Consider the following 229,310-nt stretch of genomic DNA (forward strand, 5'->3'; position numbering starts at 1 on the left):
GCCGACCACCATCAGCAGCAGGGGCAATGGCGTGCTCAGGCCTTTCACAGCCTTCATGGAGGCTGTGGCGATGACTTCGGCGACAATGGCGATGGCGAGGTAGGTGTAGGCGTTCATGGTTCGTTCCTCCGGTTCTGGGCGGGCATTCTAGAGTGTCCCTGAATGCGGTAAAGTCATTACCTATCACTCTGGGAGATAGGTTGATGGCCGAAAAGTGGAGCCTCGAGCAGTTGCGTACCTTTGTACGCGTCGTCGAACTGCGCTCGTTTTCTGCCGTCGCCCGCGAGCAGCGCAAAGCGCAGTCCGCCGTCAGCAATGCCATTGCAATGCTCGAAGCGGACCTCGGCGTCACTTTGTTCGAGCGCAGCAGCGGCCGTCAGCCCGGGCTAACCGAAAACGGTACCGCGCTGCTGGAGGATGCCCGCGAACTGCTGCGCCAGTGCGAGCGGCTCGATGGCCGCGCTCTGGCCCTGATGCGTGGCCAGGAAGCCTTGTTGCGGGTGGCCCAGGATGAAGCCATGCCTTATCAACCTGTGATCGACAGCCTCGACGAACTGGCCAGTCATTACCCTTTTCTGGAAGTGCAACTGGCCAGCGGTGCCCAAGGTGATGTAGCGCGCAAGCTGGTGGAGCGACGTGCAGACCTGGGTTTGTTTTTCCACCATGAAAGCATGCCTGCCTCACTGGAGCGGCGTGCCCTGGGTAGCGTGGAGATGGTCACGGTGTGCGCGGTGGATCATCCATTGGCGCGTGAAAGCCGCGTCACACGCCAGCAGCTGGCACGTTACCGCCAGTTGCTGATCGCCCCGCAGCAAAGTGGCTACCCCGGCGGCGAAGCGATCAGCCCGCAGGTATGGCGCGCCGACAGCTTCTACGCCATGGCCGAGCTGTTGATGCGAGGGCTGGGCTGGGCGTGGCTGCCACGCCATGTGGTGCAATACCCGACCTACCAGGCGCACATGGTCGAGCTGGCCAGCGAATGGCGGCCCCCGGCCTTGGTCGTCGAACTGGCCTGGCGCCGTGACGAACCGCTGGGGCCCGCCGCGCAATGGCTGGCCGAGCGCTTTGCGGTGCACTTGCGCGCGATCGGGTAAACTTCGCCGCCATGAACAGAACTCTCTATACCCTGTTGTTCCACCTGGGCCTGCCGCTGGTCGCGCTGCGCCTTTACCTGCGTGCCCGCAAGGCCCCGGCCTACGGCCAGCGTATCGGCGAACGTTTCGCCCGCAACCTGCCGGCGATGCGCCAGGGTGGCATCTGGGTACATGCCGTATCGGTAGGTGAAAGCATTGCCGCCGCGCCCCTGGTGCGAGCCTTGCTCAAGGCCTACCCGGACCTGCCGGTCACGCTCACCTGCATGACCCCCACCGGCTCAGAGCGCATTCGCGCGCTGTTCGCCGATGAACCACGCATCCAGCATTGCTACCTGCCTTATGACCTGCCGTGGGCGGCGGGGCGTTTTCTCGACCATGTGCGCCCGCGGCTGGGCATCATCATGGAAACCGAGCTGTGGCCCAACCACATTCACCAATGCGCCAAGCGTGGCATTCCGGTTGCGCTGGCCAATGCTCGGTTGTCCGAGCGTTCCGCTCGTGGCTACGCGCGTTTCGCCAAACTGACCCGGCCGATGCTCGCCGAGATGAACCTGATTGCAGTGCAGACCGAAACCGAGGCGCAACGCTTCCGCGACTTGGGTGCGCGTCCTGAGTGCGTGCAGGTCACAGGTTCGATCAAGTTCGACCTGAAGGTCGATGACCAGCTTTTGCCGCGTGCCAGGGTACTGCGTGAACAGTGGGGCGCAAGCGAGCGGCCGGTGTGGATTGCGGCCAGTACCCATGAGGGTGAGGACGCGCTGATCCTGCAGGCTCATCAGCAGTTGCTGCAGGCGCATGGCGACGCGCTGCTGATCCTGGTGCCGCGCCACCCCGAGCGTTTCGATGCAGTGCATGCCTTGTGCTGCGGGCAGTTCGCTACCGTGCGCCGTTCTGCCGGTGCGGCGGTCGATGGCCAGACCCGCGTGCTGCTCGGCGATACCATGGGCGAGCTGCTGTTCCTCTACGCACTGGCCGACATCGCTTTCGTTGGCGGTAGCCTGGTCGCCACTGGCGGCCACAACCCTCTGGAGCCGGCAGCGCTGGCACTGCCGGTGATCATGGGGCCGCATGTGTTCAACTTCCTCGAAATCAGCGCGATGTTGCGTGATGCCGGGGCGTTGCAGCAGGTGGACGATGCCCAAGGGTTGGCACAGGCAGTGCGGCAGTTGATCGAATTGCCGCAGGATGCCCGGCGCATGGGTGAGGCGGGCAGGGCGGTGATGCAGGCCAATCAGGGGGCCTTGCAGCGGTTGCTGGATGGGCTGGCGCGGTTGATCCGCTGAGCCGCATGACGGTTAGTGAGCCCCCTGCGGCCCTGTTCATCTCTAGTAGAAAAGCCGCGGCTCGGACGAATCCAGCAAGCTGGCGAGTTTGGTCAGGGCAAAGCTCAGCTCGGCACGGCTTGGCGTCATCAGGGCGATGCGCACGCCACAGCTGGCTGGGCTGCGCTCAGGCAGGAACTGGCTGCCGCTGACCACGGTTACGCCATTGTTGCGCGCCAGGTTGGCGAACTCATCGCTGGTCCATGGCTCAGGGAGTTCCAGCCAGATATGGAAGCTGTTGGGCTGGCTGCGCACCTTGTACCTGCCAAGGATTTCCTGGGCCATCAACTGGCGTGCGGCGGCTTCTTCCTGCTGCACCCGCACCAACTGCTCGGCCATGCCGCTGTTGATCAGGTTGCTGGCCAGCTGAGCCATCAGCGGGGAGGGCATCCAGACGCTGCTGCGCACCATAGACGACAACCGTGACAGCGTTTGTGGCGGCGCGTAGAGGTAGCCGATACGCAGGGCCGGCAGCACGCTCTTGGACAGGCTGGTCAGGTACACCGAGCGCTCAGGTGCATAGGCGGCCAAGGGCTTGTAGTCAGGCGCCGGTTCGAGGAAGCCGTAGATATCGTCATCCACGATGAACAGGTCGAACTCGCGGGCAATCTGGGCGATAGCCTCGCGACGCGCGTGCGGCATTACCGAGTTGGTCGGGTTCTGGTGAGTGGTCACACATACCAGCAGCGAGGGGCGGTGCTCCAGGCAGGCGGCCCGCAAGGCCTCGGGCATCAGGCCGTGCTCGTCCATGGCTACCCCGCGCAAGCGGCGGCCCATGCTGTGGGCAAGGGAAATGATGCCGGGGTAGCAGAGCGACTCGCAGAGGATCACATCATCGCTTTTCGACAGGCTGCTGATCGCTACCAGCAGGCCATGCTGGGCGCCGGAGGTCAGCACCACCTGTTGCGCGCGAGCTTCGGGCAACCAGCGCTGAATCCATGTGGCGCCAGCCTGCTTGTGCGTCGCATGGCCACCGTCGGTAACGTAGTCGAGCACTTGGTCAAGGTCGGGGGAAGCCGCCAGCTCGGTGATCGCTCCGCGCAGCCAGTCGGCCATGTGCGCATCGTTGGGCTTGATGATCGAAAGGTCGATCTGGCCGCTTTCATGCTTGAGCGGTGCGGGCCGCGAGAATGCGGTGGGGGTAGGCGCCGGTCGTTGCTGCAGGACGAAAGTACCGCGGCCAACCTCGCCCACCACCAAGCCCCGCTTGGCGGCTTCGTCATAGGCTCGGCCAATGGTGCCAGGCGTCACGTGCAATGACTCGGCAAGATCCTTGAGTGTTGGCAGGCGGTCGCCAGGCGCCAGCCGGCCGTTGCCTATGTCCTGTTCAAGAGCATCGGCAATCATCAGGTAGACCGGCTGCGCCAGGTCGCTGTAGTGAGGAACCCACATGGAAATGGCACCAGAATCTGCAAGAACGCGGAAGCCTAGCACGAAAGGCAAGATCGGAGTAATCGCGTTTTTTGTATGTGAATTGCCTCTATTGATATGACTTGAAGGCTTGTCGCAGCGGGTCCTCCCTACACAACGGGAGCGCAAGCGTGAGCGCGATCAATCCACGTTCAGAAGAAATCTTTTGAAATCAATAAGTTGATTGATTCGATTCAATGCTGATGGCAATCGGCCCATGAAATAAATTGAATCGATTCTATTTTTTGTAATTACAATGATTGAGTCGGTGCAATGTGGTGGTGCCTGGAGCAGCACCCCTCGTTCGCATCGCTTAGCTGTGAACGGTTTCAAAAAAAGACAATGACTGCCGCCTCTGCCCGGCATGGCACGACACCGAATGGCCAATGGAATAGCACTCGAAATGGAAAGCGCATACCTGCAACAAGCAGCCGAGCCTCAGACTTCACTGGAGATCCGCCTGCCCTGGGTTGTCTCCAGTGCCTGGCAAACCTTGCTGAGCAACACCCCGCTCGATTTCGAAACCAGCAAAGAGCTTTATCCGCAACTCAAGGAGCAGGCGCAGGAGGTCTTGGGCAAAGCGCTGTGCCAGCAAATCCGGGGGTTCGTTGAAGATCCGCAACTGACCAGCATGATCGTGCGTAATTGCCCGCGCGATCGCGATGTGCCTCCTACCCCTTACTCCGGTGTGCTCAGCCCACGCAGCACGCCGATTGCCTGCCTGGTCAGCCTGACCATGCAGAACCTGATGGGCATCAACCCGGTTGTCTACGAGGGTGAAAATGACGGTCGGCTGTTTCGCCATGTCATCCCGGCCCGTACTTCATCCAGCCACAAGAGCTCGCATGGCTCACGGCTGCGATTTTCCTATCACGTAGACAATCCCGACCTGCCATTGTCTTCCGAGCCGCTGGGTACGGTTTCCTGCTGCCCGGAATACCTGTCGTTCTTCGGCATGCGCTGTGATCCACGTATCAGCACCACCTTGGTCAACCTGGATGCTGTGATCGCGTCGCTGCCCTTGGCTACCGTGCGCGAACTGTGCGAAGCGCAATTCGAAATCCGCCGCCCCGACTCGTTCACCGGTAACCGCCGCTGCACCGCCGAGCTGCCGGTGCTGGTGCGTGGCCATTCAGGCGAGTGGTTGTGCCGCTTCGACAGCGAGAACACCCACGGGCTGAACCTGCGCGCCGAGCAGGCCCTGGCCACCCTGCGCGGCTTGCTGGAAACCCGGCGTTTCGATGAGCCACACCTGCTGCTGCCAGGCGATTTCATGATCTTCAAGAACCAGCGCGTGCTGCATGCCCGCGATGGCTTCGAGCCGCAGAACGACGGCGCTGACCGTTGGCTGCTGCGGGTGTTCGCGGTCAACGACCTGAACCGGGTGCGCTTCGCCCGGGCCGACCACCTTTACGAAGTGCTCTCCTGATTTCTTTTCATTTTTCGACGGAATTACTGCTATGGAACTGTTAGGCGCTTACTGGGCAGAACACTGGCTGCTGGCGATCCTGCTGCTGGGCGCCATTGCCTTTGTCGCAGGCTTTGTGGACAGCATTGCCGGGGGTGGCGGGTTGTTCCTGGTACCAGGGTTTCTGCTGGTGGGCATGCCGCCTCAGGTAGCCCTGGGGCAGGAAAAACTGGTCAGTACGCTGGGCACGCTGGCTGCCATCCGCAATTTCCTGGCCAACAGCAAGATGGTCTGGCAGGTGGCACTGGTCGGCGTGCCGTTCTCACTGCTCGGCGCCTACCTGGGGGCGCACCTGATCGTGTCGATCTCTCAGGAAACCGTAGGCAAGATCATTCTGGCGTTGATCCCTTTCGGCATCCTGATCTTCCTCACCCCCAAAGACCGCCCGATAGAGGAGCGAGAGCTGTCGGCGCGGATGCTCTACACCGTCGTGCCGGTGACCTGCCTGGCCATCGGTTTTTACGACGGCTTCTTCGGCCCAGGCACTGGCAGCATGTTCATCATCGCCTTCCACTACCTGCTGCGCATGGACCTGGTTTCCAGTTCGGCCAACTCCAAGACCTTCAACTTCGCCTCCAACATCGGTGCGCTGGTCGCATTCATCATGGCCGGCAAGGTGGTCTACCTGCTGGCGCTGCCGCTGGTGGCCTGCAACATCCTCGGCAATCACATGGGCAGTGCACTGGCGCTGCGCAAAGGCAACGACGTGGTGCGCAAGGCGCTGGTGTTCTCGATGCTGTGCCTGTTCACCAGCCTTGGCGTGAAGTACCTGGTCTGACATTACCTTCTGGGAGACAAACCTGATGAAAACTGCATTCGTAACCGGCGCCTCCTCAGGCTTTGGCCGGGCCATATGCCGCACCCTGGTTGCCAAGGGCTATCGCGTGATCGGTGGCGCCCGCCGTATGGACAAGTTGCAGGCCCTGGAGCATGAACTTGGCGACAACTTCATTCCACTGGCGCTGGATGTGACTGATATGCAGTCGGTCAGCGCAGCGGTGGCGCAGATCAACGAAGCTGCGCCGGGCATCGATGTGCTGGTCAACAACGCAGGGTTGGCGCTGGGTATCGAGCGGGCCCAGGCCTGCAGCGCCGAGAACTGGCAGCGCATGATAGACACCAACATCACCGGCCTGGCCATGGTCACCCATGCGGTATTGCCGCAGATGGTCCGGGCCGACAGCGGCATGATCATCAACATTGGTTCGATTGCCGGCACTTATCCCTACCCGGGCGGCAACGTTTATGGCGCGAGCAAGGCGTTCGTGCGTCAGTTCAGCCTGAACCTGCGCGCCGATCTGGCGGGGACCCGCGTGCGAGTCAGCAACATCGAACCTGGGCTGTGTTCCGGGACCGATTTTTCGGTGGTGCGCCTGAACGGCGACCTGAATGCAGTGGATGCGTTGTACCGTGATGTGCAGGCGATTTTGCCCGAGGACATTGCTGCCACGGTTGCGTGGATCGCTGAACAGCCGCCACACGTAAACATCAACACGCTCGAAATCATGCCAGTGGCGCAGAGCAGCGCGGCCTTGAATGTGGCGCGCAATCTGCCGCCTTGCTGACCGGGGTCAATCGCACTTTTGGCATTCTTGGCTAGTCTTAACGGTTGGCGGCATCACTTTGCCGCCATCGTGATGACCCGAGGCGCCGGCAATGCCCCGAGCGCCCGAAACCTGATCAGGAGTGCACGATGGACCTCAACCGTCGGCAATTCTTCAAGGTCGCCGCTGTCGGCCTTGGAGGCTCGAGCCTGGCGGCGTTGGGCATGGCCCCGACGCCGGCCTTCGCCGAGCAGGTGCGCCACTTCAAGCTGGCGCACACCAAGGAAACCCGCAACACCTGCCCCTACTGCTCGGTCGGCTGCGGCCTGATCCTCTACAGCCAGGGCGATGCGGGCAAGAACGTCAAACAGAACATCATCCATATCGAAGGCGACGCCGACCACCCGGTCAACCGCGGCACCCTGTGCCCGAAAGGCGCCGGCCTGCTGGACTTCATCCACAGCGAGAGCCGCCTCAAATACCCTGAGGTGCGCAAGGCGGGCAGCAAGGAGTGGGTGCGGGTCAGTTGGGACGAGGCACTCGACCGCGTCGCCGGACTGATGAAGCAGGACCGCGACGCCAACTTCATCGAAAAGAACGCCCAGGGGCAAACCGTCAACCGCTGGCTTACCACCGGTTTTCTCGCTGCCTCCGCCGCCTCCAGCGAGGCCGGCTACCTGACCCACAAGGTCATCCGCGCAACCGGCATGCTGGGGTTCGATAACCAGGCACGTGTCTGACATGGCCCGACGGTGGCAAGTCTTGCCCCGACGTACGGCCGTGGCGCCATGACCAACCACTGGTCAGATATCGCCAACGCGAATCTGGTCCTGGTGATGGGTGGCAACGCAGCAGAAGCGCACCCGTGCGGCTTCAAGTGGGTGACCGAGGCCAAAGCGCACAACAAGGCGCGGCTGATCGTGGTCGACCCGCGGTTTACCCGTACCGCCTCGGTGGCGGACTACTACGCGCCAATTCGTACCGGCAGCGACATCGCCTTCATGGGCGGGTTGATCAACTACCTGCTGAGCAATGACAAGATCCAGCACGAGTACGTGCGCAACTACACCGACGTGTCGTTCATCGTCAAAGAAACCTATGGTTTCGAAGACGGGCTGTTCAGTGGTTACGACGCGGCCAAGCGTGTGTATGCCGACAAGTCCGGCTGGGGGTACGAACTGGGCGAGGACGGTTTCGCCAAGGTCGATCCGACCCTGCAGCACCCGCGTTGCGTGTTCCAGTTGATGAAGCAGCATTACAGCCGCTATACCCCGGAACTGGCGAGCATGACCTGTGGCATGCCGCAGGACGCCATGATGAAGATCTGGGAAGAGATCGCCACCTGCTCGGTACCGGGCAAGACCATGACGATCCTCTATGCACTGGGCTGGACGCAGCATTCGATCGGCGCGCAGATCATCCGCAGTGCGGCCATGGTCCAGTTGCTGCTGGGCAACGTCGGCATGCCGGGTGGCGGGGTCAATGCCCTGCGCGGGCATTCCAACATCCAGGGCCTGACCGACCTTGGCTTGCTGTCCAACTCGCTGCCGGGCTACTTGAGCCTGCCTGGCGATGCCGAGCAGGACTATGCCGCCTACATTGACAAGCGGGCCTCCAAGCCGCTGCGCCCTGGCCAGTTGTCCTACTGGCAGAACTACGGCAAGTTCCATGTCAGCCTGATGAAGGCCTGGTATGGCGCCAATGCCACGGCAGAAAACAATTGGGGTTACGACTGGTTGCCCAAGCTCGACGTGCCGGCCTATGACGTGCTGCGCATGTTCGAGATGATGAGCCAAGGCAAGGTCAACGGTTACATCTGCCAAGGCTTCAACCCGATCGCCGCGTTGCCCGACAAGAACCGCGTGACTGCTGCCCTGGGCAAGCTCAAGTGGCTGGTGGTCATGGACCCGCTGGCCACCGAGACCTCGGAGTTCTGGCGCAATGCCGGGCCCTTCAATGACGTCGACACGGCCAATATCCAGACCGAAGTGATCCGCCTGCCCACCACCTGTTTCGCCGAGGAGGATGGTTCGCTGGTCAACAGCAGCCGCTGGCTGCAGTGGCACTGGAAGGGCGCCGACGGCCCGGGCGAGACCCGCACCGACGTGCAGATCATGAGCGAGTTGTTCCTGCGCATGCGTCAGCGCTATCAGACCGAGGGTGGCACTTACCCTGATCCGATCATGAACATCAGTTGGCCCTACAAGCTGCCTGACGAGCCGTCCCCGGAGGAACTGGCCAAGGAAATGAACGGCTGGGCGGTCACTGATGTGACCGACCCCACCGGCGCGCTCATCAAGGCCGGGCAACAGTTGGCAGGCTTCGGCCAGCTCAAGGACGACGGCAGCACTGCGTCCGGCTGCTGGATCTTCGCCGGTTGCTGGACCGAGCAGGGCAACCAGATGGCGCGGCGTGACAACAGCGACCCGTATGGCATGCACCAGGCGCAGAACTGGGCCTGGGCCTGGCCGGCCAACCGCCGCATCCTGTACAACCGTGCCTCCAGTGACCTGCAAGGCAAGCCATGGGACCCGGAGAAAAAGCGCCTGGTGTGGTGGAACGGCAAGGCCTGGACCGGCACCGACGTGCCCGACTTCAAGGTCGATTCACCACCGCAAGCGGGCATGAACCCGTTCATCATGAACCCCGAGGGCGTGGCGCGGTTCTTTGCCATCGACAAGATGGCCGAAGGGCCGTTCCCCGAGCACTACGAGCCGTTCGAGACGCCGATCGGCATCAACCCGCTGCACCCGAAGAACAACAAGGCCACCAGCAACCCGGCCGGGCGGATCTTCGATTCGGTGTGGGACACCCTCGGCAAGCACGACGAATTCCCCTATGCGGCGACGACGTACCGGCTGACCGAGCACTTCCACTTCTGGAGCAAGCATTGCCGGCTCAACGCCATTGCCCAGCCTGAGCAGTTCGTCGAGATCGGTGAGGTGCTGGCCAACGAGAAAGGCATCAAGGCGGGCGACCGGGTGCGGGTGTCGAGCAAGCGCGGGCATATCGAAGCGGTGGCGGTGGTGACCAAGCGGATTCGCCCGCTGCAGGTCAACAACCAGACCGTGCACCAGATCGGCATCCCGTTGCACTGGGGCTTCACCGGCGCGACACGGCACGGTTACCTGACCAACACCTTGGTGCCCTTCCTCGGTGACGGCAACACGCAGACGCCGGAGTCCAAGTCGTTCCTCGTCAAAGTGGAGAAAATCTGATGGCCAGCCAAGACATCATTGCCCGCTCGGCCACCACCACCGTACCGCCTTCGGTACGCCTGCAGCAGGAAGTCGCCAAACTGATCGATACCACCAAGTGCATCGGCTGCAAGGCCTGCCAGGTGGCGTGTTCAGAGTGGAACGAGCTGCGTGACGAGGTCGGCCACAACCACGGTACCTACGACAACCCCCAGGACCTGACGGCCGATACCTGGACCCTGATGCGCTTCACTGAACACGAGCGCGACGATGGCAACCTGGAGTGGCTGATCCGCAAGGACGGCTGCATGCATTGCGCCGAGCCGGGTTGCCTGAAGGCGTGCCCGAGCCCGGGAGCGATCATCAAGCACGCCAACGGCATCGTCGATTTCAACCAGGACCATTGCATCGGCTGTGGCTATTGCATCACTGGCTGCCCGTTCAACATTCCGCGCATCTCGCAGAAAGACCACAAGGCCTACAAGTGCTCGCTGTGTTCCGACCGCGTGAGCGTGGGCCTGGAGCCTGCCTGCGTGAAAACCTGCCCGACCGGCGCGATCGTCTTTGGCAGCAAGGACGAAATGAAGGTGCATGCTGCCGAACGCATCGTCGACCTCAAATCGCGTGGCTACGACAACGCCGGGCTCTACGACCCGGACGGCGTCGGTGGCACGCATGTGATGTATGTACTGCACCATGCCGATACGCCCCGCTTGTATGCCGGCCTGCCGGACCAGCCGGTGATCAGCCCGCTGGTGGGCTTGTGGAAGGGCATCACCAAGCCGCTGGCACTGCTGGCGATGGGCGCGGCGGTGCTGGCCGGGTTCTTCCACTATGTGCGGGTTGGCCCGCAGCGGGTCGAGGAGGACGAACACCCCAGCCCCACGCCACCTGATGACAGCGTGCACCAGGTGGACCCGGCGGTGCATGTCTATGATCCGAAGCAGCCCGGTGGGCAAGGGGAGCAGCGGCCATGAACGACGACAAACCCATCCTGCGCTACAACGCCAACGAGCGGACCAACCACTGGATCGTCGCCATCCTGTTCGTGCTGGCCGGGCTTTCGGGGCTGGCGCTGTTCCATCCGGCGCTGTTCTGGCTCAGCCATCTGTTCGGCGGCGGGCCGTGGACACGCATCCTGCACCCCTTCATCGGGGTGGCCATGTTCGTGTTCTTTCTGTTCCTGGTGGTGCGTTTCTGGCGCGCCAACTTCATCACTGCCAACGACCGCCTGTGGCTGCGCCGCATCGACCGGGTGATGCTCAACAAGGAGGAGGGCGTGCCGCCGATCGGCAAATATAACGCCGGGCAGAAGCTGCTGTTCTGGACGTTGTTGGTGTGCATGCTGGTGTTGCTGCTCAGTGGCGTGGTGATCTGGCGTGCGTACTTCAGCCATTTCTTCGGCATAGGTTCGATTCGCCTGGCGTCGTTGGCCCATGCGCTGGCGGGCTTCGTGCTGATTCTCAGCATCATCGTGCACATCTACGCCGGTATCTGGATCAAGGGCTCGATCGGCGCCATGCTGCATGGCTGGGTCAGCCGTGCCTGGGCGCGCAAACACCATCAGTTGTGGTACCGCGAGGTGACCGGCGACAAGACGCCGAGTGACCATGGACGTAAAGAAGGATGAACGTTTGAGCACGATACTCGAACCGGGGCAGATCGAAGCGTCGGCGGTGATGCCGCCGTTTCTTCACCTGCCGCCCGCCAACCTGTTCGAACTGCGCGCCCTGCGCCTCGAACAGCTCGCTGCAGGGCATGCCCTTGGCGACTACCTGCGCCTGATCGCCCGGCTGTGCCGCATTCAGCAGCAGCTTGTGGATAACCCGCCTGGTGGTTTGCCAGTGGCCGATGACCGGCAGCGCCTGTGCATAAGTCATGGTTTGCCACCGCTCGCGGCCGACGGCCTGGTGCGCGAGGGGCCGTGGCTGGCGTGGTTGCAGGCGCTGATCGATCATTTCGACGGCGAGGCCAGTGGCCCTTTGGCGGCAGCACTGCTGGCGCTGCGTGGCAGTGATGACAGCCAGCGCAAAGGCTGGGGGAGCGCATTGCTGGCCGGGCAGTACGACGCTGTGCCCGCAGCACTGGTGCCGTTTCTGGGGGCCGCGCTGCAGGCGGCCTGGTCCAGCTGGTTGCTGGCGCTGCCGGCAGTTGAACTCAAGCCGTCGGGCAGCCAGGCCCAGTGCCCGGCCTGTGGTTCGCCGGCCATGGCCGGAGTGGTGCGTAACCGTGGCAAGCACAACGGCCTGCGTTACCTGGCGTGCTCCTTGTGTGCCTGCGAATGGCATGTGGTGCGGGTCAAGTGCGTGTATTGCGAATCGAGCAAGGGCTTGTGCTACACCAGCCTGGAGGATGACCGCCATGCGCCGGGCAAGGCGCCGCTGCGGGCGGAGTGCTGCCCGGGGTGCAATGCCTACCTGAAACAGAATTACCTTGAGAACGACGCTGCTGCCGAGCCGTTGGCCGATGACCTGGCCAGCCTGGCGCTGGATATCCGGTTGGACGAGGAGGGCTTTCATCGGCTGGCACCCAACCTGATGCTGGCGCCGGGTGGTGGGTGAGTGTCTACACTGCACAATTGAGTTGCCCCCATCGCCGGCAAGCCGGCTCCCGCAGCTATTTCACCGCTCCCCAGAGCGATGCAGCCCTGTAGGAGCCGGCTTGCCGGCGATGAGGCCCGAACAGACAATGGATAAGGTAGTACCTGATGTCTTCAAGCCTTGCCAGCAATACGCCACGGCTCCCTTCCATCGACACCCTGCTACGTCACCCGGCCTGCCTCCCGCTGATCGAGCGCCATGGCCGCGACGCTGTGCTCGCCACCCTGCGCCAGCTGCTCGGCGACCTGCGCGAACCTGTTCGCAACGGCCAACTCGGCGCTGCCGAACTGGGCGCTGAAATCCTCTTGGGCCGCAGCGGCGAGCGCCTGGCCGCCCAGCAGCGCAGCCAGGTACGCCGCGTCTTCAACCTCACCGGCACGGTACTGCACACCAACCTCGGTCGTGCTTTGTTGCCGGAGGAAGCCGTTGAAGCCATGCAGACCGCCGCCCGCTATCCGCTCAACCTGGAGTTCGACCTTGCCACCGGCAAGCGTGGCGACCGAGATGTTCTGATCGAAGGGCTGATCCGCGAGCTGACCGGCGCCGAAGCGGTCACCGTGGTCAACAACAACGCTGCCGCCGTGCTGCTTGCGCTCAACAGCCTGGGCGCGCGCAAGGAGGGCATCATTTCCCGCGGTGAGCTGATCGAGATCGGCGGCGCCTTTCGCATTCCCGACATCATGGCCCGTGCCGGTGTACGTCTGCACGAGATCGGCACCACCAACCGCACCCATGCCCGCGACTACGAAGCTGCCATCGGCCCGCGTACCGGCTTGTTGATGCGGGTGCATTGCAGCAACTACAGCATCCAGGGCTTCACCACCCAGGTGCCGACCGCGGAGCTTGCGCGAATCGCCCATCAGCATGAACTGCCGCTGCTGGAAGACCTGGGCAGCGGCAGCCTGCTCGACCTGACCCGCTGGGGCCTGCCCGCCGAGCCGACCGTGCGCCAGGCCCTGGCCGATGGTGCGGATATCGTGACCTTCAGCGGTGACAAGCTGCTTGGCGGCCCGCAGGCGGGGATCATCGTCGGTCGCAAGGATTTGATCGCGAGGATCAAGAAGAACCCGCTGAAACGTGCACTGCGCGTCGACAAGATCACCCTCGCCGCCCTCGAAGCCGTGCTGGCGCTGTACCGCAACCCGGACAGGCTGGCCGAGCGCTTGCCCAGCCTGCGCCTGTTGACCCGCAGCCAGGCTGAAATCCACGCCCAGGCCGAGCGCCTGGCACCCGAGCTCAAGGCTCGCCTCGGGGGGCAATGGGCCGTCAGCGTCGAGCCGGCGCTCGGCATGATCGGCAGCGGCAGCCAGCCGGTTGCGCGCCTGCCCAGCGCCGCGCTGTGCCTGCGCCCACAGGTGTCGAAGAAACTGCGCGGGCGCAGCCTGCATGTGCTGGAGCGCGCCTTGCGCGATCTGGCGGTGCCCGTGCTCGGCCGTATCGACGATGACGCGCTGTGGCTCGACCTGCGCCAGCTGGACGATGAAGCCCAATGGCTGGCGCAGCTACCGGCCCTGCAACTGGGGCCGGTGCAGTGATCGTTGGTACCGCCGGCCACATCGACCACGGCAAGACCGCATTGCTCCAGGCCCTGACCGGGCAGGCCGGCGACCATCGCCAGGAAGAACGCGAGCGCGGCATGACCATCGACCTGGGCTATCGCTATGCCGCCTTGGCTGAAGGCGCGCCACTGACGGGGTTCATCGATGTGCCCGGCCACGAGCGTTTCATCCACAACATGCTTGCCGGCGCCCAGGGTATCGATCTGGTGTTGTTGGTGGTGGCTGCTGATGACGGCGTCATGCCGCAGACCTGTGAGCACCTGGCGATCATCGAGTTGCTGGGCATTCCCCAGGCGCTGGTAGCAATCAGCAAGTGCGACCGGGTCACGCCGGCGCGCGTGGCCCAAGTGCAGGTGCAGATTGCGCAGTTGCTGGCGCCCGGGCCTTATGCCGGGGCGGCGCAGTTCCCGCTGTCGAGTGTCACCGGCGCGGGGGTCGAGGCGCTGCGTCATGCGTTGCTGGCGGCGGGCGAGGGTTTGAAGCAGCGCAGCGTGCGTGGCGGCTTTCGGTTGGCTATCGACCGCGCCTTCGCGGTCACCGGGGCTGGCCTGGTGGTCACGGGTACGGCGCTGGCCGGGCGTGTCAGTGCGGGTGATACGTTGTTGCTGGGCAAGGCCGGTAAAGCGGTGCGGGTACGTGGCCTGCATGCGCAGAACCAGGCGGCGCTGGTGGCTGAAGCGGGGCAGCGTGTAGCGCTGAACATTGCTGCCGAGCGCCTCGCGGTGGAGCAGGTGCGCCGTGGCGATTGGCTGGTATCGCAATGGCTGCACGCGCCCAGCACACGGGTCGATATCGAACTGCAGCTGCTCGCCGGCGAGTCCCGTCCTTTCGAACATTTCAGTGCCGTGCATGTACATCTGGGGACCCAGGACGTCACCGCACGGGTCGCCCTGCTCGAAGGTGAGCGCCTGCTTGCAGGCCAGCGCATGTTCGCCCAATTGTTGCTCAATGCGCCGCTGCAAGCCGTGCATGGCGACCGCCTGGTGCTGCGTGACCAGCGTGCCCAACGCACCCTTGGCGGCGGTACGGTGCTGGACCCGTTCGCACCGAGCCGGCAGCGGCGCAGCGAGGCGCGCTTGCGCCAGTTGAACGTGCTGCGTGATGCCGAGGGCCTGGAGCAGGCCTTGATGGCGTTGCTCGACAACGCACCAGGCGGGCTCGACCCGCAGCGGCTGGAACGCCAGTTCAACCGCTTGCGTGAGGGCTGGCAGTTGCCAGCTGACGTGCTGGTGGTCGCAACCAGGCAAGGCCAGTTGTTGTTCGCTAAAGCCCAGTGGCAGGCGCTCAAACACCAGGTGCGCGAACAACTGGCGTTGTTCCATGAGCAGGAACCCGACCAGCTTGGCCCGGACCGTGACCGCCTGCGCCGCTTCGCCGCCCTGCCTGTCGAGCGTCCCGCATTCGTCAGCCTGCTCGAGGAGATGCTCGGCGAAGGCACTATTGCCAGCAGCGGGCCGTGGTTGCATCTGCCTGGTCACACGGTGCAGTTGAGCGACGCCGACAGTGCGCTATGGTCGCGGCTGCAGCCAAGGTTGCTGGAAGGGCGCTTCGACCCGCCTTGGGTGCGGACGCTGGCCAGCGAAGAGAAATGTGCCGAGGCGGATGTGCGCCTGTTGTTGCGAAAGTTGGCCAGGCTCGGCGTAGTGCATCAGGTGGTACGTGACCTGTTCTACCCCGAGGCGACGCTACAGCGCATGGCAGAGCTGCTGCTTGGGCAAGCGAATGAAACACCGATAGTGCAGGTGGCCGCATTTCGCGATATGTTGGGCATCGGTCGCAAGCGCAGTGTGCAGATTCTGGAATACTTCGACCGTATCGGCCTGACCCGCAGGGTTGCCGATCAGCGTCACATCCGCGCCGACAGCGCCCTGGCCCAACAGCAGGCCAGGCACTGAGTTCAAGGAAGGCAATCGCGCCCGGTGGCGCGGCCGGGCTTCAAACCCGGTTGGGGACGGCAGCCGTTCCCGGGCAGGTTCGACTCCCGCTGCCTTCCGCCAATTTCCTGTTCAAGCGCGCTCGCCGCACAGGTCCAGCGCAAACCACTGCTCTGCAGCATCTGCATCCAGCCCCGCGCCCAGCAGCGCAAACATCTTGCCCAGCGCAGCCTCACGGGTCATGCCACCGCCACTGACCAGCCCGGCACCGCGCAGGCGGTTGCCCGCCGCATAGGTATCGAACACCACCGAACCCTCGGGGCACTGGCTGATGGCAACCAGCATCACCCCACGCTGGCGCGCCGAGCGCAGCACGTCGAGCAAGGCTTGGTCATCCGACGGCCCGGTGCCGCTGCCGTAACATTCAAGCAGTAGCCCTTGCACCCCGGTGTCGAGCACCGCACGCAGGTGTTCGGCCTGCAAACCGGGGAATACCGGCATCACGGCAATGTTCACCGGTTGGCGCTGCTGGCGATAACCCAAGGTGGCAGGTACGTCGTTCGCCCGCTCGCCTTCACGATGACGCGGCAACGCGGCGAAGGCGTCGAACGCTTCGCTGCGAAGCTTCGAGGCGCGGCAGCCCTGCAACAGCTGGCCATGGAAGTACAGCTGCACGCCAGCCTCAAGGCCTTGCTCGAACTGGCGCAGGGCACCGCACAGGTTGTCCCAGGCATCACTGCCCGGTGCACCGGCTGGCAACATTGACCCGGTCAGCAGAACTGGCACCGGCAGGCCCAGCAGCAGGAACGACAACGCCGCAGCACTGTGGGCGAGGGTGTCGGTGCCATGCAGCACCAGCACGCCATCGTGGCCGTCATTGTCCACTGCACAGACGATGGCATCGCGCATTGCCAGCCAGTTGTGCTGCTGCATGTTGGCACTGTCGAGCAGCGGGTTCATTTCCTGCAGCGTCCACTGCACCTGGGGTGCATCGCTCAGTTGGGCGAAGTGTTCGCGCATCCGCGCATCGAAACCACCGGCCGGCGCCAGGCCTTCGGCGGTTTCGAGCATGCCGATGGTGCCGCCGGTGTAGAGGACGAGAAGATTCGTGACTGCACGCATGGAAAGCATCCGTAGCGGTGAGCTGAGAGTAGGCAGCCGCCCGCGAACGGGGCGGCTGGGCAGGCGAGGATATCAGCGCTGCGGCTGAACTTCGCCGACGGCTTTGTCAACGGCTGTTTCGGCCTGCGGATTGGCCGGCCAGGCGTTGCGGTCCAGGTCCAGGTCGGCGAACTTGCTCGAGTCGAACACGGGCTGCTTGATGCCGGCTTTGCGCTGGTCATCGTAATCGCGCATCACACGCAGGCCGACCTTGAACAGCAAGGCCAAGGCGACCAGGTTGACGAAGGCCAGGCAGGTCATGGTGATGTCGGCGAAGGCGAACACGGTGGTCAGGTCCTGTACCGAACCCCAGACCACCAGCGCCAGTACCAGGCCACGGAACACCAGCAGTACCAGGCGGTTGCGGCTGAGGAACTGCAGGCTGTTCTCGCCCAGGTAGTAGTTGTAGAGGATGCAGGTGAAGACGAACAGCGACAGCGCGACGCTGACGAACAGGCGGCCCCAGTCACCGACCACGGCGGCCAGCGAGTTCTGCGTCAGGACAATACCGTCACCTTCGAAACCCGGGGTATAGAAGCCAGACAGCAGGATCAGCAGGGCGGTGCAGGTGCAGATCAGGAAGGTGTCGAGGAACACGCTGAAAGCCTGGACCACGCCTTGCGCGCCCGGGTGCTTCACGGCAGCCACGGCAGCGACGTTGGGCGCACTGCCCAAGCCTGCTTCGTTGGCGAACACGCCGCGTTTCACGCCCATGACGATGGCGCTGCCGAGCAGGCCGGCGAATGCAGGGTCCAGGCCGAAGGCGCTTTTGAAGATGGTTTCCAGCATTGCCGGTACGTGTTCGATCTGGGTGCCGATCACGTACAGGGTCACGCCGATGTAGGCCAGGGTCTTGACCGGTACCAGCAGGTCGGAGACTGCGGCGATACGCTTGATGCCACCCAGGAACACGATAGCCAGCAGTACCGCCAGGGCGATACCGGTGTGGCTTGGGTCGAAGCCGAAGGCGTTCTGCAGCGAATGTGTCACGGTGTACGACTGCAGGCCCATGAAGGCGAAGCCGTAGGTGACCAGCAGCAGGATCGAGAACACGATGGCCATGCTCCTGAGCTTCAGGCCGTGCAGGATGTAGTAGGCCGGGCCACCACGGTACAGGCCATCGCCATCGGCGCGCTTGTACACCTGGGCCAAGGTACATTCGAAGAAGCTGCTGGCCATGCCCACCAGTGCGGTGACCCACATCCAGAACACGGCCCCCGGGCCACCCAGGGTCACGGCGATGCCGACACCGGCGATGTTACCGGCGCCAACGCGGCCGGCCAGGCTCAGCATCAGGGCCTGGAAGGAGCTCAGCTGGCCTGCCTGGCCACGCAGCGATTCCTTGAACACACTGAACATGTGGGCGAAATGGCGGAACTGTACGAACCGCGAGCGGATGGTGAAGTAACCGCCGAGACCGACGATCAGCACGATGAGAAGCTTCCCCGAAAGGAAATCGTTGAGTGCTTCGAGCATTGGAAAATGACCTCGATTCTTATTCTTCGCGTGAAAAGACCAGCGGACGGCAGGCGCACCGCTATCGTTGGGGCGCATGGTTGGCCATGACAAGAGTGGTTACAATTTCGCGGGTTGCTCTGAATTGATGCGACTTGATGCTACACTTGCGCCATTCGCGTCACCCTGGATTCAGAACATGAGCGATCATTTCGCTACCAACCTCAAATTGGCCTGCAGCCACTACCGCTCTATCTCCGAAGTTTGCCGCCAGCTGTCGATCAACCGTGCGCAGTTCAACAAGTACCTGAGCGGGCAGAGCCGCCCGACGGCGTTCAACCTCAAGCGCATCGGTGATTTCTTCGGTGTCGAGGACTACGAGCTGAACTTGCCTCCCGAGCAGTTCGCCCGCCTGATCGGCGCCCGGGTATCGGCCGTGGCCGATCAGCCCAGCGACCCGATCAGCGAGCTGTTCCGCCCGTTGCACGAGCACGCCGGCAACCTGTCGCGCTACTGCGGCTATTACTTCGAGTACTCCAACTGCATGTCGGTACCTGGCACGATCCTGGTGTCACTGGTGCACCTGCGCGAGGAGCGCGGCCGCTTCCTGTTCGAACGCCAGGAGCGTCAGGAGCGCTCCACCGCCACCGACCTGCATGCCGAGGTGCGTTGCCGCTACCTGGGCGCGGCGTTCCAGTTGCAGGACCGGATGTTTCTCATCGACTACGAGTCGCTGACCCTGAACGAGATGAGCCAGACCATCCTCATCCCCAGCTTCAAGAGCCGCATCACCCGCTTGAATGGCCTGAAGACCGGTGTTTCCAGCGGCGACCGGCGCAACCCGGCCTGCACACGGGTGGTGTGGGAGTACCTGGGTGAGGAGATCAACCGCATCAACGCCTACCGGCAGGTGAAGCTGTATCAGCCGGACGATCCGCGAATCGATGACGACGTGCGTGAGCGGCTGAGTGTGGGGCCACTCAGTAACGGCTTGTTCGAAATCGAATAGATTGAGCGTCTGTATGGGTATCGCTGCGGATGACCATTGACCGGCACCTAGGTAAATGGCCAGCCAACAACGCGTCAAAGCTGTCGCAACCACTCCCCAGCCGGATGTCCCTCATTGAGTAACAGCTTCAACGACATCAGGCAGCAAACAGTGATTAGCAATGGCTTGATCAGCCGTGGCCCGAAGTAGATAGCACAACGTGCGCCAAGTTGTGCGCCAACAATGGCGCAAAGTGCCATTGCCAGGGCTAAAGGCCAGATGATTGCGCCGCTAAAGGCAAAGACCGAAAGGGCGCCGAGGTTGCAGGATGCATTGAGCAGTTTGCTGCTGCAGATCGCCTGCATAAGATGCTGCCCCAAGAGTAAGGTGAAGGCGACCATGAAAAATGAACCCGTGCCTGGTCCAAAGATACCGTCGTAGAACCCAATGGCTGGAGCAACTACCAGCGTGAAGCCCAGATACGACATCCTCTGCCTGCGATCCTTGGTACCAAGCTTGGGGCTGAACGCAAAATAGAGGGCTACTGTAATTAGCAAGATGGGGGCAATTGATTCCAGGAGGGCTTTGTCGAGCATGCTGATCGACAATGCACCCGTAACGCCACCCGCGAACGACAAAGCGGCCATCGGCCCGCCCGTTCGCCACTGGATCATTCGCTTGCGGGCGAACGCCCACACTGCTGAAACACTGGCTGAAGACGCCTGAAATTTGTTGGTAGCCATTGCAGCCAACGGATCGACACCTGCAATGAAAAAGGCCGGCAACGTAAGTAATCCTCCGCCTCCTGCTATCGCATCAAAGAAGCCGGCGAGCAATGCGACAGCTGCCAGCGTCAAGAGTATTGAAACTTCAGTCTCCATTTTTCTCTACCCCGCCTTAGCCGCGTACGATCAGTGGATCTTGTTGTAATGTCACCGGCCGTGCATCAGGTGAGTACCCGAATAGACGAACCAGTAGTCTTCGGTTGTCCTTGACGATGTCGCGAGCGTGAAGTGCCTGGCTGTTATTAATCAATATTGCGGAGTCAGGGCTTGGTAGAAAGTCGTAGGGTTGCTCGTTTTCTAGTAAGGCTTGCAATGTTTGATAAGCCTGTCGTGTTGAATGGCTGGCTTCATGGTGCAATGAGTGTCTATAGCTATTATAGCGGAGGGTAAAATCACCTCTAGAATCGAACTGAAGTATTGAACTTGCGTTCATCCCCTGATGCTCATCGTTAACGAAGCAGTCGCTGCGGGTAAAGCAAAATGACTTGGAAGATAACGCCAGCCCCTCAAGGGCGTTGAGTTTTGAAATTGCATTGCGTACGGGTATCACTTGCGTCGGTTCCCGTAATGGATTCCATCTTGCACTCAGGATCAATGCGCTTGGGGCTGGGGAATGCTCACCTTCGCACTGAACCGAGCAGGTATAGGGAGGTTCAGTGTGCGGACCTAGCTGAACGCCTGCATGGGAACTCAGTTCCGCGTGATGGTGGCTAAATTCATTCGGCAGCGATCGTTCTCCACCGCCTTTGAAATTACCAACAATTCGTACTTGCATGCCGCCATTGTCGATATCGAAAGCGAATGAGCGGTAGTCGACAAGGTTCAAAAGAATCTGGTTTCGTGATGCCATATAGAGGATTGCGGGGTCGGTTTTCAGAGTTTCAATGTCTGCCAGGCACTTTGGTACAGGGTCGGCATGGGGGGCTTCCATTGCCGCGAATTCAAGTGCTGCCGCTTTTCCGGAGGCAAATATTTCAAGCGATTCGAGTTGTACATCGTCCAGTGAGCTTTTCAATATTTGTGCCTGGCAGGCAGATAGTGCAGCAGCGCCTGCGGCATCTGGGCCGCCGATGGCGGCAGTTTGTCTGGAGCCGTGATCAAGTATGCTGGCTTGAAGTTTACTGAATGTGAGATGGAGGATCTCGGGTCTGGCTTTAGCGTTTACCCCTGGCATTGTTGTTCTCCTTGTATGTAGGGAAAGGTAAAACTTATTGTTAGGGCGCCGACTATTTAGCCAGATATTTTTTACCGCTGATGTAAGGTCGAGGTCTTGCGAGCTGTGGGGGATGTCCATGGGTCTGGTAGGAATCGTCTTAGGTAGGTAGTGCTGTCAGCCTCAGGGTTGGACTTCCCCGTCTGGAAACCGCAAAATGAACCCTTTCCCTCATCAACCTGTTCGGATCTGCTGACTCTATGCGTATGCGCCTGATGCTGTTGGGTGGTGGCAATGCCCTCGGGCAAGCGCTGATTCGTCTCGGGGCCGAGGAGGACATCGCATTTCTGGCGCCGCGCCCGCCGGAAGACGGCTGGACGCCAGCAAGCCTGACCCAGCTGCTTGACGATCATCGCCCCGATGCGCTGGTCAACCTGGCTTACTACTTCGACTGGTTCCAGGCCGAGTCGGTCAGCGAGCCGCGCCTGGCTCAGCAGGAGCGGGCGGTGGAGCGCTTGGCGGAGCTGTGCCAGCATCACCAGATCACCCTGGTGCAGCCTTCCAGCTACCGGGTGTTCGATGGTTCGCGTGCCACGGCCTATAGCGAAAAAGATGAGCCCGTGCCGTTGGGCCTGCGTGGCCAGGCCTTGTGGCGCATCGAACAGAGCGTGCGTGCGGCCTGCCCGCAGCATGTGCTGCTGCGCTTCGGCTGGTTGCTGGACGAGAGCATCGACGGTGCCCTGGGCCGCTTCCTGACCCGCGCCGAGCAACCGCAGGAGCTGTTGCTGGCCGATGACCGCCGCGGCAACCCGACGCCGGTCGACGATGCCGCGCGGGTGATCCTGTCGGTGCTCAAGCAGCTCGATTGCACCGCGCCGCTGTGGGGCACTTACCACTACGCCGGTAACGAGGCGACCACGCCGCTGGCGCTGGGCCAGGCGATCCTCACCGAGGCCGGGCAGCATCGCCAGCTGGCCGTGCAGGCACCGACCGCGCAGGCGCATGCCGCCCGCCCGGATGCCAGTGAGGAGCCGCAGAACGCGGTGCTGGCCTGCAAGAAAATCCTTCATACCTTCGGCATCAAGCCGCGTGCCTGGCGCGCCGGCCTGCCGCCTCTACTGGACCGATTCTACCGCCATGGCTGACGCCCCCATCCTGATCACCGGCGGCGCCGGCTTCATTGGCTCCCACCTGTGCGATGCGTTGCTGGCTAAAGGCTACGCGGTGCGTGTGCTCGACGACCTTTCCACTGGCAAGCGCGACAACCTGCAACTGGGCAACCCGCGCCTTGAGCTGGTCGAGGGTGATGTTGCCGATGCCGCATTGGTGCAGCGCGCCGCGGCAGGTTGCAGCGCTGTGGTTCATTTGGCCGCGGTGGCTTCGGTGCAGGCTTCGGTCGAAGACCCGGTAAAGACCCACCAGAGCAATTTCATCGGCACCCTCAATGTCTGTGAGGCCATGCGCCTGCAGGGTGTGCGCCGGGTGCTGTTCGCCTCCAGCGCGGCGGTGTACGGCAATAACGGCGAAGGCCAGTCGATTGCCGAGGAGACGCCCAAGGCACCGCTGACCCCCTATGCGGTGGACAAGCTGGCCAGCGAGCAATACCTGGACTTCTACCGCCGCCAGCATGGGCTGGAGCCGGTGGTGTTCCGCTTCTTCAACATCTTCGGGCCGCGCCAGGACCCTTCGTCCCCGTACTCCGGGGTGATCAGCATTTTCAGTGAGCGGGCCACCCAAGGGTTGCCGATCACGGTGTTCGGCGACGGCGAGCAAACTCGGGATTTCCTGTATGTGGGCGACCTGGTGCAGGTGATGGTGCAGGCGCTCGAGCAGCCGCAGGTGGAAGAGGGCGCGGTGAATATCGGCCTGAACCAAGCGACTTCGCTGAACCAGTTGCTCAAGGCGCTGGAAACCGTGGTCGGCAGCTTGCCGCCTGTCAGTTATGGCGAGGCTCGTTCGGGTGACATTCGCCACTCGCGGGCGGATAACCAGCGTTTGCTGGCACGATTCGATTTTCCGCAGCCGACTTCGATGGTCGAAGGGCTGGCGCACTTGCTCGGCAAGGCCTGACTTAGGCCGCTTTGCGGCCCATCGCCGGCAAGCCGGCTCCCACGCTGATTGATGTACTCCGCACCTTGTGGGAGCTGGCTTGCCGGCGATGGGCTGCGTAGCAGCCCTAATGAGACTAACTGACTGGCATCAGGCCTTGGCCGCCCTGCATCGCAGTGGTCAGAACTTGTAGCCAAGGCCGACCATGTAGACCCACGGGTCGACTTCCACGTTGACCTTGGTCTTGCTGTAACCCAGCGCGCTCGGGCCGTCGACGGTGGCCTTGGTGTCGATATCGACGTACCAGACCGAAGCGTTGACCAACAGGTTGTCGGTGAGCATGTAGTCCATCCCCAACTGCCCGGCGATACCGACCGAGTCCTGCAGCTTGAGGTTGCTGAAGCCCTGTTGCTTGCGCGCGCTGCTCAGGTCTTCGTCGAAGAACAGGGTGTAGTTGATGCCGATGCCAGCGTACGGCTGGAAGCGCGAGTTCGGTGCCATCGGGTAGTACTGCAGCGACAGGGTCGGTGGCAGTTGCTTGATGTCGGCCAGCTTGCCGTCCAGGCCGCCACCCAGGCCCTTAACGCCCACGGTGTGCTGGAACGGCGTGGCCGCCAGCAGTTCAAGGCCGACGTGGTCGGTGAGCATGTAGGCGAAAGTCAGGCCCAGTTGGGTGTCGCTGTCCAGGGTCGCCTTGGTGCCCGACACCTTGTTGCCGTCGAACTTCAGGTCGCCGCTGCTTTCGTTCGGGGCGGTGGTGATCGCGCCTGCGCGCAGGATCATGTCTCCCGCCTGGTAGGCGTGGGCGGCAGGGGCGGCGAGCGCAAGGGCCACAAGTGAGGCGCCGAGCAAGGACTTGTTCATGGAAGCTCCGAAAGGACGTGAGTAATCAAGTTGTCCAATGGTACGGAGCCGTCTAAACCGAATGTTTGACCCAGCTCAAAGAACTGCGTTCACGAAGTAGAAACAGTTCTCACTTCAGCTCATAAACGTATATTTTCTCGGCTTCCATCTGGTAGCCGGCGTCGGCCAGTTCGCTGCTGGAGGCTCTGACGTGCAGCTTTCCTTCAATCCAGTAGGGCTGGTACAGGTCTTCGACGCGTACGCCCATTTCGCTGAAGATATGCACGATCTGGTTGGGCGGCGGTGGCGGTACATGGATACAGGCGCCGTAGTAGGGCACTAACAGGAACTCGGTAGTGCGACCTTCTTCGCTGACTTCCAGTGGCACGATATAGCCGGGAAGTTTGATTTGCTGGCCGTCCAGGTCCTTGACCACCGGCGCATCGGGCGCTTGCTGGCGCGCCGCTGGGGCTGACTCAGCGGACAGGGCGCTGCTCAGTTGCGACATGTCGTGTAGCGGGGCGAGTTGCGGCGGGATGATCGGCGCGCCTTCCGGGATCAGTGCAGGCCAGTCGAGTTCGCGGGGTTCGGCCGCCCAGGTGGGGGCGGCGAGCATCAGCAGGGATAAAAACAGCGCGCGGAACATGGCGTTTTCTCAGAGGTGAATCGACAACCCATCGGCCAGCGACTGCCGGTAAGCGCGCCAGGCCGGCACGCTGCCCATCAGCAGCGCTGCGCCGAGGATGATAGCAAGCAGCGTCCACTCGTGCGTGCTGGGCCAGGCCAGCGGCAGGTATAGGCCGTAGTTGGCCTGAACGTAGCCTTGGGCGAGGGCGATGCCGGCATACAGCAGGCCAAGCCCGGCAACGATACCGGCACTTGCCAGTGCCAGCGCTTCAAGCACCAGCAACCCGGCAATGTGCCAAGGCCGGGCCCCCACCGAGCGCAGAATCGCCATTTCCCGGCGACGTTCGTTGAGGCTGGTGAGAATGGCCGTGAGCATGCCGATCAAACCGGTCAACACGACGAACAGCGAGACCACGAACAACGCCTGTTCGGCCGTACCCATCAGGCTCCACAACTCCTGCAGCGCTACCCCGGGCAAGATCGCCAGCAGCGGCTCGCTGCGGTATTCATTGATCTCGCGCTGCAGGCTGAAGGTGGCGATCTTGCTGTTCAGGCCCAGCATGAACGCGGTGATCGCGGCGGGCTGAAGGTCCATGGCGCGAGCCTGTTCGGCGCTGATGCGCCCGGCACCACGGGCAGGCACGCCGTTATGCCAGTCGATATGGATCGCCTCCATGCCCGCCAGGCTGATGTGCAGCGTGCGGTCGACAGGTGTGCCGGTGCGTTTGAGCACGCCGACCACGGTGAACGGCTTGTCGTCGTGTTTGACCAGGCTGATTGCCGCCACGCCATGGGCAAGCACCAGCTTGTCGCCAAGCCTGTAGTGCAGCGCCTCGGCCACCTCGGCCCCCAGCACCACCTCGAACGGGTCGCTGGCGAACTCACGGCCTTGGCTCAGCTCCAGGTGCTGCCGGCGACCGTACTGGTAATGGCTGAAGTATTCACCGGTGGTGCCCATTACCCGGTAGCCGCGGTGCGAGTCGCCGAGCGAGATGGGAATCGCCCACTTCACCCGTGGGTCCTGGGCGTAATGCTGGTAACTGTCCCAACGGATATTGTTGGTGGCGTTGCCGATGCGGAACACCGAATACAGCAGCAGGTTTACCGAACCCGAGCGGGCGCCGACGATCAGGTCGGTGCCGCTGATGGTGCTGGCGAAACTGGCGCGTGCTTCGGTGCGCACACGTTCCACGGCCAGCAGCAGGCATACCGACAAGGCGATGGCGAAGGCAGTGAGAAACGCCGTGAAACGGCGATTGGCCAGGCTGGCCAGGGCAAGGCGAAGCAGGTACATCAGGCCTCCCGGGGCGTGGCTGCGCGGTTGAGTTCGGCCAGTGACAGATGACGGTCGAACAGCGGTGCCAGGCTCTGGTCATGGCTGACGAACAACAGGCTGGAGCCGGCGGCGCGACATTCATCGAACAGCAGGCGGATGAACGCCTCGCGGGTGTCGGCATCCAGTGCCGAGGTCGGTTCGTCGGCAATGACCAGCTCGGGTTGGCCGATCAATGCTCGGGCAGCGGCTACCCTTTGTTGCTGGCCGATCGACAGGCTGTCGGCGCGGCGGGCAAGCAGTGCCGGGTCGTTCAGGCCCAGATGGGCAAGCAGCTCGCTGGCAGCTTGGTCGACACTGCCGTGGCGTTGGCGGGCGCGGTCGGCCCGGCTGTGCGAAAAGCGGCAGGGCAGTTCGACGTTTTCCCGTACCGAGAGGAACGGCAGCAGGTTGAACTGCTGGAAGATATAACCGGTGTGATCGACCCGAAAGCGGTCGCGGGCGCCCTGGCCAAGGCTGCCGAGATCCTGGCCGAGCAACTGGATACGGCCCTGGGCTGGCACGTTCACCCCGCCCAGCAGGCCCAGCAAGGTGGTCTTGCCACTGCCGCTGGGGCCCTTGAGGAACAGGGCCTCGCCTGCTTCCAGGCGAAACGCGGGTATATCCAGCAATGGCGGCTGCCCTGGCCAGGCGAACACCAGGTCTTGCAGCGCGATCAACGGCAGGCTCATTCAGAACGCGACCACGGCCTTGGCAGGCGAGGTTTCCAGGCCTTTCTGGCCGTTCGGGCCGATCAACTGCACATTGATTTTCTGCGTGGCGGGGAAGGTCTTGAACAGCGGTGTGAGGTCGAGCTGAGAGAGTTTTTCCGGGGCGGAGCATTTGAGCTGATAGTGCGCACTGATGTCGCTGTGCTGGTGGCCATGCTCATGTTCATCACCGTCGTCATCTTTTGCCGCATCACCGAACAGTGGGCTCTCCAGCTCCTGAGCATCTTCCTTGCAGCCAGCAGCCGCTGCCAGGCCAAACAGCTTCAGAGGTTGCTCGAGCTGCTGGCGCACGGCGGCGACCTTGGCTTTGTCGGCATCACTGCTGGCGCTGTGTTCAAAGCCGACCAGGTTCATTGCCGGGCTGTCCAGCTCCAGCTCAAGGGTGTTGCCGTCGAGCACTACATTGAGCTTGGCCACACCGTGCTCATGCGCCCCGAGCGTGCCGTGGGCGTGATCATGGTCATGGTCATGGCCTTCGTGGCCATGAGCCACGGCCAGTGGCAGCAGTGCGAAGGGCAGGGCGAGCAGCAGGCGACGCATGGACGACTCCAGAAGCAGACGGGGAATGATTTGGTAATGTTATAACAACTTTTCTCTGTCCCGCCAGCCTGCGTGGTGAAGGTTTCATGTTGTTGTAGCATGAGGGTATTGAACGCGCCTGAAGGAATGCATCGTGAGAATTCGTGGACAGATTGGTGACTGGCCGGTGGACCTGAGCATTGAGCTGGAGCCCGAAGAGTGGGCGCAGTTGGGGCGGCAGCTTGAAATGCCTGTGGCGGCCGAAACGGTATCGCAGGCTATAGCAGCAGCGCCGCGCCAGGATGACGGGCAGTGGACGGCTGCGCGGGAGGTGCTGCGTCAGGCGGGGCAGATGAACGGGCCAGAATTGCTGGACCGGTTGGAAGGGCTGGCGGGTAGTACGGCGGCGGGCAAGCGGCTGCTGGTGCGGTTGCGACACAGCAGTGAGGTGAAGGTGGAAAGTGGCGCGGATGCGCCGGTGTATCACTGGATCGGGTAAAGCTGTAGGCCTGTGTTGCCCCGCAAGCGAGGGCATGGCCCTCGCCTGTTGGGCGAATCAGAACATGGCCGAAGACAGCCTGCGGCGGTAAACAGCCACCAGCGGATGGTCGCCACCGAGCAGGTCGAACACTTGCAGCATCGCCTTCTGCGGCAAGCCGTTTTCATAGGCGCGGTTACGCTGGAACAGTTTAAGCAGCCCATCCAGCGCCGCTTCATACTGCTGGCGCGCCAGTTGCTGGATGCACAGCTGGTAAGCCGCTTCATCATCCTGCGGGTTCTGCGCCAGGCGGCTTTTCAGGTCGGCGACTTCCGGCAGGCTGGCGGCCTGGCGAAGGAAGGTCAGCTGCGCTTTGGCACCGGCCAGGGCGGCCTTGTGCTCATCGGTCTTGACCGCGTCCAGCACAACCTGCGCTTCGCCCAGCTCGCCGCGCTCAGCCAGGCAGCGGGCATACAGGATCAGCGCCTCGGCATTGCTGTTGTCTTCCCCCAGCAGGGCCTGCAGCAATGCCTCGGCCTCGGCGAAACGGCTCTCGGCGAACAAGCCTTTGGCTTGCTCCAAGGGCGAGGCGGCCGGTGCGGCAGGCATCTGCACATGAGGCTCGAGCATGGCGCGGATCGCCGACTCCGGCTGCGCGCCGGCAAAGCCGTCGACCGGCTGGCCATCCTTGAACAGCACTACTGTGGGCAGGCTACGAATCCCGAACTGGGCAACGACTTGCTGCTCAACGTCGCAGTTGATCTTGGCCAGCAGCAGCTCGCCCTGATAACCCTCGGTGATTTTCGCCAGCAGTGGCATCAGCGCCTTGCAGGGCGCGCACCACTCTGCCCAGAAGTCCACGAGGACCGGCTTGTGGAAGGAGTTTTCGATCACCAGTTGCTGAAAGTTGGCATCGGTGGCATCGAAGATAAACGGTGTTTCCTGGCTCATCGTGACTCTCGCAAATCCGTGAATGGCACCACTATAAAGGCTCGCGGCTGGCGTGGTACAGGCTGACCCGGCGGAATTCGTGCGGCTCGGCCAGGTCCGGCAGGGTCAGTGCTTCAAGCACGCCCAACTGCTGGTAAAGCGGGTGGCTGAAATCGCGTACTCGGGAGTCTGCCACCAGCGCCTGGCGACCGCGGCCGAGGAAGGCATCGAGCAGCGGCAGATTGGCGCGGTCGTACAGCACATCGGCAACCAGAATCAGGTCGAAACGGTCGTCTTCGGCGAAGAAGTCATTGCTGTAACTGAGCTCGACCCCGTTCAGCTCGGCATTGGCGCGGCTGGCATCGAGTGCCAGCGGGTCGAGATCGCAGGCCACCACTTCCAATGCACCGGCGCGCGCTGCAGCAATGCCGGCGATACCGGAACCGGCGCCAAAGTCCAGCACGCGCTTGCCGGCCACCCATTCAGGGTGCTCGGCCAGGTAGCGGGCCATGGCCAGGCCGCTGGCCCAGCAAAAGCTCCAGTACGGTGGGTCGTCGAGAATGCGCCGGGTTTCTTCGCTGCTGAAGGCGCGGTCCATGTTCTGATCGTCGATCAACCAGAGTTTGAGCGTACACCCCGGCAGTTCACTGACGACCAGCCGCGCTTCGCCGATCAGGCCGCTGAGGGCCTGTTGCAAGGCAAGCGGCGCCACCTAAGGCGCCTTCTTGAAACGCAGCGGGCCTGTGGCTTGAGTCTGGGCCTGGGTGATGCGCACGGGCGGCAGGTGCATGATCAGTTGGCCCGACTGGCTGGCGCGGCCACGCAGTTCGACCCGAGCCCCGGCCGGGAAGACCTCCGGGTTGAAGCGCAGGCGGTAGGGCAGCGCCTGGCCGGTCCCGGTCAGGGTGCTGCTGGCCAGAAGCTGTTGCGGCCGGTCGCGCTCGTCGATGACCAGCAAGGCCAGCTCCACGTCGGCACCGCGGGGGATTTCCAGCAAGGTACCGCTCAGTTCGCGTTGATAGGCGGGCAGCGGGCCCAGCGGTTCGGCCTTTTTCGCCACCTTGGCGGGCGCAGGTGCCGGGGCTGGCTCGGTCTTCGGCCGATCGCTGCCACAGGCGGCGAGCAGGGCGGCGCAGCCCAGCACGACGAGCGCTCGATAATGCATGGGGTAGTCCTTCAGGGGCAGATTTACCCTGGATGTTAACCCCTTTGGCTTGTCTTGCCAGTGGGATGCGCTACCATGGCCCTCCCTTTTTTTGTTGCCTGCCACCATGCACTGTCCCTTTTGCGGTGCCAACGACACCAAGGTCATCGACTCGCGCCTGGTCGCCGAGGGCGAACAAGTGCGCCGCCGTCGCGAATGCGTGGCCTGCGGCGAGCGTTTCACCACCTTCGAAACCGCCGAGCTGGTCTTGCCCCGGCTGATCAAGCAGGACGGCACGCGCCAGCCTTTCGACGAAGAAAAGCTGCGTGCCGGCATGCAGCGCGCGCTGGAGAAGCGCCCGGTCAGCGTCGAACGCCTCGAGGCGGCCCTGGCACATATCAAGAGCCGGCTGCGCGCTACGGGTGAGCGCGAGGTCAAGTCGCTGGTGGTGGGTGAGCTGGTGATGGCCGAGCTGCGCAAGCTCGATGAAGTGGCCTACATCCGTTTCGCTTCGGTGTACCGCCGCTTCCAGGACCTCGATGAATTCCGCGAAGAAATCGACCGCCTGGCCCGCGAGCCGGCTAAAGAGTGAGCATGCCGAGCCAGACCGCGATCCTCGACGCCCATTACATGGCCCGTGCCCTGGAGCTTGCCCGCAAGGGTATCTACACCACTCACCCCAACCCGCGCGTGGGTTGTGTGATCGTCCGTGACGGCGAAGTGGTGGGTGAGGGCTGGCATGTGCGCGCCGGTGAACCACATGCCGAAGTGCATGCCCTGCGCCAGGCCGGTGAGCGTGCCCGCGGCGCCTGTGCCTACGTGACGCTCGAGCCTTGCAGCCACCATGGCCGCACCCCACCGTGCGCCGAAGCGCTGGTACAGGCTGGTGTGGCGCGGGTGGTGGCAGCCATGCAGGACCCCAACCCGCAGGTCGCCGGGCAGGGCCTGCGCCGCCTGGCCGAAGCAGGCATCGAAGTCGCCAGTGGTGTGCTCCATGCCCAGGCCCGCGCCCTGAACCCCGGTTTCCTGAAGCGCATGGAGCACGGCTTGCCGTTCGTGCGGGCCAAGCTGGCCATGAGCCTGGATGGCCGTACCGCCATGGCCAGCGGTGAAAGCCAATGGATCACCGGCCCTGCCGCCCGCTCTGCAGTGCAGCGCCTGCGTGCCCGTGCCAGCGTGGTACTGACCAGCGCCGCCAGCGTATTGGCCGACAACGCACGGATGACCGTGCGCGGTGCCGAGCTGGGCCTGGACCCCGACACCACCGCGCTGGCGCTGAGCCGCCCCCCCGTGCGCGTACTGATCGATGGCCGCCTGCGCCTGCCACTGGACGCGCCGTTCTTCAAGGCTGGCCCGGCCCTGGTGGTAACCGCCATGGGGAGCGACCCGCGGTACGCCCAAGCTGGCCACGAGCTGCTCAGCCTGCCGGGCAGCAATGGCCAGGTGGATCTGCTCGCCTTGATGCAGGCGCTTGCAGCGCGTGGCGTCAACGACATCCTGCTGGAAGCTGGCGCAGGCCTGGTCGGCGCTTTTGCCCAATTGGGCCTGATCGACGAGTACCAGCTGTTCGTCGCCGGCACCTTCCTTGGCTCCCAGGCCCGTCCGTTGCTGGACTGGCCTCTGTCGAAGATGAGCGAAGCGCCACGGCTGAAAATCACCGAAATGCGTGCAGTGGGCGATGACTGGCGGGTCACGGCCATCCCTCTGCCGGCGCCCGGCGTATAATGCCGGGCTTGCCCTGCGCAACCCGTTTTTGAGGAAGTCCCCATGTTCACCGGCATCATCGAATCCATCGGCACCATCCGCAGCCTGACCCCCAAGGGCGGTGACGTGCGCGTCTACGTCGAGACCGGCAAGCTCGACCTGGGTGACGTCAAGCTCGGCGACAGTATCGCCGTCAACGGCGTGTGCCTGACCGCCGTCGAACTGCCGGGCGATGGCTTCTGGGCCGACGTCAGCGTCGAGACCCTCAAGCGCACCGCTTTCATCGACCTCAAGAGCGGCAGCAAGGTCAACCTGGAGAAGGCCCTGACCCCGACCACCCGCCTGGGCGGCCACCTGGTCAGCGGCCACGTCGACGGTGTCGGCGAAATCATCTCGCGCAGCGATAGCGCTCGCGCCATCCAGTTCCGCGTGCGTGCACCCAAGGAGCTGGCCAAGTACATTGCCCACAAGGGTTCGATCACCGTCGACGGCACCAGCCTGACGGTCAATGAGGTCAATGGCGCCGAGTTCGAGCTGACCATTGTCCCGCACACCCTGTCCGAAACCATCATGGCCGACTACCGCGCAGGGCGTCGGGTCAACCTTGAGGTCGATTTGCTGGCCCGTTACCTGGAGCGCCTGCTGCTGGGCGACAAGGCTGGCGAACCGAGCAAGGGCAGTGGCATTACCGAAAGCTTCCTGGCCGCCAACGGCTTCTTGAAATCCTGATTGAGAAGGGGGTGCCGCGTGGCGCTCAACAGCATCGAAGAACTGGTCGAAGACATCCGCCAGGGCAAAATGGTCATCCTCATGGATGACGAAGACCGTGAAAACGAAGGCGACATCATCATGGCGGCCGAGTGCTGCCTGCCTGAGCACATCAACTTCATGGCCAAGCACGCCCGTGGGTTGATCTGCATGCCGATGACCCGCGAGCGTTGCGAAATGCTCAAGCTGCCGCTGATGGCGCCGCGCAACGGCTCGGGCTTCGGCACCAAGTTCACCGTGTCGATCGAAGCGGCCGAAGGTGTTACCACCGGCATCTCGGCGGCCGACCGCGCACGCACCGTGCAGGCCGCAGCCGCCAAGGATGCCAAGGCCGAAGACATCGTAAGCCCGGGCCACATCTTCCCGCTGATGGCCCAGCCCGGCGGTACCCTGGCACGCGCCGGCCACACTGAGGCCGCCTGCGACCTGGCGCGCATGGCCGGTTTCGAGCCGAGCGGCGTGATCTGTGAAGTGATGAACGATGACGGCACCATGTCGCGTCGCGCCGAGCTCGAAGTGTTCGCCGCCGAGCATGGCCTGAAAATCGGCACCATCGCTGACCTGATCCACTACCGCATGATCCACGAACGCACCGTGCAGCGCGTTTCCGAGCAGCCGATCGAGAGTGAGCTGGGTGAGTTCAACCTGGTCACCTACCGCGACGCCGTGGAAGGCGATGTGCACATGGCCCTGACCTTGGGCAAGGTCTGCGCCGAAGAACCGACCCTGGTGCGTGTGCACAACATGGACCCGCTGCGCGACCTGCTGCTGGTCAAGCAGCCTGGCCGCTGGAGCCTTCGCGCCGCCATGGCCGCGGTTGCCGAGGCCGGCAGCGGCGTGGTGCTGTTGCTGGGCCACCCACTGGATGGCGACGTGCTGCTGGCACATATCCGCGAAAGCGCAGGCGATGCACCGACCAAGGCACCGACCACCTACAGCACTGTGGGTGCCGGTTCGCAGATCCTGCGTGACCTTGGCGTGCGCAAGATGCGCCTGATGAGTTCGCCGATGAAATTCAATGCGATATCCGGATTCGATCTGGAAGTTGTAGAATACGTGCCCTCCGAGTGACTTGAGGCGGCGCTTGCGCCCTCACGCTCGAGTCCAAACCCTCCCGAGGCCGCCAGAGCGCGGCCTCGCTCTTGAAGATGAGAACATCGGAATGACCCTGAAGACCATCGAAGGTACCTTCATTGCCCCCAAAGGTCGCTATGCTTTGGTGGTTGGCCGCTTCAACAGCTTCGTCGTAGAAAGCCTGGTGAGCGGTGCCGTTGATGCCCTGGTACGCCACGGTGTCAGCGAAAGCGACATCACCATCATCCGTGCCCCGGGCGCGTTCGAAATCCCGCTGGTGGCTCAGAAAGTCGCCCAGCAAGGTGAATACGACGCGATCGTCGCCCTGGGCGCAGTGATCCGTGGCGGTACCCCGCACTTCGAATACGTGGCGGGCGAATGCACCAAGGGCCTGGCCCAGGTGTCCATGGAGTTCGGTGTGCCGGTGGCCTTCGGTGTCCTGACCGTCGACTCCATCGAGCAAGCCATCGAGCGTTCCGGCACCAAGGCCGGCAACAAAGGTGCTGAAGCTGCCCTGTCCGCTCTGGAAATGGTCAGCCTGCTGGCGCAGTTGGAGGCCAAGTGATTAGCGACGAAAGCGATCGTTTCAACCCGCGCGATCCAAAACCTGCGGATGCCGGCAAGCCATCGAAGAGCGCCAAGCGCCGCGAAGCCCGCAAGCTCGCGACCCAGGCCCTGTACCAATGGCACATGGCTCAGCATTCGCTGAACGAGATCGAAGCGCAGTTCCGGGTCGATAACGATTTTACCGATGTAGATGGCGCCTATTTCCGCGAAATCCTGCATGGGGTTCCGGCCATCAAGAGCGAAATCGACAGCGCGCTGAAACCGTGCATGGACATCGCCCTGGAAGAGCTCGACCCGGTCGAACTGGCCGTATTGCGCCTGTCCACCTGGGAGTTCATCAAGCGTGTCGATGTACCGTATCGCGTTGTGATCAACGAAGGCGTAGAGCTGGCCAAGGTCTTCGGCGCCACTGACGGCCACAAGTTCGTCAACGGCGTGCTGGACAAGCTGGCACCTTCGCTGCGCGAAGCAGAAGTCAAGGCGAACAAGCGCTGATCCTGGCGCTGTCGAGCCATGGGTGAGTTCGAGCTGATCAACCATTACTTCGCCGCCGCGCCCTGTGCGCAGGGCGGTGAGGGCGTGGCGCTGGGCATTGGCGACGACTGCGCCTTGCTCGAGCTTGCCCCGGGCGAGCAGTTGGCGGTGTCTACCGACACCCTGGTTGCCGGGGTGCACTTCCCGACGGTCTGTGACCCGCGCTTGCTGGGGCAGCGCTCACTGGCCGTGGCGGCCAGCGACCTTGCAGCCATGGGCGCCAATGCCATCGGCTTCACCCTTGCCCTCACCCTGCCCGACGTTGGTCCCGACTGGCTCGCCGCCTTTGCCGACGGCCTCAGCCGCATGGCCCAGCGTTGCCGCATGAGCCTGATTGGTGGCGACACCACTCGCGGCCCCTTGAGCATCACCGTCACTGTTTTGGGCAGCGTCCCGGCTGGCCAGGCCCTGCGCCGCAGCGGTGCCCGGCCGGGTGACCTGCTGTGTGTGGGGGGCGTGCTGGGCAAGGCAGCCGGTGCGTTACCGTTGGTGCTGGGCGAGCGGGAAGCGCCTGCCGAGCAGGCCGAGCCCCTGCTGGCCCACTACTGGTCGCCGCTGCCTCAACTCGGCCTGGGCCAGCGCTTGCGCGGGCGGGCGACGGCGGCGCTGGACATTTCCGATGGCCTGCTTGCCGATTGTGGGCACATCGCCAAGGCCTCTGGCGTCGCCCTTGAGGTGAACCTGGCGCAGGTGCCAGTGTCTCCTGCACTAGAGGCCTTTCTCGGCCGCGACGCGGCGGTGCAAGCGGCGCTCACCGGTGGCGACGATTACGTATTGGCGTTCACCCTGCCGCCTGAGGCGCTTTCATCCCTGGCGGACGCCGGCGTACATGTCGTCGGCCGAGTGCTCCAAGGGCAGGGCGTGACCCTGCGTGACCCCCAGGGCCAGGACATCACCCCCGTACAGCGGGGCTATCAACACTTTAGGGAGACACCGTGACCGACCACCCCAACCAGGTGCCTGCGGAGTTCGTTCCGCCATCGGTCTGGCGCAACCCGTGGCACTTCATCGCTTTCGGCTTCGGTTCGGGCACGCTGCCCAAGGCACCCGGCACCTGGGGCTCGATGGTGGCCATTCCGTTCATCCCGCTGTGGCAGATGCTGCCCGATTGGGGTTACTGGCTGCTGCTGGGCATCACCATGCTGTTCGGCTTCTGGCTGTGCGGTAAAGTCGCCAATGACTTGCGCGTGCACGACCATGAAGGCATTGTCTGGGATGAAATGGTCGGCATGTGGATCACCCTCTGGCTTGTGCCGCAAGGGTGGCAGTGGATTCTGGCGGGGTTCTTGATGTTCCGCTTCTTCGACATCCTCAAGCCATGGCCGATTCGCTGGATCGATCGCCATGTGCACGGCGGTGTCGGCATCATGCTCGACGATATCCTGGCTGGCGTGTTCGCCTGGCTGGGCATGCAGGTTCTGGTGTGGGCGGTAGGCTGAGACAGGGAGCGCTTTGATGGCCATTCGGACTGTGCTGCTGGCAATTTTGCTCAGCTTTGCCCATGGGGCGCTGGCGGCCGAAGGCGTACCGAAACAGGTCCATCTGGTCAGTGAAGAGTGGTTGGACTACACCAATGCCGATGGTACCGGCGTGGCCTGGGATGTCTTGCGCAAGGTCTTTGAGCCTGCCGGCGTCAAGGTGGTGGCAAAGAGTGCCCCTTACAGCCGTGCCGTCGGGCTGGTCAAACGCGGCGAGGCCGATGCCTGGGTCGGTTCCTACAAGGATGAGAACGACGACAATCTCTACCCGCGTTGGCACTTCGACATGGACCACATCTATGCGCTGGGGCTTGCCAGCAAACCGGTGCCTACCCTGGAGACCGTTGGTCAGTATCGCTTGGCCTGGGTGCGTGGCTACGATTACGGCAGCTACCTGCCGAACGTAAAGGAGTCGCGCGAGATTCAGCGCCGCGAAGGCATCCTGCCAATGCTTGAGCATGATCGCGTGGACTTCTACATCGATGCGCTGACCGAAGTTGACTACGTGCTTGGCCAAACCTCTCAGCCAGAACGGTTCCGGCGGACCCATGTCGCCGAACTGCCGTTGTACCTGGCCTTTGCCCGCAACGAGCACGGCAAGGTCCTGCGTGAACTGTTCGACAGACGCATGGCTGAACTGGTACGCAGCGGCGAGTTGAAGCCTATCTTCCAGCACTGGAAACAGCCGTATCCCTTTACTGCCGACAGCAAGCCTCAATAGCACCAAGGGCTGCCACAGGTTAACCGAACATCGAACTTTTCGATCTTAACCCACGGTATTCAGCCAGCGCACAGGCGCTGACCTGCTGATACAATCGCTTCACGAGAATTTTCCTACTTATCCAGGAGCACAACGTGCCCGTCGTCTTTGTTGCCGCCTCTAAACTCCCGACCCCCTTCGCGACTTTCACCATGCATGGTTTCCTCGACGAAGCCACCGGCCGTGAGCACGTGGTGCTCAGCCTGGGTGACATCGCCGACGGTGAGCCGGTGTTGGGGCGCCTGCACTCCGAGTGCCTGACTGGCGATGCCCTGTTCAGCCAGCGTTGCGACTGTGGCTCGCAACTGGAAGCCGCCCTGCAGGCCATTGCCCGTGAAGGGCGCGGCGTGCTGCTTTACCTGCGTCAGGAAGGCCGTGGTATCGGCCTGCTGAACAAGATCCGCGCCTATGAGTTGCAGGATGGTGGTGCCGACACTGTAGAGGCCAACGAGCGTCTGGGGTTCGCTGCCGACCAGCGTGATTACGCGATCTGCCTGCCGATGCTCGAGCACCTGGGCGTGAAATCGCTGCGCCTGATGACCAACAACCCGCGCAAGGTCAAGGCGCTGACCGACATGAACATCAAGGTTGCCGAGCGCGTGCCGCTGCATACCGGGCATAACCCGCACAACCGTTACTACCTGGCGACCAAGGCCGACAAGCTTGGCCACATGCTGGGTAACGAACACCAGGGTGAGGTCCCCCAGGCGTGACCCGCAGCGAGGTGAAGCGGCGCCTGGCGCTGGCCTGGTGGCAATACCTGGCGGTTGGCCTGGTGCCGCTGCCGGTGATGGCCTGGGCCTTTGGCGGTGGTGATGCGCTGATCCCGGTGCTGGCGATGCCGCTGTTCATCGCCGGTGCGGCAACCATGTTCCTCAGCCTGCCGCGTTTCGGCGCCTACAAGCGTGCTTTGATCGCCACCTCCAAGTTGCTTGGCACGGCTGAAGAGCCGGCTGCCTGGATCGAGTTGGCCCGGGTGCGGCGCATGGCCATGCTGTTCGCCTGTTTCCCTGCCTGGGTCGCCGCGCTGTCGGTGCTGGTAGGGCTCGAAGCTGTGCCGCAAATCCTCTTGGCGTTATCCACAGTGGTGGTGCTTTACCTCTACCGCATCCCGCGTCAGCTGGGGTGATGCGCCGCCTGCTCTGCCTGCTGGCGCTGCTGGCCTGCACCGTCCAGGCTGGCGAGCCTCTGCGCGTGGTCAGCCTTGCGCCTTCGATGAGCGAAATCATGCTTGAGCTGCAGGCCGATGACCTGCTGGTAGGCATGCTCGACGGCGGCGAGCGCCCAGCGGCGCTGCGTAACCTGCCTTCGGTAGGGCGCCAGGGGCAACTGGACATGGAACGCCTGCTCAGCCTCAGGCCTGACCTGCTATTGCTCTGGCCCGGCAGCGTGGCACCGGCCCAGCGCGATCAGCTTACGCGCCTGGGTATCGCGACCTACAGTGCAGAACCCCACGACCTTGAGCAACTGCTTGAACAGATCGAGGCCATTGCCGTGCGTGTAGGGCGGGCAGAGCAGGGGCGGCAGTATGTGGGAGGCCTGCGTGAACGGTTGCGGCAACTGCGTCAGCACTATCGGCGTGAACAGCCGCTACGGGTGTTCTATCAGGTCTGGGACCGGCCGCTGTACACCTTGGGTGGGCGACAGGTGGTGAGTGATGCCTTGGCGGTGTGTGGGGCGCGCAATATCTTTGCCGACCTGAGCCAGCCGGCACCGCAAGTGAATGTGGAATCAGTGCTGATGCGCGATCCGCAGGTGATTCTGGCTGGCGACCAGGGGCAGTTGGCAAGCTGGAAGGCCTGGCCAGATTTGGGCGCTGTGGCCGGTGATCGTCTGCTGGTGGTGCCGGACAAGGGCCTGGAGCGGCCCAGCGGGCAGATGATCGAAGCCACCGCCCGCTTGTGTGCGCTGCTCGAAGCTAAAGCGCCGGCGTCCAGGTGACGCTGAACAGGGCCGTGCGGCCCTCTTCGCGGTAGCCGTAGCTGGCGCCATCGTAGCTGTACAGCGCACGGCTGTAGCCTTTGTCCAGCAGGTTATCCAGCTTTAGTTCCAGCTTCAGCTCGTCGGTCGCTGCCCAGCTGCTGCGCAGGCCCAGCAAGCCATAGCCGCCGAGGCGGTTGCGGTTGGCCTCGTCGTCGTAACTGGCGCTGACGGCCTGCCAGCTGCCTCCTACCGTAAAACGCTCGAATTGACGGTCCAGGTCCAGGCTCAAGGTGCGCCTTGCGCGGCGGGCGAGGGTGTGGCCGCTGTCACGATCACGTGGATCGATCAACGCCAGGCCCAGCTGGCTGCGCCATTGGCCCCACTGTTGCTCCAGTGCCATTTCCACGCCGTTGATACGCGCAGAGGCCACATTACGCGGGATCGAGTCCTGGCCAAAGATAATCGCATCGCGCAGGTCAGTACGGTACAGCGAAGTTTCCAGGCGGCTGTCGCGGCTGAGCTGGCTGCGCCATTGCAGCTCGAAACTTCTGGAGTGCTCCGGGTCCAGCTGCGGGTTGCTGTACTGCGGGTAGTACAAGTCGTTGAAGGTCGGCGCACGAAAGCCTTCGGTGTAGGACAGCAGCACATCGTTGTGCGTATTCAGCGGCACGGTCAGGCTACCGCTCCACGTGGTCTGGCCGCCAAACTGCTGGTTCTCGTCGCGGCGCACGCCCAGTTCGGTAGAGACGTGCTCGCCGCGGAAGCGATGCTGGATGAAGGCGGCGCGGTTCCAGCGGCTGTCTTCGCTGAACTCAGTGCTGGCGTGCACGCGGTCCTCGTACCAGTCGCCGCCGATCAACAGGTTCTGCCGCTCGCTCAGGGCCAGGTCGTTCTGCCACGTGACCTGGTCGCGATAGGTGTTGAACACCGAGCGCTCGTCACTGAGTTTGTCGCGCTTGTCGTCGCGGTTTTCGCCATGGCCCAGCTCCAGGCGTGAATGCCATATGTCATTGAGCTGAGCATCGAAATACGTACCCAGGCTGCTGACGCTGAAGTCGGTGTAGGGCTTTTGCCCGAAGCTTTCGAAGGTTACCGGGTCGAAGCCACCGAACGGATTGTCGTACTCACTGCGCCCTCGGCTGTCGAGCAGGTTCAGGCCGGTTTCGAAACGTTCGCCAAAGGTGTGGCTCAGGCTCAGGTTGAACGACTTGTTGCGGTAGGCGTCATGATCGCCGTCGCTGGCGAAGGACGGGCCGGTCGAGTCGATGCCTGCCGTTTCGTCCAGGCTGGCGCCCAGGTTGAAGCGGGTCGCGCCCTCGCCTCCGGACAGGCCCAGGCTGCGTTGCCAGGTCTGGTTGCTGCCTGCCGCCATGCGCAGGCGCGGCTGCAGGCCCGTGCCGTTGCTGCGACGGGTGAAGATCTGAATGACACCGCCGATGGCATCGCTGCCGTAGATCGCCGAGCGTGAGCCGCGCAGCACTTCGACACGCTCGATCTGGTCGACGTCGAGAAACTGCAGGCCGCTGTCGCCCGAGGTGGCGTTGGCGATGCGCACACCGTCGACCAGCACCAGGCTCTGCGCGGCCTTGGTGCCGCGGATGAAGATACCCGGCAGGCTACCGCGGCCACCGGTGGGCGCGACTTGCACGCCGGGCACGCGGGCGAGCAGGTCGGTGACGCTGGTCGGTTGCAGGCGGTCGATGTCGTTGCGGGTGAAAACGGTGTTGGCGGCGCTGGTGGCGGTGCGTGATTCGACTTGGCGGTTGGCGCTGATCAGCACGTCGGGGAGCTTCAGGGCGTCGTCGCGTTCGGCGGCCAGAAGCGGCAGGGGCAGGCAGAGCAGGGTGGCGAAGGTTGAGGTTTTCATGGGCAGTACCAGTTTGCGAGGGCTACGCCCTCGATCGCGACACAAGGCCGCTCCTACAGGATTCCGCGGTCCTGTGTAGGAGCGGCCTTGTGTCGCGATGGGCCGCAAGGCGGCCCCAGGGATTACAGGCCGAGCCTGGCCATGCGGGCCTTCACCGAAGCTTCGATGCCGGCCGCATCCAGCCCACATTCAGCCAGCATCTGCGCAGGCTTGGCGTGCTCGACATAGATATCCGGCAGGCCCAGGTGCAGCAGCGGCTTGATCACGGCCTGGCTGGCCAAAAACTCACCCACCGCAGCCCCCGCACCGCCCATGATGGCGTTCTCTTCGAGGGTCACCAGCAGCTCATGACTGCCTGCCAGCTCCAGCACCAGTGCCTCGTCCAGCGGCTTGACGAAACGCATGTCGACCACGGTGGCGTTGATTTGCTCGGCAACCTGCAGGGCTTCGGCCAACTGCACGCCAAACACCAGCAAAGCGACCTTTTCGCCCTGACGACGGATGACGCCCTTGCCGATTTCCAGCGGTTCCAGGTCGCCACTGATCGGCGCGTTGGGGCCGGTGCCGCGTGGGTAGCGCACCGCTGCCGGGCCGTTGTACAGGTGGCCGGTGCTGAGCATCTTGCGCAGTTCGTTCTCGTCGCTGGGCGTCATCACCAGCATGCCCGGGATGCAGCGCAGGTACGACAGGTCGTAGCTGCCCGCGTGGGTTGGGCCGTCTTCGCCGACCAGGCCTGCCCGGTCAATGGCGAACAGGACGTCGAGGTTCTGTACCGCCACGTCGTGGATCAGCTGGTCGTAGGCGCGCTGCAGGAAGGTCGAGTAGATCGCGACCACCGGCTTGCTGCCTTCGCAGGCCATGCCTGCCGCCAGCGTCACGGCATGCTGCTCGGCGATGGCCACATCGAAGTAGCGCTCGGGGTAACGCTCACTGAAGGCAACCAGGTCGGAGCCTTCCTTCATTGCCGGGGTGATGCCCACCAGGCGGTTGTCGGCAGCGGCCATGTCGCACAGCCACTGGCCGAATACCGCAGAGTACTTCGGCCCGCTGGCCTTCTTCGGCGCGGCCGGCTTGTCGGCAGGCTCGAGCTTGGTGATGGCGTGGTAGCCGATCGGGTCGATCTCGGCCGGCGCGAAGCCTTTGCCCTTCTTGGTCACCACGTGCAGGAACTGCGGGCCTTTGAGGTCACGCATGTTGCGCAGGGTGGCGATCATGGTCGGCAGGTCGTGGCCATCGATCGGACCGATGTAGTTCCAGCCCAGCTCTTCGAACAGGGTGCCGGGTACCAGCATGCCCTTGGCGTATTCCTCGGTGCGGCGGGCAATCTCCCAGGCACCTGGCAGGCGCGACAGCACCTTCTTGCTGCCCTCGCGCATGCTTGCGTAGGTGCGGCTGGAAAGAATCTTGGCCAGGTAATTGGACAGCCCGCCAACGTTGCGCGAGATCGACATGTCGTTGTCGTTGAGAATGACCAGCATGTCGGCGTTGACTTCCTGGGCGTGGTTCAACGCCTCGAACGCCATACCGGCTGTCAGGGCACCGTCACCGATCACTGCAATCGACTTGCGCGCGCTGTTCTGCAGGCGGGCGGCAATGGCCATGCCCAGTGCGGCGCTGATCGAGGTGCTGGAGTGGCCGACGCCAAAGGTGTCGTACTCACTCTCGCTGCGGCGCGGGAAGGCGGCGATCCCGTCCTTCTGGCGCAGGCTCAGCATGCGGTTGCGCCGGCCGGTAAGGATCTTGTGCGGGTAGGCTTGATGGCCGACGTCCCACACCAGCCGGTCGTCCGGGGTGTCGAAGACGTAGTGCAGGGCGATCGTCAGTTCGATCACGCCCAAGCCGGCGCCAAAATGCCCACCGGTCTGACCCACGGTGTAGAGCAGCTCCTGGCGCAGCTCGTCGGCCAGGTGCTCAAGGTCGGCTTCGGCCAGCCGGCGCAGGCCGGCAGGCGTGTCAGCGCGGTCGAGCAACGGCGTGACCGGGCGTTCGCGGGGGATCTCTTGAAACGTCGTGGGCATCAGGCGAGTCGTTATAGATGTTAAGACGCGGCAGTTTACCCCATTGTGGGAAAAGTGCCCATTCGACCAGAGGTTGCAGCCCCCTGTGTGCGGGTTTGGAACCAGTGCTTCTTAATGGCGGCGTTCGACGATGTAGCGCGCCAGCGCCCGCAGAGGTTCTGCGTTTTCACCAAACCCTTCAAGTGCGACCAGCGCCTGGTCGCGCAGTTCGATCGCGTAGGCCTTGGCCGCTTCCAGGCCAAGCAGGGCCGGGTAGGTCGGTTTGTCACGGGCGATGTCGGCACCTTGGCGCTTGCCGAGGGTGGCGGTGTCGCTTTCCACGTCGAGGATGTCGTCCTGCACCTGGAATGCCAGGCCAATGGCCTGTGCATACGTCTGCAGGGCGTCCAGCTGCGCCTGCTCGGCGCGGCCGCTGGCCAGTGCGCCAAGGCGCACGCTGGCTTCGATCAGCGCGCCGGTCTTGTGCCTGTGCATGAACTCCAGGGCCTGCTGGTCCAGCTTCACGCCGACCGAGCCAAGGTCGATGGCCTGGCCTCCGACCATGCCGGCAGGGCCTGCAGCTTTGGCCAGGGCCTGGACCATGGCCAGGCGGATGGCGTCGGGCTGCGGGCTCAGCCGGGGGTCGAGCAGGGCGCTGAAGGCCAGGCTCTGCAGGCCGTCGCCGGCGAGGATCGCACAGGCTTCGTCGAAGGCTTTATGGGTGGTCGGCTGGCCACGGCGCAGGTCGTCATCGTCCATGGCCGGCAGGTCGTCGTGCACCAGCGAATAGGCATGGATCAGCTCCACCGCGCAGGCGGCGCCGTTGGCCTGCTCGGCCGGTGCGCCCAGCGCTTGGCAAGCCGCATAGGCGAGTAGCGGGCGCACGCGCTTGCCGCCGTTCATCACGCTGTAGCGCATGGCGGTGTACAGCCGCTCAAGCTCCTTGGTGGGCGCAATGAACAGGGGTTCAAGGGTCGCATCGACGCGCGCCTGGCTGCTGGCCTGGTAGGCGCCGATCATGCCTCTGGCTCCGCATCGAAGGGCTGAGCGGCGAGCTCGCCGTCGCGTTCCAGCAGTATCTGTACTTTTTGCTCGGCCTGGGCCAGGGCGCCCTGGCAATCGCGGGTCAGGGCGATACCTTGCTCGAAGGCGGCCAGCGAGTCTTCCAGCGACAACTCGCCGTTCTCCAGGCGTTCGACCAGCGCTTGCAGGTCGGCGAGGGATTGCTCGAAATCGATGGAGGCTTTTTTGCGGGCCATGGCGACGGGTCTCGGTGGCTGTTCAGAACGGCGCGACACTAGCAGAGCGGGGCGGGGGGAGCAAACTTGAGGGTGGTTTTTCCGGCCCACAGGTACAGCACAATGCCAGAAGGCTGTGCTGAACCTGTTGGAGCCGGCTTGCCGGCGATTGGGCCGCAAAGCGGCCCCGTCGATCAATCAGGCTGGCACAGCTTCCAGCTCCACCATTGCCTCGCGGCAGCGTGCCAGCTCGGCAATGGTCAGCACCGGCAGATTGTACTGGCGGGCATACACCGCCACTTGCTCGCCGCGGGCCATGCTGCCGTCGGGGTTCATCAGCTCGCACAGCACCGCTGCCGGGCGCAGGCCTGCCAGGCGAGCCAGGTCCACCGAGCCTTCGGTATGGCCGCGACGGGTCAGCACCCCACCATCACGCGCCCGCAGCGGGAACACGTGGCCGGGGCTGACGATATGCCGTTGCTGCGCCGTCGAGCGCAGCGCTGCTTCGATGGTGGTGATGCGGTCCTGGGCGCTAACGCCGGTGCTCACACCTTCTGCCGCTTCGATGGTCACGGTGAAGCCGGTGCCATGGCGAGCCTGGTTGTTCGCTACCATCGGTGCCAGTTGCAGGGCATCGACGGTGGCTTCGTCCAGGCACAGGCAGACGATGCCGCTGCAATCGCGAATCATCATGGCCATGGTCTGCAACGACAGGTTTTCGGCGGCGGCAACGATATCTGCTTCGTCCTCGCGGTCGTCATCGTCGAGCAGCAGCACGGGGCGGCCTGCCTGGAAGGCGGCGATGGCAGCGGACACATTGGGGAATTGCTGGTGATGCTTGGGGGACATGAAACGCTCCTCGTGAATGATCGATGAACGTCTCGGGGCGAACAAAATGCGCGCGCAAGGGCGCCCGAATGGCCCTTGCCTGACGCCTTCTTTCATCCGGACTATGACCGTCGGCTCTGGAGTCGCACCAGATCTGCTGACCCCCGGCATGGCCGGGGCGCTCGCGGGCTCATCTTTCGATTTACCGCCGGTGGGGACTTTCACCCCGCCCTGAAGACCGGGCAAGCATACCGCACAGTGCCACCCTGCTGACAAGCCGATGATCTGCGACCTTTGGCGTATCAGGGGTGACAGGCCTGATGGAACGCGTAGGTCTAGCGAGACATATCCTCAATTACTTCTTGCAATGAAGCTGGCAGCATCGGCCCATGCCCCACCCCCTCGAACCGCTCGAAACGCACCTGCAACCCCGGCACCTTGTCCAGGTAAGCCGCCAGCTCGCGCGTCGGCCGCTCTACATCGCCTTGCACCGGTGCGCGCGGGCTCGACGGTTCGTCGCCACCGCGCATGAGCAACAGCGTCGGTCGGTTATTGCCCAAGCGCTGCTGTAGCCCCCGCGCTTGCCGAACAATAGCTCCATCGTGCCACCACAACGACGGGCTGGCCGCCGCATATTCGCTGAACGCTCCAGGCCGAGTGAACAACGCGTGCAACACCGCCAAGCCGCCATAGGAATGCCCCCACAGCGTCTGCCGCTGCGGGTCGATGGGCGCCACACCGGCTACCATCGGCCGCATGCGCTCGGTAAGCAAGTCCAGGAATGCATCCACGCCACCGCTGGGCAGGTGGGTCAGCGGATCGCGCTGTTCTGCAAGCCCGGCAATTGCCGGTGTGTAGTCGTAGGTACGCCCGGTTCGCTCGATGCGCTGCTCGGTCTGATACCCAACCGCCACCAGCAGTGGTGCCTGGCCCGCTGCGAGTTTGCCCAGTTGCGCACTGTCCAAAGCACCGAGTGCGGCATTGCCGTCGAGCATCCACAACACCGGATAACCTGCGGCGGGCGCCGGGCGGTTTGGCTTGCCGACCCACAAGCGGTAATGGCGCTGGCCATCGGCCGAGTCCAGGTCGAGGTGGCTGAAACGATAGGCCAGGTCCTGGCGCTGCAGCAGTGAAGTGTCCATCTTCTGCTCGCGTTGCGGCTGCGCCAGGGCAAGCGGGGCCGCAAGGGCCAACGCCAATGCCAGGGACAGGGTGATCTTGCTCATCAGGCGCCTCATCGATGCTTTGCAAGGAGCGCAAAGCGGGAGAGCCCAGATGATAATCAGTCCTGATTGAGCGTAAAGCGTATTAACTTTCTAAACATTCCTGGGCAACAGGCAGCAACAGGTGCAGGCAAAGGCCGGGATGACCATTGCTGGCCCACAGCCGGCCGCCTTGCAGTTCGACCGCGCGGCGGGCGATGGCCAGCCCCAGGCCGAAACCTGCGCCGCTGTCGGGCAAGCGCTGGTAGGGCTTGAAGATGCGTTCGAGTTCAGCGTGAGGCACGCCGGGACCCTGGTCACTCAGGCGCAAATGCCAGCGGTCGCCCTCACGCCAGCCATCGAGGCTGACCCGGCCATCGGCAGGCGAATGGCGGATGGCATTGCGCATGAGGTTTTCCAGCGCCTGGGCCAGGCTGTCCAGATGGGCCTGCACCACGCATTCGATGCCGAGCGAGCAGGGCAGCCGTGCACGGTCCCAGCCGCTCTCGAAGCAGGCGTCCTGGCATAACGCTTCCCACACGGACACCATCAGCACCGGTTCGGTGCGTAACTGCGGCTGCTCGGTGTCCATCCAGGCGAGGTCCAGCGTGTCCTCGAGCAGCTTCTGCATGTCATTGACCTCGTGGCCCAGGCGCTCGCGCAACTGGGCGGGGGGCAAATCACTGTCATGGGCGATGCGCAGCCGCGCCAGGGGCGTGCGCAGTTCGTGAGACAAAGTACGCAGCAGCAGGCGTTGCTGCTCCAGGCTTTGGCGCAGGCGCCCGGCCATGTGTTCGAAGGCCTGCGCCAGTTCGCCCAATTCATCGCGGCGATCCTGCAGGGGCAGGCCAGGGCCGTCCAGGTCGTCCGCGCGCAAAGCATCAGCGCGGTCGCGCAGGCGGTTGAGCGGTACCACCAGGTGCCGGTAGATCGCCAGGCCAAGTAACAGCGCCAGCAGTGTGGGTGCAACGCCGTGAGTGATGAGGTGGGTCCAGGGGGTCAGGCCGGTGGGTAGCAGGCGCTCGGGCAGCTGCAACACCAGCCGGCCCTGTTCTGGATGCTGCGGGAACTCGATGCTGACGTAGGGCAGCTCATCCTGCAGGCGCCGGCTCATCGGCCAGTCGAGTTTGCGCATGAAGGTCAGGCGGCTGGCCTCGTCGACATTCAGCGGCGCGGTGCCGAGGCTTTGCAGGTGCGGCCCGATCAATGCCGCCCAGGTGTTCTCGGCGTGCTGCAGTTTTCTGCGAAAGGCTTCGGCGCCGGCCGCACCGCCTTGCTGCCAGGCCTGTTCAGCCTGCTGCGCATAGCGCGCCAGATAATCCTGGTCGGCCTGGGACAGAAAATAAGTGCTGCGCTCCACCGACAGGCCCCAGGTCCAGATCAGCCAGGTCATCAGCAGGCAGAAGCTGACTTGCAGTGCGGCCAGTTTCCACAGCAGGGGATGGCGGCGCATCACAGGTGTTCCGTGTCGACCAGGATGTACCCTTGGCCACGTACTGCCTGTATCTGCACATGCTGGGCACCGATATCGGCCAGCTTGCGGCGCAGGTTGCACACATGCACGTCCAGCCCACGGTCCAGGCGGGTGTAGGCGCGGTGCAATACGGTCTGGTAGAGGAATGCTTTGCTCAAGGCCTCACCGGGGTGGGCGCTCAAGGTGGCCAGCAAGCGAAACTCAGAGGCAGTGAGGCCGGCAGCCTTGCCGTGGTGAATGACATCCTGATGGTCCTGGTCGAGCATTACCTTGCCGGTTTCGGTTGGTGCCGCCGGCCTGCGGTCAAAGGCCACCCGGCGCATCAGAGCATCGACCCGCGCGTCCAGTTCCGCCAGGCTGAAGGGCTTGGGCAGGTAATCGTCCGCCCCGCGGGTAAAGCCACTGATGCGGTCCTGCTCGGCCCCCAGCGCCGACATCAGTATCACCGGAACTGCCTGCTGGCGGCGCAACTCGTCGAGCAGGCTGAGGCCGTCCAGGCCTGGCAGCATGATGTCCAGCAACACCAGATCGAAGCCATTGTGTTGCACCGCGTTCAACGCCTGAGGGCCGGTGGCGCAGGCGTTGACCACAAAGCCCCGGTTGAGGAAGTGGCGCTGGAGGTCCTCACGCAGGCGTGGGTCATCTTCGACGAGCAGGAGTGAGGTTGGCATTGGCAGTCTTGAATGAGAATTCGTATCAGTTGGCGATCATCCCATTGCAGGCAGGGGAAGGGCAATCGCCCCGTGCCGGGCCTAAGTGTTAAGAAGGTTAATCCTGCTGCACCCCTAGTTTTCGTCCGGTATCGTTCGCAAAAAGCAACGTGTTTCGTTTGCGATTAAATATCATTTGGGCGGAAGGTGTGTCATGAGCGGTTTCAAAGGTGTGGGAAGCCCCCGACGGGTGCGGGGCTGGCTGATGCTGGGGTTGTTGGCGCCGTTTTCTTTGTCGGCACTGGCCGAAACGGTCGCCAGTGAGGTTGCTGCGGACAGCTCGCTCGACCTGCCGGCGCTGACCATCGAAGGCAACCGCCTGTACGACATGCTGCCTTCGGAAGAAACCGGCGGTTACAGCGTCGACGCTGCCACGGTGGGCACCAAGACCCCAGCGTCGCTCAAGGAAATACCGCAGTCGGTCACCGTTTACACCCAGGACTACCTCAAAGACCGCCAGTTCGTGCACCTGGACGACCTGGCCAAGTACACTGCGGGCCTGCGCACCCTGACCAACGACAGCGGGCGGTCGTCGATCTATGCCCGTGGTTACGAGTACAGCGAGTTCAACATCGACGGCCTGCCGGCGCCCATGGCCAGTATTTTTGGCACCGTGCCGTCGCTGGCGGCATTCGACCGCGTGGAGATCATGCGCGGCCCGGCGGGGTTGTTCAGCAGCACCAGCGAGCTGGGCGGTATCGTCAACATGGTGCGCAAGCGCCCAACCGCCGAGTTTCAGGGCCACGTCGAAGCCAGCTACGGCACCTGGGACACCAACCACGAAGAAATCGACCTGGGCGGGCCGCTGGATGATGCAGGCCGGGTGCGCGGGCGATTCGTTGCATCGCGGGACGACACCAATGGTGAAGTGGACTACAACGCCAACACCAGCAACAGCTACTACGGCGCGCTGGACATCGACCTTGATGACGACACCCAGCTGTCGTTCGGCCTGATCCACGAAGTGAAGAACATCACCCCGCACAACGGCTACCCGGCAACGCTGTCTGGTGAGGTCCCGGATTTCAGCCATTCGAAGTTCCTTGGCGCTGACTGGAACTACTTCGACGGCAAGACCACCGACCTGGTTGCCGAGTTGACGCACCGCTTTGACAACGGTGGTTATGGCCGTATCGCCGCCCGTGGCTCGCACCGCGACACCAACTACCTCTATGCCTTCACTGCGACCAATGCCACCACCGGTGCCAACTCCGAGCGCGCCAGCGCCCGAGACTTCACCCAGGATACCTATTCGCTGGATGCCAGCTACAGCCAGCCGTTCGAAACCTTCGGCCAGGTCAGCGAATTCGTGGTGGGTACCGACTACAAGAACTACGACACCGAGTACCTCAACGGCACCACCAACCTGGGGGCCATCAACGTCAACAGCTACTCGCCGACCCAGTTCGCCAAGCCGTCACCGAACTACAGCACCGAAACCGGTATGCAGGAGGAAGAGTACGGCCTGTACTCCAAGGTCACCTTCCGCCCGGTCGAGCGTTTGGCGCTGATTGCTGGTGGCCGCTTCAGCTGGTATCGCGGTGATTTCTACACCACTACCCTGAGCACTGCTTCGACTGTCGATGACAACAAACGCGTGGATGGACGGTTCACACCGTACGGTGGCGTGGTCTACGACCTGACCGAAAACCATGCGCTGTATGCCAGCTATTCGCAGGTATTCAAGCCGCAGTCAGATACCGACAGCAATGGCCGCGTACTCAAACCGCGTGAAGGCGAGCAGTATGAGTTTGGCCTCAAGAGCAGTTACTTTGGCGGCGACCTCAATACGCGTGTCTCGGTATTCCGTTTGACCGACGAGAACCGCGCCAGCACCGAATATGATGAAGATGGCGTAGACACCGGTTTCTCCGTGGCATCGGGCAAGACCCGCGTGAAGGGCGCCGAGGTGGAAGTCAGCGGCAAGCTGACGCCGAACTGGGAGCTGCTGGCGGGCTACACCTGGATGGAAACCGAAACCCTCGACGGTGATGCCGAAACTACCTTCTTCATCATGCCGCGCAACCAGGCGTCGCTGTGGAGCAAGTACACCATCAGCCAAGGGCCTTTGACCGGGCTGGCCATTGGTGGCGGCGTCTCGGCGATGAGCAACTTCCATTCCGAGAGCGGCGGCGTGCGCATCGACGCACCGGGCTACGCCACGGTGGATGCGATGCTGTCGTACCCGGTCACCTCGAAGCTGACGGCCACCTTCAACGTCAACAACCTGTTCGACCGCGATTACCTGTCGCGGGTGGGGTCGACTTCGACGTTCAACTTCTATGGGCCTTCGCGCAGCATGATGGTTGGTGCACGTTACGATTTCTGACGTATTTCCCAGGAAATATTCAGATTTTTACCGTTGCTTGTAGTCCATTTCTGAAATAGCTTGCTACCGCCTTTTCGGCATTGTGCTGCTTTTCTCTGCGGCCTAGTCTGGGCCCGTCGTTGCCAAATCAGCGACCGGGCCTGCAAGCCCGCACAGAAAACGCATGCTTATCACCGAAAGCCAATGGTTTGCCATTGAGCACGCTTGACGGTGGCTGCGTACGGGAGGTTTTCGAACCTGCCGGTTTTCGTTCTCTGTCCGGTCTTGCAGACCCGTACGTGGCCGCCACCCATCACACTGCAAGTCATGAGTGCGGCTCTAGTGAATCCACAGAGGGCTACGCCATGCTTAAAATTGTCCCCGACCCACCCCATGATAATCGTTCCCTTGAAGACACCCTGATCCAGGCCGCGGACTATGCGCTGTGCGCCACGACTGTGGTGCACCAGGCGCTGCTGCACCCCAAATCCCCGGTATCGATCTTGATGATGACCTCGCTGGATGAAATGGAGGCGCTACGGGTTTTGCTCGAATCGGCGCTGATCCAGGTGCAGATGCCCACAGGCCCTCGGACCTTGCATTAAGGCTTAAATGATCTGCCGCCTGAGCCGGCCCACAGGGCTCAGCAGCGCTGCGGGCATTGTAGGAGCCGGCTTGCCGGCGATGAGGCTAGGCCGGGCAGCGGAAATTTCAAGGAGACCTCGACGCTGACGGCCACCTTCAACGTGAACAACCTGTTCGACCGCGATTACCTGTCGCGGGTGGGGTGGATTTCGACGTTCAACTTCTATGGGCCTTCGCGCAGCATGATGGTTGGTGCACGTTACGATTTCTGACGTATTTCCCAGGAAATATTCAGATTTTTACCGTTGCTTGTAGTCCATTTCTGAAATAGCTTGCTACCGCCTTTTCGGCATTGTGCTGCTTTTCTCTGCGGCCTAGTCTGGCCCCGTCGTTGCCAAATCAGCGACCGGGCCTGCAAGCCCGCAGACGAATCCCAGCGCTATCCGAGGTGCCTAGTGTCGGCAGCTTCGGCCAATGGTGGCTGCGTGCTGGAGATCTTCGGATCTGCCGGTTCTCGTCTGTCCGGTCTTGCAGACCTGCACGTAGCCGCCACCCATCAAATGCAAGTGATGTCGTGGTGGTCCATCAGGACGCAGACGAGATTACATCATGCTTAAAATTGTCCCCGACCCACCCCATGATAATCATTCCCTTGAAGACACCCTGATCCAGGCCGCGGACTATGCGCTGTGCGCCACGACCGTGGTGCACCAGGCACTGCTGCTGCACCCCAAGTCCCTGGTATCGATCTTGATGATGACCTCGCTGCATGAAATGGAGGCGCTACGGGTTTTGCTCGAATCGGCGCTGATCCAGGTGCAGATGCCCACAGGCCCTCGGACCTTGCATTAAGGCTTAAATGATCTGCCGCCTGAGCCGGCCCACAGGGTTCAGCAGCGCTGCGGGCATTGTAGGAGCCGGCTTGCCGGCGATGAGGCCAGGCCGGGCAGCGGAAATTTCAAGGAGTTTGAGCAATGACCACTCACACGACCAAATTCACTGTCGGCAAGACCACCTTCTTCCAGGGTGAAGACCACAGCCACCCACTGTTCCGCATCGAAGCCGGCATTCCATGCCAGGATGCCCGGGAGCAAGCGTCGGAGTTGATGGGGTATGTGCGGGAACTGACCATAATTGGCCTGATGGATGAGAAACCCATGATGATATGGGCTTCGCATTACCTCAGTGCCATGGCCAAGGCGCTGATGGATGATGCCGAGTTGGGCATGATGCATTAACAGCATGTCTAGTCCTGAAATAGGTTTACACCAGCTCAGGTAGGCCGACAGGCCTCAAACGCCCGATGCACCGCATCGGGCGTTTTGTTTTTCAGGGCCATATGAGGCCGTTCTGTGTTGTAAATCTGCACTGCCTCGTCAACCATCTGTCTCGCTTGCTCCAGATCTTCAGGGCTGCTCAACAGAAGTTCCATCTTGAGGATTCCATTGACTCGCTCGGCCAGCGCGTTCTGGTAACAGTCATACCCATCAGTCATGGAGCACTGAACGCCGTGCCGTTGATGCAGTGACTGGTATAGCGCTGAGCAATATTGGATTCCTCGATCCGAATGGTGGACCAATGGCTGGCGACGACCTCGCTTTCGTAAAGCCTGCCTGAAGGCTTGCGCTACTGACTCGGCGTGCAGGCTTTCATGGACGTGGTGGCCAACAATTTTCCTGGAGTACGCATCCGTTACCAGGCTCAGGTACAGCGGCCCGTTACGTGCGGGCAGGTAAGTGATGTCGGCAACCCAGACGTGCTCCGGCCTTGTCGGAACGACCTGGCTTGGGCCGGGCTTGAGTAAGTTGGGATGGCGGTAGAAGCGATGAAAGCTCTGTGTTGTCTTGTGGTAGGCCCGCTTAGGCAGCACTAGCAAACGGCGCTCTCCCAAGACCTGGAACAGCCTATCTCGGCCGACCTGGAATCGTCTGTCAGGTTGGCAATGCAGCAGATAGTGCAGCTTGCGTGTGCCTAGACGAGGCTGGCGCATCCGGACTTGCCGTACAAACTCAACCACCTGGTCTGCCTGGCGTTCTTTGTCATCGGCAGCTCGATTACGTTTGTAGTAAGCCTGTCGACTGATACCTAGAAACTGACAAGCCCTGGCAATGCTCAGTCCTGCGACTTGACCTTGCGAGAGGACTTGCCGGATCGCTTTTTTACGATCGAGACACCATAGTCATTTTTCAGAACATCAACGACAGTTTCAAAGAACTGGGCCTTCTGGCTCATCAGCTCAAGCTGCTGCTCAAGCTCTTTGATCCGCTGCTCTGGAGTGAGCGTTTTGGGGTCAGACATCGCGCAGCTCCTCTCGTCGCGGATCGAGGCCCCCTGGCTCCAATCCTGCCGACCGTGCTTACGCAACCATACCAGAACCGTCGACCGCCCCTGGATGCCGTACCGCACCTGGGCCTGCTTGTAGGTCAGTTCGCCTTTTTCAATCTGATCAACCACCGCCAATTTAAAAGACAGCGAGTAATCACGCTGTGTGCGCTTTACACCTTGTTCCATCTGACTCTCCGGAAATTCGGGATGGGAGGTGTAAACCTTATTCAGGACGGGACAGCAGGCATTAAAAAGCCGGCTTGTGGCCGGCTTCTCGGGGACGCTTCCGGCTAATTTATGGTAAGCCGCAACCGCCTTAACTGTGTGGCCATCAAGGGCCTGAAAGAGATGGCGAACGTTCGTGTGAAACGTTGCCGAGCCCTCTGGACTGCGGCTTGCGCCGGTCGGGGCTGAATGTGGCGCGTAGCATACAAGGGCCTGCCCAGGATGCCCAGCAAAAAATGGCACAGGGTGTTTCATTCGGGGCGTTGCTGAGAAAAATGCGACCAGTGGAAAACCCAGCCGAGTATCTTCAAGTGCTGTGCCTGGCGCTGGGCAGGGGTGAAGCGTTCCACGGTGTAGTTGCGCCGGTCATGGCTGTGCAGGCACAGGGTGCCCTTGTGGCCGAGGCTGAGGCTGTTCACCCTGAGTGCGCCATTGTGCAGCAGGGCATAGGTTTCACCGTCCTTGACCCGGGTCTGGCTGACGTCAATGGCCAGTATCGCGTCGCGTGGCACCCACGGCGCCATGTTTTGGCTTGGCATGGCCAGGCAGACGACATTTTCTGTTGCCACGCCTAAGGCCTGCAGCGCTTCAACCGGGAGTTGCAGGTATTTGCCGTCGAGAGTTACCAGCTTGCCGTCGTGCACTTGCTGAAACGGCACTTGCAAGAGCCGGGTGGCCCGGGTCGATAGCGAGGTGGGCGAATTGTCCGAGGCGGGCGGCAGGGTGCAGGTGCGCAGGATCGAGCTGGGGTGTTTGGGGCCTTCGCCGCTGCGTAGCCAGCGGCGGTGTACGCAAAACAGGTCGGCCAGTTCGTCCAGGCGAGCCAGGGGAACGCCGCGTTTGAACCAGTTGTTGACGTGCTGGGGCGTCACACCGCGCTGGGCGGCGAAGTCGGAAGAGGTCAGGCCACACTCGTGGAGGAGGGCCTTGAGGCGGTCACCGGAGGTTTTCATGCAGCCGAGTGTAGCGGCGCGGTGCCAGTAGGGATATGAACCGGGTGTTGACGTGATGTGTACGAAAAACGCCTAACGGTAGGACGCTGGATTAGGACTGCGTAGGATTTTTTACCATTGCAGCGCGTGTCTAGTCCTGAAATAGGTTTACACCAGCTCAGGTAGGCCGACAGGCCTCAAACGCCCGATGCACCGCATCGGGCGTTTTGTTTTTCAGGGCCATATGAGGCCGTTCTGTGTTGTAAATCTGCACTGCCTCGTCAACCATCTGTCTCGCTTGCTCCAGATCTTCAGGGCTGCTCAACAGAAGTTCCATCTTGAGGATTCCATTGACTCGCTCGGCCAGCGCGTTCTGGTAACAGTCATACCCATCAGTCATGGAGCACTGAACGCCGTGCCGTTGATGCAGTGACTGGTATAGCGCTGAGCAATATTGGATTCCTCGATCCGAATGGTGGACCAATGGCTGGCGACGACCTCGCTTTCGTAAAGCCTGCCTGAAGGCTTGCGCTACTGACTCGGCGTGCAGGCTTTCATGGACGTGGTGGCCAACAATTTTCCTGGAGTACGCATCCGTTACCAGGCTCAGGTACAGCGGCCCGTTACGTGCGGGCAGGTAAGTGATGTCGGCAACCCAGACGTGCTCCGGCCTTGTCGGAACGACCTGGCTTGGGCCGGGCTTGAGTAAGTTGGGATGGCGGTAGAAGCGATGAAAGCTCTGTGTTGTCTTGTGGTAGGCCCGCTTAGGCAGCACTAGCAAACGGCGCTCTCCCAAGACCTGGAACAGCCTATCTCGGCCGACCTGGAATCGTCTGTCAGGTTGGCAATGCAGCAGATAGTGCAGCTTGCGTGTGCCTAGACGAGGCTGGCGCATCCGGACTTGCCGTACAAACTCAACCACCTGGTCTGCCTGGCGTTCTTTGTCATCGGCAGCTCGATTACGTTTGTAGTAAGCCTGTCGACTGATACCTAGAAACTGACAAGCCCTGGCAATGCTCAGTCCTGCGACTTGACCTTGCGAGAGGACTTGCCGGATCGCTTTTTTACGATCGAGACACCATAGTCATTTTTCAGAACATCAACGACAGTTTCAAAGAACTGGGCCTTCTGGCTCATCAGCTCAAGCTGCTGCTCAAGCTCTTTGATCCGCTGCTCTGGAGTGAGCGTTTTGGGGTCAGACATCGCGCAGCTCCTCTCGTCGCGGATCGAGGCCCCCTGGCTCCAATCCTGCCGACCGTGCTTACGCAACCATACCAGAACCGTCGACCGCCCCTGGATGCCGTACCGCACCTGGGCCTGCTTGTAGGTCAGTTCGCCTTTTTCAATCTGATCAACCACCGCCAATTTAAAAGACAGCGAGTAATCACGCTGTGTGCGCTTTACACCTTGTTCCATCTGACTCTCCGGAAATTCGGGATGGGAGGTGTAAACCTTATTCAGGACGGGACAGCGCACACAAAAAAGCCCCGCCGAAGCGGGGCTTGGTGCAACCGGTATCAGCCCTTGTAGGCAGCGACCGATTTGGTGATCGCGGCGCGGGCGGCGTCGGCGCCTTCCCAGCCTTCGATCTTGACCCACTTGCCCTTCTCGAGATCTTTGTAGTTCGCGAAGAAGTGCTCGATCTGCTGAATCAGCAGTGCTGGCAGGTCGGTGTATTCCTTCACGTCAACGTACAGCTGCGACAGCTTGTCGTGCGGAACAGCGATGACCTTGGCGTCGCCGCCGCCGTCGTCGGTCATGTTCAGAACGCCGACTGGGCGAGCGCGGATGACCGAACCTGGTGCGACCGGGTAAGGCGTAACCACCAGCACGTCCAGCGGATCACCGTCGTCAGCCAGGGTGTTCGGGATGAAGCCGTAGTTGGCCGGGTAGAACATCGGGGTAGCCATGAAGCGGTCGACGAACAGGGTGTCGCTGTCCTTGTCGATTTCGTACTTGATCGGCGCGTGGTTGGCCGGGATCTCGATGGCGACGTAGATGTCGTTCGGCAGGTCTTTGCCAGCCGGAATCTTGCTGTAGCTCATTGGGCAGTGCCCCCGTGTTTGATCAAAAAAGTGGCGGCGATTATAGGCACATTCGGCCTGGGCATGCCACGCCCGACCTGATGCGCGGGCGCCTCAGGCGTGGCTTTCGCGGTAGTCCGGGTGTTCGGCCTGCAACCGCGTCAGGCGCGCCAGAGGGTCCTGGCGGTAGAACAGTGACAGTTGCCGGTACACCTGTGGATAAGCCTGCTGCAAGAGGTCGGGCGCGCTGAAGAAGTACTCGCTGGTGACGGCAAAGAATTCTGCCGGGTTTTCGGCCGCATAAGGGTCGATGGCCGTTTGCGTTTCAGGGTCGGCGTCCAGCTGGCGGTTGAGGTCGTCATACGCCTGCTGCATGGCCGTGGCCCAGTCTTCAACCTGCATGTCACTGTGCAGCGGTGGCAGGCCATTGGCATCGCCATTAAGCATGTCGAGCTTGTGTGCCAGCTCGTGGATCACCAGGTTGTAGGCTTCCCAGCCGCCGCTGGCCAGCACCCCGGCCCAGGCCATGATCACCGGGCCCTGCTGCCAGGCCTCACCGCTGTGTTCACCATCCCAGACATGCTCCACGCCACTGGCGTCGCGATGGCGCTGCGGGCTCTTGAAGTCGTCCGGGTAGAGGATGATCTCGTGAAAACCCTGGTACCAGTTGAGTTCCCCCAGGTGCAACAGCGGTAGCTGGGCCTGGGCGGCGAGGAACAGGCGTTGCTGGTCATCCAGCTCGACGCCGGGCAGGGTGGTCAGGTGCTTGTCGAGCAGGAACAGGATGCAGGCATCACGTAGCCGACGGTCTTCGTCGTCGCTGATGCCGTCGAGCATCGGCAGGCGTTCACGGACCACCTGCCATTGCTGTGGATCGACCGGGTAGCGCGCCAGCGTGCGCTTGCGCCGCCAGGCGCTGAAGGACCACATGGCGTTCGTCAGTGTGCCTTGGCGGTGCGGCCCAGGCGCCCGCGCAGCAGGCCCAGGACCATGGGTACCAGCGACAGGAAGATGATGCAGACCACCATCAGCGAAAGGTGCTGCTTGATGAACGGCACGTTGCCGAAGAAGTAGCCGAGGGTCACCAGGCCGCCGACCCACAACAGCGAGCCTGCAACGCTGAAGGCCAGGAAGCGTGGGTAATGCATGTGGGCGATGCCAGCGACGAACGGCGCGAAGGTGCGCAGGATCGGCAGGAAGCGCGCCAGGGTCACGGTTTTGCCACCATGGCGTTCATAGAATTCATGGGTGCGCTGCAGGTAGTCGCGACGGAAAATTTTCGAATCGGGTTTGTTGAACAGCCGTTCACCTGCCGTTCGCCCGATCACGTAATTGGTGCTGTCACCCATGATTGCCGCGGCCATCAGCAGGCCGGCCAGCAGTACTGGGTCCATGCCGCCACCTGCGGCCACGGCGCCGGCGATGAACAGCAGTGAATCACCCGGCAGGAAGGGCATTACCACCAAGCCGGTCTCGCAGAAAATCACGGTGAAGAGGATGGCGTAGATCCAGGGGCCGTAGTTGGTGACCAGCAGATCAAGGTAGGCATCGAGATGCAGGATGAGGTCCAGCGGGTTGAAATCCATGTACAGCACCTGTGTTCTTGACCCGCAGCTACGGGCGAGCGGACTTGCGGTAGGGTAAATTTTCAGACATGCCAAGAGCAGGCATTATACGGCCAAGTCGCGAGGATGCCCGGAGAGTTTGTAGCGGGGGGTTACTGAGGGTGCCGGTACCGGCCCGATCGCCGGCCAGCCGGCGGTCGGGCCAGTACTGATCAGTCTTGGCTGATCGGCAAGATGTAGCTTTCGAACTCGGTATCTTTGCGAAAACCGATGGATTCATAGGTCCTCTGCGCCACCTCGTTGTTGGCGCTGGTCGAAACCCTCATACGCACGGCCTGGGTGTCCTTGGCCATCTTCTTGGCCTCACGGATCAGATGGTCAGCCACCAGCATGCGCCGTGAGTCTTCGGCCACATAGATGTCATTGAGAATCCATACCCGCTTGAGCGACAGCGACGAGAAGCTCGGGTAGAGCTGGCAGAAGCCCAGCAGTTTGGCGTCGTCATCGTCCGGCAGTGCCAGGTAAATGACCGACTCGTCGCGTTTGAGGCGCGTTTCCAGGAATTTGCGCGAGCTGTCCGGGTATGGCAGTTGCCCATAGAACTCGCGGTATCGGACGAACAGCGGGGTGAGCAGGTCGAGGTGTTCCAGGGTTGCCTTGATAATGCGCATGTGCGGCCCTCAGAGTCCATTTGGGAAACAGCGGAATGCCAGCAGCTTTCAATCGCATGCTGCCCAATGCCGGCCAGAAGCGCAATCCACCGTCCGTGACATGTTCTTTACCCTTCACCGAGTAGGAAATTGCCTTTTTGATTAGAGGTGTTTTCACTGTCGATAGTATGGACCTCCGCTTCGTCCTTAAGATTCACGCCAGATAGCTGTCGGCGACAGGCCTCGCGCATCAGGTATAGCAGGCGATGCGCGGCCATGCCGTAGCTCAGGCCTTCCAGGCGCACGTTGGAGATGCAGTTGCGGTAAGCGTCGGTCAGGCCCACCTTCGGCGCGTAGGTGAAGTACAAGCCCAAGCTGTCGGGTGAACTGAGCCCGGGGCGCTCGCCGATCAGCATCACGGTCATGCGCGCCCCCAGCAGTTGGCCCACTTCGTCGGCCACGGCTACCCGGCCTTGCTCCACCAGCACCACCGGTGCGCTGGTCCAGCCATCGGCGGCGGCCTGCTCCTCGAAACGGGCCAGGAACGGCAAGGTGTGGCGATGCACGGCCAGGGCCGAGAGGCCGTCGGCCACCACGATGGCAAGGTCGCAGCCGCCAGGGTTGGTCTGGGCGTGCTGGCGCAACTGTTCCACCGAGCGATCGTTCAGGCGCCGGCCCAGGTCCGGGCGTTGCAGGTACTGGTTGCGGTCGCTGGCGGCGCTGTGCAGTACCAGGCTGTCACGCCCGCGTTCCTTCAATTGTTCGCTCAGTGCCGTGTGGTCGAATGCCAGGTGCACGGCATCGCGGGCCTGGGCGTGGGCGAACTGGAAGTCCAGCTGGGCGCTGGTTGGCAGGCTGATGCCGCTGCGGCCAAGGGCGATACGCGCCGGCGTCAGGTTGCGCAGGGCCAGCCAAGGATTTTCGGGGGTGGGTATCTGACGGTCCATGGTCACCTCTATGCCAGCTGTGCCAAGGCCTGGCGGAACGCCGGCGGCAGGTTGTCGCCGAAGCGTACCCGGCCATCGGCCTGGGTGAATATACCGGTGCGCTGCAACCAAGCCTCGAACTCAGGCCCGGGTTTGAGGCCCAGTGTCTGGCGCGCATAAAGCGCGTCATGGAACGAGGTAGTCTGGTAGTTGAGCATGATGTCGTCGGAGCCGGGGATGCCCATGATGAAGTTGATCCCGGCCACACCCAGCAGGGTCAGCAGGGTGTCCATGTCGTCCTGATCGGCCTCGGCGTGGTTGGTGTAGCAGATGTCGCACCCCATCGGCACGCCCAGCAGCTTGCCGCAGAAGTGGTCCTCAAGGCCGGCACGGATGATCTGCTTGCCGTTGTACAGGTACTCGGGGCCGATGAAGCCGACCACGGTGTTGACCAGAAACGGCTTGAAATGGCGGGCCACGGCATAGGCGCGAGTTTCGCAGGTTTGCTGGTCGACGCCGTGGTGAGCGTTGGCCGACAGGGCGCTGCCCTGGCCGGTTTCGAAATACATGAGGTTCTGCCCCAGCGTGCCGCGCTTGAGCGACAACCCGGCCTCGTAACCTTCCTGCAGCACGTTGAGGTTGATGCCAAAGCCGGCGTTGGCCGCCTCGGTGCCGGCAATCGACTGGAACACCAGGTCCAGCGGCACGCCGCGGTTGATTGCCTCGATCGAGGTGGTGACGTGGGTCAGCACGCAGGCCTGGGTGGGAATGTCATAGCGCTGGATGATGGCGTCGAGCATTTCCAGCATGGCGCAGATCGAGGCGATGCTGTCGGTGGCCGGGTTGATGCCGATCATGGCGTCGCCATTGCCGTACAGCAGGCCATCGAGAATGCTGGCGGCAATCCCGGCCGGCTCGTCAGTGGGGTGGTTGGGCTGCAAGCGGGTCGACAGGCGCCCGCGCAAGCCCATGGTGCCGCGAAAACGGGTGACTACACGGATCTTCTGCGCCACCAGTACCAGGTCCTGTACGCGCATGACCTTCGATACGGCAGCGGCCATTTCCGGGGTCAGGCCAGGCGCCAGGGCGCGCAGGCTGTCCTCGTCGGCTTCGTCACTGAGCAGCCAGTCACGCAGGCCGCCGACGGTGAGGTGGCTGACCGGGGCGAAGGCCTGGGCGTCGTGAGTGTCGATGATCAGGCGGGTAACTTCGTCCTGCTCGTACGGGATGAGCGCTTCGCTGAGGAAGTGGCTGAGCGGAATATTGGCCAGTGCCATCTGCGCCGCCACCCGTTCACCGTCGTTGGCGGCAGCAACGCCAGCCAGGTAATCCCCGGAACGTGCGGGGCTGGCTTTGGCCATCACGTCCTTGAGGCTGTCGAAGCGGTAGACCAGGTGGCCTACCGTGTGTACGAAACTTGCCATACAGAATCTCCAGAGTGCCGCGGGCGTGCCCGCGGCAGGTGTCGGCAATCAGTGCAGGGCCTCTTCGGCCTTCTGGATCGCGGCGAATTCCTCTTCCGGTGTACCCGCAACCAAGTGGTGGCGGCTGTAGAACGCAAAGTAGGCAATCAGTACTGCATAGATCACTGCGGCGCCAATCACCACCCGTGGGTCGACCAAAAAGCCTGCGACCACGGCGATGCATGCCAGCACCAGGGCTACGCCCGAGGTGAAGATGCCACCAGGGGTGCGATAGGGGCGTTCCATCTTGGGCCGGCGGATGCGCAGGGTGATGTGCGCGGCCATCATCAGTACATAAGACAGCGTCGCACCGAACACTGCAACCAGGATCAGCAGGTCGCCCTGGCCGGTCAGTGACAGGCCGAAACCGATGATGCCAGGGATGATCAGGGCCAGTACCGGGGCCTTGCTCTTGTTGGTTTCGGACAGCTTGCGCGGCAGGTAGCCGGCGCGGGAAAGGGCGAAGATCTGCCGCGAATAGGCATAGATGATCGAGAAGAAGCTGGCAATCAGACCGGCCAGGCCAACCAGGTTGACGAAGCCGCCCATCCAGGTGGAACCGCCATACGCCTTGGAAAGTGCTTCTACCAGTGGGTTGCCGGAGGCTTTGAGCGCTTCGGAGCCCGCACCACCCGGGCCTACCACGAGGATCAGCAGGGCAAACGCCAGCAACACCAGCATTGCGCCAATCAGGCCGCGTGGCAGGTCACGTTTCGGGTTCTTGGTTTCCTCGGCCGCCAGCGGCACGCCTTCTACCGCCAGGAAGAACCAGATCGCGTAGGGGATTGCCGCCCACACGCCAACATAACCGAACGGCAGGAAGCTGCTGGCGCCGACCGCGTCGGTCTGGGCGATGTCGAACAGGTTCGCCGCATCAAAATGGGGCACCATGCCCACAAGGAAGACAGCCAGGGCGATGGCGGCGACGGCGGTGATGATGAACATCAGCTTCAGGGCTTCACCGACCCCGAAGATGTGGATGCCGATAAAGACGATGTAGAACGCCAGGTAGATCATCCAGCCGCCAATGCCGAACAGGGACTGGCAGTAGGCACCGATGAACACCGCGATGGCTGCCGGAGCGATGGCGTACTCGATGAGGATCGCCGTGCCTGTCAGAAAGCCGCCCCACGGCCCGAAGGCGCTGCGGGCAAAGCCATAGCCGCCCCCGGCGGTAGGGATCATCGAGGACAGTTCGGCCAGCGAAAAGCACATGCATAGGTACATGGTGGCCATCAGCAGGGTGGCAAGGAACATGCCGCCCCAGCCACCTTGGGCGAGGCCGAAGTTCCAGCCGGCATAGTCGCCGGAGATCACGTAGGCGACGCCCAGGCCCACCAGCAGGACCCAGCCGGCGGCGCCTTTTTTCAGTTCACGTTGCTGGAAATAGTCCGAACCGACCTTTTCGAAATCGACGGAAGCGCCTGCCGGTGCGCCGGAGGATTGATCGCTTGGCATAGTTTCACCTGTTCTTTTTCTTGGTGGCCGGAAGGGTTCCGGCCGATGGTGATGGGTACTGCAGGAAGCGAGCCATGCAAGCTACAAGCCGCAAGCTACAAGCCTGAAGAAAAAGCAGGTTGGCGTTCTATCCGCTTTTTCTTGCAGCTTGCAGCTTGCCGCTGCCGCTTAGAAGAAGCCCAGCGGGTTGATGTCGTAGCTCACCAGCAGGTTCTTGGTCTGCTGATAATGGTCGAGCATCATCTTGTGGGTTTCACGGCCCACGCCGGACTTTTTGTACCCGCCGAACGCGGCGTGCGCCGGGTACAGGTGGTAACAGTTGGTCCATACGCGGCCAGCCTTGATGCCGCGGCCCATGCGGTAGGCGCGGTTGATGTCGCGGGTCCATACACCGGCGCCAAGGCCGAACTCGGTGTCGTTGGCGATGGCCAGTGCCTCGGCTTCGTCCTTGAAGGTGGTGACGCTGACCACCGGGCCGAAGATTTCTTCCTGGAACACGCGCATCTTGTTGTTGCCTTTGAGCAGCGTCGGCTGGATGTAGTAACCGGTCGCCAACGCGCCTTCCAGCTTCTCCACCTTGCCACCGGTCAGCAGTTCGGCGCCTTCATCCTGGGCGATCTGCAGGTACGACAGAATTTTTTCGAACTGCTGTTGCGAAGCCTGGGCGCCGACCATGGTGTCGGTGTCGAGCGGGTCGCCGCGCTTGATCTGCAGCACCTTCTTCATCACCACTTCCATGAACTGCGGGTAGATCGACTCTTGCACCAACGCCCGCGACGGGCAGGTGCATACCTCGCCTTGGTTGAAGAACGCCAGCACCATGCCTTCGGCAGCCTTGTCGATGAAGCTCGGCTCGGCCTGCATGATGTCTTCGAAGTAGACGTTGGGTGATTTGCCGCCCAGTTCGACGGTAGACGGGATGATGTTCTCGGCGGCGCATTTCATGATGTGCGAGCCGACCGGGGTAGAGCCGGTGAAGGCGATCTTGGCGATGCGCTTGCTGGTGGCCAGTGCTTCGCCGGCCTCGCGGCCATAGCCCTGGACTACGTTGAGCACGCCGGGCGGCAGCAGGTCGCCAATCAGCTCTACCAGCACGGTGATGCCCAGCGGGGTCTGCTCGGCCGGTTTGAGCACCACGCAGTTGCCAGCGGCCAGGGCCGGCGCCAGTTTCCAGGCGGCCATCAGGATCGGGAAGTTCCACGGGATGATCTGCCCGACCACGCCCAGTGGCTCATGGATGTGATAGGCCACGGTATTTTCGTTGATCTCGGCGGCACCGCCCTCTTGGGCGCGTATGCAGCCGGCGAAGTAGCGGAAGTGATCGACCGCCAGCGGGATGTCGGCGTTGAGGGTTTCGCGGACCGGCTTGCCGTTGTCCCAGGTTTCGGCGATGGCCAGCACTTCCAGGTTCTGCTCGATGCGGTCGGCGATCTTCAGCAGCACGTTGGAGCGGTCCTGCACCGAGGTGCGGCCCCAGGCATCGGCGGCTGCGTGGGCGGCGTCGAGCGCCTTGTCGATGTCTTCGGCAGTGGAGCGGGGGAATTCAGCGATCAGCTTGCCATTCACCGGGGAGGTGTTGTCGAAATACTGCCCCTTGACCGGAGCTACGAATTCACCACCGATGTAGTTGCCGTAGCGGCTCTTGAAGGAAACCTTCGCGCCTTTGGTACCGGGATGTGCATAACGCATGGTGTGTCTCCTGGTTAATTGTGTTTGTTGAGGAGTTGGAAAGCGTAGAGCAAAGGTTGGGCCAGCGTGGGGAGGGCCATTGGAATCAAGGGTTTGCGCAGTTTCTGGATGAGCCTGCAGAGGGGGTTGTCCCAGAAGTGGCACGGCCTGGGTGACACTTTGTACCGTTTGCGACACGCTTGATTGCGGTGCATTGCAAAGCCCGGGCGGGTGGAGGATGCTGGCAGGACGCTCTATCTGCGGAGAACAAAAACCAATGCAGAGCCACCACCTCAGTCGGCATGCCCAGCAAGTGCATACCGTTGCCCACGGCGAAGCCGGCGGTGCCGGTAGCGACCCGTCGATTGCCCGATCCTGGCTGCGATGCCTGGAGGACTATCATCTTGATCCCGAGGTGCTTGCGGCGCCGGTCGTGCTGGAACACGGCCGCCTGCTCGAAAGCCGTGAGCGCCTGAACCAGGTGCTGAAAATCGCCGACAATGAAATGAACAGCCTGCACCAGCAGCTATCAGGTGCCGGGCACGCGGTACTGCTGACCGATGCGCGCGGTGTCATCCTCAATTGTGTCACCGCACCCAGCGAACGGCGCATTTTCGAGCGTGCAGGGTTGTGGTTGGGCGCTGACTGGAGCGAGGCGCGCGAAGGCACCAACGGCATCGGCACCTGCCTGGTCGAGCGCCAGGCGCTGACCATCCATCAGAACGAACACTTTCGCGGGCGGCACACCGGGCTGACCTGTTCGGCCAGCCCTGTTTTCGACCCGCATGGCGAGCTGCTGGCAGTGCTCGATGTGTCATCGGCGAGGCCGGATGTCTCGCGTCAGAGCCAGTTTCATACCATGGCGCTGGTCAACCTTTCGGCAAAGATGATCGAGAGCTGTTACTTCCTGCGCCACTTCGAGCAGCAATGGTTGCTGCGCTTCCATCTGCAGGCCGAGTCGGTGGGGTTGTTCAGCGAAGGGCTGCTGGCGTTCGACGCCGATGGCCGTGTCTGCGCGGCCAACCAGAGCGCCCTCAACCTGTTGGGCACCGTCCGTGGCGGGGTACTGGGCAAGCCGCTGGAAATGTTTTTTGCCTGTAACCATGATGAGCTCTTCAGCCGCGCCATGCCCAATGGCAGCACGGCCTGGCCGCTGTATACGCGTGATGGTCGCCAGGTATTTGCCAGCTTGCGCGGGCAGGCGAAGGCACCGGTGTGGGCGGTGCCGGCGGGTTTGCCCGAAGCCCGGCCAGAGGCTGCCCCCGGCATTTGTCTGATGGACCCGGCGCTGCAGGGTGATTTCCGGCGTGCGCTGCGGGTGTTCGAGCGTGATGTGCCACTGCTGGTGTCGGGCGAGACCGGTTGTGGCAAGGAAGCCTTCGCCCAGGCAGTGCACCAGGCTAGCCAGCGGCGCGGCAAGCCGTTCGTGGCAGTCAACTGCGCCTCGATTCCCGAAAGCCTGATAGAGAGCGAGTTGTTCGGTTACCGCGGCGGCAGTTTTACCGGGGCGCGCAAGGAAGGCATGCGCGGCAAGCTGCTGCAGGCCGATGGCGGCACATTGTTGCTCGACGAGATCGGTGACATGCCGCTGGCGCTGCAGACCCGTCTGCTACGGGTCCTGGAGGAACGTCAGGTGGTGCCGATCGGTGGTGAGCCGCAAGCGGTCGATGTGCGGATCGTCAGTGCTACCCACCGCGACCTGCTTGAGCGGGTGGAGCAGGGCACCTTCCGCGAGGACCTGTATTACCGGCTCAATGGCCTGGAAGTGACGATGCCGGCGGTGCGTGAGCGCAGTGACAAGGCTCAGTTGCTGGATTTCCTGTTGCGGCAGGAAGCGCAAGGCCAGGCCATCGAAATCGAGCCAAGCGCCCGCCAGGCGCTGCTGGATTTTGCCTGGCCGGGCAATGTGCGCCAGATGCGCAACGTGCTGCGTACGTTGGTGGCATTGTGTGAGGATTGTCATGTCGCGTTTGCGGATCTGCCCGCAATCGTGCGCAACACTTCCAGCCCTGTAGGAGCGGCCTTGTGTCGCGAAAGGGCCGCCGAGCGGCCCCAGGATTTCGATAGCGCTGCCCAGTTTGCGGGGGCCGCTTCGCAGCCCTTTCGCGACACAAGGCCGCTCCTACAGGCGGAGGGCCAGGCCCTGTTATCCGTACTGGAGGCAAACCGCTGGCACCTGACCCGTGTCGCCGAGCACTTGGGTATCAGCCGCAATACCTTGTATCGCAAACTGCGCAAACACGGCATCGCCAGGGGCGTCTGAGCGAAACAGCGAGTGCGATTTCCCGCGCCCTGGGCTACCCTGCCTCGAAGTTTTGCGAGGTCGACCATGCATATTCATATTCTCGGTATTTGCGGCACTTTCATGGGTTCGCTGGCGGTGCTGGCCAAAGAACTCGGCCACCGTGTGACCGGTTCGGACGCCAACGTCTACCCACCGATGAGCACCCAGCTCCAGGCCCAGGGCATCGAGCTGACCCAAGGCTATGACCCGGCCCAGCTGGACCCGGCGCCGGACCTGGTGGTGATCGGCAACGCCATGTCGCGGGGCAACCCGGCGGTGGAGCATGTGCTCAACAAAGGCCTGCCTTATGTCTCCGGCCCCCAGTGGCTGGCCGACCATGTGCTGCAGGGGCGTTGGGTGCTGGCCGTGGCCGGTACCCACGGCAAGACCACCACCAGCAGCATGCTGGCCTGGGTCCTGGAGCATGCCGGCATGAGCCCCGGCTTCCTGATCGGTGGCGTGCCGCAGAACTTCTCGGTGTCGGCACGCTTGGGCGATACGCCGTTCTTCGTGGTGGAGGCCGACGAATACGACAGCGCGTTCTTCGACAAACGTTCGAAGTTCGTGCACTACCGTCCGCGCACTGCGATTCTCAATAACCTTGAGTTCGACCACGCGGACATCTTCCCGGATCTGGCCTCCATCGAGCGTCAGTTCCATCACTTGGTGCGCACCATTCCGAGCGAAGGCCTGGTGATCCATCCGACCACCGAACAGGCGCTGGAGCGGGTAATCGGCATGGGTTGCTGGACGCCAGTGCAGACCACCGGCGAGGGTGGCCAATGGCAGGCGCGCTTGCTCAGTGCCGACGGCTCGCGCTTCGAAGTGCTGTTCGAGGGGCAAGCGCAAGGCGTTGTGGACTGGGCCCTGACCGGCCAGCACAACGTTGCCAACGCGTTGGCAACGTTGGCCGCTGCCCGTCACGTGGGGGTGGTGCCTGCCATGGGTATTGAAGGCCTGAGCGCGTTCAAGAGCGTCAAGCGGCGCATGGAGAAGGTCGCAGAAGTTCAGGGCGTGACTATCTACGACGACTTCGCTCACCATCCGACGGCTATCGCCACCACCCTCGACGGCCTGCGCAAGCGGGTGGGCGAGGCACCGGTGATCGCCATCATCGAGCCTCGTTCCAACTCTATGAAGCTGGGCGCGCACCGTGACGGCCTGCCGGAAAGCGTCAACGATGCCGACCAGGTAGTCTGGTATGCGCCAGCCAACCTGGGCTGGGACCTGGCGGCGACTGCGGCGCAGTGCAAGGTGCCGAGCGTGGTCGCCGACAGCCTCGAAGCGATCATCGAGCGGGTCAAGGGCCAGGCGCGGCCGGGCACACACGTGGTGATCATGAGCAATGGCGGCTTTGGCGGCCTGCATGGCAAGCTGGCCGAGGCCCTGAAGTGAGCGGGCCGGAACGCATCACCCTGGCCATGACCGGCGCCTCCGGCGCGCAGTATGGCTTGCGTCTGCTCGATTGCCTGGTGCGCGAAGACCGTGAGGTGCATTTTCTCATCTCCAAGGCCGCGCAATTGGTGATGTCCACCGAGACCGACGTGCTGCTGCCGCCCAAGCCTCAGGCCATGCAGGCCTTTCTGACCGAGTACACCGGTGCTGCCGATGGGCAGATCCGCGTGTATGGCAAGGAGGACTGGATGTCGCCGGTGGCTTCGGGCTCCGGCGCACCGGCGGCCATGGTGGTGGTGCCGTGCTCCACCGGCACCTTGTCGGCCATCGCCACCGGGGCCTGCAACAACCTGATCGAACGTGCCGCCGACGTGACCCTCAAGGAGCGTCGCCAGCTGATCCTGGTGCCGCGCGAGGCGCCATTCTCGACCATCCATCTGGAGAACATGCTCAAGCTCTCGCAGATGGGGGCGGTGATCTTGCCGGCAGCGCCCGGCTTCTATCACCAGCCGCAGACCATCGATGACCTGGTCGACTTCGTCGTGGCGCGCATTCTGAACCTGCTGAACATCCCGCAGGACATGTTGCCGCGCTGGGGGGAGCATCATCTTGGGGCGGATGATTGAAACGCACGTTGCCTGCAATGCTGGCCGTCCTGTTGCTCAACGGCTGTGCCACGGTGCGCACGCTTGATGCCAACAAGCCGGGCGCGCCGGTGGTGTATGCCGGCACCCGGCTGGACTTGTACGTGATCAATGGCGGGTGCTGCCCCAAGGATCATTTCGGGGCTAAGGCGCCGGCGTATCCGCGGCTGGACCTGCCTGGGAGCATGCTGCTCGATACCCTGCTGCTGCCATTATCGTTGCTGACGGCTGCCGGGATCGGCTTCCAGGCCACTGGCGGTCTGTAACGGCCCTGTCGCCGGCTTGCCGGCGACAGGGCCGTTCAGGCGGGCGCTATTTCTTGCCTAATCTACGCAGCTCATCCGACTCGACAACCCGAATCCCGTCCTCTTCCTCCAGCGCCAGGCGCCATAGCGCCCGCGCCAATGTGCAGGCTTCGATGCCCCGATACTTGCCCGGCATCAACCGTGCAAACGGGGAAGCCAGCCGTTCGCCCAAGCGCGGCGCAATGCGCTCACCCAGCAGCAGCGAAGGCCTGACAATCGTCAGTTGCGGCCAATCCTGCGCCTTGAGCGCCTCTTCCATTTCGCCCTTGACCCGGTTGTAGAAGATCGACGACTTGGGATCGGCGCCGATGGCGCTGACCACCAGCAGGTGGCGCGCACCCATCTCCCGTGCACGCTTGCTGAAGGCCACCACCATGTCCAGGTCGACGGCGCGGAACGCCTGCTCGGAGCCGGCCTGCTTCAAGGTAGTGCCCAGGCAGCAGTAAGCGATGTCCACGCGCCCGGCCAGTTGCGGTAGGAACACCGCAGGGTCACCGACCGGGTTTTCCAGGTGTGGGTGTTCGGCCAGGGGGCGGCGGGTGGGTGCCAGAACGCGGCTGATGGTGGGCTCGTTGAGCAGGCGGTCAAGCAGGTGTTCACCCGTCAGGCCCGTGGCTCCGGCAAGCAGGACATGCTGAGGCGTCAAGTACATGATGTCTCTCCTGTGTTACACACAAGTCTAGTGCGGGGCTGGCCTTTTTTCCTGCCCCTGCGAAGTCGCTTGTGCGGCATTGCGTAAGGCTTTTTCAGCTTGCTGCTGGCGCAAGCGTTGCCAATGTGCCAGTACGGTTGATGGTGCCCAGATCTGTGGCTCGGAGGCTTCGAAACCTTCCCTCTTCTCACGTTCGGCAACACTGCTGCGCGCCAGTTCGAACGCTTGTTCGAGGTCGTCGGTCTGGTTCAGCGCTTGGGCAAACAGAGCCTCGCCGAAATAGGTGAAATCGGCCTCTTCCGAGCAGCCGAATGACACCCTGTCCGCCCGTGCGGCAGTCATGATGATTGTCCGCTCATCTTTGAGCGGGGCGATGTAACCCCCTGAATAGCAGGCGGAGATGACGATCACCTTGTCGCGCTCTTTGAGCGGCGCCAAGGCGCTGGCCAGTTCGTCGGCGGACAGGTCGGCAAGCTGCAGGCGTGGTTGGTCGAATACCAACTGGTGGTCCTGGCTGCCATGGCTGGTCAGGTAGATGAACACCAAGTCCTGCGGGCCGGTGCGCTCAGCCAGTGTGCGGGCGGCGCGGGTAAGGTTCTCGCGGGTTGCCATGGGCCGTGTGGACATCTGGTCGCGGTGGTTGACCAGCGTGATCTGGCCGTGGGCACCGAAGCGCACCTTCAAAAGATTGCTGACGTAGTCGGCCTCGCGCAGAAATACACTCTGCTGGCCGTCACCGGCGACCACCAGGCTATACAGCTCAATGGGCGGCGCGGAGCGCGGTACGCGCGCCAGCGCCTCATCCAGTAGCTTGCCCTGATTGAGCAGGGCCAGTTCCAGCGGGTCGGGGAGCAGTTTGCCGTTGTGGTCGCGAACGCGCACACCATTGACCCAGTAACCGCTTTGCACCTTGCCGCTGGCCAGGGTCAGTTTACCCTGGCCCTGGTAGGCGTCGTTTTCGAAGCCGCCGACGTAGCGGCTGCCATCGGGCAATTGCAGGCTGCCCTGGCCGGCCAGGCGCCAGTCGACGAAGCTGCCCTTGTAGTGGCTGCCATCGCTGCCCAGCATTTCCCCCTCGCCAAGCAGCGAGCCGTCCTTGAACTCGCCGATCCAGACATCGCCTTCGGCGTTTTCATAGCGGCCACGACCTTCCAGGCGGTTGTCCTTGAACTCGCCGATATATTGCTCGCCATCGACGCTGTCGTAGGTGCCGCTGCCCTGCAACAGACCGTCGACGAAGCGGCCACTGAACTGATTGCCGCTGGCATCGCTGCGTACGCCGGCACCATTGGGCTTGCCGCTGGCAAACAAGCCCTGGTAACGGCTGCCGTCCGCCAGTTCGAGCTCACCCGCGCCATGGTACTGATCGTCCTTGAACTGGCCGCGGTAGGTCTGGTCCGCCTGCTTGAGCGTACCTTCGCCGTCGCGACGGCCGTGGCTGAAGGTGCCTGCATAGTGGCTGCCGGGGGTGGTCAGGTCGCCCACGCCCTGAAACAGGCCGGCGGCGAACTGGCCGCGATAGACCTCGCCATTGCTGCCATGCCACTCGCCCTGGCCATGCCATTGGCCATCCTTGAAGCCGCCGGCGTACCAGCTGCCGTTGGGATAGTCGATGCGCCCTTCGCCTTGCAGCAAGCCGTCAACCACCTGGCCCCTGTAGCGACCGCCGTCGGGCAGGCGCGCATCCGGTGGCAACAGCGATTCGCCATCGCCACAGGCAGCGAGCATCAGGGTCAGGGTGAGAGGCAACAGAGCACGCATGGCCGAATCCGGGCAAAAGTTATGCCGAGTATGCCGCACAATGGGGCGGATGAGACAGCCATGGCAGGGGCCGCGTGGCGACCCCCAAAAAAAGATCAGACGAAGCAGAGCGAAAGCGGCTCGGCGATATAGGCCGGCTTCTCTTCGCCTTCGATCTCCAGTGTCGCGGTAGCCTTGAGCAACCACTGCCCAGGTTTCTTCTCGGTCACCTCACCCAGATCCACCTTCAGGCGCACCTTGCTGCCGACTTTCACCGGCTGAATGAAACGCACACTGTCGAGCCCGTAATTGACCACCATCTTCAGGCCTTCAGGCAGCACCAGTATGTCTTCCATCAGCTTTGGAATCAGCGACAAGGTCAGGAAGCCATGGGCAATGGTGCAGCCAAAGGGTGTCTTGGCCGCTTTGTCAGGGTCGACATGGATGAATTGAAAATCGCCCGTGGCCTCAGCGAACAGGTTGATGCGTTGCTGGTCGATCTTCAGCCAGTCGGAACGTCCCAGTTCCTTTCCAACGTACTGCGAAAGCTCGGTAACCGGTACATAGGGCATCGCGACTCTCCAGGTTGTCATTTGGTACGAGTGTGCAAGATCAGCACGGCGAACAATTACAGTCAAGTTGCCAGCATCAGGGCGAATATCCGCCCATAGCCTTGCGCGTGCTTATAATGGCCGGCATGGCCGAAAGGAGATCCTTATGCTGTTGCGTGGTTTGACCTGGCTGGTGCTGTTCCAGCTGCTGGGTACGGCGCTCAATCATCTGTTGGTGCCGATACTGCCCGGGCCGATCATCGGCCTTTTGCTTTTGTTGTCGTTTCTCATGGCCCGCGGTGAGGTCGGCAAGCCGTTGAACGAGGCGGCGAGCAGTCTGTTGCGTTACCTGCCGCTACTGTTGGTGCCGCCAGCAGTGGGTGTGATGGTGTATGCCAAGGATATCGCTGCAGACTTTTGGGCCATCGCCGGCGCGCTTCTGATCTCCTGCCTGGCCACCTTGGTCTTTGTCGGTGTATTGATGCAGAAACTCATGCATCGCCAGGGCAAGCGCGGGGAGCAGCCATGATCCTCGATTGGCAGGGCGCGCTCGATGCGGTTGTCCACCATCCGCTGTTTGGCATTGGCATTACGCTGGGTGCCTATCAGGTGGTGCTAGCAGCTTACGAGAAAACGCGCTGGATCTTCCTGCAGCCGGTACTGGTGTCGATGGTCATGGTGATCGGTGTGTTGCTGGTCTGTGGTATCGACTACCGTGAGTACCGCAAGAGCACCGAGATCATGAACATCCTGCTGGGGCCGGCCACGGTGGCCTTGGCCGTGCCGCTCTACCTCAACCTGCGGCGTATCCGGCAGCTGTTCTGGCCGACATTTACTACGCTGGTAATCGGAGGCCTGTTCGCCACGCTCTGCTGCCTGTTGCTGGGCTGGTGGTTCGGCGCCGAACACATGATCCTGATGACCATGGCGCCGAAGTCGGTGACCTCACCGATTGCCATGCTTGTGGCCGAGCAAATTGGTGGTGTGGCGGCCCTGGCGGCGGTCTTCGTGTTGATCACCGGGGTGATCGGGGCCATTTTCGGCCCTGCGCTGTTGAGCCGTTTTGGTGTGCATAGCCCCGAGGCGCGCGGCATGTCCCTGGGCGTGACCGCGCATGCTGTGGGTACCTCGGTGGCCTTGCAGGAAAGTGACGAGTGCGGCGCGTTTGCCGCACTGGCAATGAGCCTGATGGGGGTGGCCACGGCGGTGTTCCTGCCGTTGGCGGTCAGCCTGGTGGCTTGAGGAGTTGTGATGACGCTACCGCTGTTTCCCCTCAATACTGTGTTGTTTCCCGGTTGCCTGCTGGATTTGCAGATATTCGAAGCCCGCTACCTGGACATGATTGGCCGCTGCATGAAGCAGGGCACAGGCTTTGGTGTGGTGTGCATCGTCGAAGGCGAGCAGGTCGGCAAGGCGCCGCCTGTGGTTGCATCGATCGGGTGCGAGGCGCTGATCCGTGATTTTGTCCAGCAGGACAACGGCTTGCTGGGTATCCGTGTGGAAGGTGTGCGGCGCTTCGAGCTGGGTCAGACCGAGGTGCAGAAAGACCAGTTGCTGCTGGGCGAGGTACATTGGCTGGCGGAGCAGGCGGACAGCCCGCTGACCGATCAGGACGATGACCTGCTGGCCCTGCTGGTGGCGTTGGGTGAGCACCCGATGGTCGAGGCACTGGACATGCCCCGTGACGTCGCGGGGCGCCAGGCACTGGCCAACCAGCTGGCTTATCTGCTGCCGTTCATGGAAGAGGACAAGCTGGACTTGCTGGCGATCGACTCGCCGTCGCAGCGGCTGGCAGAAATCCAGAGGCTGCTGGAGCGGATTCAGGGCGAGTTGTTTGCCTGATAGAGGGTGGTTGCCTTTATGGCCCTATCGCCGGCTTGTCGGCGATAGGGCTGTACAGCCAGCGTCAATATTGGTAACGCTCCAGGGCCAACGGCAAGGCATACAGGGCAAAGAAAGCCAGCAACGCGATACACGCCGGTAATACCAGCCACCATACCCGTTGTGGCAATGCATTGAGCGGCTGGCGATATTGCACCAGCGTCAGGCTGAGCGCGCAGACGCAGCAGGCCAGCAAGGCTCCGGCCAGGATGTCGGTGGGCCAATGCGCTCCCAGGTAAACGCGCGACAGGGCAATCGCCAACGCCGGAATGCACCCCAGCATCACCCAGGTCAGGCGCATGCGTGGCGGCTGGCCACGCCCGGCCAGCACCGCCATCACCAGGAAGAACGCAAACGAAGCCGAGCTATGCCCGCTGGGCATGCTGTAACTGGTCAAGGGGTCGGTCAGCACCTCCGGTCGCGCCCGGGCGAACAGCCATTTCAGCGAGCCATTGGCAATTGCCGTACCCATCAAGGCGCCACCGGCGAACAGTGCATGCCGCCATTGTCGGGCGAGCAGCAGCAGGCCGGTGAGCAGCCCGCCCAGGAACAGCTGGGTGCGGAAATCGCCCAGGCGGGTTACCAGCACCATGGTGCCGTCCAAGGCTTGGCTGCGATGCTCCTGCACCAGGGTCATCACGCCCTGGTCGAACTCGTGAAAATACGGCCATCCCAGAAACACCCCGGCCAATGCCAGAAAGCTCAAACCGGCGATCAGCCGCGTCCCGTGACGTTGGTCGCGTACGCTGCTGTTCAGGCTCAGCCCGATCAGCACCGCCAGGGCGCCGGCGATGATGCCTGCATCCAGCCAGAACCCTTCCGGCAATGGCAGGCGCATGGCCGCCCCGGTAGCCCAGCCCGGCAACAGGTAGGCGACCGACCAGCCGGCACCGGCCAGCACGCTGACCGCGATGAAGCGCGGCAACGGCATGTCGAACATGCCCGCGACCATCGGCAGCATCGGCCGCAGCGGGCCGATGAAACGGCCAACCAGCAAGCTGGCGATGCCGTAGCGCTGGAAGTAGGTTTCAGCGCTGCCGATCCATTCCGGGTGGTGGCGCAACAGGGGTAGGCGGCGGATGTTCTGGTGGAAGTACTTGCCTATCGTGTAAGACAGGGCGTCACCGAGCAGGCCACCGAGGAACCCCAGTAGCAATGTTTCGCCCAGGCTGAAGGTACCGTTGCCGGCCAATACCGCGACGGCAAACAGCAGTACCGTACCAGGTACGATGATGCCGGCGATGGCCAGGCATTCGATGCAGGCCACCAGAAAAATTGCCACGCCAAGCCACTGCGGGTTGGCGCTGAGCCAGCCGGTCAGGCTGTCGAGCCATTGGCCCATGTTTCAGCTTCCTTGTTTGAGAATGAAAAAGTCTTGCCCTTCGACTTGCCCCCGGCGCAGCGGGTTCCGGGTGCAGAAGCGGGCGTATTCGGCGTCGATGAAACGGTACGGCAGGTGCTCATCGCGGCCATGGGGGATACCCAGGCGCGCGGCCTGGACCACTTTGGGCACGGTGATGGCACAATCCTCGACGTACAGGCGTTCAGGGTCGAAGCGCTGGCCATCCCACTGCGCTACCTTCAAGCCCAAGGCCCGGCAGAGCAGGGTCTGGCCGGCGCACAGGCGTTCGGCTGGGCGCAGCTTGCCGCTGGCGTCGGGGTTGTTCAACTGCATTTGCGCCAGGCTGTTGGCACCGGAAAGGGCGTCCACCCAGGGGTAGGCCGACTTTATGAGCACTGCATTGCCTGGGCCGTGTGCGCTGAAGTTGAGCGAGTCACCTCCGCGGGCGTAATACATGTAGATATGCCCGCCATCGAGAAACAGCGCCCTGCGTTTCTCTGTGTAGCCAAGCGAGGCATGGCTGCCCTTGTCAGTCAGGTAATAGGCCTCGGTTTCGATGATCCGAGCGGCCAGCCACAGGTCGCCATGCCGATGGCGGATGACCTTGCCCAGCAGGGCTGTGGCCAGGGTCTGGGCGTCTCGGTCGAAGAAGCTGTCGGGCAAGGCGCGGGCAAGGCAGGGGGTCGTGTCTGGCATGCTGGCGGTTCGTCGTGGTCAGGCGCGGATGATAGCAACGATTGGCTTAATCGAGGCTGAACCAAGACAGTTCGATAAGGCCGGTTACATCTTTCCTACAGATTCTTGTCTGCCATTTTCTACCATCCGCCACCCGCCGCTGGGCGTATACCTGCGCGGCAGTTATAATCAGCCGATTTCCCCTTCGCCAAGACACCGAACCCATGACTGAGTCCGTTCTTGACTACATGACCCGTTTGGGTCGCGCCGCTCGCCAGGCCTCCCGGGTGATCGCCCGCGCCAGCACTGCGCAGAAGAACCGCGCCCTGCAGGCTGCTGCCGATGCACTGGACGCCGCGCGTGCCGAGCTTACCGCAGCCAACGAACAGGACCTGGCCGCCGGCCGTGCCAACGGTCTGGAGCCTGCCCTGCTCGACCGCCTGGCCCTGACCCCAGCGCGTATCGACGGCATGATCACCGGCCTGCGCCAGGTGGCCAGCCTGGCAGACCCGGTCGGCGCCATCCGCGACATGAGCTATCGCCCGTCGGGTATTCAGGTCGGCAAGATGCGCGTGCCGCTGGGGGTGATCGGGATCATCTACGAATCGCGCCCGAACGTGACCATCGATGCCGCCAGCCTTTGCCTGAAGTCAGGCAACGCCACCATCCTGCGCGGCGGCTCCGAGGCCATTCACTCCAACCGCGCCATCGCCACGTGCATTCAGCGTGGCCTTGCCGAGGCCGGCCTGCCGGCCGCCGTGGTTCAGGTGGTCGAGACCACCGACCGTGAGGCGGTTGGCGCGCTGATCAGCATGCCTGAGTTTGTCGATGTCATCGTCCCGCGGGGCGGCCGTGGCCTGATCGAACGCATCAGCCGCGATGCCCGTGTGCCGGTCATCAAGCACCTGGACGGCATCTGTCACGTCTATGTTGCCGAGCACGCGGACCTGGACAAGGCCTGGCGCGTTGCTTTCAACGCCAAGACTTACCGTTACGGTATTTGCGGTGCGATGGAAACCCTGCTGGTCGACCAACGTGTGGCTGAAGGTTTCCTGCCGGAAATGGCCCGCCGTTTCCAGGAAAAGGGCGTCGAACTGCGCGGGTGCGAGCGTACCCGTGCGCTGATCGAGGCCAAGCCGGCCAGCGAAGACGATTGGCACACCGAGTACCTCGACGCCATCCTGTCGATTCGTGTGGTCGATGGCCTGGACCAGGCCATCGAGCACATCAACCACTATGGCTCGCATCACACCGATTCGATCATTACCGAACACCAGGGCCAGGCCCGTCAGTTCATGGCCGAGGTGGACTCGGCATCGGTGATGCTCAACACCCCGACCTGCTTCGCCGACGGCTTCGAGTATGGCCTGGGCGCGGAGATCGGTATTTCCACCGACAAGCTGCACGCCCGCGGACCGGTCGGCCTGGAAGGCCTGACCTGCGAGAAGTACGTAGTGATCGGCGATGGCCAACTGCGCGGCCAGGAGTCCTGCTGAGTTGAGCAAGGCCCAGGCAGTCCGGCGCATCGGCATTCTTGGCGGTACTTTCGACCCCGTGCACATCGGCCACCTGCGCAGCGCGCTTGAGGTCGCCGAGTTCATGGGGCTGGAAGAGATGCGCCTGTTGCCCAATGCCCGGCCGCCACACCGCGACACCCCGCAGGTGGCGGCCGAAGATCGCCTGGCGATGGTGCGTGGGGCCGTGCAAGGCGTCGAACGCCTGAGCGTGGATGCCCGCGAGCTTGAGCGCGACAAACCGTCCTACACCATCGATACGCTGGAGTCGGTCCGCGCCGAACTGGGCGCTGCTGACCAGCTGTTTCTGGTGTTGGGCTGGGATGCCTTCTGCGGCTTGCCTGGCTGGCACCGCTGGGAAGAACTGCTGCAACACTGTCACATCCTGGTGCTGCAACGCCCGGATGCCGACGTTGAACCCCCTGACGAGCTGCGCAACCTGTTGGCCGCGCGCTCCGAGAGCGATCCCACCGCCATGTCCGGCCCGGCGGGTAGTATTTCGTTCGTCTGGCAGACACCGCTTGCGGTGTCGGCTACACAGATCCGACAGCTGCTGGCCAGCGGCAGGTCGGTGAGGTTCCTGGTGCCGGACGCCGTACTGGCCTACATCGAGGCGCATGAACTGTATCGTGCGCCTAACTGACGGTGCCCTGTGGGCGCCTCATCCAACGAGTTGAACGAGTTTTATATGAGCAAGCAGAAAATCAATGGCGAAGAACTGGTCAAGCTGACCATCAGCGCGCTGGAAGACGTCAAGGCCCAGGATATCCAGGTCATCGACGTTCGCGAGAAGCACAGCCTGACCGACTACATGATCATTGCCACCGGTACCTCCAATCGCCAGATCAACGCGATGCTGGAAAAGGTCCGTGAAGCGGTCAAGAAAGAGGGTGCGCAGCCGCTGGGCGAAGAAGGCAAGGGCGACAGCGACTGGGTACTGCTGGACCTGAACGACGTCATCGTGCACATGATGACCGCCGCTGCCCGCCAGTTCTACGACCTGGAACGCCTGTGGCTGGGTGCCGAGCAGAGCCGCGCCGCCGATGCCAAGCACCACAGCCCGGAAAACGCCAGCGACTACTTCACCGACAAGCTCAAAGACCGGGAATAAGGAAGCGTCGTGCGTCTGCGCCTGATCGCGGTCGGCTCGCGCATGCCCAAGTGGGTCGAGGAAGGCTGGCATGAATATGCCAAGCGCCTGCCCCAGGAGCTGTCGCTGGAGCTGGTGGAAATTCCGCTGAACACCCGTGGCAAGAATGCCGACGTCGCCCGCCTGATTCGTCAGGAGGGTGAGGCCATGCTGAGCAAGGTTCAGCCCGGGGAACGCATCGTCACCCTCGAGGTCCATGGCAAGCCCTGGAGTACCGAGCAATTGGCGACCGAGCTGGACCGCTGGCGGCTGGATTCGCGCACGGTGAATTTGATGGTGGGCGGCCCGGAAGGGCTGGCGCCTGAGGTTTGTGCGCGCGCCGAGCAACGCTGGTCGCTGTCGCCGCTGACCCTGCCGCACCCGTTGGTAAGGATACTCATCGGCGAGCAGATCTACCGCGCCTGGACCGTGTTGTCCGGGCACCCTTACCACAAATGAGCCTGTAAGCAGTCCGATGTCGCAGCCGATCCGCCTCAAGGACCACGAGAAAGACGCCCGCCTGGTGCGTAACCGCGTCGTGGTCGGCGCCGTCGCGATCATGCTGCTTGTCTGCGTGTTGATCGCACGCCTGTACTACCTGCAGATCATCCAGTACGACTACCACTCCACGTTGTCAGAGAACAATCGGGTGCACGTGCAGCCGATCCCGCCGACGCGCGGGCTGATCTTCGACCGCAATGGGGTGATCATCGCCGATAACCGGCCGAGCTTCAGCCTGTCCATGACCCGTGAACGTGCGGGTAACTGGCAGGAAGTGCTGGACAATATCGTGGAAGTGCTGGAGCTGACGCCGGACGATCGTGCACTTTTCGAAAAACGCATGAGGCAGGGGCGAAGGCCGTTCGAGCCAGTGCCGATCCTGTTCGAGCTGAACGAAGAGCAGATCGCCCGCGTGGCGGTCAACCAGTTCCGTTTGCCTGGCGTCGAAGTGGTCGCCCAGTTGGTGCGGCATTACCCGCAAGGTGCGCATTTCGCCCATTCGGTAGGGTATGTCGGGCGGATCAACGAGAAAGAGCTCAAAAGCCTTGATCCGGTGAACTACAGCGGCACCCACCATATCGGCAAGACCGGCATCGAGCGCTTCTACGAAGCCGACCTGCATGGCCAGGTCGGTTACGAGGAAGTCGAGACCAACGCTCGCGGGCGCGTGCTGCGGGTCCTCAAGCGTACCGACCCGAAACCTGGCAAGGACATCGTGCTGAGCCTGGACATCAAGTTGCAGGAAGCTGCCGAAGCGGCCCTGGGTGGGCGCCGCGGTGCGGTGGTAGCGCTCGACCCGCGCAACGGCGAAGTGCTGGCGATGGTCAGCCAGCCGAGTTTCGACCCCAACCTGTTCGTCACCGGCATCAGTTTCAAGGCCTACGCCGAGTTGCGCGACTCGATCGACCGGCCGCTGTTCAACCGCGTGCTGCGCGGCTTGTACCCGCCGGGTTCGACCATCAAGCCGGCGGTTGCCATCGCCGGCCTCGACAGTGGTGTGGTCAACGCCGGCAGTCGCGTGTTCGACCCGGGGTATTACCAACTGCCCAACTACGATCACAAATACCGTAACTGGAACCGCAGTGGTGATGGCTGGGTCGACCTGGATACCGCAATCATGCGTTCCAATGACACCTATTTCTACGATCTTGCCCACAAGATGGGTATCGATCGGCTGTCCACCTACATGAACAAGTTCGGCATCGGCCAGAAAGTTGCCCTGGACATGTTCGAGGAGTCGGCCGGGCTGATGCCGTCGCGTGAATGGAAGCGCGCCACCCGCCGCCAAGCCTGGTTCCCCGGTGAAACCCTGATTCTGGGCATCGGCCAGGGCTACATGCAGGCAACACCGCTGCAACTGGCCCAGGCCACAGCGCTGATCGCCAACAAAGGCGTTTGGAACCGTCCGCACCTGGCCAAGACCATCGAAGGCCAGCCGCCCGTGGACCCGAACCCGATGGAAAACATCATCCTGCGTGACAAGTCCGACTGGGCCAAGGTCACCCACGGCATGGAGCAGGTGATGCACAACGCCCGTGGTACTGCACGCAAGGCTGCGGCCGGTGCCCAGTACCGCATTGCCGGCAAGAGCGGTACCGCGCAGGTGGTAGCGATCAAGCAGGGCGAGAAATACGACCGCAACAAAATTCAGGAGCGCCACCGCGACCATGCGTTGTTCGTCGCCTTCGCCCCGGCCGACGATCCGAAGATCGTGGTTTCGGTGATGGTCGAGAACGGCGAGTCCGGCTCCGGTGTAGCCGCACCCGTTGTGCGGCAGATCATGGACGCCTGGCTGCTCGACGAGAACGGTCGGCTCAAGCCTGAGTTCGCTCCTGCCACTGTCGCCCAGGAAACGGCCCCGTGAAGAACAATTTCGATCGCATGCTCTCCAGCGAGGACGTGATGCGTCGACGCGCCAGCTTCCTGCAGCGCATCCACATCGACGGCCCCTTGCTGGTCATCCTGCTGACCCTCGCCGCCGGCAGTCTGTTCGTGCTCTATTCTGCCAGCGGCAAGAACTGGGATTTGCTACTTAAGCAGGCCACTTCATTCGGTATCGGGCTGGTGTCGATGTTCGTCATCGCTCAGCTTGAACCCCGCTTCATGGCGCGCTGGGTGCCTCTTGCCTATCTCACTGGGGTGCTGCTGCTGGTCGTGGTGGACGTCATGGGGCATAACGCCATGGGCGCCACGCGCTGGATCAACATACCCGGGGTAATACGCTTCCAGCCCTCGGAGTTCATGAAGATCATCATGCCGGCGACCATCGCCTGGTACCTGTCCAAACGCACCTTGCCGCCTCATTTGAAACACGTGGCCATCAGCCTGGTGCTGATTGGCGTGCCGTTCATCCTCATCGTCCGCCAGCCGGACCTGGGTACGGCGTTGCTGATCCTTGCCTCCGGCGCCTTCGTGCTGTTCATGGGCGGCCTGCGCTGGCGCTGGATCCTCAGCGTGCTGACGGCGGCCGTGCCTGTGGCGGTGGCCATGTGGTTCTTCGTCATGCACGACTACCAGAAACAGCGTGTGCTGACGTTCCTCGACCCTGAAAGCGACCCGCTGGGCACCGGCTGGAACATCATCCAGTCCAAAGCGGCCATTGGCTCGGGTGGCGTGTTCGGCAAGGGCTGGCTGCTGGGCACCCAGTCGCACCTGGACTTCCTTCCCGAGAGCCATACCGACTTCATCATCGCCGTGCTCGGCGAGGAATTCGGCCTGGTCGGCATCTGCCTGCTGCTGATCGTTTACCTCTTGCTGATCGGTCGTGGGCTGATGATCACGGCTCAGGCGCAGACCTTGTTCGGCAAGCTGCTTGCAGGCAGCCTGACCATGACCTTCTTTGTATATGTATTCGTCAATATCGGTATGGTCAGCGGCCTATTGCCCGTGGTGGGCGTGCCGCTGCCCTTCATTAGTTATGGCGGAACTTCGTTGGTGACGCTGCTGTCAGCGTTTGGCGTTCTCATGTCGATCCATACGCACCGTAAATGGATCGCACAGGTTTGAAAAAGGTGAAGAATTTCATGCAAGCAGTGCGTAACTGGGCTGCCCGTTTTGCGCCGTGGTTCGGCGCGGTGGGCCTGTTCGCCGCTGTCCAGCAGGCGCATGCCGGCGATTATGACGGCTCGCCTCAGGTGGCCGAATTCGTCGGTGAGATGAGCCGCGACTATGGCTTTGCCAGCGAGCAGTTGATGGGCGTGTTCCGCGAGGTTCAGCGCAAGCAATCGATCCTGGACGCCATATCGCGGCCGGCCGAGCGGGTAAAACCGTGGAAGGATTACCGACCGATGTTCATCACCGACGCGCGCATCGCCCGCGGTGTGGACTTCTGGCGCCAGCATGAAGCGGTGCTGGCCCGGGCGGAGCAGGAGTACGGCGTACCGGCGCAGTACATCGTCGCGATCATCGGTGTGGAAACCTTTTTTGGCCGCAACACTGGCAACTACCGTGTGATCGATGCCTTGTCGACCCTGGGCTTCGATTACCCGCCGCGCGCCGAGTTCTTCCGCAAGGAGCTGCGTGAATACCTGCTGCTGTCGCGCGAAGAACAGCTCGACCCGCTGACCCTCAAAGGTTCATACGCCGGTGCCATGGGCCTGCCGCAGTTCATGCCGAGCAGCTTTCGCAACTACGCGGTGGACTTCGATGGCGATGGCCACATCAATATCTGGAACAACCCTGACGATGCCATCGGCAGTGTCGCCAGCTACTTCAAAGAGCACGGCTGGGTGGCTGGGCAGGGCGTGGTCAGTCGTGCCCAGGTCAGTGGTGCGCGGGCAGACGAAGGCCTGACCACGGGTATCGAGCCGGTGAAAACGGTCGCAGAGTTGCAGGCGCTTGGCTGGTCGAGTCATGATGCGTTGCGCGGTGATCTGCCAGTCACCGCCTTCCGTCTGGAAGGCGCAAACGGGCCTGAATACTGGTTGGGCCTGAAGAATTTCTACGCGATCACTCGCTACAACCGCAGCGTGATGTATGCCATGGCGGTGCATCAGCTTTCGGAACAGCTGGTCCAAGCACGGGGCGTCAAGTAATGCGCGCAATGATTTCTGCCAATACCTTCAAGTTGCTGGCCTGCATGGCCGTCGGCATGCTGCTGGTCAGTTGCTCCTCCAGCCGGCCGGCCCCCCAGAAAAGCGGCAATACCGTTCGTGCGCAGCCTGGCCTGGATATCAACCGTGCCCACAAGGACGGTGCGCCGTGGTGGGACGTGGATGTGAACAAGATCCCGGACGCGACGCCGACCGTGCACACTGGCAACTACAAGGCCAACCCTTACACGGTGCTGGGCAAGACCTACTACCCCATGCAGGACTCGCGCAACTACCGTGCCGAAGGCACCGCCTCCTGGTACGGCACCAAGTTCCACGGGCAGAACACCGCCAACGGTGAGCTGTACGACCTGTATGGCATGAGCGCAGCGCACAAGACCCTGCCGCTGCCGGCCTACGTGCGGGTGACCAACCTCGCCAACGGGCGCAGTGTGATCCTGCGGGTCAATGACCGTGGCCCGTTCTACTCCGACCGCATCATCGACCTGTCCTATGCCGCAGCCAAGAAGCTCGGCTATGCCGAGAGCGGCACCGCGCATGTGCGGGTCGAAGGTATCGATCCCCAGCAATGGTGGGCTCAGCGTGGCCAGCAGCCGCCGTTGATGCTCAAGGAGCCTAAGGCCACCCAGCCTCAGGCGATTGCGGCCAGCACCGGGCGTGTCGAGCAATGGTCGCCGCCGGCGCAGCAACACGCAGCACCCGTAGTGCCAGTGCAAGTGGGTGGCAACAATGTGCCGGCAGGCAACGGTGGCAGCTTCCTGCAGGTAGGCGCATTTGCCAACCCCGACGCCGCCGAGCTGTTGCGTTCGAAGCTGAGCACCATGGTCAGCGCACCGGTGTTCATCAGCTCCATCGTGCGTAACCAGCAGACCCTGCACCGCGTGCGCCTGGGGCCGATCAGCAGCCAGGGCGAAATCCAGCAGGCGCAGGACAGCATTCGCCTGGCGAACCTTGGCCAGGCCAAGCTGGTCACAGACTGACGGCAGCGGCAAGCGGCAAGCTTCAAGAAGAAGCCAAGGTGCGCGTCGCCTTGTCTTGCAGCTTGAGGCTTGAGCCTCTAGCTGTCTGTTTTGTCATGAATTGACGGGCGCGGCCATGTACAATGTCCGCTTTTGCCCGCAGCGACATAAAGCCGCACTTCCTGGGCTCGGCCCTGAGCCGCAAAAACTAGACTGACTGGCGCTGGGCACACGATGTGGCCCAGGGAACATCTCAGACCATTAGCGATTTTCGAGAGACGGATGAACATCACCAACCTTGCCAAACGACTTTGCCTGCCCGTACTGCTGATGATCACGCCTGCTGCCTTTGCGGCAGAGCAGATGATGCCGGCACCACCGCAACTGGCAGCCAAGTCCTACGTACTCATGGACGCGTCCAGCGGCAATGTGCTGGTCGAGAACAACGGTGACGAGCGCCTGCCGCCGGCCAGCCTGACCAAGCTGATGACCGCCTACATCGCCACCCTTGACATCCGCCGTGGCCAGATCGGCGAGAACGATCCGGTCACCGTCAGCGAGAATGCCTGGCGCACCGGTGGTTCGCGCATGTTCATCAAGGTCGGTAGCCAGGTCACCGTCAGTGACCTGCTGCATGGCATCATCATCCAGTCGGGCAACGACGCATCGGTCGCCTTGGCCGAGCACATCGCTGGCAGCGAAGATGCCTTTGCCGACATGATGAACAAGACTGCCGCCGACCTGGGTCTGTCCAACAGCCACTTCATGAACCCGACCGGTCTGCCGCACCCGGACCACTACTCCTCGGCCCATGACATGGCTACCCTGGCGCGCGCGATCATCAACGTCGACCCGGCCCACTACGCGATCTACTCGCAGAAAGAGTTCTTCTGGAACAACATCAAGCAGCCAAACCGCAACCTGCTGCTGTGGCGTGACAAGACAGTCGATGGCCTGAAGACCGGCCACACCGAAGAAGCCGGCTACTGCATGGTGGCCTCGGCTGTACGCGACGGCCAACGCTTGATCGCGGTGGTGTTCGGCACCAACAGCGAGCAGTCCCGTGCTGCCGAAACCCAGAAGCTGCTGACCTATGGCTTCCGCTTCTTCGAAACCCAGACCTTCTATCAGAAGGGCACGGAACTGACCCAGGCCCCGGTCTGGAAAGGCGCCACCAGCATCGTCAAGGCCGGCCTGGCCGACGACCTGACCCTGACCATGCCCAAAGGCCAGATGAAGCGCCTCCAGGCTTCGATGACCATGAACCCGCAGCTCACCGCACCGATCGCCAAAGGTGACGTGATCGGTAAAGTGGAAGTCAAACTGGACGAGAACGTGGTTCACAGCGCCGACCTGATCGCCCTCGATGGCGTAGAGGAAGGTGGTTTCATCCGTCGTATGTGGGATAGCATCCGTCTATTCTTCTACGGGTTGTTCAACTGATACGTGACCTGCACGCCCCCGTAATCCTGCGGGGGCGTTGTTGTTGCCACGGCTTACGAGGCCGTTTCCGCCATGAGCGAACCTGACGTCAAGTCGCACAAGATCGAATTCCCCTGCGCCGATTACCCGATCAAGGTCATCGGCGATACCGTTGTCGGCTTCAAGGACATGGTGATCGAGGTCCTGAGCAAGCATGCCAAGGTCGACCTCGCCACTTTGGCCGAACGCCAGAGCAAGGAAGGCAAGTACACCACGGTGCAGTTGCACATCGTTGCCGAGAGCGAAAATCAGCTGCACGATATAAACAGCGCCCTGCGTGCCACCGGCATCGTGAAAATGGTGCTCTGATGTCCCTTTGTCTCGGTTTTCGCGAGCTTGGCCTGCAGCCCTATGAACCGGTGCTGGAAGCCATGCGTCGCTTCACCGAGCAGCGTAGCCCGGACAGCCAGGATGAAATCTGGCTGGTAGAGCACCCCGCGGTTTTCACCCAGGGCCAGGCCGGCAAGGCCGAGCACCTGCTGGTACCGGGCGATATTCCGGTGGTGCAGACCGATCGGGGTGGCCAGGTGACCTACCACGGCCCCGGGCAACTGGTTGCCTACCTGCTGCTGGACGTGCGCCGCCTTGGCTTTGGTGTGCGCGAACTGGTCAGCCGCATCGAACAGACGCTGATCGAGCTGCTTGCCAGTTACGGTGTCAGCGCTGCGGCCAAGCCCGATGCGCCGGGTGTCTATGTCGATGGAGCGAAAATCGCCTCCCTCGGCCTGCGAATCCGCAATGGCCGTTCTTTTCACGGCCTTGCTCTGAACGTGGACATGGACCTTGCGCCATTCCGCCGAATCAACCCCTGCGGGTATGCGGGGCTGGCCATGACCCAGCTACGTGACCTGGCAGGCCCGATCGAACTCGACGAGGTCAGGACAAGGCTGCGCGGACAGCTGGTCAAGCACCTCGACTATGCTGAGCAGACGACCCTGACGGGCGGAATCGACTGAATATGACAACTGTGCAAGAAGCCGTGCCGAACCTGATACCTACCCAGGATGCCACCCCGCGCCCAGCGCCGAAGAAGGTGGAAGCTGGGGTCAAGCTGCGTGGTGCCGACAAGGTGGCGCGCATTCCGGTGAAGATCATCCCTACCGATGAGCTGCCCAAGAAACCCGACTGGATCCGCGTGCGCATCCCGGTTTCCCCTGAGGTAGACCGCATCAAGCAACTGCTGCGCAAGCACAAGCTGCACAGCGTGTGCGAAGAAGCTTCCTGCCCGAATCTGGGTGAGTGCTTCTCCGGTGGTACCGCCACCTTCATGATCATGGGCGACATCTGCACCCGTCGCTGCCCGTTCTGTGACGTCGGCCACGGCCGGCCGAAACCGCTGGATGTGGACGAGCCGAAAAACCTGGCTGTTGCCATCGCCGACCTGCGCCTGAAGTACGTAGTGATCACCTCGGTGGACCGCGACGACCTGCGCGACGGTGGTGCCCAGCACTTCGCCGACTGCATCCGCGAGATCCGCGCGCTGTCGCCGGGCGTACAGCTGGAAACCCTGGTGCCGGATTACCGTGGCCGGATGGATGTGGCCCTGGAGATTACCGCGCAAGAGCCGCCGGATGTTTTCAACCACAATCTTGAAACCGTACCGCGCCTGTACAAGGCCGCACGTCCCGGTTCGGACTACGACTGGTCGCTGGACTTGCTGCAGAAGTTCAAGCAGATGGTGCCGCACGTACCGACCAAGTCGGGCCTGATGCTCGGTTTGGGCGAGACGGACGAAGAAGTGATCGAAGTGATGCACCGCATGCGTGAGCATGACATCGACATGCTCACCCTCGGGCAGTACCTGCAGCCTTCGCGCAGCCACCTGCCAGTGCAGCGTTTCGTGCACCCCGACACCTTCGCCTGGTTTGCCGAGGAAGGCTACAAGATGGGCTTCAAGAACGTCGCATCGGGGCCGTTGGTGCGTTCGTCCTACCATGCCGACCAGCAGGCTCACGAAGCTAAGATCAAGCTCTGATCCTGGTTTGAGCCGTACATGCCGATGCACGCCGAAAGGCGGCATCGGCTTTTTTGTTTTTGTGCCCAGCGCTGCAAGGAGTTGCGATGAATTGCGCCGAAACGTTTGAACACCGCCTGCCCGCCGCGCTGCCGGACAATGCCTGCTTTGCCATTGTCGCTCCGGCCGGGCCGGCAAGGCTGGATGCGCAAAAGGCTGGCCAGTGGTTTGCCGAGCGCGGTTATCGCTGCCGTATCTACCCTGGAGTGGGGCATGCCGAAGGCTATCTGGCGGGCTCCGATCAGCAACGGTTACAGGATCTGCACGATGCCTTCGCTGACCCGACCATCGACGCAGTCCTGTGCATGCGCGGTGGCTATGGCAGCATGCGCCTGCTCGATCAGCTCGACTTCGACTTGATCCGGCGCAACCCCAAGCCGCTGATCGGCTACAGCGACATCACTGCGCTGCACACGGCTATCTATCGTCATAGCGGCTTGATCAGCTTTCATGGGGCGATGCTCAACGCTGACCTGCTGGGTGCCAAGCTCGCACCGACCGAGTCGTCGCTGATGGCGCAGTTGAGTGGGGCGTTAGGGGAGGGTGATGCCATCGTGCACCCGGCTGAATTCGTCTTGAATTGCGTGGTGCCTGGTGTTGCCAGGGGGCGTTTGCTGGGCGGCAACCTGTCGATTCTGGGTGCGACCCTGGGAACACTGGCGCAGATCGATACGAAGGGCTGCATCCTGTTCATCGAGGACGTCAATGAGCCGCTTTACCGGGTGGACCGGCTGCTGACCCAGTTGCGTCTGGCAGGCAAGCTGGCGGGCGTGAAGGGGGTGCTGGTGGGGGATTTTGCCGGTATCACCGTGGCGGCGTTGACGCCCCTGTTGCTGGACATCTTCGCGCCATTGGGTGTGCCAGTGCTGGCCGGGTGGCGCAGCGGGCATTGTGACCCGAACGTGTGTTTGCCGCTGGGGGCAGAGGTGGTGCTGGACAGCGAGGCGCGGAGCCTGGTGTTGGCGCAGGATTTGTTCAAGGGGTGAGATTGTCGGGGCCGCTTTGCGGCCCTTTCGCGACGCAAGGCCGCTCCTACAGGGGGATGAGCGATTTCTCGTGTCGCGATGGGGCGCAAGGCGCCCCCGGCATTATCACCGTTGACGCAGGCTATCGAGCAACTTGTGCGTCGGGTACCCATCTGCTGGCCACCCAAAACCCTGCTGCGCATTGCGAATGGCCTTACGGGTATTGGCACCGATGATGCCATCGGGGTTGCCCGCATCATGCCCGTTGGCGTTGAGCAGGTTCTGCAGCTCCATGCGCTCGCTGCGGCTCAGCGGCAAGTCTTCTTTGGGCCAGCTGCCTGCGATGAAGCCCCAGCCCGAAAAACGATCGCCCAGCAAGCTCACGGCCAGTGCATAGGACGATGAGTTGTTGTACTTGAGAATGGCGCGGAAGTTGTCCAGCACCAGGAATGCTGGGCCACGGGCGCCGGCCGGCAGCAGCAGGGCTGCGGAAAGTTCGTTGCTGCCCATCGGCAGTTCGGTGCCCGCCGGCAGTTTCACACCCAATTGCAACCACTCACTGACGGGCTTGCGCAGCGCGCCATCGGCCAGCCAGAAGTCGAAGCCTGCAGGTACCTGAACCTCGAAACCCCATGGTTGCCCGCGCTTCCAGCCGGAGCTTTGCAGGTAATGCGCAGTCGATGCCAAGGCATCCGGAGTGCTGTTCCAGATATCGCGGCGGCCGTCACCGTCGAAGTCCACTGCATGGGTGTTGTAGGTGGTGGGGATGAACTGGGTCTGGCCCATGGCGCCGGCCCAGGAGCCACGCATGGCCTCTGGCTGGATGTCACCATGCTGGATGATCTGCAGCGCGGCAATCAGCTGATCCTGGGCAAACTGCGGGCGGCGGCCTTCATACGCCAGGGTCGCGAGTGAGCGAATTACCGATTTGCTGCCTTGGAACTGGCCAAAGTTGCTCTCCATGCCCCAGACCGAGACCAGGACCTGACGGTCTACACCATAGCGCTGTTCGAGGCGGGCCAGCAGCTCGGCATTCTGCTCAAGCAGTTTCTTGCCGTTTCGCACTCGCAGCGGCGACAGTGCTCCCTCCAGGTATTCCCACACCGGGCGGGTGAATTCGGGCTGGCTGCGGTCTGCCTTGATCACATCCATGTCCGGCGTCACGCCAATGAACGCGCGGTCGAAAGTGCTTGCCGAGATACCAGCCTGCAGCGCTTGCTGGCGGAAGCCGGCCTGCCATTGGGCAAATGTTTGCAGCGGCTGAATTTCAGTGCTGACGTCGGGCGTGGCGCTGGGCAGAGTCACTACCGGCGCGGGCTGGGCGGGGGCCAGCGGCAGGGCGTCGGCGGCGGTGGGCTTTTCCGCGCAGGCGACGAGCAGGATTAAGCTGGAGGCCGCGAGCAGCTGGCGGGATTTCCAGCGAGGGGTAAGACTGAAGGGCATGCACAGATCCAGAATTTCAGGTCAGGTGTCGACCATATCATGCCTGCGCTTTCGATGCTTTCATGCGGCCAAAAAGTAAGAAGCCTCCCAATCTCTCGATTGGAAGGCTTCGCGGCGGTAGCTGCCTTTGCCCTTGTCCGGTCGCTCCTGGCGGCAGCGGAACAAGGGTTGGGCGACGATGGATTTGGCCTTGTTGGGGCCGTGCTTCTTCGGCTTTTTGCTCATGGCGGGATTCCCGGGTTGGGTGGGTTTCGGGGCGGACTCTAGGCCTGTAGAGAGGCCGGGGCCAATTGATTGTGTCAATGGTTTGAAATACCGGGGCTGCAAACAAGCTCCCAGTATTTGAGTCACTCAGGCGGTAGAGCCAACCGCTGCCCGGCCATGAGCAATGACAAGCGTGACAGCCCGGTCCATGGTGACCCCACGGCTTGCCCCTTGATCTGTGCATCGATGCGCTGGGCATCCTGCAGCAGCTGCGCCCAGCGCTGCGCCGACAGGCGCTGCAGGGCTTTGCTGACCAGCGGCCGGCGCTTGTCCCATACCGGTGGGCGGGCCTGGCTGAAGGCCTTGTCCAAGGGCACACCCTGGCTGAACTGCTGCGAAAGCCCCGCGAGCAGACGCAGTTCGCGCGCCAGGGCCCACAGAATCACAGGTGGCTCCACGCCTTCACCGCGCAGGCCTTCGAGCATGCGCAGGGCATGCGCAGCTTCGCCATTGAGAATGGCATCGACCAGGCCGAAGACATCGAAGCGCGCGCTGTCGGCAACGGCCGCCTGCACCGTGTCTACGGTGACCTGGCTGCCGTCGGCGAGCAGTTTGAGCTTTTCGATTTCCTGGGCAGCAGCCAGCAGGTTGCCTTCGACACGTGCGGCAATGAGGTCGACCGCATCACGCTGGGCCGAAAGGCCGGCCTGTGCCAAACGCTGGTTGATCCATTGCGGCAACTGCTGGGCATCCACCGGCCAGATCTGGATGAACTGGCAATGGCTGCCCTCGATCAGGGCCTTGCCCCATTTGGTCTTCTGCGCACTGCCATCGAGTTTGGGCAGGCTGACCAGCAGCAGGGTGTCCTCGGCAGGGTTGGCGCAGTATTCCATCAGCGCCGCTGCGCCTTTGTCACCAGGCTTGCCCGAGGGCAGGCGCAGTTCCAGCAGCCGGCGTTGGGCGAACAGGGACAGGCTGGCGCCCGCCTGCAGCAGGGTGCCCCAGTCGAAACTGGCGTCGGCGCTGAACACCTGGCGCTCGTCAAAGCCCTGCTGACGCGCAGTATTGCGTATGGCGTCGGCGGCTTCCTGGCACAGCAGCGGATCGTCGCCACTGACCACATAGACCGGGGCCAGAGCGCCTTGCAGGTGCTTGTTGAGTTGGGCGGGGGCGAGCTTCATCGGAAACAGGCGGGGCACCGGAGTGCCCCGCACGGGCTCAATTGCCCGGAATTTCCAGCGGCGATTGCTGCGGCGTTTCCGCCTGCTGGCTGCGCGCGGCCTCCAGTGCGGCGGCTTCGGCCTTGGCGCGTTCGTCAGCTTCGCGCTGCAACTGGTCCAGCTGAGGCGGCGTCAGCATCTGCAGGCGCACGACCATGGCGTTGACCAGGTCGCGGCGCATTTCTTCGCGGGCAACAGTGGCTTCCTGGTCGGAACCGGTGATGTTGCCGCCGTCGCGTACATAGATTTTGCGCACTTCCAGCTTGTCGCTCATCAGCTCCAGGTTGTTCAGGCCAAGAATGCTGTAGCTGAGCACTGTGGTCAGTTCGTACTCGGCAGATTGGTTGCTGCTGGCGTAGGACGCTGCGCGCTGGGTTTGCTGTTCGTTGGTCAGTACCAGGCGATACGGGGCGCCGGTGTGCACATTGACGCCGCTGCGCTCCAGTACTTCGCGCAGTTGAGTCACGGTCGGGCCGTAGGCATCACGTGCACTGACGTCCATTTCCTTGACGCTGAGCTCGGAGGTGCCGGTGCCGCGCAGCTGGAAACCGCAGGCGCTGAGCATGATGGCCAGGCCCAATACCAGCAGATTGCGTTTGATCATGTTGTTGCTCCCTTGTGGGCCGATACCGCCCACCCGCACTGGCTGCAGGTGGGCGTTGCCATCAGTTGGCGACGATGTTGACCAGCTTGCCTGGCACTACGATGACCTTGCGGATGGTCAGGCCATCGATGAAGCGCAGGACATTTTCGTTGTTGCGGGCGGCGGCTTCGATTTCTTCGCGGCTGGCGGCTGCAGGCATTTCTACCTGGCCACGCAGTTTGCCGTTGACCTGGACCACCAGGGTGACGGTGTCCTGCACCAGAGCGCTTTCATCGACAACTGGCCAGCCAGCATCGATAACGGCTTGCTCATGGCCCAGCGCCTTCCACAGTTCGTGGGAAATGTGCGGGGTGATCGGGGCCAGCAACAAGGTGACGGCCTCCAGGCCCTCTTGCAGCAGCGCACGGTCTTGCTCGGTGCCCTGGGGGGCCTTCTCCAGGACGTTCATCACGGTCATCACCTGGGCGATGGCGGTGTTGAACTTGTGGTACTGGCCCACATCGGTGCTGGCCTGCTTGATCGCGGCGTGAATTGCACGGCGGATGACCTTCTGCTCGTCGTTCAGCGTGGCGAGGTCCAGTTTACCCGGCAGGCCCTGGTTGACGTGGCCCTGGGCCAGGCGCCAGACACGACGCAGGAAGCGGCTTGCACCTTCGACGCCAGAGTCCGACCATTCCAGGCTCATGTCGGGCGGCGAGGCGAACATCATGAACAGGCGGCAGGTGTCGGCGCCGTAGGCTTCGATCATCGACTGTGGGTCGACGCCGTTGTTCTTCGACTTCGACATCTTCTCGGTGCCGCCGATTTCCACCGGCAGGCCGTCGGTCTTCAGGCGTGCGCCAATGATCTTGGCCTTGGCATCGCGCTCGATTTCGACGTCGGCCGGGTTGAACCAGTCCTTGCCACCGTTGCTGGCGACGCGGTAGTAGGTATCGGCGACCACCATGCCCTGGGTCAGCAGGTTCTTGAACGGTTCATTGGAGGTGACCAGGCCTTCGTCACGCATCAGCTTGTGGAAGAAGCGCGCGTAAAGCAGGTGCAGAATGGCGTGTTCGATGCCGCCGATGTACTGGTCGACCGGCAACCAGTGGTTGGCCGCTTTCGGATCGACCAGGCCCTTGTCGTAGTTCGGCGAGGCGTAGCGGGCGAAGTACCAGGACGACTCGACGAAGGTGTCCATGGTGTCGGTTTCACGCTTTGCCGCGGCGCCGCATTTCGGGCAGCTGCACTCGTAGAACTCGGGCATGCGCGCCAGTGGCGAACCGGCGCCGTCCGGCACCACGTTCTCTGGCAGGGTGACCGGCAGCTGGTCTTCCGGCACCGGCACGTCGCCGCAGGACGGGCAGTGGATGATCGGGATCGGGCAGCCCCAGTAACGCTGGCGGCTGATGCCCCAGTCGCGCAGGCGGAACTGGGTGCGGGATTTGCCCAGCTCCTTGCGGATCAGGGCCGCCTCGATGGCGTCGAAGGCGCCAGCGAAGTCCAGGCCGTCGAACTCGCCGGAGTTGATCAGCTGGCCGTGCTCGCCGTAGGCCGCCTGCCATTCGCTGCCGACTTCGTCGCCGGCGCTGGTGCGCACCACAGCCTTGACCGGCAGGTTGTACTTGTGGGCGAACTCGAAGTCGCGCTCGTCGTGGGCCGGTACGGCCATTACGGCACCGTCGCCGTAGTGCATCAGCACATAGTTGGCGACCCATACCGGCAGCTTTTCACCGCTCAGGGGGTGCTCGACCAGCAGGGAAGTGGGCATGCCCTTCTTCTCCTGGGTGGCCATGTCGGCCTCGGCAACGCTGCCGCTCTTGCACTCGTCGATGAATGCCTGCAGCGCCGGGTTGCCCTGGGCAGCCTGGGTAGCCAATGGGTGCTCGGCGGCAACGGCAACGTAAGTCGCGCCCATCAGGGTGTCCGGACGGGTGGTAAAGACTTTCAGCGTACCTTCGTGGCCGATGCTCGCCTGATCGTACGGGAACTGTACTTCCATGCCGCGCGACTTGCCGATCCAGTTGCGCTGCATGGTCTTGACCTGCTCAGGCCAGCCCGGCAGCTCGTCGAGGCTTTCCAGCAGCTCGTCGGCGTAGTCGGTGATGCGGAAGTAGTACATGGGGATTTCGCGCTTTTCGATCAGCGCGCCCGAACGCCAGCCGCGGCCGTCGATGACCTGCTCGTTGGCGAGCACGGTCTGGTCGGCCGGGTCCCAGTTCACGGTACCGTTCTTGCGGTAGATGATGCCTTTTTCGAACAGGCGGGTGAACAGCCACTGTTCCCAGCGGTAGTAGTCCGGCTTGCAGGTGGTGACTTCACGTGCCCAGTCGATGGCAAGGCCCAGGCTCTTGAGCTGGGTCTTCATGTAGTCGATGTTTTCGTATGTCCACTTGGCCGGGGCGACGTTGTTTTTCATCGCCGCGTTTTCCGCGGGCATGCCGAAAGCGTCCCAGCCCATCGGTTGCAGGACGTTCTTGCCCAGCATGCGCTGGTAGCGGGCAATCACGTCGCCGATGGTGTAGTTGCGCACGTGGCCCATGTGTAGCTTGCCGCTCGGGTACGGGAACATCGATAGGCAATAGTAGGTGTCTTTGCCTGGCTGTTCGGTAACAGCGAACGACTGTTGCTCGTCCCAGAAATGCTGGGCGGCGGCTTCGATATCACGGGGCGTGTATTGTTCGTGCATGGCTACTTTTGGCTGAGAGAGAAGAGACCTTGTTCCAGGCAGCGGAACCTCGCTGCGTCCGGCACTCCGGTGTCGTGAGAGTGAACGCCGTAGCATACAGTAGCGCCGCGCATCGTGGGAAACCCTGATTGCGAATGGCCGCTGGTCGCTGCATCGGGCTGCTTTTCGAAGCGGCGCTAAGCTCAGGTGTGGGGGGAGATATTCTTTATCTTCAATGAGGTGAACGGATGGGAGAGACGCAGCTACCCGCAACCAAACCGGAGCTTTACGAACGCCTGATCGACCGTCTTGGCCTGGCCCTGGAAGTCGCCAGAACGTCGGTACGATTGCGCGACGAGATGCCAGCCGAGCTGGAGTTGCGTGGCCTGAGCCATGCAGAGTTCGAAGTGATCAAGGCTTACCTGGACTCGGTCCCGGAACGCCGTAATGCCTGCGCCGGTAGTTACCCGCATGCGGAACCGACATCGGCGAAGATCATCTGGCTCAAGGACAAGAAACGCCCCGCCACGACGGCGACACCCAGGACGCTGCCACATCGCTAGCCGTTCAGGGCGCCCGGCGCAGGCCATCGCGCCCCGGTAATTCAACAAACACTTCACCCGATCGGCGCCGGCAGCGCACTTGTTGACCGGCGCCGATCCTCATAGGCTGCACGCCTGCCAAGGAGGTGTAGCCGATGCCGATTCGATTTTTCATCAAACAATGGTTGATGCCGCCGGGCATCCTGTTCCTGCTGTTGCTGGCGGCCTGGTGGCTGCGCGCCCGGCGCCCGCGGCTGGCGGCGCTGTGCTTTGTGCTGGGGCTGGGTGGGTTGTGGTTGATGAGCCTGCCGCTGGTGGTGCAGCACGGTGCGCGCCTGCTGGAAATCGAGCCACCGCTGGCATCCGGCGATTGGGCCAGCCTGGCGCACCGGGCGGATGCCATCGTCGTGCTCGGTGCAGGGCGTGAGCGCGGTGATCCGGCCTGGGGCGGTGAGGACCAGCCCTCGGCAACGGCGCTTGAGCGTATGCGCTTTGCCGCGCGACTGGCCAAGGCTTCGGGCTTGCCGGTGCTGACCAGTGGCGGTTTGCACTACGGTACCCCGCCGAGCGAGGCGCGGCTAATGGCGGATCGGCTGCGTGAAGATTTCGCTGTCGAGGTCAAATGGAAGGAAGAGGCCAGCCGAACCACGTGGGAAAATGCCCAATTCAGCGCGCAATTACTCAAGCCACTGGGTATTGGGCGTGTGGTGCTGGTGACCCAGGCGTGGCACATGCAACGTTCGCGCTGGAGCTTCGAGCAGGCCGGGTTTGAAGTGATACCGGCGCCGATGGGGTTCCTTGGGCGGGACCATGCGCGGCCGTTTGCCGGGTTGCTGCCGGAAAGCCGGGCGATGTGGCAGAGCGGGCAATTGCTGAATGAAGCGGTAGGGTTGGCGGGGTATCGGTTGTTCTATTGATTCAAGAGAGCACTCGAGCCGGTGTAGGAGCGGCCTTGTGTCGCGAAAGGACTGCGCAGCAGTCCCAGGATATCTGTGGCGCCGCTGATATCCTGGGGCCGCTTCGCAGCCCATCGCGACACAAGGCCGCTCCGGCCTGATCAGACGGTTTTGGCTATGCGCCCCGCCAGCAATGCCCAACCCAGCAGCAAGGCACAGACAATCGCCAGCGGCCACGAGCGCCACTGCAGGTACGGCGTCAGTTGCTGCATCGGGACCACTTCGCCATACAGCACGGCCCGCTGGAACTGCGGAACCTGGGCCGTGATCCGGCCAAACGGGTCGATCAAAGCGGTGACGCCGTTATTGGTGGCGCGGATCATCCAGCGGCCGGCTTCCAGCGCGCGCATCTGCGCCATCTGCAGGTGCTGCAGCGGGCCGATCGAGGTGCCGAACCAGGTGTCGTTGCTGATGGTCAGCAACAGGTCGCTGCGCGCCGCCAAGCCCGCAGCGAACTCGGGGTAGACCACCTCGTAGCAGATGTACGGGGCAATCTGGTAACCCTTGGCCTGGAGCAGTGGCTGGTCCTCAGGGCCGCGGGCGAAGTCCGACATCGGCAGGTTGAAGAACTCGATCAGGCCGCGAAGCATGTCCTGCAGTGGCACGTATTCGCCGAAGGGCACCAGCTTCTGCTTGAGGTAGGTGCCATCGCCTTCGCCCGTCACGGTCACGCCGTTGTAGTAGCGGCGTTGCTGATGCACCACTTCGCGCACCGGCACGCCGGTGATAAGTGCCGAATGCCGGTCGGCGGCAAAACGCCCCATCACGTCGATGTAGCCTTGGGCCTGGTCCTTGAGGATCGGCACGGCTGTCTCTGGCCAAACCAGCAGATCCACCGGTTTTGAGCTGAAGCTCATGTCGCGGTACAGCGCCAGTTGTGCATCGATGTGCGCCGGGTCCCATTTCAGCTCTTGTTCGACGTTGCCCTGCAGGGCCGCGACCGTCAGTGGGTCGCCAGCAGGCTTGGTCCAGGCGTGGTCTTTGAGGGCTATGCCGACAACCCAGGGGGCCAGCAGCAACAAGGCTCCCACGGCAAGGAACGATGGGCGTGCACGCAGGCGGTGCAGGTTGCACAGCAGCGCCGCGCTCAATGCCAGGGCGAAAGAGATCAGCCACACGCCGCCCAGCGGCGCCAGGCCAGCCAAAGGCCCGTCCAGTTGGCTGTAGCCGGCATAAAGCCAGGGGAAGCCGGTCAGGAACCAGCCACGGAAAGCCTCTTGCAGCAGCCACAGGGCAGCAAAGCACAGCGCATCGGCCAAGGGGGCTTCATTGCGGCGCAGCCAGCGCGCCCACAGCCAGGTGGGCAGGGCAAAGAACCAGGCAAGGGCGGCGAAGAACGCCACCAGCAGCACGATCGCCAGCAGCGGCGAGGCGCCGCCGTAGGTGTTCATGCTGACGTAGATCCACCAGGTGCCGGCCCCGTACAGGCCAAACCCGAACCACCAGCCGCGCCACATGGCCTGGCGCGGGGTGAGCTCGCGCAGGCCGAGGTAGAGCACCGCGATGGACAACAGGGCCAGCGGCCAGATGTCGAATGGCGCCAGGGCCAGAAGGGTAGAGGCGCCGGCCGCCAAGGCCAGCAGGTTACCGGGCCAGCCGGGGCGGGTGATCCAACGCATGTTTGTCCTTAGCGGGTGATCGGGGTCAGGCGCAGCAAGTGTATCCGCCGGCTGTCGGCATTGAGAATACGGAACTTGTAGGGCCCGATCTCAGTGGTCTCGTTGCGCTTGGGCAGGTGGCCGAAAGCGCTCATCACCAGGCCGCCAACCGTGTCGAACTCATCATCGGAGAACTCGCTGTCGAAGAACTCGTTGAAGTTCTCGATCGGCGTGAGCGCCTTGACCAGGAAGTCGCCGCTGGGCAGTGGCTTGATATAGCTGTCTTCCTCGACATCATGCTCGTCTTCGATGTCGCCGACGATCTGTTCGAGCACGTCCTCGATGGTGACCAGGCCCGCCACGCCGCCGTACTCGTCGATGACGATGGCCATGTGGTTGTGGTTGGCGCGGAACTCGCGCAGCAGCACGTTCAGGCGCTTGGACTCGGGCACGAACGTGGCCGGGCGCAGCAGGTCCCTGATGTTGAAGCTGTCGCCGTTCTCTTTGAGGATCAGCGGCAGCAGGTCCTTGGCCAGCAGGATCCCGAGCACATCGTCATGGCTTTCGCCGATCACCGGGTAACGCGAGTGCGCGGCGTCGATGACGGCCGGCAGGAATTCGCGAGGCGACTGGGTAGCCTTGATGCTGATCATCTGCGAACGCGGCACCATGATGTCGCGTACCTGCAGGTCGGCGACCTGGATGGCGCCTTCGACGATGGTCAGCGCTTCGCTGTCGAGCAGCTTGTTCTGATGGGCTTCGCGCAGCAGCTCGAGGAGCTCCTGGCGGTTTTTCGGCTCATGGGCAAAAGCCTGGGTCAGTTTACCCAGCCAGGACTTCTGCCCGTTGCTCGATCGATCTTCGCTCATGGCGTTTCTCGTGATCCTTGCAGTATCAGTGTGTGATTGAATCGTTTTCATCATCGGCATACGGGTCGGGGTGACCCAGTTCTGCCAGCAATTCCCGTTCCAGCGCTTCCATTTCCTCGGCCTCATCGTCTTCGATGTGGTCGTAGCCAAGCAGGTGCAGGCAGCCGTGGATGACCAGGTGCGCCCAATGCGCTTGCAGCGATTTGCCCTGTTCGGCAGCCTCGCGCTCGACCACCGGCACGCAGATCACCAGGTCGCCCAGCAGCGGGATATCGAGCAGTTCATCGGGCACATCGGCCGGGAACGACAGCACATTGGTCGCGTAGTCTTTGTGCCGGTAGGTGTGGTTGAGCTCGCGGCCTTCGGCTTCGTCGACCAGACGGATGGTCATTTCCGAGTCGGCGCTGCGCTGGCGCAAGGCCAGTTCGCACCAGGCGCGCAAAGCGGCATCGTCAGGGGTGGCGGCATCCGTGGCGCGCTGCAGGTCAAGTTCAAGCATCTTTGCCGGGCGCCTCGGGCTTGGCCTGGCGGGCATCGAAGCGGTCATAGGCCTCGACAATGCGCTGCACCAGTGGGTGACGAACCACATCTTTGGGTTGGAAGTGGGTAAAACTGATACCCGGAACGTCCTTGAGCACCTCGATCACATGAGCCAGGCCCGACTTGGTGCCACGTGGCAGGTCGACCTGGGTGATGTCGCCGGTGATCACCGCAGTGGAGCCGAAGCCGATACGGGTCAGGAACATTTTCATCTGCTCGAGCGTGGTGTTCTGGCTCTCGTCGAGGATGATGAAACTGTTGTTCAAGGTACGGCCGCGCATGTAGGCCAGCGGGGCGATCTCGATCACCTGGCGCTCGATCAGCTTGGCCACGTGCTCGAAGCCGAGCATTTCGTACAGGGCGTCGTACAGCGGGCGCAGGTACGGGTCGATCTTCTGGGCCAGGTCGCCAGGCAGGAAGCCAAGCTTTTCGCCGGCCTCGACCGCCGGGCGCACCAGCAGGATGCGTCGCACCTGCTCGCGCTCCAGGGCATCGACGGCGCAGGCCACGGCCAGGTAAGTCTTGCCGGTACCGGCCGGGCCTACGCCGAAGTTGATGTCGTTGGCCAGGATTTCCTTGACGTAGCGCTGCTGGTTGACGCCGCGTGGGCGAATGTTGCCCTTGCGCGTGCGCAGGGAAACGCTGACCTCGTTGACTGCCGGGTTATCGATGTTCTCGACGGTCGACTCCTGCAGGTACAGGTGCACGGTTTCCGGCGACAGCTCGGTGGCCTTTGCCTCGCGATAGAGGCGGCGCAGCAGTTGCTCGGCAGCAGAGGTTGTCTTGGGTTCGCCGATCAGCTCGAATTGATTGCCGCGGTTGCGGATTTCGATAGCCAGGCGTTGTTCGATCAGGCGCAAGTGCTCGTCGAACTGGCCGCACAGGTTGGCGAAGCGGTGGGCCTCGAAAGGTTCGAGGATGAAGCGATGAGGTTGTATGGGTGCGTTCAAGGTCGTTTTTAGCCGCTCGACGGCAATGGTGGTGAACTCAAGAATAACCCTTGAAGGGCAGGGGCGAAAGCACTGAAACGTTCAACGGTATCGGCGGCACAGATCAACGGGCCTGTCTGTTATGATGCGCGCCTTTTCTTACGCATGTGTTATCCCGGCAAACATGAGCAAACGCGAACCCGCCATCTATAAAGTGATCTTCCTCAATCAGGGGCAGGTCTTCGAGATGTATGCCAAACAGATCTATCAGAGCGACCTGTGGGGCTTCCTGGAAATCGAGGAATTCGTTTTTGGGGAGCGCACCCAGATCGTGGTCGACCCGAGCGAAGAGAAGCTCAAGAACCAGTTCGAAGGTGTGATCCGCAGCTTCGTGCCGATGCACTCGATCGTGCGTATCGACGAGGTCGAGCGCCTGGGCACGGCCAAGATCAGCGAAGCCAAGGGAAGTGGCAATGTGATGCCGTTCCCTATGCCGATGCCAGAGAAGTAAAGCGAGTCAGGGGAGCGGCGAGAACGGCGTGCGCCCTTCGGCGCTTTGCAGTTCCAGCAGGTATTTGCGGAAGATCTGGCCGAGCACCTGGGTGGCATGCTCCAGTTCATCGCGGGGCATCTGCTCGGTGACTTCGTCGGCCATGTCCAGCGCATCTTCGGCGCCGTTGACCGCCGCCATTTTCAGCAGGATATAGGCCTGTACGTTGTTGGCCTCGACCCCTTCACCATGAAAGAACATGCCGCCAAGGCGATACTGGGCTTGTGCATGGCCCTGCAGCGAGGCTTTTTCGAACCAGTCCAAGGCCATTTTCAGGTCTTTGGGGGTTTGCGCGTAGTAGTACTCACCCAGTTCGTACTGCGCCTGGGCGTCCCCGGTCGCCGCCATCTGCTCGCAAGCCTTGAGGGCGTTTTGCTGGTCCTCTGGCTGGACATTGAGCGTGCAGCGCCCCGCTGCAGGAATCAGCAACGAGTTACCGCCCTCCGCCAGTGCCAGCAGGGGCTGAAGAAGCAACAGGCAGCCCAGGGCAAGGGCGCGGCCGGTGCGGTTCATGGGGATCGACTTACCTCTGCAAAGCTACGGCCAATGTCTCTGGTGGCACATTATGGGATAAGCAGCGCCAACCTTACAAAGTTTTACTCGAATTTATGTACCGGTGGGAAAAGTTACTGGTGATGGACGGGCATTTATCGCCAGAGCTCTTCGCGGGTTTACCCGGCGAAGAGCTCTGGCCGCGCTTTACTTCAGTGCGGCAAATGCCCGCTCAGCCGCATCCAGGGTGATCTGCAGCTCCTTGTCACCGTGTGCGATCGAGGTAAAGCCGGCCTCGAACGCGCTAGGTGCCAGGTAGACGCCACCGTCGAGCATCAGGTGGAAGAAGCGCTTGAAGCGCTCGGCATCGCTGGCCATCACGTCATCGAAGGTGACGATATCGTCGGCGCCGCTGAAGTACAGGCCGAACATGGCACCTGCCTGGGTTGTCACGAACGGCACGCCAGCGGCATCTGCGCGCTGCTGCAGGCCGTCGAGCATGCGGCTGGTGAAGCCGCTCAGCTCGTCGTGGAAGCCCGGGCGGCTGATCAGCTTCAGCGTGGTCAGGCCTGCGGCCATGGCCAGCGGGTTACCCGACAGGGTACCGGCCTGATACACAGGGCCCAGCGGGGCGATGCAGCCCATGATCTCGCGCTTGCCGCCGAAACAGCCGACCGGCATGCCGCCGCCGACGATCTTGCCGAAGGTCGACAGGTCCGGCGTGATGCCGTAGTAGCCTTGGGCGCCGCCCAGCGAGACGCGAAAGCCCGTCATCACTTCGTCGAAGATCAACACTACGCCGTGCTTGTCGCACTGCTCGCGCAGGCCTTCGAGGAAGCCAGGCGCTGGGGGTACGCAATTCATGTTGCCGGCCACTGGCTCGACGATGATGCAGGCTACGGTCTGGCCGACTTCGGCCAGGGTCTTCTCGACTGCAGCGATGTCGTTGAACGGCAGGGTCAGGGTGTGCTTGGCGAAGTCCGCCGGCACGCCTGCCGAGCTTGGCACGCCCTGGGTCAGCAAACCGGAGCCGGCCTTGACCAGCAAGCTGTCGGAGTGGCCGTGGTAGCAGCCTTCGAACTTGATGATGGCGTCGCGGCCGGTGTAACCCCGGGCCAGGCGGATCGCGCTCATGGTGGCTTCGGTGCCGGAGCTGACCATGCGTACCATTTCCATGGACGGCACCAGCGAGCAGACAAGGTCTGCCATCTCGGTTTCCATGGCGGTCGGCGCGCCGTAGGACAAGCCGTGCTGCAACTGGTTGCGCACCGCGTCGAGCACCTGTGGGTGGCCGTGGCCGAGGATCATCGGGCCCCACGAACCCACGTAGTCAACATAGCGCTTGTCGTCTTCGTCGACGACATAGGCGCCCTCGGCATGCTTGAAGAACAGCGGGGTGCCGCCGACGCTCTTGAAGGCGCGGACCGGCGAGTTGACGCCACCTGGGATGTGCTTCTGGGCTTGGGCGAACAGGGATTCGGAACGGGACATGGGATCTTCTCTTGAAATCAGGAAGCGAACAGGGCGTTGAAGGCGCGGGCGCGGCGGGTGACTTCCTGCGCGCTGTCGGCACCGAACAGGCCATGGATCACCGCCAGCAGGTCGGCACCGTGGGCGACCAGCGGGGCGGCGTTGTCGAGGGTGATGCCGCCGATCACGGCGAGCGGCAGTTTGACCTGGGCCCGGGCCTGCGCCAGCAGGCCAACATCGGCAGCGGGTGCACCGGGCTTGGTCACGGAATTGAAGAAACGGCCAAAGGCGACATAACTGGCGCCTTCGCTGGCAGCCTGGGCGGCCAGGTCGAGGCTGGCGTGGCAGGTCGAGCCAATGATGGCCTGGCGGCCCAGCAGCGCACGCGCCGGGGTCAATGGGCCGTCGGTCTGCCCCAGATGCACACCGACGCCCAGGCGCGCAGCCAGTTCGGCGTCGTCGTTGATGACCAGCTCGGTGCCGTAGCGTTCGCAGAGCTTGAGAAGCGCTTGGGCTTCACGCAGTCGACGGGCGTCATCATCGCTTTTATCGCGGTACTGCAGCAGGCGCACGCCGCCTTCCAGTGCCGCCTCGACATGGGACAGGAAACGGCCGGCGAGCAGCTGGCTGTCGGTGATTGCATACAGACCGCGTAGCTTCATCAGAAAGCCTCGTATCAGGAGCAGAAGTCCAGGGGCAGGCGGCGCGGGACGAACTGGCCCTTGCCCAACTGCTCGGCGTCACGCAGGGTGCGCCAGGTGTAGTCGAGTGCACTGCGCACGGCGCTTTGCAGGGCTTCGCCCAAGGCCAGGCGGCCGGCCAACGTGCTGGCCAGGGTACAACCCGAGCCGTGGTAGCTGCCAGGCAGGCGCTGGCAGGTCCAGGTATGACGCTGGCCATCGCGGCTGTACAGGCGGTTGTGGATTTCGTCTTCGTCGCCGTGGCCACCGGTGATCAGCAGGTGTTTGCAGAACGGCAACAATTTTTCGGCACACTCGTCTGCCGTACCTTCGGGCAGTTCGGCAAGAATGCGGGCCTCGGGCAGGTTAGGGGTGGCGATGGCGGCCAGCGGCAACAGGCGCTCGCGCAGGGCATAGCCGACCTCGTCCTTGCCCAGCCGGCCACCGCCACCGGCGCGCAGCACCGGGTCGCAGACCACCGGCAGGTGCGGGTGGGCACTGAGCAGTTCGGCGACGGTATCGACCATTTCGATCGAGCCGAGCATGCCCAGCTTGACCGCGGCTACCGTGGAGTCGGCCAGTACGGCATTGGCCTGGGCCAGCACCCACTCGCGGTCGAGCACGCGGAAGTCGGAAACATTGACGGTATCCTGCACGGTCAGGGCGGTCACCGCAGGTGCGGCGTGACAGCCTTGGGCGATCAGGGCTTCGATATCTGCCTGCAAGCCGGCACCGCCACTTGGGTCGTGGCCGGATAGACAGAGGACAACGGGGCGGGAGCTGTAGGTATTCATGGTCGGCGAGCTTACCACCAAACCCTTTTGTACGGATCGTCCTACAAACGGGTTTTGTTGATCGATGGGTCAGCTTTGTGCTTTTAACTGGCCTGAAAGCACTGATCTAGAGCCTTTTAAGCTTAAATCAAGATGGCCCGTTGCCAGCCTTCAAAGCTATGCTAGAGTGCTCGGATAACTCGATAAACGGGCTTTACCGGAATTCGTCGTCTCATAGGGATAGGGGGCCATTGCGACGTGTCCGGGCACGCCATGCTGGGGCCGTATGCGCTATTTGCTGATTTTGCTTCTGGGCTGCTTGCCCGTGCTGGCCACTGCGGTCGATTTCGACGACACCACCCGGTACCTTTCGCTGGGCAGCACCATGCAGGTCTATGAAGACCGCGAGGGCAGCGCCAGCATCGCCCAGGTTACCGCGCCCACCTTCGCCAAGCGTTTTCGCCTGCACCGTGAACAAGTGCTGAATGCCGGCTATTCGACTTCGGTGTTCTGGCTCAAGGTCGATTTGCGCTACCTGGCCTCGGCCAACCCCGCACCGCGCCAATGGTTGCTGGAGCTGGCGTACCCGCCGCTGGATCACCTCGAGCTCTATCTGCCGGGCGCCGATGGTACCTACCGCCTGGCACAGCGTACAGGCGATGCCTTGCCCTACGACAGCCGGCAGATCCGCCAGAACAACTACCTGTTCGAACTGCCGCTGCAGCCCAATCAGGCGACCACCGTCTACCTGCGCCTGCACAGCCAGGGCTCGGTACAGGCGCCGTTGGCGCTGTGGTCTGCCGAGGCCTACATGGAAGAGCAGCCCACGCGCCTGTATGTGCTGGGGATGATCTACGGGGTGTTGCTGGTGATGCTGGTGTACAACCTGTTCATCTTCCTCAGCGTTCGGGACGTCAGTTACCTCTACTACATCCTCTATATTGCCTCGTTCGGCTTCTACCAGGTGTCGGTCAACGGCGCAGGGGTGGCGTACTTCTGGCCGAACAGCCCCTGGTGGGCGAATGCCGCCACGCCCTTGTTCATCGGTGCTGCCGGCTTGTTCGGTTGCCAGTTCGCCCGCCACTTCCTGCGCCTGGGCACGATCAGCCGAGGGTTCGATCGGCTGCTGCAACTGTTGATGCTCGGGGCAGTGCTGGTGATGCTGCTGGCGGTGAGCATGCCCTATGGCATTGCCTTGCGCATGGCCACTGTGCTGGCCCTGCTGTTCACCGTCAGCATTTTCACTGCGGGGCTATACGCCTGGGTGCGCGGTCTGCGCGTGGCTCGCTGGTTCATCATTGCCTGGACGGCGTTCCTGCTGGGCGGGCTGGTCAATACCCTGATGGTGCTGGGGTACCTGCCCAATGTGTTCCTGACCATGTATGCCAGCCAGCTCGGTGCGGCGCTGGAAGTGGCGTTGTTGTCCCTGGCCCTGGCCGACCGTATCAACAGCATGCGCGAACAGCAGGCGCAGACCCTGCGTGATACCGGGCGGACACTGGAACAACTGAACCAGCAGCTGGCCAGGAGCAACCACCTCAAGGATGAATTCCTGGCCACGATCACCCATGAACTGCGCACCCCGATGAACGGTGTTATCGGCTCGCTGGAGCTGATGCACACATTGCCGCTGAGCGCCGAGATGGCCCAGTACCACCGCACGGCGGTGGGCTCTGCGCAGAACATGATGGACATGGTCGACGATATTCTTACCCTCACCGAGCTGCAGGCAGGTCGCCTGCGCGCGCAGCCGGTGCCGTTCAGCTTGCGCCGCACGCTTCAGGACCTGCGTGCCGGCTACGCTGGAGCGGCCCTTGGCAAAGGGCTTTACCTGAGCCTGGACATTCCCGCAGAGCTGCCGGACGAACTGCTTGGCGATGCGCATAAGTTGACGCGCTGCCTGGGTTGCCTGGTAGACAATGGCCTGAAGTTCACCCACCAGGGCGGCGTGATGGTTCAGGTGCGCGGCCGTCGGCTTGGGCCCGACAGCCTGGCGCTGACTTTCACTGTCAGTGACAGCGGCATCGGCTTCGATGACCTGGACCAGGCGATCCTGTATCAGCGCTTCTTCCAGGTCGATGGCTCGATGACCCGGCGCTACGGTGGCCTGGGCATCGGCCTGTCGATCTGCCGGCAGTTGGGCGAGGTGCTGGGGGGCACGTTGATGCATGAGTCTACGCGGGGGTTGGGCAGCCGTTTCGAGTTGACGCTGAATGTGGCGATAGCGCAGGTGCAGGTAACGGCGGGCAGGGCGGCTTCGGGGGTTACCCGGTTCTGAAGGCTGCCGGGCGCATGCCACGATGGTGTGCGTTGCCACCTGTTTAGTCATTATTGTCACTTTGACTGGCCCACAGGGAGTGCTTCACTGGGACTTTCATGCATACCCGGCCCCAGGAGCTCCCGATGAACCTGCACCAGTACGCTGAAACCCACGAAGTCACCAATCAGCCACCGTCCCTCGACGGCGCCAACCTGTACCGCCTGGACCTGCCACTGCAGGAGTGGTCGCGGCGTTTCGGTGCCGGCTGGGCCGAATCGCGGATCGATGCCTACGGTGCCTTGGCCGGTGGGCCCCTGATGGTCGCAGGCTTTCTGGCCAACGCGCACAAACCAGCGTTCAGCAGCCATGACCGTTACGGGCACCGCATCGACCTGGTGGAGTTCCACCCCGCCTACCACGAGCTGATGCGTACGGCCGTCGAACACGGCCTGCCGTCGTTGCCCTGGGCCGAGCCGCGCCCCGGCGCCCATGTAGCCCGGGCATCGATGACTTACCTGCACAGCCAGGCAGAAGCCGGTACCGGTTGCCCGCTGACCATGACCTTTGCCGCTGTCCCCGCACTCAGGCTGCAGCCTGAGCTGGCCGAGTACTGGTTGCCGAAGATTCTCGCCCGCGAGTACGACCCCCGCAACGTCGGCGATCAGCACAAGGCGGGCGTGACCATCGGTATGGCCATGACAGAAAAGCAGGGCGGTACCGATGTACGCGCCAACACCACCCGCGCCTATCCTGTCGGCAGCCCGGGGCCGGGCCAGGCCTACGAGCTGGTTGGGCATAAATGGTTCTGTTCGGCGCCGATGTGCGACGCCTTCCTGACACTGGCGCAGACCGACAAAGGCTTGAGCTGTTTCCTCTTGCCACGCCATCGCCCGGATGACAGCCGTAACCAGTTCTACATCCAGCGCCTGAAGAACAAGCTTGGCAACAGCTCGAATGCTTCCAGCGAAGTGGAGCTGCGTGGCGCTCTGGCCTGGATGGTCGGCGAGGAGGGGCGCGGAGTGCCAACCATCATCGAGATGGTGGCCATGACCCGCTTCGACTGCATGGTCGGCTCAAGCGCCCTGATGCGCCAGGCCTTGACCCAGGCTACCCACCACTGCGCGCACCGCAAGGTCGGCGGCCGGGTACTGAGCGAGCAGCCGCTGATGCAGAACGTGCTGGCCGATCTGGCACTGGAAAGCGAAGCGGCCCTGGCCTTGAGCCTGCGCATGGGGCAAGCGCTAGAGCAACTCGATGATCCGCAGCAGGCGCACTTCGCCCGGTTGGTCACGGCGGTGGGCAAGTACTGGATCTGCAAGCGCGCGCCGGCGATGATCAACGAAGCTGCCGAATGCCTGGGCGGCGCCGGTTATGTCGAGGACAGCATCCTGCCGCGCTTGTACCGCGAAGCACCGGTCAATTCCACCTGGGAAGGTTCGGGCAACGTCCAGTGCCTGGACGTACTGCGTGCCTTGTCCAAGGAGCCGGGTGTGCTCGATGCGCTGTTCGCTGAACTGGGCGATGGCCATGGCGATCCACGGCTGGCGGCGCACATCGGCAATCTCAAGGGCGCGTTCGCCGACACGGGCGACATTCAGTATCGTGCCCGGCAGCTGACCGAGGACATCGCCCTGGCCCTGCAGGCCAAGCTGTTGCTGGAAGCGGGCAACACCTCAGTCAGCGATGCCTTCATCGGCAGCCGGCTGGCCGGCGGCGGTCGCGTTTACGGGGCATTGCCGCGTGGCGCCGATGTCCAGGCGTTGGTGGCACGGGCCACGCCGGTCTGGCACGGCTGACAGGGGGTGTTTTTACCGGCGAAGGCAGGCAAGATGGCTGACATGCATGTCCAGACAGGAAGCACAGTGTGAGCCAAGCCTTTGTAGTCGTTGATACCCCCGAACAGGCCGTCGACCGTCTGGCGGCCTTGCATGAACAGGCCACCGGGGCCCTCAGCCAGGCCCTCAAGCGTTACCTGAAGGACCGCACCGAGCCGGACGCCGACGAGCGCGCCGTTTACCGCTACCCGGCCTTGCGCCTGACCTATTACAGCCACGGCGAAGTCGCCGCCACCACCCGTGCCTATGCCAAGGTACAGGTGGCGGGCACCTACAGCGTCACAGTCACCCAGCCTGCGGCATTTCGGGGTTATCTGCTCGAGCAGTTGCGCCCCTTGATGCACGACTACACCGTGACCGTCGAGGTAGGCGTCAGCGAGCAGAACATCCCGTACCCTTACGTGGTCGACCAGGGCGATGAACTGGCGGGCAGCGGCATCACTGCCGCCGAGCTGGCACGGGTATTCCCCAGTACCGACCTGTCCGCCGCCACCGACAACATCGCCGACGGGCTGTGTGACTGGGGCAGTGCCGAAACCCTGCCGCTGGCGCTGTTCGACGCCGCCCGCGTGGACTTCTCGCTGCGCCGCCTGGTGCATTACACCGGCAGCGACTGGCGCCATGTGCAGCCTTGGATCCTGCTGACCAACTACCACCGTTATGTCGACCAGTTCATCAGCCATGGCCTTGAACAGCTGCGTGACGACCCGCGTTTCGTGCGCATGGTGCTGCCGGGCAACGTGGCGATCGAAAAAGGCATGGACCATGGTGAGGCCCAGGCCCTGGTGGCCAGCGTGGTCTGGCACCGCTATCAGATGCCGGCGTATCACCTGATCGCCGCCGACGGTGATGGTGTCACCCTGGTCAACATCGGCGTCGGCCCGTCCAACGCCAAGAACATCACCGACCACCTGGCCGTGCTGCGTCCGCATTGCTGGCTGATGATCGGCCACTGTGGGGGCCTGCGTCAGTCGCAGACCATCGGGGACTATGTGCTGGCGCACGCTTACATGCGCCGCGACGGTATCCTTGACCGGGTGGTGCCGCCGAACATCCCGATCCCGGCCCTGGCCGAGGTGCAACTGGCGTTGCAGGAGGCGGCAGCCCAGGTTACCGGCGAGCGGGGCGAGGAATTGAAGAAGCGCCTGCGCACCGGCACCGTGCTGACATACGACGACCGTAACTGGGAGCTGCGCTGGGCCCAGGAACGGCCGCTGATCAACCTGTCGCGGGCCGTGGCGGTAGACATGGAGAGCGGCACCATCGCCGCCCAGGGTTATCGCCTGCGAGTGCCATATGGCACCTTGCTGTGTGTGTCCGACAAACCGCTGCACAGCGAAATCAAGCTGCCTGGGTCGGCCAACGCCTTCTACAACCGCGCGGTCAGCCAGCACTTGAAGATCGGTATCGCCGCCCTCGACCTACTGCGCACCGAGCTCAATTCGCTGCACTCGCGTAAACTGCGCAGCTTCGATGAGCCGCCGTTCCGCTGAGGATCCATGCCACTGCCACCCCGTTCCAAGCCGCGCCACCCCAAGGCGCGGCCTGCCGGCCCAAAGCGCCAGCCCAAGGCGCCACCGGCCGAGCCTCGCCTGATCCTGTTCAACAAGCCGTTCGATGTGCTTACCCAGTTCAGCGACAGCGATGGCCGTGTCACGCTCAAGGATTACATCGATATTCCCGGCATTTACCCGGCCGGGCGGCTGGACCGTGACAGTGAGGGTTTGCTGCTGCTGACCAACGACGGCGGTTTGCAGGCGCGCATCGCCGACCCCAGGCACAAGCTGGCCAAGACGTACTGGGTACAGGTGGAAGGCGAGCCGAGCGATGAGCAGCTAACGCGTTTGCGCGAGGGCGTGCAGCTCAATGACGGGCCGACCTTGCCTGCCGAAGCACGGCGCCTCGATGAGCCTGAGCTGTGGCCGCGCAACCCGCCGGTACGCTTTCGCAAGAGCGTGCCGACAAGTTGGCTGGAACTGGTGATTCGCGAGGGGCGTAACCGCCAGGTGCGGCGCATGACAGCGGCGGTGGGCTTGCCGACTTTGCGCCTGGTGCGGGTGCGGATCGGTGATTGGGCGCTGGATGGGCTGGAGCAGGGGTGTTGGCGCGAGGTGCCGGCCAAGCTGTAATGCTCGCTGGCTTCATCGCCGGCAAGCCGGCCCCCACAGAAAATGCGCAGGCCTTGGCATTCGTGGGCGCCGCCTTGCCGGCGCTGCGGCTTGAGAGGGCGCTACACCCCTTCCAGAAACCCCACGACCACGGTCTTGATGATAAAGGCCAGCACCCCCAGCCCTAGCACGAAGAACAGGATCATCGTGCCAAAGCGCCCGGCCTTGGATTTCTTTGCCAAGTCCCAGACGATGAAGCCCATGAAACCGATCAGCACGGTGACCAGGATGATCATCATCCATTCTTCAAATACAGCCGGATCCATCTGTGTGTTCTCCAGGCAAGCTCAGCAGCCAATCAACGAAGGTGGGTCAGGGGCAGTTCGGTACTCGCCAGCACCTGATTGAGCACGAAGCTCGAGCGCACGCTGGTGACGCCTTCGATGCGGGTCAGGCTGCCCAATAGCAGTTTCTGGTAGTGATCCATGTCCGGTACCACCACCTTGAGCTGATAGTCGGCATCCATGCCGGTTACAAGGCTGCATTCGAGCACCTGTGGCAAGTTGCGGATGGCCGCCTCGAAGGTCTCGAAGCGCTCCGGGGTGTGCCGGTCCATGCCGATCAGCACGTAAGCCGTCAGGCTCAGGCCAAGCTTTTTGCGGTCGAGCAGGGCGACTTGCCGTGAGATATAGCCGTCGTCTTCCAGTTGCTTGACCCGACGAGAGCAGGGTGAGGGCGACAGGCCAATGCGTTCGGCCAGCTCCTGGTTGGAAATGCGCGCATCGCGCTGCAATTCGGCGAGGATGCTCAGGTCGTAGCGGTCAAGCTTGCTCATGGAAAAGGCCTTTTCTGATCAGATTGCGGTGAATTATCGATCCAGGGTTAAAAATTGCGCAAGTGCTATTTATCTGAGCAATCTTCGCAATCCGCTGCCGCCCCCTGTCCCGTATCTTTATCAACAGAATCACTGCCCGGACATCAGTCCACGGCGACGCGCCCTAGGCGGGCGGTCGCGGCCAGCCATCCAACAGGATCCGCCAGGCCCCCGGGCTACGTACCTCCACAAGAGCGTATGAGGTGAGCCGGCGCCACAAGTGCCGAGCACGGACGACAATTCTCAAAGGGAGGCCTCAAGGCCTCCCTTTTTTCATGGCCGCGATTTCATCTGTTTGTCCGTTACAGGCACGGTAGACTGGCAGCGTGCCGTTATCTTGACCGTGAGGAACAACATGAAGTCGCGCATCTGGCAGTTGGCAGGTGTTGGTTTGCTTGGCGTGAGCATCTGCCTGGGGGCGATGGCCCAAGGCCCTGACGACGGGCATGGTGGCAATGGCCGGCAGGATTCCAACGGTAGTTACGAAGGCCGTTCGCCGCTCAACTCGCGCGATGAAGTGCACCAGACCCAGCCCGCCCGCCAGGGCTACTACCAGGATATTCCCCGGCGCAATGCCGATTACCGGCACTGGGAGGCTGGCGGCCCTGGTCAACGGCCTGGTGGCGACTGGCAGGGGCGGCCGGATGGCCATGGCAATGGCTGGGGGCCGGGGCCGCAGTATCGCCCCGGGCATAGCATCGACCATTTCCCGGACCGCTACTGGAAAGTGCCCTACCGTGGGCAGGACTATTTTTACTCAGGTGGTTACTGGTACCGCCCGCATGGCGGCAGCTACATCGTGGTAGCTCCGCCTTACGGGGTGCGGGTCGGCTACCTGCCATCCTATGCACGTGAAGTGTGGGTGGGGGGTGCCTTGCTCTTCCTGGTGGCCGATACGTATTACCAGTACCTGGCAGACAGCCAGGAGTACGTGGTGGTCAGCCCGCCTGCGGTTGCACCGGCACCGGTGCCCGTGGCGCAAGCCCCTTCAGGCAACGCATACGATGTGGTGGCCTACCCGATGCATGGGCAAGGCCAGGAGCAGCAGGACCAGGACCGCTACCAGTGCCACCGTTGGGCGGTGAGCCAGTCCAACTTCGACCCCGCAACCGCCCCCAGCGCACCGCCGGCCAATGTTGCAGACAACTACCGGCGGGCGCTGGGGGCGTGTTTCAGTGGCCGGGGCTACAGTATCAATTGAGCCTCAGACGGGGTCGGCATGCACCATCACATCGGCCTGTGGATAACGCTGGCGGATGACTTCAGAGGCCTGAACGCACAGGGCATGTGCTTCGTGCAACGGCAACTGCCCCGGCAGCTCCAGATGCAGTTGCACGAACCACTGATTGCCCGACACCCTGGTGCGCAGGTCATGCACACCTTTGACCCCGGCAATGCCCAGCACCAGTTCGACCATGCCCTCGCCGATGTCGCCGGGCAGTTCCTTGTCCATCAAAATTGCCGTGCTTTCCCGGGCGATCTGCAGTGCGCTCCACAGGATGTACAGCGCGATACCCAGGCCAAACAGCGCATCCAGCTGCGGCCAGCCGTAGCGCGCCAGCAGCAAGGCCAGCAGGATGCTGCCATTTAGCAGCAGGTCAGAGCGATAATGCAGCGAGTCGGCACGCACCGCCGTTGAGCCTGTCACACGCACCACCTTGCGTTGCAGCGCCAGCAAGGCCAGCGTCAGTACCAGCGACAGCAACATCACGCCGATACCGATTGCAGTATCACCCAAGGGCTGTGGCGATTGCAGGCGCTCGGCGGCCTGAACCCCGATCAGTACCGCACTCACGCCGATGAACACTGCCTGGGCCATGCCTGCCAAGGCTTCTGCCTTGCCGTGGCCGAAGCGATGGTCATCATCAGCCGGGCGTAGCGCATAGTGCACTGCGAGCAGGTTGAGGAACGAGGCAACCGCGTCCAGCGCCGAATCGGTCAGCCCGGCCAGCAGGCTGACCGAGCCACTCAGCCACCAGGCCACGGCCTTGCTCAGCACGAGGATGCTGGCCACCGCGAGCGAGGCCCGGGTGGCCAGGCGTAGCAGGCGCTGGTGTTCAGCCGAGGTGATCATGCCGACGGTGGTTTCCTTGCAGGTTTCAGGCTGCCGGCACCAGGCCGAACGCTGCCAGTTGCTCGACGCTGCCGCGATGCTGGATCAACCGCGGGTCGTCCAGCGGCAGGCGCTGGCCCAGTTCGCTTTCGAGAATGGCCTGCAGCTTGAGGTTGTCGACCTTGCCATCGGGCTTGATGGCCTCGCGCAGTTTCTCTGGCGCTACTTGTGCCGTGGTGCCCCCAGGGTAGTAGATGGCACCTGTGGCGAAGTCGACGCCAAAGGCAATCAGGCCTGGGATCACGTAGAACAGGATGCCGATGGCATCGAGGGCGACGATTACGGGGTCGACCTTGCCCTCGATCTGCCCGCGGCGTTCGGGGTAGAACAGCGTGCCGCAGGCCGTCAGCTGGGTCAGCAAGGTGGCGATGAGGGCGCCACCGATGACGCGGGATGGGATGCGCATTTGAATCTCCGAAGAAAGTTGCCTCAAGGTGGGGCGATACGCCGGCACCTGATGCTAAGACCATGATAGAGCAGGCTGGGTTCGCCGTTATACTCGCCAGACTGTTCGAGGACCACCATGATTTCCTTACCGATCGATGCTGCCCTGCCGGCTTTGCGCCATGCCTTGGAAAACCGTCACGAAGCGGTGCTCGAGGCGCCGCCCGGCGCAGGCAAGACCACCCGTGTACCGCTGGCACTGTTGAATGAACCCTGGCTGGCCGGGCAGACCATCGTGATGCTGGAGCCGCGCAGGTTGGCGGCGCGTGCGGCGGCAGAACGGCTGGCCAGCGAGCTGGGCGAGAAAGTCGGTGAAACGGTGGGTTACCGCATTCGCCTGGACAGCAAGGTCGGGCCCAATACCCGTATCGAAGTGGTCACCGAAGGCATCCTGACCCGCCGGTTGCAGGCAGACCCTGCGCTGGAGGGGGTAGGGCTGCTGATCTTCGATGAGTTTCACGAGCGCAGCCTGGATGCCGACCTGGCCCTGGCGCTGAGTCTCAATGGCCGGGAGCTGCTGCGCGACGACCCGCCGCTGAAAATTTTGCTGATGTCCGCAACCCTGGAGGGCGAGCGCCTGTCCCGGCTGCTCGACGACGCGCCGGTGATCAGCAGCGAAGGCCGCATGTACCCGGTTGATATTCGTTGGGGCCGGCCGTTCCAGCCAGGGGAATTCATCGAGCCACGGGTGGTGGACAGCGTGCTACAGGCCTTGGCCGATCAACCCGGCAGTGTGCTGGTGTTCCTCCCAGGCCAGGCTGAGATCCGCAGGGTTCACCAACGTTTGCAGGAATCATTGGCCGAGCGCCCGGGCATTCTGCTGTGCCCCTTGCATGGCGAACTCGACCTCAATGCCCAGCGTGCCGCCATCGATCCGTCGCCCCAGGGCCTGCGCAAGGTCGTGCTGGCCACAAACATCGCCGAGACCAGCCTGACCATCGACGGCGTGCGCGTGGTCATCGATGCCGGCCTTGCCCGGGTACCGCGTTTCGACCCCGGCAGCGGCATGACGCGCCTGGACACCCAGCGTATCTCCCGTGCCAGCGCCACCCAGCGGGCTGGCCGTGCCGGGCGCCTGGAGCCGGGCGTGTGCTACCGCCTGTGGTCAGAGGCACAGCACGACCAGCTGGCAGCGCATGGGAGTGCCGAAATCCTCCAGGCAGACCTTGCGGGCCTGGCGCTGCAACTTGGCCGATGGGGTGTTGCGCCTGACCAGTTGCGTTGGCTGGACCAGCCTCCAGCGGCGGCATTTTCCCAGGCGCAGGACCTGCTGGCGCGGCTTGGCGCTTTCAAGCTGGGCAGCCGCGACAACCTCAGTGAACACGGCCAGGCCATGGCCGAGCTTCCGGCTCACCCGCGAATCGCTCACCTGCTGCTGCGCGGCCAGGACCTGGGCTTGGCCGCGATGGCTTGCGATGTTGCCGCCTTGTTGGGCGAGCGCGACATCCAGCGCGCAGGTGGCGCCGACCTGCATGACCGGCTGGCGCTGATCAGCGGTGACAGCAAGGCCAGCCGTGGCGGCCAGGGCGGTGTGCAGCGTGCCCGGCAGTTGGCCCGCCAGTATCGGGGGCTATTGCGCGGCAAGGCCGGTGCGGCGGTTGCCGATCCTGAGCATCCACGCTGGCTCGGCGCCCTGCTGGCGTTGGCTTATCCCGACCGGGTTGCCCAGCAGCGTCGCGAGGGCGGGGCCGAGTATCGCCTGGCCAACGGCCGTGCCGCCTTGTTCGCCGAGGCCGATGCACTGATGAAATGCCCGTGGTTGGTCATCGCCGACCTGGGCAGCCGCCAGGGGCAGCGGGAAGAGCGGATTTACCTGGCTGCCGAATTCGACCCGGCGCTGCTCGACGATGTGCTGGCCGAACAGGTGGAGCGCGTCGACATTCTCGACTGGGACGAGCGCGAGCAGGTGTTGCGTGCCGAGCGTCAGACCAAGGTCGGCGAATTGGTACTCAGCCGTGAACCGTTGCCTGGGCTGGATGATGACGCCCGCGCCCGGGCACTGCTCGGCCTGGTACGGCGCAAGGGCCTGAACCTGCTGAACTGGACGCCAGAGCTACGCCAGTGGCAGGCGCGAATAGCGCTGTTGCGCCAGCTTGACCTGGAAAAAGACGGCCACAGCGAGTGGCCCGACCTGGGCGATGAGGCGCTGCTTGCCAGCCTGGAACACTGGCTGCAGCCTTATCTGGGCAAAGTCTCCCGCCTGAGCCATTTCGCCGCCCTGGACCTGCCTTCGATCTTGCGTAATCTGTTGCCCTGGCCGCTGCCCCAGCGCCTGGACGAATGGGCGCCCGCGCACCTGGCTGTGCCGTCGGGCTCCAGTATCCGCCTCGACTACAGTGAAAACCCGCCGATCCTCGCCGTGCGCCTGCAAGAGCTGTTCGGCCTGGCTGACACGCCGCGCATCGCCCAAGGTCGCCAGCAGGTCAAGCTGCACCTGCTGTCGCCAGCGCGCCGGCCAGTGCAGGTGACGCAGGACTTGGCCAACTTCTGGCGCACCACCTATGCAGAGGTGAAGAAGGACCTCAAGGGTAGATACCCCAAGCATTACTGGCCGGACGACCCGCTGGTGGCGGAGGCCACCGCGCGGGCCAAACCGCGCGGTACCTGACTGGGAGGCAGTTCAGGCGTCGTTCTTGCTCTCCAGCAGCATGAACAGGCGATACAGCACCACGGTACTGAACAACTGCAGGAAGCCGAGCAGGCTGGCCATGGCCAGCTCCAGGGCGGGTGCAGGCTCGGGGAAGGCGATCAGCAGCAGCCCGTCGATCAGCCAGATCGGTGCGAGCACGGCAAGTACGCAGAGCATGATGCGCATGAAGTGCCCGGTGGTCATGCGTGCGCTTTCGCGCATCGACTGCACCACCGGCAGGCCGCGCAGCACCAGCAGATATTCGGCGAACACCAGGTTGATCATGATCCATACCCCCGGGAAGACCAGCAGCGCCAGCCCGGCCATGATCAGCAGCGAACTGATCATGATCAGCAGCGCCAATTGCGGCCATAGCTGCATGGCGCGGGCAAACAGCTCGCGTTTGGGGATCTCCTGGCCGTTGCTGCGGGTGTCGAGGTAAAGAATCAGCGCTGCACTGTAAAGCGGGTAGAACAGCAGGCTCACCAGCATGCTGTAGGCCGGTGATGCCTGGTCGCCCAACTGCTGGTACAACAGTTGGGTTACCAGGGCTTCGAGTACGACCAGCGGCAAGCACAGCTGGATGATGTTTGCCAGGTGGCGGCGGAAGAAGTAGAGGGAGTCGCGCAAAACGCTCAGCGGATTCATCGGTCAACATCGCATGGCAGTAAAAGCAGGGGCCTAACTTTAGCCCAGAGCAGTCAATTGCTGAAAAAAGTTTCACCAGGCCAGTGATTGAATCCGCCGCCTGCGCGCCCCATCTTTGACACGTCCGATGTCCCGCTTCCCACGAGGTAGCCCATGAACACTGAAGAACAAACCCTGATCGATGGCCTGTTTGGCCGCATCAAACAAGCCGAAGACCCCAGCCAGCCGCGTGATGCACAGGCCCAGGCGCGCATCGAGGAACACCTGCGCGAGCAGCCGGCGGCGCCTTACTACATGGCCCAGGCAATCCTGGTACAGGAGGCTGCGCTCAAGCGCCTGGACGAACAGAACAAGCAACTGGAAGCAGAGCTCAAACAGGCTCGTGCCCAGGTCGAGGCTTCCCGCACCAGCAGCACCAGCAGTGGTGGCTTCCTCTCCAGCATCTTTGGCGCCAGTGGGCGTAATCCGCAGCCTGCCCAACCATCACAGCAGCCCCAGCGGCCTGCCACGCCGGTCGCGTCGGCAGGCGGTTGGCGTGAGCCGAGTGCCCCGGGCTTCTCCCAGCCGCAGGCTGCGCAACCTGGTTTCGGCGCCGCGCCGGCTCGGGGTGGTGCCAGCAGCTTCCTGGGTGGTGCGATGCAGACCGCTGCCGGTGTGGCCGGTGGTGTGTTGCTGGCACAAGGCATCAGCAGCCTGTTCAACCACCACTCGCAGCCGGAAGAGGTGGTCGAGGTGATCAAGGAAGAACCGGCCCCGGCCAGTGATACCGCTGGCTGGAACGACGAGGGCGCGCAGCCGCAGGTGGCCGACAATGGTGGCTGGGGCGCTGACCAGGGTGGTTTCGCTGACAGCGATTATGGCAGCGATGATGGCGGCTTCTTCTCGGACGACGACACCTTCGTCTGATCGGTCTGGCATACTGCTGGCATTTTCGGGGGCGCGTTGCGCCCCTTCAGCCGAGGGTATGTAGTGAAGAAAATCGCACTGTTCGCCGATGTGCAGAACCTCTACTACACCGTGCGCCAGGCCCATGGCTGTCACTTCAACTACACCGCGCTGTGGTCTGAAGTCAGCCGCGAGGGTGAGATCGTCGAGGCCGTGGCGTATGCCATCGACCGTGGGGACAGCAAACAGCAGCAGTTCCAGCAGATCCTGCGCAACCTTGGTTTCGATGTGCGCCTCAAGCCGTTCATACAGCGCAGCGATGGTTCGGCCAAAGGTGACTGGGATGTGGGGATAACCCTGGATGTGATCGATGCAGCCAGCCGTGTCGATCAGGTAGTACTGGCTTCGGGCGATGGTGATTTCGACCTGCTGCTGGAGCGGGTGATACAGCGTCATGGCGCCGAGGCGGTGGTCTACGGTGTGCCGGGGTTGACCGCCATGTCGCTGATCCGAGCGGCCAGCCGCTATGTGCCGATCGAAGGGCGTCTGTTGTTGAAGCATTGAGGCTCGGCGGCGCTTGATTGCCATTGCGCCGGATACCCAGTCATTACGCAAATTGTGCCGCCCAATTAATCCGGTTTTGTAACTTAATTTTGGCGGCGAGGCTCCCTAAACTCATTTCCCCGTAAACGGATTTCGAGTTTTGCCATGCCTGCCTCCCGCCGCTTCCCGTTATTGCTGATTGGTGCCTTTCTGGCCTTGTACCTGGTCTGGGGCTCGACCTACCTGTTCATTCGCATCGGTGTGGAGTCCTGGCCACCGATGCTGATGGCCGGGGTGCGATTCCTTATCGCCGGCGGCCTGCTCTATGGGTTTTTGCGCTGGCGCGGGGTGCCGGCGCCGACCTGGCCGCAATGGCGTGCGGCAGGGGCCATCGGTTTTCTGCTGCTCAGTTGCGGCAATGGTGGCGTGACGGTTGCAGAGCATGCTGGCGTTGCCTCCGGCGTCGCTGCGCTGGCGGTGGCTACTGTGCCGCTGTTTACCTTGGTGTTTGGCCTGCTGTTCGGCCATCGCAATTCGCGCCTGGAGTGGGCGGGCATCGTCCTTGGGCTGGTTGGCATCGGCCTGCTCAACCTCGGCTCTAACCTGCAGGCCAGCCCCATCGGTGCGGCGCTGATCTTGTTTGCGGCTGCCGCCTGGGCGTTCGGGTCGGTCTGGAGCAAGAGCCTGCCGTTACCCCAAGGCCCCATGGCCAGTGCGGCCCAGATGCTGGTCGGTGGTGCGGTATTGCTGTTGGGCAGCGCCCTGTCGGGTGAGCGCATGACTCAGATGCCCACTGCGGCAGGCTGGGGCGCATTGGCTTATCTGGTCTTGTTCGGCTCGATCCTGGCATTCAGCGCCTACATGTACCTGCTCAAGCATGTGCGCCCGGCGGCGGCCACCAGCTACGCCTATGTCAACCCGGCGGTTGCAGTGTTGCTTGGTATCGTCTTTGCCGGCGAGCAGATCGGCGCAGAGGAATGCCTGGCGATGGCGGTGATCATCAGTGCCGTGGTGCTGATCGGCCTGCCGCAGTGGCGCAGGCCGGCGCAGCCCACTGCATCGCTTGAGGGCGAAACCTGCAAGTAGGCCGGGGTGTTGCGGTAAACTTGCCGCCTTCGCTGAACCCCCTGACGGTATTGCCATGAATTTCGCCAAACTCGGCCTGATCGAACCGTTGCTGCGTACCCTGCAGCAGCTGGACTACACCACCCCGACCCCGGTTCAGGCCCAGGCCATCCCCGCCGTGCTGGCCGGCCGCGACCTGATGGCCGCAGCCCAGACCGGCACCGGCAAGACTGCCGGTTTTGCGCTGCCTGTGCTGCAGCGCCTGGCCCTGGAAGGGGAAAAGGTCGCCAGCAACTCGATCCGTGCGCTGGTGTTGGTACCGACCCGTGAATTGGCCGAGCAGGTGCACAACAACGTGCGTGAATACGCCGAAAACCTGCCGCTGAGCACGTACGCGGTGTATGGCGGGGTCAGCATCAACCCGCAAATGATGCGCCTGCGTCGTGGCGTCGACCTGCTGGTGGCTACCCCGGGGCGCTTGCTCGACCTGTTCCGCCAGAACGCGGTGAAGTTCAACCAGGTGCAGACCCTGGTGCTCGACGAAGCCGACCGCATGCTCGACCTGGGTTTTGCCGAAGAGCTGCAGTCGGTATACGCGGCCCTGCCGCGCAAGCGCCAGACGCTGCTGTTTTCCGCTACTTTCTCCGACCAGATCCGCATGCTGGCAGGGCTGGCGCTCAATGACCCGCTGAGCATCGAGGTCAGCCCGCGCAACGCGGCTGCCACCACGGTCAAGCAGTGGCTGGTGCCGGTGGACAAGAAGCGCAAGGTCGACCTGTTCTGCCACCTGCTGCGCAAGCAGCGCTGGAAGCAGGTACTGGTGTTTGCCAAGACTCGCAATGGCGTAGACCAGTTGGTCGAGCGGCTGCTGGGCGAGGGAGTGAACGCCGATGGCATTCACGGTGACCGCCCGCAAGCCACGCGCCAGCGCGCGCTGGACAGCTTCAAGGCCCGTGAGATCCAGGTACTGGTCGCCACCGACGTTGCCGCCCGTGGCCTGGACATCGACGACCTGCCGTTGGTGGTCAACCTCGACCTGCCGATCGTGGCCGAGGATTATGTGCACCGTATTGGTCGCACGGGCCGTGCCGGCAATAAAGGCGAGGCGATCTCGCTGGTGTGCGCCGATGAAGTGCAGCAGTTGGCCACGATCGAGACGCTGATTCGCCAGACCTTGCCGCGCCACGAGGAACCGGACTTCATTCCCGATCACCGGGTGCCGATGACCGATGCCAGTGGCCAGGTGATCAAGAAGCCGAAAAAGCCCAAGAAGCCGAAAGAGAACAGTGCCAAGCGCGGGCTGGGGCGCTGGATGGACAGTGGCGACGAGGCTCCGGTCAAGTCGGTGCGCAAAGTGCCCAGCTTCAATACCGGGCCGAAGAAGCGCAAGCCTTGAGGTCTTGGGGCTGCTTTGCAGCCCTTTCGCGACACAAGGCCGCTCCTACGGACAGTCGCGAAAGGGTCGCAAAGCGGCCCCCGCATCCTGTCAGGAAGACCGCGGCAGCCAATCCGCCGCCGCCCGCCCGGCCCGCAACCCACTGGCAAAGCACGCCGTCAACAGATACCCCCCCGTCGGCGCCTCCCAGTCCAGCATCTCGCCGGCACAGAACACCCCAGGCATGCCCTTGAGCATCAACCCCTCATCCAGCCCCTCGAAGCGCACGCCACCGGCACTGCTGATCGCCTCGTCCAGCGGCCGGGTGCGTACCAGCGTGATCGGCAGCGCCTTGATCGCTCGCGCCAGGGCGGGCATGTCGGCAAACGTCGCCTGATCGGTCAGTTCACGCAGCAGTGCCGCCTTCACCCCGTCGATGCCCAGTTGGCTGTGCAGGTGCTTGGCCATCGACCGCGAACCACGCGGCTTGGCCAGGGCCTGGGCAATCTTGTCCACAGGCTTGTCCGGCAGCAGGTCGAGCAGCAGCGTTGCCTGGCCGTCGCGGTTGATGGCCTCGCGCAACGGTGCAGACCAGGCATACACCAGGCTGCCCTCGACACCCTGGGCGGTAAGGATGAACTCACCTTTGCGCGTTGCCGTGCCTGGCATGCCCAAGGCGATGTTCTTCAGTGGCGCGCCGGCGAACTTGTCCTTGAGCAGCGCACTCCAGCCTGCGACTTCAAACCCGCAGTTGCTCGCTTGCAAGGGGGAGATATCCACAGCCCGTTCGGCCAGCACAGGTTGCCAGGCGCCGTCGGAGCCCAGCCTGGCCCAGCTGCCGCCACCCAAGGCCAACACAACAACATCAGCCTTTACCTGCAGTTCGCCCTGTGGATAAGCGATTTGCAAGGCGCCGTCGGCGTGCCAGCCCAGCCAGCGATGGCGGGTGTGGATAACCACGCCGCTGTCGCGCAGGCGTTTGAGCCAGGCGCGCAACAACGGCGCGGCTTTCATGTCGGTAGGGAATACTCGGCCCGAAGTGCCCACGAAGGTTTCGATGCCCAAGCCGTGAATCCACTGGCGCAGGGCATCGGCATCGAAGTCGCCCAGCAGCCGCTTTATCTCGCTTTCGCGTTCGGCATAGCGCGCCACGAACTGGGGATAGGGCTCGGAATGGGTAATGTTCATGCCGCCGACGCCCGCCAGCAGAAACTTGCGGCCCACCGACGGCATGGCGTCGAACACCTGCACTGCCAGGCCCGCCTGGGCCAGGGCTTCGGCGGCCATCAGGCCGGCGGGGCCGGCGCCGATGACGACAGCCAGGGGAGGGGATGCGGGGCGTAGATCGGACATGGTGGTCAGCAGGCTGTGGAAAAGACCGCGCATTCTAACGCAGCAGGGGACATGCAAGCACTGAGCAAAAAATGATCAGTATGCTGCAGGGCACGGTGGTAAAGGGCTGTAGCGGCTTTCCAGCAGGTTATCCACAGGCGGTTCCACAGTCATTGTGAACAACTGATGACCTTCGCCGCGCTGTGGTGGAGGATGCCGTGGCGCCGCGCCAGGGCTTCCCTGTCCTTGCTGTAGCCGCCGCCGATCACGCCGACCACCGGGATATCCCGCCCCAGGCAGTGGCGCATGACATGCTCGTCGCGCGCAGCCAAGCCGGCATCGGTCAGTTGCAGGTAGCCGAGGGCATCGTCCTTATGTTCGTCCACACCGGCGTCGTACAGCACCAGGTCGGGTTGATACAGCGGCAACAGGTAGTTGAGCGCGTCTTCCACCACCTTCAGGTAGGCGGCGTCACCCATGCCCCGCGGTAGCGGAATGTCCCAGTCACTGTGGGCCTTGCGCGCCGGGAAGTTCTGTTCGCAGTGCAACGATACGGTGATGGCGTCCGGGGTGTCCTGCAGGATGCGCGCGGTGCCATCGCCCTGGTGCACGTCGCAATCGAAGATCAGCACCCGGTGCACCCGCCCGGCTTCGAGCAGGTAGCGGCTGATCACGGCCAGGTCGTTGAAGATGCAGAAACCGGCTGGGTGGTCATAGTGGGCGTGGTGGGTACCGCCGGCCAGGTGGCAGGCCAGGCCGTGCTGCAGCGCCATTTCGGCAGCCAGCAGCGAGCCGCCCACCGCCCGCACGGTGCGCCGCGCCAAGGCCTCGCTCCAGGGCAAGCCCAGGCGGCGCTGGTCCTCGCGCGACAGCTCGCCGTGCATGTAGCGCTCGATATAGTCGCGGTCGTGGGCCAGGGCGAGGATGTCGTTGGGGCAGATTTGCGGGCGCAGCAAAGCCTGGTCGGTGGTCAGCCCGCTCTCGACCTGGTGGTCGCGCAGCAAGCGGAACTTGTCCATGGGGAAACGATGCTCGGGTGGAAACTCCGGGCTGTAGTCATCGTGGTAGATCAGCGGCAACGGCATGGTGGGTTCGCAATCGGGGCCAGTGCTGATCTTGCCAGTTGTTGGGTTGTGGGTAAAAGTGCTGCGCCGCGCCTACGCTGAACCTGTAGCACGGCAAAACCGGAGCACGCCCCATGACCCCCATCCTTGAACTGGAAAGCGCCCGCCTGGTGTTACGCCAATGGCATGACGACGACCTGCGCGAGTTCGCCGCCATGAGCGCCGACCCGCAGGTGATGCGTTACTTTCCAGCCCCCATGACGCGGCTGGAGGCGGCGGCACTGATCGGCAGGATCCGCGGCCATTTCAACGAATACGGCTTCGGCCTGTGGGCCCTGGAACGCAAGGACAGCGGCGCCTTCATCGGCATGACCGGCCTGCTCAACGTCAACTTCGATGCGGCGTTCGCGCCGGCCGTGGAAATCGGCTGGCGCCTTGCCCGGCGCCACTGGGGCCTGGGCTTTGCCAGCGAGGCGGCGTGGACCTGCCTGCGTTGTGCTTTCGCCCAATTGCGCCTGGAGGAGGTGGTGTCGTTCACTACCGAGGCCAACCTGCCGTCGCAGAAGGTCATGCAGGCCATCGGCATGGTGCAGGACCTGCAAGGCAGTTTCGAGCACCCGCGCCTGCCCGCCGGGCACCCGCTGCGGCCCCACGTGCTGTACCGCATCGACCGGCCCCGCTGGGAGCAGACCTTGCGCGCTGAATGAGCGGTCATGCGCGGTGCCGATGACAAACCCTGTATCATTTACCTTCATGAAAGCGCCGTAGAGCTGTGATGCCTTGCTAGGAGAACCCCCGATGAGTCATGTGTTGGACGACCTGGTCGACCTGTTGAGCCTCGAGTCGATCGAGGAGAACCTGTTCCGTGGGCGCAGCCAGGACCTGGGCTTCCGCCAGCTGTACGGTGGCCAGGTGCTGGGCCAGTCACTGTCGGCGGCCAGCCAGACGGTCGAAGACGCGCGCCATGTGCATTCGCTGCACGGCTACTTCCTGCGCCCGGGCGATGCCAGCCTGCCGGTGGTCTATTCGGTCGACCGTGTGCGCGATGGCGGCAGCTTCAGTACCCGGCGCGTGACGGCCATCCAGAAGGGCCAGACCATTTTCACTTGCAGTGCGTCGTTCCAGTACGACGAGGAAGGTTTCGAGCACCAGGCGCAGATGCCTGATGTGGTCGGGCCGGAGAACCTGCCGAGCGAGGTCGAACTGGCCCGCGCCATGGCCGACCACCTGCCTGAGCGCATTCGTGACAAGGTGCTGTGTGCCAAACCGATCGAGATACGCCCGGTCACCGAGCGTGACCCGTTCAACCCCAAGCCCGGCGACCCGGTGAAATACACCTGGTTCCGCGCCGACGGCACCCTGCCGGACGTGCCCGCGCTGCACAAGTACCTGCTGGCCTACGCCTCGGACTTCGGCCTGCTGACCACCTCGCTGCTGCCCCACGGCAAATCGGTGTGGCAGCGCGACATGCAGATCGCCAGCCTCGACCACTCGTTGTGGTTCCACGGCAACCTGCGCGCCGATGAGTGGCTGCTGTACGCCACCGACAGTCCTTGGGCCGGCAATGCCCGGGGTTTCTGCCGGGGCAGTATCTACAACCGTGCCGGGCAGCTGGTGGCGTCGTCTTCGCAGGAAGGCTTGATCCGTCACCGCAAGGACTGGGCATGAGCCTGGCCGATATCCGCAACTGGGTGTTCGACATGGACGGCACCCTTACCGTGGCGGTGCATGATTTTGCCGCCATTCGTGAGGCGCTGGAGATTCCGCCCGAGGACGACATCCTCACCCACCTGGCGGCATTGCCTGCGGCGCAAGCGGCCGCCAAGCATGCGTGGCTGCTGGAGCACGAGCGCGACCTGGCGGTTGCCTCGACTGCTGCTACCGGTGCTGTGGAGCTGGTGCGGGAGCTGGCCGGGCGTGGCTGCCGGTTGGGCATCCTTACCCGTAATGCGCGTGAGCTGGCGCATGTCACGCTGGAGGCGATCGGCCTGGCGGATTGCTTTGCCGTCGAGCACGTGCTCGGTCGTGACGAGGCGGCGCCCAAGCCCAACCCCGATGGCCTGCTGAAGATCGCCAGTGCCTGGGGTGTGGCGCCGAGCGAACTGGTGATGGTGGGTGACTACCGCTTCGACCTGGATTGCGGCCGAGCGGCCGGGGCGCGCACAGTGCTGGTGAACCTGCCGGATAACCCATGGCCGGAACTGGTGGACTGGCATGCGGTGGACTGCCGGGCTTTGCGGGCGTTGCTGGGCCGAGTTTTCGGTCGTCTGCGCTTGCCCTGCCGCCGGCAAGTTGATCACCGCTGCTGAAGGCTGCCCGAGCACCTGTGGGAGCCAGCTTGCCGGCGATAGGGCCGTTACTGTCTATGCTCACCCCCAGTCTTTTCCCCAAATGGAGAACCAGCCATGACCCATAAAGCCATTTACGTGCAACCCGGCGGCGGCTACGACAAGGTCGAAGTCGGCACCTGCGAGGCTGCTGCGCCCAAGCCCGGTGAGATCACCGTGCGCCTGCACGCCAGCTCCCTCAACTACCACGACTTTGCCGTGGTCAGCGGCATGTGGGGGCCGAGCGAGCGGCGCATTCCCATGGCCGATGGCGCTGGCGAAGTGACCGCTGTCGGGGCGGGCGTCAGTGAGTTCAAGGTAGGCGACAGCGTGGTCAGCACCTTCTTCCCGGACTGGCTCGATGGCCAGGCACTGGTCGAAGGTTTCGCCAGCGTGCCGGGCGACGGCATCGACGGCTACGCCCGTGAACAGGTCACCGCCCGCGCCACCTCCTTCACGCTGGCGCCCAAGGGCTACAGCCACGCCGAGGCCGCCACCCTGACGACCGCCGGCCTCACGGCCTGGCGTGCGCTGATGAGCGACGATCACCTCAAGCCCGGTGACACCGTACTGGTGCAGGGCACCGGCGGCGTGTCGATCTTCGCCCTGCAGTTCGCCAAGCTGGCAGGCGCCACGGTAATCGCCACCTCGTCCAGCGATGCCAAGCTCGAACGCCTCAAGGCCCTGGGCGCCGACCACCTGATCAACTACAAGAGCACCCCGGCCTGGGGCGAGAAGGTGCGTGAGCTCACCGGCAACCGTGGCGTCGATCATGTGATCGAGGTAGGCGGGCCGGCGACGCTGGAGCAGTCGATGATTGCCGCACGGATCGGCGGCCATGTGTCATTGATCGGCATCCTTACCGGTGTCGCCGGGCAGTTGCCGCTGGTTCAGGCGCTGGTTCGGCAGATCCGTCTGCAGGGCGTGCTGGTGGGTAGCCGCGCGCAGCAGCAGGCGATGGTCCGGGCGATCGACGCCAACGGCTTGCTGCCTGTGGTGGACAAGCATTTTGAGCTGGAGCAGATCGTCGAAGCGTTCCGCTACCAGGAGAGCAACCGGCATTTCGGCAAGATCTGCCTGACCTGGTAATCGCCAGCCTCAGTCCGGCAACAACCGGTCCCGGCTGTTGGACAGATGCAGGCAGATCGCCGCCCGCGCCGCATCCGGGTCCTGCCGGCCAATGGCGTTGAGAATCGCCTCATGCTCCAGGTTGGCCAGGTAGGCATGCCGGGCCAGGTTGGCCCCGGCGCGTTCGGCGATGGCCATGCGGTTGCGTGGAATCAGGCCATTGCCCAGCTGCGCCATCATCTCGCTGAAGTACAGGTTGCCGGTGGCCTCGGCGATCAGCAGGTGAAAGCGGCGGTCCGCTTCGATGCAACTGTCACCGGCCGCGGCGAGGTCCTGATAATCGTCCAGCGCCTGGCGCATGCGTGCCAGGTGTTGTTCGTTGCGGCGCACGGCGGCGAGGGCGGCTGCCTGGCCTTCGAGGCCGATGCGCAGTTCCAGCAGGTCGCGCACGCTTGCGGCATTCTCCACTCCCACCCGCAACCCGGCCTGCGCCGGGCGCGCCATCACGAACGTACCAATCCCATGGCGCGGCTCTACCAGGCCAGAGGCCTGCAGCTTCGACAGGGCTTCACGCACCACGGTGCGGCTGACACCGTGCTCGCGCACCAGGGTGTTTTCCGACGGCAGTTTGTCGCCCGGCTTGATGGTGCCCAGCAGGATCTGCTGGGTCAGGCTGGAGACCAGGTCGTGGGCACGGCTGTGGCCTGTTTTGCGGGGCTGCTGGGGCATGGGCCGCTCCGGTTGGCGAGTTAGCTTGTACGACAAGTTAGTCGATAAAAATATTTTCTGCCTGTTTTTTCGCAGCGCCGGACAACCTTAAAAGTGAACTTATTAGCTTTATCGCCGCTTTTATACGATCTATAAGCTTGTATTTTGTGTTTTTAACGACAGTCGCCATCTTGTCGTACAACTGTGCCGCGCATATGCTCTGCCCACTGTCATGTCAGACCACCTCGACCCGCACAAAAACAATTAGTGGGAGATACACAAGTGAACGACACCCTCGATCCGTCTGCCCGTAACGGCGGCGACGTGCTGGCCAGCGCCGTGGCCAAGGTCAAGCGCCACGTCCTGCCGCTGTTCGTGATCATGTTCATCGTCAACTACCTCGACCGCGTCAACATCGGCTTCGTCCGGCCACACCTGGAAAGCGACCTGGGTATCAGCGCTGCGGCCTATGGTTTTGGTGCCGGGTTGTTCTTCATCGGCTATGCGCTGTTCGAAGTGCCCTCGAACATGCTGTTGCAGCGCGTCGGCGCCCGCCTGTGGCTGACCCGCATCATGTTCACCTGGGGGCTGGTGGCCACGGCCATGGCATTCGTGCAGAACGAAACCCAGTTCTACGTGCTGCGCTTTTTGCTCGGTGTTGCCGAGGCCGGCTTCTTCCCTGGGGTGATCTACTACTTCACCCGCTGGCTGCCAGCTGCCGAACGCGGCAAGGCGATTGCCATCTTCCTCAGCGGCTCGGCGCTGGCTTCGCTGATCTCCGGCCCACTGGCCGGCGCGCTGATGCAGATCCAGGGCCTGGGCATGCATGGCTGGCAGTGGATGTTGTTCATCGAGGGCATGGCCTCGGTCACGCTGTGCTTCTTCGTGTTCTTCTGGCTCGACTCCAAACCGCACGACGCCAAGTGGCTGAGCAAGGCCGAGCAGGACGCGTTGGTCGATACCATCGACCGCGAGCAACGTGAGCGCGAAGCCACCGGCGCCGTCAAGGTATCGTCCTGGAGCTTGCTCAAGGACCGCCAGATCGTGCTGTTCTGCCTGATCTACTTCTGCATCCAGCTGACCATCTACGCTGCGACCTTCTGGTTGCCCAGCATCATCAAACGCATGGGTGACCTGAGCGACCTGCAGGTCGGCTTCTTCAACTCCATCCCGTGGCTGATCTCGATTCTGGCCATGTATGCCTTCGCCGCTGGCTCCTCACGCTGGAAGTTCCAGCAGGCCTGGGTGGCTGCTGCCCTGGTGATCGCGGCCATTGGCATGTTCATGTCGACCACGGGCGGGCCGGTGTTCGCCTTTGTCGCGGTGTGCTTTGCCGCCATCGGTTTCAAGTCGGCTTCGTCACTGTTCTGGCCGATCCCCCAAGGCTATCTGGACGCGCGTATCGCTGCGGCGGTGATCGCCCTGATCAACTCGGTGGGCAACCTGGGCGGCTTCGTCGCGCCCACCACCTTCGGCCTGCTCGAGCAGCAGACCGGGTCGATCCAGGGTGGCCTGTACGGCCTGGCCGTGACCTCGGTGCTGGCGGCCATTGCGGTGTTCTTCGTGCGCACTCGCCCAAAGGGCGTCCCCTCCAATGACCTCAAGGCCCCTTCGGCCTTGGGCCAGACCCACTGATGACTGCGAGACAACAATCATGAACATGCAGACGACTCCCGCACTCCACACCAGCACCCCCGTGGTCACCGACCTGCGCGTGATCCCGGTAGCCGGCCATGACAGCATGCTGCTCAACCTCAGTGGCGCCCATGGCCCGTTCTTCACCCGTAACGTTGTGGTGCTGCGTGACAGCGCCGGCAACACGGGCCTGGGCGAAGTGCCCGGCGGCGAGAAGATCCGCCAGACCCTGGAAGATGCCCGCAGCCTGGTGGTCGGCCAGCCGATCGGCCACTACCAGCGTGTGCTCAATGCCATGCGCCAGACCTTCGCCAACCGCGATGCCGGCGGGCGTGGCCTGCAGACCTTCGACCTGCGCATTACCGTGCATGCGGTGACGGCCATCGAGTCGGCGCTGCTCGACTTGCTCGGCCAGCACCTCAATGTGCCCATGGCCGCGCTGCTCGGCGAAGGCCAGCAGCGCGACGCGGTGAAAATGCTCGGCTACCTGTTCTATATCGGTGACCGCCAGCAGACTGACCTGGCTTACCGCAATGAGGCCGACGCCGATGATGACTGGTTCCGCCTGCGTCACGAGAAGGCACTGACCCCTGAGGCCGTGGTGCGCCTGGCTGAAGCCGCCAAGCAGCGCTATGGCTTCAGCGACTTCAAGCTCAAGGGCGGCGTGCTGCGTGGCGAAGAGGAGATGGAGGCGGTGACGGCGCTGGCCGAGCGCTTCCCCGAAGCGCGTATCACGCTAGACCCCAATGGCGCCTGGTCATTGCAAGAGGCCATTGCCCTGTGCCGTGACAAGCACCACGTGCTGGCCTATGCAGAAGACCCGTGCGGTGCCGAAAACGGCTATTCGGGCCGTGAGGTGATGGCCGAGTTCCGCCGTGCCACCGGCTTGCCCACCGCCACCAACATGATTGCCACCGACTGGCGCCAGATGGGCCATGCGATCCAGTTGCAATCGGTGGACATCCCCTTGGCCGACCCACACTTCTGGACCTTGCAGGGCTCGGTACGGGTGGCGCAGATGTGCAACGACTGGGGCCTAACCTGGGGTTCGCATTCGAACAACCACTTCGATATTTCGTTGGCGATGTTCACCCAGGTGGCCGCGGCGGCGCCGGGTGAGATCACGGCGATCGACACCCACTGGATCTGGCAGGACGGCCAGCGCCTTACCCGCGAGCCGCTACGCATCGTCGACGGCCATGTGCGCGTGCCAGAGCGCCCAGGGCTAGGGGTGGAGCTGGATGAAGACCAACTGGCCAAGGCCCATGAGTGCTACCGCAGCATGGGGCTGGGAGCGCGGGATGACGGTGTGGCGATGCAGTTCCTGATCCCGGGCTGGACGTTCGATAACAAGCGGCCTTGCCTGGTGCGTTGAAGCCCGGTGCCCTATCGCCGGCAAGCCGGCTCCCACTGGGTTTGCGCTGAGCTTGAGAGCAGCGGGGTACCTGTGGGAGTCGGCTTGCCGGCGATTGGGCTGCGCAGCAGCCCCCTCACCCCGCCTCAAAAAATGCCCGAGCCATCGCCACAAACGCGCCCAGCACTGGGTTCGGATTATCCCGGCAATACGCCAGAAAGATCTCCGCCTGCTGGTCCGTCCCCACCATTGGCTTGAACACCACCTGCTCCAGCCGCAGCGCCTGCGCCGATGCCGGCACCACCGCACAGCCCAGCCCGACATTGACCAACCCCAGAATCGAATGCGTCTGCCCCAGTTGGTGCAGATAACGCGGCTGCACCTCGTGGCGGGCAAACAGATTGGCGATGCGGTCATGGAAGTAGCGCCCCTCGTTGGCGCTGTACATCACGAACGGCTGCTGATCGAAATCGGTCGGCTTGAGCCGCTCGCGCGCTGCCAGTGCATGCCCGGCGGGCAGGGCAGCGACGAAGGGCTCGCGGTGGATCGGCAGGTACTCCACGCGCGCGCTGGGCAGTACCTGGCGCACCAGACCGACATCGATCAGCCCAGCCTCCAGGTCATGCACCTGGGTTGCGGAGATGCGCTCGCTGAGCACCAGTTCGATGTCGGGTACGGTCTTGGCGGCGTGCACCAGCAGGCGCGGGATCATGCTGTAGGCCCCGACCGCTGTGAAGCCCAGCGTCAGTCGGCCAGCCTCGCCATGGGCAATGCGCCGGGCCGACTGGCTGGCCGATTCGGCAATCTGCAGTATGCGCCGGGCATCTTCCAGAAAGCTCTGCCCGGCGAGCGTGAGCCGCGCCTGGCGGTTGTTGCGCTCGAGCAGCAGCACCCCCAGCGAATGCTCCAACAGCTGGATCTGCCGGCTCAATGGCGGCTGGGTCATGTGCAGGCGGCTGGCGGCACGGCCGAAATGCAGCTCCTCGGCAACCGCTACGAAGCAGCGCAGCTGGTGCAGCTCCATGATTCAATTCCTGAATTATTCGATCCACCATCTATATTAGACCTGTATCGCATGCCGGCCTAGCATCGAGTCACACCTTTGAAGTTGCCGGATATCAACGATGAACAACGACAACACCGCAGCCGTCGAGCTGCTGCTGACCCAGCCGGTACCGGATGCCATCGATGCGCAACTGGTCAGTGCCTACCAGGTGCATCGGCTGTATCGACATGACAATCCTCAACAACTGCTCGATGAAGTCGGCCCTCGTATTCGTGGGGTGGTCACCGGTGGCGCCAAAGGCTTGGCCAATGCGCTGATGGATCAACTGCCAGCGCTGCAGATCATCGCCATCAGTGGCATCGGCACCGACGCTGTCGACCTGCACCACGCGGCGAAGCGCGGCATACATGTCACCACGACCCCGGGGGTGCTCACCGATGACGTGGCCGATATGGCCATGGGGTTGATCATCAACACACTACGCCGCCTGGGCGAAGGTGAACGTCTGGTGCGTGACGGCTTGTGGGGCACGGTCAACCTGCCGTTGGCGCGCAAGGTCAGTGGTAGTGCGCTGGGCATCGTTGGCCTGGGGCAAGTCGGCAAGGCCATCGCCCGCCGCGCTGCCGCCTTCGACATGCACATTGCCTACAACGGCCGCCGCGAACAGCACGGCTGTGGCTACCGCTTCGTCGCTGACCTGGTCGAACTGGCGCGTGCGGTGGATGTGCTGGTGGTAGCGGCCTCGGCTGATGGCGGCAAGGTGCTGGTGAGCGCCGAAGTGCTCGACGCGCTGGGCCCGCAGGGCTACCTGATCAACGTGGCGCGCGGCAAGTTGGTGGATGAGGACGCACTGGTCGAGGCCTTGCGTGAACGGCGCATTGCCGGTGCCGGGCTGGATGTGTTCGTCGATGAACCCCATGTGCCACCGGCTTTATGTGACCTCAACCAGGTCAGCCTACAGCCGCACCGTGGCAGCGCCACCCTGCAGACCCGCCTGGAAATGGGGCAAATGGTGCTGGACAACCTCGCAGCCTGTTTCCGCGGCGAGGTGCCGCCGAACTGCGCGTAACCCCTATCGCCGGCAAGCCGGCTTCCACTGGGAGCCCACTGCTTTGCAGCCCGGTGATGTACCTGTAGGCGCCGGCTTGCCGGCGATAGGGCCACTAGCGACACCACAAGGCCACACCTTCTCTGCACAAGAACAATCGCTTCCATCGAGAAGCAAGAGGGTACACATGAACAGCAAATCCGCCGTCGCCGCACCGCAGGCCGTCGCCGCAATCGGCCGCCATCGCTTCCTTGTCCTGGCGCTGATCTTTGTCATCACGGTCATCAACTATGCCGACCGCGCCACCCTGTCGATCACTGGCACCGAGGTACTCAAAGACCTTGGCCTGGACCCGGTCATGCTCGGCATGATCTTTTCTGCCTTCGCCTGGGCCTATGCCCTCGGCCAGGTGCCAGGCGGCTGGTTGCTGGACCGCTTCGGTGCACGCCGCGTATATGGCATCAGCCTGATTCTCTGGTCGCTGTTCACCCTGCTGCAAGGCACAGTGGGCTGGCTGGGCCTGGCCGGTGTGTCGGCTGCGGTGGCGTTGTTCTCCATGCGTTTCATGCTCGGCCTGGTGGAGTCACCGGCATTCCCGGCCAACTCGCGCATCGTCAGTTGCTGGTTCCCCACCCGCGAGCGCGGTACCGCATCGGCGCTGTTCAACTCGGCGCAGTACATGGCAGTGGTGGTGTTCGCGCCGCTGATGGCGTGGATGACCCACACGATGAGCTGGGAGCAGGTATTCATCTGGATGGGCGTGCTCGGCCTGCTGCTGAGCGTGGTGTGGTTCCGCCTTTACCATGAGCCGCACAGCGCACCAGGGTTGAGCCGTGAAGAGTTCGATTACATGCGTGAAGGCGGAGCGCTGGTCGACCTGGAAAAAGAGCGCAAGACGGCCAAGAGCAAACCGACCCGCGCGGAGCTTGCACAGCTGTTCACCAGCCGCAACCTGTGGGCGGTCTACCTGGGGCAGTATTGCATCACTGCGCTCACCTATTTCTTCATCACCTGGTTCCCGATCTACCTGATCAAGGGCCGTGGCATGACCATCATGGAGGCCGGCTGGGTGGCCGCGTTGCCGGCCATCTGCGGCTTTACCGGTGGCATCCTTGGGGGCTTCGTGTCCGACTGGCTGATCCGCCGCGGCGTGCACCCGTCCAGGGCGCGCAAGACGCCGTTCGTGATCGGCATGGCGTTGTCCACCACCTTGGTGCTGGCCAATTACGTGGATGGCAACGCGGCGGTAATTGCCCTGATGACCTTGGCATTCTTCGGCAAGGGCCTGGCAGCGGTGGGTTGGGCGGTGCTGTCGGATGTGGCACCGAAGAAAATGGTCGGCCTGTGCGGTGGCGTGTTCAACGGCATCGGCAACATTGCCGGCATCGTCACCCCGCTGGTGATCGGCTACGTAGTGGCCAGCACCGGCTCCTTCGACAACGCACTTTGGTTCGTGGCCGCCCATGGCGTGCTGGGGATCTTCGCTTACCTGTTGCTGGCCCGGCGCTTCGAACGGACGGGGCAGGCGTAGGCAGACGCCTGAGCAACAGAGGCCCCGGGAGACCGGGGCTTTTTTGTATTTGTTTGTCCCGTCCTGAATAAGGTTTACACCTCCCATCCCGAATTTCCGGAGAGTCAGATGGAACAAGGTGTAAAGCGCACACAGCGTGATTACTCGCTGTCTTTTAAATTGGCGGTGGTTGATCAGATTGAAAAAGGCGAACTGACCTACAAGCAGGCCCAGGTGCGGTACGGCATCCAGGGGCGGTCGACGGTTCTGGTATGGTTGCGTAAGCACGGTCGGCAGGATTGGAGCCAGGGGGCCTCGATCCGCGACGAGAGGAGCTGCGCGATGTCTGACCCCAAAACGCTCACTCCAGAGCAGCGGATCAAAGAGCTTGAGCAGCAGCTTGAGCTGATGAGCCAGAAGGCCCAGTTCTTTGAAACTGTCGTTGATGTTCTGAAAAATGACTATGGTGTCTCGATCGTAAAAAAGCGATCCGGCAAGTCCTCTCGCAAGGTCAAGTCGCAGGACTGAGCATTGCCAGGGCTTGTCAGTTTCTAGGTATCAGTCGACAGGCTTACTACAAACGTAATCGAGCTGCCGATGACAAAGAACGCCAGGCAGACCAGGTGGTTGAGTTTGTACGGCAAGTCCGGATGCGCCAGCCTCGTCTAGGCACACGCAAGCTGCACTATCTGCTGCATTGCCAACCTGACAGACGATTCCAGGTCGGCCGAGATAGGCTGTTCCAGGTCTTGGGAGAGCGCCGTTTGCTAGTGCTGCCTAAGCGGGCCTACCACAAGACAACACAGAGCTTTCATCGCTTCTACCGCCATCCCAACTTACTCAAGCCCGGCCCAAGCCAGGTCGTTCCGACAAGGCCGGAGCACGTCTGGGTTGCCGACATCACTTACCTGCCCGCACGTAACGGGCCGCTGTACCTGAGCCTGGTAACGGATGCGTACTCCAGGAAAATTGTTGGCCACCACGTCCATGAAAGCCTGCACGCCGAGTCAGTAGCGCAAGCCTTCAGGCAGGCTTTACGAAAGCGAGGTCGTCGCCAGCCATTGGTCCACCATTCGGATCGAGGAATCCAATATTGCTCAGCGCTATACCAGTCACTGCATCAACGGCACGGCGTTCAGTGCTCCATGACTGATGGGTATGACTGTTACCAGAACGCGCTGGCCGAGCGAGTCAATGGAATCCTCAAGATGGAACTTCTGTTGAGCAGCCCTGAAGATCTGGAGCAAGCGAGACAGATGGTTGACGAGGCAGTGCAGATTTACAACACAGAACGGCCTCATATGGCCCTGAAAAACAAAACGCCCGATGCGGTGCATCGGGCGTTTGAGGCCTGTCGGCCTACCTGAGCTGGTGTAAACCTATTTCAGGACTAGACAGTTACGCATACCCAGATGAAAAACAAAACCCTCAAATGGCCATCAGGCGTGTCTGGACATGCCATCCACGACATCTGACGTTTATGGAAAAGCGCTGTCGTGATCGAACAGTTGCGAGGCGTTCTCGTGTAATTTCCTGCAGCCTCAGCCGGCTTAAATGAACCCCGAACCGCACTGACGCCCTGCTTTGTGACGCGCGCCAAAGATCAACAACAGCGCGCAAGCAAGGTGTCGACTCATTGAATCCAAAGGAGATATTTTCGCCTACGCCTGCCCGTCCTTCCTTGTGTCAGCAAAAAGAGAACAACATCAATGAACACCGTGGGAACTGATGGCAACCTTGCACAAGGTTTCAAGCCACGTCATGTAACGATGCTGTCCATCGCGGGCATCATCGGCGCCGGTCTTTTCGTCGGCTCCGGGCACGCCATCGCGGCAGCCGGGCCAGCCACCATTGTTTCTTACTTCGTGGCCGGGACCCTGGTGGTGCTGGTCATGCGCATGCTCGGCGAAATGGCCGTGGCGCACCCCGACACCGGTTCGTTCTCCACCTATGCCGACCAGGCCATCGGCCGTTGGGCCGGCTACACCATCGGCTGGCTGTACTGGTGGTTCTGGGTGCTGGTGATCCCGATCGAAGCACTGGCCGCCGGGCATGTGCTCAACGCCTGGTTCCCACAGGTGGACAGCTGGATCTTCGCCCTCGCCTCCGTACTGCTGCTGGCGTGCACCAACCTGTTCAGCGTGGCCAAGTACGGTGAGTTCGAGTTCTGGTTCGCCATTCTCAAAGTCACGGCAATCCTTTGCTTCATCGGCTTGGGCTTTGCGGCCCTGATGGGCTGGTTGCCCAACCGCGAAGTCAGCGGGTTGAGCGGCTTGATGAGCGCCTACGGCGGCTTTGCGCCCAACGGCTGGTCTGCCGTGATCGGCGCATTCATCACTGTGATGTTCAGCTTCATCGGCACCGAAGCGGTGACCATTGCCGCCTCCGAATCCAGCGACCCGTCGCGTAACATCGCCAAGGCCACGCGCTCGGTGATCTGGCGTATCAGTACCTTCTACATCCTGTCGATCTTCGTGATCATCTCGATCGTGCCGTGGAACGACCCGCAGCTTGCGGTGGTGGGTTCTTACCAGCGTGCGCTGGAAATCATGAACATCCCCAATGCCGCCTTCATGGTCGACCTGGTGGTGCTGGTGGCCGTAACTAGCTGCATGAACTCCTCGATCTATATCGCTTCGCGGATGATGTACTCACTGGCCAAGCGCGGTGATGCACCGGCCTTCCTCAACAAGACCTCCAAGGTCGGCGTGCCACGCGCTGCCGTGTTCGGCAGCACCCTGATCGGCGCGGCCATCGCCATCCTCAACTATTTCGCACCCAAGGGTGTGTTCGAGTTCCTGCTGGCCAGCTCCGGCGCCATTGCGCTGCTGGTTTACATGGTCATCGCCATCTCCCAGCTGCGCATGCGCCGCCGCCTGGAGCGCGAAAACGCGGAACTGAAATTCCGCATGTGGCTGTTCCCTTGGCTGACCTGGGCGGTGATCATTTTCATTGGCGGGGCGCTGGCGGTGATGATGTACACGCCCGAGCACCGGGTGGAGGTGACCGCTACATTGAGCCTGGCGATCTTCATTTCCTTCCTTGGCATCGTCACCGCGCGCGGTCATGAACGACAGGCGGCGGGGGTGCGCTCGCTCGGTTGAGCGGCGGCGGTGATACCTCCATGGTGGCCGGGTTGATCGGCCACCATGGACCGATGGCGTGATGTATCCGTGCCATCACTTTTTTCGTACACTCCGGTCTCCTAGCTTGCAAGGGAGTGTGCAACATGTGTCGTGGGATTCGACTGGCTTTGGCCTTGAGTATGTTGCACCTGCCACTGGCGCTGGCCAATGAAGCATCAGGCGACCCGCTGCTGGACACGCCGAGCGTCGGTAACACGGGCGCCGAGCACAGCGCCCGTGGCGTGTTGCGCGCGCGTCACCAGGCAGTGCTGGCCAGTGAGCTGGCCGGGCGCATCGTCGAGATGCCTTATGCTGATGGCGAGGCCTTCAAGAAGGGCAGCACCCTGGCGCGCTTCGACTGCTCGGCCTACCAGGCCCAGCTCAATGCCGCTCAAGCGGCGGTGCGCGCAAGCCGCGAAGAGCTCAACCACAACCGTCAACTGGCCGCATTGAAATCGGTGGGGCAGTTCGAGGTATCGCTGGCTGAGGCCAAGCAAGCCCAGGCCCAGGCCGAAGCCCAGGTCTACCAAGTGCAGGTCAAGCGCTGTGTGGTCACCGCCCCGTTCGACGGGCGAGTGGTACAACGCCGCGCCCAGCCCCACGAAAGCGTTGCCAACGGCGCACCGCTGGTGGAGGTGGTGGACAATCGTTCGCTGGAAATCCAGCTGCTGGTGCCTTCGCGCTGGCTGGCCAGGCTCAAGCCCGGGCAAAGCTTTCAGTTCACACCGGATGAAACCGGCCAGCCGCTGGGCGCCACGGTCAAGCGTGTGGGCGCGCGAATCGATGAAGGCAGCCAGACGCTGCTGTTGATCGGCGAACTGCCCGCAGATGCTCACGGTTTGCTGGCGGGCATGAGCGGTACGGCCAGCTTTGCGCAGCAGCCATGACCGCCGCTGCCCATGGTACGGCGGAGCGGGCCTTCGCCTTGTTTCTGGGGCTGCAGCGCCAGGCGCGCCAGGCCACCAGTACCGAGCAGCTGGCGTATGCCATGGTCAACGACGGCCAGGCGATGTTTGGTTTTCGCCATGCCGCGTTACTGATCGCCGGCAAGGTGCAGGCGCTGACAGGCATCAGCGTGGTGGAAGCCAATGCACCGTTCGTGGCCTTTGTCGAACGTGCCGTGGGCAAGTTGCAGGCAGCGGGTGTCGCAGGGCAAGCCGGCGAGGTGGAACCAAGCGTGCTGGATGCCCAGACCCTCGCCGACTGGCAGGCGTTGTCGGCAGGGCAAGCCTTCTGGTTGCCATTGCACGACCGCAAGGGTGAGGCCTTCGGCGGCTTGTGGCTGGCCCGCGAGCAGGCGTTCAACGCCGCCGAGCAGGCCTTGCTGGTGCAGTTGGGGGAAACTTATGCGCATGCCTGGCAGGCGCTGAACCCGGTGCGCCCTTGGCGCCTGCGCTGGCCGCGGCGGCGTTTGCTGGCGGTGCTGGCGGCCGCGCTGTTGTTGCTGTTGCTGCCGGTGCGCCAGTCGGTGCTGGCGCCGGCCGAGGTGGTGCCGCGCGGTGGCTGGGTGGTGGCGGCGCCGCTGGACGGGGTGGTGGCCGAGTTCCTGGTCAAACCCAACCAGCGTGTGACGGCGGGGGATTTGCTGGTGCGCTTCGATGCCACCGCCCTCAAGGCCCAGGCCGATGTTGCCGCACGCACCTTGGGCGTGGCAGAGGCCGAACTCAAGGTCAGTACCCAGCGTGCCTTTACCGATGCCGACTCCAGCGCGCGCCTGGACTTGCTGGCCGCACGCGTGGAACAGAAACGCGCCGAACTCGACTATGCCCACCAGTTGCTGGCGCGCAGCGAGATCCGCGCCGAACGTGACGGCATCGCGGTGTTCGCCGATGCCGAGCGCTGGACTGGCAAACCGGTGCAGACCGGCGAGCGGCTGATGCAACTGGCCGACCCTGTGCACGCCGAACTGCGCCTGGAATTGCCGGTCGGCGATGCCATCGCCCTGCAGCCGGGGGCCGAGGTGGCGCTGTTCCTTGACAGTGACCCACTGCATCGGCACGTGGCGCAGCTTGAACGTGCCGCCTACGAGGCGCAAACCACCGCCGCCGGGCAGCTTGCCTACCGGCTGGATGCGACCTTCGTCGAGGCCTCACCACGCATTGGCCTGCGCGGTACGGCGAAGCTGTACGGCGAACGCGCGCCATTGGCCTATTACCTGCTGCGCCGGCCTCTGGCGGCCCTGCGCCAAGGGCTGGGCCTGTAATGTTGCCGGCGCTGCGTGCGGACCTGCAGCTCTCGCCAGCGGCACCGGCGTTGGACGGTGCCCCGCAATGGACCTTGGCCGACCCGTTGCGCGGCCGTTATTTCAAGCTTGGCGCGGCAGCGGTGCGCTTGCTCCGTCACTGGCCGCTGGGTGAGCCGCAACGGGTGCTGGCAGCTGCCAATGCCGAGCCGGGCCTGCCCCTGGATACTCAGGCGGTGGAGGACCTATTGGCGTTTCTCGGCCACCACGACCTGCTCAGCGCCAACGATCCCAAGCAGCGCCAGAGCTATGCCGTGAAGGCCGCCGCCAGCCAACAGGGGCTGTGGCACAAAGCGTTGCACCAGTACCTGTTCTTCCGCATCCCGCTGTGGCGCCCGGATGCCTTCCTCAACCGTACCTGGCCGCTGCTCGAGCGCCATGGTGGCTGGCTGCTGCGCGTTGGCCTGCCGGCGCTGCTGGTGCTTGGCCTGTTTCTGGTGATTCGTGACTGGTCGCGCTTCATCGCCACGTTCCCGCACCTGTTCAGCCTCGGCGGCATGCTCGCCTTTGGCCTGGCCCTGGCTTTCGCCAAGCTATGCCACGAGTTCGGCCATGCCTACATGGCCAAGCGCGCGGGCTGTCGTGTGCAGAGCATGGGGCTGGCGTTCATGGTACTGCTGCCGATGTTCTACACCGATGTCAGCGACGCCTGGCGCGTCAGCGACCGTCGCTCACGGCTGCTGATAGATGCAGGTGGCGTATTCGCCGAGCTGGTACTGGCGGTGTTGGCACTGCTGGCCTGGTCGCTGCTGCCCGATGGGCCGCTACGCACCGCAGCGTTCATGCTGGCCAGTGCCACGTGGATCACTACCTTGCTGGTCAACCTCAACCCGTTCATGCGCTTTGACGGGTACTTTCTGGTCAGTGACCTGTTAGGCGTGGAAAACCTGCAGCAACGCGCGTTTGCCCTGTGCCGGTGGCGCTTGCGCGAGGCGTTGTTCGGCTATGGCGAGACGATGCCCGAGCCGTGGCCACCGGTAATGCGCCAGCGCCTGTTGATATGGGGCTATGGCGCCTGGGTCTGGCGTGCGCTGTTGTTCTTGGGTATCGCCCTGGCGGTGTATCACCTGTTCTTCAAGGTGCTGGGCATCTTCCTCATGCTGGTGGAACTGGTGTGGTTCATCGGCTTGCCGGTATGCAAGGAGCTGCAGCAGTGGTGGCTGCGCCGTGACCAGGCCCAGCCGCGCAAGGCGCTGGGGCTTGGCCTGGGGTTGATGCTGCTGCTGGCGCTGCTGGCCGTGCCTTGGCGCGGTGCAGTGGAGGTGCCGGCGATGCTCGAGGCGTCGCGGGTGAGTGCCTTGCATGCGCCTGTGGCGGCGCGAGTGAAGCAGTTGCAGGTGCACGATGGCCAGACGGTCGCTCAGGGGCAGTTGCTGCTGGCGCTGGAATCGCCGGACCTGGATTCGCGCCTGAAGATCGTGCGCCGCGAAATAGAAATTCTACAGTTGCTGTTGCGCCGTCAGTCCGGGCGCAGCGCCACCGCCAGCGATGCCGGGGTGCTCGAGCAGCAGCTGGCCGAGGCAGTGGCCGAGTACCGTGGCCTTGCCGCGCAGCGTGAACGCTTGCAATTGCGCGCGCCGGGGGCGGGAGTGTGGCGCGACATGCCCAGGGACCTGCAGGCGGGGCAGTGGGTCAATACAGGCCAGGCCTTGGGGCGGGTCGTCGAACCGGGGGTGCGCCTGCGTGGTTACTTGGGCGAGGCCGATCTGTGGCGCGTGGCGGCTGGCAGTGAAGGGCGCTTCATTGCCGATGACCCGGCGCGGGCGGCGTTGCCCGTGCGCGTGGAGCAGGTGGATGCTACCGGGGTTGCCGCGCTGGAACTGCAGGCGCTGGCGTCTGACCGGCATGGCCCGGTGGCCGTGCGCCGCGATGGCCAACAGCGGGCCCAGCCGCTGCAGGCGCAGTACGGGGTGCGCCTGAGCCCGCTGACGGATGTGGCTGATGTGGCCCAGCCGTTGCGTGGGGTGGTGGTGCTCGAGGGTGCCCGCGAGTCGCTGCTGGGCGCTGCCTGGCGCCGGTTGGCGGCCTTGGGAGTGCGCGAGAGTGGTTTCTAGTGCGAATTCACTGCAAGGAGCAGCCATGAGCGAAGTCTCGCTGCCGCTATGTTCCCGACTGCCTCTTGCCATGGACCTGCCGGCATTGCTGCAGGCTCTGGCACGGGTGGAGGCAGGGGCCTGGCAGGCGCATTTCAACCGCGGTTATCACGAGGGCGACTGGAGCGGTGTGGCGCTGGTCAGTGCCGAGGATGCTCCTGTGCCGCTTGCACCGGGCCGGGGCGCGCCCGTGAGGCAGGACTGGTGGCGCCATGAGACGGCGTGGCAGGCCGCGCTGGGGCCATTTCGCGCATCCCTGCAGGCCGCACGTCTGCTGCGTCTGGGCGAGGGCGCGCGGATTCACGAGCACCGAGACCCGGACCTGGGTCGCCCTGGAGGCTGCCTGCGCCTGCATGTGCCATTGCTGAGCCCACCTGGTGTTGAATTTATCGTCGACGGCCTGCAGGTCCCCATGCAGGCTGGCGAGTGCTGGTTCGTTGACCTGTCACGTGCGCATCGGGTGCACAACCCCGGCCCCGGTGAGCGTATCCACCTGGTGCTCGACTGCTTGGCCGACAACTGGCTGCTCGGGTTGATCGAACAGGGGCGGGCACGAACCCCGGCATTGAGCCCAGGGCGGGCAGGGCAGGCATTCGAGCGCTTTCGTGAGCAAGTGGCGCATACCCCTGCACTGGCAGCCAGCCTGCAGACACTGGACGATCCACGGGCATTCGTGGCAGCGGCCATTGCCCTCGGTGCAACCATGGGCCTGGTGTTTTCCGAAGCCGAGGTGCTGAGTGCCATGCGCCAAGGCAAGCAAGCATGGAGCGATCAATGGCGAATCTGAATGCGCCAGGCGGTTTTCACGGCTGGATGCCCATTCGCCTGTGGCGTGACAAGGCTGAGTGGCGCCTGGACTGGTGCTGGTTTGGCCAGCAGCCCCTGACCAGGCCGTTTTTCCGAGACGACGTCGATCAGGCCTTACGCCTGCCGTTCAACCAGGCCCTGCGCCGCGACACCAACTTGCAGGCACTGTTGGACTGGCAAGTGCGCAGCCCGGGCTTGGCACCTTCGGTGCTGGTGTTCCATGCCTCGCGATGTGGCTCCACGCTGATCGCACAACTGTTGGCCAGCCAGGCGCGCAACATCGTGCTCAGCGAGCCGCCACCCCTGGACAACCTGCTGAGGGCATCGCTGCAGGACCCAGGCGCCAAGGACTGGCAGGCCGAAGGCGTGCGCGCACTGCTTTCAGCCTACGGCCAGCGGCGCCAGGGCGATGAGCGCCAGTTGGTGATCAAACTTGATGCCTGGAACGTGTTCGAAGCGCCCTTACTGGCCGAACTGTACCCCGAAGTGCCGAGGGTCTTCCTGTATCGCGACCCACTGGAGATCGTTGTCTCGCAGTTGCGCCAGGCTGGCATGCACCGGGTGCCGGGCCTGCTTGGCGCTTCGGCGCTGGACACCTTGTTGGGCAGCGGCAAGGGCATGGACACGGTGCAATACACCTGCCGGGTAGTAGGCGAGATCCTCAAGGCCGGCCTGCAGCTATGCCGGGAACACGGCGGCATTGCCGTCAACTACAGTGAACTGCCTGAGGCCATCTGGGGGCGCCTGGCCCCAGTGTGCGGGGTGATGCCCAGCGATGTGCCGAGGTTGCGTGAAGTGGCAGCGTTCGATGCCAAGCAACCGGGCATGAACTTCAGTGCTGACAGCCAGCGCAAGCGAGCACAAGCCAGCGAGCAAGTAATTGAAAATGTGCGTCAATGGGCGCTAGAGCCCTATAAGTGCTTGGAATTCATACGCTTGCATAAAGCCTGAAAACTGGCGCCAAAAGGCTTCGAACACCTGTTTGAGGAAACTGTGTAAATCGCCCGACACAGTGGTGGCGATTTGCCTCGGCAATCGACTAGGCTCTACGCCATCGTGTAGGACAATTCACTTGGATGTGCTCCCCTCACCATGGGGTAACTACAGCAGGGAAGCGTGACCCGATGTCGACCTCTGAAGTGCTTCTCCGTCCCGTGGTGGACGCTGACCAAGTGTTTCTGCGCGCCTTGTACGGTACCACCCGGGCCGCCGAAATGGCTGCGCTGGCGTGGGACCAGGCAACGATCGAGCATTTTCTCGACCAGCAGTGGCGTGCCCAGCACCTCCATTACCAGGCGCAGTACCCCGACGCCTGCTTTCTGATCATCGAAACCGCCAACGAACGTATCGGTCGTGCTTCCCTGCAATGGGCCGACAGCCACCTGCAGATCATTGATATGGCAATTTTGCCCGCCTGGCAGGGCCAGGGTATCGGCTCTCGTCTGCTGCGCCAGTGGCTGGCACAGGCTGACCGCCAGGGCCTGAGCGCCGGTTTGCACGTCACTTCGCACAGCCCGGCAGTGCGCCTGTATCGGCGCAGTGGCTTCGCGGTTGTCGAGGACAATGGTCTGTACCTGAAGATGCATCGTTCCTGAACCCATTTCGCGGGCCACCAGGTCCGCCTTGCAGGTAGTCATAGGAGAGCAGCAAATGGATCCGTTTCTCGGTGAGATCAAGATGTTCGCAGGCAACTTCGCGCCTCGCGGTTGGGCATTCTGCCAAGGTCAGCTGATGAGCATTGCCCAGAACAACGCCTTGTTCGCGCTGCTTGGCACTACGTATGGCGGCGATGGCAAGACCACTTTCGCCCTGCCAGACCTGCGCGGTCGCGGGCCAATCGGTTTCGGCACCGGGCCAGGCCTGGCCGATGTGGTGCAGGGCGAAGCTGGCGGTGTCAACGATGTCACGCTGTTGCAGTCGAACATGCCGATGCAGCAGGCGGTGATCCCTGCCCAGACCGTTTCGGTGGCCATACCGGCGGTGGAAGGCGATGCCAACGCTGCGGCACCTTCGTCTGGCAACGTGCTGGCCAAGTCCTTTGACAGTTCGGGGGCAGGGGCGGCGGCGGATATCTATTCCAGTGACGTGCCTAATACCAGCCTGAAGCCGTTCAACGTCACGGTGCCTCAAACCAGCGTCAACCTGGGTGGTGCCTCGCTGCCCGTTTCTGTGCAAAACCCCTACCTGGGCATGAACTTCATCATCGCCCTGGAAGGCATCTTCCCGAGCCGTAACTGAGTCAAGGCAAGCATTGCAGTTCATCGCGGGGGGCATGTCGGCTCCCCGCGGTGCGTCAGGATTCTCGACAAGGATGCGCCATTGCCTGGCGCAGTTACAGGATCAACCAGCCCAAGGGCTGAATGAGGTCGGCATGGCATTCTGGAAGCGAAACAAGAAGAACCAAAACCCCAGCGTTTCCATGAGCCGGCCGAGCCTGATTCAGGCCTTGGAACCCCGCATGATGTTCGATGCTTCGGTGGCCGTGGTCGCCGACCAGGGCGCCCAGGCCGCAGAGGTAGCCGCTGCCACGGCCACCAGCAAGGACACCGCTACCGCCAGCGATACGTCCAGTACCCAGGACAGCGCGAGCCATGAAAGCGCGCAACAGGCCGCACCCGCTACGGCGCCGGCTACCCTGGCTGCCGAGCGCCACGAAGTGGTGTTCGTCGATTCCGCCGTCAGTGACTATCAAAAGCTCATCGCCGGCCTGCCCGCCGGCGTCGAGGTGGTGGTGCTGGAGAACGGCAAGGACGGTTTCAAGCAGATCGCTGATTACCTCGACGGCCGTACCGATGTCACTTCCATCGATATCATCAGCCACGGTGACAGCGGCTATGTGTACCTGGCCGGCAACGCCATTTGGGCCAATCAGCTGGCCAGCCATCAGGCCGACCTGGCGCGCATCGGTGCCAGCCTGGCCGAGGGTGGCGACATCCGCTTTTTCGCCTGCAACACCGGCGAGGGCAGTGATGGGCAGCTGTTCGTCGATGAGGTGGCACGGCTGAGCGGTGCCGATGTAGGCGCGTCTTCCGACTCGACCGGCAACCGCGAGGGCGAGGACTGGGAACTGGAAACCGTCTCCGGTGTGGTCGCTACGGGCGTTGGTGTGCAACGTGGTGACCTGACGGCGTTCAATACGTCGCTGGCGACCATCACGGTGACCGACACCAATGCCACGTCCACTGCGGTTGATAGCTTTGTCTCGCTGGCCGAGGCGATCCAGGCCGCCAACACCGACACATCGGTGAACGGCTCCGCCGCCGGCAGTGGCAGCGACATCATCGTGTTCCATCAATCGCTGAGTGGCCAGACCATCCGCTGGTCCACCGCTTCGGCCTTGCTGGTCACCAGCAACATCACCATCAACGGTGATGTGGATGGCGACGGCCGAGGCGACATCATCCTCAGTGGCGACGTCAACAACAACGGCGTGCGTGATGCGCTCGAGGCGTCGGGGCTGCAGAGCAACAACGGCGGCGTGCTGACGGTGCGCAACCTTGATTTCCGTGACTTCTCGGGCAACCTCACCGGTGGCGCGATCCGTGCCAACGGTGGCTCGATCACCGTTGAAGATTCGAACTTCCAGAACAACGCCGGTGCGGTGATCAACTCGGCGACTACTGCCGGCTCGACGGTAGTGGTGCGCAACACCACCATTCATGACAACAGCGCCAGTATCGTCGGAGGCACCGCGATGTCATCGCTGGTGCGCCTAGGTGGCGCCAACAACCATGTGTTGGAAAACGTAGCGATCTACAACAACACCGGCACCTACAGTGCGACCGGCACCGTCGCCGGGGGGGCGGTGATCGTCCTGAGCAACGTGGGTGGCTCGGTCAACATCGTCAACAGCACCATTGCCAATAACGTGTTTCTCAACACCAGTACCGGTAGCATCACCTCCGCGGGCCTTGGCTGGGCCGTTGGCCAGGTCGGCACTATCACGGTGCAGAACTCCATCCTCACCGGCAACACCGTCAACGGCGCTGCGGCCGATGCCATCACCGGCAGCAGCTACACCAGCATCACCAACCTGATCGGCACCACGGTCAACTTCGTCAATGCTGCCGGGGGTGATTACCGCCTGGCTTCCACGGCCAGCAACGCCATCGACCAGGGCACCAGCGGTGGCGCGCCGGCCACCGACCTGCGCGGTTTCGAGCGGCCTCGCGGTGGCGGTGTGGATATCGGTGCTTACGAGGTACTGTACTCGGCACCACCGGTGGTCGATCTGGACACCGGTACTGGCGGCAACGACAGCACGGTCAACTTCACCGGCACCGCAGTGGCGATCGTGCCGAACATCTCCCTGACCCAGACTGACGGCGACACCCAGGTGAGCGGTGCCTCGCTGGCATTGAGCGGTGTGGCCGATGGTGCCAACGAAACCTTGTCGCTCAGCGCAGCGCAGATCGCCACGGCCGCCGGGTTCGGCATCACGGTAAGCGGCTCGGGCAGCGCCGTGCTTACCCTGAGCGGTGTCGCCACCCTGGCCCAGTACCGGGCGATTCTTGCATCGGTGGCCTATGGCAACGCGGCGGCTGCCTATACCACTGGCACGCGCAGCGTGACCGTCAGCGTCAACGATGACATGGGCAGTACTACGCGTACCGCTTCGGTGGTCGTGCTGGCGCAGAACAGCGCACCGGTGATCGGCAACCTTAACGGCGACAGCACGGCATTCACCCAGGGCAATGGCGCGATACTGATCGACGCGAACGGCAATGCCACGGTCAGCGACAGTGACTCGGCCGACTTCGGCGGTGGCAACCTAACGGCCTCGGTCAGCGCCAATGGCGTAGCCGGGGAAGATACCCTGGGTATCCTCAGCGTGGGTAACGGCGCCGGGCAGATCAGCCTCAGCGGCAATACGGTGAGTTACGGCGGGGTTGCCATCGGCACCGTAGCCGGCGGCACCGGCGGCGCCAGCCTGGTGGTGACGTTCAACGCCAATGCCACGGCCGCGTCGGTACAGGCGCTGGTGCGCAGTATCACGTATGACAACGGTAATGCCGGCAATGGCATCGGCCAGGCCAGCCGATCAGTTTCGGTAACCGTCAGCGACGGCGATGGCGCTACCTCCACTACCGCCACGGTGCAGGTCAGTGTCCGCGAGACGGTGCCGCCGACCGCTACCATCAGCCTCAGTGACACCGCACTGAAAGTCGGCGACACATCGAACGTGACCATCACCTTCAGCGAAGCGGTGGCTGGCTTCAGCAATGCTGACCTCACGGTGATGGGCGGTACGTTGTCGGCAGTGAGCAGCAGTGATGGTGGCCTCACTTGGAGTGCGACCTTTACCCCCTCCGCCAACACCACTGTCGCCAGTGCGACGATCACCCTGAACAATGCCGGCGTCTCTGACCTGGCGGGCAATGCTGGCAGTGGCGCCACAGTGTCGCCGAGCTACAGCATCGACACGCAGCGCCCCACCGCCACTATCGTGGTCGCCGACAATGCCTTGCGCATCGGCGAAACCAGCCTGGTGACGATCACGTTCAGCGAGGCGGTGAGCGGCTTGAGCAATGCCGACCTGACCGTGGCCAACGGTACTATGAGCGCGATAAGCAGCAGCGATGGCGGCATCACCTGGACCGGGACGTTCACGCCGACCAGCAACATTACCGATGCGACCAACCTCATCACCCTGGACAACACGGGGGTGACTGACAGTGCTGGCAACGCCGGCTCCGGCACTACCAACTCGAACAACTACAGCCTCGATACCCAACGCCCGGTAGCGACAATCGTCGTCGCTGACACCGCCTTGCGCATTGGCGAAACGAGCCTGGTGACCATCACCTTCAGCGAGGCGGTGAGCGGCTTCAGCAATGCCGACCTGACCGTGGCCAATGGAACCCTCAGCGCGGTGAGCAGCAGCGATGGCGGCATTACCTGGACCGCCACCTTCACGCCTGCCAGCACTGTCACTGACGCCACCAACCTGATCACCCTGGATAACGCCGGCGTGGCCGACGCTGCCGGCAATAGCGGTAGCGGCACCACCGACTCCAATAATTACGCTGTTGACACCGTACGGCCGACCGCGACCATCGTGGTCGCCGACAACAGCCTGGCCATTGGCGAAACCAGCACCGTCACCATCGTTTTCAACGAACCCGTCACCGGCCTGACCCTGGCCGACTTCACGGTACAGAACGGCACGCTCAGCGGCCTGAGCACCAGCGACAACATCAACTGGACCGCCACCTTCACGCCCGCCGGCAATGTCACCGATGCCAGCAACCTGATCACCTTGGACAATACCGGCGTGATGGACACGGCTGGCAACGCCGGCACCGGTAGCACCGATTCGAACAACTACGCCATCGACAGCCAGCGGCCAACTGCGGCCATCGTGATGGCCGACACGACGCTGACCGTGGGTGAAACCACCACGGTGACCATCACCTTCAGCGAAGCGGTGACCGGCTTCACCCTGGCCGACCTGTCGGCGCCGAACGGCAGCCTGAGCGGGCTGACCAGCAGCGACGGCGGCATCACCTGGACGGCCACCTTCACGCCGTCGATCAACGTGCAGGACGCCAGCAACGTCATCACCCTGAGCAACACCGGGGTGGCCGACCTGGCCGGCAACATTGGCAGCGGCACCACCACCTCCGGCAACTACACAGTCAGCACCCTGCAACCCACTGCGACGATCGTGATGAGCGATTCGGCCCTGCGTATCGGCGAGACCATTCAGGTGACCATTACCTTCAGCGAGGCGGTGGCCGGCTTCACCACTGCTGACCTGACAGTGGCCAACGGCACCCTGAGCGGGCTTGCCAGTGCAGACGGCGGCATCACCTGGACCGCCACCTTCACACCCACCAGCAATGTCACCGATGCCTCCAACCTGATCACCCTCGACAACAGCGGAGTGGTGGGCCAGAGCAGTGGCAACGCGGGCTCCGGCACCACCGATTCGAACAACTACGCCATCGACACTCAGCGCCCGACGGCAACCATCGTGGTGGCCGACAGCCAACTGGCGGCAGGCGAGACGTCGCTGGTGACCGTCACCTTCAGCGAGGCGGTGGTCGGCTTCAGCAATGCCGACCTGAGCGTGGCCAACGGTACCCTCAGCGCGCTCTCCAGCGGTGACGGCGGCGTGACCTGGACTGCGACACTGACGCCCACAGTTGGCATCAGCGATACCAGCAACCTGATCACCCTGGACAACACCGGCGTGGCGGACTTGGCTGGCAACGCCGGCACCGGTAGCACCGACTCGAACAACTACGCCATCGACAGTCTGCGCCCGACCGCCACCATCGTGGTCGCTGACAGCAACCTGACCGTGGGCGAAACCAGCCTGGTGACCATCACCTTCAGCGAAGCGGTGACGGGCTTGAGCAATGCCGACCTGACGGTTGCCAATGGCACCTTGAGCGCGCTTTCCAGTGCCGACGGCGGCATCACCTGGACAGCCACCTTCACCCCGGCCGTGGGTGTGCGCGATACCAGCAATGTCATCACCCTGGCCAACACGGGCATCGCCGACCTTGCCGGCAACACTGGCAGTGGCACCACCTCGTCGGGCAACTTCTCGGTCGACACCATCGTCCCCACAGCAACCATCGTGGTGGCCGACACTGCGTTGCGCCTTGGTGAGACGTCGCTGGTAACCATTACCTTCAGTGAGGCGGTGTCCGGCTTCAGCAATGCCGACCTGACCGTGGCCAACGGAACCCTCAGCGCGGTGAGCAGCAGCGATGGCGGCATCACCTGGACCGCCACCTTCACGCCCACCGGCAATATCACCGATGCCTCCAACCTGATCACCCTGGACAATACCGGCGTGGTCGGCCAGGGCGGCAACGCCGGTGTCGGCACGACCGATTCGAACACCTACGCCATCGACACCCAGCGCCCGACAGCAACCATCGTGGTGGCCGACAGCCAACTGGCGGCAGGCGAGACATCGCTGGTGACCATCACCTTCAACGAGGCGGTGGTCGGCCTCAGCCTGGCCGACCTGAGCGTGGCCAACGGTACCCTCAGCGCGCTCTCCAGCGGTGACGGCGGCTTGACCTGGACTGCGACACTGACGCCCACAACGGGTATCAGCGATACCAGCAACCTGGTCACACTCGACAACACCGGCGTGGCGGACCTGGCGGGCAACGCCGGCACCGGCAGCACCGACTCGAACAATTACGCCATCGACAGCCAACGCCCGACCGCTACGATCGTGGTCGCCGACAGCAACCTGACCGTGGGCGAAACCAGCCAGGTGACCATCACCTTCAGCGAAGCGGTGACGGGCTTCAGCAACGCCGACCTGACGGTTGCCAATGGCACCTTGAGCGCGCTTTCCAGTGCCGACGGCGGCATCACCTGGACAGCCACCTTCACCCCGGCCGTGGGTGTGCGCGATACCAGCAATGTCATCACCCTGGCCAACACGGGCATCGCCGACCTTGCCGGCAACACTGGCAGCGGCACCACCTCGTCGGGCAACTTCTCGGTCGACACCATTGTCCCCACGGCAACCATCGTGGTGGCCGACACTGCGTTGCGCCTTGGTGAGACGTCGCTGGTGACCATTACCTTCAGCGAGGCGGTGTCCGGCTTCAACAATGCCGACCTGACGGTGAATAACGGCACCCTGAGCATGGTTTCCAGTACCGATGGCGGCATTACCTGGACCGCCACCTTCACGCCCACCAGCAATATCACCGATGCCACCAACCTCATCAGCCTGGACAATACCGGCGTGGTCGGCCAGGGCGGCAACGCCGGTGTCGGCACCACCGATTCGAACAACTACGCCATTGACACCCAGCGCCCGACGGCAACCATCGCGGTGGCCGACAGCCAACTGGCGGCAGGCGAGACATCGCTGGTGACCATCACCTTCAACGAGGCAGTGGTCGGCCTCAGCCTGGCCGACCTGACCATGGCCAACGGTACCCTTAGCGGGCTCGCCAGCGGTGACGGCGGCTTGACCTGGACTGCGACACTGACGCCCACAGTTGGCATCAGCGATACCAGCAACCTGATCACCCTGGACAATACCGGCGTGGCGGACCTGGCGGGCAACGCCGGCATCGGTAGCACCGACTCGAACAATTACGCCATCGACAGCCAACGCCCGACCGCTACCATCGTGGTCGCCGACAACAACCTGACCGTGGGCGAAACCAGCCAGGTGACCATCACCTTCAGCGAAGCGGTGACGGGCTTGAGCAATGCCGACCTGACGGTTGCCAATGGCACCTTGAGCGCGCTTTCCAGTGCCGACGGCGGCATCACCTGGACAGCCACCTTCACCCCGGCCGTCGGTGTGCGCGACACCAGCAATGTCATCACCCTGGCCAACACGGGCATCGCCGACCTTGCCGGCAACACTGGCAGCGGCACCACCTCGTCGGGCAACTACGCGGTCGACACCATTGTCCCTACCGCGACCATCGTGGTGGCCGACAACGCGTTGCGGGCGGGCGAGTCTAGCCTGGTGACCATCACGTTCAGCGAAGCGGTCAGCGGCTTTACCTTGGCTGACATGAGCGCGGCCAATGGTGTGCTGACCAATCTGAGCAGCCAGGACGGTGGCATCACCTGGAGCGCAACGCTGACACCGACCAGCAATGTCGAAGACACCAGTAACCTTGTTTCTCTGGACAACAGTGGCGTAGTTGCCACGGCCTCTGGCAACGCCGGTGTGGGTAGCAGCATTTCCAACAACTACACCATCGACACACGCGTCCCTAGCGTGACCAGTGTCGGTGGGCCGGCGGGCGTTTCCTACAACGCCGGCGACGCACTGGTGTTCGTGGTCAATGCCAGTGAAGCAGTGCAGGTGGCCGGTTCGCCACGCCTGGCCCTGGACGTCGGCGGGCGCACGGTGTTCGCCGAGTTGATGGCGGGTGCTGGCACGCCGACGCTGGTGTTCCAGTACATCGTCCAGGCCGGCGACAATGACAGCGACGGCATCCGCGTGACCGGCCTGTCGGCCAATGGAGCCACCCTGAGCGATGCCCAGGGTAATGCAATGAACCTGGCCTTGAATGGCGTCGCCGACACTAGCAAGGTGCTGGTCGATACGCTGGCACCTGCAGCCGTCGGCATCGTCACCCTCGACCCATCCCCGAGCAACGCGCAAAGCGTGCGTTTCACCGTCACCTTCAGCGAACGGGTCAACGGCGTTGACCTGGCCGACTTCAGCCTGGTCGCCAGCGGTACCGCCAGCGCTACGCTCAGTGGCCTGCGCCAGATAAGCGATGGCGTCTACGAGATCACCGCCAGCGGTGTCAGCGGCACCGGTACCCTGGGCTTGAACCTGAAGGCTGCTGGCACCGCTATCAGCGATGTGGCCGGCAACCTGCTGACGGGCGGCCTGACCGGCGCGGTGTACAACATCGACCATGACGCCCCCACGGTGAATAGCGTCAGCGTGCCGGTGGGGGTGCACTACAACACCGGCGATACGCTGACCTTCGTGGTCGATACCAGCGAAGCGGTGATTGTCGACGGCGCCCCGCAGCTGGCACTGGATGTGGGTGGGCGTACGGTGTATGCCGATTTCGTCGCTGGCTCCGGCACGCCGACGCTGGTGTTCCAGTACCGCATCCAGGCTGGCGACAACGATGCCGACGGCATTCAGGTAGTGGGGCTGACAGCCAATGGCGCGACCTTGCATGACGCTGCCGGCAATGCCTTGCAGCCAGGGCTGGGGGCGGTTGGCGACAGCACTGGAATCATCGTCGATACGCGCTTGCCGAGCGTCGAGTCGATCGTGCCGACGCCTGTCAGTGGCAACGGCAGCCAGGGGTTCACCGTGACCTTCAGTGAAGAGGTTCGCGGCGTTGATCTGAGTGACTTCCAACTGGTATCGAGCGGCAACGCCAGCGGCACCCTGCAATCACTGGTGCAGCTCGACAGCCGTACCTGGCAGGTGAATATCGCCGGGGTTGCCGGCAGCGGCAGCCTGGCATTGGCCTTGAACACCAGCGGCACGGCTATCAGTGACATGGCTGGCAACGGGCTGGAGGGTGGTTTCGTCGGCCAGGGCAGTGTGCTGCAGAGCACGGGCGGTGACCCGCAGTTCCTGGCCTACCCGGCCGCGCCGCCAAGTCTGGCCGGCCAGCCTTTACCCCTGCCCGGCACACCTGCACCAGCGTTCTCGGCGTTCCAGTCACCTTTGCTGCCAGTACCGTTGTTCGAAGTGCCCAGTGCTGGCGGTGGGCTGCCGCCGCTGGGCAGCATCTTTATCCGCGAGGGGGCCCTGGCGCCTAGCTACCTTGCCCAGGTGTTCGCAGGTCAGCAGGGCGGCTCCGCCATCGGCAACGGCACCGGGGCAGGTTTCCTCGGCTTTGGCGGTGGTGATGCCAGCGTGTTCGGCGCTAGCAGCCTGGCCAATATTTTCGACAAGACGCTGCCGGACGATGGCGGCCAGTATGAGCTCAGCGGTGGCAAACCCTGGCGCCAGGGTGGCGAAGGGCAGTCAGGTGCGCCGACGCTGGGGCAGCAGTTGCAGGCTTTCAAGGAGAGCGAGCAGCGCCAGGTCAGGGAGCTGGCCCTGGCGCTTGGGCAGATCAAGGCACCCATGCCCGAGGCGTGAGCCGGAGCCATGGCGGATAACAACACAATGGATATCAAAAAGCAGTACCAGGGGGCGGTGGGGATGAGCAAGGCATCAAGGATATTTGCGATCAGCATGTTGGCACTGACAGTGACCGGTTGTGCGGTCAAGACCCAGCCGATCGAGCGCAGCGTCAGCGAACAGCGCGCGCGTGACGACCTGGCCAGCATGTTCAAGGGCCAGGAGGCACTGCAAGGTCCGCTGACCCTGCACCAGGCAATGGCCCGCGCGGTCAAGTACAACCTAGAGGCGCGCCTGAAGGTGATGGAAGAAGCCTTGGCCCAGCGCCAGGTAGACCTGGCCACGTTCGACATGCTGCCACGCATGGCGATGTCGGCGGGGTATGCAGGGCGCAGCAACACCAGCGCCGCCAGCAGCCGCAGCGTGCTGACCAACACCCAGTCGCTGGAACCCTCCACCTCCCAGGACCGCGACCGCGACGTGGCGGACCTGACCATGGTGTGGAACGTGCTGGACTTCGGTGTCAGCTATGTCAGCGCCAAACAGCAGGGCGACCAGCGCCTGATCGTGCAGGAGCGCCGGCGCAAGGTGGTGCAGACCATCATCCAGGACGTGCGCTCGGCCTACTGGCGGGCGGTGGCTGCTGAGCGCCTGCTCAAGCAGATCGATGCGTTGATGGTGCGGGTCGAGCAGGCGCGGGGCAACAGCGAGCGTATGGGCGAGCAGCGCATTGGCGACCAGATCCAGGCGCTCAACTACCAGCGTTCGCTGATAGAAGCCACCCGCCAGCTGGAGGAACAGCGCCGCGCCTTGTCGCTGGCCAAGACCGAATTGGGCGCGCTGATCAACTTGCCGCCGGGCACCGAGCTGACCCTGGCGGCCAGCGATGACTACAGCGTGCCCGAGCTCAAGGTCGGGCTGGACAGCCTTGAGCAGCAGGCGCTTGCCTCACGCCCGGAACTGCGCGAACAGGACTACCAGGCACGCATCAGTGCCGCCGAGGTGCGCAAGGCGATGCTGCGCATGTTGCCGGGCCTGGAGTTCTCCGCTGGCGGCCATTACGACAGCAACAGCTTCCTGACCAACCAGCACTGGGCCGACTACGGCGTGAAGGTCACCTGGAACCTGTTCAATGTGTTGTCCGGCCCGGCTTCGATCGATGTGGCCAAGGCAGGTGAGCAGGTGGTAGAGGCACGCCGCCAGGCCATGTCGATGGCCATTCTGGCCCAACTTTACGTGGCCAACGCCAACTACAGCGAGGCGCGTCGCCAGTTCGCCACCAGCCAGCAGATGGTCGCCCTTGATCAACAGATCGTCGAGCAACTGCGCAACCGCCATCAGGCCCAGGGTATTGGTGAGCTGGAACTGATCCAGGGTGAGCTCAACGCCTTGCAGGCAGACTTGCGCCGCGATCTGGCCTACGCCGAGTTGCGCAACAGCTACGGCCAACTGTTCGCCAGTGCCGGCCTTGATCCGCTGCCGGCAACCTTGCCGTCCGACAAGCTGGCCGACATCGCCCAGGCGCTGGGCAACAGCGAGGCCCGCTGGCAGCGTGGCGAGATCACGCCGGAGTCATGACATCTTGGGGCGCCAGGACCTGCTTGAGGACATAACCCAACAGCAGGTCCTGCGCCGTTTGCAGTGTGGTGCCAGCGGTATCCACTACCAGTTCGGGGTGCTGCGGCGCTTCATAGGGTGCATCGATGCCCGTGAACCCCTTCAGCTCACCCGCCCGTGCCCGGCGGTACAGCCCCTTGGGGTCGCGCGCTTCGCAGGTGGCCAGATCCGCCTTGACATGCACTTCATGGAACCCGGCCTTGCACGCCCGGCGCGCCGCTGCGCGGTCGGCGCGGTAAGGCGAAATGAGCGCGGCGATGCAGATCAGCCCGGCATCGGCGAACAGCGCTGCCACCTCGCCGGTACGGCGGTTGTTTTCATGGCGGTCAGCGGGGGAGAAGCCAAGGTCGGCGTTCAGGCCGTTGCGCAGGACGTCGCCGTCAAGCACGTAGCAGGGGTGGCCTAATTGCTCCAGGCGTAGTGCCAGGGCGTTTGCCAAGGAAGATTTGCCCGCGCCGGACAGGCCGGTTAGCCAGATTACTGCGCCGCATCGTTGCCGTTCGCTTCCTGCGTTGTGCACGTTCAACCCTCCAGGGCGTAAGGCTTAGTGTACTGCGCTCGACGTAGATCCGGCAGTCTCAGCCATGAACTGCCAGGCAGTTGGCAAGCGGCCGGTATTGGGCCAGTGGAAGACTGAAGCGCTGCGTTTGGTTGCGATCGCCAAGGCGCCAGCTCAGCTATTCAGAATAGCTGGGCATACTGTAGGAACACCCCAAAGGGTGATGCTCATAAGAACTTACGGATCGCAGGCACAATCAAAGACGTCCGTGGACATCTTTGATTGAGAATTAATGGGCCGGGGTAATCTGAAACAAGTCGGTATCTAGTTGTTTTTGCTGGTAAAAAAATTTTTGGTTAACATGCTTGGAATACCAGTTGGAACGCTGCGTGGACTGGATTCCGATGGACGGTGCCTTTTCAGCTCCGCCCCCTAAAACGAATCGGAGCCGAATCTATCAAGCAGATGGTCGCGCTGTTGATTGTTGCCCTTGGGCTAGAGAATCGGCGGCGTGACCACATATTTATCTCTGCTCAGTGGTACAGCCAAGGCTGCAGTTCATCCAGGTTGGCGACGACAATCTGCTGCGCTGTCGCCTTGGCATGCACTTTAGTTGGGTCGATCTGATAGCGCTGCAGCACGTATTGTACTAGTGAGCCACGGGTTTCGATTGGCAGTCGGCCATCCCGCATGCCGTAGTCGGCCTCGATGATGGCGCGTTGTTCCGGTTTCAGACGCGAGTCGGGTTCGATGATCACCTGCAGCAAGGTGGTCCAGCCCGGATCACTCTCGCGGCCGTGGTCTGTAGGATCATCCATCAGATCCGGTATGCCGCGGAATCGGCTCAGAACGAAGTCGCGATAATCCCGATTTTTCTCGCAATAGGCCCGCACGTGCCAGCGCATTCCGGTGTAAACCAAGGTGTGCGGGGCGATCAGGCGAGTTTCGCCACCGGGGCTGGTGAAGGACACATACTCGCACTCCAGGCGCAGACCATCCCGGCAGGCTTTTAGCAGCGGACGCAGCACTTCCGGCCGTACCGAGCGATCCGGCACTGCCAATACCTCTGTATGTGCATAAGCAAGTGCCAGACCCTCGATGTGTGGGGCGCGCTCATGGTTCTGGTTGAGAAGGTGCAGATAGGCACTGGCGCTGTCGTCGATGAACAGCGGTTGGAAGCGGCGGCTTGGGACGTACCCCTTCAAATGCTTGTCATATTCAAGGTTCTTCGGCGCGTGTTCGTTGATGTAGGTGTTGATGTCCTTCGACGCTTGTTGACGGCTGATGCCGAAGCTCTGCATCAGGTGATTGGTGGTCAGGCGGCCCTCCCACCAGACCACTGTCTCGATCAGACGATAGCGCAGTGCTAGATCCCAACGTATAGACTCGATCGACTGCTTGCGTTTCATGGTCCCTCCATCTGTTCGAAAACTTTACCTGTACAGGTAAACACTCTAGATGAGTCGCTAAAGACTACATATCGTGATTGCCGAACTCAATCAAAGGCTTGCATAGTGCGGAGTGGCCGCTTGATCGCAGCAGCACGGGCGCTTGATCAGAATGGAACGGGAGGCCTAGCGGATGCATCCTCACGAAGGAGGGCGCTTTTCATTGAGCCCGGCCGTAGTTTCTTGAATGTTTACAGCTCTACAAGGAAGTCCATGTCATCTGTCATTTATCGCTACCTTGACAAGATTCAATCTAGGCAGCCCATCAATTTTGATGCACTGATTGCCAAGCTTTTGGCTGCTGGCGTGGCACGTGCAGATATCAGTCGAATATTCCTTTCCAAGAAGCTTAAAAAAAATAGTTATCACGTCGAAGTGCTTATTTCGGCTGCATTCGATGAGCTCCTGATGAGGTTCAGGCCTTCTGATGTTGGGGGGCGAGTCGGTGCTGCTATAGACGGAAACAGTCATCGAATTGGTGTCTCCGAGTCGCTACTGATGTTTCGCTCTTTTCAATACCGGCACCCGGCTGTGGCGGTGACTGAGGCTGGGTCTTGGGTGCTGCCGCGCGTGTTGGGTAAGGTGGGGGTCATTGTCGAGAATCTGGAGAACTTCCTTCGAGTCGATGAAACGCTGCCATTCATTGCTGAAATTTTGGCTGTTACTGCTAGTGATATTGAGTTGATTTCCGGTTCGGGCAACCAGGTAACTAATAGACTGAATGCAAAAATGTTAGGTCAGTTCGATAGGCTGTATTGCTTGTTTGATGTGGACATTGGGGGGCTACGGATGTTCGCTTCCTTGACAATCTTGCTGCACGACAAGCCCCCCGTATTCCTTGTGCCGCCTGACGTGAGAGAGCGCCTGGCTCAGTCAAAGTACGCGTTGACTGATCAGCAGCGCCAAGAGGTAATTAAGTATCAGGGTTTATCACCGGAAACAGATCAATTGATCCAGTTTATGCGTGAGACTAGCAAAGTGCTTGAGCAAGAAACCTATCTGGGTCAGTAGTATTTGGGGAGCGGTCATGAGCATTGAATCTATGTTTCACGAAACCTTTAAAATGAAGCAGATCGTTTTGATAAATAGCGGGGCATACTGCTATACAAAGGTTCGTATCGACCAACACACGGCCTTGCTCGGCGATAATAATAAGGGTAAGACTTCAATGCTCAATGCTTTGAAGTTCTTTCTTTTGTCCGAAGAAAACCTTCACGATTGCGAGAGAAAGTTTGGATTCAAAAGCACAAAAGGCTATTACGGTCGAGATGCGACTTTTGGATTTTATTTTCCCGAGCGAAACTCCTTCATGGTCCTTGAAGCGGAAAACCCGCACGGTCCGTTTTGTATCATCCTTAACGTGGGAACCAAGCAATACAGCTATGAGCGTACTGCTGTGCCAGTGCAATATTCGGAAATCGAGCACCTGTTCTGGAATCATGAATCTAGCCTCAATGGAGGGATGGGGGCACCAATTGAAGAGTTGTCGAGATCACAGATTGAACTGCCCCTGAAAAGGCTAGGCGCTGTTGTGATCAAGGATGTAGCTAATATCAAGGAGCGAATTTACAAGCACCAGCCGACACGCCCTGATGCCGGGCGCTTTTGCCTGCTGCCGCTCAAGAGTGGAGGTGGGCAGGCTCGCGAGATTGATGCCTGGAAGCGCCTGATCCATCTGGCCTTTGACATTGCAGCCAAAGACAAACGTACTCTGCCGGACACCATCGCCACGATTATTGAAGGCAGAAAGGATCGTACTGAGGCTGAGCTGAACGTTAACCTCATCGAAATTCTGTCGCGTTATGAAACCCTGAGCTCGGTAAAAAATCGGCTCCAGATGATTCGTAACGGACAGCCGTACTGGGACCGTTTCAATCAAGGCTTCGCAGATTTTTATGCTCAAAGTTCGGATCTGATGAACTTATTGTGTGACGTTGAGCAGAGCATCAACGAGCAGGGCTCTGCTTACCTCGACGTTCGCATGCAGTGCTCTGCGGACTACAGTGCGGTCAAAGAAGGTGCTGACCACCAGCGTGAGCAGGCGATTAGCAAAAATACCCAGCTCAAGGAGCTGAAAGGCGCAATCGGCGAGATTGGGAAGAACTACGACCGGATCAAGAAGGACTCCATCGACCTCTCAACGGCAATGCATGGCTACGCGTCTATGACCCCGGAAGAGATTGCTGCCGCACTGGCGGCGCAGGTCGAGGAGGATCGAGCCGACATCAAGGCTCTAAAGGACGATGGCGAATTTCGCCGTGAGTTCGAGCAGTTAACGCGCGAGATCAACAAAGGCAGCCAGAAGGTCAAAGACCTTGAAATCCTTATTGAAGGTGCGAGGCCATCACTCCTGGATCTGGATCAGATCCCCAGCCGCACAGCGGACATCCTCTACTCGCTGAACCAGGAGGTCTTCACCGGCGAGTGCCCGCCATTGCTCGAGGGCAATATTGAGACAATCAGCGATTTCACCGCGCTGTTTAATGAGCTGGATGGCTCGCTCATGTTTCTCAGCAGTCCGACTCCAGTCCCGGTCAAACACTACGATGCTGGCAAGCTGCTACAGAGCCGTAAGGACGAATTGGCATCTGTTGGAAAGCGCCTTACACAGCAAAAGCGCCGCGCCAATGATCTTGCCAATAAGACGAAAATGTCAGTCGAGCAGATCGAAGCCACTATTGCTGCTAAGCAGGCTCAGATCGAGAAGGATGAACGCAACATTGCTCTTCTGAAACGCCATGAGTTCATTGAACAGGAGTTCGTGCGGCTTGGGCAGGAGCACGGCGAGGCCACCGAGCAGTACGCAATTCTTGAGGCTCGTTGTCTTGAGCTCAACCAGCAGCTCGACGAGGCCAACCGTCTGGTTGAGCAGGCCAGGACGGCATTAGAGGCCGCCAAGGAGCGTGAACAATCCATGCTCCGCTGGGGTAGGACAGTCAACGACATCCTGCATTCCCGTCTGGAGTACTTGAATACCGGTTACCAGCGTGCAGAGCGGCAGGAGATCGTGGTAACTCAGAATTTGATGGATACCATCGAAAGTCGCAGCCAAGCCACCACCCGTAGTTTTAACCAGATCAGGTTGCTGGTATCCGATCTTTTGGATGTGGTGGCTCTTGACGATGATGCCGAGCATGCCCATCGCAGCGCCATCAGCCTGGAAACGCTAACCAATTTGCATGAGAAGTACCGGGTTCTTTACGGTCGTCTCGATATGGAGGAGAGCAACCATTTCAACCAAGTGGTCCAGCATAACGACGACACGATGATCCAGATTCAGTCGATCAGGCACGCGCGCACGCTGATCAGCACCTTTATCAAGGAGATCGAGAATCACCTGTCGTCAATCAAGGTATCCAACCTCACGGCTGTGGCTATCGACTGCAAGCTCCATCCCCAGTTCGATGAGTTACTGAAGACCGTAGATTCGGTGAATCTGACCGGTGGTGAGCTACCACCACAAGTCCTCTACGACCGTCTGGGGAGTTTCTGCACTCAGTTCGTCGAGTCCGATCAGCGTCGCGATGCCACCCTGAACATGGCTCGCCTGATTGTCAGCGTCGATTACCGCGTCAAGCTTCACGGCAGTGACGAGTACACTGTAGAAGCGCAATCAACCGGCACTTCAGTGATGATTAACTGCCGCCTGCTGGCTTTCCTGCTCAAAGAGTTGCTGCAAGCCGACACCAAGGTCAGCTTGCCGCTGTTCATCGATGAGCTATCCAATCTTGATGATAAGAATCTGCGCTCTGCCCGCGACATTGCCGACGCGGATGGCTTCTGTGTGTTCGGGGCCACTCCTGGCCTGACCTCCGGTATCAGCAAAGTGCTGGGCAACTACATGAATCTCGACTACTTCAACGCAACTGACCAGTCCTACAGCCCGAACCGGACGATTCTTTATACCGGAGTAAGTGAGTCATTGATCGCCCTGGAGTGTCTTGAGGCTGTCGAGCCGGATCTTGCTGCCGAAATGGAAGAGTAGAGGATCTGATGGTCGTCAAAACAGACGTTGCACTGATCAACATGATCCAGAACAAGGGGGTTTTCCTTGATCTGATTGACCACATGGATAAAGTTGGTGAAGGCGAGGAAGTACGCATTGTCATGTACCAGCAGAAGTTACGCGCCCTGCTGGACTCCTTAGCACCGTTACCTAATACGCGGGTTTTGCGTGAGGTGCCGGCCGAGCGGCGCAAACTAGAAAGTGCTCTTTGTGTTGAAAACCTTGAGCGTGTTGGGCTTGTCATTCAGGTAGACAGCGCTCGTGGCGTGATGGTTTTTGCCCCCTTCGTGATCGAGATGTTCCGTCACTTCGACGGAGCGCGTCTGCGTCATTTGAACAGTGCTGATTATGAGTTGATTCGAGCCTCGTTCAATCGACTATACGAAGTGTTTGTCACTCTGCCCTCCCTGAGCAATGAAGATATCGGTTTTCAGGAGCAGGTGAGCGTGCTGCGCAAGGAGATACGCGCTGCAACCGCCAAGATGAAGGAGTGTGTGGATGCGCTACAGGGCCGGCTCCAACGACTCGGTGAGATCGTCGATCGGATGCGCTATGACGTAATTGATGAGGTGGCTAAGGCTCAGGAAGCCTTGGGGGAGATCAACAACATCTATCTACGCAACATCCTGCCTGCTTTGCAGTTTCTGGGGGAGCACACTGACCTGAAGGGGACTAAGCCTGCTCTTACAGCACTGACCTGCATCGGCGATCAACTGGCTCACTATGGTCACGACAAGCTGGCCAGCTCGGTTTATTACTCCGTCGAGTCGATTCGCTCATACCGGCATGACATTTCGATCATCAGCGGTTCGTTGATGCGCTATGTCCAGCAGAGTAAGGCGCACCGTCGTGCCTATGACAAGATCGAACAGGCTTGGAATCGTCTCTATGGCAGCGTGCGTGAGCTGCATGATGGGAGTTTGAAGGACAATATTTTGCCCAGCACGCACCCTGTCTTCGCCCATCTGAACACTTACTCCGGGCTGAAAATGCGAGTGTTCGAAGCAAAAGTTGAGTGGCCAGACGCTAATCAACGCTTGGCGCTGGCAGAGCATCTGCGCGCAACGCTGCCCAACGTCAAGATCAGCACCGGGAAGATTCACCAGCTCAGCGGGCAGGCCAACGAGTCGGGCGAGCTCAAGCGTCGGCGCGATGCTCGCTTGTTGGCCATCGGTAATCTGGTCGAGGAATGGGAGCCACGGCTTACCGATGACGCCCATGTCGCCATGCATGAACACCTGAAAGGCCGACTTAAAGGGTACGAGTTGACTGATCTTTTAATGTCGGTGGGCTGGCTGCGCAAGCGAGAAGGAATTCGCCTCATCCCGCACTACCATATCGGCAAACTCGCAACTGACAGCGAGAGCCTGAGGTACTACAAGCTACAAGTGGAGACTGAACATGTTTGACCACGAACCTTCGCTGCCGATTGCACAGGCCAAAGTGATTAATCGAAAGCTGTCTGTAGAGCTGTATGGTCAGCTCATGTACGGAAAGATGATCAACCGCACCGTCTTTATTGATGGTGGCTTGAAATCAAACCCGCACTTCGAGGAGGTACTGAATAATTTCGATCACTACCGCAGTTTCTACGATCTGATTGGTTACGAGCTGGTCATGCGTGATGGCTTTGCCTACATCCGCACCAGTGATGGCACTGATGTCAGAGATGATCTAGCACGCAACATCCAAGGTCTGCTACTGGTGCTGTTTCGGGGAGTATTGGAGTTGGGGTTTACAATGGACGTGTTGCTGAAAAACTCGGCGGGCCTGTCAAACATCCATATCGAGGAAATCGGCAAGGCGGAGGATAAGGTTGAGGTTCTGATAGCGTGTGGGATGAAAAGCGGTGTGTTGATGGAGCACATTAAGAAGCTCGAAACACGCGCCGTTGCATACCGTAACGGGAAGGGGAATTTAGTCTTATCTGAATCAGGCGCTGCTTTTTTTGATGATCTCCTCGGTGAAGGCGATCTCGACGTTTAGGGGGAGCTGACCCTAGAGAGGTACGTATGACAGGGAAATTGAGGGTAACTCAATCCTTGGGAATATGGCCATGCCTACATTGCTGATGCATCAGTGGGTGCCGACCTTACTTACTTAAGGCGAGTTGGGTGGACGCTTACGATTGTCGCCCCTGTACGTACGATGTCCCCACTCGCATGAACAGGGGCTTCTAGCAAACGCTAGCGTCAACGATTGCTTTGTTGGCTAAGCCGGCTCTCGAAGTATTGCGCAGTCTCTTTGTCGGTACAATACAGGTAGCAACCCTTCATCCCGCGTGTCATCAGGGTTCGGTATGTATTTTTGATGATCAGGTCTGTTTCATTTTTCGTGAGGGCAGGTTGCTCTTTCATCATTTTTTTCCAGCCGCGAATCGATTTATCTTGCTTGTCGCGCTCATCCGGGGATGTCACTACCTGACCGTCACGTACGACCAGATCTGGTCCGATAATCACCCCGATGTAGTCGACTTCCAAACCTTGGCAGGTATGAATGCAGCCAACCTGCTCGATGGAGTTTTCAGCGATGATCCATAGGCTGCCATCCTGATCCAGGTTCCATTGGCGTTTGTAGTCACCAATCACGATATCAGCAGCGGTGGGGTCTTTCTTGCTCAACCAAGGCCAGCAATAGCCCGCGACCACACGAGCTTTGTTTCCGTGGTTTTTCTCGTTGATTGCGTCATGCATCGCCTGAGGTGAGTCGAACACCTTAAACTCGTACTCTTGGGTCTCAAGCGTCGGATTTGCCGTCGAGCGAATACCTAGCGTGTCATCCAGCCATGCCAGGTAACCGTCAGAACCACTGCAGCGAAACTGCGAAGACAGCACGTGTTCTTCAACCACAGCACCCTTGGCGTTCGCAAAGGCGCGAATCGCCTGCTTGCTGCCGATATCGCTCAAGGTTACACGCTGGTCCTCATCAATAAAGAAAATGGAGCATTTCGCTGAGTCAATCAGCTCCTTGATTTGGTTCTCCCCAAGGTTTCCATAAAGCCCGCTTTTCTCATTCAACCGGTGAGCTTCGTCCACGATAAGCGCATCGAATGTGTTGGGCTCAGTGTCGATGAATGCCCCAGAGCCTGAAAAGAAATTCGAGAAATGGCTGCGCTTGATGGTCCCAACCAGTTTGCTTTCGTAGACCTTGCGAGGGGCGGCATTCTTGGAGACGTATTTGCTCATCAGCTTCAATTCGGTGAGTTTCACCAGCAGATTGATAGCCAGAACAGTTTTTCCGGTGCCCGGTCCACCTTCGATGATCATCACCTTGGGTGCTTGGTCCGAGGCCTCGCTTGCCGCCGCCAGCGCCGACTCAAAAATTGCTTTCTGATCGTCAATTAATACGAACTCGGGTTTGCCTTTCATCAACCCTCCAAGGGCTTCGGCTAGCGCCTTGGACGGGCGAATTTTTCCTTCGGACAGCTCGTAAAGAACCTCTTTGTTGTCGCCATGACTTATGTGCTTTTTCAGAAAGGCTCTGAGTTTACTGAGCTCTTCCGGGCCTTTCAGAAACAGCGGAGCCTTGCTGATGTGGGGCTCATAGTGGGCTGAATCTATGACCCCGTCGCTGACGTAGTTATGGAGGTAGGCACAGGGACGGATTTCGATGCTTTTGTCATACACCGCCTCGTTGAAGCCTTCCAGCAGCGCTGCATAGGACCATACCTGATAGGACGGGTGAATGGTCTCAATGAGGCCGCCACCCAATGCCGTTTTGACGATTGCGTCTTTGGTTGTGGCGTTGGCCTTGCTCCATTGCTTTAGCTCGATCAGTACGGCCTTTTTTGCCTGGTTTTCGTCGCGACCGGTGAGTAGAAAGTCGATTCGCTTCGACGACTGTGGAATGTGCAATTCGATGGCCAGGCCTGCATCGCTCGGGAGGCCCTCATCTCTAAGGACCTTGGCCATGTACGTCAGAGACCCTTGCCACGACCTAATTTCCGAGGAGCCAACGTTCTTGCCGGTAGCTTCCTTGTAATGCCTGAGGATCACCTCCTCAATGTCATCGTTATCGTTGTCTTTGAGAAATTGCTGTTTGGTCGCAGCGTAAACGATCACGGGTTGTCCTTAGGTGCGTGTTGGTCAGAGTCGGTCGTACTTTTTGCTGTTGCTTCTGGCTTTATCTACGGGGTACTTCTGGCCATTCGAGGCGAGTTTCTGTGTCACGGCCTCGTTGAGGTCAATGCCGAGTACGCTGCTCAGGCGAACCAGGTACATCAGTACGTCCGCCAGTTCGTCCTTCACGGCTTGGCCGATTTCGGGATCTGTTGCGGCGGAGATCGAGTCGGCATCGCTCATCCATTGGAAAATCTCGCACAGCTCGCCTACCTCGCCAGTGAGCGCCAAGATGAGATTTTTTGGGGAGTGGAACTGCTGCCAGTCGCGAGCATCTGCGAAACGCTGGAGGGATGCAGCAAGCTTCATTACATCAATCAGTGGTTCGGATGAACTGTCTGAATCACTCACGTGGCTATCTCTTGGGTATCAGTGGGGGCAAAAAATGTGTAGGAAATCCGGCCTTGGATTGTAAGACTTTACGCTCTTTGCGCAGGTTTTTTGTGTTTTTCTCTCACTCACTGTCTGCAGTATTGCTTTCCAGCGCTCGCTATATCCTTCGAGCGTGGCGAGTGGGCTGGCGACAAAAATGTCTCCCTGTGCCTCTCAGCGGGCGTAGTCCAGTTGGCCATGGCGACCGTGCCCACTGACCAGCAGCCATTTCTTCACCCAGTTCGTTTGTTGGTAAACGTCCTGATGTCGAATTTTGTCGAGCAGCCCCCGCCATAGAAACTGGCAGGCATCCGACAAAGCTGCCGTGACGCCAAGTGAATCCAAAGCAGGCACTGAACCATCGGATCTGCTGGTAAGTTTTCAAAATGAGGCATATCGTCGGCTATGCTCCGATCTTTCAGGAACATCGATGTGCATTAATGCTGAAGTAGTTCTGTAGATTGAGGCCGCTGGGATAGAGAAACTCAGTACGGTAAAATATTACTCAAAGGAAGAGAGGAAAAAATGGAAGAGGAACGTTTGTATAAGCTGCCAAACCATACGTTGCCAGCAATAAGCTTTAAAGACCATGCGGGCGATTTACGAAAGTTTGAAATTTTTGCTCAAAGGCTTGGTGTTAAGACCCATAACACAAGGATATCGCGATACGTACAGTATTTTGAGGATTTGGCAAGCGGGAAAACAACTGATGAGAAGAAAATATTTAAAAATGTGAATGATAGTAGATTTCAGAGCTCCATTGACTGGCAGCTTTATTTGCTGAGGGAGGCTCATGAGCTCATGTGGATTCTCCGAGGGCTAGAAAAACATGCACCGAAAGGTATTGAAGTAAAGGTTGAGAAAATAGTTGGCGGAAGCGATTTTGCCGCGCTGGATAAAAACACTGAGTCTAGAGATACTCAGTTTGAACTAAGAGTGGCAAGCTATTTTTGTCAGTCTGGATGCATTGTTGATCTCAGTACCGAGACTGACATTATTGCCATAACTGATAAGCATTCATTTTTTGTTGAATGCAAAAGAATTGCGGGAATTAGAAATCTTAAGGACAATTTTATGAAGGCTAAGGAGCAAATAATTTGTCGAATGCCAAAAAAGTATGAGGGGCGGCGTACATACGGAATTATTGCGGCTGATGTCACCAAATTAGGATTTTCACATAATGGATTGACTATGGCGATGACCACGGATCATGCGAGAGATATAATTCAAGATAAGCTGAAAATGATTGGAGAGAAAGTATTAGGACTCCCAGTCTTTTCAGGGCGTCCGGATATAATTGAGTGCTTACTTCAGATTCACATGCCGTCAGTGGTTATGCACCCTCCAGCGACATCTACACGCTTTTCATCTTACTCGCTGCGAAACTATAAAATTGATAAAAAAAGCGCATCGGCCATTAACGAATTTTACAAGATCTCCAAGGTTGGACAGATATCTGATCAACGAGAGATACCGTCAGAGACATTGACGCTCCGAGAGTATGTGGATGTGCCAGAGGGCGCAGAGTTCTCGATGGAGCGGGAACCAGTAAAGAGTATCCTTTTAGGTCACAAGGCTGATAATCTTAACCTGGAATCTATAATCGGCTCAATTAAAATGAGTGGCATTGTACACGAGTTCACAGTCATGGAGTTGCAAATGGTTTTGGGGAGATTCAAGCCAGATCAAATTAGACGGTTTGCAAGTAATGAATCGGAAAGGTGGGAGCTATTATTACAAATGTTTGCGCAGCGCTATCCCTATAAAGAAAGTTTTTACTAGCTGCTGCTGAAAAAGGAAACTAAAAAAGAGCTACCTTCTCTTGGGTTTGCTACATTTATTCATAATCAAGGCCGCACTCAACGTCATCGTAAGGAATGCCATTACTGTCAAGGTGTTCCTTTACTTTGTGTTTTATATAGTCCCAAGTGTCGCTGCCTTGGTCTGCACAAGTGCTAATATTCAAGCAGATGTTAGTGATTTTCCAGTCTACTTGCTCCTCGCCCTCTTTGTCGTAGTAATATATTTCTTGTACGGATCTGTAATCCCTGCCATCGTACTGGGTGCGAACGTAGTAAGTCTCTTTCATTGCCTCATCCTTTCATTGACTTTTCAAGTGGAGACTTTACGTCTGGTAATTGGTCTTATCAATAGGGGGCTCACTATTTTTACCCCCTGAGGTAGAGCTCCAAGAAGCTGAAGTGCGTGTGGAGGACTTCATTCATACCAAGAGGAGGTGTCTACATCTAGCTCCTCGGAAAGGATGACGAATTGTTCCGGGTCGCTTACACTTGATTTCATGCACAAACTGAATGGGTAGCTTTCGTTTATCTCGCAGAGGTCATGCTTGGGACCATACTCCTGAGTTACATGAACCTCGCCGCTGGCCTCTATATGAATAAACTCATCATCAATCCCTAAACACGCAATCTCTTCCACTTGTGTATACTCGATATACACGTGGTTGGCAAGCAGGGATAAGCTCTCAGGTATTGCGCTGACTGCCGTTGAGACTACTGCATTGTTGACTTTCTTCTCTAGGCACTCGATAACGAGCATCTCAAGATCTTGAAGCCCATTTAAAGAGTCACGCGATATGGATATTATGTCCTTTACACCCAAAAAGAATTTTTCTGAAGATACATCGAAGTATTTTTCTGTAATGTGTGTGTATTTGTTGAAGAACTGAAACTCGCTCAAAAATTCTTTTATGCACTCGTTTAGGTGATCAATTACCTCGTTTCCAAGGTATGCGTCCGACAAATTCGATTGAGCGCAGTATTTGAGTTGCTGGCGGCGGGTGACTTCATGATTGTCACTCTCGCGAACGTACCAAGTAGCATTTTTGACTTTTTGCGGCGGAGCTTTTCGCTGGATGACATGCAGTACAAGCTCGCGCATCGAAAAAGCAAAGTTGTGAAATCTTAAGGGGTTTCCATGAGTCGCGTAGTTTCTTAAACTGGCGACGAAGAGCTTTTTCTCAAAATTTGTTTCTAACAACGACTCAAATTCTTGTATGAAATCGAGCGTTAAAAGTTTTTTGAGCTTCATAGTTGTCCTTCGGGTTCTAGCTTCGTGCGACATTACGACTTGCTTGACCTTTACATGAGCCGTTCCTGAAATAGCGGGCGGATCGGTTGGGGCGGGCCAATCTCATCTTGCCTCTCTGATTTAAGCGCCGGCGGGTCTGCTCTGTGTAGAGGCTGTTCGCAGCGTGTAGGAAGGGGCACCCGTATGGGATGCCCCATTTTTTATTAAGGGGATATGCTCACATAGCAGCTGATCACTAATTGAGCGCCCGTTTAGTGGCCGCCATAACCGCGCTACGCTCGAATTCTTCTACTTCAGAAACCACATATGCTAAGTGGTGGCTGGTGTCGATAGTTATCCATTGTGGGGCACCCCCTTTGATTTTCTTTCGACTACAGTCAGCGATACGCTTATCACCCCAACTAAACGGCTCCCCCATGTAGTGGGATGAGTTAACTAAGGTTTCGGCAAGCGTATACATTTGTTCTCCTTTGCCTGGAAGGCTCATGGAGTGTCCGCGGACTACGAAAAACTGCTTGTCGATTGTGTAGCGAATCTTTCCATTAGTATGCTTGCTTCTTACGCCCTCGTTAGTGTTTGGGCCCCGTACACCATAATCTCCATAAATTATTGGAGTCGCTGGAGCACTTTGTCTGAGGTTTTGCCAAAGCTGCATTTCACGCCGCAGGACGAAGCCAACAGAGTCAACTTTTTTGACGGCTGCATCAATCGTTTTTGGAAGCGAGCACCCAGACGTTATAAAATATTTGAAACCAAAGCTCTTGAGTTGATCTACGATATCGGTTGCCTTGGTGGTCAAAATTTCGATAGAAGTGTTTGTGACATCCCCGAAGTCGATGAGTACTGAACAGCGGCCAGCGTCCAAGCTAAGATCATCGAGAATAGTCTCGATATTTTCTTGGAAGAAATCGGGCTCGGCCGAGTCCTCGATGGCCGTACTGTCTAGTCTCAAGCAATAGTTTCTATCATGAGGGACGTCAAATGACCGGAGTGCTAAGCTATAGGACTCGTCTTCCCAGCGGTCATATCCAATTACGGGAACAATCTCAACTCCAAGGGTGTTAAGCGTTGAATAAATATAGGGAATAATATGTTCGCCATTCTCGATTGTGGCGTCTGCTGCCCAATGATAAGCGTCTACCATGGCAATCCTACCGGCCCAAACACTAGCGATTCCTGACATGACCTCGTTCAAGTACGCTGTTTTGATTTCTGTGCAGCTTTCAAATCGCTTCGCCTCAATAATATTTTTCCCTATTCGGGAAATCTCAAAAAGAGGAAGGGTTTTTCGCGCATCATCTCTTGCCATCTCTGCGACAGCTAGAAACTCGCTCTTTAGTGCCTTTAGAAGCGGAACGTACGTTGGGATCATCTCAAGCCTCGCAGCTATCTATGGGGTTAGTAGACTTCTTACTTCATCTTGACCAACCAGGTCGGCAAATAAGCTGTAGTTGTCTAGCTCTCGTCTGATCCTTCCGACGATTATCGCTGGGTGAATCTTCAGCTCTCTAGCAAGCTCTTCGATACTCTCTTTGCTAGGCGCTATATGGGCGTTGCATCTCTTCCATATGAGCCTAGGTATAAACGCTTCTCTTGCTAATCTATTGGCCTCAGCTTCACGCCTATCCTCAGAGTCTGTGCTGAGATTATCTAGAAATGCTTCTTCCTTTCCAACATGTTTCCATAAATGCGCTACCTCGTGGAGTAGCGTAAACCAGAAGTTGTCGATTCTGTCAAATCTAAGGGTGAGTGCAACTATTGGCGTTCCATCAATATCTTTTAGTGCGGCGCCGTCAAGTAGCGTGCCTTTTAAATGGGGCTCAATTATGACTGCAATGCCACGTTTTTCAAGGAACTCAATAGCGAGCAGCGGGCCCTTTTCCGACCAGCTCAACTGCGCCAGTTCCTTGAGGAATTGGCTTGACAATTTTTCTTGCTCAAAACTTCCTAGTCTGTCTTTATTTTCTCTTGCTCTTTGTATGATTCTGGCAAGCCAAGCATATAGCGCATACTGAGTTGTCGGAGACGTCGCTTCTCCTGAAAGTGTTCGTCTGAACGAGGCTGCTCCAAATTGCAAGCCGGAGTCGAAGATAAAATTTTTAACTACATCTTCGACTGAGGTTTTAGCTTGCCCGGACAGTGCCTTTAGCCAGCCGCGTTTAGTCATTTCTTTAATTGGGAATTTTCCCCAGTCTATATCCGACTTGGGCTGGTCAACGTCGGGGCTAGAAAGACCTATGAGCGTGTCGGCTGAAATTCCGAGACCAATAGATATCGCCCGAATCATTTGGACAGTTAGAGGTCTTTTTCTGTTGAGTATTTCGGAAACTCTGCTGCTGGTGCCAAAATAAGGCACCAAATCTGCCTGCTTAAGACCTTTTTCCTGCATTCGAAACAGAATCGCGTCGATTGGATCAGGTGGCTCGACGGGGAATTTCTCATTTTCGTACGATTCTAGAAGAACGGTAAGAACTTCTAAGCGCTCGCTGTCGTCGGTATAGAGCGCTGGAGCTTTAGCCATCAGCACTTGAACTTCTTCAAGGTATGCTCGGTATTGGTCTTCTGTCCGGATAACCTTAATGTTCATTTGAGTCTTCGCTAGATTTTAAATCTTGGATTAGAGCAATGCCTTGTGGGAAAGCAATGAGAACTTGAACTGCAAAACCACACTGGCTGATTGGAAATAGAAACAAGCTATCGCCTTCGTGGAGTACATTGGGGAACTGGTCGCACACGTCGCTGGGTTGCTTCCAATGCGCACTCTTCACCTCAGCGGTCCAGCTGAGGACCCATCTCTGTAGGTCCAAGCCAATGCTCTTGGCGCTAGCTAGCTTTTCACATCCAATGAGTCGCATACGTCGTATTTTTCTTCCCAATTTGGGATAAGTATTCTGCCTTTCTCTTGAGCTGTCAATCCTCCCTTTTTGGGAAAATCGTCATCGAAACCTTTTGGGGTATGGGTCCGGGTAAGAAACCAGGGTGTGTTGGCGCCAAATGCCTTGCGTGCGCTCGTCATCCCCGAGGCTCGTCGCTCTAGAGGAGCTCCCAAGATTTTCCTAGGCGAAGAGCGAGTAAGCGCATGGTCAGCAGATAGTAATAGCGCGTCGATTCAGCGGCCTGATCCAAGTGGCGATTTAGAACCCATACGAGATGCTTTCTCTGCCAAGTCCATGGGTTGTCGATGTGCCAGCGATTAGAAATCGCCGCTTGAATAGCCTTCGCTTGGCGAAGGTGGCGTTGGCGGGTGGCGTGCGATCCGGTCAGGCTGCCTGCAAGGAACAGCTCCATATCGAATGGCTTGCTCATGCTCGGGCGCCAATATAAGCAGATACGACGTCGATACGGCCATGCCCTAGTTCAAAGCTGATTAGGTCTCGGGCCCGCTGGTCGAGGTGCCGGTTGATTTGGTAGTAGCTACCATCATTAATGGGCGCGAGATGTTGGGTGATTTGCTCGTAGCGTTCGCATGCATAGGCCGCCCGCAATTCGTGGAAGCCTTTGAGGTTGTGTGCATGCAGGACGTCCCGCGCTGGGCGGATGATTTCCTGCAGAACATTTAGATAGCTTTCGTCTGGCGCAATCAGGTTGCGGCTACTCGCAGGCGACACCTGCCGTGCAAACCCAAGTGCGTCTTGAACATGTTCGTCCACCGCAATCCATCGTGGCGCTGAGGCGCCAGCGCGACCGCCTTTGGTGCCATCCTGGATGTTGATCCTGCCTAGGTCTTCAGCCTCACGGCTCAGCCGTGGCAGGTCAGCCAGGATGGCCTCACGCAGGCGCATGCCGGTGGCTCGCGCCAACAGAACAATCGCGGCGGCCCGTTGCTGATGATGGCGACAAAGCGCATCGACGATCTGCTTAACCTGTTCGCGGTCTTGGCCTTGCGGAGCCGATTGGCGAACTCCGGTGCGCTGCATTCCCAGCGCCTTGCTCGGACTGGGCAATTTCACACAATGATCACCGCGCAGCGCCGCCATGGTCCTGTTAACGCTGGATAGGCGGTTTTGTGCGGTGCTGATGGCGAGGCTACCGCACTCAACCGCATCGCGCAGATACGCCGCATAGTCGGCCAATACCTTCCGATCAATTTGCCGCGCATCATTGATACCGGGCCCTTGTTCGGAGCGGCACCATCTGACGAATGCCTGCCACCGATCACAGTGTGCCTTCACCGTGCCGTAGTGGCCGCCGCCGAACATGTCTTTCAACGCCTGCGGCCCTGCATAGCTCAGTTGCCTGCCGTAGCCGAAATTTCGGCCATCGCGTCTACCCACCAATGCCATGTCGAATCACCTCATCGCCTGGTCTCCGATCCTCGCCCCACTTCATCCCGCCAAGAATGTTGAGTGTTATCAGGGATCAAGGCCCCTGCGACCTGTGGGGAGTGTCCTTTACGCGGGACTGGCGGCTCCTTACGTCCGGGAGCAAGGGCATCTCATGATCTGGCCTCCTGAACACCGTTACCGGTGGGCGGGTGGAGGCAGCACTGGCTGACTAGACCAGCGCCTGAAGATCCTGAGCCGGGTGAACGCAGCACTGCGATGACCGGGGCGTGCCTGACTGTCAGTCAGGTGCAGTCCATTCCCTGGTCTGCGGCACCATCATCTACAGCGCTGTTGCTGGTGACATCGGCGTTTGTCACGCCGATTGTCACGAGGGGGATTGCCGCAAAGCCATGTGCGATCAGGGCTGCAGCAGTGGTAGAACTGCCCGTCTCTTTCCAGAAGAAAGAGACGGGCACAGGTTGGCGCAAGATTCGGCCAAACGGATAGGTTGCTGCAGGGCAGCGAGGTACGGTGTATCTGGCGCACGAGCGCAATATGTGTAAGAGCATCCATCACATGGGTAGTGACCGTACGAGCTGCCGGATGCGAATCGTACTTGGGCTGAACCACCGCTGGGCGGCGTGACCTTTAAGGCTCGGGTCACCTGGGGTGCTGTCATCGACAGCCTTTGCACGGCCAGTTCTACGCCTGTGGATAAACCCGGTCAAGGGCCGAAATTAAGCGCCCTTGAGGACGTGAAAAGCGGTTATCCATCGGTGGAATTACTTGGTAAATCCCGGACAACGTCGTGGCTTTTTAGCTTTTCAAAGTGAGGTCCATCCAAACAGGGCGGCTTTGCAGCCCTGTTTGGATGGACCCGCGCTGAGAAGCAGATAAGCGAGGCTGCTTGCCCCGAATCTTGGACGTTCAGTTGTTTCCGCAATTCTTGCGCCGTACAGAGCTAGCGGATCGGTACCACGTTCTTGTCTCTGACTTGACCGTATGCTGAGGCAAGCAGGCTGCCGGTGGCGGCTTTCTGGATGTACTCACTCCACCAGGCCATCATCGGTCGTCTGCGTTCAATGTAGTCGGCTCGGTTGTAGGCGCTGCGCACCTCATCCTTGTCGACATGCGCCAATGCGACCTCAATGAGTTCGGGGTCCCACCCATGTTCATTCAAGATGGTGCTGGCCATCGAGCGCATACCGTGGCTGACCAATCGATCCTGAAAGCCCATGCGTTTCAATGCCATGTTGGCGGTCTGGCTACTGGCGTGGGTGCGTGGATTTCTATCGGCCGGGAAGACGTATTCGCGATGGCCGCTGTGAGTCTTCAGTGACTCCAATAGTGCGACAGCATGATCACTCAACGGGATGCTGTGTGGGCGGCGCTTCTTCATCCGCTCCGGAGGGATAGTCCAGACACGCCTTTCAAAGTCGATGTCTGCCCAGCGAGTAGTCGCCGCCTCGGCGGGGCGAGTCATCGTGTGCAACTGCCATTCGATCAGGCAGCGGGTGGTGCGTTTGATGCTGGCGTTCGCGATCTCCAGCATGAGCTCGGGGAGCTCTTCGGGCGGAAGCGCAGCCATGTTTTCTTTCTTGGGCTTCTTGAAGACTGCCCTGATGCCGCTGAGCGGGTTGGCGAAGATCAGGCCGGAATTTACGCCGTAGGTCATGATCTCGTTTAGCCGCTGGCTAAGACGTTTGACTGTCTCCAGGCTACCTTTCGCTTCGATTGGACGAAGCAATGCAATCACCATCGGCGCGGTGATTTTCGTCAGTGGTGTTGTCCTCAAGTCGGGGAATACATGCAGCGTGAGCGACCGCCAAATGTCCTCGGCGTAGGCAGGGGTGACCGAGTCTTTCTTGAGCTCGAACCAAGCGGTGGCCACGTTCTCGAAGGTGTGTTCCGTTTCTGCGCGCTTGGCTTCATTCAATGTATTGCGTTGCACCTTCGGATCGATGCCTTGTGCGAGCAGCTCACGCGCTTCGACTGCCTTCTTTCGTGCATTCGCCAGTGACAGTTCGGGGTAGGTCCCAAAGCCGATGTTGATGCGCTTCTTGGTCACCGGTTCGCGGTAGTTGAAATTCCACAGCAACGAGCCGTTGCTACGTACGCGGAGCTGCAAACCGTCACCGTCCGTGAGGACGTAATCCTTGGACGCGGGTTTGACTCCCTTGAGCTGTCGATCGGAGAGGCGGAGGTTTTGAGCAGGCATGAGATTGTCCTCAGGCACTGATTCGGTATTCCAAAGATTAGCACCGGGTGGACTGGAATACCGTCTGGAATACCCGAACGGCTGGAACTCCAAAACTCTCAAAAGACCGCAAAATCGCTGGAAGCCGCGTATTTACTGGATCGCAGACACAAAAAAAGACGTCCGTGGACGTCTTTGTTTGATCATTTGGTGGAGCCGGGGGGATTTGAACCCCCGTCCGCCAGTACTCCGCTGTCGGTACTACATGCTTAGCCGTGTCTATTGAGTTAATCCGCAGCCGCCCGACGGGCAGGGTGCTTTGGACGAGTTGGGTAAGTTTTAGTCGCTTTGCCCCCAACGTGCTACACGACGATCCTGTTCTGTATGACAATCATTTCGGGTTTACAGGCATCCCCTGATGATTGCTGGAGCCGAAGCTACCAGGAGAGCGGGCTCAGCTGCTTACGCAGCGAGAGCGTAACCCTCGTAGTTTTCGTCATTGGCAACTATAGAAAGTTGCAACAGTGGATTTACGAGTTCTGTTACCAACTCGGCATGCACCTAGAGTTTCGCTACCGGCGTCGAATCCTAATCGGCCCCACACTCAGCTCTAGCTGACGTACCTTTCGGCACGTGCTGCTGAGTATACGCCTTTGCGCGGGCGGCGTCGACAGCCGCTTCTTGCCGCCCGCTCAAAGCTTAGCTACCGCTGCCACCCGCCGAGCCGCTGCCCTTGTCGGTTTTTTCCAGGCGTTCGAGCACTTTGGTGGAAATGGCGATGCATTCTTTGGTGTCGCCCGATGCCTGCGCGGCCTTGGCCTTGTCGACGTGTTCGGTGATGGCCTTGTCCAGGCCTTCGGAGGTGGCGCCGGCGGTGGCCATCTGGTTGTCGATCTTCTGCAGGTTGATAGTGCACAGGTCGTCAGCAGCGAACACCGGTGAAGCCAGGAGGGTAGCGGCCGCGAAGAGGGCCGAAAGCGCGGTACCTTTCATGGGTGTCTCCTTGAAGGCCTCTGGAAGGTGGGCCTGTAAGGGTGGACTGTTGGGGTTTGCCGAGGGTTCAATCGGGGTGCTGGCTTGGCGACATGATGGTGTGCGGCGGGGTGGTGCCGCTGATTGGGCCGCAGCGCGGCCCGGGTGGCATCAGTGGGATTTGTTCAGCCCAAGCTCGATGTCGTCGATCAGCGCCTTGGCCATCTCGCTCAGGATGCGCGCCGCGCTGCCGGCCTGGCGGTCGTGTTCCATTTCGGCTTCGGTGGTGAGGTGGCGGATGCAACCGAGCAGTACTGATAGCTGGCTGAAGGCGTGCTCGAAAGGCACGCCCGGTTGCAGGCGAAACAGGTCGAAGGTTTCGCTGCCGGCTGTGGTGAGGTTTTTCAACGCGTCATTCATTGAATCACCTCTGCCTTTGCGCGTTGTAGAGGCCAGTCAAGGCATGCTCGATCAGGGCTCTGAACGTTTCGCAGGCATGCTCGGCGTTGCTGAGCATGCTCAGGCCCGGTTCGCCGGCGTGGGTGCGGCAGTGTTCGTCGATGGTTTCGGCGACGCCGCGCAGCAGTTCGCTGGCGTGGGCCAGGGCGTCTGGAGGGGGCATGTCGCTGTGGATGGAGAAGTAAGGGTTGGTGAGGAGTTTGGAGCGAGGTGGGTCGGGTACGATTTTCTTCATGGTGCAGATCCCAGTTTGATTACTCAACAGGAGCTGCCTACGCGATCCTTTCTCACGGGATTGGGTGGCAGCCATGCGTGGGGTGAGAAACCGGTAAACATGGGAAATCCGGCCAGACCGAGGTCTGCCCACGCAGGGCCGCCATTACGAGGCTGCTGTCATGTTTACGGGGTTCTCACACCCTGTCGTTCGAAAACGACCCAGGGAAGTTAGCCCTGATGGTTGTGAGCAACAACAGCGAAACGGCAGCGGCGGTCGTAGGATAAATCCCAAAGCATTTAATCCAGAAGCATTTGGTTGCAGGTTAGGAAATGTCTTACGGGTGGAGGGCTTAGGTGAGGGCTGTGCCCTCGATCGCCGGCAATTGGGCCGCAGCGCGGCCCGGGTGGCATCAGTGGGACTTGTTCAGCCCAAGCTCGATGTCGTCGATCAGCGCCTTGGCCATCTCGCTCAGGATGCGCGCCGCGCTGCCGGCTTTGCGGTCGTTTTCCATTTCGGCTTCGGTGGTGAGGTGGCGGATGCAACCGAGCAGTACTGATAGCTGGCTGAAGGCGTGCTCGAAAGGCACGCCCGGTTGCAGGCGAAACAGGTCGAAGGTTTCACTGCCGGCTGTGGTGACGTTTTTCAACGCGTCATTCATTGAATCACCTCTGCCTTTGCGCGTTGTAGAGGCCAGTCAAGGCATGCTCGATCAGGGCTCTGGACGTCTCGCAGGCATGCTCGGCGTTGCTGAGCATGCTCAGGCCCGGTTCGCCGGCGTGGGTGCGGCAGTGTTCGTCGATGGTTTCGGCGACGCCGCGCAGCAGTTCGCTGGCGTGGGCAAGGGCGTCTGGAGGGGGCATGTCGCTGTGGATGGAGAAGTAAGGGTTGGTGAGGAGTTTGGAGCGGGGTGGGTCGGGTACGATTTTCTTCATGGTGCAGATCCGATCGTGGCTGGATTTGAGCTGCCCTTCGTCTTCCTCTCACAGAATAAGGTGGCAGCCGAACGCGGGGTGAGAGACCGGCAAAGATCGGCATAAGCCGGCCAGGCCGAAGCCTGCCCGCGTTGCGGCTGCCATAGCAGTACTGCCGAAGTTTGCGGGCTCTCACACCCAAATCGTCAAAGATGACGACCCAGGGAAGTTAGCCCTGATGGTTGTGAGCAACAACAGCGAAACGGCAGCGGCGGTCGTAGGATAAATCCCAAAGCATTTAATCCAGAAGCATTTGGTTGCAGGTTAGGAAATGTCTTACGGGTGGAGGGCGTAGGCGAGGGCTGCGCCCTCGATCGCCGGCAAGCCGGCTCCCACCGGGGGGCAGCGTTTGCCGGTGAATTAGAGGAGAGATCAGAGGGGGGCGCGGGCAGCGTGGTAATCAATCTGGCTGTGGCTGGGCAGGCCGAAGCATCCAATTCAGAAGCGTTTGGTTGCAGGTTAGGGAATGTCTTATGGGTGGAGGGCGTAGGCGCGGGCTGCGCCCTCGATCGCCGGCAAGCCGGCTCCCACCGGGGGGCAGCGTTTGCCGGTGAATTAGAGGAGAGATCAGAGGGGGCGCGGGCAGCGTGGTAATCAATCTGGCTGTGGCTGGGCAGGCCGAAGCATCCAATTCAGAAGCGTTTGGTTGCGGGTTAGGGAATGTCTTATGGGTGGGGGTGTAGGCGAGGGCTGCGCCCTCGATCGCCGGCAAGCCGGCTCCCACCGGGGGGCAGCGTTTGCCGGTGAATTAGAGGAGAAATCAGAGGGGGCGCGGGCAGCGTGGTAATCAATCTGGCTGTGGCTGGGCAGGCCGAAGCATCCAATCCAGAAGCATTTGGTTGCAGGTTAGGAAATGTCTTACGGGTGGAGGGCGTAGGCGAGGGCTGCGCCCTCGATCGCCGGCAAGCCGGCTCCCACATGGATTGCGCCGGCTTTTAGAAATTGGGCAAGACGGTTGCTTACACAGGTAAAGCGCAGGCCTGAAGAACTGCGCGGTCGCGGTGGGAGCCGGCTTGCCGGCGATGGGCTGCGCAGCAGCCCCCATAGCGGAGCTGTAATAGCCCGAGCGCGCTCGACGGGACCAGCGAGCATCTGGGGCCGCTTTGCGGCCCATCGCCGGCAAGCCGGATCCCACCTGGATCGCGCCAGCTTTTAGAAGTTAAGCAAGACCGTTGCTACCACCGGGGCCGGTTTTGCCGGCGAATCAGCGGGCAGATCAGAGGGTACGCGGGCGGGTGACGCGATCCACCAGGTAGACCAGCCCGTGGTAATCGATCCCGCTGTGGCTGGACAGCCCGATCTCACAGGTCCGGCTGGTGGAAATCCCTTCACTGCAATACTGCACTGCGTCCTTCAGGCTGCGCAGTGAGTGGGCATTGAGCTCTGGCGTGGTAAAGCCCTTGTCACCGGCAAACCCGCAACAGTGAATCCCTTCCGGGATCACCACTTGCGTGCTGCAGCGCCGCGCCAGGTCGATCAGCGCCTGGCTTTCACCCAGGTGCTGGGTGCTGCAGGTCACGTGCACCGCCACCGGTTCGTTTTGTGGGGTGAACTCCAGCTTGTCCATCAGGTGGGTGCGGATGAAACGCACCGGGTCGTACAGGTCCAGGCGGGTGTCGCCCAGGTCCTGCACCAGGCGCAGGGTGCAGGGGCTGGTGTCGCAGTAGATGGGGTCGAGGCCGCCGCGGCTGGCGTGCAGCAGCGCGTTGATCAGCTCTTGGCGCTTGTGCTCCGCTTGCTCGGGGTAACCTTTGGATGCGAACGGCTGCCCGCAGCACAGGCTGTCGGCGTTGCCGGGGAACACCACCTGGTAACCGGCCTTTTCCAGCAGGGCGCGGGTCTTGTCCATTAGTGAGCTTTGCTCGCGGTCGGCATAGGCCGGGCCCATCACTCGTGATACGCAAGCCGCCAGGTACACCACCCGTGGCCGGGCATCGTTGCTCGCCGGGCCGAAATCGATGCTGCGCAACGGCTGCGGCATGGCGGGGGACCATTGCGGCAGGCGGCCTTTGCTGGCCTTACTCAACGAGGCACTCAGGCGGCCCAGGCGCGGGGCGCCGAGCAGCTTGCGGGCGGTGTTGGCGGCGGTCAGGGTCAGGCGGGCGCCACCCAGTGCAGTAGGGAAGTGCTCGGCCAGCCAGTCGGCGGTCTTTGCATGTTCGGCGGCCTGGCTGCGCAACTTCTTCACCAGCTCGCCGGTATTGATGCCCACCGGGCAGCGCTGGGCGCACAGGCCGGTGGCGGCGCAGGTGTCGATGCCTTGGTACTGGTAAGTCTGCAGCAGTGCGCGGGTATCGATGCCGGCGCGTTTTTTCGCCTGAATGTCACGCCACATGACGATGCGCTGGCGTGGGCTGAGGGTCAGGCCTTTGGACGGGCAGACCGGCTCGCAGAAGCCGCACTCGATGCATTTGTCGACGATCTCGTCGGCGGCGGGCAGGGGCTTGAGGTTTTTCAGGTGAATGTCCGGGTCTTCGCTCAACACCACGTCGGGGTTGAGGATGCCGTTGGGGTCGAGCAGGCGCTTGAGCGTCCACATCAGCTGATAGGCGTCGTGCCCCCACTCCAGCTCCACGAACGGCGCCATGTTGCGGCCGGTGCCGTGCTCGGCCTTGAGCGAGCCGCCGAACTCCACGGCCACCAGTTGCGCCACGTCATCCATGAAGGCCTGGTAGCGCGCGACTTCCTGCGCGCTGTTGAAACCCTGGGTGAAGACAAAGTGCAGGTTGCCCTCCAGCGCATGGCCGAAAATGATCGCTTCGTCGTAGTGGTGCTTGTCGAACAGCTGGATCAGGCGGTTGACGCCTTCGGCCAGTTGCTCGACGGGGAAGGTGACGTCTTCGATGATCACCGTGGTGCCGGTCTGGCGCACGGCGCCGACGGCGGGGAAGGTGTCCTTGCGGATCTTCCACAGCTGGTTGTACACCGCCGGGTCTTCGCTGAAGTCGACTTTCTGTTCCAGCGGGTATTCGGCGATAGAGGCCATGACCTGTTGCAGTTGTTCGTGCAGCAGGCTCTGGCTGGCGGCCCGGGACTCGATTAGCAGCGCGCAGGCATTGCCCGACAGGCCTTTTACCCACAGCGGCATGCCCGGCATGTTTTGCACCGAACGCAGGCTGCGGCGGTCGAGCAGCTCCACGGCGGACACCGGCTGGCGCTTGAGCACGGTCACCGCACGGCAGCAGCTTTCCACGCTGGGGAACACCAGCAGCGCGCTGGCCTTGTGCGGGTGATCGGGCACGGTGTCGTAGGTGACGGCGCTGATGAAGCCCAGCGTACCTTCAGACCCAACCAGCAAATGCTGGAGGATATCCAGCGGCTTGTCGTAGTCCACCAGGGCGTTGAGCGACAGGCCGGTGGTGTTCTTCAGCCGGTACTTGTGCCGGATGCGCTCTGCCAGTGCGGTGTTGGCGCGGGTTTCGCGGCCAAGCCGGGCCAGCGCTTCGAGCAGGTCGGCGTGGCTGTTTTCAAAGGCGGCAACGCTGGCCGGGTCTTCGCTGTCCAGGCGCGTGCCGTCAGCCAGCACCAGGCGCAGGCCGGCCAGAGTGTGGTAGGTGTTTTGCGCGGTGCCGCAGCACATGCCGCTGGCGTTGTTGGCAACGATGCCGCCAATCTTGCAGGCATTGATCGAGGCCGGGTCCGGGCCGATCTTGCGCCCGTAAGGGGCCAGCCAGGCGTTGGCTTGGGCGCCGATAACCCCGGGTTGCAGGCGGATCTGTTCGCCCTGGCCACGGATCTCCTTGTTGCCCCAGTTATCGCCGAGCACGATCAGCACCGAGTCACTGATAGCCTGGCCGGACAGGCTGGTGCCCGCGGCGCGGAAGGTCACCGGCACGCGCTCGCGCTGGGCCAGTTGCAGCAGCCCGACCACTTCGTCTTCCGACTCCACGCGCACGACCAGCTTGGGGATCAGCCGGTAGAAACTGGCGTCGGTGCCGAAGGCCAGGGTGGACGTGGCGTCGTCGAAACGGCGATCGGCGGGTATCAGGCGCTCGGCATCACGCAGGAATGCGGCGGGCAGGCTCATGCTATCTCCTCACCGGGCCACGGCGTCTGGCGCGCCGCATGCCCGGTCATACAGGCGGTGTTTTTGCAGGCGCTCAAGCGCCCAGTTCGCGTACCAGCGAGTCGCGGCTGATCTCGCTGATCGCCTTGGCGCCCGTGAGCACCATGGCCACGCGCATTTCCTTTTCGAACAGTTCGAGCAGGTTCTTCACCCCGGCCTGACCGTGCACGGCCAGGGCCCAGAGGAAGGCGCGGCCGATCAGTACGGTGTCTGCGCCCAGGGCGATCATGCGCACTACATCGAGGCCGCTGCGGATGCCGGAGTCGGCGAGAATTTTCAGGTCGCCTTTTACTGCGTCGGCGATCGCCGGCAACGCACGGGCGCTGGACAGCACGCCGTCGAGCTGGCGGCCGCCGTGGTTGGAGACGACGATGCCGTCGGCACCGAACTTGACCGCGTCACGTGCGTCGTCGGCGTCGAGGATGCCTTTGATGATCATCGGGCCGTCCCAGAACTCGCGTATCCATTCCAGGTCCTTCCAGGAAATCGACGGGTCGAAGTTGCTACCCAGCCAGCCGATGTAGTCGGCAAGGCCGGTGGGGTTGCCGCGGTATTTGGAAATGTTGCCCAGGTCGTGCGGGCGGCCCATCACGCCAACGTCCCAGGCCCATTCGGGGTGGGTCATGGCCTGCAACACGCGGCGCATTGGCCCGTTGGCACCGCTCATGCCGGAGTGTGCATCGCGGTAACGGGCGCCTGGCACCGGCATGTCGACGGTGAACACCAGGGTTCTGACCCCGGCGGCCTTGGCCCGCTCCAGCGCGTTGCGCATGAAGCCGCGGTCTTTGAGCACATACAGCTGGAACCACATCGGCCGGTCGATGGCTGGCGCCACTTCTTCGATCGGGCAGACCGACACGGTAGACATGGTGAAGGGGATGCCATGGGCGGCTGCCGCACGGGCTGCCTGCACTTCGCCGCGGCGGGCATACATGCCGGTGAGGCCGACCGGGGCGAGGGCCACGGGCATGCTCAGGGTTTCGTCGAACAGCCGGGTTTCCAGGCTCAGCTCGGACATGTTCTTCAGCACCCGCTGGCGCAGGGCAATGCCGGCCAGGTCCGAGACGTTGTGGCGCAGGGTGTGCTCTGCGTACGCGCCGCCGTCGGCATAGTGGAAGAGGAAGGGGGGCAGCTTGCGTTGGGCCGCGGCGCGATAGTCGGTGGAGGCGGAAATGATCATGGATTCTCGCAGCGTGGGTTGAAGGAGATGCCGGGCGCTCGGTGGCGCCCGGCCCCTTTCACTTTAGTGATGGACCAGCATGCCGGTCAGCCAGTAGGCCTGGACCAAGGTGATCAGGCCGACGATGGTGGCGAAGAACAGGCTGTGCTTGACGGTGAAGCGGAACAGGTCGGACTCCTTGCCAACCAGGCCGGTGGCTGCGCAGGCCACGGCGATCGACTGCGGCGAGATCATCTTGCCGGTCACGCCGCCGCTGGTGTTGGCTGCTACCAGCAGGGTGTCGTTGACCCCGATCTGGTGGGCAGTGGTGGCCTGCAGCGAACCGAACAGGGCATTGGACGAGGTGTCGGAGCCTGTGAGGAACACACCCAGCCAGCCCAGGAACGGCGAGAAGAACGGGAACGCGGCGCCGGTGCCGGCCAGTACCAGGGCCATGGTCGAAGACATGCCCGAATAGTTGGTGACGAAGGCGAAGGCCAGGACCATACCGATCGACAGGATCGGCCAGCGCAGCTCCCAGAAGGTTTCCTTTAAAGTGGTAAGACCAGTTTTGAAGTTGATCTTCAATACGGCCATGGAGATCAGCGCGGACAGGAAGATCGCTGTGCCGGTGGCGGAGATCGGGTCGAGCTTGAACACCGCTTGCATGGCGGTCGGCGCGGCGACGATCGGCGCGGTCTTGATCACCAGTTGGTCGAGGTGCGGGATGGCGAAGTTGAACACGAAGTTGTACATCGCGCCGCCCGGGGCGAACGCCGCCTTGAACGGTTTCAGGGTCCAGATGGTGACCAGCACGGTGAGGATCAGGAACGGCGACCAGGCCTTGAAAATTTCACCGAAACTGTAAGGGCTTGGCTGGCTGCCGCCGCTGCTGACCACGGCGGCGCCGACGCTGCCTTTGGCTTCGGCGAACGAGCGCTTGGGCTGCCAGACCTTCAGGAACAGGGTCAGGGCGACAAGGCTGGCCAGGGCCGAGGTGATGTCCGGCAGTTCCGGGCCGATGAAGTTGGAGGTGAAGTACTGGGTGACGGCGAAGCTCAGGCCGGCCACCAGGGCTGCAGGCCAGGTTTCTTTGACGCCGCGCAGGCCGTCCATCATGAACACCAGCCAGAACGGCACGAACAACGACAGCAGAGGCAGCTGGCGGCCGGTCATGGCGCCGATGTGGAAGGCGTCGATGCCCGTGACCTGGCCGGCGACGATGATCGGGATGCCCAGGGCGCCGAACGCCACGGGGGCGGTGTTGGCGATCAGGCACAGGCCGGCGGCGTACAGCGGGTTGAAGCCCAGGCCCACCAGCAGCGCGGCAGTGATTGCCACTGGTGCGCCGAAGCCGGCCGCGCCTTCGAGGAAGGCACCGAAGCAGAAGCCGATCAGCAGCACCTGCAGGCGCTGGTCGTCGGTGATCGACAGTACCGAGCTGCGGATCACCTCGAACTGGCCGCTCTTGACCGTGAGTTTGTACAGGAACACCGCGGCTACGATGATCCAGGCGATTGGCCAGAGGCCGTAGAGGAAGCCATAGCCTGCGGCAGCAAGGGCCATGTCGACCGGCATCTGGAAGGCGAAGATCGCCACCAGCATCGATAATCCAAGGGTAATGCTGCCGGCGACGTGGCCTTTGAGGCGGAACACGGCGAGGGCCAGGAAGAAGAACACGATGGGTATGACCGCCGCCAGTGCGGACAGGCCAAGACTACCAAGCGGGGAATAGAGTTGTTGCCAGGTTTGCATATGGGGTAGCCCCTAATTGTTGTTGGTCAGGCACTGGCATTGGATAATTGGTAAGACCAATTTACAATGGCTGGACGCTAGGTTAAAAGCGCTGTCATGGGTGTGTCAATTTGTCCTGTGCAAAACTTTGGTCGTGTGCCGATGAGCGGGCGGCTGATGGCATGGGAAAAACGTCGGCTGGTGGGTGTCGGCGTGGCGTGGATCGGCGAGAATAGGCGCCCCCTGAACTTTGCCGGGGGTTTGTGGAGAGCATGTGATGGTTTTTGATCAGGTCCGCCAGCGGCGCCTGTCCGACGACATCGTCGATCGGTTGGAAGGGATGATTCTCGAAGGCACGCTGACCTCAGGCCAGCGGCTGCCGGCCGAGCGTGCCCTGGCCGAGCAGTTCGGTGTGTCGCGCCCCTCACTGCGCGAGGCGATCCAGAAGCTGGTGGCCAAGGGGCTGTTGGTCAGTCGGCAGGGTGGCGGTAACTATGTGGCCGAATCGCTCGGTTCAACTTTCAGTGACCCGTTGCTGCAGCTGCTGGAGCACAGCGCCGAGGCGCAGCGCGATTTGCTCGAGTTCCGTCACACCTTGGAGGCGTCATGCGCCTACTACGCTGCCCAGCGCGCCACCGAGCCAGATCGGGCGCGCCTCAAGGCTGCATTCGACACCCTGCAGGACTGTTATGCGCGGGCTGACCAGGTCACGCGTGCAGAGGAGGGCGCGGCGGATGCGCGATTCCACCTGGCGATTGCCGAAGCCAGCCACAATGCCGTGCTGCTGCATACCATTCGCGGGTTGTTCGACCTGCTAAAGCGCAACGTGGTGACGAATATCGGGGGCATGTACCAGCAGCGTACCGAAACGCGGGACATGCTGATCAGCCAGCACCGTGAGTTGTACCAGGCGATTGTCGAGGGCAGGGCGGACGATGCGCGGGAGGTGTCCAGCCGGCACATTCTGTATGTGCAGGAGGTGCTGGAAGAGGCGCAGAACGAAGCCCAGCGCGTAGCGCGGGCAGAGCGGCGCAGCGGGCGCTGATCGGTTGCCGCTGAATGCGCGCCCTGTAGGAGCGGCCTTGCGTCGCGAAAGGGCCGCGCAGCGGCCCCAGGGATCTCGGCAGCGCCGCAGAAAGCTGGGGCTGCTACGCAGCCCTTTCGCGACACAAGGCCGCTCCTACGGCGGCCGCGCAAGGGCGGGAATTAGTCTTCCTTGCCCTTGTTGCGCACCGCACGCTGCAGCTCGCGGTTGGAATCGCGTTCGCGCACGGTGTCGCGCTTGTCGAATTCCTTCTTGCCCTTGCCAAGTGCAATCTCGCACTTGATCAGGTGCTTGCTCCAGTACAGCGCCAGGGCCACACAGGTGTAGCCCTTCTGCGCCACCGCAGCTTCCACACGCTCCAGCTCGCGCTTGTTCAGCAGCAGCTTGCGCGAGCGGATGGGGTCGGCGATGACGTGGGTGCTGGCAGTGGTCAGCGGGGTGATGTGGCTGCCGAACAGCCAGGCTTCGCCATCCTTGAGCAGCACGTAGCTGTCGGTCAGGTGCGCCTTGCCGGCCCGCAGGCTTTTTACTTCCCAACCGGACAGGACCAGCCCGGCCTCGAACTTGTGTTCGATGAAGTAATCGTGTCGCGCCTTTTTGTTTTGCGCGATGGTCCCGGTCGGATGTTTCTTTTGTTTAGCCATAGGGGCGGCATTATAGGCAAGTCACCGCGTGGTCGGCTACGGGATTTAGGTGCGCTTGAGCCACCGCAATGAATACCGGACAATACAGGCCCTGTCTTACGCACAGAACCTGTTTTTGGCACGCTGCGAAGCCCGCCACCCAGCCTTGGAAGTGACGCCTGGATGACTACCCATATTCAACGCTCCGCCCTGCTGCCGTACCCTGCCCAGGCGCTGTACGACCTGGTCAATGATGTAGCCAGCTACCCGCAGTTCCTGCCCTGGTGCTCGGCTTCGACGGTGCTCGAAGCCAGTGACACGCACATGCGCGCCAAGCTGGAGGTGGCCAAAGGGGGCATGAGCCAGCAGTTCGTGACCCGCAATGTGCTGGTGCCGGGGCAGTCCATCGAGATGAACCTGGAAGAAGGGCCGTTCACCCAGCTGCACGGCGTGTGGGTGTTTAAGGCACTGGGTGAAAAAGCCTGCAAGATCAGCCTGGACCTGTCCTTCGATTACGCCGGGCCGATTGTGCGGGCGACCCTGGGGCCGCTGTTCAATCAGGCCGCCAACACGCTGGTGGATGCTTTCTGCCAGCGTGCCAAGCAGCTCAATACGTGATGCTGCCAAGTCATCAGGCACAAAAAAGCCCGGACTGATCCGGGCTTTTTTTGCGCCTGCATTTACTGCGGCGAGGTTTCCAGCGGGGCAGGTGTCGGCACCGGTGTGGTCTCGATGGTGTCGATCTCGCGCTGGATGGATTCTTCCACCGAACCAGGTTTGGCCGGCTGCTCTTCCGGTTGCGACGCTGGCTGGCCTGGCTGGGTGGCCGGGCTGACCGTGGTATCACCGCTGCCGCCCAGGATTTCCTGGTCGCGGCTCACGCCTGGCATGAAGTCACCCGACAGGCTGACCAGTTGGTCGCTGTCGTTGAAGAAGATGCTCATGCGCTCCTGCTGGCGTTGGCCGCCACCAGGTTGCAGGCTGTACAGGTAATCCCAACGATTGGTGTTGAAAGTATCCTGGAGCAGAGGGTTGCCCATGATAAACCTTACTTGCCGGCGGGTCATTCCGGGGCGTAATTGGTCTATCATGTCTTGCGTAACGACATTGCCCTGCTGGATGTCGATTTTGTAAACCCCGGGAAACGAGCAACCGGCGAGTGCGAGCAGTCCCACGAAGGTGAGGCTGGTTAGCAAGAGCTTGGTGTTGTTTTGCATCGGTGGGCGACTTCCACTATCTTGGCTGGACAACGTAAACCCCGATCATACCCGTATTAAGAGAAGCTGCGAAGCAGCATCGGCGAGAAAGCTGACCATGGTTGAAAATAGCGAATTGCGCAAAGCCGGTCTCAAGGTGACACTGCCTCGAGTCAAGATCCTTCAGATGCTCGACTCGACCGAGCAACGTCACATGAGCGCCGAGGATGTCTACAAGGCGCTGATGGAGGCTGGCGAGGACGTCGGTCTGGCAACCGTTTATCGCGTACTCACCCAGTTCGAGGCTGCTGGGCTGGTGGTACGGCACAACTTCGATGGCGGTCACGCAGTTTTCGAGCTGGCGGACGGCGGTCACCACGACCATATGGTCAACGTGGAGACCAGTGAAGTCATCGAATTCATGGACGCCGAAATCGAGCGGCGCCAGAAAGAGATCGTGGCCGAGCATGGCTACGAGTTGGTGGACCACAATCTGGTCCTCTACGTGCGTAAGAAAAAGTAACGATTGCGGTCGTTATGAAGAGCAAAGGCGACCCTGGGGTCGCCTTTGTGCTTTCTGCGGTAGGGGTAACTGCGGGAGCCGGCTGTCGGCGATGACGCCAGTGCAGGCAGTATCACGCCTTACCGGACACCACCATCTTGCGCGCATGCGCCAGCGATTCCTTGGTCAGGTCGATCCCGCCCAGCATCCGCGCCACTTCCTCGACCCGTTCGCGCTTGCCAAGGCTGGCTACGGCAGTGTGCGTGGTGTCGCTGTTGCGCACCTTGTGCACGAACAAATGATGATGCCCCTGCGCCGCGACCTGCGGCAGGTGGGTGACGGTCAGCACCTGGCCGCGCTCACCGAGGCGGCGCAACAGCTGGCCGACGATCTCGGCCGTCGGGCCACCGATGCCCACGTCAACCTCATCGAAGACCAGTGTCGGGATGCGTGAGGTTTGCGCCGTAATGACCTGGATCGCCAGGCTGATCCGTGACAGTTCGCCGCCCGAGGCCACCTTGGCCAAACCTTTGAGCGGCTGCCCGGGGTTGGCGCTGACCAGCAGTTCTATCTGCTCCAGGCCGTGTGGCGACAGGTCGCTGCTTTCGTTGGGTGTGAGTTCGATGCAGAACCGCCCGCCAGGCATGCCCAGGCGCTGGATCTCCTGTTCGACCGCGACGGCGAGCTGTTGGGCTGCCTGCTGGCGCAGGGCGCTCAGCTCGATCGCCCTTTCCTGATAGTGCTTGGCATAGGCGGACAGTTCTTCGCCCAGGCGCTCTATGGATTCGTCGCTGGCATTCAGGCCTTCCAGCTCCTCCATCAACTGCTGCTGCAGGTGGGGTAGTTCGGTCGGGTGCACGCGATGTTTGCGTGCCAGGGTGTAGATGGTGTCGAGGCGCTCTTCCAGGGCCTGCAGGCGCATGGGGTCGGCGTCGAAATTGTCGAGGAAGCGGTTGAGTTCGCCTACGGCTTCTTCTATCTGGATCTGTGCGCTGGCGATGAGGTTGGCGGCTTCACCCAGTGCCTTGGGGGTGTTGGCTGCGGCGCCCAGGCGATTGAGGCTGGAGGTGAGGGCGCCGAGCACATTGCCTGAGTCGCTTTCGCTGCATTGGTCGATGACCTGGCGGCAGATGCCGAACAGGGCTTCGGCGTTGGTCAGGTTCTTGTGTTCCTGCTCCAGCTGCTCCAGTTCGTTTTCACCCAGGCCAAGGTTGTCGAGCTCTTCCAGCTGATAGCTGAGCAACTGGTGGCGTGCGCGCTGCTCATCGCCGGAGTTGGACAGGCGCTCGAGCTCCAGGCGGGTCTGGTTCCAGCGCTTGGCTGCGAGCTGGACCTGGCGGGACAGGTCGATGGCGCCGGCATATTCGTCGAGCAGGCGGCGGTGGGTGTCGGTCTTGAGCAGTGACTGGTGCTCATGCTGGCTGTGGATGTCGATCAGCAGTTCACCGAGCGCCTTCAGGTCACCCAGCGGGCAGGGCGTGCCGTTTATGTAGCCGCGGCTGCGGCCTTCGGCCGTGATGACGCGGCGCAGGATGCACGGGCCGCCGTCGTCCAGGTCGCGCTCGGCCAGCCAGGTGTGCGCTTCGGGGATATCCACCAGATCGAAGGTGGCCAGGATGTCCGCCTTGTCCGCGCCAGGGCGCACCACGCCGCTGTCGGCGCGATCACCAAGGGCCAGGCCGAGGGCGTCGAGCATGATCGATTTGCCTGCGCCGGTCTCGCCGGTGATGACGGACATGCCGCGGGCGAGTTCGAGATCGAGGTGTTCGACGATGGCGTAGTTGTGAATGGACAGATGCACCAGCATGGGGCGGCTCCCGAGAAGTCAGGTCTGGTTATTTATACAGTACTTTTTTCGAGCCTGCCAATGCCTGCTCGCAGTTTCCATCGTCGACCTGAAAACCGCTTTGCCCCTTGAAGCTGATTTTTCCGGCCCCATATAGCCGGCAGACACGGCGAGCTTTGCTCGTACTACAGAGATTGCGGAGGAGAGACCCCATGGCTGACGAACAGCTGAATGAGAAAGACCTTAACGCCGAAGAGGCTGGTGCAGTGGATAACGGCGCCCGCGTTCAAGAGCTCGAGGAGCAGCTGGCCGCCGCCAAGGATCAGTCCCTGCGTGCCGTCGCCGACCTGCAGAACGTGCGTCGCCGCGCCGAGCAGGATGTCGAGAAGGCGCACAAGTTCGCCCTGGAGAAGTTTGCCGGCGACCTGTTGCCGGTGATCGACAGCCTGGAGCTGGCTCTGGCGCACTCCAGCGCTGAAGATGAGCAGGTCAAGAAGATCCGTGAAGGCGTCGAACTGACCCTCAAGATGTTCCAGGACACCCTCAAGCGTTACAACCTCGAAGCCATCGACCCGCACGGTCAGCCGTTCAATGCCGAGCACCATCAGGCCATGGCCATGCAGGAAAGCGCCGAGGTAGAGCCCAACAGCGTGCTGAACGTGTTCCAGAAGGGCTACCTGCTCAACGGCCGCCTGCTGCGCCCTGCCATGGTGGTGGTCAGCAAGGCGCCGAGCGCGCCGCAGCCTTCGATCGATGAAAAGGCTTGAAATCTGACGGGCCATCCCCATCTAGGTGTCAAGCCTTCAAGTATTACCGCAGTTGGCCAAAGTAGTCGCTGCTACCAAATTCAAGTTTCGGGAGAGTAAACATGGGCAAAATCATCGGTATCGACCTGGGGACCACCAACTCGTGCGTCTCCATTCTGGAAAACGGTAACGTCAAGGTCATCGAAAACGCCGAAGGTGCGCGTACCACCCCTTCGATCGTGGCCTACGCCAATGATGGCGAAATCCTGGTTGGCCAGTCGGCCAAGCGCCAGGCCGTCACCAACCCGCACAACACCCTGTTCGCAGTGAAGCGCCTCATCGGCCGCCGCTTCGAAGAAGATGTCGTGCAGAAAGACATCAAGCTGGTGCCTTACAAGATCGTCAAGGCTAACAACGGTGACGCCTGGGTCGAGGCTGCCGGCAAGGAAATGGCGCCGCCGCAGATCAGCGCCGAAGTTCTGAAAAAGATGAAGAAGACCGCCGAAGACTACCTCGGCGAGCCAGTCACCGAAGCAGTCATCACCGTTCCGGCCTACTTCAACGACAGCCAGCGTCAGGCCACCAAAGACGCCGGTCGCATCGCGGGTCTGGACGTAAAGCGCATCATCAACGAACCGACCGCTGCTGCGCTGGCCTATGGCATGGACAAGGCCAAGGGCGACCACACTGTCATCGTTTATGACCTGGGTGGCGGTACCTTCGACGTATCGGTCATCGAAATCGCCGAAGTCGACGGTGAGCACCAGTTCGAAGTACTGGCCACCAACGGCGACACCTTCCTGGGTGGCGAAGACTTCGACATGCGCCTGATCGACTACCTCGTCGACGAGTTCAAGAAAGAGTCGGGCATGGACCTGAAGAACGACCCTCTGGCCCTGCAGCGTCTGAAAGAAGCCGCGGAAAAGGCCAAGATCGAACTGTCCTCCGCTCAGTCGACCGACGTCAACCTGCCGTACATCACTGCAGATGCGACCGGTCCGAAGCACCTGAACGTGAAGATCTCCCGCGCCAAGCTGGAGTCGCTGGTGGAAGACCTGGTCAACCGTACCATCGAGCCTTGCCGCATCGCCCTGAAAGACGCAGGCATCGACGCCAGCAAGATCGACGACGTGATTCTGGTCGGTGGCCAGACCCGTATGCCGCTGGTTCAGAAGGCCGTTGCCGACTTCTTCGGTAAGGAAGCCCGCAAGGACGTCAACCCGGACGAAGCAGTTGCCATGGGCGCTGCCATCCAGGGTGCCGTACTGGCCGGTGACGTGAAAGACGTACTGCTGCTGGACGTCAGCCCGCTGACCCTGGGTATCGAAACCATGGGCGGCGTGATGACCCCGCTGATCGAGAAGAACACCACCATTCCGACCAAGAAGTCGCAGGTGTTCTCGACTGCCGACGACAACCAGGGCGCAGTGACCATTCACGTGCTGCAGGGCGAGCGCAAGCAGGCTTCGCAGAACAAGTCGCTGGGCAAGTTCGACCTGGCTGACATCCCGCCAGCACCGCGTGGTGTTCCGCAGATCGAAGTGACCTTCGACATTGATGCCAACGGCATCCTGCACGTCGGCGCCAAAGACAAGGCCACCGGCAAGACCCAGTCGATCGTGATCAAGGCCAACTCCGGTCTGTCCGACGAAGAGATCGAAAAAATGGTGCGTGACGCCGAGGCCAATGCCGAGGAAGACCGCAAGTTCGAAGAGCTGGCCGCTGCCCGCAACCAGGGTGATGCGCTGGTTCACTCGACCCGCAAGATGGTCGCTGACGCCGGTGACAAGGTCACTGCCGAAGAGAAGACTGCCATCGAAGCGGCCGTGGTTGCCCTGGAAGCCGCTGTGAAAGGCGACGACAAGGCTGCCATCGATGCCAAGGTCGAAGAGCTGTCCAAGGTCTCCGCGCCGGTAGCCCAGAAGATGTACGCCGAGCAGTCGGCCGAACAGCCTCAGGGCGGCGCTCAGCAGGCCGAGCCGGAAGCCAAGCACGATGACGTGGTTGACGCCGAGTTCGAAGAAGTGAAAGGCGACGACAAGAAGTAATCGTTGCATGTTGTCGGCCAGCCCACCGCCGTTTGGCGGTGAGCTGGTAGGATGTCGCCGCGCGGGGGCTTGCTCCCGCGTTGGCGTATCTGGAATTCGAGAATTTTTACAGCATTTGTCTGGGCCGCATCGGGTCTTCAGGCGGGTGCTGACGGCGCGGCGCGGATGCCGAACGCCCAACAAGGTGCAAATGACCTATGTCCAAGCGTGATTATTATGAGGTCCTGGGTGTCGAGCGCGGCGCCAGTGAAGCAGACCTGAAAAAGGCTTATCGCCGCCTGGCGATGAAGTACCACCCGGACCGCAACCCGGGCGATAAAGAGTCCGAAGACAAGTTCAAGGAGGCCAACGAGGCCTACGAAGTACTGTCTGACGCGAGCAAGCGGGCGGCGTTCGACCAGTATGGTCACGCCGGCGTCGACCCGAGCATGGGTGGCGGCGGTGCAGGCTTCGGTGGCGCCAACTTCTCCGACATCTTTGGCGATGTGTTCAGTGACTTCTTCGGTGGTGGTCGTGGCGGTGGTCGTGGTGGTGCTTCGCGCGGCAGTGACCTGCGCTACACCCTGGAGCTGAACCTGGAAGAAGCCGTGCGCGGCACCACGGTCAGCATTCGGGTGCCGACCCTGGTCAACTGCCAGCCTTGTGACGGCAGCGGTGCGAAGAAGGGTTCGACCCCGTCGACCTGCCCGACGTGCGGCGGTATCGGCCAGGTGCGCATGCAGCAGGGCTTCTTCTCGGTGCAGCAGACCTGCCCGCGCTGCCATGGCCAGGGCAAGATCATCACCGACCCTTGCGGTTCTTGCCACGGTGAAGGCCGTGTCGAGGAATACAAGACCCTGTCGGTCAAGGTGCCGGCCGGCGTCGACACTGGCGACCGCATCCGTCTGTCCGGCGAAGGCGAGGCAGGCACCCATGGTGGCCCGACCGGCGACCTTTACGTGGTGATCAACGTGCGTGAGCACGAGATTTTCCAGCGTGACGGCAAGCACCTGTATTGCGAAGTGCCTATCAGCTATACCGATGCCGCTCTGGGTGGCGAGCTGGAAGTGCCGACCCTCGATGGTCGTGTGAAGCTGAAGATCCCGGAAGGCACGCAGACCGGCAAGCAGTTCCGCTTGCGTGGCAAGGGTGTGGCACCGGTGCGTGGTGGTGGTGCGGGTGACCTGCTGTGCCGCGTTGCGGTCGAGACCCCGGTCAACCTCAGCCGTCGCCAGCGTGAACTGCTCGAAGAGCTGCGCGACTCGCTCGAAGGCGACAGCTCCCACTCGCCCAAGGCCAATGGCTGGTTCGATGGCGTGAAGCGCTTCTTCGGCGATCTCTGACAAGGAACAGGCTATGCGACGTATTGCAGTGATGGGCGCGGCTGGGCGGATGGGCAAGACCCTGATCGAAGCCGTGCAGCAAACCCCGGGTGCCGGGCTGACGGCGGCGATCGACCGCCCGGACAGCTCGCTGGTCGGTGCGGATGCCGGTGAGTTGGCGGCGCTCGGTCGGATCGGCGTGCTGTTGTCGGATGACCTGGCCAAGGTTGCCGACGAATTCGACGTGCTGATCGACTTCACTCACCCTTCGGTGACCCTGAAGAACCTGGCGTTCTGCCGCAAGCATGGCAAGGCGATGATCATCGGCACCACCGGTTTCACCAGCGAGGAGAAGCAGTTGCTGGCCGAGGCAGGCAAGGACATCCCGATCGTCTTCGCCGCCAACTTCAGCGTAGGCGTCAACCTCAGCCTGAAGTTGCTGGACATGGCGGCGCGTGTGCTGGGCGATGATGTCGACATCGAGATCATCGAGGCGCACCACCGCCACAAGGTCGACGCGCCGTCAGGCACTGCGCTGCGCATGGGTGAGGTGGTTGCCAATGCCCTGGGCCGTGATCTGCAGGAAGTGGCGGTGTATGGTCGTGAGGGCCAGACGGGCGCGCGTGATCGCAAGACCATCGGCTTTGCCACCGTGCGTGCCGGCGATGTGGTCGGTGACCACACCGTGCTGTTCGCCGCTGAAGGTGAGCGCCTGGAAATCACCCACAAGGCTTCCAGCCGCATGACCTTCGCCAAGGGTGCGGTGCGTGCCGCGCTGTGGCTGGATGGGCGCGAGGCGGGCTTGTACGACATGCAGGATGTGCTGGAGCTGCGTTAAGCCGTTCCCTCGGGGTACATGTGATCCCTGGTAGGAGCGGCCTTGTGTCGCGAAAGGACTGCGCAGCAGTCCCAGCTTTCTGCGGCGCTGCCGAGATCCCTGGGGCCGCTTTGCGACCCTTTCGCGACACAAGGCCGCTCCTACGCGCGTGTTCATTGCCCAAGAAGGTCAGTCTGTCGCAATCATGTGTTTTAGAGGCACATTTGCGGTAGACCAAAAAAGCACTTTTCTGTAAGCTACAGCTTTAGTGTGTCCACTAAAAGCGCGCAGCGAATTGAATTCAGCACATAGAAGCGGGGTGACGTGTCCATACGTCACTCCGCTTTTTTGCAACCTGCGATCGCCCTTTCATGCTTGATTTACGGGAGGTCTTCTTGACAAAGCCAGCCATACTCGCCCTTGCCGACGGCAGTATTTTTCGCGGTGAAGCCATCGGAGCCGACGGTCAGACCGTTGGTGAGGTGGTGTTCAACACCGCTATGACCGGCTACCAGGAAATCCTTACAGACCCTTCCTACGCGCAGCAAATCGTTACTCTGACCTACCCGCACATTGGCAACACCGGTACCACCCCGGAAGACGCCGAGTCGAACCGTGTCTGGTCCGCTGGCCTGGTCATCCGTGACCTGCCGCTGCTGGCCAGCAACTGGCGTAACACCCAGTCGCTGCCTGACTACCTCAAGGCCAACAATGTCGTTGCCATCGCCGGCATCGACACCCGTCGCCTGACCCGTATCCTGCGTGAAAAGGGCGCTCAGAACGGCTGCATCCTCGCCGGTGACAACATCAGCGAAGAAGCCGCCATCGCCGCTGCCCGCGCCTTCCCTGGCCTCAAGGGCATGGACCTGGCCAAGGTCGTTTCCACCAAGGAGCGTTACGAGTGGCGCTCCAGCGTGTGGGAGCTGAAAACCGACAGCCACCCGACCCTGGAAGCTTCCGAGCTGCCGTACCACGTTGTTGCCTTCGACTACGGCGTCAAGCTGAACATCCTGCGCATGCTGGTCGCCCGTGGCTGCCGCGTGACCGTGGTGCCTGCCCAGACCCCGGCCAGTGAAGTGCTCGCGCTCAACCCCGATGGTGTGTTCCTGTCCAACGGCCCTGGTGATCCGGAGCCATGCGACTACGCGATCCAGGCGATCAAAGAGATCCTCGACACCGATATTCCGGTGTTCGGCATCTGCCTGGGCCACCAGCTGCTGGCGCTGGCCTCTGGCGCCAAGACCGTGAAAATGGGCCACGGTCACCATGGTGCCAACCACCCGGTCCAGGATCTGGACACCGGTGTGGTCATGATCACCAGCCAGAACCACGGTTTCGCCGTAGACGAAGCCACCCTGCCGGGTAACGTCCGCGCCATCCACAAGTCGCTGTTCGACGGCACCCTGCAGGGTATCGAGCGTACCGACAAGAGCGCGTTCAGCTTCCAGGGCCACCCTGAAGCGAGCCCGGGCCCGACCGACGTCGCGCCACTGTTCGATCGTTTCACCGATGCCATGGCCAAGCGCCGCTGAGCATCCTGCTTCAAGGCCCCGGGCCGGCACCTGCCGCGCCCGGAAGCGCCTGACCCAGATTGTTCAAAGCGGCTTGCCGACTGACCCCGGATTTGAGTGACCACCATGCCAAAACGTACAGACATCAAAAGCATCCTGATTCTCGGCGCTGGCCCGATCGTGATCGGCCAGGCCTGCGAATTCGACTACTCCGGCGCCCAGGCCTGTAAAGCCCTGCGCGAGGAAGGTTTCCGCGTCATCCTGGTGAACTCCAACCCAGCCACCATCATGACCGACCCGGCCATGGCCGACGCCACCTACATCGAGCCGATCAAGTGGCAGTCGGTGGCCAAGATCATCGAAAAAGAACGCCCGGACGCCGTATTGCCGACCATGGGTGGCCAGACCGCACTGAACTGCGCCCTGGACCTGGAGCGCCACGGCGTTCTGGAGAAGTTCGGCGTAGAGATGATCGGTGCCAACGCCGACACCATCGACAAGGCCGAAGACCGCTCGCGCTTCGACAAGGCCATGAAGGACATCGGCCTGGAGTGCCCGCGCTCCGGTATCGCCCACAGCATGGAAGAGGCCAATGCGGTCCTTGAGAAGCTTGGCTTCCCATGCATCATCCGCCCGTCGTTCACCATGGGTGGCACAGGTGGTGGTATCGCTTACAACCGTGAAGAGTTCGAAGAAATCTGCACCCGTGGTCTGGACCTGTCGCCGACCAAAGAGCTGCTGATCGACGAATCGCTGATCGGCTGGAAAGAGTACGAGATGGAAGTGGTCCGCGACAAAAAGGACAACTGCATCATCGTCTGCTCGATCGAAAACTTCGACCCGATGGGCGTGCACACCGGTGACTCGATCACCGTTGCTCCAGCGCAGACCCTGACCGACAAGGAATACCAGATCATGCGCAACGCCTCGCTGGCGGTGCTGCGTGAAATTGGCGTTGAAACCGGCGGTTCCAACGTGCAGTTCGGTATCTGCCCGAACACCGGCCGCATGGTCGTGATCGAGATGAACCCGCGTGTTTCGCGTTCCTCGGCGCTGGCTTCCAAGGCAACTGGCTTCCCGATCGCCAAGATCGCCGCCAAGCTGGCCATTGGTTACACCCTTGACGAACTGCAGAACGACATCACTGGCGGCCGTACTCCGGCGTCCTTCGAGCCGTCGATCGACTACGTCGTCACCAAGCTGCCACGCTTCGCCTTCGAGAAATTCCCGAAAGCCGACGCCCGCCTGACCACCCAGATGAAGTCCGTGGGTGAAGTCATGGCCATCGGCCGTACCTTCCAGGAATCCCTGCAGAAAGCCCTGCGCGGCCTGGAAGTCGGTGCTTGCGGTCTTGACCCTAAAGTCGACCTGGCCAGCCCGGAAGCCGCCGGCATCCTCAAGCGCGAGCTGACCGTGCCGGGTGCCGAGCGCATCTGGTACGTGGCTGACGCCATGCGTTCGGGTATGACCTGCGAAGAGATCTTCGCCCTGACCGGCATCGACATGTGGTTCCTGGTTCAGATGGAAGACCTGATCAAGGAAGAAGAGAAGGTCAAGACCCTGGCCCTGTCGGCGATCGACAAGGACTACATGCTGCGCCTCAAGCGCAAGGGCTTCTCGGACCAGCGTCTGGCCAAGCTGCTCGGCATCACCGACAAGAACCTGCGCCGTCACCGCCACAAGCTGGAAGTGTTCCCGGTGTACAAGCGCGTCGACACCTGCGCTGCCGAGTTCGCCACCGACACCGCCTACCTGTACTCCACCTACGAGGAAGAGTGCGAGGCCAACCCGTCGACCCGCGACAAGATCATGATCCTGGGTGGCGGCCCTAACCGTATCGGTCAAGGCATCGAGTTCGACTATTGCTGCGTACACGCGGCACTGGCACTGCGTGAAGACGGTTACGAGACCATCATGGTCAACTGCAACCCGGAAACCGTCTCCACCGACTACGACACCTCCGACCGCCTGTACTTCGAGCCGTTGACCCTGGAAGACGTGCTGGAAGTCTGCCGCGTCGAGAAGCCCAAGGGCGTCATCGTCCACTACGGCGGCCAGACCCCGCTGAAACTGGCTCGCGCCCTGGAAGAGGCCGGCGTACCGATCATCGGTACCAGCCCGGACGCCATCGACCGTGCCGAAGACCGTGAGCGCTTCCAGCAGATGGTTCAGCGCCTGAACCTGCTGCAGCCGCCAAACGCTACCGTGCGCAGCGAAGAAGAAGCCATCCGTGCCGCGGGCGGTATCGGTTACCCGCTGGTGGTGCGCCCTTCCTACGTACTGGGCGGCCGTGCGATGGAGATCGTCTACGAACTGGACGAGCTCAAGCGCTACCTGCGTGAAGCCGTGCAAGTGTCCAACGACAGCCCGGTACTGCTGGACCACTTCCTCAACTGCGCCATCGAGATGGACGTGGATGCGGTCTGCGACGGCACCGACGTGGTGATCGGCGCGATCATGCAGCACATCGAGCAGGCCGGCGTTCACTCCGGTGACTCGGCGTGCTCGCTGCCGCCTTACTCGCTGAGCAAGGACGTGCAGGACCAGGTTCGCGACCAGGTACGCAAGATGGCCCTGGAGCTGGGCGTGGTTGGCCTGATGAACGTGCAGTTGGCCTTGCAGGGCGACAAGATCTACGTGATCGAAGTCAACCCGCGCGCCTCGCGTACCGTGCCGTTCGTGTCCAAGTGCATCGGCACTTCCCTGGCGATGATCGCTGCCCGCGTCATGGCTGGCAAAACCCTGAAAGAGCTGGGCTTCACCCAGGAAATCATCCCGAACTTCTACAGCGTCAAGGAAGCCGTCTTCCCGTTCGCCAAGTTCCCGGGGGTTGACCCGATCCTCGGCCCTGAGATGAAATCGACCGGTGAAGTCATGGGTGTCGGTGACAGCTTCGGTGAAGCGTTCGCCAAGGCTCAGATGGGTGCCAGCGAAGTACTGCCAACGGGCGGTACCGCGTTCATCAGCGTACGTGACGACGACAAGCCGCAAGTGGCTGGAGTTGCCCGTGACCTGATCGCCCTGGGCTTCGAAGTGGTCGCTACTGCAGGTACCGCCAAGGTCATCGAGGCGGCTGGCCTGAAAGTGCGCCGCGTGAACAAGGTGACCGAAGGCCGTCCGCACGTGGTCGACATGATCAAGAACGACGAAGTGTCGTTGATCATCAACACCACCGAAGGCCGTCAGTCGATTGCCGATTCCTATTCGATTCGTCGCAATGCGTTGCAGCACAAGATTTACTGCACCACGACCATTGCGGCTGGTGAAGCCATCTGCGAAGCGCTGAAATTCGGCCCTGAAAAGACCGTTCGTCGCTTGCAGGATCTGCATGCAGGACTTAAAGCATGAGCATTACCAAGTATCCGATGACCGTTCAGGGCGCTCGCGCCCTGGAAGAGGAGCACCTGTTCCTGAGCAAGACCGAGCGCCCGCGCCTGAGCCAGGCCATTGGCGAAGCGCGCGAACTGGGCGACCTCAAGGAAAATGCCGAATACCATGCCGCCCGTGAGGAGCAGGGCATGGTCGAGGCGCGTATCCGCGACATCGAAGGCCGTCTGCAGAACTCGGTAGTGATCGACGTGACCACTATCCCTCACACCGGCAAAGTGATTTTCGGCACCACTGTGGTGCTGGCCAACACTGAAACCGATGAAGAGGTGAGCTACCAGATCGTTGGTGAGGATGAAGCCGACGTGAAGCAAGGCAAGCTCTCGAGCGGCGCACCGATCGCCCGTGCCATCATCGGCAAGGAAGAAGGTGATACTGTCGTCGTCAAGACGCCAAGCGGCTCGGTCGAGTACGAGATTGTCGAAGTCAAGCACATCTGACCGGCGCCTGCGGGCGCCATCCCTTGAGGGGATCCTCTGGCAACTGGCCCAGGTTTTCTGGGTCGGTGGCCTTTGGGTGTTCCATGTTGGGCTGGTGCCTGCGCTCAAGGTCAGTGGCCTGGCACCTTTGCTGGTACAGGATATCGCCGGGCAGATTGACCGTTGGTTGATTGGCGTGGCGTTGCTCGGGCTGCTGACGCAGCTGGCAGTACTGGCGAGGGTCGATGGCCTGGCGGCCTGGTGGCGGCAATTTCGTGGCCAGATGCTGTTGCTCGGCTTTGCGGCCTGCGTGGGGTATTACACCTTGCGCTATGGCATCTCGGTCGGCGAGCGCTGGCAGATGTTCTGTTTTCTGGTTCTGGGTTTTTCCGGCATCGTGCTGGTGGCTCAACCGGTACCGGTCAGGGCGCGCCAAGCGCGCCACTGATCGGCGCCACCGTTACTTGTAGCGGTGGATGTTGGACAGCTGTTTGTTCGGCTGTGGGTTCTTGCGGTAGATCAGCGCTTTCTTGCCGATGGTCTGCACCAGCTCGGCGCGGCCGGCCTTGCACAGCTCTGCGATGGTCTCGGCGCGCTCTTCGCGATCTTCCGAGCGAATTTCGACCTTGATCAGCTCGTGGTCGACCAGTGCGCGCTCCAGTTCGGCGATCACGCCTTCATTCAAACCGTTGCCAGCAACGATCAGGACCGGTTTCAGGTCATGACCAATGGATTTGTATTGCTTCTTCTGCTCGTTATTGAGCGGCATAATCTGACCCTTTCCGTCTGATTCTGTAAAATTGACGGGCATTTTACCCGAGGGCCTGTGGCTCCGCCCAGTCAAACACGACGCATATCATCGAGGTGCCCCGTGGTACAACGTTCCAAAAGCAGCGCTAACTGGCTGCGAGAGCATTTTAACGACCCTTTTGTTAAGCAGGCACAGAAGGATGGCTACCGCTCGCGTGCGAGCTACAAACTGCTGGAGATCCAGGAGAAAGACCGCCTGATCCGCCCAGGCATGAGCGTGATCGACCTGGGCGCGGCGCCGGGTGGCTGGTCGCAGGTGACCAGTCGTCTGATTGGTGGCCAGGGCCGTCTGATCGCTTCGGACATTCTGGAAATGGACTCGATCCCGGACGTTACCTTCATTCAGGGCGACTTCACCCAGGATGAGGTCCTGCAGCAGATCCTCGATGCGGTCGGTGATTCGCACGTAGACCTTGTGATTTCCGACATGGCCCCCAATATGAGTGGTACGCCTGAGGTGGACATGCCGCGCGCCATGTTCCTCTGTGAGTTGGCCCTGGACCTGGCAACCCGTGTGCTCAAGCCCGGCGGTGATTTTCTGATCAAGATTTTCCAGGGCGAAGGCTTTGACATGTACCTGAAGGATGTGCGCACCAAGTTCGACAAGGTGCAGATGCGCAAGCCGTCCTCTTCACGGGATCGCTCGCGTGAACAGTACCTGTTGGGTAAGGGTTTCAAGGGCGCTTGAATGGCGTGCTGCGGGGTGGTCGATAGTTATTTCCAATCGGCCGCCCCGTCTGGATTGTCCGAACTTCGTGTAGTCTAGATTTCACAAAGGGTTACAGACGGTGCCTGCGGTTGCGTAGGTAATGTAGTAAGTTAGGGCGATGAATATCATGCGAGGCACGGCTGCGTCGTGCGCCGGCCTCAGAGGGTAGCGAATTGAACGACATGGCAAAGAATCTGATCCTGTGGTTGATCATCGCAGCTGTCCTGGTGACAGTGATGAACAACTTCTCCAGCCCTAACGAGCCGCAGACCCTCAACTACTCCGACTTCATCCAGCAGGTCAAGGATGGCAAGGTCGAGCGTGTGACCGTCGACGGCTACATCATTACCGGCAAGCGCGCCGACGGCGACAGCTTCAAGACCGTTCGCCCGGCCATTACCGATAACGGCCTGATCGGCGACCTGGTCGACAATAACGTGGTCGTCGAAGGCAAGCAGCCCGAGCAGCAGAGCATCTGGACTCAGCTGCTGGTGGCGAGCTTCCCGATCCTGGTGATCATTGCCGTGTTCATGTTCTTCATGCGCCAGATGCAGGGCGGTGCAGGTGGCAAGGGCGGGCCGATGAGCTTCGGCAAGAGCAAGGCGCGCCTGCTTTCCGAAGACCAGGTCAAGACCACTTTGGCTGACGTTGCAGGTTGCGACGAGGCCAAGGAAGAAGTCGGCGAGCTGGTCGAGTTCCTGCGCGACCCGGGCAAGTTCCAGCGTCTGGGTGGCCGCATCCCGCGTGGCGTGCTGATGGTCGGCCCGCCGGGTACCGGTAAGACCTTGCTGGCCAAGGCCATTGCCGGCGAAGCCAAGGTGCCTTTCTTCACCATTTCCGGTTCGGACTTCGTCGAGATGTTCGTCGGTGTGGGTGCCAGCCGTGTGCGCGACATGTTCGAGCAGGCCAAAAAGCACGCCCCATGCATTATCTTCATCGACGAGATCGACGCCGTTGGTCGCCACCGTGGCGCCGGCATGGGCGGTGGTCACGACGAGCGTGAGCAGACCCTCAACCAGTTGCTGGTCGAGATGGACGGCTTTGAAATGAACGATGGCATCATCGTCATTGCTGCCACCAACCGTCCGGACGTACTGGACCCGGCCCTGCTGCGTCCTGGCCGCTTCGACCGCCAGGTGGTGGTCGGCCTGCCAGACATCCGTGGTCGTGAGCAGATCCTCAAGGTTCACATGCGCAAGGTTCCGATCGGCGAGAACGTCAATCCGGCAGTCATTGCCCGTGGTACTCCAGGCTTCTCCGGTGCTGACCTTGCCAACCTGGTCAACGAAGCTTCGCTGTTCGCTGCGCGCTCCAACAAGCGCCTGGTCGAGATGAAAGAGTTCGAACTGGCCAAAGACAAGATCATGATGGGCGCCGAGCGCAAGACCATGGTCATGTCCGAGAAGGAAAAACAGAACACCGCTTACCACGAGGCCGGTCACGCCATCGTTGGTCGCCTGGTGCCTGAGCATGACCCGGTTTACAAGGTTTCGATCATCCCGCGCGGTCGCGCCCTGGGTGTGACCATGTTCCTGCCCGAGGAAGACCGTTACAGCCTGTCCAAGCGTGCTCTGATCAGCCAGATCTGCTCGCTGTACGGTGGCCGTATCGCCGAGGAAATGACCTTGGGCTTCGACGGTGTTACCACCGGTGCCTCGAACGACATCATGCGTGCCAGCCAGATTGCTCGGAACATGGTCACCAAGTGGGGCCTGTCCGAGAAGCTCGGCCCGCTGATGTATGCCGAAGAAGAGGGCGAGGTTTTCCTCGGCCGCAGCGCCGGCAGCCAGCACGCCAGTGTTTCTGGCGAAACGGCCAAGCTGATCGACTCGGAAGTGCGCAGCATCATCGACCAGTGCTACGCCACTGCCAAGCAGCTGCTGACCGACAACCGCGACAAGCTCGATGCCATGGCCGAAGCGCTGATGAAGTACGAGACCATCGACGCCGACCAGATCGACGACATCATGTCCGGTCGTACGCCTCGCGAACCGCGTGACTGGGATGACGACAAGACTTCGGGCACGCCTGCTGCCCAGAATGATCGCCCTGAATCGCCGATCGGCGGCCCAGCGGCTCAACACTAAGGGCATCTATGAGCTCTAAGCTGTACCCGACCCGGTTGCCTTGCGGCAACCGGGTTCTTGATTTGTCCCGTACCCATGTCATGGGTATCCTCAATATCACCCCCGATTCCTTCTCTGATGGCGGGCGCTTCAGTCAGCGCGACGAGGCCCTACGTCATGCAGAAGCCATGGTTGCGGCGGGCGCGACGCTGATCGACATCGGCGGCGAATCGACGCGCCCCGGCGCCCGTGCGGTCTCGGTGACCGAGGAGCTCGAGCGTGTGGCGCCGATGGTCGAGGCAATCAACAGTCGCCTTGATGTGGTCATTTCGGTCGATACCTCAACGCCTGCCGTCATGCGTGAGTCGGCTCGCCTCGGTGCTGGCCTGATCAACGACGTGCGTGCGCTGGAGCGTGATGGCGCCCTCGATGCCGCTGCAGATACCGGGCTGCCGGTGTGCCTGATGCACATGCGCGGCGAGCCGGGGAACATGCAGGACGACCCGCATTACGAGGATGTGACCGCCGATGTAACGCGCTATCTTGAACAGCGGATGGCGGCTTGCGCAGCAGCGGGTATCGGTGCCGAACGCATCATCCTCGACCCGGGTTTCGGGTTCGCCAAGACACTGGCGCATAACCTGAGCCTGTTCAAGCATATGGAAGCACTTTACAGTCTCGGGCGCCCGTTGCTGGTGGGTGTTTCACGCAAGAGCATGATCGGCCTGACGCTGGATCGTCCGGTTGGTGAGCGGCTGTACGGCAGCCTGGCGCTGGCGGCCTTGGCCATGACCAAGGGTGCCAGCATTCTGCGCGTCCATGATGTGGCCGAGACCGCCGATGTGGTGCGCATGATTGCTGCGGTACAGAACGCCGAATAAGAACATTGGAGTCCCTATGAGCAGAAAATACTTTGGTACCGACGGCATCCGTGGCCGCGTCGGCGAATACCCGATCACCCCTGACTTCATGCTGAAGCTGGGCTGGGCGGCGGGCATGGCCTTCCGCAAGCAGGGTAACTGCCGCGTGTTGGTGGGCAAGGACACGCGCATTTCCGGTTACATGTTCGAGTCCGCGCTCGAGGCGGGCCTTTCTGCTGCAGGTGCTGACGTCTTGCTGCTCGGGCCGATGCCTACCCCGGCCATCGCCTACCTGACCCGTACCTTCCATGCTGAAGCGGGTATCGTCATCAGTGCTTCGCACAACCCGCACGATGACAACGGTATCAAGTTCTTCTCAGGCCAGGGCACCAAGCTGCCCGACGAAATCGAGCTGATGATCGAGGAGCTTCTTGACCAGCCGATGACGGTGGTCGGCTCGAGCAAGTTGGGCAAGGTCTCGCGCATCAACGATGCCGCTGGCCGCTACATCGAGTTTTGCAAGAGCAGTGTGCCGTCCAGCACCGGCTTCGAAGGGCTCAAGCTGGTCGTCGACTGCGCCCATGGCGCCACCTACAAAGTCGCGCCGAGCGTGTTCCGTGAGCTGGGTGCCGAAGTGACGGTGCTGCATGCGCAGCCTGACGGCCTGAACATCAACGAAAGCTGCGGCTCGACCCACATCGAGTCGCTGCAGGCGGCAGTGCTGGTCGGTCACGCCGACTTGGGCATCGCCTTCGACGGTGATGGTGACCGGGTGTTGATGGTCGATCATACCGGCGCGATCGTCGATGGCGACGAGCTGCTGTTCATCATCGCCCGGGACCTGCACGAGCGGGGCAAGCTGCAGGGCGGGGTGGTCGGTACGCTGATGAGTAACCTGGGCCTGGAGCTTGCACTCAAGGACCTGGACATTCCTTTCGTGCGGGCCAAGGTTGGCGACCGCTACGTCATGGCCGAGCTGCTGGAGCGCGGCTGGCTGGTGGGGGGTGAAAACTCCGGGCATGTCGTGTGCTGCAACCACACCACCACCGGTGATGCGATCATTGCCGCACTGCAGGTACTGCTGGCGCTCAAGCGCCGCGGCGAGACCCTGGCGCAGGCTCGCCAGGCCTTGCGCAAGTGCCCGCAGGTGTTGATCAATGTTCGTTTCGGCGCCAGCAAGGTCGACCCCCTGGAGCATCCGGCTGTCAAGGAGGCCAGTGCCAAGGTTACCGAGGACATGGCGGGGCGTGGGCGTGTGCTGTTGCGCAAGTCGGGCACCGAGCCGTTGGTGCGGGTGATGGTTGAAGGTGACGATGAAAGCCAGGTGCGCACGCATGCCGAAGCCCTGGCCAAACTGGTCGCTGAAGTTTGTGTCTGAATTGGGCTTGCCAGCGCAGATCTGGTTGGGTAAGATCTGCGCCCACTTTGACCGACGAGGTAAAGCATGCGTCGCCCCATGGTAGCTGGTAACTGGAAGATGCACGGTACCCGCGCCAGCGTCGCTGAGCTGACTCAGGGCTTGGGCAATATGCTCATTCCCGAAGGTATCGAAGTCGCGGTTTTTCCTCCGGCCCTGTTCATCAATGAAGTCATTGATGGCCTGAAAGGCAAAGGAATCATCGTTGGAGCACAGAATTCTGCAGTACAGCCCGAACAGGGTGCGCTGACTGGTGAAGTTGCACCGAGTCAGTTGGCTGAAGTGGGTTGCAAGTTGGTGTTGATTGGTCACTCCGAACGTCGCCAGGTTATCGGTGAAAGTGAAGAAGTGCTTAATCGCAAGTTTGCAGCTGCTCAGAAAAGTGGTTTGACGCCGGTGCTCTGCATAGGGGAAACTCTACAAGAGCGCGAAGCAGGCAAGACGCTTGAAGTTGTAGGGCGTCAACTAAGCAGTGTTATCGACGCGTTCGGTATTGCCGCTTTTGCCAATGCAGTAATTGCCTATGAGCCTGTATGGGCCATCGGTACAGGTTTGACGGCCTCGCCGCAGCAAGCTCAGGATGTGCATGCAGCCATCCGTAAGCAGTTGGCAGCGAAGGACGCCGAAGTTGCGCAGAATGTGCAGCTTCTCTACGGCGGTAGCGTGAAGGCGGCCAATGCGGCCGAACTGTTCGGCATGCCGGATATTGATGGGGGGCTCATTGGTGGAGCATCCCTGAACGCAGACGAATTCGGTGCAATTTGTCGCGCCGCAGGAAACTGAACAAATGCTGGAAACAGTCATCGTTGTTTTTCATCTGTTGGCAGCGCTGTCGCTTGTAGTGCTGGTGCTGTTGCAACAGGGTAAGGGTGCGGAAGCAGGTGCATCTTTCGGCGCAGGTGCTTCAAATACTGTGTTCGGAAGCCAAGGTTCTGCTACCTTCCTGAGTAAATTCACTGCTATACTTGCTGCCACTTTCTTTTTGACAGCACTTGGGTTAGGATACTTCGCCAAGCAACAAGCTCACCAGCTTGGTCAGGCGGGACTTCCGGATCCAGCGGTGTTGGAAGTAAAGCAGCCAAAGCCGGCAGTAAATGATGATGTACCGGTGCTCCAGGAGCAGAAGAGCGAAACCACCCCAGCGGGTGACGTACCTCCTCCAGCCGAAGAGCAGAAGTAACGGGTTTCAAGAAGTAATATTGCCGAGGTGGTGGAATTGGTAGACACGCAACCTTGAGGTGGTTGTGCCCATAGGGTGTAGGGGTTCGAGTCCCCTTCTCGGTACCAATTAAAGCTTGAGAGCCCGCTTTAGCGGGCTTTCTTGCAGGTGGAGGTTAGATTGACCCAGCGACGGGTTCAGTCTTATACTTTCGCCCCAGCTTTGTCGCGGGGTGGAGCAGCTTGGTAGCTCGTCGGGCTCATAACCCGAAGGTCGTTGGTTCAAATCCAGCCCCCGCAACCAGCTTCAGCGGAGCCCCTTTTCAGGGGCTTTTTGCTAGCCGAACAGTTTACGGCGTCGTTGTCCAACGGCGCTTTCAGGGATGGGCGCTTCGCCCATTTTTTATTTGCACAGCATGCACGAGGGGGTTCAGGTGTCGAGCAAGCTAGAACAGTTGCAGGCCTTGTTGGCCCCGGTGGTCGAGGGTCTGGGCTATCAATGCTGGGGGATCGAGTACGTTTCCCAGGGTAAGCATTCGGTATTGCGCATCTATATCGACAAGGAAGGCGGCATTCTGGTGGAGGACTGTGAAGCGGTCAGCCGTCAGGCCAGCGCCATTCTTGATGTGGAAGATCCGATCAGCAGTGAATATACCCTTGAGGTGTCCTCTCCAGGCATGGATCGCCCGCTGTTCACGCTGGAACAGTTTGCCTCGCATGCCGGCGAACAAGTGAAGATCAAGCTGCGTACGCCCTTCGAGGGTCGTCGTAACTTCCAGGGCCTTCTCCGCGGTGTGGAGGAGCAGGATGTGGTGGTCCAGGTGGACAGTCATGAGTTCCTGTTGCCGATCGACTCGATCGACAAGGCCAATATTATTCCCAGTTTTGACTGAGACGTGCCGGGCCCGGCGGACTATCCGGGCCCAATGGCTTGCGCAAGGCGAGGCGTACGATGAGCAAAGAAGTACTGCTGGTTGTTGAATCGGTATCCAACGAAAAAGGTGTACCGCCCGGCGTCATTTTCGAAGCGCTGGAAGTGGCCTTGGCTACTGCAACCAAAAAACGTTTTGAAGACGAAGTCGACCTGCGTGTGGAAATCAACCGCCACACCGGTAGCTACGAGACCTTCCGTCGCTGGACCGTGGTCGACGAAGCCGATCTGGACGATCCGGCAATCGAGACCTGGCTGGCCAAGATCCACGAGACTCACCCTGAAGCCAAGGTGGGTGACGTGATCGAGGAGAAGATCGAGTCCATCGAATTCGGTCGTATCGCCGCCCAGACCGCCAAGCAGGTCATCGTGCAGAAGGTCCGTGAGGCCGAGCGCGCCCAGGTGGTCGATGCCTACCGCGAACGCGTTGGCGAGATCATCTCCGGTACTGTCAAGAAGGTTACCCGCGACAACGTCATCGTCGACCTGGGCAACAACGCCGAGGCGCTGCTGGCTCGCGAAGACATCATTCCACGTGAGACCTTCCGGGTTGGCGTGCGCTTGCGTGCGCTGCTCAAGGAAATCCGCACCGAGAACCGCGGTCCGCAGCTGATCCTGTCGCGCACCGCGCCACAGATGCTGATCGAACTGTTCCGCATCGAAGTGCCGGAAATCGCAGAAGGCCTCATTGAAGTCATGGCCGCTTCCCGTGATCCGGGATCGCGTGCCAAGATCGCCGTCCGCTCCAAGGACAAGCGCATCGACCCGCAGGGTGCCTGTATCGGCATGCGCGGTTCGCGCGTCCAGGCCGTATCCGGCGAGCTGGGTGGCGAGCGTGTGGATATCGTCCTGTGGGACGAGAACCCGGCGCAATTTGTCATCAACGCCATGTCGCCGGCTGAAGTCGCGGCGATCATCGTTGACGAAGATGCCCATGCCATGGACATCGCCGTTGCCGAGGACAACCTGGCCCAGGCCATTGGCCGTGGTGGTCAGAACGTTCGCCTGGCCAGTCAGTTGACCGGCTGGACCCTGAACGTGATGACCGAGAAGGACATCCAGGCCAAGCAGCAGGCGGAAACCGGTGACATCCTGCGCAACTTCATCGAGGAACTGGAAGTCGACGAGGAGCTGGCCCAAGTGCTGGTCGACGAAGGCTTTACCAGCCTTGAAGAAATTGCCTACGTACCGTTGGAAGAAATGCTCAACATCGATGGCTTTGACGAGGATATCGTCAATGAGCTCCGCGCTCGAGCCAAGGACCGTTTGTTGACCAAGGCCATCGCTACCGAAGAAAAACTGGCAGACGCCCATCCGGCCGAAGACCTGCTCTCCCTTGAGGGCATGGACAAGGACCTGGCGGCGGAACTGGCGGTGCGCGGCGTGGTTAACCGCGAAGACCTGGCCGAGCAGTCGATTGACGACCTGCTCGACATCGACGGCATCGACCAAGAGCGTGCCGGCAAGTTGATCATGGCCGCCCGAGCCCACTGGTTCGAGTAATTAGGCGCGGCCTGAGGAGAGAAGTGCATGACGCAAGTCACGGTGAAAGAACTGGCCCAAGAGGTCGAGGCACCGGTAGAGCGCCTGCTGCAGCAGATGCGTGAGGCAGGTCTGCCGCACACCGACGCCGGTCAGGTAGTGACCGACAATGAGAAGCAGACTCTGCTGACCCATTTGAAGAGCAGCCACAAGAGCAAGGCGGAAGAGCCGCGCAAGATTACCTTGCAGCGCAAGACCACCAGCACCCTGCGTGTCGCCGGTAGCAAAAGCATCAGCGTAGAAGTACGCAAGAAGAAAGTATTCGTTCAGCGCAGCCCTGAAGAGATTCAGGCTGAGCAGAAACGTGAGCAGGACGAGCGCCGTGCGGCTGAAAATGCCGCGCGTGACAAGGTCGACGCCGACGTTCGCCAACGTAACGAAGAGCAGGCTCGTCGCCACGCGACCGCTACTGCTGCCGCTGCGCCGGCTGCCAAGGCCGAGCCGGCACCGGCTGCTGCTGCTCCGGCACCAGCACCGGCCGTCGCTAACGCCCCGGCTTCCGAAGACGCTGCAGCCCGTGCTGCCGAGCGCAAGAAGGACGAGACCCGTCGCAACGAAAGCCGTACTCGCGATGACGACCGTCGCCGTGGCGAGGCGCCACGTGTGTCGATCAAGGTCAAGGTGAAGGAGAAAGAAAAGGCTCCGACCCCTCGTGCCGCTCCGCGCACCACCGACGAAGAGAGCGATGGCGCTCGCCGTGGTCGTGGTGGCAAGGGCAAGCTGAAGAAGCGTAACCAGCATGGCTTCCAGAACCCGACCGGTCCGGTCATCCGTGACGTGACCATCGGCGAGACCATCACCGTCTCGGAACTTGCGCAGCAGATGTCGGTCAAGGCCGCTGAAGTCGTCAAGTTCATGTTCAAGATGGGCACTCCGGTCACCATCAACCAGGTGCTCGACCAGGAAACCGCTCAGCTGATCGCAGAAGAGCTGGGCCACAAGGTCACCCTGGTCAGCGATACCGCCCTGGAAGATTCCCTGGCCGAATCGCTGAAGTTCGAAGGCCAGGCCGAGTCGCGTGCACCGGTCGTTACCGTCATGGGTCACGTTGACCATGGCAAGACCTCGCTGCTCGACTATATCCGTCGTGCCAAGGTTGCCGCTGGCGAAGCCGGTGGTATCACCCAGCACATCGGTGCCTACCACGTGGAAACCGACCGCGGCATGGTCACCTTCCTCGATACCCCAGGCCACGCTGCGTTCACTCAGATGCGTGCCCGTGGTGCCAAGGCGACCGACATCGTCATCCTGGTGGTGGCGGCGGACGATGGCGTGATGCCACAGACCCGTGAAGCCGTTCAGCATGCCAAGGCAGCTGGCGTTCCTCTGGTGGTTGCGGTGAACAAGATCGACAAGCCTGGTGCTGACCTCGATCGCATCCGTAACGAGCTGTCCGTCGAAGGCGTGACCTCCGAGGAATGGGGTGGTGACACGCCGTTCGTCAAGGTTTCGGCGAAGATGGGTACGGGCGTCGACGAACTGCTTGAAGCCGTATTGCTGCAGGCCGAAGTCCTCGAGTTGACGGCCACTCCGACCGCGCCTGGTCGTGGTGTGGTTGTCGAATCGCGCCTGGACAAGGGCCGCGGCCCGGTGGCGACCATCCTGGTTCAGGACGGTACCCTGCGTCAGGGCGACATGGTCCTGTGCGGCTCCAACTATGGCCGCGTGCGTGCCATGCTGGACGAGAACGGCAAGCCTGTTAAGGAAGCCGGCCCGTCGATCCCGGTCGAAATCCTCGGCCTGGATGGCACTCCGGAAGCCGGTGACGAGCTGTCCGTGGTTGCCGACGAGAAGAAGGCCCGCGAGGTTGCACTGTTCCGTCAGGGCAAATACCGCGAGGTCAAGCTGGCCCGTGCTCACGCCGGCAAGCTGGAAAACATCTTCGAGACCATGGGTCAGGAAGAGAAGAAGACCCTCAACATCGTCCTCAAGACCGACGTGCGCGGTTCCCTGGAAGCACTTCAGGGTTCGCTCGGCGGCCTGGGCAACGACGAAGTTCAGGTTCGCGTGATCGGTGGCGGCGTCGGTGGTATCACCGAGAGCGATGCCAACCTGGCGCTGGCGTCCAATGCGGTGCTGTTCGGCTTCAACGTGCGTGCCGATGCCGGTGCGCGCAAGATCGTCGAGCAGGAAGGTCTGGATATGCGTTACTACAACGTGATCTACGACATCATCGAAGACGTCAAGAAGGCCCTGACCGGCATGCTCGGCAGCGATGTTCGCGAGAACATCCTGGGTGTGGCCGAAGTGCGTGACGTGTTCCGTTCGCCGAAGTTCGGCGCCATCGCTGGCTGTATGGTCATCGAGGGTACCGTGTACCGCAACCGTCCGATCCGCGTACTGCGCGACGACGTGGTCATCTTCGAAGGCGAGCTGGAATCGCTGCGTCGTTTCAAGGACGACGCTGCAGAAGTGCGTTCGGGCATGGAGTGCGGTATTGGCGTCAAGAGCTACAACGACGTCAAGGTCGGCGACAAGATCGAAGTCTTCGAGAAAGTCCAGGTTGCTCGTACCCTTTAAGGGCGAGCAGGGTGTCGGCCCCCGCCCCAGGGCGGTGGGCAGCCCCTCAGTAGGTAGCGCCCGGTCAGGCTTCAGCCTGACCGGGCGTTTGCCGCTTTAAGTTACAGGTAGCAAGAATGGCCAAAGAATACAGCCGTACCCAACGTATCGGTGATCAGATGCAGCGCGAGCTGGCAGAACTGATCCGCCGTGAAGTCAAGGACCCACGCGTCGGCCTGGTGACCATCACCGCCGTCGACGTCAGTCGCGACCTGGGCCATGCCAAGGTCTTCATCACCGTCATGGGTGAAGAAACGCCGGACGCAGTGCAGCAGTCGCTCAAGGCGCTGAACAGCGCTGCCAGCTTCCTGCGCCTGCACCTGGGCCGCTCGATGCAGCTGCGCAGCGTGCCGCAGTTGCACTTCCATTTCGATGAGAGCGTCAGCCGTGGTGTCCACCTGTCAGCGCTGATCGAGCGTGCAGTGGCCGAAGACCGCCTGCACAAGGATACCGACGAGCAGGACACCAAGGAGTAACCGGTGGCCCAGGTCAAACGTATCCGCCGCAACGTCAGCGGCATCATCCTGCTCGACAAGCCACTGGGGTTCACCTCCAACGCCGCACTGCAGAAAGTGCGCTGGTTGCTCAACGCGGAAAAGGCTGGCCACACCGGCAGCCTCGACCCGTTGGCCACCGGCGTGCTGCCGCTGTGCTTCGGCGAAGCGACCAAGTTTTCGCAGTACCTGCTCGATTCCGACAAGGGCTACGAAACCGTCATGCAGCTGGGGCAGACTACCAATACTGCCGATGCTGAAGGCGAGGTCCTGCAAACCCGTGAAGTGACCGTTGGTCGTGCCGACATCGAGGCGCTACTGCCACGTTTTCGCGGCCCGATCAGCCAGATACCGCCGATGTACTCGGCGCTCAAGCGTGATGGTCAGCCGCTTTACAAACTGGCACGTGCAGGAGAGGTAGTGGAGCGCGAGGCGCGTTCTGTTACTATTAACCGCTTGGAGTTGCTCGAGTGCGAAGGCACCCGTGCACGGCTGAGCGTAGGATGCAGCAAAGGCACCTATATCCGCACCCTGGTGGAGGATATCGGCGAGGCCCTCGGCTGTGGCGCCTATGTTGCCGAGCTGCGCAGGACCCACGCCGGGCCCTTCGAGCTGGCCCAGACCGTGACCCTCGAGGAACTCGAACAGGCCCACGCCGAAGGCGGCAACGAAGCGCTCGATCGCTTCCTCATGCCTTCGGACAGTGGCCTGCAGGACTGGCCGCTGATCGGCTTGTCCGAACACAGCGCGTTCTACTGGCTGCATGGCCAGGCGGTACGTGCTCCGGACGCGCCGCAATTTGGCATGGTCCGGGTACAGGATCACAATGGTCGTTTCATCGGTATCGGTGAAGTGAGCGAAGACGGGCGTATTGCGCCGCGTCGACTGATTCGGTCGGAATGATCGAAACCGCAGGCTTCGGCTCATGCTGTGGCCTGCGGATACAAGGGTGGCTGTCAGTAGGCACGGTCACACCTTTTTTATTAATACAGGGATTTGTCCCTGGCCTATTGGACCCGCTTGCGGGTTCCGTTATCAGGAGAAGCCACATGGCCCTCAGCGTTGAAGAAAAAGCTCAAATCGTTACCGACTTCCAGCAAGCTGCTGGTGACACTGGTAGCCCGGAAGTTCAGGTCGCTCTGCTGACCGCGAACATCAACAAGCTGCAAGGCCACTTCAAGGCCAACGGTAAAGACCACCACTCGCGTCGTGGCCTGATCCGCATGGTTAACCAGCGTCGTAAGCTGCTGGACTACCTGAAGGGCAAAGACACCACTCGTTACAGCGCCCTGATCGGTCGCCTGGGCCTGCGTCGCTAATAGCGGCCTGGTCAGTGGTGTGCATGGCGTGTCGCATGCTTCGCCAGCGCTGCTTGGCAGCGTTTGCGTCGGACACGCCACGCGTATCTTCGAGGTTGGCAGCCTGGCAACGCCGAGCGGTTTTTTCCGCTCGGCGCCAGGCTCCCAGCCTCGTGTTGTATCTGGACGGTCAATGGGGCCGATTCCCCGTTCTGCCCAAGAATTCGCAAGAAACCAGTTCCCCCAGAGCCACTGAAAAAAGGTAGGAAACCGTGAACCCGGTAATCAAGAAATTCCAGTTCGGTCAATCGACCGTTACTCTCGAAACGGGCCGCATTGCCCGTCAGGCAACCGGCGCCGTGCTGGTTACCGTCGACAACGATGTCACCGTGCTGGTGACCGTGGTCGGTGCCAAGCAGGCCGATCCAGGCAAGGGCTTCTTCCCTCTGTCGGTCCACTACCAGGAAAAGACCTACGCCGCCGGCAAGATCCCGGGTGGCTTCTTCAAGCGCGAAGGCCGTCCTTCCGAGAAAGAGACGCTGACCTCGCGCCTGATCGACCGTCCGATCCGCCCGCTGTTCCCTGAAGGCTTCATGAACGAAGTCCAGGTCGTCTGCACCGTGGTATCGACCAGCAAGAAGACCGATCCGGACATCGCTGCGATGATCGGTACCTCGGCTGCGCTGGCCATCTCCGGCATCCCGTTCGAAGGCCCGATCGGCGCTGCCCGTGTTGCCTTCCACGAAAGCACCGGCTACCTGCTGAACCCGACTTACGAGCAACTGGCTGCCTCGAGCCTGGACATGGTCGTTGCCGGTACTTCCGACGCCGTGCTGATGGTTGAGTCGGAAGCCCAAGAGCTGACCGAAGACCAGATGCTGGGCGCTGTACTGTTCGCCCACGACGAATTCCAGGCCGTTATCCAGGCTGTCAAAGAGCTGGCTGCCGAAGCTGCCAAGCCGACCTGGGACTGGAAACCTGCCGTTGCCAACACCGAGCTGTTCAACGCCATTCGCGCTGAATTCGGCGAAGCCGTTTCGCAGGGCTACACCATCACCGTCAAGGCCGACCGCTACGCGCGCCTGGGCGAGCTGCGCGACCAGGCGATCGCCAAGTTCTCCGGTGAAGAAGGCCAGCCATCGGCCAGCGAAGTAAAAGAAATCTTCGGTGAGATCGAATACCGCACCGTTCGCGAAAACATCGTCAACGGCAAGCCGCGTATCGATGGCCGTGACACCAAGACCGTTCGCCCGCTGAACATCGAAGTCGGCGTTCTGCCGAAGACGCACGGTTCGGCACTGTTCACCCGTGGTGAAACCCAGGCCCTGGTCGTCGCGACCCTGGGTACTGCCCGTGACGCCCAGCTGCTGGACACCCTCGAAGGCGAGAAGAAAGACCCCTTCATGCTGCACTACAACTTCCCGCCGTTCTCGGTGGGCGAGTGTGGTCGCATGGGCGGTGCTGGCCGTCGTGAAATCGGTCACGGCCGCCTGGCCCGCCGTTCGGTACAGGCCATGCTGCCTGCCGCTGACGTGTTCCCGTACACCATCCGTGTTGTGTCGGAAATCACCGAGTCCAACGGTTCCAGCTCCATGGCGTCGGTCTGCGGTGCTTCCCTGGCACTGATGGATGCCGGTGTACCGATGAAGGCACCGGTGGCCGGTATCGCCATGGGCCTGGTCAAGGAAGGCGAGAAGTTCGCAGTCCTGACCGACATCCTGGGTGATGAAGACCACCTGGGCGACATGGACTTCAAGGTTGCCGGTACTGCCAAAGGCGTTACCGCACTGCAGATGGACATCAAGATCAACGGCATCACCGAAGAGATCATGGAAATCGCCCTGGGCCAGGCCCTGGAAGCGCGCCTGAACATCCTCGGCCAGATGAACCAGATCATTGGCCAGTCGCGTACCGAGCTGTCGGCCAACGCCCCGACCATGATCGCGATGAAGATCGACACCGACAAGATCCGTGACGTCATCGGTAAAGGCGGCGCCACCATCCGTGCCATCTGCGAAGAGACCAAAGCTTCGATCGATATCGAAGACGATGGCTCGATCAAGATCTTCGGCGAAACCAAAGAAGCTGCAGAAGCCGCGCGTCAGCGCGTTCTGGGCATCACCGCTGAAGCCGAGATCGGCAAGATCTACGTGGGCAAGGTCGAGCGTATCGTCGACTTCGGCGCCTTCGTCAACATCCTGCCTGGCAAGGACGGCCTGGTACACATCTCCATGCTCAGCGATGCACGCGTAGAGAAAGTGACCGATATTCTGAAAGAAGGTCAGGAAGTCGAAGTGCTGGTACTGGACGTGGACAACCGCGGCCGTATCAAGCTGTCGATCAAAGACGTTGCCGCGGCCAAGGCCTCGGGCGTCTAAGCGACCTGCAACGTTGTCTAGTCCTGAAATAGGTTTACACCAGCTCAGGTAGGCCGACAGGCCTCAAACGCCCGATGCACCGCATCGGGCGTTTTGTTTTTCAGGGCCATATGAGGCCGTTCTGTGTTGTAAATCTGCACTGCCTCGTCAACCATCTGTCTCGCTTGCTCCAGATCTTCAGGGCTGCTCAACAGAAGTTCCATCTTGAGGATTCCATTGACTCGCTCGGCCAGCGCGTTCTGGTAACAGTCATACCCATCAGTCATGGAGCACTGAACGCCGTGCCGTTGATGCAGTGACTGGTATAGCGCTGAGCAATATTGGATTCCTCGATCCGAATGGTGGACCAATGGCTGGCGACGACCTCGCTTTCGTAAAGCCTGCCTGAAGGCTTGCGCTACTGACTCGGCGTGCAGGCTTTCATGGACGTGGTGGCCAACAATTTTCCTGGAGTACGCATCCGTTACCAGGCTCAGGTACAGCGGCCCGTTACGTGCGGGCAGGTAAGTGATGTCGGCAACCCAGACGTGCTCCGGCCTTGTCGGAACGACCTGGCTTGGGCCGGGCTTGAGTAAGTTGGGATGGCGGTAGAAGCGATGAAAGCTCTGTGTTGTCTTGTGGTAGGCCCGCTTAGGCAGCACTAGCAAACGGCGCTCTCCCAAGACCTGGAACAGCCTATCTCGGCCGACCTGGAATCGTCTGTCAGGTTGGCAATGCAGCAGATAGTGCAGCTTGCGTGTGCCTAGACGAGGCTGGCGCATCCGGACTTGCCGTACAAACTCAACCACCTGGTCTGCCTGGCGTTCTTTGTCATCGGCAGCTCGATTACGTTTGTAGTAAGCCTGTCGACTGATACCTAGAAACTGACAAGCCCTGGCAATGCTCAGTCCTGCGACTTGACCTTGCGAGAGGACTTGCCGGATCGCTTTTTTACGATCGAGACACCATAGTCATTTTTCAGAACATCAACGACAGTTTCAAAGAACTGGGCCTTCTGGCTCATCAGCTCAAGCTGCTGCTCAAGCTCTTTGATCCGCTGCTCTGGAGTGAGCGTTTTGGGGTCAGACATCGCGCAGCTCCTCTCGTCGCGGATCGAGGCCCCCTGGCTCCAATCCTGCCGACCGTGCTTACGCAACCATACCAGAACCGTCGACCGCCCCTGGATGCCGTACCGCACCTGGGCCTGCTTGTAGGTCAGTTCGCCTTTTTCAATCTGATCAACCACCGCCAATTTAAAAGACAGCGAGTAATCACGCTGTGTGCGCTTTACACCTTGTTCCATCTGACTCTCCGGAAATTCGGGATGGGAGGTGTAAACCTTATTCAGGACGGGACACGTTGTACAAAAAGGGCCCTTAGCGGGCCCTTTTTTATTGTCTGCACGGAACCTTTTGCACACTTGCATCTTGCACGCAGATTTATCTCGCAGGTTGCAATTTGCACGATTGATGACTTGTTGTGATTTTAGTAAGTAGTTGATATGCAAGGAAAAAATTAAATATTAAAACCTGGCACAGCCCGTGCAACTACCTTCATACCTGCCGCCAGGACATACGGCGCAGACCTTTCGAAAAACAGGAGTGACTCACATGAAGAAGTTCGCCATTGCTGCCGCTACTGCTACTGCCCTGACCCTGACCATGGCTAATGGTGCGTTCGCCGCCGAGCCTGTCCAGGCTCCAGTCATGCTGGCTGCCAACGACACTGTGGACAACATGCAACAGGAAGGCTCCGACACTTGGATCACCACCAAAGTCAAAGCTGACCTGATGACTGAAAAAGGCGTTCCAGGCAGTGACATCAAAGTCGAAACCAGCCAAGGCGTCGTGTCGCTGTCTTCTGACGTGAAGGTCACCGATTCTCAGAAAGAAGAAGCGGTCCGCATTGCCAAGAACATCAAGGGCGTCAAGAGCGTCATGTCTGATGGTCTGAAGTCCGAATAAGGAATGTCCCGTCGGCCAAAGGATCTGGCCACCTTTCAAAACAGCCCCGGCCTTGGCCGGGGCTTTTCGTTACCGCTCAATTCGCTGGGTTACGCGCGATAACGTTGCTTTCGAAATACTCCTGCTCGGCGATCAGAGGCTCTACAAGGGGGCGGCTGTCACGAAAGTGCGCAGTGCGGGTATGCGCTTCATATGCCTCGTCGTCGCGGTAGATTTCGTACAGGTAGATTACCTCCGGATCGACCCGGTCCTGTGACACATCGAACACCAGGCACCCGGGTTCCGTGGCCACGGAGGCGGCAGCGTTTACCTTGATGGCCGTGAGAAAGCGTTCGGCGCAACCAGGCTTGACGCGCGTCTTGATGAACAAGCTATACACATGAAGCTCCTTTTGTTTTAAATTCTATTATGAATTGTATACAAAAATGGAGTCGCGCTAATGTCTGAATTACCTGCACGCCCCGGTCGTCTCAATGGCCTGCGCCATATCGCCCTGCTGGTGCCCAACCTTGAAGAGTGCGAGCGTTTCTATGTCGATGTGCTGGGCATGGAGGTGTTGAATCGAGCCAACGAGGATCTGGTCTACTTGACGTGTGGTAACGACAACCTCTCGCTGGGGCGGGGGGCAGGGGCTGCCAATGGCCTGCAGACGCTGGATCACTACGGCTTCATCGTCGACAGCGTGGAGGAATTGGAGGCCTGGTATCAGTACTTCAAGGCTCGTGGGGTGACCTTGCTGGACCGGCCTTTCAATCATGGGGATGGCGCGCGCAGCTTCCACTTGCTGGACCCGGCAGGCAACAAGGTGCAGCCGCTGTACCACCCGGCGGTATCCGGGCAGCGGCTTTCGTAGGAGCGGCCTTGCGTCGCGAAAGGGCCGCAAAGCGGCCCCAGGATATCAGCGCCGCCACAGATATCCTGGGACTGCTGCGCAGCCCTTTCGCGACGCAAGGCCGCTCCTACAGGGCGCGTCAGGGCAGAAATTGTTTACTCAGCATCCAGATGCATCGGCGTAATCACCCGGCCATCTGATTCAGCCTGCCCCAGCGTGGTATCGATGAAATACACCCGGTCATCCTCAAGCTTGCCCTTGTCGACCAGGTAGTCCTTGATACTGCTGGCCCGCTCCTGGCCCAGGGTGCGCAGCAATGCGGCACTTTCGGCCCATGATTTGATTACCGCCTCGCGCAGCCTGGCGGTGCGCTCCTCGCGGCTCAGCTGTTCCCAGTCGGCCGGTGGTTGCTGTTTCAGACGGGTACGGTAGATGCCTTCGAGCATGGCCGGCTTGTCGCTGTCGTCGACCACCAGCATGGAGGCGTTGGCTGGCACCTTGTCGCCACGGCGTTGCAGGATCTTGTACCAGGTGGCCTGATACTCCCGCTCCAGGCGCTGCTGAGCGAGCAGTGGGCCATCACTGCTCTGGGCACTGGTGCCTTCGATTTCCAGGCGCAGTTCAGGGCGCTCTTTGAGGGCCGAGGCGAGCTTGTCCAGGGCCGATTGCGCATCGCCACTGAGCTCGCTGGAACCTGGGGCGAACGATACATTGCCGAGGTCTTGGGAGCCGCCGCCTGCTATCAACCCGCCGATGAACTTGAACGGTGCCTGCGCCGCACGCAGCACAAGGTTGCGCAAGGTCTGCCAGACGATTGGCATGACGCTGAATTGCGGGTTGTTGAGGTCGCCGGTCACCGGCAGCTCGATCGAAATCTTGCCTTCGGTGTCTTTGAGCAGCGCGACCGCCAAGCGAATGGGCAGGTCGACCGCATCCGGGCTATCGACCTTCTCACCCAACTGCAATTGCTCGACCACCAGCTTGTTCTCGGCCTTCAATTGGCCATTGGTGATCAGGTAGTGCAGGTCGAGGTTCAGGCGGCCCTTGCGGATACGGAAGCCGGCGAACTTGCCAGAGTAGGGCGTCAGCGTGGTCAGCTCGACACGTTTGAAGCTGGTGGCGATATCCAGGCTTGCCATCGGGTTGAACGGGTTCAGCGCGCCTTTGATGGTAACCGGTGCATAACGGTCGACCTTGCCCTTGATGTCGACCTTGGCCGGCGCCGGCTTGCGGTTGTCGATGGTGCCGATCTGGCCGTTGAGCTGCTGCACCGCCGTGGCGAAGTTAGGTGTCAGAGTGAGGTCGGCAAAGTTGGCTGAACCATCGTTGATGCTGATCTGCCCGATGCGGATGCCCAGCGGCTTGCTGCTTTGGGTGCTGGCCGGCTTGGCTTGGCTTGGCGCGGGGGCATTGGCAGGCTGCGGGATCAGCAGGTCATCGACATTGGTGGTGCGGTCTTCGTTGATGATGAAGCGGGCATAGGGCTGCAGCAGGGTTACCTTGTCGATCGACAGGGCATCACCGTGCACATAGGCCAGGCCGTCCACATTCACCTGTTGCCATTTGACGAAGTCGCGGTTCTTGATGGTGTCCAGGGTGTGCAACTGGTTGACCTGCGCCTTGCCGGCCACGGTGAAGGCCAGTGGTTCGGTGCCTTTGAGGTCGACCTTGAGGTCGCTGGCAAGCATGCCGCTGCGCAGCTCCAGGCGGATGAACGGGCTGATGTAGGCCTGCGCAATACGCAGGTCGATGTCGCGTGTGCTGACATCGAGCCTGGCGCTGACCGGCGCCAGGTTGACCTCGCCACTGGCCTGCAACTTGCCCTGCTTGCCAATGCCGGTGTCGAGCTTGAGGGTGAAGGGCGACTGGTTGAGGCTGTCGAAACCCTGCATGTCGACGTTCAGAGGCCCAACGTCCAGCGCAACTGGCTCTTTCTGGCTACGGTCGGCCAGGTGCACCTGATAATTGCGCAGCTGAACGTCCTTGAGTAGCACTTGCCATGGCTTGCCTGGTTCCTTGGCTGCCTTGTCGTTGGCAGCCGGTTCTGCGGCGGCCGGCTCTGCCTTTTCCGTCGGCGTGGGCTTGGCCGGCTGGCTGGCGAAGAGTTTCTGCCAGTCGAGCTGGCCGTCCTGCTCCAGGGCGGCCCAGGTTTCCAGTTTTTCACTGCGGATCTTGCCCACGGTAACCCGCTGTTTGGCCAGGTCGATGCTGGTTTCGCTGACATCGAGGCTCGCCAGGCGTACCAGTGGGCGACCATCTGGCGCCTTTATGGCGAATGGCGCGACACGTACCGAGGTGTTGTCCAGCAGCAGCTCGGTTTCCTTGGACAGGTTGAGCGTGTAGTGCGTGTCGAGGTTGACCACGCCGTCCTCCAGCACCAGCGGCACGGCATCGCGAACGTAGGGCCAGAACAGCTTCATCTTGCCGTCGGTGATTTTCAGAGTGCCCTTTGAAGCTATAGGCGCAAGGCTCAAGGTGCCGTTCCAGTCGATGCGCCCACCGTTAGGGCCCAATGCCACCAACGTCATGTCAGCGTTGTCGTCCGGCAAGGTGCTGAGGTTTTTCAGCTCCAGGTTCATGTCGTCGTAGATGAACTCGATCGGCTCGCTTGGACGCGCATCGGCAAAATGCAGGTAGCCAGCGCTGAGCTTGATGCTGCCGATGCGCAAGGGGAACGGATCGGATGCAGGCTCTTGAGCTTTGGGTTCGCTGGCTGGCAGCTTGAACAGCTGGGTGAGGTTGAGCGTGCCGTCCTTGGCGAACAGCACTTCGTTGCGGGGTTTGTCGAGTTCGATCGCCTGCAGGTGCAGGGCGCCGCTCCACAGGCTGTCGAGCGCAAGGTTCGCATACAGCCGCTCAAACCCTACCTGTTCTTTGCCCGGTTCGCCGATCTGCAGGCCCCACAGCGTCAGCTCGAGGCTGAACGGGTTGAGCTCGATACGCTGAAGGTGCGCCGGCAGTGTGGCGTATTGGGCCAGCTGCTGGTTGGCGATGCGCAGGGCAACGCCAGGAACGATGAGGAAGCCAAGCAGGCTGTAGAGGGCCACGAGAGCCAACAGGGCGCCGAGGGCGCGAGTCAATCCTTTGTACATGTGTCGCTTCGTCTGTCCAGGCAGGAGAGCTTGGAGTATGGCAGGTTAAATCGGTTCCGCTGGGGGCGCGGCATTTGCGCTCACTCGATCCCCATGCGCCTTTTGGCGCGATGCGCCGAACCGTCACGCATGGCCCAACGCAGTACCGGGGCGGTGCGGCTTAGCCCCAAACGGATCATGCGCTGCTGCAGCGGGCCCTGATGCAGGCCGAGCATGGCCTGGGCCCAGGCCGGCAACAGGTCGATACCCGCTTGCAGCATCAACCTGCCAACCGGCTGGGCAAGACGGCTCGGTGCAGGGGCCTGAAGCAGGATCTCGATCACTTCCAGGCTGCGCGCGTCGCAGTGCAGTTGAGGGCGCATACGCTGCAGGTACTCGTCGACCTGCTGGCATGAACGGGGCACATCGCGGGCGCCGAGGCGTTCGGCGATCAGGGCGATTTCGTCGTAATAGGCATCCTGCTCGGTGCGTGACAGCTGCGGGTCGCGATAGCGCAGGTGGGCCGCGAGGAAGCTGCTGACTTCGGCCACATGTACCCAGGTCAGCAGATCGGGGTCGCTGGCAGCGTATGGACGGCCATCGGGCGCAGTCCCGGTCACTTGCAGGTGAATGGTGCGCACCTTGTCGATCAGCCACTCGGCGTCACGGGTCGAGCCGAATGTCGTGCCCGAAATGAATTGGCTGGTGCGGCGCAAGCGGCCGAGCAGGTCTTGGCGAAAGTTGGAGTGGTCCCACACGCCCGCCAGTGCCAGCGGGTGCAGCAGTTGCAGCATCAGGGCGCTGATACCGCCAACCAGCATGCTGGGGAAATCGCCATGCACCCGCCAGCTCATGCTGTGCGGGCCGAACAGGCCGGGGTCACCTTTGGGGGATTCCAGGTCGAGCTGGCCGAGGGCCAGCCCGGTGAGGCTCATGACCTGGGTTTCGATACGGCGGCGTAGGGCTTCCATGGTGACCTGTCGTTCAGGGCGGCCATGAACAGGTGCCGCCGGCTATTGGTTGAGGCGTTTGTCGATCAACCCCTGCACCACGCTCGGGTCAGCCAGGGTCGAGGTGTCGCCCAGGGTGTCGAGTTCGTTGCAGGCGATCTTGCGCAGTATACGCCGCATGATCTTGCCCGAGCGGGTCTTGGGCAAGGCCGGCGCCCACTGGATCAGCTCGGGTTTGGCGAAGCTGCCGATTTCCTTGCTGACCAGTGCCAACAGTTCCGCTTTCAGGGCATCGTCCGCTGTCACGCCGTTCATGGTCGTCACGAACGCATACACACCCTGGCCCTTGAGGTCATGGGGGTAACCGACCACTGCGGCCTCGGCGACGCTTTCATGCAATACCAGTGCGCTTTCCACTTCGGCGGTACCGATGCGGTGGCCGGAAACGTTGATCACATCATCGATGCGGCCGGTGATCCAGTAGTCGCCATCGGCATCGCGCCGGGCACCGTCGCCGGTGAAGTAATAGCCGGGCATGGGCTTGAAGTAGGTATCGACCATGCGTTGGTGGTCGCCGTAGACGCTGCGGATCTGCCCCGGCCAACTCGCCTTTATCGCCAGCAGGCCGGCGCCGGGCCCTTCGATCAGCTTGCCTTGGTCATCCAGCAGCACCGGTTGCACGCCGAACATGGGTTGTGTCGCACAACCTGGCTTGAGCTTCTGTGTGCCGGGCAGCGGGGTGAGCATGATGCCGCCGGTTTCGGTCTGCCACCAGGTGTCGACGATGGGGCAGCGTTTTTGGCCGACTTCCTCGAAGTACCATTCCCACGCCTCTGGGTTGATCGGCTCGCCGACGCTGCCGAGCAGGCGCAGGCTCTTGCGCGACGTACCCTGCAACGGGCCAGAGCCTTCACGCATCAGAGCACGCAGTGCGGTGGGCGCGGTATAGAAGATATTGACCTTGTGCTTGTCCACCACCTGCCAGAACCGCGAGGTGTCCGGGTAGTTGGGAACGCCCTCGAACAACAGTGAAACCGCGCCGTTGGCCAGAGGGCCATAGACGATGTAACTGTGGCCGGTGACCCAGCCCACGTCGGCGGTGCACCAGAACACCTCGCCGTCACGGTAGTCGAACACCACCTTGAAGGTCATGGTGGCCTGCAGCAGGTAACCGGCGGTGGTGTGCAGCACGCCCTTGGGCTTGCCGGTGCTGCCGGAGGTGTAGAGGATGAACAGCGGGTCTTCGGCCTCCATGGGTTCAGGTGGGCAGTCGTCACCCGCGTTTTCCGTTGCCTGGTCATACCAGAGGTCGCGGCCCTCGCTCCAGGCTACATCGGTACCGGTACGGCGCACCACCAATACGCTGCTGACGTCCGGGCAACTGGCCATTGCCTTGTCGACATTCTGCTTGAGTGGGATGCGTTTGCCGCCGCGCACGCCCTCATCGGCAGTAATCACGGTGCGGCAGTCAGCATCGAGAATGCGGTCGCGCAACGCATCCGGGGAGAAGCCGCCGAACACCACCGAGTGGATCGCGCCAATCCGCGTGCAGGCAAGCATGGCGTAGGCAGCTTCGGGAATCATCGGCATATAGATGCATACCCGGTCGCCTTTCTTCACGCCACGTGCCTTGAGTGCATTGGCCAAGCGACAGACCTGGCGGTGCAACTCTTGGTAGGTGATGGCCTTGGAGTCCGCAGGATCGTCGCCTTCCCACAACAGGGCGGTCTGCTCGCCGCGTTGGGCCAGGTGGCGATCGATGCAGTTGTAGCTGACGTTCAGCTGGGCACCTTCGAACCAGCGGGCTTCGCCGGTCTTGAGGTCGCATTGCTGTACCCTGGACCACGGTTTGATCCAGGCCAGGCGTTTGGCCTGTTCGGCCCAGAAGGTGTCGGGGGCTTCGACCGACTGGCGGTAGAGGCGGCTGTAGTCGTCGGTAGAAAGGCTGGCGGACTGGCTGACGGCCAGGGCCTGGGGGTAGTCGCGTATATCGAACATGGCAGGTGGTCCTTTGCTCTTGTCGGGGCGGTGGACTGCAACGGCTATTCGATTGGACAGTGTAGCTGGAAGAGGTGTTCAACCTGTGCCGGCGTCTTCGCGGGCTGGCCACGAAGACGCCGGCATCGGTCAGCCGCGGTGACGGCCGCGGAAGTAGTTGATCAGGCCCTGGGTGGAACCATCTTCGGCGCTGTCTTCCAGGCTGCCGACGATACGCTGGTAGACACCCTTGCCCAGCTCCTTGCCCAGTTCCACGCCCCATTGGTCAAAGGCGTTGATGCCCCAGATCACGCTCTGTACGAACACCTTGTGCTCATACATCGCCACCAGCGCGCCAAGGCGACGCGGGCTGATGCGTTCGACCACAAGGGTGTTGCTCGGGCGGTTGCCCGGGATCACCTTGTGTGGAGCGAGTTTTTCGATGTCGGCTTCATTCAGGCCCTTTTGGCGCAATTCGGCCTCGGCCTCCTCACGCGTTTTGCCCAGCATCAGCGCCTGGCTTTGCGACAGGCAGTTGGCGTACAGCCACTGATGGTGGTCGGCAACCGGGTTGAAGCTCACCACCGGGACAATGAAGTCGGCCGGGATCAGCTGGGTGCCCTGGTGCAGCAACTGGTGGTAGGCGTGCTGGCCGTTGCAGCCGACGCCGCCCCAGATCACCGGGCCGGTATCGGTCTTCACTGGCGTACCGTCGGTCAGCACGCTCTTGCCGTTGGACTCCATGTCCAGCTGCTGCAAGTGTTTGGTGATGTTGCGCAGATAATGATCGTAAGGGAGGATCGCGTGGCTGCGGGCACCCCAGAAATTACCGTACCAGACGCCCAGCAGGGCCAGCAGCACCGGCATGTTTTTCTCGAACGGCGCGGTCTGGAAGTGCTGGTCCATGGTGTAGGCACCCGACAGCAGTTCCTTGAAGTTGGCGGTACCGATGGCCAGGGCGATCGGCAGGCCGATGGCCGACCACAGCGAATAGCGCCCGCCGACCCAGTCCCACATGGGGAAGATGTTCTCTTCGCGGATGCCGAAGGCTACGGCGGCAGCCTTGTTGCTGGATACGGCGATGAAGTGGCGATACAGCTCGGCTTCCGAACCGCCCTGGGCCAGGTACCAGGTACGTGCGGCCATGGCGTTTTTCAGGGTCTCGAGGGTGTTGAACGACTTGGACGAGACGATGAACAAGGTGGTTTCGGCGCGCAGGTTGGCCGACAGCTCATGGAACTCACTGCCATCGATGTTGGCCAGGTAGTGGCAGCGCACGCCGCGCTGGGCGTAGGGCAGCAGCGCCTCGGAAACCAGTTCAGGGCCCAGGAAAGAACCGCCGATGCCGATATTGACCACATCGGTGATCGGCTTCTCACTGTAGCCACGCCACAGCCCGTCATGGATACGCCCCACCAGCTCGGTGATCTGGTTGAGTACCTTGTGCACCTCGGGCATCACGTTGACGCCGTTGACGCTGAGCTTGTCACCCACCGGGCGGCGCAGGGCGGTGTGCAGCACCGGACGGCCTTCGGAGGCGTTGATGATTTCGCCGCTGAACATCGACTTGATCGCATCCTGCAGGCCGACTTGTTCGGCCAGCTGCACCAGCAGGTCGCGGCTTTGTTCGTTGATCAGGTTTTTCGAGTAGTCGAGGAACAGGCCGCAGCAGCTCAGGGAAAACTCGTCGAAGCGCTTGGAGTCGGCGGCGAAGGCTTCGCGCATGCTGAAATCCTGCATGGCGTCGCGGTGCTGCTGGAGGGCCTGCCAGGCTGGCAGGGCCGTAACATCATGGGGTGTCCGGTAATACGCCATTGCGCAGAATTCCTTGTTGCGTAGTGTGGCCTTGGACAGGGGCGTCATGGCCAGGTTCAGGCTGGCCATCATTATAGGCATTGGTTGCGCGCAGGGAATGGGGCGGGGAGGGGAATTTGGGGCTGCAGGGCAGCCCCCGGCATCATGCAGTCTTTTCGTCCAGATGCACGTAAAGGTTGTCGATAAGCCGCGTGTTACCCAGGTAGGCCGCCACCAGAATCACCAGGTCCCGGTCATCGACCATCGCTGGGCGAAGGGTCAGCGCATGGCGTACCTGCAGATAGTCCGGGCGCAGGCCGGCCGCTGTCAGCTGAGCCTGCCCATCGGCAACCAGCGCTGCAAAGTCGCGCTGGCCACGGCTGATGGCGTCGCCGATCTGCTGCAGCGTGCGGTACACAACCGGGGCAGTAGCACGCTGTTCTGCCGTCAGGTAACCATTACGCGACGACAGCGCCAGGCCATCCTCGGCGCGCACGGTCGGCTCGCCGATGATCTGGATCGGCATGTTCAGGTCACGCACCATGGCGCGAATCACCGCCAGTTGCTGGTAGTCCTTTTCGCCGAACACCGCGAGATCGGGCTGAACCATGTTGAACAGCTTGCTGACCACGGTGGCTACGCCCTCGAAATGCCCCGGGCGGCTTGTGCCACACAGGCCTTCGGAAAGGTTCGGCACGCTGACGCGGGTCTGCACGGCCATACCGTCGGGGTACATCTCTTCGACAGTGGGAGCGAACAGCAGATTGCAGCCAGCCTGGAGCAGGCGCTCTTGGTCGGCGGCGAGGGTGCGTGGGTACTTGTCGAGGTCTTCGTTGGCGCCGAACTGCAGCGGGTTGACGAATATGCTGGCAACGACGAAGTCGGCACGTTGGGCCGCTGTGGTCACCAGCGCAGCATGGCCGCTGTGCAGGTTGCCCATGGTTGGCACGAAGCCGATACGCTTGCCCTCGCCACGGGCGCGCGCAATGGCTGCGCGCAGTTCACGGACGGTCTTGACTGTGTTCATGCGCTGAATCCGTGCTCGCTCGCTGGGAAACTGACGTCTTTGACAGCCTTGACGTAGGCGGTAAGTGCGCTCGCGATGTCCGGTTGGCCGACCATGAAGTTCTTCACGAACTTTGGTACCCGACCGCTAAGGGACAAGCCCAGCATGTCGTGCAGGACCAGCACCTGGCCGTCGGTAGCGTTGCCGGCACCGATACCGATCACTGGGATGCTCACGGCCTGGGTAATTTCTGCGGCCAATTCGCTGGGTACGCATTCGAGCAACAGCATGGCGGCGCCGGCCTGTTCCAGGGCGATGGCATCGGCGCGCATCTGCCGTGCCTGGGCTTCCTGGCGCCCCTGCACTTTATAACCGCCCAGAACGTTGACGGTTTGCGGGGTCAGGCCCATGTGAGCGCACACCGGCACACCGCGCTCGGCCAGCAGGCGAATGGTCTCGCCCAGCCAGGCAGCGCCTTCAAGCTTGATCATGTGGGCGCCGGCCTGCATCAGCGTGGCGCAGTTGGCGAAGGCCTGCTCGGGGGTGGCATGGGCCATGAAGGGCAGGTCGGCAAGAATCAGCGCACCCTCGTTGCCGCGTTTGACGCAGGCGGTGTGGTAGGCCATTTCCGCCGTGGTGACGGGCAGCGTGCTGTCATGGCCCTGCAGGACCATCCCCAAGGAGTCGCCCACCAGCAACACTTCGACGCCGGCCTGGCTTGCAGCCTTGGCAAAGGTAGCGTCGTAGCAGGTCAGCATGGTGATCTTTTCACCCTTGGCCTTGAGGCCGTGCAGGGTGGTCAGGGTTACTTCAGGCATGTAGGAAAATCCTCGTTCAGGCGCTGTGAAAAACGACCGCCAACAACGCGTGTAGTCATCTTCCGGAGCGGCACATCATCGCGTGTGATGTTCGGGGCACAGGTCCGTCCGGGCCTAAATACGGGTATGCGGCACTTTGGTGCCACACGGGACGCCTATAGTCGTGAGCGAGGTGGGGGAAGTCAATCACCCTGTTACCGCATTGTTACGAACAGGGTGTTACTGGCGTTACCGCCCTTGGAGAAAGGCCCCAAGCGCCTGGGCTACAGGCGTTCCAGGCCGACAAACGGGCAGGCTTGGAGCAACTGGGCAAGCGGGCGGCCGTCGGCCAGGTGAAAGTCGTCTGCCACCAGTTCGGCCAGTGGGTACAGCACGAAGGGGCGGGCATGCATGTGGTAGTGCGGCACCTGCAGGC

At 61.7% G+C, this 229,310-nt stretch carries 206 protein-coding genes, 3 tRNA genes, 1 other RNA gene and 1 riboswitch (2 of these 211 only partly in view); of the genes, 117 read left to right on the forward strand and 93 right to left on the reverse strand.

Annotated elements, in window-relative coordinates:
- Positions 1–117, reverse strand: the 5' portion of a protein-coding gene (locus tag JOE27_RS19090) for an SMR family transporter (protein ID WP_046785071.1). It extends 216 nt beyond the left edge of the window; 117 of the gene's 333 nt are visible here — the first part of the coding sequence; its start codon is at positions 115–117; its stop codon lies beyond the left edge, outside the window.
- An 86-nt stretch (positions 118–203) separates the two neighbouring features.
- On the opposite strand from JOE27_RS19090, the gene JOE27_RS19095 reads away from it, so the two are divergent.
- Complete coding sequence (locus JOE27_RS19095; protein ID WP_119688177.1) at positions 204–1,094, forward strand: LysR family transcriptional regulator; 891 nt, start codon at positions 204–206, stop codon at positions 1,092–1,094.
- An 11-nt stretch (positions 1,095–1,105) separates the two neighbouring features.
- On the forward strand, positions 1,106–2,377 hold the full coding sequence (waaA, locus tag JOE27_RS19100; RefSeq protein ID WP_204919464.1) for a lipid IV(A) 3-deoxy-D-manno-octulosonic acid transferase: 1,272 nt from the start codon (positions 1,106–1,108) through the stop codon (positions 2,375–2,377).
- A 42-nt stretch (positions 2,378–2,419) separates the two neighbouring features.
- On the opposite strand, the gene JOE27_RS19105 is transcribed toward waaA, so the two are convergent.
- Positions 2,420–3,808: a PLP-dependent aminotransferase family protein gene (locus JOE27_RS19105; RefSeq protein WP_046785074.1), complete on the reverse strand. Its 1,389-nt coding sequence runs from the start codon at positions 3,806–3,808 to the stop codon at positions 2,420–2,422.
- A gap of 421 nt (positions 3,809–4,229) precedes the next feature.
- Here JOE27_RS19105 and JOE27_RS19110 point away from each other — a divergent pair, with 421 nt between their 5' ends.
- The 10 genes from JOE27_RS19110 to JOE27_RS19155 all read left to right on the forward strand — a co-directional run bounded on the left by JOE27_RS19110 (position 4,230) and on the right by JOE27_RS19155 (position 16,191).
- A complete protein-coding gene (locus tag JOE27_RS19110) occupies positions 4,230–5,255 on the forward strand; it encodes a TauD/TfdA family dioxygenase (protein ID WP_046785075.1) in 1,026 nt (341 codons plus the stop codon).
- Positions 5,256–5,286: 31 nt separating this feature from the next.
- Positions 5,287–6,072: a TSUP family transporter gene (locus JOE27_RS19115; RefSeq protein WP_046785076.1), complete on the forward strand. Its 786-nt coding sequence runs from the start codon at positions 5,287–5,289 to the stop codon at positions 6,070–6,072.
- A gap of 25 nt (positions 6,073–6,097) precedes the next feature.
- Positions 6,098–6,859 (forward strand): SDR family NAD(P)-dependent oxidoreductase, encoded by a 762-nt coding sequence (locus JOE27_RS19120; RefSeq protein ID WP_204919465.1) that lies wholly within the window; start codon positions 6,098–6,100, stop codon positions 6,857–6,859.
- Positions 6,860–6,987: 128 nt separating this feature from the next.
- Complete coding sequence (fdnG, locus tag JOE27_RS19125; protein WP_148708297.1) at positions 6,988–10,056, forward strand: formate dehydrogenase-N subunit alpha; 3,069 nt, start codon at positions 6,988–6,990, stop codon at positions 10,054–10,056.
- Positions 10,056–11,012, forward strand: coding sequence for a formate dehydrogenase subunit beta (gene fdxH / locus JOE27_RS19130; protein WP_046785079.1), 957 nt, complete (start codon positions 10,056–10,058; stop codon positions 11,010–11,012). Before fdnG ends, fdxH begins: the two co-directional genes overlap by 1 nt.
- Positions 11,009–11,665, forward strand: coding sequence for a formate dehydrogenase subunit gamma (locus JOE27_RS19135; protein ID WP_115273456.1), 657 nt, complete (start codon positions 11,009–11,011; stop codon positions 11,663–11,665). Before fdxH ends, JOE27_RS19135 begins: the two co-directional genes overlap by 4 nt.
- Positions 11,666–11,669: 4 nt before the next feature.
- Positions 11,670–12,596 carry a formate dehydrogenase accessory protein FdhE gene (gene fdhE, locus JOE27_RS19140; protein WP_204920643.1) on the forward strand — a complete coding sequence of 309 codons (927 nt, stop codon included), beginning with the start codon at positions 11,670–11,672 and terminating at the stop codon, positions 12,594–12,596.
- A 146-nt stretch (positions 12,597–12,742) separates the two neighbouring features.
- Positions 12,743–14,170, forward strand: a complete 1,428-nt coding sequence (gene selA, locus JOE27_RS19145; protein ID WP_204919467.1) for an L-seryl-tRNA(Sec) selenium transferase — start codon at positions 12,743–12,745, stop codon at positions 14,168–14,170.
- Entirely contained in the window at positions 14,167–16,089 is a 1,923-nt protein-coding gene (gene selB / locus JOE27_RS19150) for a selenocysteine-specific translation elongation factor (RefSeq protein WP_204920644.1), read from the forward strand. The genes selA and selB overlap by 4 nt, the downstream gene beginning before the upstream one ends.
- Before the next feature lie 6 nt (positions 16,090–16,095).
- Positions 16,096–16,191: transfer RNA gene (locus tag JOE27_RS19155), tRNA-Sec, on the forward strand.
- A gap of 9 nt (positions 16,192–16,200) precedes the next feature.
- Here JOE27_RS19155 and JOE27_RS19160 read toward each other — a convergent pair.
- Positions 16,201–17,190 carry an asparaginase gene (locus tag JOE27_RS19160; RefSeq protein WP_204919469.1) on the reverse strand — a complete coding sequence of 330 codons (990 nt, stop codon included), beginning with the start codon at positions 17,188–17,190 and terminating at the stop codon, positions 16,201–16,203.
- 72 nt (positions 17,191–17,262) lie between these two features.
- Positions 17,263–18,705 carry a sodium:alanine symporter family protein gene (locus JOE27_RS19165; RefSeq protein WP_115273460.1) on the reverse strand — a complete coding sequence of 481 codons (1,443 nt, stop codon included), beginning with the start codon at positions 18,703–18,705 and terminating at the stop codon, positions 17,263–17,265.
- A gap of 178 nt (positions 18,706–18,883) precedes the next feature.
- On the opposite strand from JOE27_RS19165, the gene JOE27_RS19170 reads away from it, so the two are divergent.
- A complete protein-coding gene (locus tag JOE27_RS19170; protein ID WP_012312493.1) occupies positions 18,884–19,693 on the forward strand; it encodes a helix-turn-helix transcriptional regulator in 810 nt (269 codons plus the stop codon).
- A gap of 74 nt (positions 19,694–19,767) precedes the next feature.
- On the opposite strand, the gene JOE27_RS19175 is transcribed toward JOE27_RS19170, so the two are convergent.
- Positions 19,768–20,553, reverse strand: a complete 786-nt coding sequence (locus JOE27_RS19175) for a TSUP family transporter (RefSeq protein ID WP_115273461.1) — start codon at positions 20,551–20,553, stop codon at positions 19,768–19,770.
- 16 nt (positions 20,554–20,569) lie between these two features.
- Entirely contained in the window at positions 20,570–21,631 is a 1,062-nt protein-coding gene (locus JOE27_RS19180; protein WP_119688184.1) for a hypothetical protein, read from the reverse strand.
- Between the two features lie 239 nt (positions 21,632–21,870).
- Between JOE27_RS19180 and JOE27_RS19185 the strand changes: the two genes are divergently transcribed.
- Both JOE27_RS19185 and JOE27_RS19190 read left to right on the forward strand, forming a co-directional pair.
- A complete protein-coding gene (locus JOE27_RS19185) occupies positions 21,871–22,755 on the forward strand; it encodes a sugar nucleotide-binding protein (protein ID WP_046785086.1) in 885 nt (294 codons plus the stop codon).
- Positions 22,748–23,680, forward strand: a complete 933-nt coding sequence (locus JOE27_RS19190; RefSeq protein ID WP_046785087.1) for an NAD-dependent epimerase/dehydratase family protein — start codon at positions 22,748–22,750, stop codon at positions 23,678–23,680. Before JOE27_RS19185 ends, JOE27_RS19190 begins: the two co-directional genes overlap by 8 nt.
- Positions 23,681–23,839: 159 nt before the next feature.
- Here JOE27_RS19190 and JOE27_RS19195 read toward each other — a convergent pair whose 3' ends face one another.
- The 5 genes from JOE27_RS19195 to JOE27_RS19215 all read right to left on the reverse strand — a co-directional run bounded on the left by JOE27_RS19195 (position 23,840) and on the right by JOE27_RS19215 (position 27,712).
- The gene (locus JOE27_RS19195; protein WP_012312498.1) at positions 23,840–24,523 is read right to left on the reverse strand and encodes an OmpW family outer membrane protein; all 684 of its coding nucleotides are present in this window, start codon (positions 24,521–24,523) and stop codon (positions 23,840–23,842) included.
- A 109-nt stretch (positions 24,524–24,632) separates the two neighbouring features.
- The gene (locus JOE27_RS19200; RefSeq protein WP_119688186.1) at positions 24,633–25,148 is read right to left on the reverse strand and encodes a DUF3299 domain-containing protein; all 516 of its coding nucleotides are present in this window, start codon (positions 25,146–25,148) and stop codon (positions 24,633–24,635) included.
- A 9-nt stretch (positions 25,149–25,157) separates the two neighbouring features.
- Positions 25,158–26,423, reverse strand: coding sequence for an ABC transporter permease (locus tag JOE27_RS19205; protein ID WP_204919470.1), 1,266 nt, complete (start codon positions 26,421–26,423; stop codon positions 25,158–25,160).
- Positions 26,423–27,133 (reverse strand): ABC transporter ATP-binding protein, encoded by a 711-nt coding sequence (locus JOE27_RS19210; protein WP_119688188.1) that lies wholly within the window; start codon positions 27,131–27,133, stop codon positions 26,423–26,425. Before JOE27_RS19210 ends, JOE27_RS19205 begins: the two co-directional genes overlap by 1 nt.
- Positions 27,134–27,712 carry a DUF2796 domain-containing protein gene (locus JOE27_RS19215; protein WP_204919473.1) on the reverse strand — a complete coding sequence of 193 codons (579 nt, stop codon included), beginning with the start codon at positions 27,710–27,712 and terminating at the stop codon, positions 27,134–27,136.
- Positions 27,713–27,845: 133 nt separating this feature from the next.
- On the opposite strand from JOE27_RS19215, the gene JOE27_RS19220 reads away from it, so the two are divergent.
- Entirely contained in the window at positions 27,846–28,190 is a 345-nt protein-coding gene (locus tag JOE27_RS19220; protein ID WP_115273465.1) for a hypothetical protein, read from the forward strand.
- 57 nt (positions 28,191–28,247) lie between these two features.
- Here the strand turns inward: JOE27_RS19220 and trxA are convergent, their stop codons facing one another.
- Genes trxA through JOE27_RS19235 form a run of 3 tightly spaced genes read right to left on the reverse strand, consistent with a single transcriptional unit; the run spans position 28,248 to position 30,264 of the window.
- On the reverse strand, positions 28,248–29,120 hold the full coding sequence (gene trxA, locus JOE27_RS19225; protein WP_046785093.1) for a thioredoxin: 873 nt from the start codon (positions 29,118–29,120) through the stop codon (positions 28,248–28,250).
- A 31-nt stretch (positions 29,121–29,151) separates the two neighbouring features.
- Complete coding sequence (locus JOE27_RS19230) at positions 29,152–29,811, reverse strand: 50S ribosomal protein L11 methyltransferase (RefSeq protein WP_204919475.1); 660 nt, start codon at positions 29,809–29,811, stop codon at positions 29,152–29,154.
- Positions 29,812–30,264, reverse strand: a complete 453-nt coding sequence (locus JOE27_RS19235) for a YbaY family lipoprotein (protein ID WP_012312506.1) — start codon at positions 30,262–30,264, stop codon at positions 29,812–29,814. It lies immediately after the preceding gene.
- A 106-nt stretch (positions 30,265–30,370) separates the two neighbouring features.
- On the opposite strand from JOE27_RS19235, the gene nrdR reads away from it, so the two are divergent.
- The 12 genes from nrdR (at position 30,371) to JOE27_RS19295 (ending at position 39,069) form a co-directional block, all read left to right on the forward strand.
- Positions 30,371–30,835, forward strand: coding sequence for a transcriptional regulator NrdR (gene nrdR, locus JOE27_RS19240; RefSeq protein WP_008092351.1), 465 nt, complete (start codon positions 30,371–30,373; stop codon positions 30,833–30,835).
- Positions 30,836–30,837: 2 nt separating this feature from the next.
- On the forward strand, positions 30,838–31,968 hold the full coding sequence (gene ribD, locus JOE27_RS19245; RefSeq protein ID WP_204919477.1) for a bifunctional diaminohydroxyphosphoribosylaminopyrimidine deaminase/5-amino-6-(5-phosphoribosylamino)uracil reductase RibD: 1,131 nt from the start codon (positions 30,838–30,840) through the stop codon (positions 31,966–31,968).
- Between the two features lie 42 nt (positions 31,969–32,010).
- Positions 32,011–32,676, forward strand: a complete 666-nt coding sequence (locus JOE27_RS19250; protein WP_046785096.1) for a riboflavin synthase — start codon at positions 32,011–32,013, stop codon at positions 32,674–32,676.
- Positions 32,677–32,694: 18 nt separating this feature from the next.
- Positions 32,695–33,786: a bifunctional 3,4-dihydroxy-2-butanone-4-phosphate synthase/GTP cyclohydrolase II gene (ribBA, locus tag JOE27_RS19255; protein WP_046785097.1), complete on the forward strand. Its 1,092-nt coding sequence runs from the start codon at positions 32,695–32,697 to the stop codon at positions 33,784–33,786.
- Between the two features lie 91 nt (positions 33,787–33,877).
- Positions 33,878–34,354, forward strand: coding sequence for a 6,7-dimethyl-8-ribityllumazine synthase (ribE, locus tag JOE27_RS19260; RefSeq protein WP_043210219.1), 477 nt, complete (start codon positions 33,878–33,880; stop codon positions 34,352–34,354).
- Positions 34,351–34,851 carry a transcription antitermination factor NusB gene (gene nusB / locus JOE27_RS19265; RefSeq protein ID WP_012312511.1) on the forward strand — a complete coding sequence of 167 codons (501 nt, stop codon included), beginning with the start codon at positions 34,351–34,353 and terminating at the stop codon, positions 34,849–34,851. The genes ribE and nusB overlap by 4 nt, the downstream gene beginning before the upstream one ends.
- 18 nt (positions 34,852–34,869) lie before the next feature.
- Positions 34,870–35,829: a thiamine-phosphate kinase gene (gene thiL, locus JOE27_RS19270; RefSeq protein WP_115273468.1), complete on the forward strand. Its 960-nt coding sequence runs from the start codon at positions 34,870–34,872 to the stop codon at positions 35,827–35,829.
- Positions 35,826–36,329 (forward strand): phosphatidylglycerophosphatase A, encoded by a 504-nt coding sequence (locus JOE27_RS19275; protein WP_046785099.1) that lies wholly within the window; start codon positions 35,826–35,828, stop codon positions 36,327–36,329. The genes thiL and JOE27_RS19275 overlap by 4 nt, the downstream gene beginning before the upstream one ends.
- Before the next feature lie 16 nt (positions 36,330–36,345).
- On the forward strand, positions 36,346–37,089 hold the full coding sequence (locus JOE27_RS19280) for a transporter substrate-binding domain-containing protein (RefSeq protein WP_204919479.1): 744 nt from the start codon (positions 36,346–36,348) through the stop codon (positions 37,087–37,089).
- Positions 37,090–37,223: 134 nt separating this feature from the next.
- Positions 37,224–37,841, forward strand: a complete 618-nt coding sequence (ribA, locus tag JOE27_RS19285) for a GTP cyclohydrolase II (protein ID WP_012312515.1) — start codon at positions 37,224–37,226, stop codon at positions 37,839–37,841.
- Positions 37,838–38,257 (forward strand): hypothetical protein, encoded by a 420-nt coding sequence (locus tag JOE27_RS19290; protein WP_046785101.1) that lies wholly within the window; start codon positions 37,838–37,840, stop codon positions 38,255–38,257. Before ribA ends, JOE27_RS19290 begins: the two co-directional genes overlap by 4 nt.
- Positions 38,257–39,069: a cobalamin-binding protein gene (locus JOE27_RS19295; RefSeq protein WP_204919481.1), complete on the forward strand. Its 813-nt coding sequence runs from the start codon at positions 38,257–38,259 to the stop codon at positions 39,067–39,069. Before JOE27_RS19290 ends, JOE27_RS19295 begins: the two co-directional genes overlap by 1 nt.
- Here JOE27_RS19295 and JOE27_RS19300 read toward each other — a convergent pair.
- From JOE27_RS19300 to JOE27_RS19335, 8 genes are all read right to left on the reverse strand, one after another.
- Positions 39,047–40,918: a TonB-dependent receptor gene (locus JOE27_RS19300; RefSeq protein WP_204919483.1), complete on the reverse strand. Its 1,872-nt coding sequence runs from the start codon at positions 40,916–40,918 to the stop codon at positions 39,047–39,049. The genes JOE27_RS19295 and JOE27_RS19300 overlap by 23 nt on opposite strands.
- A 122-nt stretch (positions 40,919–41,040) precedes the next feature.
- Complete coding sequence (gene dxs / locus JOE27_RS19305) at positions 41,041–42,936, reverse strand: 1-deoxy-D-xylulose-5-phosphate synthase (protein WP_125923496.1); 1,896 nt, start codon at positions 42,934–42,936, stop codon at positions 41,041–41,043.
- 111 nt (positions 42,937–43,047) lie between these two features.
- Complete coding sequence (gene ispA / locus JOE27_RS19310; protein ID WP_204919485.1) at positions 43,048–43,935, reverse strand: (2E,6E)-farnesyl diphosphate synthase; 888 nt, start codon at positions 43,933–43,935, stop codon at positions 43,048–43,050.
- Entirely contained in the window at positions 43,932–44,174 is a 243-nt protein-coding gene (locus JOE27_RS19315) for an exodeoxyribonuclease VII small subunit (protein ID WP_008092375.1), read from the reverse strand. The genes ispA and JOE27_RS19315 overlap by 4 nt, the downstream gene beginning before the upstream one ends.
- A 177-nt stretch (positions 44,175–44,351) precedes the next feature.
- Positions 44,352–45,002, reverse strand: a complete 651-nt coding sequence (gene ribB / locus JOE27_RS19320) for a 3,4-dihydroxy-2-butanone-4-phosphate synthase (protein ID WP_115273475.1) — start codon at positions 45,000–45,002, stop codon at positions 44,352–44,354.
- An 80-nt stretch (positions 45,003–45,082) separates the two neighbouring features.
- Positions 45,083–45,224, reverse strand: a riboswitch (FMN riboswitch).
- Positions 45,225–45,316: 92 nt separating this feature from the next.
- Positions 45,317–46,207 carry an alpha/beta hydrolase gene (locus JOE27_RS19325; protein WP_204919487.1) on the reverse strand — a complete coding sequence of 297 codons (891 nt, stop codon included), beginning with the start codon at positions 46,205–46,207 and terminating at the stop codon, positions 45,317–45,319.
- A gap of 82 nt (positions 46,208–46,289) precedes the next feature.
- Positions 46,290–47,636: a sensor histidine kinase gene (locus JOE27_RS19330; protein WP_204919489.1), complete on the reverse strand. Its 1,347-nt coding sequence runs from the start codon at positions 47,634–47,636 to the stop codon at positions 46,290–46,292.
- Complete coding sequence (locus tag JOE27_RS19335; protein WP_115273479.1) at positions 47,636–48,328, reverse strand: response regulator transcription factor; 693 nt, start codon at positions 48,326–48,328, stop codon at positions 47,636–47,638. The genes JOE27_RS19330 and JOE27_RS19335 overlap by 1 nt, the downstream gene beginning before the upstream one ends.
- A gap of 193 nt (positions 48,329–48,521) precedes the next feature.
- Between JOE27_RS19335 and JOE27_RS19340 the strand changes: the two genes are divergently transcribed.
- The 4 genes from JOE27_RS19340 (at position 48,522) to JOE27_RS19360 (ending at position 52,498) form a co-directional block, all read left to right on the forward strand.
- A complete protein-coding gene (locus JOE27_RS19340) occupies positions 48,522–50,696 on the forward strand; it encodes a TonB-dependent siderophore receptor (RefSeq protein ID WP_204919491.1) in 2,175 nt (724 codons plus the stop codon).
- Between the two features lie 344 nt (positions 50,697–51,040).
- The gene (locus JOE27_RS19345; RefSeq protein ID WP_115273481.1) at positions 51,041–51,280 is read left to right on the forward strand and encodes a hypothetical protein; all 240 of its coding nucleotides are present in this window, start codon (positions 51,041–51,043) and stop codon (positions 51,278–51,280) included.
- Between the two features lie 589 nt (positions 51,281–51,869).
- Positions 51,870–52,112 (forward strand): hypothetical protein, encoded by a 243-nt coding sequence (locus JOE27_RS19355; RefSeq protein ID WP_204919493.1) that lies wholly within the window; start codon positions 51,870–51,872, stop codon positions 52,110–52,112.
- Between the two features lie 122 nt (positions 52,113–52,234).
- Positions 52,235–52,498 (forward strand): DUF3077 domain-containing protein, encoded by a 264-nt coding sequence (locus JOE27_RS19360; RefSeq protein ID WP_046785111.1) that lies wholly within the window; start codon positions 52,235–52,237, stop codon positions 52,496–52,498.
- A gap of 35 nt (positions 52,499–52,533) precedes the next feature.
- Here the strand turns inward: JOE27_RS19360 and JOE27_RS19365 are convergent.
- From JOE27_RS19365 to JOE27_RS19415, 11 genes are all read right to left on the reverse strand, one after another.
- A protein-coding gene (locus JOE27_RS19365) for an IS3 family transposase (protein WP_125924402.1) occupies positions 52,534–53,771 on the reverse strand; the annotation gives its coding sequence in 2 pieces (ribosomal slippage) (positions 52,534–53,423 and positions 53,423–53,771; 1,239 coding nt in all).
- Between the two features lie 290 nt (positions 53,772–54,061).
- Positions 54,062–54,763 carry an XRE family transcriptional regulator gene (locus tag JOE27_RS19370; RefSeq protein ID WP_204919495.1) on the reverse strand — a complete coding sequence of 234 codons (702 nt, stop codon included), beginning with the start codon at positions 54,761–54,763 and terminating at the stop codon, positions 54,062–54,064.
- A 157-nt stretch (positions 54,764–54,920) separates the two neighbouring features.
- A protein-coding gene (locus JOE27_RS19375) for an IS3 family transposase (RefSeq protein WP_125924402.1) occupies positions 54,921–56,158 on the reverse strand; the annotation gives its coding sequence in 2 pieces (ribosomal slippage) (positions 54,921–55,810 and positions 55,810–56,158; 1,239 coding nt in all).
- A gap of 101 nt (positions 56,159–56,259) precedes the next feature.
- Positions 56,260–56,787, reverse strand: coding sequence for an inorganic diphosphatase (ppa, locus tag JOE27_RS19380; protein WP_003255365.1), 528 nt, complete (start codon positions 56,785–56,787; stop codon positions 56,260–56,262).
- Between the two features lie 93 nt (positions 56,788–56,880).
- Positions 56,881–57,696: a M90 family metallopeptidase gene (locus JOE27_RS19385; RefSeq protein ID WP_046785113.1), complete on the reverse strand. Its 816-nt coding sequence runs from the start codon at positions 57,694–57,696 to the stop codon at positions 56,881–56,883.
- 8 nt (positions 57,697–57,704) lie between these two features.
- Positions 57,705–58,352: a DedA family protein gene (locus tag JOE27_RS19390; RefSeq protein ID WP_039604165.1), complete on the reverse strand. Its 648-nt coding sequence runs from the start codon at positions 58,350–58,352 to the stop codon at positions 57,705–57,707.
- A gap of 191 nt (positions 58,353–58,543) precedes the next feature.
- Complete coding sequence (locus JOE27_RS19395) at positions 58,544–59,002, reverse strand: GNAT family N-acetyltransferase (RefSeq protein WP_012312531.1); 459 nt, start codon at positions 59,000–59,002, stop codon at positions 58,544–58,546.
- Between the two features lie 107 nt (positions 59,003–59,109).
- Positions 59,110–59,928: an ethanolamine ammonia-lyase subunit EutC gene (gene eutC, locus JOE27_RS19400; RefSeq protein ID WP_115273486.1), complete on the reverse strand. Its 819-nt coding sequence runs from the start codon at positions 59,926–59,928 to the stop codon at positions 59,110–59,112.
- An 8-nt stretch (positions 59,929–59,936) separates the two neighbouring features.
- The gene (locus tag JOE27_RS19405) at positions 59,937–61,331 is read right to left on the reverse strand and encodes an ethanolamine ammonia-lyase subunit EutB (protein ID WP_046785115.1); all 1,395 of its coding nucleotides are present in this window, start codon (positions 61,329–61,331) and stop codon (positions 59,937–59,939) included.
- 48 nt (positions 61,332–61,379) lie between these two features.
- Positions 61,380–62,828 carry an ethanolamine permease gene (eat, locus tag JOE27_RS19410; RefSeq protein WP_039604782.1) on the reverse strand — a complete coding sequence of 483 codons (1,449 nt, stop codon included), beginning with the start codon at positions 62,826–62,828 and terminating at the stop codon, positions 61,380–61,382.
- Between the two features lie 168 nt (positions 62,829–62,996).
- Positions 62,997–64,517, reverse strand: a complete 1,521-nt coding sequence (locus JOE27_RS19415; protein WP_204919497.1) for an aldehyde dehydrogenase family protein — start codon at positions 64,515–64,517, stop codon at positions 62,997–62,999.
- Between the two features lie 256 nt (positions 64,518–64,773).
- On the opposite strand from JOE27_RS19415, the gene JOE27_RS19420 reads away from it, so the two are divergent.
- The 4 genes from JOE27_RS19420 (at position 64,774) to JOE27_RS19435 (ending at position 69,085) form a co-directional block, all read left to right on the forward strand.
- Positions 64,774–66,759 carry a sigma-54-dependent Fis family transcriptional regulator gene (locus JOE27_RS19420; RefSeq protein ID WP_204919499.1) on the forward strand — a complete coding sequence of 662 codons (1,986 nt, stop codon included), beginning with the start codon at positions 64,774–64,776 and terminating at the stop codon, positions 66,757–66,759.
- Between the two features lie 66 nt (positions 66,760–66,825).
- Entirely contained in the window at positions 66,826–68,175 is a 1,350-nt protein-coding gene (mpl, locus tag JOE27_RS19425) for a UDP-N-acetylmuramate:L-alanyl-gamma-D-glutamyl-meso-diaminopimelate ligase (protein ID WP_119688203.1), read from the forward strand.
- Complete coding sequence (gene ubiX / locus JOE27_RS19430; protein WP_039603651.1) at positions 68,172–68,801, forward strand: flavin prenyltransferase UbiX; 630 nt, start codon at positions 68,172–68,174, stop codon at positions 68,799–68,801. Before mpl ends, ubiX begins: the two co-directional genes overlap by 4 nt.
- Positions 68,798–69,085, forward strand: coding sequence for a YceK/YidQ family lipoprotein (locus JOE27_RS19435; protein WP_204919502.1), 288 nt, complete (start codon positions 68,798–68,800; stop codon positions 69,083–69,085). Before ubiX ends, JOE27_RS19435 begins: the two co-directional genes overlap by 4 nt.
- 46 nt (positions 69,086–69,131) lie before the next feature.
- Here the strand turns inward: JOE27_RS19435 and JOE27_RS19440 are convergent, their stop codons facing one another.
- From JOE27_RS19440 to JOE27_RS19450, 3 genes are all read right to left on the reverse strand, one after another.
- On the reverse strand, positions 69,132–69,776 hold the full coding sequence (locus JOE27_RS19440) for an oxidoreductase (RefSeq protein ID WP_012312540.1): 645 nt from the start codon (positions 69,774–69,776) through the stop codon (positions 69,132–69,134).
- Between the two features lie 27 nt (positions 69,777–69,803).
- Entirely contained in the window at positions 69,804–71,537 is a 1,734-nt protein-coding gene (locus tag JOE27_RS19445) for a C13 family peptidase (protein ID WP_115273489.1), read from the reverse strand.
- Positions 71,538–71,632: 95 nt separating this feature from the next.
- Positions 71,633–72,088 (reverse strand): MaoC family dehydratase, encoded by a 456-nt coding sequence (locus tag JOE27_RS19450; RefSeq protein ID WP_046785122.1) that lies wholly within the window; start codon positions 72,086–72,088, stop codon positions 71,633–71,635.
- 145 nt (positions 72,089–72,233) lie between these two features.
- Between JOE27_RS19450 and JOE27_RS19455 the strand changes: the two genes are divergently transcribed.
- From JOE27_RS19455 to JOE27_RS19465, 3 genes are read left to right on the forward strand one after another with little or no spacing between them, the layout of a single operon-like run.
- A complete protein-coding gene (locus JOE27_RS19455) occupies positions 72,234–72,596 on the forward strand; it encodes a CidA/LrgA family protein (protein ID WP_046785123.1) in 363 nt (120 codons plus the stop codon).
- Positions 72,593–73,309 carry an LrgB family protein gene (locus JOE27_RS19460; RefSeq protein ID WP_046785124.1) on the forward strand — a complete coding sequence of 239 codons (717 nt, stop codon included), beginning with the start codon at positions 72,593–72,595 and terminating at the stop codon, positions 73,307–73,309. The genes JOE27_RS19455 and JOE27_RS19460 overlap by 4 nt, the downstream gene beginning before the upstream one ends.
- Positions 73,310–73,318: 9 nt before the next feature.
- Complete coding sequence (locus JOE27_RS19465; RefSeq protein WP_046785125.1) at positions 73,319–73,909, forward strand: LON peptidase substrate-binding domain-containing protein; 591 nt, start codon at positions 73,319–73,321, stop codon at positions 73,907–73,909.
- Between the two features lie 64 nt (positions 73,910–73,973).
- Here the strand turns inward: JOE27_RS19465 and JOE27_RS19470 are convergent, their stop codons facing one another.
- Together JOE27_RS19470 and JOE27_RS19475 are read right to left on the reverse strand one after the other, a co-directional pair.
- Positions 73,974–75,290 (reverse strand): bifunctional DedA family/phosphatase PAP2 family protein, encoded by a 1,317-nt coding sequence (locus JOE27_RS19470; RefSeq protein WP_204919504.1) that lies wholly within the window; start codon positions 75,288–75,290, stop codon positions 73,974–73,976.
- 3 nt (positions 75,291–75,293) lie between these two features.
- Positions 75,294–75,986, reverse strand: coding sequence for a DNA-3-methyladenine glycosylase (locus JOE27_RS19475; RefSeq protein ID WP_204919506.1), 693 nt, complete (start codon positions 75,984–75,986; stop codon positions 75,294–75,296).
- Positions 75,987–76,189: 203 nt separating this feature from the next.
- Between JOE27_RS19475 and JOE27_RS19480 the strand changes: the two genes are divergently transcribed.
- The 13 genes from JOE27_RS19480 (at position 76,190) to JOE27_RS19540 (ending at position 88,602) form a co-directional block, all read left to right on the forward strand.
- Positions 76,190–77,461, forward strand: a complete 1,272-nt coding sequence (locus JOE27_RS19480; RefSeq protein WP_046785128.1) for a glutamate-5-semialdehyde dehydrogenase — start codon at positions 76,190–76,192, stop codon at positions 77,459–77,461.
- Complete coding sequence (gene nadD / locus JOE27_RS19485; RefSeq protein ID WP_046785129.1) at positions 77,430–78,122, forward strand: nicotinate-nucleotide adenylyltransferase; 693 nt, start codon at positions 77,430–77,432, stop codon at positions 78,120–78,122. The genes JOE27_RS19480 and nadD overlap by 32 nt, the downstream gene beginning before the upstream one ends.
- A 45-nt stretch (positions 78,123–78,167) precedes the next feature.
- Positions 78,168–78,590, forward strand: a complete 423-nt coding sequence (gene rsfS, locus JOE27_RS19490) for a ribosome silencing factor (protein ID WP_012312550.1) — start codon at positions 78,168–78,170, stop codon at positions 78,588–78,590.
- 9 nt (positions 78,591–78,599) lie between these two features.
- Positions 78,600–79,067 carry a 23S rRNA (pseudouridine(1915)-N(3))-methyltransferase RlmH gene (rlmH, locus tag JOE27_RS19495; protein ID WP_008090421.1) on the forward strand — a complete coding sequence of 156 codons (468 nt, stop codon included), beginning with the start codon at positions 78,600–78,602 and terminating at the stop codon, positions 79,065–79,067.
- A 16-nt stretch (positions 79,068–79,083) separates the two neighbouring features.
- Positions 79,084–80,973: a penicillin-binding protein 2 gene (gene mrdA / locus JOE27_RS19500; protein WP_125923511.1), complete on the forward strand. Its 1,890-nt coding sequence runs from the start codon at positions 79,084–79,086 to the stop codon at positions 80,971–80,973.
- A gap of 38 nt (positions 80,974–81,011) precedes the next feature.
- Complete coding sequence (gene rodA / locus JOE27_RS19505; protein WP_042111868.1) at positions 81,012–82,115, forward strand: rod shape-determining protein RodA; 1,104 nt, start codon at positions 81,012–81,014, stop codon at positions 82,113–82,115.
- A 17-nt stretch (positions 82,116–82,132) separates the two neighbouring features.
- On the forward strand, positions 82,133–83,143 hold the full coding sequence (gene mltB, locus JOE27_RS19510) for a lytic murein transglycosylase B (protein ID WP_046785178.1): 1,011 nt from the start codon (positions 82,133–82,135) through the stop codon (positions 83,141–83,143).
- Positions 83,143–84,141 carry a septal ring lytic transglycosylase RlpA family protein gene (locus JOE27_RS19515; RefSeq protein WP_046785131.1) on the forward strand — a complete coding sequence of 333 codons (999 nt, stop codon included), beginning with the start codon at positions 83,143–83,145 and terminating at the stop codon, positions 84,139–84,141. The genes mltB and JOE27_RS19515 overlap by 1 nt, the downstream gene beginning before the upstream one ends.
- Before the next feature lie 261 nt (positions 84,142–84,402).
- On the forward strand, positions 84,403–85,563 hold the full coding sequence (locus JOE27_RS19520; protein ID WP_046785132.1) for a D-alanyl-D-alanine carboxypeptidase family protein: 1,161 nt from the start codon (positions 84,403–84,405) through the stop codon (positions 85,561–85,563).
- Positions 85,564–85,635: 72 nt separating this feature from the next.
- Entirely contained in the window at positions 85,636–85,911 is a 276-nt protein-coding gene (locus JOE27_RS19525; RefSeq protein WP_012312556.1) for a DUF493 domain-containing protein, read from the forward strand.
- A complete protein-coding gene (gene lipB, locus JOE27_RS19530; RefSeq protein ID WP_012312557.1) occupies positions 85,911–86,558 on the forward strand; it encodes a lipoyl(octanoyl) transferase LipB in 648 nt (215 codons plus the stop codon). Before JOE27_RS19525 ends, lipB begins: the two co-directional genes overlap by 1 nt.
- 2 nt (positions 86,559–86,560) lie before the next feature.
- Complete coding sequence (gene lipA, locus JOE27_RS19535; protein WP_012312558.1) at positions 86,561–87,577, forward strand: lipoyl synthase; 1,017 nt, start codon at positions 86,561–86,563, stop codon at positions 87,575–87,577.
- Positions 87,578–87,663: 86 nt separating this feature from the next.
- Positions 87,664–88,602 (forward strand): LD-carboxypeptidase, encoded by a 939-nt coding sequence (locus JOE27_RS19540; RefSeq protein WP_204919508.1) that lies wholly within the window; start codon positions 87,664–87,666, stop codon positions 88,600–88,602.
- 105 nt (positions 88,603–88,707) lie between these two features.
- Here the strand turns inward: JOE27_RS19540 and JOE27_RS19545 are convergent, their stop codons facing one another.
- From JOE27_RS19545 to leuS, 5 genes are all read right to left on the reverse strand, one after another.
- Positions 88,708–90,024, reverse strand: coding sequence for a lytic murein transglycosylase (locus JOE27_RS19545; protein ID WP_204919510.1), 1,317 nt, complete (start codon positions 90,022–90,024; stop codon positions 88,708–88,710).
- Positions 90,025–90,084: 60 nt separating this feature from the next.
- Positions 90,085–90,249, reverse strand: a complete 165-nt coding sequence (arfA, locus tag JOE27_RS19550) for an alternative ribosome rescue factor ArfA (RefSeq protein WP_016489355.1) — start codon at positions 90,247–90,249, stop codon at positions 90,085–90,087.
- A 122-nt stretch (positions 90,250–90,371) separates the two neighbouring features.
- Positions 90,372–91,409 (reverse strand): DNA polymerase III subunit delta, encoded by a 1,038-nt coding sequence (gene holA / locus JOE27_RS19555; RefSeq protein ID WP_204920645.1) that lies wholly within the window; start codon positions 91,407–91,409, stop codon positions 90,372–90,374.
- Positions 91,410–91,446: 37 nt separating this feature from the next.
- Positions 91,447–92,052, reverse strand: coding sequence for an LPS assembly lipoprotein LptE (gene lptE / locus JOE27_RS19560; protein ID WP_012312563.1), 606 nt, complete (start codon positions 92,050–92,052; stop codon positions 91,447–91,449).
- 61 nt (positions 92,053–92,113) lie between these two features.
- Positions 92,114–94,720, reverse strand: a complete 2,607-nt coding sequence (leuS, locus tag JOE27_RS19565) for a leucine--tRNA ligase (RefSeq protein ID WP_046785135.1) — start codon at positions 94,718–94,720, stop codon at positions 92,114–92,116.
- A gap of 227 nt (positions 94,721–94,947) precedes the next feature.
- Here leuS and JOE27_RS19570 point away from each other — a divergent pair, with 227 nt between their 5' ends.
- Positions 94,948–95,262, forward strand: coding sequence for a hypothetical protein (locus JOE27_RS19570; protein WP_115273494.1), 315 nt, complete (start codon positions 94,948–94,950; stop codon positions 95,260–95,262).
- 134 nt (positions 95,263–95,396) lie between these two features.
- Entirely contained in the window at positions 95,397–96,158 is a 762-nt protein-coding gene (locus JOE27_RS19575) for a YdcF family protein (protein WP_204919513.1), read from the forward strand.
- A gap of 140 nt (positions 96,159–96,298) precedes the next feature.
- On the opposite strand, the gene lnt is transcribed toward JOE27_RS19575, so the two are convergent.
- The 4 genes from lnt to JOE27_RS19595 are packed head-to-tail and all read right to left on the reverse strand — an operon-like array spanning position 96,299 to position 100,154.
- The gene (gene lnt / locus JOE27_RS19580; protein WP_204919515.1) at positions 96,299–97,816 is read right to left on the reverse strand and encodes an apolipoprotein N-acyltransferase; all 1,518 of its coding nucleotides are present in this window, start codon (positions 97,814–97,816) and stop codon (positions 96,299–96,301) included.
- Between the two features lie 8 nt (positions 97,817–97,824).
- Entirely contained in the window at positions 97,825–98,664 is an 840-nt protein-coding gene (locus JOE27_RS19585) for an HlyC/CorC family transporter (RefSeq protein WP_046785138.1), read from the reverse strand.
- Positions 98,665–98,689: 25 nt separating this feature from the next.
- Entirely contained in the window at positions 98,690–99,163 is a 474-nt protein-coding gene (gene ybeY / locus JOE27_RS19590; RefSeq protein WP_012312569.1) for an rRNA maturation RNase YbeY, read from the reverse strand.
- On the reverse strand, positions 99,156–100,154 hold the full coding sequence (locus JOE27_RS19595; protein WP_012312570.1) for a PhoH family protein: 999 nt from the start codon (positions 100,152–100,154) through the stop codon (positions 99,156–99,158). Before JOE27_RS19595 ends, ybeY begins: the two co-directional genes overlap by 8 nt.
- 163 nt (positions 100,155–100,317) lie before the next feature.
- Here JOE27_RS19595 and JOE27_RS19600 point away from each other — a divergent pair, with 163 nt between their 5' ends.
- Complete coding sequence (locus tag JOE27_RS19600; RefSeq protein WP_039601874.1) at positions 100,318–100,644, forward strand: DUF1820 family protein; 327 nt, start codon at positions 100,318–100,320, stop codon at positions 100,642–100,644.
- 6 nt (positions 100,645–100,650) lie between these two features.
- On the opposite strand, the gene JOE27_RS19605 is transcribed toward JOE27_RS19600, so the two are convergent.
- The 4 genes from JOE27_RS19605 to JOE27_RS19620 all read right to left on the reverse strand — a co-directional run bounded on the left by JOE27_RS19605 (position 100,651) and on the right by JOE27_RS19620 (position 104,119).
- The gene (locus JOE27_RS19605; RefSeq protein ID WP_115273496.1) at positions 100,651–101,196 is read right to left on the reverse strand and encodes a tetratricopeptide repeat protein; all 546 of its coding nucleotides are present in this window, start codon (positions 101,194–101,196) and stop codon (positions 100,651–100,653) included.
- Positions 101,197–101,382: 186 nt separating this feature from the next.
- The gene (hemL, locus tag JOE27_RS19610) at positions 101,383–102,666 is read right to left on the reverse strand and encodes a glutamate-1-semialdehyde 2,1-aminomutase (protein ID WP_115273497.1); all 1,284 of its coding nucleotides are present in this window, start codon (positions 102,664–102,666) and stop codon (positions 101,383–101,385) included.
- A 17-nt stretch (positions 102,667–102,683) separates the two neighbouring features.
- Entirely contained in the window at positions 102,684–103,307 is a 624-nt protein-coding gene (thiE, locus tag JOE27_RS19615; protein ID WP_046785140.1) for a thiamine phosphate synthase, read from the reverse strand.
- 14 nt (positions 103,308–103,321) lie between these two features.
- Positions 103,322–104,119, reverse strand: coding sequence for a hydroxymethylpyrimidine/phosphomethylpyrimidine kinase (locus JOE27_RS19620; RefSeq protein ID WP_046785141.1), 798 nt, complete (start codon positions 104,117–104,119; stop codon positions 103,322–103,324).
- A 265-nt stretch (positions 104,120–104,384) separates the two neighbouring features.
- Here JOE27_RS19620 and JOE27_RS19625 point away from each other — a divergent pair, with 265 nt between their 5' ends.
- The 4 genes from JOE27_RS19625 (at position 104,385) to JOE27_RS19640 (ending at position 110,322) form a co-directional block, all read left to right on the forward strand.
- Positions 104,385–106,376: a hybrid sensor histidine kinase/response regulator gene (locus tag JOE27_RS19625; RefSeq protein ID WP_204919517.1), complete on the forward strand. Its 1,992-nt coding sequence runs from the start codon at positions 104,385–104,387 to the stop codon at positions 106,374–106,376.
- 125 nt (positions 106,377–106,501) lie between these two features.
- On the forward strand, positions 106,502–108,154 hold the full coding sequence (locus JOE27_RS19630) for an acyl-CoA dehydrogenase family protein (protein ID WP_204919520.1): 1,653 nt from the start codon (positions 106,502–106,504) through the stop codon (positions 108,152–108,154).
- Between the two features lie 68 nt (positions 108,155–108,222).
- Complete coding sequence (gene amn, locus JOE27_RS19635; RefSeq protein ID WP_046785144.1) at positions 108,223–109,686, forward strand: AMP nucleosidase; 1,464 nt, start codon at positions 108,223–108,225, stop codon at positions 109,684–109,686.
- Between the two features lie 6 nt (positions 109,687–109,692).
- Positions 109,693–110,322, forward strand: coding sequence for a pseudouridine synthase (locus tag JOE27_RS19640; RefSeq protein WP_239539346.1), 630 nt, complete (start codon positions 109,693–109,695; stop codon positions 110,320–110,322).
- Positions 110,323–110,423: 101 nt separating this feature from the next.
- On the opposite strand, the gene JOE27_RS19645 is transcribed toward JOE27_RS19640, so the two are convergent.
- A complete protein-coding gene (locus JOE27_RS19645) occupies positions 110,424–110,627 on the reverse strand; it encodes a DUF2788 domain-containing protein (RefSeq protein ID WP_012312580.1) in 204 nt (67 codons plus the stop codon).
- Between the two features lie 32 nt (positions 110,628–110,659).
- A complete protein-coding gene (locus tag JOE27_RS19650) occupies positions 110,660–111,136 on the reverse strand; it encodes an Lrp/AsnC family transcriptional regulator (protein ID WP_003249795.1) in 477 nt (158 codons plus the stop codon).
- A gap of 394 nt (positions 111,137–111,530) precedes the next feature.
- Between JOE27_RS19650 and JOE27_RS19655 the strand changes: the two genes are divergently transcribed.
- Entirely contained in the window at positions 111,531–112,376 is an 846-nt protein-coding gene (locus JOE27_RS19655; RefSeq protein WP_204919522.1) for a DUF6515 family protein, read from the forward strand.
- Between the two features lie 3 nt (positions 112,377–112,379).
- On the opposite strand, the gene JOE27_RS19660 is transcribed toward JOE27_RS19655, so the two are convergent.
- Both JOE27_RS19660 and JOE27_RS19665 read right to left on the reverse strand, forming a co-directional pair.
- On the reverse strand, positions 112,380–113,249 hold the full coding sequence (locus tag JOE27_RS19660; protein WP_012312582.1) for a cation diffusion facilitator family transporter: 870 nt from the start codon (positions 113,247–113,249) through the stop codon (positions 112,380–112,382).
- 25 nt (positions 113,250–113,274) lie between these two features.
- Positions 113,275–113,694: a polyribonucleotide nucleotidyltransferase gene (locus JOE27_RS19665; protein ID WP_204919525.1), complete on the reverse strand. Its 420-nt coding sequence runs from the start codon at positions 113,692–113,694 to the stop codon at positions 113,275–113,277.
- Positions 113,695–113,811: 117 nt separating this feature from the next.
- Between JOE27_RS19665 and hrpB the strand changes: the two genes are divergently transcribed.
- Entirely contained in the window at positions 113,812–116,340 is a 2,529-nt protein-coding gene (gene hrpB / locus JOE27_RS19670) for an ATP-dependent helicase HrpB (protein ID WP_204919527.1), read from the forward strand.
- Between the two features lie 12 nt (positions 116,341–116,352).
- On the opposite strand, the gene JOE27_RS19675 is transcribed toward hrpB, so the two are convergent.
- Positions 116,353–117,009: a YciC family protein gene (locus tag JOE27_RS19675; RefSeq protein ID WP_115273504.1), complete on the reverse strand. Its 657-nt coding sequence runs from the start codon at positions 117,007–117,009 to the stop codon at positions 116,353–116,355.
- A 153-nt stretch (positions 117,010–117,162) separates the two neighbouring features.
- On the opposite strand from JOE27_RS19675, the gene JOE27_RS19680 reads away from it, so the two are divergent.
- From JOE27_RS19680 to JOE27_RS19695, 4 genes are all read left to right on the forward strand, one after another.
- Positions 117,163–117,915, forward strand: coding sequence for a DUF2076 domain-containing protein (locus tag JOE27_RS19680; RefSeq protein ID WP_125923519.1), 753 nt, complete (start codon positions 117,163–117,165; stop codon positions 117,913–117,915).
- A 63-nt stretch (positions 117,916–117,978) separates the two neighbouring features.
- On the forward strand, positions 117,979–118,458 hold the full coding sequence (locus tag JOE27_RS19685; protein ID WP_012312588.1) for an NYN domain-containing protein: 480 nt from the start codon (positions 117,979–117,981) through the stop codon (positions 118,456–118,458).
- A gap of 144 nt (positions 118,459–118,602) precedes the next feature.
- The gene (gene yedA / locus JOE27_RS19690) at positions 118,603–119,523 is read left to right on the forward strand and encodes a drug/metabolite exporter YedA (protein WP_012312589.1); all 921 of its coding nucleotides are present in this window, start codon (positions 118,603–118,605) and stop codon (positions 119,521–119,523) included.
- 55 nt (positions 119,524–119,578) lie between these two features.
- A complete protein-coding gene (locus JOE27_RS19695; protein ID WP_012312590.1) occupies positions 119,579–120,898 on the forward strand; it encodes a DEAD/DEAH box helicase in 1,320 nt (439 codons plus the stop codon).
- A gap of 90 nt (positions 120,899–120,988) precedes the next feature.
- Here the strand turns inward: JOE27_RS19695 and JOE27_RS19700 are convergent, their stop codons facing one another.
- Both JOE27_RS19700 and JOE27_RS19705 read right to left on the reverse strand, forming a co-directional pair.
- Positions 120,989–122,230: a TIGR03862 family flavoprotein gene (locus tag JOE27_RS19700; protein WP_204920647.1), complete on the reverse strand. Its 1,242-nt coding sequence runs from the start codon at positions 122,228–122,230 to the stop codon at positions 120,989–120,991.
- Positions 122,231–122,379: 149 nt separating this feature from the next.
- Positions 122,380–123,294 carry a histone deacetylase gene (locus JOE27_RS19705; protein WP_204919529.1) on the reverse strand — a complete coding sequence of 305 codons (915 nt, stop codon included), beginning with the start codon at positions 123,292–123,294 and terminating at the stop codon, positions 122,380–122,382.
- Between the two features lie 113 nt (positions 123,295–123,407).
- Here JOE27_RS19705 and JOE27_RS19710 point away from each other — a divergent pair, with 113 nt between their 5' ends.
- The 4 genes from JOE27_RS19710 (at position 123,408) to JOE27_RS19725 (ending at position 126,689) form a co-directional block, all read left to right on the forward strand.
- Positions 123,408–123,980 (forward strand): GNAT family N-acetyltransferase, encoded by a 573-nt coding sequence (locus tag JOE27_RS19710; protein WP_204919532.1) that lies wholly within the window; start codon positions 123,408–123,410, stop codon positions 123,978–123,980.
- A gap of 91 nt (positions 123,981–124,071) precedes the next feature.
- The gene (gene tesB / locus JOE27_RS19715; RefSeq protein ID WP_012312594.1) at positions 124,072–124,941 is read left to right on the forward strand and encodes an acyl-CoA thioesterase II; all 870 of its coding nucleotides are present in this window, start codon (positions 124,072–124,074) and stop codon (positions 124,939–124,941) included.
- On the forward strand, positions 124,938–125,582 hold the full coding sequence (locus tag JOE27_RS19720) for an HAD family hydrolase (RefSeq protein WP_204919533.1): 645 nt from the start codon (positions 124,938–124,940) through the stop codon (positions 125,580–125,582). Before tesB ends, JOE27_RS19720 begins: the two co-directional genes overlap by 4 nt.
- Positions 125,583–125,678: 96 nt before the next feature.
- Positions 125,679–126,689 (forward strand): NAD(P)-dependent alcohol dehydrogenase, encoded by a 1,011-nt coding sequence (locus tag JOE27_RS19725; protein ID WP_039603560.1) that lies wholly within the window; start codon positions 125,679–125,681, stop codon positions 126,687–126,689.
- 9 nt (positions 126,690–126,698) lie between these two features.
- Here JOE27_RS19725 and JOE27_RS19730 read toward each other — a convergent pair whose 3' ends face one another.
- Positions 126,699–127,397, reverse strand: coding sequence for a FadR/GntR family transcriptional regulator (locus JOE27_RS19730; protein ID WP_012312597.1), 699 nt, complete (start codon positions 127,395–127,397; stop codon positions 126,699–126,701).
- A gap of 261 nt (positions 127,398–127,658) precedes the next feature.
- Between JOE27_RS19730 and JOE27_RS19735 the strand changes: the two genes are divergently transcribed.
- On the forward strand, positions 127,659–129,011 hold the full coding sequence (locus JOE27_RS19735; protein ID WP_161872196.1) for an MFS transporter: 1,353 nt from the start codon (positions 127,659–127,661) through the stop codon (positions 129,009–129,011).
- A 19-nt stretch (positions 129,012–129,030) separates the two neighbouring features.
- Positions 129,031–130,386 carry a glucarate dehydratase gene (gene gudD, locus JOE27_RS19740; protein ID WP_012312599.1) on the forward strand — a complete coding sequence of 452 codons (1,356 nt, stop codon included), beginning with the start codon at positions 129,031–129,033 and terminating at the stop codon, positions 130,384–130,386.
- 115 nt (positions 130,387–130,501) lie between these two features.
- On the opposite strand, the gene JOE27_RS19745 is transcribed toward gudD, so the two are convergent.
- Complete coding sequence (locus tag JOE27_RS19745) at positions 130,502–131,389, reverse strand: LysR substrate-binding domain-containing protein (protein WP_080952079.1); 888 nt, start codon at positions 131,387–131,389, stop codon at positions 130,502–130,504.
- A gap of 100 nt (positions 131,390–131,489) precedes the next feature.
- Between JOE27_RS19745 and JOE27_RS19750 the strand changes: the two genes are divergently transcribed.
- The 13 genes from JOE27_RS19750 to JOE27_RS19810 all read left to right on the forward strand — a co-directional run bounded on the left by JOE27_RS19750 (position 131,490) and on the right by JOE27_RS19810 (position 155,328).
- On the forward strand, positions 131,490–132,440 hold the full coding sequence (locus JOE27_RS19750) for a 2-hydroxyacid dehydrogenase (protein WP_115273509.1): 951 nt from the start codon (positions 131,490–131,492) through the stop codon (positions 132,438–132,440).
- A 166-nt stretch (positions 132,441–132,606) separates the two neighbouring features.
- Positions 132,607–133,950: an MFS transporter gene (locus JOE27_RS19755; RefSeq protein WP_046785158.1), complete on the forward strand. Its 1,344-nt coding sequence runs from the start codon at positions 132,607–132,609 to the stop codon at positions 133,948–133,950.
- 108 nt (positions 133,951–134,058) lie between these two features.
- Positions 134,059–135,296, forward strand: a protein-coding gene (locus tag JOE27_RS19760; protein ID WP_125924402.1) for an IS3 family transposase whose coding sequence is annotated in 2 segments (ribosomal slippage) — positions 134,059–134,407 and positions 134,407–135,296 — 1,239 coding nt in all. Because the reading frame shifts where the segments join, the coding sequence is not laid out codon by codon here.
- A 342-nt stretch (positions 135,297–135,638) separates the two neighbouring features.
- The gene (gene gabP / locus JOE27_RS19765) at positions 135,639–137,033 is read left to right on the forward strand and encodes a GABA permease (protein ID WP_012312603.1); all 1,395 of its coding nucleotides are present in this window, start codon (positions 135,639–135,641) and stop codon (positions 137,031–137,033) included.
- Between the two features lie 161 nt (positions 137,034–137,194).
- Positions 137,195–137,941 (forward strand): efflux RND transporter periplasmic adaptor subunit, encoded by a 747-nt coding sequence (locus tag JOE27_RS19770; protein ID WP_231386316.1) that lies wholly within the window; start codon positions 137,195–137,197, stop codon positions 137,939–137,941.
- Positions 137,938–139,257: an HlyD family efflux transporter periplasmic adaptor subunit gene (locus JOE27_RS19775; protein WP_204919534.1), complete on the forward strand. Its 1,320-nt coding sequence runs from the start codon at positions 137,938–137,940 to the stop codon at positions 139,255–139,257. Before JOE27_RS19770 ends, JOE27_RS19775 begins: the two co-directional genes overlap by 4 nt.
- The gene (locus tag JOE27_RS19780) at positions 139,257–141,350 is read left to right on the forward strand and encodes a biotin/lipoyl-binding protein (protein WP_204919536.1); all 2,094 of its coding nucleotides are present in this window, start codon (positions 139,257–139,259) and stop codon (positions 141,348–141,350) included. Before JOE27_RS19775 ends, JOE27_RS19780 begins: the two co-directional genes overlap by 1 nt.
- Positions 141,351–141,375: 25 nt before the next feature.
- Complete coding sequence (locus JOE27_RS19785; RefSeq protein ID WP_204919553.1) at positions 141,376–142,176, forward strand: aspartyl/asparaginyl beta-hydroxylase domain-containing protein; 801 nt, start codon at positions 141,376–141,378, stop codon at positions 142,174–142,176.
- Entirely contained in the window at positions 142,164–143,147 is a 984-nt protein-coding gene (locus tag JOE27_RS19790) for a sulfotransferase family protein (protein ID WP_204919558.1), read from the forward strand. Before JOE27_RS19785 ends, JOE27_RS19790 begins: the two co-directional genes overlap by 13 nt.
- A 173-nt stretch (positions 143,148–143,320) precedes the next feature.
- Positions 143,321–143,791, forward strand: a complete 471-nt coding sequence (locus JOE27_RS19795; protein WP_119688228.1) for a GNAT family N-acetyltransferase — start codon at positions 143,321–143,323, stop codon at positions 143,789–143,791.
- A 55-nt stretch (positions 143,792–143,846) separates the two neighbouring features.
- Positions 143,847–144,434, forward strand: coding sequence for a tail fiber protein (locus JOE27_RS19800; RefSeq protein WP_012312610.1), 588 nt, complete (start codon positions 143,847–143,849; stop codon positions 144,432–144,434).
- Between the two features lie 133 nt (positions 144,435–144,567).
- Positions 144,568–153,768: an Ig-like domain-containing protein gene (locus tag JOE27_RS19805; protein WP_204919572.1), complete on the forward strand. Its 9,201-nt coding sequence runs from the start codon at positions 144,568–144,570 to the stop codon at positions 153,766–153,768.
- A gap of 63 nt (positions 153,769–153,831) precedes the next feature.
- Positions 153,832–155,328: a TolC family protein gene (locus JOE27_RS19810; protein WP_204920648.1), complete on the forward strand. Its 1,497-nt coding sequence runs from the start codon at positions 153,832–153,834 to the stop codon at positions 155,326–155,328.
- On the opposite strand, the gene cysC is transcribed toward JOE27_RS19810, so the two are convergent.
- Positions 155,312–155,887 carry an adenylyl-sulfate kinase gene (cysC, locus tag JOE27_RS19815; protein WP_204919579.1) on the reverse strand — a complete coding sequence of 192 codons (576 nt, stop codon included), beginning with the start codon at positions 155,885–155,887 and terminating at the stop codon, positions 155,312–155,314. The two genes, JOE27_RS19810 and cysC, sit on opposite strands and share 17 nt — an antisense overlap.
- Before the next feature lie 512 nt (positions 155,888–156,399).
- Complete coding sequence (locus JOE27_RS19820; RefSeq protein WP_098467398.1) at positions 156,400–157,275, reverse strand: WYL domain-containing protein; 876 nt, start codon at positions 157,273–157,275, stop codon at positions 156,400–156,402.
- A gap of 252 nt (positions 157,276–157,527) precedes the next feature.
- Between JOE27_RS19820 and JOE27_RS19825 the strand changes: the two genes are divergently transcribed.
- From JOE27_RS19825 to JOE27_RS19840, 4 genes are read left to right on the forward strand one after another with little or no spacing between them, the layout of a single operon-like run.
- A complete protein-coding gene (locus JOE27_RS19825; protein WP_204919585.1) occupies positions 157,528–158,325 on the forward strand; it encodes a hypothetical protein in 798 nt (265 codons plus the stop codon).
- Between the two features lie 16 nt (positions 158,326–158,341).
- Positions 158,342–161,299, forward strand: a complete 2,958-nt coding sequence (locus JOE27_RS19830; protein WP_204919588.1) for a hypothetical protein — start codon at positions 158,342–158,344, stop codon at positions 161,297–161,299.
- 8 nt (positions 161,300–161,307) lie between these two features.
- A complete protein-coding gene (locus tag JOE27_RS19835; protein ID WP_204919591.1) occupies positions 161,308–162,729 on the forward strand; it encodes a hypothetical protein in 1,422 nt (473 codons plus the stop codon).
- Positions 162,722–163,306 (forward strand): hypothetical protein, encoded by a 585-nt coding sequence (locus JOE27_RS19840; protein WP_204919595.1) that lies wholly within the window; start codon positions 162,722–162,724, stop codon positions 163,304–163,306. The genes JOE27_RS19835 and JOE27_RS19840 overlap by 8 nt, the downstream gene beginning before the upstream one ends.
- 206 nt (positions 163,307–163,512) lie before the next feature.
- Here the strand turns inward: JOE27_RS19840 and JOE27_RS19845 are convergent, their stop codons facing one another.
- Both JOE27_RS19845 and JOE27_RS19850 read right to left on the reverse strand, forming a co-directional pair.
- Positions 163,513–165,381 carry a DUF2075 domain-containing protein gene (locus JOE27_RS19845; protein ID WP_204919598.1) on the reverse strand — a complete coding sequence of 623 codons (1,869 nt, stop codon included), beginning with the start codon at positions 165,379–165,381 and terminating at the stop codon, positions 163,513–163,515.
- A gap of 24 nt (positions 165,382–165,405) precedes the next feature.
- Positions 165,406–165,789, reverse strand: coding sequence for a nucleotide pyrophosphohydrolase (locus JOE27_RS19850; RefSeq protein ID WP_204919601.1), 384 nt, complete (start codon positions 165,787–165,789; stop codon positions 165,406–165,408).
- 546 nt (positions 165,790–166,335) lie between these two features.
- Here JOE27_RS19850 and JOE27_RS19855 point away from each other — a divergent pair.
- The gene (locus tag JOE27_RS19855) at positions 166,336–167,592 is read left to right on the forward strand and encodes a hypothetical protein (protein ID WP_204919603.1); all 1,257 of its coding nucleotides are present in this window, start codon (positions 166,336–166,338) and stop codon (positions 167,590–167,592) included.
- A 55-nt stretch (positions 167,593–167,647) separates the two neighbouring features.
- On the opposite strand, the gene JOE27_RS19860 is transcribed toward JOE27_RS19855, so the two are convergent.
- The 16 genes from JOE27_RS19860 to JOE27_RS19940 form a co-directional block, all read right to left on the reverse strand.
- Positions 167,648–167,899 carry a hypothetical protein gene (locus tag JOE27_RS19860; protein WP_204919605.1) on the reverse strand — a complete coding sequence of 84 codons (252 nt, stop codon included), beginning with the start codon at positions 167,897–167,899 and terminating at the stop codon, positions 167,648–167,650.
- A gap of 128 nt (positions 167,900–168,027) precedes the next feature.
- Entirely contained in the window at positions 168,028–168,861 is an 834-nt protein-coding gene (locus JOE27_RS19865; RefSeq protein ID WP_204919608.1) for a hypothetical protein, read from the reverse strand.
- A 235-nt stretch (positions 168,862–169,096) separates the two neighbouring features.
- On the reverse strand, positions 169,097–170,233 hold the full coding sequence (locus JOE27_RS19870; RefSeq protein ID WP_204919611.1) for a beta family protein: 1,137 nt from the start codon (positions 170,231–170,233) through the stop codon (positions 169,097–169,099).
- Positions 170,234–170,251: 18 nt separating this feature from the next.
- Positions 170,252–171,448 carry an ImmA/IrrE family metallo-endopeptidase gene (locus JOE27_RS19875; protein WP_204919621.1) on the reverse strand — a complete coding sequence of 399 codons (1,197 nt, stop codon included), beginning with the start codon at positions 171,446–171,448 and terminating at the stop codon, positions 170,252–170,254.
- Positions 171,449–171,894: 446 nt separating this feature from the next.
- On the reverse strand, positions 171,895–172,167 hold the full coding sequence (locus tag JOE27_RS19885; protein ID WP_204919624.1) for a hypothetical protein: 273 nt from the start codon (positions 172,165–172,167) through the stop codon (positions 171,895–171,897).
- Positions 172,164–173,144 carry an integrase domain-containing protein gene (locus JOE27_RS19890; RefSeq protein WP_204919625.1) on the reverse strand — a complete coding sequence of 327 codons (981 nt, stop codon included), beginning with the start codon at positions 173,142–173,144 and terminating at the stop codon, positions 172,164–172,166. The genes JOE27_RS19885 and JOE27_RS19890 overlap by 4 nt, the downstream gene beginning before the upstream one ends.
- A gap of 943 nt (positions 173,145–174,087) precedes the next feature.
- A complete protein-coding gene (locus JOE27_RS19895) occupies positions 174,088–175,344 on the reverse strand; it encodes an integrase domain-containing protein (RefSeq protein ID WP_204919626.1) in 1,257 nt (418 codons plus the stop codon).
- A gap of 187 nt (positions 175,345–175,531) precedes the next feature.
- Positions 175,532–175,923: a transfer-messenger RNA gene (ssrA, locus tag JOE27_RS19900) on the reverse strand.
- A gap of 99 nt (positions 175,924–176,022) precedes the next feature.
- The gene (locus JOE27_RS19905) at positions 176,023–176,316 is read right to left on the reverse strand and encodes a hypothetical protein (RefSeq protein ID WP_046785172.1); all 294 of its coding nucleotides are present in this window, start codon (positions 176,314–176,316) and stop codon (positions 176,023–176,025) included.
- A 150-nt stretch (positions 176,317–176,466) separates the two neighbouring features.
- Positions 176,467–176,715: a DUF3077 domain-containing protein gene (locus tag JOE27_RS19910; RefSeq protein WP_161871123.1), complete on the reverse strand. Its 249-nt coding sequence runs from the start codon at positions 176,713–176,715 to the stop codon at positions 176,467–176,469.
- 4 nt (positions 176,716–176,719) lie between these two features.
- Positions 176,720–176,989, reverse strand: a complete 270-nt coding sequence (locus JOE27_RS19915) for a hypothetical protein (RefSeq protein WP_204919627.1) — start codon at positions 176,987–176,989, stop codon at positions 176,720–176,722.
- Positions 176,990–177,380: 391 nt separating this feature from the next.
- Entirely contained in the window at positions 177,381–177,629 is a 249-nt protein-coding gene (locus JOE27_RS19920) for a DUF3077 domain-containing protein (RefSeq protein WP_204919628.1), read from the reverse strand.
- Positions 177,630–177,633: 4 nt separating this feature from the next.
- A complete protein-coding gene (locus JOE27_RS19925) occupies positions 177,634–177,903 on the reverse strand; it encodes a hypothetical protein (RefSeq protein WP_115273537.1) in 270 nt (89 codons plus the stop codon).
- A gap of 1,255 nt (positions 177,904–179,158) precedes the next feature.
- The gene (locus JOE27_RS19930; RefSeq protein ID WP_204919630.1) at positions 179,159–181,969 is read right to left on the reverse strand and encodes an FAD-binding and (Fe-S)-binding domain-containing protein; all 2,811 of its coding nucleotides are present in this window, start codon (positions 181,967–181,969) and stop codon (positions 179,159–179,161) included.
- A 73-nt stretch (positions 181,970–182,042) separates the two neighbouring features.
- Positions 182,043–183,188 carry an FMN-dependent L-lactate dehydrogenase LldD gene (lldD, locus tag JOE27_RS19935; protein WP_204919632.1) on the reverse strand — a complete coding sequence of 382 codons (1,146 nt, stop codon included), beginning with the start codon at positions 183,186–183,188 and terminating at the stop codon, positions 182,043–182,045.
- 63 nt (positions 183,189–183,251) lie between these two features.
- Positions 183,252–184,922, reverse strand: a complete 1,671-nt coding sequence (locus JOE27_RS19940) for a lactate permease LctP family transporter (RefSeq protein ID WP_204919635.1) — start codon at positions 184,920–184,922, stop codon at positions 183,252–183,254.
- A 256-nt stretch (positions 184,923–185,178) separates the two neighbouring features.
- Here JOE27_RS19940 and JOE27_RS19945 point away from each other — a divergent pair, with 256 nt between their 5' ends.
- Positions 185,179–185,946 (forward strand): FCD domain-containing protein, encoded by a 768-nt coding sequence (locus JOE27_RS19945; protein WP_012312632.1) that lies wholly within the window; start codon positions 185,179–185,181, stop codon positions 185,944–185,946.
- Positions 185,947–186,107: 161 nt separating this feature from the next.
- On the opposite strand, the gene smpB is transcribed toward JOE27_RS19945, so the two are convergent.
- Positions 186,108–186,590: an SsrA-binding protein SmpB gene (smpB, locus tag JOE27_RS19950; protein ID WP_012312633.1), complete on the reverse strand. Its 483-nt coding sequence runs from the start codon at positions 186,588–186,590 to the stop codon at positions 186,108–186,110.
- A gap of 162 nt (positions 186,591–186,752) precedes the next feature.
- On the opposite strand from smpB, the gene JOE27_RS19955 reads away from it, so the two are divergent.
- Positions 186,753–187,187, forward strand: a complete 435-nt coding sequence (locus tag JOE27_RS19955; RefSeq protein ID WP_012312635.1) for a type II toxin-antitoxin system RatA family toxin — start codon at positions 186,753–186,755, stop codon at positions 187,185–187,187.
- A gap of 62 nt (positions 187,188–187,249) precedes the next feature.
- On the opposite strand, the gene JOE27_RS19960 is transcribed toward JOE27_RS19955, so the two are convergent.
- Positions 187,250–187,786, reverse strand: coding sequence for an outer membrane protein assembly factor BamE (locus JOE27_RS19960; RefSeq protein ID WP_204919637.1), 537 nt, complete (start codon positions 187,784–187,786; stop codon positions 187,250–187,252).
- Positions 187,787–187,883: 97 nt separating this feature from the next.
- On the opposite strand from JOE27_RS19960, the gene fur reads away from it, so the two are divergent.
- The gene (fur, locus tag JOE27_RS19965) at positions 187,884–188,288 is read left to right on the forward strand and encodes a ferric iron uptake transcriptional regulator (RefSeq protein ID WP_008096237.1); all 405 of its coding nucleotides are present in this window, start codon (positions 187,884–187,886) and stop codon (positions 188,286–188,288) included.
- A 112-nt stretch (positions 188,289–188,400) separates the two neighbouring features.
- On the opposite strand, the gene recN is transcribed toward fur, so the two are convergent.
- Complete coding sequence (recN, locus tag JOE27_RS19970) at positions 188,401–190,074, reverse strand: DNA repair protein RecN (protein WP_161872468.1); 1,674 nt, start codon at positions 190,072–190,074, stop codon at positions 188,401–188,403.
- Between the two features lie 191 nt (positions 190,075–190,265).
- Between recN and grpE the strand changes: the two genes are divergently transcribed.
- From grpE to JOE27_RS20010, 8 genes are all read left to right on the forward strand, one after another.
- On the forward strand, positions 190,266–190,820 hold the full coding sequence (gene grpE, locus JOE27_RS19975; RefSeq protein ID WP_012312638.1) for a nucleotide exchange factor GrpE: 555 nt from the start codon (positions 190,266–190,268) through the stop codon (positions 190,818–190,820).
- 101 nt (positions 190,821–190,921) lie between these two features.
- The gene (dnaK, locus tag JOE27_RS19980; RefSeq protein WP_046788149.1) at positions 190,922–192,847 is read left to right on the forward strand and encodes a molecular chaperone DnaK; all 1,926 of its coding nucleotides are present in this window, start codon (positions 190,922–190,924) and stop codon (positions 192,845–192,847) included.
- Between the two features lie 197 nt (positions 192,848–193,044).
- A complete protein-coding gene (gene dnaJ / locus JOE27_RS19985) occupies positions 193,045–194,169 on the forward strand; it encodes a molecular chaperone DnaJ (protein ID WP_039602362.1) in 1,125 nt (374 codons plus the stop codon).
- Positions 194,170–194,182: 13 nt separating this feature from the next.
- Positions 194,183–194,986 carry a 4-hydroxy-tetrahydrodipicolinate reductase gene (gene dapB / locus JOE27_RS19990; protein ID WP_119688248.1) on the forward strand — a complete coding sequence of 268 codons (804 nt, stop codon included), beginning with the start codon at positions 194,183–194,185 and terminating at the stop codon, positions 194,984–194,986.
- Positions 194,987–195,360: 374 nt separating this feature from the next.
- A complete protein-coding gene (carA, locus tag JOE27_RS19995; RefSeq protein WP_039602472.1) occupies positions 195,361–196,497 on the forward strand; it encodes a glutamine-hydrolyzing carbamoyl-phosphate synthase small subunit in 1,137 nt (378 codons plus the stop codon).
- A 105-nt stretch (positions 196,498–196,602) separates the two neighbouring features.
- Positions 196,603–199,824 (forward strand): carbamoyl-phosphate synthase large subunit, encoded by a 3,222-nt coding sequence (carB, locus tag JOE27_RS20000; protein WP_012312643.1) that lies wholly within the window; start codon positions 196,603–196,605, stop codon positions 199,822–199,824.
- A complete protein-coding gene (gene greA / locus JOE27_RS20005) occupies positions 199,821–200,303 on the forward strand; it encodes a transcription elongation factor GreA (RefSeq protein WP_012312644.1) in 483 nt (160 codons plus the stop codon). Before carB ends, greA begins: the two co-directional genes overlap by 4 nt.
- Positions 200,281–200,730, forward strand: coding sequence for a hypothetical protein (locus tag JOE27_RS20010; RefSeq protein ID WP_012312645.1), 450 nt, complete (start codon positions 200,281–200,283; stop codon positions 200,728–200,730). The genes greA and JOE27_RS20010 overlap by 23 nt, the downstream gene beginning before the upstream one ends.
- Positions 200,731–200,742: 12 nt before the next feature.
- Here JOE27_RS20010 and yhbY read toward each other — a convergent pair whose 3' ends face one another.
- Entirely contained in the window at positions 200,743–201,051 is a 309-nt protein-coding gene (gene yhbY, locus JOE27_RS20015) for a ribosome assembly RNA-binding protein YhbY (RefSeq protein WP_003249945.1), read from the reverse strand.
- Positions 201,052–201,153: 102 nt separating this feature from the next.
- On the opposite strand from yhbY, the gene rlmE reads away from it, so the two are divergent.
- The 15 genes from rlmE (at position 201,154) to pnp (ending at position 216,504) form a co-directional block, all read left to right on the forward strand.
- Entirely contained in the window at positions 201,154–201,780 is a 627-nt protein-coding gene (gene rlmE / locus JOE27_RS20020) for a 23S rRNA (uridine(2552)-2'-O)-methyltransferase RlmE (protein WP_012312646.1), read from the forward strand.
- Positions 201,781–201,983: 203 nt separating this feature from the next.
- Positions 201,984–203,888 carry an ATP-dependent zinc metalloprotease FtsH gene (gene ftsH, locus JOE27_RS20025; RefSeq protein WP_012312647.1) on the forward strand — a complete coding sequence of 635 codons (1,905 nt, stop codon included), beginning with the start codon at positions 201,984–201,986 and terminating at the stop codon, positions 203,886–203,888.
- A gap of 8 nt (positions 203,889–203,896) precedes the next feature.
- Positions 203,897–204,748, forward strand: coding sequence for a dihydropteroate synthase (gene folP / locus JOE27_RS20030; RefSeq protein WP_046788151.1), 852 nt, complete (start codon positions 203,897–203,899; stop codon positions 204,746–204,748).
- 16 nt (positions 204,749–204,764) lie between these two features.
- Entirely contained in the window at positions 204,765–206,105 is a 1,341-nt protein-coding gene (glmM, locus tag JOE27_RS20035) for a phosphoglucosamine mutase (RefSeq protein WP_046788152.1), read from the forward strand.
- A gap of 66 nt (positions 206,106–206,171) precedes the next feature.
- Positions 206,172–206,927, forward strand: a complete 756-nt coding sequence (gene tpiA / locus JOE27_RS20040) for a triose-phosphate isomerase (protein ID WP_039603947.1) — start codon at positions 206,172–206,174, stop codon at positions 206,925–206,927.
- Between the two features lie 4 nt (positions 206,928–206,931).
- On the forward strand, positions 206,932–207,324 hold the full coding sequence (secG, locus tag JOE27_RS20045; RefSeq protein ID WP_012312651.1) for a preprotein translocase subunit SecG: 393 nt from the start codon (positions 206,932–206,934) through the stop codon (positions 207,322–207,324).
- 21 nt (positions 207,325–207,345) lie between these two features.
- Positions 207,346–207,431: transfer RNA gene (locus JOE27_RS20050), tRNA-Leu, on the forward strand.
- 98 nt (positions 207,432–207,529) lie between these two features.
- Positions 207,530–207,606, forward strand: a tRNA-Met gene (locus tag JOE27_RS20055).
- Positions 207,607–207,736: 130 nt separating this feature from the next.
- Positions 207,737–208,195 carry a ribosome maturation factor RimP gene (rimP, locus tag JOE27_RS20060; protein WP_042111874.1) on the forward strand — a complete coding sequence of 153 codons (459 nt, stop codon included), beginning with the start codon at positions 207,737–207,739 and terminating at the stop codon, positions 208,193–208,195.
- Between the two features lie 59 nt (positions 208,196–208,254).
- Positions 208,255–209,736, forward strand: coding sequence for a transcription termination factor NusA (nusA, locus tag JOE27_RS20065; RefSeq protein WP_046788153.1), 1,482 nt, complete (start codon positions 208,255–208,257; stop codon positions 209,734–209,736).
- A 27-nt stretch (positions 209,737–209,763) separates the two neighbouring features.
- On the forward strand, positions 209,764–212,295 hold the full coding sequence (gene infB / locus JOE27_RS20070; RefSeq protein WP_046788154.1) for a translation initiation factor IF-2: 2,532 nt from the start codon (positions 209,764–209,766) through the stop codon (positions 212,293–212,295).
- A gap of 116 nt (positions 212,296–212,411) precedes the next feature.
- Positions 212,412–212,810 (forward strand): 30S ribosome-binding factor RbfA, encoded by a 399-nt coding sequence (gene rbfA / locus JOE27_RS20075; RefSeq protein WP_012312655.1) that lies wholly within the window; start codon positions 212,412–212,414, stop codon positions 212,808–212,810.
- A gap of 3 nt (positions 212,811–212,813) precedes the next feature.
- Positions 212,814–213,731 carry a tRNA pseudouridine(55) synthase TruB gene (gene truB / locus JOE27_RS20080; protein WP_046788155.1) on the forward strand — a complete coding sequence of 306 codons (918 nt, stop codon included), beginning with the start codon at positions 212,814–212,816 and terminating at the stop codon, positions 213,729–213,731.
- A 146-nt stretch (positions 213,732–213,877) separates the two neighbouring features.
- Positions 213,878–214,147 (forward strand): 30S ribosomal protein S15, encoded by a 270-nt coding sequence (rpsO, locus tag JOE27_RS20085; protein ID WP_012274241.1) that lies wholly within the window; start codon positions 213,878–213,880, stop codon positions 214,145–214,147.
- A 251-nt stretch (positions 214,148–214,398) separates the two neighbouring features.
- Positions 214,399–216,504 carry a polyribonucleotide nucleotidyltransferase gene (gene pnp, locus JOE27_RS20090; protein WP_046788156.1) on the forward strand — a complete coding sequence of 702 codons (2,106 nt, stop codon included), beginning with the start codon at positions 214,399–214,401 and terminating at the stop codon, positions 216,502–216,504.
- A gap of 44 nt (positions 216,505–216,548) precedes the next feature.
- On the opposite strand, the gene JOE27_RS20095 is transcribed toward pnp, so the two are convergent.
- Positions 216,549–217,786 (reverse strand): IS3 family transposase gene (locus tag JOE27_RS20095; protein WP_125924402.1). Its coding sequence is split into 2 segments (ribosomal slippage): positions 216,549–217,438 and positions 217,438–217,786, totalling 1,239 coding nucleotides; the frame shifts between segments, so codons are not numbered across the junction.
- A 307-nt stretch (positions 217,787–218,093) separates the two neighbouring features.
- Here JOE27_RS20095 and JOE27_RS20100 point away from each other — a divergent pair.
- Entirely contained in the window at positions 218,094–218,447 is a 354-nt protein-coding gene (locus tag JOE27_RS20100) for a BON domain-containing protein (protein ID WP_039603841.1), read from the forward strand.
- Between the two features lie 76 nt (positions 218,448–218,523).
- Here the strand turns inward: JOE27_RS20100 and JOE27_RS20105 are convergent, their stop codons facing one another.
- Complete coding sequence (locus JOE27_RS20105; protein ID WP_204919640.1) at positions 218,524–218,826, reverse strand: putative quinol monooxygenase; 303 nt, start codon at positions 218,824–218,826, stop codon at positions 218,524–218,526.
- A 60-nt stretch (positions 218,827–218,886) separates the two neighbouring features.
- On the opposite strand from JOE27_RS20105, the gene JOE27_RS20110 reads away from it, so the two are divergent.
- On the forward strand, positions 218,887–219,300 hold the full coding sequence (locus JOE27_RS20110) for a VOC family protein (RefSeq protein WP_046788159.1): 414 nt from the start codon (positions 218,887–218,889) through the stop codon (positions 219,298–219,300).
- A 134-nt stretch (positions 219,301–219,434) separates the two neighbouring features.
- Here JOE27_RS20110 and JOE27_RS20115 read toward each other — a convergent pair whose 3' ends face one another.
- From JOE27_RS20115 to folK, 7 genes are all read right to left on the reverse strand, one after another.
- The gene (locus JOE27_RS20115; protein WP_204919642.1) at positions 219,435–222,371 is read right to left on the reverse strand and encodes a DUF748 domain-containing protein; all 2,937 of its coding nucleotides are present in this window, start codon (positions 222,369–222,371) and stop codon (positions 219,435–219,437) included.
- Between the two features lie 80 nt (positions 222,372–222,451).
- A complete protein-coding gene (locus JOE27_RS20120) occupies positions 222,452–223,321 on the reverse strand; it encodes an oxygenase MpaB family protein (protein ID WP_046788161.1) in 870 nt (289 codons plus the stop codon).
- A gap of 42 nt (positions 223,322–223,363) precedes the next feature.
- Positions 223,364–225,298 (reverse strand): acetate--CoA ligase, encoded by a 1,935-nt coding sequence (gene acs, locus JOE27_RS20125; RefSeq protein WP_204919644.1) that lies wholly within the window; start codon positions 225,296–225,298, stop codon positions 223,364–223,366.
- A 129-nt stretch (positions 225,299–225,427) separates the two neighbouring features.
- The gene (gene pgi, locus JOE27_RS20130; RefSeq protein ID WP_012312664.1) at positions 225,428–227,092 is read right to left on the reverse strand and encodes a glucose-6-phosphate isomerase; all 1,665 of its coding nucleotides are present in this window, start codon (positions 227,090–227,092) and stop codon (positions 225,428–225,430) included.
- 142 nt (positions 227,093–227,234) lie between these two features.
- The gene (gene panC, locus JOE27_RS20135) at positions 227,235–228,098 is read right to left on the reverse strand and encodes a pantoate--beta-alanine ligase (protein ID WP_204919646.1); all 864 of its coding nucleotides are present in this window, start codon (positions 228,096–228,098) and stop codon (positions 227,235–227,237) included.
- Positions 228,095–228,895: a 3-methyl-2-oxobutanoate hydroxymethyltransferase gene (gene panB / locus JOE27_RS20140; RefSeq protein ID WP_046788164.1), complete on the reverse strand. Its 801-nt coding sequence runs from the start codon at positions 228,893–228,895 to the stop codon at positions 228,095–228,097. Before panB ends, panC begins: the two co-directional genes overlap by 4 nt.
- Before the next feature lie 263 nt (positions 228,896–229,158).
- Positions 229,159–229,310, reverse strand: the final stretch of a protein-coding gene (gene folK, locus JOE27_RS20145; protein ID WP_012312667.1) for a 2-amino-4-hydroxy-6-hydroxymethyldihydropteridine diphosphokinase. 328 nt of this gene lie beyond the right edge of the window; the window shows 152 of its 480 coding nt (coding positions 329–480); its start codon lies beyond the right edge, outside the window; the stop codon is at positions 229,159–229,161.

It is taken from the genome of Pseudomonas sp. M5 (assembly GCF_016907075.1).
GTDB classification, from domain to species: domain Bacteria; phylum Pseudomonadota; class Gammaproteobacteria; order Pseudomonadales; family Pseudomonadaceae; genus Aquipseudomonas; species Aquipseudomonas putida_E.

Excerpts from the sequence above, each read along its gene's own strand:
- JOE27_RS19340 (WP_204919491.1), top strand. The coding sequence starts at position 48,522 with ATGAGCGGTTTCAAAGGTGTGGGAAGCCCCCGACGGGTGCGGGGCTGG.
- JOE27_RS19800 (WP_012312610.1), top strand. The coding sequence starts at position 143,847 with ATGGATCCGTTTCTCGGTGAGATCAAGATGTTCGCAGGCAACTTCGCG.
- JOE27_RS19655 (WP_204919522.1), top strand. The coding sequence starts at position 111,531 with ATGAAGTCGCGCATCTGGCAGTTGGCAGGTGTTGGTTTGCTTGGCGTG.
- dxs (WP_125923496.1), bottom strand. The coding sequence starts at position 42,936 with ATGCCCACGACGTTTCAAGAGATCCCCCGCGAACGCCCGGTCACGCCG.
- JOE27_RS19445 (WP_115273489.1), bottom strand. The coding sequence starts at position 71,537 with ATGCGTGCTCTGTTGCCTCTCACCCTGACCCTGATGCTCGCTGCCTGT.
- JOE27_RS19870 (WP_204919611.1), bottom strand. The coding sequence starts at position 170,233 with ATGATCCCAACGTACGTTCCGCTTCTAAAGGCACTAAAGAGCGAGTTT.
- JOE27_RS19775 (WP_204919534.1), top strand. The coding sequence starts at position 137,938 with ATGACCGCCGCTGCCCATGGTACGGCGGAGCGGGCCTTCGCCTTGTTT.
- ribD (WP_204919477.1), top strand. The coding sequence starts at position 30,838 with ATGCCGAGCCAGACCGCGATCCTCGACGCCCATTACATGGCCCGTGCC.
- JOE27_RS19720 (WP_204919533.1), top strand. The coding sequence starts at position 124,938 with ATGAGCCTGGCCGATATCCGCAACTGGGTGTTCGACATGGACGGCACC.
- hemL (WP_115273497.1), bottom strand. The coding sequence starts at position 102,666 with ATGTCCCGTTCCGAATCCCTGTTCGCCCAAGCCCAGAAGCACATCCCA.
- trxA (WP_046785093.1), bottom strand. The coding sequence starts at position 29,120 with ATGAGCCAGGAAACACCGTTTATCTTCGATGCCACCGATGCCAACTTT.
- JOE27_RS19190 (WP_046785087.1), top strand. The coding sequence starts at position 22,748 with ATGGCTGACGCCCCCATCCTGATCACCGGCGGCGCCGGCTTCATTGGC.
- JOE27_RS19355 (WP_204919493.1), top strand. The coding sequence starts at position 51,870 with ATGCTTAAAATTGTCCCCGACCCACCCCATGATAATCATTCCCTTGAA.
- folP (WP_046788151.1), top strand. The coding sequence starts at position 203,897 with ATGAGCTCTAAGCTGTACCCGACCCGGTTGCCTTGCGGCAACCGGGTT.
- dnaJ (WP_039602362.1), top strand. The coding sequence starts at position 193,045 with ATGTCCAAGCGTGATTATTATGAGGTCCTGGGTGTCGAGCGCGGCGCC.
- JOE27_RS19620 (WP_046785141.1), bottom strand. The coding sequence starts at position 104,119 with ATGAATACCTACAGCTCCCGCCCCGTTGTCCTCTGTCTATCCGGCCAC.
- JOE27_RS19600 (WP_039601874.1), top strand. The coding sequence starts at position 100,318 with ATGAGCAAACGCGAACCCGCCATCTATAAAGTGATCTTCCTCAATCAG.
- JOE27_RS19540 (WP_204919508.1), top strand. The coding sequence starts at position 87,664 with ATGAATTGCGCCGAAACGTTTGAACACCGCCTGCCCGCCGCGCTGCCG.
- rpsO (WP_012274241.1), top strand. The coding sequence starts at position 213,878 with ATGGCCCTCAGCGTTGAAGAAAAAGCTCAAATCGTTACCGACTTCCAG.
- JOE27_RS19465 (WP_046785125.1), top strand. The coding sequence starts at position 73,319 with ATGACGCTACCGCTGTTTCCCCTCAATACTGTGTTGTTTCCCGGTTGC.
- selA (WP_204919467.1), top strand. The coding sequence starts at position 12,743 with ATGTCTTCAAGCCTTGCCAGCAATACGCCACGGCTCCCTTCCATCGAC.
- nusA (WP_046788153.1), top strand. The coding sequence starts at position 208,255 with ATGAGCAAAGAAGTACTGCTGGTTGTTGAATCGGTATCCAACGAAAAA.
- JOE27_RS19840 (WP_204919595.1), top strand. The coding sequence starts at position 162,722 with ATGTTTGACCACGAACCTTCGCTGCCGATTGCACAGGCCAAAGTGATT.
- JOE27_RS19135 (WP_115273456.1), top strand. The coding sequence starts at position 11,009 with ATGAACGACGACAAACCCATCCTGCGCTACAACGCCAACGAGCGGACC.
- JOE27_RS19860 (WP_204919605.1), bottom strand. The coding sequence starts at position 167,899 with ATGAAAGAGACTTACTACGTTCGCACCCAGTACGATGGCAGGGATTAC.
- thiL (WP_115273468.1), top strand. The coding sequence starts at position 34,870 with ATGGGTGAGTTCGAGCTGATCAACCATTACTTCGCCGCCGCGCCCTGT.
- panC (WP_204919646.1), bottom strand. The coding sequence starts at position 228,098 with ATGAACACAGTCAAGACCGTCCGTGAACTGCGCGCAGCCATTGCGCGC.
- JOE27_RS19475 (WP_204919506.1), bottom strand. The coding sequence starts at position 75,986 with ATGCCAGACACGACCCCCTGCCTTGCCCGCGCCTTGCCCGACAGCTTC.
- JOE27_RS19105 (WP_046785074.1), bottom strand. The coding sequence starts at position 3,808 with ATGTGGGTTCCTCACTACAGCGACCTGGCGCAGCCGGTCTACCTGATG.
- ribB (WP_115273475.1), bottom strand. The coding sequence starts at position 45,002 with ATGTCCCCCAAGCATCACCAGCAATTCCCCAATGTGTCCGCTGCCATC.
- JOE27_RS19330 (WP_204919489.1), bottom strand. The coding sequence starts at position 47,636 with ATGCGCCGCCATCCCCTGCTGTGGAAACTGGCCGCACTGCAAGTCAGC.
- JOE27_RS19520 (WP_046785132.1), top strand. The coding sequence starts at position 84,403 with ATGAACATCACCAACCTTGCCAAACGACTTTGCCTGCCCGTACTGCTG.
- JOE27_RS19575 (WP_204919513.1), top strand. The coding sequence starts at position 95,397 with ATGCCGATTCGATTTTTCATCAAACAATGGTTGATGCCGCCGGGCATC.
- yedA (WP_012312589.1), top strand. The coding sequence starts at position 118,603 with ATGCCTGCCTCCCGCCGCTTCCCGTTATTGCTGATTGGTGCCTTTCTG.
- acs (WP_204919644.1), bottom strand. The coding sequence starts at position 225,298 with ATGTTCGATATACGCGACTACCCCCAGGCCCTGGCCGTCAGCCAGTCC.
- JOE27_RS19110 (WP_046785075.1), top strand. The coding sequence starts at position 4,230 with ATGGAAAGCGCATACCTGCAACAAGCAGCCGAGCCTCAGACTTCACTG.
- fur (WP_008096237.1), top strand. The coding sequence starts at position 187,884 with ATGGTTGAAAATAGCGAATTGCGCAAAGCCGGTCTCAAGGTGACACTG.
- JOE27_RS19645 (WP_012312580.1), bottom strand. The coding sequence starts at position 110,627 with ATGGATCCGGCTGTATTTGAAGAATGGATGATGATCATCCTGGTCACC.
- JOE27_RS19640 (WP_239539346.1), top strand. The coding sequence starts at position 109,693 with ATGCCACTGCCACCCCGTTCCAAGCCGCGCCACCCCAAGGCGCGGCCT.
- JOE27_RS19390 (WP_039604165.1), bottom strand. The coding sequence starts at position 58,352 with ATGGATTTCAACCCGCTGGACCTCATCCTGCATCTCGATGCCTACCTT.
- JOE27_RS19915 (WP_204919627.1), bottom strand. The coding sequence starts at position 176,989 with ATGAAGAAAATCGTACCCGACCCACCTCGCTCCAAACTCCTCACCAAC.
- JOE27_RS19770 (WP_231386316.1), top strand. The coding sequence starts at position 137,195 with ATGTTGCACCTGCCACTGGCGCTGGCCAATGAAGCATCAGGCGACCCG.
- JOE27_RS19780 (WP_204919536.1), top strand. The coding sequence starts at position 139,257 with ATGTTGCCGGCGCTGCGTGCGGACCTGCAGCTCTCGCCAGCGGCACCG.
- rodA (WP_042111868.1), top strand. The coding sequence starts at position 81,012 with ATGCGTCGACGCGCCAGCTTCCTGCAGCGCATCCACATCGACGGCCCC.
- infB (WP_046788154.1), top strand. The coding sequence starts at position 209,764 with ATGACGCAAGTCACGGTGAAAGAACTGGCCCAAGAGGTCGAGGCACCG.
- JOE27_RS19095 (WP_119688177.1), top strand. The coding sequence starts at position 204 with ATGGCCGAAAAGTGGAGCCTCGAGCAGTTGCGTACCTTTGTACGCGTC.
- JOE27_RS19700 (WP_204920647.1), bottom strand. The coding sequence starts at position 122,230 with ATGTCCGATCTACGCCCCGCATCCCCTCCCCTGGCTGTCGTCATCGGC.
- JOE27_RS19515 (WP_046785131.1), top strand. The coding sequence starts at position 83,143 with ATGCGCGCAATGATTTCTGCCAATACCTTCAAGTTGCTGGCCTGCATG.
- JOE27_RS19705 (WP_204919529.1), bottom strand. The coding sequence starts at position 123,294 with ATGCCGTTGCCGCTGATCTACCACGATGACTACAGCCCGGAGTTTCCA.
- JOE27_RS19920 (WP_204919628.1), bottom strand. The coding sequence starts at position 177,629 with ATGAATGACGCGTTGAAAAACGTCACCACAGCCGGCAGTGAAACCTTC.
- waaA (WP_204919464.1), top strand. The coding sequence starts at position 1,106 with ATGAACAGAACTCTCTATACCCTGTTGTTCCACCTGGGCCTGCCGCTG.
- JOE27_RS19160 (WP_204919469.1), bottom strand. The coding sequence starts at position 17,190 with ATGCGTGCAGTCACGAATCTTCTCGTCCTCTACACCGGCGGCACCATC.
- lnt (WP_204919515.1), bottom strand. The coding sequence starts at position 97,816 with ATGCGTTGGATCACCCGCCCCGGCTGGCCCGGTAACCTGCTGGCCTTG.
- carB (WP_012312643.1), top strand. The coding sequence starts at position 196,603 with ATGCCAAAACGTACAGACATCAAAAGCATCCTGATTCTCGGCGCTGGC.
- ispA (WP_204919485.1), bottom strand. The coding sequence starts at position 43,935 with ATGATCGGCGCCTACCAGGCCAGCAGCCAGGCGCGCGTCGATGCGACC.
- JOE27_RS19960 (WP_204919637.1), bottom strand. The coding sequence starts at position 187,786 with ATGCAAAACAACACCAAGCTCTTGCTAACCAGCCTCACCTTCGTGGGA.
- JOE27_RS20115 (WP_204919642.1), bottom strand. The coding sequence starts at position 222,371 with ATGTACAAAGGATTGACTCGCGCCCTCGGCGCCCTGTTGGCTCTCGTG.
- JOE27_RS20120 (WP_046788161.1), bottom strand. The coding sequence starts at position 223,321 with ATGGAAGCCCTACGCCGCCGTATCGAAACCCAGGTCATGAGCCTCACC.
- glmM (WP_046788152.1), top strand. The coding sequence starts at position 204,765 with ATGAGCAGAAAATACTTTGGTACCGACGGCATCCGTGGCCGCGTCGGC.
- JOE27_RS19415 (WP_204919497.1), bottom strand. The coding sequence starts at position 64,517 with ATGCGTTATGCACATCCCGGTACCAAAGGCGCGAAGGTTTCCTTCAAG.
- recN (WP_161872468.1), bottom strand. The coding sequence starts at position 190,074 with ATGCTGGTGCATCTGTCCATTCACAACTACGCCATCGTCGAACACCTC.
- tesB (WP_012312594.1), top strand. The coding sequence starts at position 124,072 with ATGAGTCATGTGTTGGACGACCTGGTCGACCTGTTGAGCCTCGAGTCG.
- JOE27_RS19750 (WP_115273509.1), top strand. The coding sequence starts at position 131,490 with ATGAACAACGACAACACCGCAGCCGTCGAGCTGCTGCTGACCCAGCCG.
- JOE27_RS19865 (WP_204919608.1), bottom strand. The coding sequence starts at position 168,861 with ATGAAGCTCAAAAAACTTTTAACGCTCGATTTCATACAAGAATTTGAG.
- JOE27_RS19650 (WP_003249795.1), bottom strand. The coding sequence starts at position 111,136 with ATGAGCAAGCTTGACCGCTACGACCTGAGCATCCTCGCCGAATTGCAG.
- JOE27_RS19295 (WP_204919481.1), top strand. The coding sequence starts at position 38,257 with ATGCGCCGCCTGCTCTGCCTGCTGGCGCTGCTGGCCTGCACCGTCCAG.
- JOE27_RS19675 (WP_115273504.1), bottom strand. The coding sequence starts at position 117,009 with ATGAATCCGCTGAGCGTTTTGCGCGACTCCCTCTACTTCTTCCGCCGC.
- holA (WP_204920645.1), bottom strand. The coding sequence starts at position 91,409 with ATGAAGCTCGCCCCCGCCCAACTCAACAAGCACCTGCAAGGCGCTCTG.
- rbfA (WP_012312655.1), top strand. The coding sequence starts at position 212,412 with ATGGCCAAAGAATACAGCCGTACCCAACGTATCGGTGATCAGATGCAG.
- gudD (WP_012312599.1), top strand. The coding sequence starts at position 129,031 with ATGAACATGCAGACGACTCCCGCACTCCACACCAGCACCCCCGTGGTC.
- JOE27_RS19855 (WP_204919603.1), top strand. The coding sequence starts at position 166,336 with ATGGAAGAGGAACGTTTGTATAAGCTGCCAAACCATACGTTGCCAGCA.
- JOE27_RS19545 (WP_204919510.1), bottom strand. The coding sequence starts at position 90,024 with ATGCCCTTCAGTCTTACCCCTCGCTGGAAATCCCGCCAGCTGCTCGCG.
- JOE27_RS19795 (WP_119688228.1), top strand. The coding sequence starts at position 143,321 with ATGTCGACCTCTGAAGTGCTTCTCCGTCCCGTGGTGGACGCTGACCAA.
- JOE27_RS19215 (WP_204919473.1), bottom strand. The coding sequence starts at position 27,712 with ATGCGTCGCCTGCTGCTCGCCCTGCCCTTCGCACTGCTGCCACTGGCC.
- JOE27_RS19605 (WP_115273496.1), bottom strand. The coding sequence starts at position 101,196 with ATGAACCGCACCGGCCGCGCCCTTGCCCTGGGCTGCCTGTTGCTTCTT.
- JOE27_RS19300 (WP_204919483.1), bottom strand. The coding sequence starts at position 40,918 with ATGAAAACCTCAACCTTCGCCACCCTGCTCTGCCTGCCCCTGCCGCTT.
- ftsH (WP_012312647.1), top strand. The coding sequence starts at position 201,984 with ATGGCAAAGAATCTGATCCTGTGGTTGATCATCGCAGCTGTCCTGGTG.
- JOE27_RS19315 (WP_008092375.1), bottom strand. The coding sequence starts at position 44,174 with ATGGCCCGCAAAAAAGCCTCCATCGATTTCGAGCAATCCCTCGCCGAC.
- JOE27_RS19570 (WP_115273494.1), top strand. The coding sequence starts at position 94,948 with ATGGGAGAGACGCAGCTACCCGCAACCAAACCGGAGCTTTACGAACGC.
- nadD (WP_046785129.1), top strand. The coding sequence starts at position 77,430 with ATGGCCAACTGCGCGGCCAGGAGTCCTGCTGAGTTGAGCAAGGCCCAG.
- JOE27_RS19830 (WP_204919588.1), top strand. The coding sequence starts at position 158,342 with ATGAGCATTGAATCTATGTTTCACGAAACCTTTAAAATGAAGCAGATC.
- yhbY (WP_003249945.1), bottom strand. The coding sequence starts at position 201,051 with ATGCCGCTCAATAACGAGCAGAAGAAGCAATACAAATCCATTGGTCAT.
- JOE27_RS19810 (WP_204920648.1), top strand. The coding sequence starts at position 153,832 with ATGAGCAAGGCATCAAGGATATTTGCGATCAGCATGTTGGCACTGACA.
- JOE27_RS19745 (WP_080952079.1), bottom strand. The coding sequence starts at position 131,389 with ATGGAGCTGCACCAGCTGCGCTGCTTCGTAGCGGTTGCCGAGGAGCTG.
- JOE27_RS19660 (WP_012312582.1), bottom strand. The coding sequence starts at position 113,249 with ATGATCACCTCGGCTGAACACCAGCGCCTGCTACGCCTGGCCACCCGG.
- nrdR (WP_008092351.1), top strand. The coding sequence starts at position 30,371 with ATGCACTGTCCCTTTTGCGGTGCCAACGACACCAAGGTCATCGACTCG.
- JOE27_RS19895 (WP_204919626.1), bottom strand. The coding sequence starts at position 175,344 with ATGCCTGCTCAAAACCTCCGCCTCTCCGATCGACAGCTCAAGGGAGTC.
- JOE27_RS19910 (WP_161871123.1), bottom strand. The coding sequence starts at position 176,715 with ATGAATGACGCGTTGAAAAACCTCACCACAGCCGGCAGCGAAACCTTC.
- JOE27_RS19385 (WP_046785113.1), bottom strand. The coding sequence starts at position 57,696 with ATGTGGTCCTTCAGCGCCTGGCGGCGCAAGCGCACGCTGGCGCGCTAC.
- JOE27_RS19755 (WP_046785158.1), top strand. The coding sequence starts at position 132,607 with ATGAACAGCAAATCCGCCGTCGCCGCACCGCAGGCCGTCGCCGCAATC.
- JOE27_RS19695 (WP_012312590.1), top strand. The coding sequence starts at position 119,579 with ATGAATTTCGCCAAACTCGGCCTGATCGAACCGTTGCTGCGTACCCTG.
- JOE27_RS19725 (WP_039603560.1), top strand. The coding sequence starts at position 125,679 with ATGACCCATAAAGCCATTTACGTGCAACCCGGCGGCGGCTACGACAAG.
- JOE27_RS19205 (WP_204919470.1), bottom strand. The coding sequence starts at position 26,423 with ATGTACCTGCTTCGCCTTGCCCTGGCCAGCCTGGCCAATCGCCGTTTC.
- ppa (WP_003255365.1), bottom strand. The coding sequence starts at position 56,787 with ATGAGCTACAGCAAGATTCCGGCTGGCAAAGACCTGCCGAACGACATC.
- mpl (WP_119688203.1), top strand. The coding sequence starts at position 66,826 with ATGCATATTCATATTCTCGGTATTTGCGGCACTTTCATGGGTTCGCTG.
- smpB (WP_012312633.1), bottom strand. The coding sequence starts at position 186,590 with ATGGCTAAACAAAAGAAACATCCGACCGGGACCATCGCGCAAAACAAA.
- tpiA (WP_039603947.1), top strand. The coding sequence starts at position 206,172 with ATGCGTCGCCCCATGGTAGCTGGTAACTGGAAGATGCACGGTACCCGC.
- JOE27_RS19450 (WP_046785122.1), bottom strand. The coding sequence starts at position 72,088 with ATGCCCTATGTACCGGTTACCGAGCTTTCGCAGTACGTTGGAAAGGAA.
- JOE27_RS19185 (WP_046785086.1), top strand. The coding sequence starts at position 21,871 with ATGCGTATGCGCCTGATGCTGTTGGGTGGTGGCAATGCCCTCGGGCAA.
- JOE27_RS19195 (WP_012312498.1), bottom strand. The coding sequence starts at position 24,523 with ATGAACAAGTCCTTGCTCGGCGCCTCACTTGTGGCCCTTGCGCTCGCC.
- JOE27_RS19665 (WP_204919525.1), bottom strand. The coding sequence starts at position 113,694 with ATGCGCATCCCATCCCGCGTCATCGGTGGCGCCCTCATCGCCACCTTG.
- JOE27_RS20110 (WP_046788159.1), top strand. The coding sequence starts at position 218,887 with ATGTCTGAATTACCTGCACGCCCCGGTCGTCTCAATGGCCTGCGCCAT.
- JOE27_RS19875 (WP_204919621.1), bottom strand. The coding sequence starts at position 171,448 with ATGAACATTAAGGTTATCCGGACAGAAGACCAATACCGAGCATACCTT.
- JOE27_RS19940 (WP_204919635.1), bottom strand. The coding sequence starts at position 184,922 with ATGCAAACCTGGCAACAACTCTATTCCCCGCTTGGTAGTCTTGGCCTG.
- JOE27_RS19925 (WP_115273537.1), bottom strand. The coding sequence starts at position 177,903 with ATGAAGAAAATCGTACCCGACCCACCCCGCTCCAAACTCCTCACCAAC.
- JOE27_RS19460 (WP_046785124.1), top strand. The coding sequence starts at position 72,593 with ATGATCCTCGATTGGCAGGGCGCGCTCGATGCGGTTGTCCACCATCCG.
- ybeY (WP_012312569.1), bottom strand. The coding sequence starts at position 99,163 with ATGCTTGAACTTGACCTGCAGCGCGCCACGGATGCCGCCACCCCTGAC.
- JOE27_RS19710 (WP_204919532.1), top strand. The coding sequence starts at position 123,408 with ATGACCCCCATCCTTGAACTGGAAAGCGCCCGCCTGGTGTTACGCCAA.
- JOE27_RS19455 (WP_046785123.1), top strand. The coding sequence starts at position 72,234 with ATGCTGTTGCGTGGTTTGACCTGGCTGGTGCTGTTCCAGCTGCTGGGT.
- JOE27_RS19360 (WP_046785111.1), top strand. The coding sequence starts at position 52,235 with ATGACCACTCACACGACCAAATTCACTGTCGGCAAGACCACCTTCTTC.
- dapB (WP_119688248.1), top strand. The coding sequence starts at position 194,183 with ATGCGACGTATTGCAGTGATGGGCGCGGCTGGGCGGATGGGCAAGACC.
- fdxH (WP_046785079.1), top strand. The coding sequence starts at position 10,056 with ATGGCCAGCCAAGACATCATTGCCCGCTCGGCCACCACCACCGTACCG.
- JOE27_RS19820 (WP_098467398.1), bottom strand. The coding sequence starts at position 157,275 with ATGAAACGCAAGCAGTCGATCGAGTCTATACGTTGGGATCTAGCACTG.
- JOE27_RS19325 (WP_204919487.1), bottom strand. The coding sequence starts at position 46,207 with ATGAGCAAGATCACCCTGTCCCTGGCATTGGCGTTGGCCCTTGCGGCC.
- lipA (WP_012312558.1), top strand. The coding sequence starts at position 86,561 with ATGACAACTGTGCAAGAAGCCGTGCCGAACCTGATACCTACCCAGGAT.
- lptE (WP_012312563.1), bottom strand. The coding sequence starts at position 92,052 with ATGATCAAACGCAATCTGCTGGTATTGGGCCTGGCCATCATGCTCAGC.
- JOE27_RS19630 (WP_204919520.1), top strand. The coding sequence starts at position 106,502 with ATGAACCTGCACCAGTACGCTGAAACCCACGAAGTCACCAATCAGCCA.
- JOE27_RS19885 (WP_204919624.1), bottom strand. The coding sequence starts at position 172,167 with ATGAGCAAGCCATTCGATATGGAGCTGTTCCTTGCAGGCAGCCTGACC.
- hrpB (WP_204919527.1), top strand. The coding sequence starts at position 113,812 with ATGATTTCCTTACCGATCGATGCTGCCCTGCCGGCTTTGCGCCATGCC.
- rsfS (WP_012312550.1), top strand. The coding sequence starts at position 78,168 with ATGAGCAAGCAGAAAATCAATGGCGAAGAACTGGTCAAGCTGACCATC.
- JOE27_RS19585 (WP_046785138.1), bottom strand. The coding sequence starts at position 98,664 with ATGAGCGAAGATCGATCGAGCAACGGGCAGAAGTCCTGGCTGGGTAAA.
- JOE27_RS19235 (WP_012312506.1), bottom strand. The coding sequence starts at position 30,264 with ATGCATTATCGAGCGCTCGTCGTGCTGGGCTGCGCCGCCCTGCTCGCC.
- JOE27_RS19120 (WP_204919465.1), top strand. The coding sequence starts at position 6,098 with ATGAAAACTGCATTCGTAACCGGCGCCTCCTCAGGCTTTGGCCGGGCC.
- JOE27_RS19680 (WP_125923519.1), top strand. The coding sequence starts at position 117,163 with ATGAACACTGAAGAACAAACCCTGATCGATGGCCTGTTTGGCCGCATC.
- JOE27_RS20100 (WP_039603841.1), top strand. The coding sequence starts at position 218,094 with ATGAAGAAGTTCGCCATTGCTGCCGCTACTGCTACTGCCCTGACCCTG.
- JOE27_RS19805 (WP_204919572.1), top strand. The coding sequence starts at position 144,568 with ATGGCATTCTGGAAGCGAAACAAGAAGAACCAAAACCCCAGCGTTTCC.
- JOE27_RS19395 (WP_012312531.1), bottom strand. The coding sequence starts at position 59,002 with ATGCGCATTATCAAGGCAACCCTGGAACACCTCGACCTGCTCACCCCG.
- JOE27_RS19785 (WP_204919553.1), top strand. The coding sequence starts at position 141,376 with ATGAGCGAAGTCTCGCTGCCGCTATGTTCCCGACTGCCTCTTGCCATG.
- JOE27_RS19280 (WP_204919479.1), top strand. The coding sequence starts at position 36,346 with ATGGCCATTCGGACTGTGCTGCTGGCAATTTTGCTCAGCTTTGCCCAT.
- JOE27_RS19905 (WP_046785172.1), bottom strand. The coding sequence starts at position 176,316 with ATGAAAGGTACCGCGCTTTCGGCCCTCTTCGCGGCCGCTACCCTCCTG.
- secG (WP_012312651.1), top strand. The coding sequence starts at position 206,932 with ATGCTGGAAACAGTCATCGTTGTTTTTCATCTGTTGGCAGCGCTGTCG.
- JOE27_RS19200 (WP_119688186.1), bottom strand. The coding sequence starts at position 25,148 with ATGTTCCGCGCGCTGTTTTTATCCCTGCTGATGCTCGCCGCCCCCACC.
- JOE27_RS19470 (WP_204919504.1), bottom strand. The coding sequence starts at position 75,290 with ATGGGCCAATGGCTCGACAGCCTGACCGGCTGGCTCAGCGCCAACCCG.
- JOE27_RS19525 (WP_012312556.1), top strand. The coding sequence starts at position 85,636 with ATGAGCGAACCTGACGTCAAGTCGCACAAGATCGAATTCCCCTGCGCC.
- eat (WP_039604782.1), bottom strand. The coding sequence starts at position 62,828 with ATGCCAAGCGATCAATCCTCCGGCGCACCGGCAGGCGCTTCCGTCGAT.
- JOE27_RS19420 (WP_204919499.1), top strand. The coding sequence starts at position 64,774 with ATGCAGAGCCACCACCTCAGTCGGCATGCCCAGCAAGTGCATACCGTT.
- mltB (WP_046785178.1), top strand. The coding sequence starts at position 82,133 with ATGCAAGCAGTGCGTAACTGGGCTGCCCGTTTTGCGCCGTGGTTCGGC.
- arfA (WP_016489355.1), bottom strand. The coding sequence starts at position 90,249 with ATGAGCAAAAAGCCGAAGAAGCACGGCCCCAACAAGGCCAAATCCATC.
- pgi (WP_012312664.1), bottom strand. The coding sequence starts at position 227,092 with ATGGCGTATTACCGGACACCCCATGATGTTACGGCCCTGCCAGCCTGG.
- thiE (WP_046785140.1), bottom strand. The coding sequence starts at position 103,307 with ATGAAGCTACGCGGTCTGTATGCAATCACCGACAGCCAGCTGCTCGCC.
- panB (WP_046788164.1), bottom strand. The coding sequence starts at position 228,895 with ATGCCTGAAGTAACCCTGACCACCCTGCACGGCCTCAAGGCCAAGGGT.
- JOE27_RS19930 (WP_204919630.1), bottom strand. The coding sequence starts at position 181,969 with ATGAGCCTGCCCGCCGCATTCCTGCGTGATGCCGAGCGCCTGATACCC.
- JOE27_RS19790 (WP_204919558.1), top strand. The coding sequence starts at position 142,164 with ATGGCGAATCTGAATGCGCCAGGCGGTTTTCACGGCTGGATGCCCATT.
- JOE27_RS19955 (WP_012312635.1), top strand. The coding sequence starts at position 186,753 with ATGACTACCCATATTCAACGCTCCGCCCTGCTGCCGTACCCTGCCCAG.
- JOE27_RS19480 (WP_046785128.1), top strand. The coding sequence starts at position 76,190 with ATGACTGAGTCCGTTCTTGACTACATGACCCGTTTGGGTCGCGCCGCT.
- ribE (WP_043210219.1), top strand. The coding sequence starts at position 33,878 with ATGACCCTGAAGACCATCGAAGGTACCTTCATTGCCCCCAAAGGTCGC.
- JOE27_RS19370 (WP_204919495.1), bottom strand. The coding sequence starts at position 54,763 with ATGAAAACCTCCGGTGACCGCCTCAAGGCCCTCCTCCACGAGTGTGGC.
- lldD (WP_204919632.1), bottom strand. The coding sequence starts at position 183,188 with ATGATCATTTCCGCCTCCACCGACTATCGCGCCGCGGCCCAACGCAAG.
- lipB (WP_012312557.1), top strand. The coding sequence starts at position 85,911 with ATGTCCCTTTGTCTCGGTTTTCGCGAGCTTGGCCTGCAGCCCTATGAA.
- JOE27_RS19335 (WP_115273479.1), bottom strand. The coding sequence starts at position 48,328 with ATGCCAACCTCACTCCTGCTCGTCGAAGATGACCCACGCCTGCGTGAG.
- JOE27_RS19835 (WP_204919591.1), top strand. The coding sequence starts at position 161,308 with ATGGTCGTCAAAACAGACGTTGCACTGATCAACATGATCCAGAACAAG.
- JOE27_RS19250 (WP_046785096.1), top strand. The coding sequence starts at position 32,011 with ATGTTCACCGGCATCATCGAATCCATCGGCACCATCCGCAGCCTGACC.
- JOE27_RS19175 (WP_115273461.1), bottom strand. The coding sequence starts at position 20,553 with ATGGAGACTGAAGTTTCAATACTCTTGACGCTGGCAGCTGTCGCATTG.
- JOE27_RS19165 (WP_115273460.1), bottom strand. The coding sequence starts at position 18,705 with ATGCTCGAAGCACTCAACGATTTCCTTTCGGGGAAGCTTCTCATCGTG.
- JOE27_RS19345 (WP_115273481.1), top strand. The coding sequence starts at position 51,041 with ATGCTTAAAATTGTCCCCGACCCACCCCATGATAATCGTTCCCTTGAA.
- JOE27_RS19210 (WP_119688188.1), bottom strand. The coding sequence starts at position 27,133 with ATGAGCCTGCCGTTGATCGCGCTGCAAGACCTGGTGTTCGCCTGGCCA.
- leuS (WP_046785135.1), bottom strand. The coding sequence starts at position 94,720 with ATGCACGAACAATACACGCCCCGTGATATCGAAGCCGCCGCCCAGCAT.
- greA (WP_012312644.1), top strand. The coding sequence starts at position 199,821 with ATGAGCATTACCAAGTATCCGATGACCGTTCAGGGCGCTCGCGCCCTG.
- gabP (WP_012312603.1), top strand. The coding sequence starts at position 135,639 with ATGAACACCGTGGGAACTGATGGCAACCTTGCACAAGGTTTCAAGCCA.
- eutC (WP_115273486.1), bottom strand. The coding sequence starts at position 59,928 with ATGGACCGTCAGATACCCACCCCCGAAAATCCTTGGCTGGCCCTGCGC.
- JOE27_RS19890 (WP_204919625.1), bottom strand. The coding sequence starts at position 173,144 with ATGGCATTGGTGGGTAGACGCGATGGCCGAAATTTCGGCTACGGCAGG.
- JOE27_RS19180 (WP_119688184.1), bottom strand. The coding sequence starts at position 21,631 with ATGCCAGGGGTAAACGCTAAAGCCAGACCCGAGATCCTCCATCTCACA.
- JOE27_RS19730 (WP_012312597.1), bottom strand. The coding sequence starts at position 127,397 with ATGCCCCAGCAGCCCCGCAAAACAGGCCACAGCCGTGCCCACGACCTG.
- JOE27_RS19405 (WP_046785115.1), bottom strand. The coding sequence starts at position 61,331 with ATGGCAAGTTTCGTACACACGGTAGGCCACCTGGTCTACCGCTTCGAC.
- JOE27_RS19440 (WP_012312540.1), bottom strand. The coding sequence starts at position 69,776 with ATGTACTTGACGCCTCAGCATGTCCTGCTTGCCGGAGCCACGGGCCTG.
- JOE27_RS19945 (WP_012312632.1), top strand. The coding sequence starts at position 185,179 with ATGGTTTTTGATCAGGTCCGCCAGCGGCGCCTGTCCGACGACATCGTC.
- JOE27_RS19115 (WP_046785076.1), top strand. The coding sequence starts at position 5,287 with ATGGAACTGTTAGGCGCTTACTGGGCAGAACACTGGCTGCTGGCGATC.
- mrdA (WP_125923511.1), top strand. The coding sequence starts at position 79,084 with ATGTCGCAGCCGATCCGCCTCAAGGACCACGAGAAAGACGCCCGCCTG.
- dnaK (WP_046788149.1), top strand. The coding sequence starts at position 190,922 with ATGGGCAAAATCATCGGTATCGACCTGGGGACCACCAACTCGTGCGTC.
- JOE27_RS19170 (WP_012312493.1), top strand. The coding sequence starts at position 18,884 with ATGAGCGATCATTTCGCTACCAACCTCAAATTGGCCTGCAGCCACTAC.
- grpE (WP_012312638.1), top strand. The coding sequence starts at position 190,266 with ATGGCTGACGAACAGCTGAATGAGAAAGACCTTAACGCCGAAGAGGCT.
- JOE27_RS19625 (WP_204919517.1), top strand. The coding sequence starts at position 104,385 with ATGCGCTATTTGCTGATTTTGCTTCTGGGCTGCTTGCCCGTGCTGGCC.
- JOE27_RS19825 (WP_204919585.1), top strand. The coding sequence starts at position 157,528 with ATGTCATCTGTCATTTATCGCTACCTTGACAAGATTCAATCTAGGCAG.